At 62.9% G+C, this 225,532-nt stretch carries 208 protein-coding genes, 1 tRNA gene, 5 pseudogenes and 1 riboswitch (2 of these 215 cut by a window edge); of the genes and pseudogenes, 103 read left to right on the top strand and 111 right to left on the bottom strand.

All coding sequences use genetic code 11. The features are described 5' to 3' along the window. A protein-coding gene (locus F758_RS0101765) for a hypothetical protein (protein WP_024506233.1) crosses the window boundary here: on the bottom strand, positions 1 to 16 show its 5' end (the start). 1,595 nt of this gene lie to the left of the window's left edge; 16 of the gene's 1,611 nt are visible here — the first part of the coding sequence; its start codon is at positions 14 to 16; the stop codon falls past the left edge of the window. 36 nt (positions 17 to 52) lie between these two features. Next, on the bottom strand, positions 53 to 1,345 hold the full coding sequence (locus tag F758_RS0101760; protein ID WP_024506232.1) for an adenylosuccinate synthase: 1,293 nt from the start codon (positions 1,343 to 1,345) through the stop codon (positions 53 to 55). A gap of 702 nt (positions 1,346 to 2,047) precedes the next feature. Here F758_RS0101760 and F758_RS0101750 point away from each other — a divergent pair. Then, positions 2,048 to 2,977, top strand: coding sequence for a DMT family transporter (locus F758_RS0101750; RefSeq protein ID WP_024506230.1), 930 nt, complete (start codon positions 2,048 to 2,050; stop codon positions 2,975 to 2,977). 7 nt (positions 2,978 to 2,984) lie between these two features. Further along, on the top strand, positions 2,985 to 3,911 hold the full coding sequence (locus tag F758_RS0101745; protein WP_024506229.1) for a DMT family transporter: 927 nt from the start codon (positions 2,985 to 2,987) through the stop codon (positions 3,909 to 3,911). 103 nt (positions 3,912 to 4,014) lie between these two features. Here the strand turns inward: F758_RS0101745 and F758_RS0101740 are convergent, their stop codons facing one another. Further along, positions 4,015 to 5,700: a methyl-accepting chemotaxis protein gene (locus F758_RS0101740; protein WP_024506228.1), complete on the bottom strand. Its 1,686-nt coding sequence runs from the start codon at positions 5,698 to 5,700 to the stop codon at positions 4,015 to 4,017. A gap of 347 nt (positions 5,701 to 6,047) precedes the next feature. Here F758_RS0101740 and F758_RS0101735 point away from each other — a divergent pair, with 347 nt between their 5' ends. After that, the gene (locus F758_RS0101735) at positions 6,048 to 7,091 is read left to right on the top strand and encodes a C-terminal binding protein (RefSeq protein WP_024506227.1); all 1,044 of its coding nucleotides are present in this window, start codon (positions 6,048 to 6,050) and stop codon (positions 7,089 to 7,091) included. Between the two features lie 629 nt (positions 7,092 to 7,720). Beyond that, entirely contained in the window at positions 7,721 to 8,053 is a 333-nt protein-coding gene (locus tag F758_RS0101730) for a hypothetical protein (RefSeq protein ID WP_157449815.1), read from the top strand. A gap of 503 nt (positions 8,054 to 8,556) precedes the next feature. Here the strand turns inward: F758_RS0101730 and ftsH are convergent. From ftsH to F758_RS50670, 11 genes are all read right to left on the bottom strand, one after another. Next, on the bottom strand, positions 8,557 to 10,446 hold the full coding sequence (gene ftsH / locus F758_RS0101725) for an ATP-dependent zinc metalloprotease FtsH (RefSeq protein WP_024506225.1): 1,890 nt from the start codon (positions 10,444 to 10,446) through the stop codon (positions 8,557 to 8,559). Positions 10,447 to 10,855: 409 nt separating this feature from the next. After that, positions 10,856 to 12,445: a phosphoglycerate dehydrogenase gene (gene serA / locus F758_RS0101720; protein WP_024506224.1), complete on the bottom strand. Its 1,590-nt coding sequence runs from the start codon at positions 12,443 to 12,445 to the stop codon at positions 10,856 to 10,858. A 169-nt stretch (positions 12,446 to 12,614) separates the two neighbouring features. After that, a complete protein-coding gene (locus tag F758_RS0101715) occupies positions 12,615 to 13,787 on the bottom strand; it encodes a phosphoserine transaminase (protein WP_024506223.1) in 1,173 nt (390 codons plus the stop codon). A gap of 164 nt (positions 13,788 to 13,951) precedes the next feature. After that, positions 13,952 to 14,239, bottom strand: coding sequence for a hypothetical protein (locus tag F758_RS0101710; RefSeq protein WP_024506222.1), 288 nt, complete (start codon positions 14,237 to 14,239; stop codon positions 13,952 to 13,954). 268 nt (positions 14,240 to 14,507) lie between these two features. Then, the gene (locus F758_RS0101705) at positions 14,508 to 14,972 is read right to left on the bottom strand and encodes a GNAT family N-acetyltransferase (protein ID WP_024506221.1); all 465 of its coding nucleotides are present in this window, start codon (positions 14,970 to 14,972) and stop codon (positions 14,508 to 14,510) included. A gap of 17 nt (positions 14,973 to 14,989) precedes the next feature. Next, entirely contained in the window at positions 14,990 to 15,580 is a 591-nt protein-coding gene (locus F758_RS0101700) for a glutathione S-transferase family protein (RefSeq protein ID WP_024506220.1), read from the bottom strand. A gap of 86 nt (positions 15,581 to 15,666) precedes the next feature. Beyond that, positions 15,667 to 16,425: an outer membrane protein gene (locus F758_RS0101695; RefSeq protein ID WP_024506219.1), complete on the bottom strand. Its 759-nt coding sequence runs from the start codon at positions 16,423 to 16,425 to the stop codon at positions 15,667 to 15,669. A 176-nt stretch (positions 16,426 to 16,601) separates the two neighbouring features. Next, positions 16,602 to 17,465: an outer membrane protein gene (locus F758_RS0101690; protein WP_024506218.1), complete on the bottom strand. Its 864-nt coding sequence runs from the start codon at positions 17,463 to 17,465 to the stop codon at positions 16,602 to 16,604. A gap of 450 nt (positions 17,466 to 17,915) precedes the next feature. Further along, positions 17,916 to 19,169, bottom strand: a complete 1,254-nt coding sequence (locus F758_RS0101680) for an MFS transporter (RefSeq protein WP_024506216.1) — start codon at positions 19,167 to 19,169, stop codon at positions 17,916 to 17,918. A gap of 196 nt (positions 19,170 to 19,365) precedes the next feature. After that, a complete protein-coding gene (glmM, locus tag F758_RS0101675) occupies positions 19,366 to 20,709 on the bottom strand; it encodes a phosphoglucosamine mutase (RefSeq protein WP_024506215.1) in 1,344 nt (447 codons plus the stop codon). A 188-nt stretch (positions 20,710 to 20,897) separates the two neighbouring features. After that, positions 20,898 to 21,065: a hypothetical protein gene (locus F758_RS50670; protein WP_198026390.1), complete on the bottom strand. Its 168-nt coding sequence runs from the start codon at positions 21,063 to 21,065 to the stop codon at positions 20,898 to 20,900. Positions 21,066 to 21,179: 114 nt separating this feature from the next. Between F758_RS50670 and F758_RS0101665 the strand changes: the two genes are divergently transcribed. Continuing rightward, on the top strand, positions 21,180 to 22,316 hold the full coding sequence (locus tag F758_RS0101665; protein ID WP_024506214.1) for an alpha-hydroxy acid oxidase: 1,137 nt from the start codon (positions 21,180 to 21,182) through the stop codon (positions 22,314 to 22,316). 318 nt (positions 22,317 to 22,634) lie between these two features. On the opposite strand, the gene F758_RS0101660 is transcribed toward F758_RS0101665, so the two are convergent. The 6 genes from F758_RS0101660 to F758_RS0101635 form a co-directional block, all read right to left on the bottom strand. Continuing rightward, positions 22,635 to 23,213 carry a hypothetical protein gene (locus F758_RS0101660; RefSeq protein ID WP_502689117.1) on the bottom strand — a complete coding sequence of 193 codons (579 nt, stop codon included), beginning with the start codon at positions 23,211 to 23,213 and terminating at the stop codon, positions 22,635 to 22,637. Positions 23,214 to 23,371: 158 nt separating this feature from the next. Further along, positions 23,372 to 24,214 (bottom strand): shikimate dehydrogenase, encoded by an 843-nt coding sequence (locus F758_RS0101655; RefSeq protein WP_024506212.1) that lies wholly within the window; start codon positions 24,212 to 24,214, stop codon positions 23,372 to 23,374. Positions 24,215 to 24,302: 88 nt separating this feature from the next. Beyond that, positions 24,303 to 24,935, bottom strand: coding sequence for a YoaK family protein (locus tag F758_RS0101650; protein ID WP_024506211.1), 633 nt, complete (start codon positions 24,933 to 24,935; stop codon positions 24,303 to 24,305). A 115-nt stretch (positions 24,936 to 25,050) separates the two neighbouring features. After that, entirely contained in the window at positions 25,051 to 27,102 is a 2,052-nt protein-coding gene (locus tag F758_RS0101645; RefSeq protein ID WP_024506210.1) for an elongation factor G, read from the bottom strand. Between the two features lie 264 nt (positions 27,103 to 27,366). Next, positions 27,367 to 27,843 (bottom strand): DUF992 domain-containing protein, encoded by a 477-nt coding sequence (locus F758_RS0101640; protein WP_024506209.1) that lies wholly within the window; start codon positions 27,841 to 27,843, stop codon positions 27,367 to 27,369. A gap of 271 nt (positions 27,844 to 28,114) precedes the next feature. Next, positions 28,115 to 29,317 carry a pyridoxal phosphate-dependent aminotransferase gene (locus tag F758_RS0101635; RefSeq protein ID WP_024506208.1) on the bottom strand — a complete coding sequence of 401 codons (1,203 nt, stop codon included), beginning with the start codon at positions 29,315 to 29,317 and terminating at the stop codon, positions 28,115 to 28,117. Positions 29,318 to 30,116: 799 nt separating this feature from the next. Between F758_RS0101635 and F758_RS0101630 the strand changes: the two genes are divergently transcribed. From F758_RS0101630 to F758_RS0101610, 5 genes are all read left to right on the top strand, one after another. Beyond that, positions 30,117 to 30,767 carry a glutathione S-transferase family protein gene (locus F758_RS0101630; protein ID WP_024506207.1) on the top strand — a complete coding sequence of 217 codons (651 nt, stop codon included), beginning with the start codon at positions 30,117 to 30,119 and terminating at the stop codon, positions 30,765 to 30,767. A 190-nt stretch (positions 30,768 to 30,957) separates the two neighbouring features. Then, on the top strand, positions 30,958 to 31,134 hold the full coding sequence (locus F758_RS50665; RefSeq protein ID WP_198026389.1) for a hypothetical protein: 177 nt from the start codon (positions 30,958 to 30,960) through the stop codon (positions 31,132 to 31,134). 112 nt (positions 31,135 to 31,246) lie between these two features. Further along, entirely contained in the window at positions 31,247 to 32,056 is an 810-nt protein-coding gene (locus F758_RS0101620; RefSeq protein ID WP_024506206.1) for a PAS-domain containing protein, read from the top strand. A 211-nt stretch (positions 32,057 to 32,267) separates the two neighbouring features. After that, positions 32,268 to 32,729: a GNAT family N-acetyltransferase gene (locus F758_RS0101615; protein WP_024506205.1), complete on the top strand. Its 462-nt coding sequence runs from the start codon at positions 32,268 to 32,270 to the stop codon at positions 32,727 to 32,729. A 349-nt stretch (positions 32,730 to 33,078) separates the two neighbouring features. Next, a complete protein-coding gene (locus F758_RS0101610) occupies positions 33,079 to 34,017 on the top strand; it encodes an aldo/keto reductase (protein WP_024506204.1) in 939 nt (312 codons plus the stop codon). A 193-nt stretch (positions 34,018 to 34,210) separates the two neighbouring features. Here the strand turns inward: F758_RS0101610 and hmuQ are convergent, their stop codons facing one another. The 3 genes from hmuQ to F758_RS0101595 form a co-directional block, all read right to left on the bottom strand. Then, positions 34,211 to 34,534 (bottom strand): heme-degrading protein HmuQ, encoded by a 324-nt coding sequence (gene hmuQ / locus F758_RS0101605; RefSeq protein ID WP_024506203.1) that lies wholly within the window; start codon positions 34,532 to 34,534, stop codon positions 34,211 to 34,213. Between the two features lie 82 nt (positions 34,535 to 34,616). Next, the gene (locus F758_RS0101600) at positions 34,617 to 35,837 is read right to left on the bottom strand and encodes a DUF1501 domain-containing protein (RefSeq protein WP_024506202.1); all 1,221 of its coding nucleotides are present in this window, start codon (positions 35,835 to 35,837) and stop codon (positions 34,617 to 34,619) included. Then, a complete protein-coding gene (locus F758_RS0101595) occupies positions 35,834 to 37,291 on the bottom strand; it encodes a DUF1800 domain-containing protein (protein ID WP_024506201.1) in 1,458 nt (485 codons plus the stop codon). The genes F758_RS0101600 and F758_RS0101595 overlap by 4 nt, the downstream gene beginning before the upstream one ends. A 615-nt stretch (positions 37,292 to 37,906) precedes the next feature. Here F758_RS0101595 and F758_RS0101590 point away from each other — a divergent pair. Continuing rightward, positions 37,907 to 38,836 (top strand): PepSY domain-containing protein, encoded by a 930-nt coding sequence (locus F758_RS0101590; protein WP_024506200.1) that lies wholly within the window; start codon positions 37,907 to 37,909, stop codon positions 38,834 to 38,836. A gap of 4 nt (positions 38,837 to 38,840) precedes the next feature. Here the strand turns inward: F758_RS0101590 and F758_RS0101585 are convergent, their stop codons facing one another. The 4 genes from F758_RS0101585 to F758_RS0101565 all read right to left on the bottom strand — a co-directional run bounded on the left by F758_RS0101585 (position 38,841) and on the right by F758_RS0101565 (position 41,022). Beyond that, entirely contained in the window at positions 38,841 to 39,536 is a 696-nt protein-coding gene (locus F758_RS0101585) for a glutathione S-transferase family protein (RefSeq protein WP_024506199.1), read from the bottom strand. A gap of 147 nt (positions 39,537 to 39,683) precedes the next feature. Next, the gene (locus F758_RS0101580) at positions 39,684 to 40,391 is read right to left on the bottom strand and encodes a glutathione S-transferase N-terminal domain-containing protein (protein WP_024506198.1); all 708 of its coding nucleotides are present in this window, start codon (positions 40,389 to 40,391) and stop codon (positions 39,684 to 39,686) included. Positions 40,392 to 40,559: 168 nt separating this feature from the next. Continuing rightward, entirely contained in the window at positions 40,560 to 40,796 is a 237-nt protein-coding gene (locus F758_RS0101570) for a hypothetical protein (protein WP_024506197.1), read from the bottom strand. 25 nt (positions 40,797 to 40,821) lie between these two features. Next, complete coding sequence (locus F758_RS0101565; protein WP_024506196.1) at positions 40,822 to 41,022, bottom strand: hypothetical protein; 201 nt, start codon at positions 41,020 to 41,022, stop codon at positions 40,822 to 40,824. 123 nt (positions 41,023 to 41,145) lie between these two features. Here F758_RS0101565 and F758_RS0101560 point away from each other — a divergent pair, with 123 nt between their 5' ends. From F758_RS0101560 to uvrB, 3 genes are all read left to right on the top strand, one after another. Then, complete coding sequence (locus F758_RS0101560) at positions 41,146 to 42,105, top strand: LysR substrate-binding domain-containing protein (protein WP_024506195.1); 960 nt, start codon at positions 41,146 to 41,148, stop codon at positions 42,103 to 42,105. Positions 42,106 to 42,140: 35 nt separating this feature from the next. Then, positions 42,141 to 42,392, top strand: coding sequence for a hypothetical protein (locus F758_RS43130; protein WP_024506194.1), 252 nt, complete (start codon positions 42,141 to 42,143; stop codon positions 42,390 to 42,392). Between the two features lie 545 nt (positions 42,393 to 42,937). Continuing rightward, positions 42,938 to 46,012: an excinuclease ABC subunit UvrB gene (gene uvrB, locus F758_RS0101550; protein WP_084305000.1), complete on the top strand. Its 3,075-nt coding sequence runs from the start codon at positions 42,938 to 42,940 to the stop codon at positions 46,010 to 46,012. Between the two features lie 162 nt (positions 46,013 to 46,174). Here the strand turns inward: uvrB and F758_RS0101545 are convergent, their stop codons facing one another. From F758_RS0101545 to F758_RS0101535, 3 genes are all read right to left on the bottom strand, one after another. Then, positions 46,175 to 47,707, bottom strand: coding sequence for an MFS transporter (locus F758_RS0101545; protein ID WP_024506192.1), 1,533 nt, complete (start codon positions 47,705 to 47,707; stop codon positions 46,175 to 46,177). Between the two features lie 119 nt (positions 47,708 to 47,826). After that, positions 47,827 to 48,978, bottom strand: coding sequence for a zinc-binding dehydrogenase (locus tag F758_RS0101540; RefSeq protein WP_024506191.1), 1,152 nt, complete (start codon positions 48,976 to 48,978; stop codon positions 47,827 to 47,829). A gap of 609 nt (positions 48,979 to 49,587) precedes the next feature. Then, entirely contained in the window at positions 49,588 to 49,824 is a 237-nt protein-coding gene (locus F758_RS0101535) for a hypothetical protein (protein ID WP_024506190.1), read from the bottom strand. A gap of 425 nt (positions 49,825 to 50,249) precedes the next feature. Between F758_RS0101535 and F758_RS0101530 the strand changes: the two genes are divergently transcribed. The 4 genes from F758_RS0101530 (at position 50,250) to F758_RS0101515 (ending at position 53,156) form a co-directional block, all read left to right on the top strand. Continuing rightward, positions 50,250 to 50,699, top strand: coding sequence for a nuclear transport factor 2 family protein (locus F758_RS0101530; protein ID WP_024506189.1), 450 nt, complete (start codon positions 50,250 to 50,252; stop codon positions 50,697 to 50,699). 333 nt (positions 50,700 to 51,032) lie between these two features. Further along, positions 51,033 to 51,473, top strand: a complete 441-nt coding sequence (locus F758_RS0101525; protein ID WP_024506188.1) for a nuclear transport factor 2 family protein — start codon at positions 51,033 to 51,035, stop codon at positions 51,471 to 51,473. Between the two features lie 107 nt (positions 51,474 to 51,580). Continuing rightward, positions 51,581 to 52,483: a hypothetical protein gene (locus F758_RS0101520; protein WP_245286390.1), complete on the top strand. Its 903-nt coding sequence runs from the start codon at positions 51,581 to 51,583 to the stop codon at positions 52,481 to 52,483. 250 nt (positions 52,484 to 52,733) lie between these two features. After that, the gene (locus F758_RS0101515) at positions 52,734 to 53,156 is read left to right on the top strand and encodes a hypothetical protein (protein WP_024506186.1); all 423 of its coding nucleotides are present in this window, start codon (positions 52,734 to 52,736) and stop codon (positions 53,154 to 53,156) included. A 138-nt stretch (positions 53,157 to 53,294) separates the two neighbouring features. On the opposite strand, the gene F758_RS50660 is transcribed toward F758_RS0101515, so the two are convergent. The 3 genes from F758_RS50660 to F758_RS0101500 form a co-directional block, all read right to left on the bottom strand. Next, positions 53,295 to 53,438, bottom strand: a complete 144-nt coding sequence (locus F758_RS50660; protein ID WP_024506185.1) for a hypothetical protein — start codon at positions 53,436 to 53,438, stop codon at positions 53,295 to 53,297. A 119-nt stretch (positions 53,439 to 53,557) separates the two neighbouring features. Continuing rightward, entirely contained in the window at positions 53,558 to 54,043 is a 486-nt protein-coding gene (locus F758_RS0101505; protein WP_024506184.1) for a MaoC family dehydratase, read from the bottom strand. Then, positions 54,043 to 54,510 carry a MaoC family dehydratase gene (locus tag F758_RS0101500; RefSeq protein ID WP_024506183.1) on the bottom strand — a complete coding sequence of 156 codons (468 nt, stop codon included), beginning with the start codon at positions 54,508 to 54,510 and terminating at the stop codon, positions 54,043 to 54,045. Before F758_RS0101500 ends, F758_RS0101505 begins: the two co-directional genes overlap by 1 nt. Before the next feature lie 177 nt (positions 54,511 to 54,687). Here F758_RS0101500 and F758_RS0101495 point away from each other — a divergent pair, with 177 nt between their 5' ends. After that, positions 54,688 to 54,981: a DUF4282 domain-containing protein gene (locus F758_RS0101495; protein WP_024506182.1), complete on the top strand. Its 294-nt coding sequence runs from the start codon at positions 54,688 to 54,690 to the stop codon at positions 54,979 to 54,981. Positions 54,982 to 55,036: 55 nt separating this feature from the next. On the opposite strand, the gene ychF is transcribed toward F758_RS0101495, so the two are convergent. From ychF to F758_RS0101475, 4 genes are all read right to left on the bottom strand, one after another. Continuing rightward, complete coding sequence (gene ychF, locus F758_RS0101490) at positions 55,037 to 56,134, bottom strand: redox-regulated ATPase YchF (RefSeq protein ID WP_024506181.1); 1,098 nt, start codon at positions 56,132 to 56,134, stop codon at positions 55,037 to 55,039. A gap of 135 nt (positions 56,135 to 56,269) precedes the next feature. Continuing rightward, positions 56,270 to 56,875, bottom strand: coding sequence for an aminoacyl-tRNA hydrolase (gene pth / locus F758_RS0101485; protein ID WP_024506180.1), 606 nt, complete (start codon positions 56,873 to 56,875; stop codon positions 56,270 to 56,272). Between the two features lie 21 nt (positions 56,876 to 56,896). Then, positions 56,897 to 57,625 (bottom strand): 50S ribosomal protein L25/general stress protein Ctc, encoded by a 729-nt coding sequence (locus F758_RS0101480; RefSeq protein ID WP_024506179.1) that lies wholly within the window; start codon positions 57,623 to 57,625, stop codon positions 56,897 to 56,899. A gap of 298 nt (positions 57,626 to 57,923) precedes the next feature. Next, complete coding sequence (locus F758_RS0101475) at positions 57,924 to 58,217, bottom strand: accessory factor UbiK family protein (RefSeq protein ID WP_024506178.1); 294 nt, start codon at positions 58,215 to 58,217, stop codon at positions 57,924 to 57,926. Between the two features lie 306 nt (positions 58,218 to 58,523). Between F758_RS0101475 and lgt the strand changes: the two genes are divergently transcribed. The 5 genes from lgt to F758_RS0101445 all read left to right on the top strand — a co-directional run bounded on the left by lgt (position 58,524) and on the right by F758_RS0101445 (position 63,093). Continuing rightward, on the top strand, positions 58,524 to 59,366 hold the full coding sequence (lgt, locus tag F758_RS0101465) for a prolipoprotein diacylglyceryl transferase (protein ID WP_024506176.1): 843 nt from the start codon (positions 58,524 to 58,526) through the stop codon (positions 59,364 to 59,366). 88 nt (positions 59,367 to 59,454) lie between these two features. Next, the gene (locus F758_RS0101460; RefSeq protein ID WP_051386627.1) at positions 59,455 to 60,510 is read left to right on the top strand and encodes a class I SAM-dependent methyltransferase; all 1,056 of its coding nucleotides are present in this window, start codon (positions 59,455 to 59,457) and stop codon (positions 60,508 to 60,510) included. Next, positions 60,507 to 61,274 (top strand): peptidoglycan editing factor PgeF, encoded by a 768-nt coding sequence (pgeF, locus tag F758_RS0101455; RefSeq protein ID WP_024506174.1) that lies wholly within the window; start codon positions 60,507 to 60,509, stop codon positions 61,272 to 61,274. Before F758_RS0101460 ends, pgeF begins: the two co-directional genes overlap by 4 nt. Before the next feature lie 73 nt (positions 61,275 to 61,347). After that, positions 61,348 to 61,977: a hypothetical protein gene (locus tag F758_RS0101450; RefSeq protein ID WP_024506173.1), complete on the top strand. Its 630-nt coding sequence runs from the start codon at positions 61,348 to 61,350 to the stop codon at positions 61,975 to 61,977. A 162-nt stretch (positions 61,978 to 62,139) separates the two neighbouring features. Continuing rightward, on the top strand, positions 62,140 to 63,093 hold the full coding sequence (locus F758_RS0101445; protein WP_024506172.1) for a ribose-phosphate pyrophosphokinase: 954 nt from the start codon (positions 62,140 to 62,142) through the stop codon (positions 63,091 to 63,093). A 259-nt stretch (positions 63,094 to 63,352) separates the two neighbouring features. On the opposite strand, the gene F758_RS0101440 is transcribed toward F758_RS0101445, so the two are convergent. The 4 genes from F758_RS0101440 to F758_RS0101425 all read right to left on the bottom strand — a co-directional run bounded on the left by F758_RS0101440 (position 63,353) and on the right by F758_RS0101425 (position 67,920). Then, entirely contained in the window at positions 63,353 to 64,147 is a 795-nt protein-coding gene (locus F758_RS0101440) for an IclR family transcriptional regulator (protein ID WP_024506171.1), read from the bottom strand. Positions 64,148 to 64,216: 69 nt separating this feature from the next. Beyond that, positions 64,217 to 64,972 (bottom strand): SDR family NAD(P)-dependent oxidoreductase, encoded by a 756-nt coding sequence (locus F758_RS0101435; RefSeq protein WP_024506170.1) that lies wholly within the window; start codon positions 64,970 to 64,972, stop codon positions 64,217 to 64,219. Positions 64,973 to 64,977: 5 nt separating this feature from the next. Further along, positions 64,978 to 66,711 (bottom strand): FAD-dependent oxidoreductase, encoded by a 1,734-nt coding sequence (locus F758_RS0101430; RefSeq protein ID WP_024506169.1) that lies wholly within the window; start codon positions 66,709 to 66,711, stop codon positions 64,978 to 64,980. Between the two features lie 9 nt (positions 66,712 to 66,720). After that, a complete protein-coding gene (locus F758_RS0101425) occupies positions 66,721 to 67,920 on the bottom strand; it encodes an ABC transporter substrate-binding protein (protein WP_024506168.1) in 1,200 nt (399 codons plus the stop codon). Positions 67,921 to 68,483: 563 nt separating this feature from the next. Between F758_RS0101425 and F758_RS0101415 the strand changes: the two genes are divergently transcribed. Further along, the gene (locus F758_RS0101415) at positions 68,484 to 70,265 is read left to right on the top strand and encodes a CYTH and CHAD domain-containing protein (protein WP_024506166.1); all 1,782 of its coding nucleotides are present in this window, start codon (positions 68,484 to 68,486) and stop codon (positions 70,263 to 70,265) included. Between the two features lie 27 nt (positions 70,266 to 70,292). Here the strand turns inward: F758_RS0101415 and F758_RS0101410 are convergent, their stop codons facing one another. The 8 genes from F758_RS0101410 to F758_RS0101375 form a co-directional block, all read right to left on the bottom strand. After that, complete coding sequence (locus tag F758_RS0101410) at positions 70,293 to 71,123, bottom strand: XdhC family protein (protein WP_024506165.1); 831 nt, start codon at positions 71,121 to 71,123, stop codon at positions 70,293 to 70,295. Positions 71,124 to 71,132: 9 nt separating this feature from the next. Further along, on the bottom strand, positions 71,133 to 72,335 hold the full coding sequence (locus F758_RS0101405; RefSeq protein WP_024506164.1) for a vWA domain-containing protein: 1,203 nt from the start codon (positions 72,333 to 72,335) through the stop codon (positions 71,133 to 71,135). Then, positions 72,332 to 73,204, bottom strand: coding sequence for an AAA family ATPase (locus tag F758_RS0101400; protein WP_024506163.1), 873 nt, complete (start codon positions 73,202 to 73,204; stop codon positions 72,332 to 72,334). Before F758_RS0101400 ends, F758_RS0101405 begins: the two co-directional genes overlap by 4 nt. A gap of 111 nt (positions 73,205 to 73,315) precedes the next feature. Further along, complete coding sequence (locus F758_RS0101395; protein WP_024506162.1) at positions 73,316 to 75,739, bottom strand: aerobic carbon-monoxide dehydrogenase large subunit; 2,424 nt, start codon at positions 75,737 to 75,739, stop codon at positions 73,316 to 73,318. Further along, entirely contained in the window at positions 75,736 to 76,236 is a 501-nt protein-coding gene (locus tag F758_RS0101390) for a (2Fe-2S)-binding protein (protein ID WP_024506161.1), read from the bottom strand. Before F758_RS0101390 ends, F758_RS0101395 begins: the two co-directional genes overlap by 4 nt. A 13-nt stretch (positions 76,237 to 76,249) precedes the next feature. Further along, the gene (locus F758_RS0101385) at positions 76,250 to 77,113 is read right to left on the bottom strand and encodes an FAD binding domain-containing protein (protein ID WP_024506160.1); all 864 of its coding nucleotides are present in this window, start codon (positions 77,111 to 77,113) and stop codon (positions 76,250 to 76,252) included. A gap of 288 nt (positions 77,114 to 77,401) precedes the next feature. Beyond that, positions 77,402 to 78,649, bottom strand: coding sequence for an MHYT domain-containing protein (locus F758_RS0101380; RefSeq protein ID WP_024506159.1), 1,248 nt, complete (start codon positions 78,647 to 78,649; stop codon positions 77,402 to 77,404). 97 nt (positions 78,650 to 78,746) lie between these two features. Then, complete coding sequence (locus F758_RS0101375) at positions 78,747 to 79,403, bottom strand: 6,7-dimethyl-8-ribityllumazine synthase (RefSeq protein WP_024506158.1); 657 nt, start codon at positions 79,401 to 79,403, stop codon at positions 78,747 to 78,749. Positions 79,404 to 79,476: 73 nt separating this feature from the next. Further along, positions 79,477 to 79,623, bottom strand: a riboswitch (FMN riboswitch). Between the two features lie 512 nt (positions 79,624 to 80,135). On the opposite strand from F758_RS0101375, the gene F758_RS0101370 reads away from it, so the two are divergent. Together F758_RS0101370 and proC are read left to right on the top strand one after the other, a co-directional pair. Further along, positions 80,136 to 80,636, top strand: a complete 501-nt coding sequence (locus F758_RS0101370) for a type III secretion system chaperone family protein (RefSeq protein ID WP_024506157.1) — start codon at positions 80,136 to 80,138, stop codon at positions 80,634 to 80,636. Positions 80,637 to 80,787: 151 nt separating this feature from the next. Further along, positions 80,788 to 81,657, top strand: coding sequence for a pyrroline-5-carboxylate reductase (gene proC / locus F758_RS0101365; protein WP_051386599.1), 870 nt, complete (start codon positions 80,788 to 80,790; stop codon positions 81,655 to 81,657). A 54-nt stretch (positions 81,658 to 81,711) separates the two neighbouring features. Here proC and F758_RS0101360 read toward each other — a convergent pair whose 3' ends face one another. From F758_RS0101360 to F758_RS0101345, 4 genes are all read right to left on the bottom strand, one after another. Further along, the gene (locus F758_RS0101360; RefSeq protein WP_024506155.1) at positions 81,712 to 82,107 is read right to left on the bottom strand and encodes a thioesterase family protein; all 396 of its coding nucleotides are present in this window, start codon (positions 82,105 to 82,107) and stop codon (positions 81,712 to 81,714) included. 114 nt (positions 82,108 to 82,221) lie between these two features. Next, entirely contained in the window at positions 82,222 to 82,425 is a 204-nt protein-coding gene (locus F758_RS0101355; protein ID WP_024506154.1) for a tautomerase family protein, read from the bottom strand. A 122-nt stretch (positions 82,426 to 82,547) separates the two neighbouring features. Further along, positions 82,548 to 83,930, bottom strand: a complete 1,383-nt coding sequence (gene hisS / locus F758_RS0101350) for a histidine--tRNA ligase (RefSeq protein ID WP_502689116.1) — start codon at positions 83,928 to 83,930, stop codon at positions 82,548 to 82,550. A gap of 352 nt (positions 83,931 to 84,282) precedes the next feature. Then, positions 84,283 to 85,362: a branched-chain amino acid aminotransferase gene (locus tag F758_RS0101345; RefSeq protein ID WP_024506152.1), complete on the bottom strand. Its 1,080-nt coding sequence runs from the start codon at positions 85,360 to 85,362 to the stop codon at positions 84,283 to 84,285. 345 nt (positions 85,363 to 85,707) lie between these two features. Here F758_RS0101345 and F758_RS0101340 point away from each other — a divergent pair, with 345 nt between their 5' ends. From F758_RS0101340 to F758_RS0101330, 3 genes are all read left to right on the top strand, one after another. Then, complete coding sequence (locus F758_RS0101340) at positions 85,708 to 86,268, top strand: MarR family transcriptional regulator (protein WP_024506151.1); 561 nt, start codon at positions 85,708 to 85,710, stop codon at positions 86,266 to 86,268. Continuing rightward, positions 86,265 to 86,993: a response regulator gene (locus F758_RS0101335; RefSeq protein ID WP_024506150.1), complete on the top strand. Its 729-nt coding sequence runs from the start codon at positions 86,265 to 86,267 to the stop codon at positions 86,991 to 86,993. The genes F758_RS0101340 and F758_RS0101335 overlap by 4 nt, the downstream gene beginning before the upstream one ends. Positions 86,994 to 87,250: 257 nt before the next feature. Beyond that, positions 87,251 to 88,639, top strand: coding sequence for an ATP-binding protein (locus F758_RS0101330; protein ID WP_024506149.1), 1,389 nt, complete (start codon positions 87,251 to 87,253; stop codon positions 88,637 to 88,639). Positions 88,640 to 89,037: 398 nt separating this feature from the next. Here the strand turns inward: F758_RS0101330 and F758_RS49210 are convergent, their stop codons facing one another. Then, positions 89,038 to 89,691, bottom strand: coding sequence for a hypothetical protein (locus tag F758_RS49210; protein ID WP_157449811.1), 654 nt, complete (start codon positions 89,689 to 89,691; stop codon positions 89,038 to 89,040). A gap of 86 nt (positions 89,692 to 89,777) precedes the next feature. On the opposite strand from F758_RS49210, the gene F758_RS0101315 reads away from it, so the two are divergent. Next, on the top strand, positions 89,778 to 90,629 hold the full coding sequence (locus tag F758_RS0101315; protein ID WP_024506147.1) for a hypothetical protein: 852 nt from the start codon (positions 89,778 to 89,780) through the stop codon (positions 90,627 to 90,629). A 74-nt stretch (positions 90,630 to 90,703) separates the two neighbouring features. Here F758_RS0101315 and F758_RS0101310 read toward each other — a convergent pair whose 3' ends face one another. The 3 genes from F758_RS0101310 to F758_RS0101300 all read right to left on the bottom strand — a co-directional run bounded on the left by F758_RS0101310 (position 90,704) and on the right by F758_RS0101300 (position 94,970). Then, entirely contained in the window at positions 90,704 to 91,333 is a 630-nt protein-coding gene (locus F758_RS0101310; RefSeq protein ID WP_024506146.1) for a glutathione S-transferase family protein, read from the bottom strand. A 159-nt stretch (positions 91,334 to 91,492) separates the two neighbouring features. Beyond that, positions 91,493 to 92,992 carry a glycerol kinase GlpK gene (gene glpK / locus F758_RS0101305; RefSeq protein WP_024506145.1) on the bottom strand — a complete coding sequence of 500 codons (1,500 nt, stop codon included), beginning with the start codon at positions 92,990 to 92,992 and terminating at the stop codon, positions 91,493 to 91,495. Between the two features lie 244 nt (positions 92,993 to 93,236). Continuing rightward, the gene (locus F758_RS0101300) at positions 93,237 to 94,970 is read right to left on the bottom strand and encodes an outer membrane beta-barrel protein (RefSeq protein WP_024506144.1); all 1,734 of its coding nucleotides are present in this window, start codon (positions 94,968 to 94,970) and stop codon (positions 93,237 to 93,239) included. Between the two features lie 202 nt (positions 94,971 to 95,172). Here F758_RS0101300 and F758_RS0101295 point away from each other — a divergent pair, with 202 nt between their 5' ends. Beyond that, positions 95,173 to 96,177 (top strand): KpsF/GutQ family sugar-phosphate isomerase, encoded by a 1,005-nt coding sequence (locus tag F758_RS0101295; protein ID WP_024506143.1) that lies wholly within the window; start codon positions 95,173 to 95,175, stop codon positions 96,175 to 96,177. A gap of 16 nt (positions 96,178 to 96,193) precedes the next feature. Here F758_RS0101295 and hemH read toward each other — a convergent pair whose 3' ends face one another. Beyond that, positions 96,194 to 97,213 carry a ferrochelatase gene (hemH, locus tag F758_RS0101290; RefSeq protein WP_051386625.1) on the bottom strand — a complete coding sequence of 340 codons (1,020 nt, stop codon included), beginning with the start codon at positions 97,211 to 97,213 and terminating at the stop codon, positions 96,194 to 96,196. A 129-nt stretch (positions 97,214 to 97,342) separates the two neighbouring features. Between hemH and F758_RS0101285 the strand changes: the two genes are divergently transcribed. Together F758_RS0101285 and shc are read left to right on the top strand one after the other, a co-directional pair. Beyond that, positions 97,343 to 97,741, top strand: coding sequence for an MAPEG family protein (locus F758_RS0101285; protein ID WP_024506141.1), 399 nt, complete (start codon positions 97,343 to 97,345; stop codon positions 97,739 to 97,741). A 148-nt stretch (positions 97,742 to 97,889) separates the two neighbouring features. After that, entirely contained in the window at positions 97,890 to 99,992 is a 2,103-nt protein-coding gene (shc, locus tag F758_RS0101280) for a squalene--hopene cyclase (protein ID WP_024506140.1), read from the top strand. A 150-nt stretch (positions 99,993 to 100,142) separates the two neighbouring features. On the opposite strand, the gene F758_RS0101275 is transcribed toward shc, so the two are convergent. Next, positions 100,143 to 102,233, bottom strand: coding sequence for a M3 family metallopeptidase (locus F758_RS0101275; protein WP_024506139.1), 2,091 nt, complete (start codon positions 102,231 to 102,233; stop codon positions 100,143 to 100,145). 132 nt (positions 102,234 to 102,365) lie between these two features. Here F758_RS0101275 and F758_RS0101270 point away from each other — a divergent pair, with 132 nt between their 5' ends. From F758_RS0101270 to F758_RS0101245, 6 genes are all read left to right on the top strand, one after another. Then, positions 102,366 to 102,632 (top strand): hypothetical protein, encoded by a 267-nt coding sequence (locus F758_RS0101270; protein WP_024506138.1) that lies wholly within the window; start codon positions 102,366 to 102,368, stop codon positions 102,630 to 102,632. Between the two features lie 706 nt (positions 102,633 to 103,338). Next, positions 103,339 to 104,481 (top strand): type III PLP-dependent enzyme, encoded by a 1,143-nt coding sequence (locus F758_RS0101265; protein ID WP_024506137.1) that lies wholly within the window; start codon positions 103,339 to 103,341, stop codon positions 104,479 to 104,481. 165 nt (positions 104,482 to 104,646) lie between these two features. Next, the gene (locus tag F758_RS0101260) at positions 104,647 to 105,258 is read left to right on the top strand and encodes a GNAT family N-acetyltransferase (RefSeq protein WP_024506136.1); all 612 of its coding nucleotides are present in this window, start codon (positions 104,647 to 104,649) and stop codon (positions 105,256 to 105,258) included. Positions 105,259 to 105,268: 10 nt separating this feature from the next. Continuing rightward, positions 105,269 to 105,442, top strand: a complete 174-nt coding sequence (locus F758_RS50655) for a hypothetical protein (RefSeq protein ID WP_198026388.1) — start codon at positions 105,269 to 105,271, stop codon at positions 105,440 to 105,442. Positions 105,443 to 105,514: 72 nt separating this feature from the next. After that, entirely contained in the window at positions 105,515 to 105,904 is a 390-nt protein-coding gene (locus F758_RS0101250; protein WP_024506135.1) for a RidA family protein, read from the top strand. Positions 105,905 to 105,944: 40 nt separating this feature from the next. Further along, on the top strand, positions 105,945 to 107,375 hold the full coding sequence (locus F758_RS0101245; RefSeq protein WP_024506134.1) for a homospermidine synthase: 1,431 nt from the start codon (positions 105,945 to 105,947) through the stop codon (positions 107,373 to 107,375). A gap of 115 nt (positions 107,376 to 107,490) precedes the next feature. Here F758_RS0101245 and F758_RS43120 read toward each other — a convergent pair. The 9 genes and pseudogenes from F758_RS43120 to F758_RS0101200 all read right to left on the bottom strand — a co-directional run bounded on the left by F758_RS43120 (position 107,491) and on the right by F758_RS0101200 (position 114,829). Next, positions 107,491 to 108,230 (bottom strand): annotated as a pseudogene (locus tag F758_RS43120) (acetoacetate decarboxylase). 336 nt (positions 108,231 to 108,566) lie between these two features. After that, positions 108,567 to 108,920 (bottom strand): hypothetical protein, encoded by a 354-nt coding sequence (locus F758_RS0101235; protein ID WP_024506133.1) that lies wholly within the window; start codon positions 108,918 to 108,920, stop codon positions 108,567 to 108,569. A gap of 178 nt (positions 108,921 to 109,098) precedes the next feature. Further along, positions 109,099 to 110,103: a WD40 repeat domain-containing protein gene (locus F758_RS0101230; protein WP_035720407.1), complete on the bottom strand. Its 1,005-nt coding sequence runs from the start codon at positions 110,101 to 110,103 to the stop codon at positions 109,099 to 109,101. After that, entirely contained in the window at positions 110,103 to 111,158 is a 1,056-nt protein-coding gene (locus tag F758_RS0101225) for a CobW family GTP-binding protein (RefSeq protein ID WP_024506131.1), read from the bottom strand. The genes F758_RS0101230 and F758_RS0101225 overlap by 1 nt, the downstream gene beginning before the upstream one ends. 74 nt (positions 111,159 to 111,232) lie before the next feature. Beyond that, positions 111,233 to 112,108, bottom strand: coding sequence for a metal ABC transporter substrate-binding protein (locus F758_RS0101220; protein ID WP_024506130.1), 876 nt, complete (start codon positions 112,106 to 112,108; stop codon positions 111,233 to 111,235). Then, positions 112,108 to 112,932 carry a metal ABC transporter permease gene (locus F758_RS0101215; protein ID WP_051386623.1) on the bottom strand — a complete coding sequence of 275 codons (825 nt, stop codon included), beginning with the start codon at positions 112,930 to 112,932 and terminating at the stop codon, positions 112,108 to 112,110. The genes F758_RS0101220 and F758_RS0101215 overlap by 1 nt, the downstream gene beginning before the upstream one ends. Before the next feature lie 49 nt (positions 112,933 to 112,981). Beyond that, positions 112,982 to 113,737 (bottom strand): metal ABC transporter ATP-binding protein, encoded by a 756-nt coding sequence (locus tag F758_RS0101210; RefSeq protein ID WP_024506128.1) that lies wholly within the window; start codon positions 113,735 to 113,737, stop codon positions 112,982 to 112,984. 2 nt (positions 113,738 to 113,739) lie between these two features. Next, entirely contained in the window at positions 113,740 to 113,889 is a 150-nt protein-coding gene (locus F758_RS0101205; protein WP_245286389.1) for a hypothetical protein, read from the bottom strand. Positions 113,890 to 114,232: 343 nt separating this feature from the next. Continuing rightward, positions 114,233 to 114,829, bottom strand: coding sequence for a superoxide dismutase (locus F758_RS0101200; protein WP_024506126.1), 597 nt, complete (start codon positions 114,827 to 114,829; stop codon positions 114,233 to 114,235). A 231-nt stretch (positions 114,830 to 115,060) separates the two neighbouring features. Between F758_RS0101200 and F758_RS0101190 the strand changes: the two genes are divergently transcribed. Continuing rightward, positions 115,061 to 115,588, top strand: coding sequence for a GNAT family N-acetyltransferase (locus F758_RS0101190; protein ID WP_024506124.1), 528 nt, complete (start codon positions 115,061 to 115,063; stop codon positions 115,586 to 115,588). Between the two features lie 160 nt (positions 115,589 to 115,748). Beyond that, positions 115,749 to 116,186, top strand: a complete 438-nt coding sequence (locus tag F758_RS0101185) for a DUF2147 domain-containing protein (protein ID WP_024506123.1) — start codon at positions 115,749 to 115,751, stop codon at positions 116,184 to 116,186. A 159-nt stretch (positions 116,187 to 116,345) separates the two neighbouring features. Here the strand turns inward: F758_RS0101185 and F758_RS0101180 are convergent, their stop codons facing one another. Continuing rightward, positions 116,346 to 117,497 (bottom strand): DUF3095 domain-containing protein, encoded by a 1,152-nt coding sequence (locus F758_RS0101180; RefSeq protein ID WP_024506122.1) that lies wholly within the window; start codon positions 117,495 to 117,497, stop codon positions 116,346 to 116,348. A gap of 206 nt (positions 117,498 to 117,703) precedes the next feature. Here F758_RS0101180 and F758_RS0101175 point away from each other — a divergent pair, with 206 nt between their 5' ends. Further along, complete coding sequence (locus tag F758_RS0101175) at positions 117,704 to 118,510, top strand: RMD1 family protein (protein WP_024506121.1); 807 nt, start codon at positions 117,704 to 117,706, stop codon at positions 118,508 to 118,510. 116 nt (positions 118,511 to 118,626) lie between these two features. Here the strand turns inward: F758_RS0101175 and F758_RS0101170 are convergent, their stop codons facing one another. After that, positions 118,627 to 119,343 carry an MgtC/SapB family protein gene (locus F758_RS0101170; RefSeq protein ID WP_024506120.1) on the bottom strand — a complete coding sequence of 239 codons (717 nt, stop codon included), beginning with the start codon at positions 119,341 to 119,343 and terminating at the stop codon, positions 118,627 to 118,629. Between the two features lie 151 nt (positions 119,344 to 119,494). On the opposite strand from F758_RS0101170, the gene F758_RS0101165 reads away from it, so the two are divergent. Then, positions 119,495 to 119,872, top strand: coding sequence for a hypothetical protein (locus F758_RS0101165; protein WP_024506119.1), 378 nt, complete (start codon positions 119,495 to 119,497; stop codon positions 119,870 to 119,872). Between the two features lie 13 nt (positions 119,873 to 119,885). Here the strand turns inward: F758_RS0101165 and F758_RS0101160 are convergent, their stop codons facing one another. Both F758_RS0101160 and F758_RS0101155 read right to left on the bottom strand, forming a co-directional pair. Beyond that, on the bottom strand, positions 119,886 to 120,113 hold the full coding sequence (locus tag F758_RS0101160; protein WP_157449810.1) for a hypothetical protein: 228 nt from the start codon (positions 120,111 to 120,113) through the stop codon (positions 119,886 to 119,888). A 184-nt stretch (positions 120,114 to 120,297) separates the two neighbouring features. Then, positions 120,298 to 120,957 carry a GntR family transcriptional regulator gene (locus F758_RS0101155; RefSeq protein WP_024506117.1) on the bottom strand — a complete coding sequence of 220 codons (660 nt, stop codon included), beginning with the start codon at positions 120,955 to 120,957 and terminating at the stop codon, positions 120,298 to 120,300. 124 nt (positions 120,958 to 121,081) lie between these two features. Between F758_RS0101155 and F758_RS0101150 the strand changes: the two genes are divergently transcribed. The 5 genes from F758_RS0101150 to F758_RS0101130 are packed head-to-tail and all read left to right on the top strand — an operon-like array spanning position 121,082 to position 126,495. Next, positions 121,082 to 122,353 carry a CaiB/BaiF CoA transferase family protein gene (locus tag F758_RS0101150; RefSeq protein ID WP_035720399.1) on the top strand — a complete coding sequence of 424 codons (1,272 nt, stop codon included), beginning with the start codon at positions 121,082 to 121,084 and terminating at the stop codon, positions 122,351 to 122,353. Positions 122,354 to 122,399: 46 nt separating this feature from the next. Beyond that, positions 122,400 to 123,392: a Bug family tripartite tricarboxylate transporter substrate binding protein gene (locus F758_RS0101145; RefSeq protein ID WP_024506115.1), complete on the top strand. Its 993-nt coding sequence runs from the start codon at positions 122,400 to 122,402 to the stop codon at positions 123,390 to 123,392. Between the two features lie 51 nt (positions 123,393 to 123,443). Continuing rightward, complete coding sequence (locus F758_RS0101140; RefSeq protein WP_024506114.1) at positions 123,444 to 123,908, top strand: tripartite tricarboxylate transporter TctB family protein; 465 nt, start codon at positions 123,444 to 123,446, stop codon at positions 123,906 to 123,908. Positions 123,909 to 123,919: 11 nt separating this feature from the next. Next, a complete protein-coding gene (locus tag F758_RS0101135; RefSeq protein WP_024506113.1) occupies positions 123,920 to 125,446 on the top strand; it encodes a tripartite tricarboxylate transporter permease in 1,527 nt (508 codons plus the stop codon). Further along, on the top strand, positions 125,443 to 126,495 hold the full coding sequence (locus F758_RS0101130) for a 4-hydroxythreonine-4-phosphate dehydrogenase PdxA (RefSeq protein ID WP_024506112.1): 1,053 nt from the start codon (positions 125,443 to 125,445) through the stop codon (positions 126,493 to 126,495). The genes F758_RS0101135 and F758_RS0101130 overlap by 4 nt, the downstream gene beginning before the upstream one ends. 21 nt (positions 126,496 to 126,516) lie before the next feature. Here the strand turns inward: F758_RS0101130 and F758_RS0101125 are convergent, their stop codons facing one another. From F758_RS0101125 to F758_RS0101110, 4 genes are all read right to left on the bottom strand, one after another. Continuing rightward, positions 126,517 to 127,242, bottom strand: coding sequence for an SDR family NAD(P)-dependent oxidoreductase (locus tag F758_RS0101125; protein WP_024506111.1), 726 nt, complete (start codon positions 127,240 to 127,242; stop codon positions 126,517 to 126,519). Next, complete coding sequence (locus F758_RS0101120; RefSeq protein WP_024506110.1) at positions 127,235 to 128,620, bottom strand: class I adenylate-forming enzyme family protein; 1,386 nt, start codon at positions 128,618 to 128,620, stop codon at positions 127,235 to 127,237. The genes F758_RS0101125 and F758_RS0101120 overlap by 8 nt, the downstream gene beginning before the upstream one ends. Continuing rightward, positions 128,607 to 128,852, bottom strand: coding sequence for an acyl carrier protein (locus tag F758_RS0101115; RefSeq protein WP_024506109.1), 246 nt, complete (start codon positions 128,850 to 128,852; stop codon positions 128,607 to 128,609). The genes F758_RS0101120 and F758_RS0101115 overlap by 14 nt, the downstream gene beginning before the upstream one ends. 147 nt (positions 128,853 to 128,999) lie before the next feature. Then, the gene (locus tag F758_RS0101110; RefSeq protein WP_024506108.1) at positions 129,000 to 130,814 is read right to left on the bottom strand and encodes a long-chain-acyl-CoA synthetase; all 1,815 of its coding nucleotides are present in this window, start codon (positions 130,812 to 130,814) and stop codon (positions 129,000 to 129,002) included. A gap of 331 nt (positions 130,815 to 131,145) precedes the next feature. Between F758_RS0101110 and F758_RS0101105 the strand changes: the two genes are divergently transcribed. Further along, on the top strand, positions 131,146 to 134,292 hold the full coding sequence (locus F758_RS0101105; RefSeq protein WP_024506107.1) for a multidrug efflux RND transporter permease subunit: 3,147 nt from the start codon (positions 131,146 to 131,148) through the stop codon (positions 134,290 to 134,292). A gap of 192 nt (positions 134,293 to 134,484) precedes the next feature. Beyond that, positions 134,485 to 135,465 (top strand): Bug family tripartite tricarboxylate transporter substrate binding protein, encoded by a 981-nt coding sequence (locus F758_RS0101100; RefSeq protein WP_024506106.1) that lies wholly within the window; start codon positions 134,485 to 134,487, stop codon positions 135,463 to 135,465. A gap of 110 nt (positions 135,466 to 135,575) precedes the next feature. Here the strand turns inward: F758_RS0101100 and htpG are convergent, their stop codons facing one another. From htpG to F758_RS0101085, 3 genes are all read right to left on the bottom strand, one after another. Continuing rightward, the gene (htpG, locus tag F758_RS0101095; RefSeq protein WP_024506105.1) at positions 135,576 to 137,459 is read right to left on the bottom strand and encodes a molecular chaperone HtpG; all 1,884 of its coding nucleotides are present in this window, start codon (positions 137,457 to 137,459) and stop codon (positions 135,576 to 135,578) included. A 106-nt stretch (positions 137,460 to 137,565) separates the two neighbouring features. Then, the gene (locus tag F758_RS0101090; protein WP_024506104.1) at positions 137,566 to 138,771 is read right to left on the bottom strand and encodes an MFS transporter; all 1,206 of its coding nucleotides are present in this window, start codon (positions 138,769 to 138,771) and stop codon (positions 137,566 to 137,568) included. 100 nt (positions 138,772 to 138,871) lie between these two features. Next, complete coding sequence (locus F758_RS0101085) at positions 138,872 to 139,582, bottom strand: SGNH/GDSL hydrolase family protein (protein WP_024506103.1); 711 nt, start codon at positions 139,580 to 139,582, stop codon at positions 138,872 to 138,874. A 339-nt stretch (positions 139,583 to 139,921) separates the two neighbouring features. Between F758_RS0101085 and F758_RS0101080 the strand changes: the two genes are divergently transcribed. After that, positions 139,922 to 140,563: an Mpo1-like protein gene (locus tag F758_RS0101080; RefSeq protein ID WP_024506102.1), complete on the top strand. Its 642-nt coding sequence runs from the start codon at positions 139,922 to 139,924 to the stop codon at positions 140,561 to 140,563. Positions 140,564 to 140,960: 397 nt separating this feature from the next. Next, positions 140,961 to 142,124 carry an OpgC family protein gene (locus tag F758_RS0101075; RefSeq protein WP_349542061.1) on the top strand — a complete coding sequence of 388 codons (1,164 nt, stop codon included), beginning with the start codon at positions 140,961 to 140,963 and terminating at the stop codon, positions 142,122 to 142,124. Here F758_RS0101075 and F758_RS0101070 read toward each other — a convergent pair. Next, positions 142,103 to 142,906, bottom strand: a complete 804-nt coding sequence (locus F758_RS0101070) for an MBL fold metallo-hydrolase (RefSeq protein WP_024506100.1) — start codon at positions 142,904 to 142,906, stop codon at positions 142,103 to 142,105. The genes F758_RS0101075 and F758_RS0101070 overlap by 22 nt on opposite strands. A 266-nt stretch (positions 142,907 to 143,172) precedes the next feature. Here F758_RS0101070 and F758_RS52960 point away from each other — a divergent pair. The 3 genes and pseudogenes from F758_RS52960 to pdxA all read left to right on the top strand — a co-directional run. Further along, positions 143,173 to 143,400, top strand: a pseudogene (locus F758_RS52960) (four-carbon acid sugar kinase family protein); the annotation flags it as partial. Between the two features lie 26 nt (positions 143,401 to 143,426). Further along, positions 143,427 to 144,218 carry a nucleotide-binding domain containing protein gene (locus F758_RS43115; protein WP_349542059.1) on the top strand — a complete coding sequence of 264 codons (792 nt, stop codon included), beginning with the start codon at positions 143,427 to 143,429 and terminating at the stop codon, positions 144,216 to 144,218. Between the two features lie 12 nt (positions 144,219 to 144,230). Beyond that, positions 144,231 to 145,254, top strand: a pseudogene (gene pdxA / locus F758_RS43110) (4-hydroxythreonine-4-phosphate dehydrogenase PdxA). Positions 145,255 to 145,354: 100 nt separating this feature from the next. On the opposite strand, the gene F758_RS0101055 reads toward pdxA, so the two are convergent. After that, positions 145,355 to 146,452 (bottom strand): trypsin-like peptidase domain-containing protein, encoded by a 1,098-nt coding sequence (locus F758_RS0101055; RefSeq protein WP_024506099.1) that lies wholly within the window; start codon positions 146,450 to 146,452, stop codon positions 145,355 to 145,357. Between the two features lie 322 nt (positions 146,453 to 146,774). Between F758_RS0101055 and groL the strand changes: the two genes are divergently transcribed. Further along, positions 146,775 to 148,400, top strand: a complete 1,626-nt coding sequence (groL, locus tag F758_RS0101050) for a chaperonin GroEL (protein ID WP_024506098.1) — start codon at positions 146,775 to 146,777, stop codon at positions 148,398 to 148,400. A 57-nt stretch (positions 148,401 to 148,457) separates the two neighbouring features. On the opposite strand, the gene pdxR is transcribed toward groL, so the two are convergent. Further along, a complete protein-coding gene (gene pdxR, locus F758_RS0101045) occupies positions 148,458 to 149,900 on the bottom strand; it encodes a MocR-like pyridoxine biosynthesis transcription factor PdxR (RefSeq protein ID WP_024506097.1) in 1,443 nt (480 codons plus the stop codon). 78 nt (positions 149,901 to 149,978) lie between these two features. On the opposite strand from pdxR, the gene F758_RS0101040 reads away from it, so the two are divergent. Next, entirely contained in the window at positions 149,979 to 150,716 is a 738-nt protein-coding gene (locus F758_RS0101040; protein WP_024506096.1) for a pyridoxamine 5'-phosphate oxidase family protein, read from the top strand. A gap of 202 nt (positions 150,717 to 150,918) precedes the next feature. On the opposite strand, the gene F758_RS0101035 is transcribed toward F758_RS0101040, so the two are convergent. The 4 genes from F758_RS0101035 to F758_RS0101015 form a co-directional block, all read right to left on the bottom strand. Then, on the bottom strand, positions 150,919 to 152,118 hold the full coding sequence (locus tag F758_RS0101035) for a M24 family metallopeptidase (RefSeq protein WP_024506095.1): 1,200 nt from the start codon (positions 152,116 to 152,118) through the stop codon (positions 150,919 to 150,921). 581 nt (positions 152,119 to 152,699) lie between these two features. Next, a complete protein-coding gene (locus tag F758_RS43105) occupies positions 152,700 to 154,622 on the bottom strand; it encodes a cytochrome c/FTR1 family iron permease (protein ID WP_035720391.1) in 1,923 nt (640 codons plus the stop codon). Positions 154,623 to 154,763: 141 nt separating this feature from the next. Continuing rightward, positions 154,764 to 155,582: a nucleoside phosphorylase gene (locus tag F758_RS0101020; RefSeq protein WP_024506093.1), complete on the bottom strand. Its 819-nt coding sequence runs from the start codon at positions 155,580 to 155,582 to the stop codon at positions 154,764 to 154,766. Between the two features lie 21 nt (positions 155,583 to 155,603). Next, complete coding sequence (locus tag F758_RS0101015; protein WP_024506092.1) at positions 155,604 to 156,272, bottom strand: ArsR/SmtB family transcription factor; 669 nt, start codon at positions 156,270 to 156,272, stop codon at positions 155,604 to 155,606. A gap of 75 nt (positions 156,273 to 156,347) precedes the next feature. On the opposite strand from F758_RS0101015, the gene F758_RS0101010 reads away from it, so the two are divergent. Together F758_RS0101010 and F758_RS0101005 are read left to right on the top strand one after the other, a co-directional pair. Beyond that, positions 156,348 to 157,088: an MBL fold metallo-hydrolase gene (locus F758_RS0101010; protein WP_024506091.1), complete on the top strand. Its 741-nt coding sequence runs from the start codon at positions 156,348 to 156,350 to the stop codon at positions 157,086 to 157,088. A 4-nt stretch (positions 157,089 to 157,092) separates the two neighbouring features. Next, on the top strand, positions 157,093 to 158,382 hold the full coding sequence (locus tag F758_RS0101005) for an MFS transporter (protein WP_024506090.1): 1,290 nt from the start codon (positions 157,093 to 157,095) through the stop codon (positions 158,380 to 158,382). Between the two features lie 416 nt (positions 158,383 to 158,798). Here the strand turns inward: F758_RS0101005 and F758_RS47260 are convergent, their stop codons facing one another. Then, the gene (locus F758_RS47260) at positions 158,799 to 159,191 is read right to left on the bottom strand and encodes a hypothetical protein (protein ID WP_084304997.1); all 393 of its coding nucleotides are present in this window, start codon (positions 159,189 to 159,191) and stop codon (positions 158,799 to 158,801) included. Positions 159,192 to 159,687: 496 nt separating this feature from the next. Between F758_RS47260 and F758_RS0100995 the strand changes: the two genes are divergently transcribed. Both F758_RS0100995 and F758_RS0100990 read left to right on the top strand, forming a co-directional pair. Continuing rightward, positions 159,688 to 160,038, top strand: coding sequence for a MarR family transcriptional regulator (locus F758_RS0100995; protein WP_157449809.1), 351 nt, complete (start codon positions 159,688 to 159,690; stop codon positions 160,036 to 160,038). Between the two features lie 55 nt (positions 160,039 to 160,093). Continuing rightward, positions 160,094 to 160,891 carry a bestrophin-like domain gene (locus F758_RS0100990; protein ID WP_035720388.1) on the top strand — a complete coding sequence of 266 codons (798 nt, stop codon included), beginning with the start codon at positions 160,094 to 160,096 and terminating at the stop codon, positions 160,889 to 160,891. 29 nt (positions 160,892 to 160,920) lie between these two features. On the opposite strand, the gene F758_RS0100985 is transcribed toward F758_RS0100990, so the two are convergent. Genes F758_RS0100985 through F758_RS0100970 form a run of 4 tightly spaced genes read right to left on the bottom strand, consistent with a single transcriptional unit; the run spans position 160,921 to position 163,532 of the window. Continuing rightward, positions 160,921 to 161,364, bottom strand: coding sequence for a hypothetical protein (locus F758_RS0100985; protein WP_035720386.1), 444 nt, complete (start codon positions 161,362 to 161,364; stop codon positions 160,921 to 160,923). 50 nt (positions 161,365 to 161,414) lie between these two features. Continuing rightward, entirely contained in the window at positions 161,415 to 162,644 is a 1,230-nt protein-coding gene (locus F758_RS0100980) for an HlyD family secretion protein (protein WP_024506086.1), read from the bottom strand. Then, on the bottom strand, positions 162,637 to 163,110 hold the full coding sequence (locus tag F758_RS43100) for a hypothetical protein (RefSeq protein WP_024506085.1): 474 nt from the start codon (positions 163,108 to 163,110) through the stop codon (positions 162,637 to 162,639). The genes F758_RS0100980 and F758_RS43100 overlap by 8 nt, the downstream gene beginning before the upstream one ends. Positions 163,111 to 163,121: 11 nt before the next feature. Beyond that, positions 163,122 to 163,532: a hypothetical protein gene (locus F758_RS0100970; protein WP_024506084.1), complete on the bottom strand. Its 411-nt coding sequence runs from the start codon at positions 163,530 to 163,532 to the stop codon at positions 163,122 to 163,124. A gap of 240 nt (positions 163,533 to 163,772) precedes the next feature. Here F758_RS0100970 and F758_RS0100965 point away from each other — a divergent pair, with 240 nt between their 5' ends. Next, positions 163,773 to 164,225: a hypothetical protein gene (locus F758_RS0100965; protein ID WP_024506083.1), complete on the top strand. Its 453-nt coding sequence runs from the start codon at positions 163,773 to 163,775 to the stop codon at positions 164,223 to 164,225. A gap of 5 nt (positions 164,226 to 164,230) precedes the next feature. Then, positions 164,231 to 165,043, top strand: coding sequence for a polyphosphate kinase 2 (gene ppk2, locus F758_RS0100960; RefSeq protein ID WP_035720384.1), 813 nt, complete (start codon positions 164,231 to 164,233; stop codon positions 165,041 to 165,043). A 20-nt stretch (positions 165,044 to 165,063) separates the two neighbouring features. Here ppk2 and F758_RS0100955 read toward each other — a convergent pair whose 3' ends face one another. Continuing rightward, entirely contained in the window at positions 165,064 to 165,501 is a 438-nt protein-coding gene (locus tag F758_RS0100955) for a hypothetical protein (protein WP_024506081.1), read from the bottom strand. 151 nt (positions 165,502 to 165,652) lie between these two features. On the opposite strand from F758_RS0100955, the gene F758_RS43095 reads away from it, so the two are divergent. From F758_RS43095 to F758_RS0100940, 3 genes are all read left to right on the top strand, one after another. Beyond that, the gene (locus F758_RS43095; protein ID WP_035720507.1) at positions 165,653 to 167,359 is read left to right on the top strand and encodes a SulP family inorganic anion transporter; all 1,707 of its coding nucleotides are present in this window, start codon (positions 165,653 to 165,655) and stop codon (positions 167,357 to 167,359) included. A gap of 118 nt (positions 167,360 to 167,477) precedes the next feature. Further along, the gene (locus tag F758_RS0100945) at positions 167,478 to 168,365 is read left to right on the top strand and encodes an alpha/beta hydrolase family protein (protein WP_024506080.1); all 888 of its coding nucleotides are present in this window, start codon (positions 167,478 to 167,480) and stop codon (positions 168,363 to 168,365) included. Between the two features lie 16 nt (positions 168,366 to 168,381). Continuing rightward, positions 168,382 to 169,011 carry an invasion associated locus B family protein gene (locus F758_RS0100940; protein WP_035720380.1) on the top strand — a complete coding sequence of 210 codons (630 nt, stop codon included), beginning with the start codon at positions 168,382 to 168,384 and terminating at the stop codon, positions 169,009 to 169,011. 34 nt (positions 169,012 to 169,045) lie between these two features. On the opposite strand, the gene F758_RS0100935 is transcribed toward F758_RS0100940, so the two are convergent. After that, positions 169,046 to 169,420: a response regulator transcription factor gene (locus tag F758_RS0100935; protein ID WP_024506078.1), complete on the bottom strand. Its 375-nt coding sequence runs from the start codon at positions 169,418 to 169,420 to the stop codon at positions 169,046 to 169,048. A 230-nt stretch (positions 169,421 to 169,650) separates the two neighbouring features. Next, positions 169,651 to 170,289 (bottom strand): response regulator transcription factor, encoded by a 639-nt coding sequence (locus tag F758_RS0100930; RefSeq protein WP_024506077.1) that lies wholly within the window; start codon positions 170,287 to 170,289, stop codon positions 169,651 to 169,653. 387 nt (positions 170,290 to 170,676) lie between these two features. Between F758_RS0100930 and F758_RS0100925 the strand changes: the two genes are divergently transcribed. Beyond that, positions 170,677 to 171,348, top strand: a complete 672-nt coding sequence (locus tag F758_RS0100925) for a helix-turn-helix domain-containing protein (protein ID WP_024506076.1) — start codon at positions 170,677 to 170,679, stop codon at positions 171,346 to 171,348. A gap of 61 nt (positions 171,349 to 171,409) precedes the next feature. Here the strand turns inward: F758_RS0100925 and F758_RS0100920 are convergent, their stop codons facing one another. Both F758_RS0100920 and F758_RS0100915 read right to left on the bottom strand, forming a co-directional pair. Continuing rightward, positions 171,410 to 172,291 carry an alpha/beta fold hydrolase gene (locus F758_RS0100920; RefSeq protein ID WP_024506075.1) on the bottom strand — a complete coding sequence of 294 codons (882 nt, stop codon included), beginning with the start codon at positions 172,289 to 172,291 and terminating at the stop codon, positions 171,410 to 171,412. A gap of 8 nt (positions 172,292 to 172,299) precedes the next feature. Beyond that, positions 172,300 to 174,798 carry an alpha/beta hydrolase gene (locus tag F758_RS0100915; RefSeq protein WP_024506074.1) on the bottom strand — a complete coding sequence of 833 codons (2,499 nt, stop codon included), beginning with the start codon at positions 174,796 to 174,798 and terminating at the stop codon, positions 172,300 to 172,302. Between the two features lie 140 nt (positions 174,799 to 174,938). On the opposite strand from F758_RS0100915, the gene F758_RS0100910 reads away from it, so the two are divergent. From F758_RS0100910 to F758_RS0100890, 5 genes are all read left to right on the top strand, one after another. Continuing rightward, positions 174,939 to 175,865, top strand: coding sequence for an alpha/beta fold hydrolase (locus tag F758_RS0100910; RefSeq protein ID WP_024506073.1), 927 nt, complete (start codon positions 174,939 to 174,941; stop codon positions 175,863 to 175,865). After that, the gene (locus F758_RS0100905; RefSeq protein ID WP_024506072.1) at positions 175,862 to 176,464 is read left to right on the top strand and encodes a hypothetical protein; all 603 of its coding nucleotides are present in this window, start codon (positions 175,862 to 175,864) and stop codon (positions 176,462 to 176,464) included. The genes F758_RS0100910 and F758_RS0100905 overlap by 4 nt, the downstream gene beginning before the upstream one ends. Before the next feature lie 126 nt (positions 176,465 to 176,590). Next, positions 176,591 to 177,238 carry a CoA transferase subunit A gene (locus F758_RS0100900; protein ID WP_024506071.1) on the top strand — a complete coding sequence of 216 codons (648 nt, stop codon included), beginning with the start codon at positions 176,591 to 176,593 and terminating at the stop codon, positions 177,236 to 177,238. Between the two features lie 3 nt (positions 177,239 to 177,241). Beyond that, positions 177,242 to 177,892, top strand: a complete 651-nt coding sequence (locus F758_RS0100895) for a 3-oxoacid CoA-transferase subunit B (protein WP_024506070.1) — start codon at positions 177,242 to 177,244, stop codon at positions 177,890 to 177,892. Between the two features lie 26 nt (positions 177,893 to 177,918). After that, the gene (locus F758_RS0100890; protein ID WP_024506069.1) at positions 177,919 to 178,377 is read left to right on the top strand and encodes a MaoC family dehydratase; all 459 of its coding nucleotides are present in this window, start codon (positions 177,919 to 177,921) and stop codon (positions 178,375 to 178,377) included. Positions 178,378 to 178,410: 33 nt separating this feature from the next. On the opposite strand, the gene fabI is transcribed toward F758_RS0100890, so the two are convergent. The 5 genes from fabI to F758_RS0100865 all read right to left on the bottom strand — a co-directional run bounded on the left by fabI (position 178,411) and on the right by F758_RS0100865 (position 184,917). Next, positions 178,411 to 179,202 (bottom strand): enoyl-ACP reductase FabI, encoded by a 792-nt coding sequence (fabI, locus tag F758_RS0100885; protein ID WP_024506068.1) that lies wholly within the window; start codon positions 179,200 to 179,202, stop codon positions 178,411 to 178,413. Continuing rightward, positions 179,199 to 180,413 carry an acetate/propionate family kinase gene (locus tag F758_RS0100880; protein WP_024506067.1) on the bottom strand — a complete coding sequence of 405 codons (1,215 nt, stop codon included), beginning with the start codon at positions 180,411 to 180,413 and terminating at the stop codon, positions 179,199 to 179,201. The genes fabI and F758_RS0100880 overlap by 4 nt, the downstream gene beginning before the upstream one ends. A 5-nt stretch (positions 180,414 to 180,418) precedes the next feature. Further along, positions 180,419 to 181,393 carry a phosphate acetyltransferase gene (locus F758_RS0100875; RefSeq protein WP_024506066.1) on the bottom strand — a complete coding sequence of 325 codons (975 nt, stop codon included), beginning with the start codon at positions 181,391 to 181,393 and terminating at the stop codon, positions 180,419 to 180,421. A gap of 20 nt (positions 181,394 to 181,413) precedes the next feature. Continuing rightward, positions 181,414 to 183,630 (bottom strand): DUF3141 domain-containing protein, encoded by a 2,217-nt coding sequence (locus F758_RS0100870; protein WP_024506065.1) that lies wholly within the window; start codon positions 183,628 to 183,630, stop codon positions 181,414 to 181,416. 129 nt (positions 183,631 to 183,759) lie between these two features. Further along, positions 183,760 to 184,917 (bottom strand): AI-2E family transporter, encoded by a 1,158-nt coding sequence (locus F758_RS0100865; protein WP_024506064.1) that lies wholly within the window; start codon positions 184,915 to 184,917, stop codon positions 183,760 to 183,762. Positions 184,918 to 185,095: 178 nt separating this feature from the next. Between F758_RS0100865 and F758_RS0100860 the strand changes: the two genes are divergently transcribed. After that, positions 185,096 to 185,617 (top strand): GNAT family N-acetyltransferase, encoded by a 522-nt coding sequence (locus tag F758_RS0100860; protein ID WP_024506063.1) that lies wholly within the window; start codon positions 185,096 to 185,098, stop codon positions 185,615 to 185,617. A 315-nt stretch (positions 185,618 to 185,932) separates the two neighbouring features. Then, positions 185,933 to 187,696 (top strand): sensor histidine kinase, encoded by a 1,764-nt coding sequence (locus F758_RS0100850; RefSeq protein WP_024506062.1) that lies wholly within the window; start codon positions 185,933 to 185,935, stop codon positions 187,694 to 187,696. A 15-nt stretch (positions 187,697 to 187,711) separates the two neighbouring features. Here F758_RS0100850 and traD read toward each other — a convergent pair. Then, positions 187,712 to 187,918, bottom strand: a pseudogene (gene traD, locus F758_RS51505) (conjugal transfer protein TraD); the annotation flags it as partial. A 322-nt stretch (positions 187,919 to 188,240) separates the two neighbouring features. Here traD and F758_RS0100840 point away from each other — a divergent pair. From F758_RS0100840 to F758_RS47250, 3 genes and pseudogenes are all read left to right on the top strand, one after another. Continuing rightward, positions 188,241 to 189,110, top strand: a complete 870-nt coding sequence (locus F758_RS0100840; protein WP_063614873.1) for an alpha/beta fold hydrolase — start codon at positions 188,241 to 188,243, stop codon at positions 189,108 to 189,110. Between the two features lie 233 nt (positions 189,111 to 189,343). Next, entirely contained in the window at positions 189,344 to 190,564 is a 1,221-nt protein-coding gene (gene sbmA, locus F758_RS0100835; protein ID WP_024506060.1) for a peptide antibiotic transporter SbmA, read from the top strand. Between the two features lie 238 nt (positions 190,565 to 190,802). After that, positions 190,803 to 191,093, top strand: a pseudogene (locus F758_RS47250) (alkaline phosphatase family protein); the annotation flags it as partial. A gap of 100 nt (positions 191,094 to 191,193) precedes the next feature. Here F758_RS47250 and F758_RS49200 read toward each other — a convergent pair. After that, positions 191,194 to 191,535 carry a hypothetical protein gene (locus F758_RS49200; protein ID WP_024506058.1) on the bottom strand — a complete coding sequence of 114 codons (342 nt, stop codon included), beginning with the start codon at positions 191,533 to 191,535 and terminating at the stop codon, positions 191,194 to 191,196. Positions 191,536 to 191,915: 380 nt separating this feature from the next. Between F758_RS49200 and F758_RS0100815 the strand changes: the two genes are divergently transcribed. The 11 genes from F758_RS0100815 (at position 191,916) to F758_RS0100760 (ending at position 202,851) form a co-directional block, all read left to right on the top strand. Beyond that, the gene (locus F758_RS0100815) at positions 191,916 to 192,416 is read left to right on the top strand and encodes a Fur family transcriptional regulator (protein ID WP_024506056.1); all 501 of its coding nucleotides are present in this window, start codon (positions 191,916 to 191,918) and stop codon (positions 192,414 to 192,416) included. A 455-nt stretch (positions 192,417 to 192,871) separates the two neighbouring features. Then, a complete protein-coding gene (locus F758_RS47240) occupies positions 192,872 to 193,372 on the top strand; it encodes a CobW C-terminal domain-containing protein (RefSeq protein ID WP_084304993.1) in 501 nt (166 codons plus the stop codon). Next, positions 193,369 to 194,601 (top strand): CobW family GTP-binding protein, encoded by a 1,233-nt coding sequence (locus F758_RS0100805; protein ID WP_024506054.1) that lies wholly within the window; start codon positions 193,369 to 193,371, stop codon positions 194,599 to 194,601. Before F758_RS47240 ends, F758_RS0100805 begins: the two co-directional genes overlap by 4 nt. Before the next feature lie 11 nt (positions 194,602 to 194,612). Next, positions 194,613 to 195,593 (top strand): CobW family GTP-binding protein, encoded by a 981-nt coding sequence (locus F758_RS0100800; protein WP_024506053.1) that lies wholly within the window; start codon positions 194,613 to 194,615, stop codon positions 195,591 to 195,593. 102 nt (positions 195,594 to 195,695) lie between these two features. After that, positions 195,696 to 196,016 (top strand): hypothetical protein, encoded by a 321-nt coding sequence (locus F758_RS43085; protein ID WP_024506052.1) that lies wholly within the window; start codon positions 195,696 to 195,698, stop codon positions 196,014 to 196,016. Next, positions 196,013 to 196,891, top strand: a complete 879-nt coding sequence (locus F758_RS0100790; protein ID WP_157449807.1) for a metal ABC transporter solute-binding protein, Zn/Mn family — start codon at positions 196,013 to 196,015, stop codon at positions 196,889 to 196,891. Before F758_RS43085 ends, F758_RS0100790 begins: the two co-directional genes overlap by 4 nt. Continuing rightward, complete coding sequence (locus F758_RS0100785; RefSeq protein ID WP_024506050.1) at positions 196,891 to 197,718, top strand: metal ABC transporter ATP-binding protein; 828 nt, start codon at positions 196,891 to 196,893, stop codon at positions 197,716 to 197,718. Before F758_RS0100790 ends, F758_RS0100785 begins: the two co-directional genes overlap by 1 nt. After that, complete coding sequence (locus tag F758_RS0100780) at positions 197,675 to 198,526, top strand: metal ABC transporter permease (RefSeq protein WP_198026387.1); 852 nt, start codon at positions 197,675 to 197,677, stop codon at positions 198,524 to 198,526. The genes F758_RS0100785 and F758_RS0100780 overlap by 44 nt, the downstream gene beginning before the upstream one ends. A gap of 79 nt (positions 198,527 to 198,605) precedes the next feature. Beyond that, on the top strand, positions 198,606 to 199,613 hold the full coding sequence (locus tag F758_RS0100775; RefSeq protein ID WP_024506048.1) for a hypothetical protein: 1,008 nt from the start codon (positions 198,606 to 198,608) through the stop codon (positions 199,611 to 199,613). Positions 199,614 to 201,625: 2,012 nt separating this feature from the next. Further along, positions 201,626 to 202,354, top strand: coding sequence for a cytochrome c oxidase assembly protein (locus F758_RS0100765; RefSeq protein WP_024506046.1), 729 nt, complete (start codon positions 201,626 to 201,628; stop codon positions 202,352 to 202,354). Continuing rightward, positions 202,351 to 202,851, top strand: coding sequence for a HemJ family protein (locus F758_RS0100760; protein WP_024506045.1), 501 nt, complete (start codon positions 202,351 to 202,353; stop codon positions 202,849 to 202,851). The genes F758_RS0100765 and F758_RS0100760 overlap by 4 nt, the downstream gene beginning before the upstream one ends. Here the strand turns inward: F758_RS0100760 and F758_RS0100755 are convergent. Then, positions 202,815 to 203,300 (bottom strand): DUF2231 domain-containing protein, encoded by a 486-nt coding sequence (locus F758_RS0100755; RefSeq protein ID WP_035720485.1) that lies wholly within the window; start codon positions 203,298 to 203,300, stop codon positions 202,815 to 202,817. The genes F758_RS0100760 and F758_RS0100755 overlap by 37 nt on opposite strands. A 75-nt stretch (positions 203,301 to 203,375) precedes the next feature. Between F758_RS0100755 and coxB the strand changes: the two genes are divergently transcribed. The 4 genes from coxB (at position 203,376) to F758_RS0100735 (ending at position 208,349) form a co-directional block, all read left to right on the top strand. Beyond that, on the top strand, positions 203,376 to 204,056 hold the full coding sequence (coxB, locus tag F758_RS0100750; RefSeq protein ID WP_024506043.1) for a cytochrome c oxidase subunit II: 681 nt from the start codon (positions 203,376 to 203,378) through the stop codon (positions 204,054 to 204,056). 4 nt (positions 204,057 to 204,060) lie between these two features. Continuing rightward, a complete protein-coding gene (gene ctaD, locus F758_RS0100745) occupies positions 204,061 to 206,598 on the top strand; it encodes a cytochrome c oxidase subunit I (protein ID WP_024506042.1) in 2,538 nt (845 codons plus the stop codon). A 62-nt stretch (positions 206,599 to 206,660) separates the two neighbouring features. Beyond that, positions 206,661 to 206,996 (top strand): hypothetical protein, encoded by a 336-nt coding sequence (locus F758_RS0100740; RefSeq protein WP_157449806.1) that lies wholly within the window; start codon positions 206,661 to 206,663, stop codon positions 206,994 to 206,996. Between the two features lie 36 nt (positions 206,997 to 207,032). Further along, the gene (locus tag F758_RS0100735) at positions 207,033 to 208,349 is read left to right on the top strand and encodes a ferredoxin reductase family protein (protein WP_024506040.1); all 1,317 of its coding nucleotides are present in this window, start codon (positions 207,033 to 207,035) and stop codon (positions 208,347 to 208,349) included. 695 nt (positions 208,350 to 209,044) lie between these two features. Here the strand turns inward: F758_RS0100735 and F758_RS0100720 are convergent. The 4 genes from F758_RS0100720 to F758_RS0100695 all read right to left on the bottom strand — a co-directional run bounded on the left by F758_RS0100720 (position 209,045) and on the right by F758_RS0100695 (position 212,936). Then, positions 209,045 to 210,454 (bottom strand): FAD-binding oxidoreductase, encoded by a 1,410-nt coding sequence (locus tag F758_RS0100720; protein WP_024506039.1) that lies wholly within the window; start codon positions 210,452 to 210,454, stop codon positions 209,045 to 209,047. Positions 210,455 to 210,502: 48 nt separating this feature from the next. Further along, positions 210,503 to 211,105, bottom strand: coding sequence for a dihydroxyacetone kinase subunit L (locus tag F758_RS0100715; protein WP_024506038.1), 603 nt, complete (start codon positions 211,103 to 211,105; stop codon positions 210,503 to 210,505). A gap of 1 nt (position 211,106) precedes the next feature. After that, positions 211,107 to 212,087, bottom strand: coding sequence for a dihydroxyacetone kinase subunit DhaK (locus F758_RS0100710; RefSeq protein ID WP_024506037.1), 981 nt, complete (start codon positions 212,085 to 212,087; stop codon positions 211,107 to 211,109). Between the two features lie 772 nt (positions 212,088 to 212,859). Next, a tRNA-Met gene (locus F758_RS0100695) sits at positions 212,860 to 212,936 on the bottom strand. Between the two features lie 282 nt (positions 212,937 to 213,218). Here F758_RS0100695 and F758_RS0100690 point away from each other — a divergent pair. Then, entirely contained in the window at positions 213,219 to 214,652 is a 1,434-nt protein-coding gene (locus F758_RS0100690) for a coniferyl aldehyde dehydrogenase (RefSeq protein WP_024506036.1), read from the top strand. 101 nt (positions 214,653 to 214,753) lie between these two features. Here the strand turns inward: F758_RS0100690 and F758_RS0100685 are convergent, their stop codons facing one another. Further along, positions 214,754 to 215,515, bottom strand: a complete 762-nt coding sequence (locus F758_RS0100685) for an SDR family NAD(P)-dependent oxidoreductase (RefSeq protein ID WP_024506035.1) — start codon at positions 215,513 to 215,515, stop codon at positions 214,754 to 214,756. A gap of 144 nt (positions 215,516 to 215,659) precedes the next feature. Here F758_RS0100685 and F758_RS0100680 point away from each other — a divergent pair, with 144 nt between their 5' ends. After that, positions 215,660 to 216,442, top strand: coding sequence for an SDR family oxidoreductase (locus F758_RS0100680; RefSeq protein ID WP_024506034.1), 783 nt, complete (start codon positions 215,660 to 215,662; stop codon positions 216,440 to 216,442). A gap of 69 nt (positions 216,443 to 216,511) precedes the next feature. On the opposite strand, the gene F758_RS0100675 is transcribed toward F758_RS0100680, so the two are convergent. Next, positions 216,512 to 216,985 carry a DUF3775 domain-containing protein gene (locus F758_RS0100675; protein ID WP_024506033.1) on the bottom strand — a complete coding sequence of 158 codons (474 nt, stop codon included), beginning with the start codon at positions 216,983 to 216,985 and terminating at the stop codon, positions 216,512 to 216,514. Positions 216,986 to 217,101: 116 nt separating this feature from the next. On the opposite strand from F758_RS0100675, the gene F758_RS0100670 reads away from it, so the two are divergent. From F758_RS0100670 to F758_RS0100655, 4 genes are all read left to right on the top strand, one after another. Further along, on the top strand, positions 217,102 to 217,950 hold the full coding sequence (locus F758_RS0100670; protein ID WP_024506032.1) for an MBL fold metallo-hydrolase: 849 nt from the start codon (positions 217,102 to 217,104) through the stop codon (positions 217,948 to 217,950). Between the two features lie 144 nt (positions 217,951 to 218,094). Beyond that, positions 218,095 to 218,943: a fumarylacetoacetate hydrolase family protein gene (locus F758_RS0100665; protein WP_024506031.1), complete on the top strand. Its 849-nt coding sequence runs from the start codon at positions 218,095 to 218,097 to the stop codon at positions 218,941 to 218,943. Between the two features lie 116 nt (positions 218,944 to 219,059). Continuing rightward, complete coding sequence (locus F758_RS0100660) at positions 219,060 to 219,677, top strand: glutathione S-transferase family protein (protein WP_024506030.1); 618 nt, start codon at positions 219,060 to 219,062, stop codon at positions 219,675 to 219,677. Positions 219,678 to 219,782: 105 nt separating this feature from the next. After that, on the top strand, positions 219,783 to 220,655 hold the full coding sequence (locus F758_RS0100655) for an MBL fold metallo-hydrolase (RefSeq protein WP_024506029.1): 873 nt from the start codon (positions 219,783 to 219,785) through the stop codon (positions 220,653 to 220,655). 166 nt (positions 220,656 to 220,821) lie between these two features. On the opposite strand, the gene F758_RS0100650 is transcribed toward F758_RS0100655, so the two are convergent. Then, complete coding sequence (locus tag F758_RS0100650) at positions 220,822 to 221,364, bottom strand: methylated-DNA--[protein]-cysteine S-methyltransferase (protein ID WP_024506028.1); 543 nt, start codon at positions 221,362 to 221,364, stop codon at positions 220,822 to 220,824. A gap of 190 nt (positions 221,365 to 221,554) precedes the next feature. On the opposite strand from F758_RS0100650, the gene F758_RS0100645 reads away from it, so the two are divergent. From F758_RS0100645 to F758_RS0100630, 4 genes are all read left to right on the top strand, one after another. After that, a complete protein-coding gene (locus tag F758_RS0100645; protein WP_024506027.1) occupies positions 221,555 to 222,358 on the top strand; it encodes an alpha/beta fold hydrolase in 804 nt (267 codons plus the stop codon). Positions 222,359 to 222,600: 242 nt separating this feature from the next. Then, positions 222,601 to 223,275, top strand: coding sequence for a GntR family transcriptional regulator (locus F758_RS0100640; RefSeq protein ID WP_024506026.1), 675 nt, complete (start codon positions 222,601 to 222,603; stop codon positions 223,273 to 223,275). A gap of 164 nt (positions 223,276 to 223,439) precedes the next feature. Then, the gene (locus F758_RS0100635) at positions 223,440 to 224,240 is read left to right on the top strand and encodes a phytanoyl-CoA dioxygenase family protein (protein ID WP_024506025.1); all 801 of its coding nucleotides are present in this window, start codon (positions 223,440 to 223,442) and stop codon (positions 224,238 to 224,240) included. A 116-nt stretch (positions 224,241 to 224,356) separates the two neighbouring features. Beyond that, positions 224,357 to 225,532: the 5' portion of an NAD(P)H-dependent oxidoreductase gene (locus F758_RS0100630; protein ID WP_024506024.1), read on the top strand. The gene runs 129 nt beyond the window's last position; the window shows 1,176 of its 1,305 coding nt (coding positions 1-1,176); its start codon is at positions 224,357 to 224,359; its stop codon lies beyond the right edge, outside the window.

The raw sequence follows: 225,532 nt of genomic DNA, 5'->3' as shown, positions 1-225,532 counted from the left end.
GGTAATAGTCAGCCATTTTCGTTAACTATGCGCACGTCCCGGAAATAGCTCGTTAAGCCTCAAATGGATTCTGTACCAAGATAGTATCTTCGCGTTCGGGGCTGGTGGAAAGCAGGGCGATCGGGCAACCCACCAATTCCTCGACCCGCCGCACATATTTGATCGCCTGTGCCGGCAGATCCGCCCAGGAACGCGCCTTGGCGGTCGGCTGCTTCCAGCCCTCGATGGTCTCGTAGATCGGCACCACACGGGCCTGCGCGCCCTCGCCCGCCGGCAGGTGGTCGATCTCCTTGCCATCCAGTTTATACCCGGTACAGACCTCGATGGTGTCGAAGCCGTCGAGAATGTCGAGCTTTGTGAGTGCCAGCCCGTTGATGCCGCAGGTCAGCACGGTCTGGCGTACCAGCACGGCATCGAACCAGCCGGTGCGTCGCTTGCGGCCGGTATTGACGCCGAACTCGCGGCCCCTGCGGCCGATCTCTTCACCGATCTCATTCGTGAGCTCGGTCGGAAACGGCCCCTGGCCGACCCGGGTCGTGTAGGCCTTGCAGATCCCGAGGACGTAGCCGACCCCGCCCGGGCCCATGCCGGTTCCGGTCGCGGCCTGCGCCGCTACCGTATTGGACGAGGTGACATACGGGTAAGTGCCGTGGTCGACATCGAGCAGGGCGCCCTGTGCCCCCTCGAACAGGATGCGCTTGCCGGCGCGCCGCTCGGTATCCAGCAGCCGCCAGACCGTCTCGGCATAGGGCAGGAGCTTGGGCGCCATCGCGCTCAGTTCGCGCAGGATGTTCTTGCCGTCGAACTCGGGCAAATTCAGCCCGCGCCGCAGCGCATTGTGATGGGCGAGCAGACGGTCGATCTTGTGCGGCAGCGTATCGAGATCGGCGAGATCCATCAGCCGGATCGCGCGGCGGCCGACCTTGTCCTCATAGGCCGGGCCGATACCACGGCGCGTGGTGCCGATCGCGGTTCCCGTATTGGAGGATTCGCGAAGCGCATCGAGCTCACGGTGCAGCGGCAGGATGAGGGTCACGTTCTCGGCAATCCGCAGATTATCCGGGCTCACCGCCACGCCCTGGCCTCTCAGCTTTTCGACCTCGTCGAGGAAAGCCTGCGGATCGAACACCACGCCGTTGCCGATCACGGCCAGCTTCTGGGGCCGCAGCACGCCGGAGGGCAACAGCGCGAGCTTGTAGGTTTCGCCGTTGATGACCAGCGTGTGCCCGGCATTGTGGCCGCCCTGGAAGCGCACAACGATGTCGGCTTGTTCCGACAACCAATCGACGATCTTGCCCTTCCCTTCGTCGCCCCACTGGGCGCCGACGACGACAACATTGGTCATTCGCGGACTATTCCTTCTAAAACCATCGCTCACACAAGCACGGTCGCTTTTCGGAAAAAACGGTCCCTACCCATCTTTCCAGATCATGCCCGTGATCATGCCCCCTGCCCAATCGGCGGCTTGCGGCGCCGCTTCGCTTAAGGGTGCAGACATCCGGATAAAGGAAGCAGGCAGGCGACGCAAGCAAGAAGGGGCTCTGGCGACCCTCGGCCTCGCTCCCAAGCCTTTGATATCCCCCTAAAAATTTGTGTCCGAAACATGGCAATAGCCGTGACGTCCAGGGGCAATCGGGGCTCGCGGCCTTGGCCCGATCAGCTTTCATCGCTGCCATCCCTCGGATGGTCGGACCGGCAGCTCGCCCGCGCCGCGCGCCGTGACGCGGTGGGCGCGCATGTGACAGTTCTGTTTCGGCTCGCGCGCCGAATGAGGATCGCGCCCGGCGTCAGTAAGCGTGGGCGCTTCTTCCGATTCGCTCCATTCGTCCCCGCGCATGATGCGGCCGTCGCATCGCGAGCAGTCGCAGCCGCATGCAAAGCACTCCGCGCAACTCTCTGCATGGTCGCGATGCGACAGGCGCCATTGCCGCCAGTCGAGAATCCGTGTCTTTAGGCGAGCCGGGTCATGCTCCGGCCGGGCAGCCGATGCCGGGCCGGCGGCCGCGGCATCATGACGTGTCTTGAAGTCCAAGGCTCACCCGCTTCGATGTCTGTCTCCGAGCGAACCTCGCGCGCCGCCCCGTCGCATTCCTGGCTTGCCAACCAGCCTTATCTCTTGCTCAGCATCACCGCGCTGTGCTGGGCCGGCAACGCCATTGTCGGCCGGCTCGCGGCCGGACACATTCCGCCGGTGACGCTGTCGTTCCTGCGCTGGTGGTTCGCCTTCCTGCTGATCCTTCCCTTTGCCCGGAAGCACCTGGTGCGCGACTGGCCCGCCATCCGCGCCAAGCTTCCGGTGATGATCATTCTCTCCGTCACCGGCATCGGCGCCTTCAACACCATGCAATATTGGGCGCTGGAATACACCCAGGCGCTGAACACGTTGCTCTTGCAATCGGCCGGCCCGCTGATCGTCGCGGTGTGGTCGCTCGTCCTGCTCGGCGCGCGGTTGACGCTCGCGCAGGCCGCGGGCGTGCTGCTCTCGATGATCGGCGTGCTGGTGATCCTGCTGCGCGGCGATCTCACCGCGATTGCCAACATCCAATTGAACAAGGGCGATGTGATCTTCATCATCGCGCTGGTGATCTTCGGTTTCTATTCGGTCCTGACCCTGAAGCGTCCGGCGATTCACGGCCTGTCGTTCGTGGCCTTTACGTTTGGCTGCGGCGCGCTCTGCCTCATCCCCTTGCTGATCTGGGAATTGGCCTCGCGCGCGCCCATGGCGCTCAACATGGCCAACTTGCTGTCAGTGCTCTATGTCGCCGTGTTTCCCTCGACGCTTGCCTATCTCTGCTTCAACCGCGGTATTGAGCTGATCGGCGCCAACCGCGCCGCGCCTTTCTTTCACGTCGTACCGGTGTTCGGCTCGGTGATGGCGATCGTTTTCCTCGGCGAACACCCGCAGCCCTTCCATGTCGTGGGCTTTGCGCTGGTCTTGACCGGCGTGTTCGTGGCCTCGCGCAGGCAGCACAAATAGCGCCACATTGCCCGCCGAAGCCAAATCACATTCACCGCTGAGCTGGCTCAACAACCAGCCCTATCTCCTGCTCAGCCTGACCTCGCTGTTTTGGGCCGGCAACATCGTGCTTGCACGCTATGTCGCGGGCCACGTTCCGCCGCTGACGCTGTCCTGCATCCGCTGGATCGGCGTCTTCCTGATCCTGCTGCCGTTCGCCAAGCCGCATTTGCGGCGCGACTGGCCTGCCCTGCGCAAGAACCTGCCCTTGATGCTGCTGTTGTCGGCGACCGGCTTTGCCTTCAACAACGCGGTTTCCTACTGGGCCATGCAGTATACGCAGGCGTTGAACGCCTTGTTGATCCAGTCCGCCGGGCCATTATTCGTCGCGTTGTGGTCGCTGCTCCTGTTCGGCGTTCGCCTGACCAGGGCGCAACTCGCCGGCATCGTCATCTCGCTGCTCGGCGTGATCACCATCATCCTGCGCGGCGATTTTTCCGCGCTTGCAAGCATTCGCCTCAACAAGGGCGATGTGATGTTCGCAAGCTCGCTGTTCGCCTTCGGCCTCTATTCGGCGCTGATGACGAAGCGACCGGTGACCCATCAATTGTCGCTGATCGCCTTCACCACCGGCTGCGGCGCCGCCATGTTGCTGCCGTTCGCGGTCTGGGAATCCTGGACCGGATCCGCTCTCACACTCGATGCGCTGACACTCGCCACCGTCGGCTATGTCGTGATCTTTCCCTCGACGCTGGCCTATCTCTTCTTCAATCGCGGCATTGCGCTGATCGGGCCGAACCGGGCCGCGCCGTTCTTTCACCTGATGCCAGTGTTCGGCTCGGCGATGGCGATCCTGCTGCTCGGCGAAAGCTTGCGGCTGTTTCACCTCATCGGCTACGCGCTGGTGCTCGCCGGCGTGATCATCGCATCCCGGCAGGGATCGGGCCGGCCGTAGCGCGGCACTCATCTCAACCCGTCGTGCCTGCGCAAACGGCTCACGCCATTTGCGCGGAGGTGACGGTGATGTTGGGAATCCGCTGCAGGCGAAACAGTCCAGCTTAAGCGGCGCGGACCTTGGCGAGGAAGCCATCGACCGCGCTGCGCAGCATGCCCGATTGGTTGTCGAGCTCGCGGGCGTTGGCGAGCACGTCGGAGGCCGCCGTGCCGGTGGCGGCCGCCGCCGAAGTGACGCCGCCGATATGAGCGTTGATCTCGCTCGATCCCTCCGCGACCGACTGGATGTTGCGCGCGATCTCCCGCGTTGCGGCGCCCTGCTCCTCGATGGCCGCCGAAATGCTGACCGTGATCTCGTTCATCTGGGCGATGGTCTGGGTGATGCCGGTGATCGCATCGACGGCGTCGCTGGTCGACTGCTGCATGGCCGCGACCTGCGCTGAAATCTCTTCGGTCGCTTTCGCGGTCTGGTTCGCCAGCGCCTTGACCTCCGAGGCGACCACCGCAAAGCCGCGGCCGGATTCGCCGGCACGCGCCGCCTCGATGGTGGCGTTCAGCGCCAGCAGGTTGGTCTGCGCGGCGATCGAGTGGATCAGCTTGACCACCTCGCCGATCTTTTCCGCCCCGGTCGAGAGCACCTGCACGGTGGCATTGGTGCGCTCGGCATCGCCCACCGCCTTGCTGGCGATCTCGCTGGAGCGGGTGACCTGGCGGGAAATCTCGGCCACCGAGCTCGACAGCTCCTCCGCCGCGGCGGCCACCGTGCTGACATTGTTGGAGGCATTTTGCGAGGCCGCGCTCACCGTCGCGGCCCGCGCGCTGGCATCGCTTGCGGTCGAGGTCATCGATTGCGCGGTGCTCTGCATGCCCGTTGCGGCGCTCGAAACCGAACGGACGATGCCGTTGACGCTGCGCTCGAAGTCATTGGCGAGCTCTTCCATCGCCGCGCGCCGCTCGGCCGCCGCGCGCGAGCGCGTATCGGCTTCCGCCTCTTCCAGCTCGTGCACGCGCACCGCGTTGTCCTTGAAGATCTGCACGGTCGCGGCCATGGCGCCGACCTCGTCGCCGCGGCCGACGCCCGGAATGTCGCCATCGAGCTTGCCGTCGGCGAGCGCGCGCATCCGCGCACCCAGCAGATTGAGCGGACGACTGATGCTGCGGCCGATCAGCCAGGCGATGCTACCGCCAACCAGGGCAATGCCGAGAATGGACAGGCCGAGCAGCCAGGCGACCGGCGCCAGCTTGGCATCGAGATCGTCGAGATAGACCCCGGTGCCGACATACATATTCCAGCCGGGGATGGCGACCGCATAGCCCATCTTGCGGATCGGCTTCTGCTCACCCGGCTTCACATAGTCGTAAAAGAGCGTGTGCTCGCCCTTGGCCATGACGCCGTCGCGCCATTCCTTGCCGATATTCCTGCCATTGACGACGACGTCACCGCGGTTCTGGCCGATATCCTTCGGGTTCGGCGAGAGCACCGTGATGCCGTCGAAGGTCGTGCCGAACAGGTAGCCGCTGCCATTGTTGTAGGTCAGCGTGTTCGCGCGACGGCCAAATTCCGCGATCCCCTGCTCCTTGGTGAGCTTGCCGGCCTCGACGTCCTTCTGCAGGCCGAGCGCCAGGTTGCGCGCCATGTCGACGATCGAATGCATCTGCTCGACGCGTGCATTCAGCATTTCCTGCCGCACCAGATAGAGAGCCAGCGCGCCGGCAACGCAGAGGCCAAACAAGGTGAGCCCCACCAGAATACCTAGCTTGGGTGCGATCTTCAGATTGTTCAGCTTCACGGATATGCCCCCAGCAATTTTCGGCGCGTGGAAAAATTGAGTAGAAATTGAAAGATTTCGCTCACGATAGAGTGAAATCCCTTAGCGCTCAGTTACGCGCCGCTCCGTAGAAGTGCGGGTAAGTGTGAGATGGCCAAGCAAATTGCGAGTGTCAGGCGCACGCACGCATCCCCTCGGGATCGCGACTGCTGACGGCGATCCGTCGCGATCTTTCGCCCAGGCACCGCCGCTTGCCGCAATTTGCGGGACGCCATGCATCCGCAGAGCCTAGTCGAACCGCGTCCGGTCATGCTTTGATGGCGCGATAAGAAAGAGGGCCGCCGGGAGCGGACATTCGGGAGCAAGCGATGGCAAAGTTCAAGGTGGTGACGCCGAAAGGCGCGAGTTTCACGGTTGCCGGCGGCGGCTACGGTTACGAAATGGAAGCGCTCGAGCCGATCGGCGCGGAGATCGTCGAGGCACCGGCCAATGAGACCGAATTCATCGCCGCGGCGAAGAGCGCCGACGCCATCTACGCCAAGGGCATGCCGATCACCAAGGCCATCATCGATGCGCTCGAGAACTGCAAAGTCATCACGCTCGGCAGCGTCGGCGTCGACAGTGTCGATGTGAAAGCCGCGACTGCGCGCGGCATTCCCGTCACCAACATTCCGGACACGTTCATCGAGGAGGTCGCCGATCACGCCATGATGCTGCTGCTTGCCGGCTTTCGCCGCCTCGTCGAGCAGGACAAGATGGTACGCGAAGGCCGCTGGAGCGAAGGCCGGCCGGCGCTGCTCAAGATCCCGCGGCTGATGGGACAGACGCTTGGCTTCATCTCCTTCGGGCGGGTGGCGCGCGCGGTGGCAAAACGTGCCGCGCCGTTCGGATTGCGCATGATGGCCTTCGATCCCTTCATCCAGGAAACGTTGATGTACGATCACGGCGTGATGCCTGCGACGCTGTCGGAGGTGCTGTCGCAATCCGATTTCGTCTCGATGCACGCCCCGGCCCGTCCCGAAGTGCATCATATGCTGAACGAGCAGCATTTCAGGCAAATGAAGAAAAACGCGATCTTCATCAACACCGGCCGCGGCGCCACCGTGAATGAGGAGGCGCTGATCAAGGCGCTGCAGGAGGGCTGGATCGCGCATGCCGCACTCGATGTGCTGGAGAAGGAGCCGCCCTCGCATAACAATCCGCTGCTGCGGAAGGAGAACGTCACGCTGACCGCGCACGTCGCTTCCGCCTCCGCGCGCTTCGATGAAGCGCGCAAGCGCCGGGTCGGCTACGAATTGTCGCTGGTCTTGCAGGGCATGTGGCCGGTGAGCTGCGTCAACCCCGCGGTGCTGCAGAACACGAAACTCCGGCGCTGGCAGCCCATCAGCATGGACCGCGGACCCAATAGCTAGAGCATCCCGTCATTGCGAGGAGCAAGGCGACGAAGCACTCCAGACCGCAGCACTCCAGACCGCATCGGCAAAGAAGGTCTGGAGTGCTTCGCTTGCGCTCGCAATGACGCTCGAAGTCGGGCGCGACTTCCCTCGATTCGCTCAGCTCGGCAACTGCTCGTTAAATCGACGAGCCCTAGCACAAGCGGCAGGATCCCCAGGACAAGCGGCAGCCGATGCGGCTTCCGCGGTCACGGTTTCCAGCTTCCGACTGAGGAATCGACGCAAGCGCCCTCACTCGCGCCGACGTTGCGAACGATCGGACGACCCTGCAACGGTGATCGGCAGGATCCCTCTCGATAATCGGGTGATCTATTCAGAAGTGCAGATGCGAGTTCCCGCTGCGACCATCACGTTTTGTTACGATGCAGCCAGAGCGTGCAACGCGACGAAGAAATGCAACGGCCGCTGGCAAGCAAGATTGCCGTGCACGCGGCACCTGAGTCCGGGCGCTCACCATCTCGAAATCGACGGAACGATTTTCATATGCCTGACTTGTTGGCGGGATGAGTGATCTCTTCGGCGCGGACCACGATGAAGGCGGACCGGCGCGACAGCGCAGGGTCCTTCCATGGGTCTTGGTCGTCATCTTGCTGGTCATCGGCGGCGCATTGTTTTGGGCGAGCAACCGTGCCGAGAAAAATTCTCCGACCGTGGCTGCAAATCAATCCACCGAGCAGCCTCCGGCGCATGACGAGACAAAACAGACGTTGGCTTCGCTCCAACAAGCAGTGAACGACCTTCAGTCCGCCCGTCAACGCGACGAGGGGCAGGTCGCCGACCTGCAACGACAGCTATCGGCCGAACAAGGCGAACGAAAGCTGCTATCGGACCAGATTGGCGCGCTCGCCGGGCGTGTGGACGGCCTGGAGAAAGCACGTGCCGAGTTCACAGGACCTGCAAACAGGCGCCGCGGACGCTGAGCCTCTGGAATGAGATGCGCATCGATTGATCGGCGCGAGACGCGAAGCGGGGTTATTCTCAGACCAAGCCGCCCACCTGTCGAAACAGCGGCTCGACGCGCGACGGTTCCGGACGACACGCGTCGAGCCTGACCACGCCCGCTTGCGCTTCATGCGCTCACGACTGTAGCCAACTGTGTTAATCGGTCCCCTCCACGCGCGGGAGTTGCGTGAGCAGAACCGTCAGGCACGGCCAGAACGGTCGCCCTCCAACGGCCCGGCGGCCGAAAAGCCACGAAAACGACCTCAGCATTCTGTGTGGGGGCGGATGCTGAGGCCGTTCGGGGGCGATCCGCCACACGGACGAAGCGGACCTTCCACCATCATCTTACCTTTGGCGGGTTCCAGCATTCGCATAGGTGAATCCGATGGTCTAATTCGCCGCGGGAGTGGCGGCCACGCGTAGCGGCTTCGCTCGATCCGGGCGCCACAAGCATGGCGAACCCGGCAGGAGAGCCTTGCGATCATTGCGCCGGGGCCGGCTCGCGCGGACGCCAAGCCTCGCCAGTGCGCTCGGCGAGGGTCTCCTTCGGCGGGATGCCCCGCAGCGGAGGAAAATCGTCGACCGTCAGCGTTTCCTTCGCGATCAAGAGCTGGACGCCGGCTTCGAGATCATTGCGATGTGACTCCAGGATCGAGCGGGCGCGTCTATCCGCGTCCTCGATCAAGCCGCGCACCGCGAGATCGATTTCGCGCCCCGTCGCTTCGGCGGCGCTGACGAGTTGATCCTGCGCGGCCTGGATAAACGTCTGCGGCCGCGGTGCGTAGGTGCGCTGGCCGATGGTGGCGTCCATGCCATATTTGGTGACCATCTCCAGCGCGATTTCGGTTGCGCGCTGCAAATCATCGGCGGCTCCGGTCGAGACGTCGCCGTCATAGATGAGTTGCTCCGATGCGCGCCCTCCCATCAGCACCGCAATGCGGTTCTTCAATTCGCTCGCCGACAACAGGAAACGGTCTTCGGTCGGCCGCTGCATGGTGTAGCCAAGGGCGCCGACGCCGCGCGGAATGATCGAGACTTTCTGCACCGGATCGACCCCGGGGAGGTTCGCGGCCACAAGCGCATGCCCCATCTCGTGATAGGCGACACGCCGGCGCTCCTCCTTGCCAAGCACCCTGCTCTTCTTCTCGACGCCGGCAACGATGCGCTCGATGGCCAGGGTGAAATCGTCGAACGAGACCTGGTCGGCCCGGCGTCGGGTCGCCGCGATCGCCGCCTCGTTGATCAGGTTGGCGAGGTCGGCGCCGGTGAAGCCGGCGGTGAGGCTCGCGATCTTGTCGATATCGACGTCGATGGCAACCTTGATCTTGCGGATATGCACTCTCAGAATGGCGATGCGGCCGCTCTTGTCCGGACGATCGACCAGCACCTGTCGGTCGAAGCGGCCGGCGCGCAGCAAGGCGGGATCAAGGATTTCCGGCCGGTTGGTGGCGGCGAGCAGGATCACGCCGGTCGAGGGATCGAAACCGTCGAGTTCGGCGAGTAGCTGGTTCAGCGTCTGCTCCTTCTCGTCATAGCCGCCGAGCGCGCCGGACGTGCGGCTGCGTCCCAGGGCGTCGAGCTCGTCGATGAAGATGATGCAGGGCGCGGCCTCGCGCGCCTGCTGGAACAGGTCACGCACGCGCGCCGCGCCCACGCCGACGAACATCTCCACGAATTCGGAACCGGAGATCGAGAAGAACGGCACGCCGGCCTCGCCGGCCACCGCTTTCGCGAGCAGCGTCTTGCCGGTACCGGGCGGGCCGACCAGCAAAATGCCCTTGGGCACATGCGCGCCCAGCCGGCCGTAGCTCTTCGGATCCTTCAGGAACGACACCACTTCCTGCAATTCGAACTTGGCCTCTTCGACACCGGCGACATCGGCGAAGGTGGTCTTGGTGTCCTTCTCGACATAGACCTTGGCGCGCGACTTACCGATCGACATCAGCCCGCCAAAGCCCTGGCGCTCGGCGACGCGGCGGAACAGGAAGATCCAGATCAGATAGAACATCAGCGCGGGCACCACCCAGGACAGGATGGTCTGCAGCAGCCCGCCCGAGGGCACGCCGTTGACGACGACGCCCTTGGCCGCGAGTCTTTCGGCCAGCGCCGGATCGACGCGCGCGGTGACGAAGGCCGACTTGCCGCTCGGGAGCTTCTCGTTCTCCTTCAACTTGCCGGTGATGGTGTCCTGCCCGACGCCGACTTCGGCGACCTTGCCTGCGCTGACGAGCTGCTCGAACTGGCTATAGGGAATAGTCTCAACGGTATTGTACGTCGTAAACAACCATTGCAGCACCAGCATGCCGATGCCGGCGGCGAAGATGTACCCCATCGCAATGGCCTGTTTGCGCTGGGAGGGGTCCGATTTCATCTCGTGCTCCGCCTGCTAAGCCCGCACACCGGGCCATAAGTATAAACCTTGCTAGCAGGCTGCGGTTCCCGGCATTTGCTCTGGATCAACGGCTGCAAGGCATAAAAAGGACCGCCCAGCACGTCGCTTGGGCGGTCATCAACGCAAATGAGTGCGGCTCGATCGCGAGCCGGTGCGCAAGAGCGCGGTTATGTCCGTGCTTGTCCCGGCCACCGCCGTATTACCCGTCATTCCGGGATGCGCGAAGCGCAGACCCGGAATCTCGAGATTCCGGGTTCGATGCTTCGCATCGCCCCGGAATGACGAGGGGCAATCGTGAATGCCCGGGCCTTGCCTCGCCGAGGGGGCTTCAGCCCGGGTCAAGCCCGGGCATGACGAGCGAGATTGCTATGGCCGGCGAGTATCCTGACTAAAACGCCAGCGCCTTGGCCTGCTTGACCTGCGGCAGGGCCTGCACCTTGCCGAGCAACTCCGCCGGCACCGCGCCGTCGACCTCGACCAGGGCGATGGCATCGCCGCCCGGCGCCGTGCGGCCGAGATGGAACGTCGCGATGTTGATCTTGGCGTCGCCCAGCAGGCTTGCGAACTTGCCGATGAAGCCCGGCTTGTCCTCGTTGGTGACATAGATCATCGACTTGCCGAATTCGGCATCGATCCGGATGCCCTTGACATCGACCAGACGCGGCTTGCCGTCGTGATACACCGTGCCCGACACCGAGCGCTGCTGCCGCTCGGTGGCAACAGTAACCGTGATGAGGCTCTCATAATCGCTTTGCGCCGCGCGCACGACCTCGTCCACGATCATCCCGCGCTCCTTGGCAACAACGGGCGCGGAGACGACATTGACCTCGCCCAGCATCGGCCGCAGCAGGCCGGCGAGCACAGCAGAGGTCAGCGCCTTGATCTTCATCTCGGCGACGTGACCCTCATAGGTAATCTCGACCTTGCGGATGCCGGTCTCGGTGAGCTGGCCGGCGAAAGAGCCGAGCTTTTCGGCGAGTTCGATGAACGGCTTCAGCTTCGGCGCCTCTTCCGCCGTGATCGACGGGAAATTGATGGCGTTGGAGATCGCGCCGGTGAGCAGATAATCCGACATCTGTTCGGCGATCTGCAGCGCGACATTCTCCTGCGCCTCGGTGGTGGAGGCGCCGAGATGCGGCGTGCAGATCACGTTGGGATGGCCGAACAGCACGTTCTTGGTCGCCGGCTCCTCGCTGAAGACGTCCAAGGCCGCGCCCGCGACATGCTTGGAGTTGAGCGCATCGGCGAGCGCCTGCTCATCAACCAGGCCGCCGCGTGCACAGTTGATGATGCGCACGCCCTTCTTCATCTTGGCGATCGCGGCCGCGTCGATGATATTCCGGGTCTTGTCGGTGAGTGGAGTGTGCAGGGTGATGAAATCGGCGCGCCTCAACAATTCGTCGAGATCGACCTTGTCGACCCCGAGATCCACCGCGCGCTCCGGCGACAGGAACGGATCGTAGGCGATCACCTTCATGCGCAGACCCATGGCGCGGTCGGCGACGATCGAGCCAATATTGCCGCAGCCGATGATGCCCAGCACCTTGCCGGTGATCTCGACGCCCATGAAGCGGTTCTTCTCCCATTTGCCGGCCTGCGTGGAGGCGTCGGCCTGCGGGATTTCGCGCGCCAAGGCCAGCATCAGGGTGATGGCGTGCTCGGCGGTCGTGATCGAATTGCCGAACGGCGTGTTCATCACGATGATGCCCTTTGCCGTGGCGGCCGGGATCTCGACATTGTCGACGCCGATGCCGGCGCGGCCGATCACCTTGAGCTTCTTGGCGCGCTCGATGATCTTGGCGGTGGCCTTGGTGGCGGAGCGGATGGCGAGGCCGTCATAGTGGCCGATGATCTCGGCGAGCTTGTCCTTGTCCTTGCCGAGGTTGGGCTGGAAATCGACCTCGACGCCGCGGTCTTTGAAGATCTGCACGGCGGCGGGCGAGAGGGCGTCGGAAATGAGAACTTTGGGTTTGGACATGGGTGTGATCCTGAGAATGGATTAAATCCGTCGTCCCGGCCGAAGCGCCACTTGCGCAAAGCGCCGGGACCCATACTCCCGATGGTGGTTATGGGTCCCGGGTCGGCTTCCGCCTTCGCTCTTTGAGCTACGGCGGACAAGTCGCCCGCCCGGACGACGATGGAGTGAGTCAGGCCGCCTTGGCGAGCAGCGCCTTGGCCTCGACGAAGGCCCAGTCGATCCACTGCGTCAGCAGCGCGACGTCGGTCGCTTCCACCGTGGCGCCGCACCAGATGCGCAGGCCTGCCGGCGCATCGCGGTAATGCGCGAAGTCGTAACCGGCGGCTTCCTTCTCGACCATGGCGACGAGATTCTTGACGAAATCCGCCTGCGCGTCCGCCGTGAGCGAGGTGATCGCGGGATCCGTGAACTTCAGGCACACCGAGGTGTTGGAACGGAGCGCCGCGTCCTTGGCCAGGAAATCGATCCACGGCGTACGCGCGACCCAGTCGGCGAGCACCTTGGTGTTGGCATCGGCGCGCGCGATCAGCGCCTTCAGTCCGCCGATCGATTTGCCCCAGTTCAGCGCGTCCAGATAATCCTCGACGCAGAGCATCGAGGGCGTGTTGATGGTCTCGCCGACGAAGATGCCTTCGTTGAGCTTGCCGTTCTTGGTCATGCGAAAGATCTTCGGCAGCGGCCAGGCGGGCTTGTAGGTCTCGAGCCGCTCGACCGCGCGGGGGCTCAGCACCAGCATGCCATGCGCCGCCTCGCCGCCCAGCGCCTTCTGCCAGGAGAAGGTGACGACGTCGAGCTTGGCCCAATCCAACGGCTGCGCGAAGGCGGCCGACGTGGCGTCGCAAATCGTCAGCCCCTTGCGATCCGCCTTGATCCAGTCAGCGTTCGGCACGCGAACGCCGGAGGTAGTGCCGTTCCAGGTGAAGACGATGTCGGTGTCGGAATCCACCTTGGACAGATCGGGGATGTCGCCATAAGGCGCCGTAACACCGGTGACGTCCTTGAGCTTCAACTGCTTGACGACGTCGGTGACCCATCCCTCGCCGAAGGACTCCCAGGCGAGCATGGTGACGGGGCGCGCGCCGAGCAGCGACCATAGCGCCATCTCGACGGCGCCGGTATCGGAGGCCGGCACGATGCCGATGCGGTAGTCGGCCGGTACTTCCAGCACTTCGCGCGTCAGATCGATCGCAAGCTTGAGCTTGGTCTTGCCGACCTTCGCGCGATGCGAGCGGCCGAGAGCTGCGTCCTTGAGATTTTGGGGGTTCCAGCCGGGGCGCTTCGCACAGGGGCCGGACGAAAAATGCGGCACGATCGGCCGCTGAGCGGGCTTCGCTGCAGTCATGGTCTACCCTTCCAGATAGTAAGCCTCCCGTTGGGGGGAGGTGTCCCGCCGCGGTGCATAAGGGAATCGGGTGCAAACGTCAAGGAAGTTCGCAACCCTCACGTTCGATTGATGCCGGAGGCAACGAACTGACGCGAACGGTCGTGCACGAACAAAGCCCCGCGCTATTCCGGCGCAGCCCCCACCGGCGCGCCGCCGCCGGGCCGGTGCAGGAATGTCATGGACGCGTAGGCGCCGATCCACGAGCCGATGGCGGCGAACAGCACGTAGATCCAGTTCTCGGTGTAGCTGATGACAGCGAAGGACGAGAGCAGATACCAGATGCTGCTCCAGGTCGCCGCGTGAACGCGTTTTCGCGCCACCACTGACGACGTAAACATCACGTAAACCGCATCGGTCGCCGCGGTGGCGATCACGACGGCCAGCGCCGTCAAAGGATGGATGGAAGACATTGCACGGCCTCCCTGCCCTTCGGATGAAATAACGCGAATTAAGGCGCGGCCGCCCTCTACTGCAGCGGCTGCCCAACCATCACCGTCACTCTGAGGAGCTTGCGTAGCAAGCGTCCCGAAGGGCGACGGCCCGGCTGCCGAAGCGGGGCCGATCATCCTTCGAGGCTCGTGGAGCCTGTCATCGGGCCGCGCTTCGCGCGGACCCGGTGGCTCACGCCTCAGGATGACGGTTCAAAGTGTGTGCCCGTCGCGAGCTCAGACGGCCATCCTAGAATCTTATCGTCATTCCAACGTGACTCTTCGAAAATCCAAGCCGCTCATAGAAGCGTTGCGCGTCGAGGCGGGTGTGATGCGTGAGCAGCTCGACCAACCCGCAGCCTTGCGCGCGCGCCTCCGCGATCGCCCAGCGCACGAGTTGCTCGCCGATGCCGCGGCTGCGGCGATCCGATGCGACGCGGACGTCTTCGATCAGGCCGCGCGAGGCGCCTTGCGAGCTCAAGCCGGGAAGGATGCAAAGCTGCAGGCAGCCCACCGCATGCCCCTCCTCTTCCGCAACCGTCAGGTGGATGTTCGGATCGGCATCCAGCCTGGCGAAAGCCTGAAAATAGCAGTCCGGCAGCGGCGCCTCGATCCGCTCGCGCCCGCGGCCGAGCGGATCATCCGCGAGCATCGCGACGATCTTGCCGACGTCCTCGCGGCGGGCACGGCGCAGGATGATGGAGCTGGCAGTCATCATTGTCCTTTCGACTCTCAAGGCGCGGGCGGCAGCCGCAGACGCTGCTCGCATGAGCCAATCCAGCGCCGGATCGCGGGATACGCGTCGAGCTCGAAACCGCCCTCATGCGCAAGCCTGGTATAGGCGAGCAGCGAAACATCGGCGAGCGAGAAACCGCCATCGACGAGGAACGGCGTCACCGCGAGCTCCTGCTCCATCCGCGCCAGCGCCGCATAGCCGCGCCTGACCTTGTCGGGATCGAGATCGGAGGCGGGCTTGCCGAGGTAGCGCATCTGGAAGCGGCACACCGCCACATAGGGTTCGTGGCTGTATTGCTCCCAGAACAGCCATTCGTCCATTTTGGCGGCGGCGAAGTCGTCGGCGGGAATGAGATCGCTGCCGCGCGCGAGATAGCGGATGATCGCGTTCGATTGCGCGAGGGTCCGGCCGTCATCGAACTGAACCATCGGCACCTGGCCGGCACTGTTGAGCGCGAGGAATTCGGGCGTGCGCGTCTCGCGATTGAGCGTATCGACCTCGATCCAGGTGTAGGGCAGCGCAAGATCATCGCAGACCCATTTCACCTTCAGGCAATTGCCGGAATTGCCGTCGCCGTAGATTTTCATCTCTGCCGTCCCGCCTTTGGGCGGACAGAGCAACAGGCGGCAGCGACGCTGTCAACCACCGCTCGCCGCGAAACGAAACGGTCGGCTCAGAATTTGTAGCCGAGGCCGGCGCGTACGGTGTTGATGTTGGATTCGATATCCGACGTCACACGCTGATATTCGTACTCGGCGCGCGCAAACAGCCCGCCGACCAACATGACGTCAAAGCCGACGCCGGCCGAGTATCCGTAGACCAGCTTCTCCTTGCTGGCCGAGGTCGCAGGCGACAGCATTGGAGCAGGGGTGGCGGAAACACTGCGGTCGACCGTCTGATCGCCAAAGCCGGCGCCGATAAAACCGTACGGCAGGAAACATCCAATGGCGTAGCCGCCCCTCAGGCGCAACGAGCCGAAATCTGACACCCCGACAGTCGCAGTTGAATGCGTCATCGTCGTCGCCTGGAAGCTCCTCAAGTCGTAGGTATAGCCGGTGCCGCTAGACGTGGCGCTAAACCCGCCATGCACGTAGTTCGCCTCGACACCGAGGACGACGTCGTCCCATTGACCGTTGTAGCCCGCAAACGCGCCAAAGCCGGTATTCGTGCTATGCGCCGTCCCGAGCGGCGCCCATCCATAACTGTAGTTCGGCGGCGGAACGAAGGCGCCTTGCAGATCGGCGTTGATATTGGCAGGAATGCTCGACCTGATCGAACCCCAATCGGCCTGGCCACCGACATAAAATCCTTCCCAGTTCGGATGAGACGCGCTGAGCCCGTCGGTGAAGCCGCCGCGAAGGATCGGGAGATCGGCGGCTCTCGCGCCCGTCATCATTCCGCACATCACCACCGCCACCCACAGCCCACGCATCCCAACGCTCCAATCAAAACGCTTCAACATCGCACCGATCATCGCTCGTTAACCTTAACCAATGGTTGTCGCGCACTGCGTAGTCGCACGTTGTTGCGCGCGAAGATGCGGGCCGCAGCAAAAACGGCGCGGAAAGCTCCCGCGCCGTTAGCAAAGCTTAAGAGAGACGGGGCTCGTCAGCCCTTGGTGACCAGCGGAGGCGGTGGAGGCGGCGGCAGGTCGCAGCAGGTCCAGCGCAGGCCAAGCCGCACATCCTGCGAAGTCAGGTCGTGGAATTGGAAGGCCCGGCTGCTCGTGGTCCCGTCGAACGTCGCACCGCCGCCCGTGATGGCGCTGCCAAGATCGAGATAGCGATATGCCAGTTCGATGGTCAGACTGTTCGTGGCCTTATAGGCGAGGCCAGCATGAACGGCCCAGGCGAGGTCCCACTTGCTGCCGCTATTCGCCTGGTACAGACTGGTCAGCGGAACGCCGACGGCGGCCGAAAGATTGGCAGGAAACGTCGTGGTATCCGAAAGCCCACTGAAGGTGTTGTAGGCAGCACCGACGCCGGCGCCCACGAACGGCGTGATACACCACCAGGTGCCGAGGTCGACATACGCGTTGACCATTGCGACCCAGCTCGAAAAGCCGCCGCTATAAGTATCGCCGATCGGAAACACGCCAAGCCCGGGCCCGAAATTCACCCTCGCGAAATCGTTGCCGCTGAAATGCACTTTAGAGCGATACTCACCGGTGATATCGGCTCGGAACCAGCTATTGAATTGATAGCCGACACCGACGTCAAACGACGTTCCGCTGGTGAATTCGTGGCCGACCTGATTCACCGACAAGGTCGTCGAATCGTTATAGGCGGGCGCGAACAACTTGCCGCGCGTATTGGTCATGCCGATATCGCCGCGCAGATACCAGCCGCCGAAATCCGCAACTGGCGGCGGTCCGTACATCGGCGGCGGCGCGATCGGCATATCGGCAGCGAACGCCGCCGTGGAAAACAGTGAGGCCGCTCCAGCGGCAATCAAAAACTTAACGCTACGCATTGGCTTCGTCCTCTTGGCCGGTGAGGCACACGAAAACAAAAGCCCCACGTCGAAAACCCACGGCTGGACGATGCCATGAAAAGCTTAAGCCGCACTTAACCCTAATTTTTAAGGTTGATATTGTGTCACGATTGTCGGCAACGACACCGCTGCGAGAGCGCGCGAGCGGCAATCCCTAACAATGTGTGAAAGGCGAACAGCGACGGCGAGTAGCGAATAGAAAAAGAGCGCACGACTGCTATTCGCTACTTCCCGCCTGCTTTAGCGCATTGGCCGAGATAAGCGGATCGGAGGACGTTCCGCCAACCTCCGCCGTCATTGCGAGCGCAAGCGAAGCAATCCAGATCTCGCCACGGATGCAGTCTGGATTGGTTAGTCGCTTTCGATACTCGCAATGACCGGTCTGACTGAAGGCGCTCGTCCGGCTCTGCAACTTGATAGGCGCCTGCTTCACCGCGCGTGCTGCGGCAATTTCGGCAGGAACACCGCGAACAGGCCAATCGCCGGCAGAAAGGCGCAGACCTGATAGACGAACTCGATGCTGGTGTAGTCGGCGACCTTGCCGAGCACTGCCGCGCCAAGACCGCCGATGCCGAAGGCGACGCCGAAGAACACGCCGGAGATCATGCCGAAGCGATGCGGCACCAGCTCCTGCGCGAACACGATGATCGAGGATGTGGTCGAGGAGATGATAAGGCCGATGATCACCGACAGCACGGCGCTCGCCGCAAGGCCCGCATAGGGCAGTGCCAGCGTGAACGGCAGCGCGCCGACAATGGACAGCCAGATCACGATCCGGCGGCCGAAACGATCGCCCAAGGGTCCGCCGAAAAAGGCACCGACCGCATTCGCCGCCAGGAAGACGAAGAGATGGATTTGCGCCGCCTGCGTCGAGACGCCGAACCGGTCGATCAGGTAGAAGATGTAGTAGCTCGACAGGCTCGCGACATAGAGCTGCTTGGAGAACAAGAGCAGCACCAGCACGCCGAGTGCGAGCAGCACGGTGCCGCGGCTCTGGCCATGCGCTTCGGGCGCGATCGGCGCGGTCTTTCTCGCCGTGATCTGCGGCTTGTACCAGAGACCGATCCGCCACAAGAGCACAATCGCGATAAAGGCGATCGAGGAAAACCAGGCGATGCTGCCCTGCCCGAACGGCACGACAATGAGTGCCGCCAGCACCGGGCCCATCGAGGTGCCGAAGCTGCCGCCGAGCTGGAACACCGATTGCGCGAAACCGTAGCGGCCGCCGGAAGCAAGCCGCGCGATCCGTGCGGATTCCGGGTGGAACACCGCGGAGCCAAGTCCGATCATCGCCGCCGCGATCAGGATGACCACGTAATGGTGCGCGATGCTGAGCAGCAGCAGGCCGAAGAAGGTCGAGCCCATGCCGATCGAAAGCGAAAACGGCTGCGCCTTCTTGTCGGTGAAATGTCCCACCATCGGCTGCAGTAGCGAGGCGGTGAACTGGAACGCCAGCGTGATCAGGCCGATCTGCGCGAAGTCCAGCGCGTAATTGTCCTTCAGGATCGGATACACCGACGCAATCAACGACTGCATGGTGTCGTTGAGGAAGTGCGAGAAGCTGATGCCGGCAAGCACGACGTAGGCGGGACCGGCGGCTTTCGTTGCGAACGAAGCCTTGGCATCCGTCAGCACGACTTTTTCGGTTGGTGCTTTCTTGGAGACAATAACGGCTTTGTTCAAAGCAGCATTCCCGGCAGGCGCGGCAGCGCAGAATATCAATGCGCTGTAACTAACGCGCGAAGCCGATGCGCACCACTGGCAATAGCCGATAGCTGCGATGCAATCGTCAGCGACCCACCTGTGCCGCCACACGAAAGCCCTCCACCTCTCCCCGGCGGGGAGAGGTGGAGGAGCAAGTGGCTCGATCGGCAGAATCTTACGCGGCGGCCTGACCCAGCGCCGAGACGATGTTGTCGACGACTTCTTCCACCAGGATGCGATCGTCGCCCTCGCCCATCACGCGGATCACGGGTTCAGTACCGGAGGAGCGGACCAAAAGCCGGCCATGGCCGTTGAGCCGCTGCTCGCCGTCTACGATCGCCGATTTGACGTCGGCATCGTCGAGCGGCTTGCCGCTGCGATAGCGCACGTTCTTCAGGATTTGCGGCAGTGGATCGAAGCGGTGACAGACTTCCGAGACCGGGCGGCGGAGCTTCTGCACGACGGCGAGCACCTGCAGCGCGGCGACAAAGCCGTCGCCGGTAGTGGCATAGTCCGACAGGATGATGTGGCCGGACTGCTCGCCGCCGAGATTGTAGCCATCGCTCAGCATCCGCTCGAGCACGTAGCGGTCGCCGACCGGCGTGCGCACGAGTTCGAGGCCCTGGCCTTTGAGGAAGCGCTCCAGCCCGAGATTGGACATCACGGTGGCGACAATGCCCGGCCGCGCCAGCCGGCCGTCTTCCTTCCAGCTTTGCGCGATGACGGCGAGCAACTGGTCGCCATCGACCAGATGGCCGCGCTCGTCGACCAGGATGACGCGGTCGGCGTCGCCGTCGAGCGCAATACCGATATCGGCGCGCATCTCGCGCACCTTGCGGCAGAGCGCTTCCGGCGCGGTCGAGCCGCATTCCTTGTTGATATTGAAGCCGTCGGGCTCGACGCCGATGGAGATCACGTCGGCGCCCAGCTCCCACAGCGCTTCCGGCACCACCTTGTAGGCGGCGCCGTTGGCGCAATCCACCACCACGCGCAGACCGTCGAGAGAGAGGTCGCGCGGCAGCGTGCGCTTGGCGAATTCGATATAGCGGTCATGAACGCCGTCGATACGGCGGGCGCGACCCAGACTGGCGCTCTGTGCCAGCCGCCGGTCGAGCGATTCGTCGAGCAACTGCTCGATCTGCCGTTCGACATCGTCGGAGAGCTTGAAGCCCTGCGGGCCGAACAGCTTGATGCCGTTGTCTTCGAACAGATTGTGGGACGCGGAAATCATCACGCCCAGGTCGGCGCGCATCGACTTGGTGAGCATCGCCACCGCCGGCGTCGGCATCGGGCCGACGAGCAGCACGTCCATGCCGACCGAGGTGAAGCCGGCCACCATGGCGTACTCGATCATGTAGCCGGACAGGCGGGTGTCCTTGCCGATGACGACGCGATGGCGATGGTCGCCGCGCTGAAACACCAGGCCCGCGGCCTGGCCGACCTTGAGCGCCAGCTCCGGCGTGATCAGACCGTTGGCACGTCCCCGAATTCCGTCCGTACCGAAATAGTTGCGGCTCATATATCCCCCAGAAAAGCCCCCAGTGCTCGCATAACTTGCGAGAAGGCCCCTAGTCCCACTTTCCCGGGTCTTATAATGCCTTTGTCACTAAAATGGCTTCAAAAAAAATGATTAATCATTACGGCCTACCCCGGCGACCGGCTCGTTAAGGTCTTGTTAACGCTGGAATTTGCGGTTATGTCGGGCTGCTACTCCTTGCGCCGGACGTGGTGATCGGCTTTGGACGGAGGCGGCTGCGCCACGTCCACGGGGTCGGAGGCCGGGAAGGTCTCTTCCAGCCCTTCCTCGAGAGCCTCCTCGAGCCGGCGCTTTTCAGTCTCTTCCGCCTGTTTGGGCTTGGAACCTGATTGGGTCATGACGCCCTCCTTGCGACGCCGCTTCCGCGTTCAGATTTGGCGACGCCCTCAACCGTGCTAGATGACACCGCGTTCGCGAAATACAAGACGGGACTAAAGGGACCGGAAACGTCCATGAAGCATATCACCTGTATCGAAGATTTACGCCTGTTGCACAAGCGGCGCGTGCCGAAAGCTTTTTTCGACTACGCCGACCGCGGCTCCTATGCCGAGGAGACGCTGCGCGCCAATAGCGAAGACCTTAAGAAGATCAAATTCCGCCAGCGGATCCTGGTCGACGTCTCCAAGCGCGATCCTTCGACCACCATCCTCGGCGAGCCCTCGTCCCTGCCCCTGATCCTGGCGCCGGTGGGATTGCTCGGCATGCAGCATGGCGACGGCGAGATTCACGCCTGCCGCGCGGCGCAGGCGGCCGGTATCCCGTTCACACAGAGCACGATGTCGATCTGCTCGATCGAGGACATCGCCGCCAATGTGCAAAAGCCGTTCTGGTTTCAGCTCTATGTGATGAAGGATCGCGGCTTCATCAAAGCGCTGATCGAGCGCGCGATCGCGGCCAAATGCAGCGCGCTGGTTCTCACCGTCGATCTGCAGGTCATCGGCCAGCGCCATGCCGACATCAAGAACGGCATGACGGTGCCGCCGGAGTGGTCCCTGTCGAAGCTGATCGATTTCGCGAGCAAACCCGCCTGGGTCGCGGGCGTGCTGCAAGGCAAGCGCCGCACCTTCGGCAACATCGCGGGCCACGTCAAAAATACCGAGGACCTCAACCGGCTTTCGGAATGGACGGCCTCGCAATTCGACACCTCATTGAGCTGGAAGGACCTCGACTGGATCCGCAACATCTGGCCCGGCAAGCTGATCCTCAAAGGCATCCTCGACGTCGAGGATGCCTTGGAAGCCGCCAAGGTCGGCGCGCAGGCGATCGTCGTCTCCAACCATGGCGGCCGTCAGCTCGACGGCGCGCCGTCCTCGATCGAGGTGCTGCCGGGAATCGTCGACGCGGTCGGCTCGAAGATGGAAATCATGTTCGATGGCGGCATCCGCTCCGGCCAGGACGTGATGCGCGCGCTCGCGCTCGGCGCAAAATCCTGCATGATCGGCCGCGCCTATGCCTATGGCTTAGGGGCCGGCGGACAGGCCGGCGTCGAGAAGGCGATCGACATTATCCGCAAGGAACTCCTGACCACCATGGGCTTGTGCGGCGTCAACACCATCGACGAGATCGGCAAGCAGGTGCTGGCGAAGTGAGGAGCGGAGGCCCTGCGATTTCGACGAATGTGATCCCGGACAAGCTCGCGACAGCGAGCGCCGATCCGAGACCCATAACCAGCGGCCTTCGTTTTCGCGAAGGCCGGAACTTCTCTCTCTCGCAACAATCAAGGCCTGGGCTTATGGGTCCCGGCTTTCGCCAGGACGACGGGCGGAGTTGATTACCAAGACCGTTATTCCGGGATGGTCCGCAAGCACCAGCCCCGAAATCTCGCGACTCCGGCTTCGATGCGGAGCCTGCCAATGGGCCGCGCGTTCGCGCGGACGGGGTGGCGTCCGCACCGGAATGACATGCCCTCACATCGGCGGCGTGAGACCGTCGCGGCCGACACTGATGCGGCTGGTCTCGAAGGAGCCGTCGGGCAGTTGCTTCACGAAGGCGATCAGCTTCGCGCCCACCTTCAGATCGGACTTGTCGCCCGGAACATAGGTCACCACGGGTGTCTGATCCGGCACCACAACCTTCTTCTCGCCGCCCTTGTATTTGACCAGAAGCGTGTGGCCGTCATTACCGACGACGCTCTCGCTGACGGTGGCGTTGGTCATGGTGGAGTTCGGGCGGAGATCCCAGGGGCGCGAACCTTCGCCGGTGCCGCGCATATTTTCGGGAAAGACATGAACCTCCACGGCCTGCTGGCTCCCATCCGGGCCGGGCACTGTCGTGGTGCCGATGAAGGAACCGACCTTGATGTCGGAGAGCGAGATCTTGGTGATCCCGGCGATGCTGGTATCGTCGGCCATGTGCAGCTTGACTTCATCGCCGCTGCGCGACTTCACCTCCAGCGTGTCGCCCTCCACCTTCTCGATGGTCCCGCGGATGCGCGACGGCGAAGGCGCCTGCTGGGCGATGGCGTAGAGCGTGGAGGCCGCGACCATCGTCACGGCCAGCAGCGGATGGACGAATGCGGAATATCGGACGGGCATGAAAGATCTCCCGGAAGCACGGGTTTGATCTAGCGACAGACCCCGAAGTTTTCGTGATATTCCGCCTCACAACCGCGAGAGCGATAACGTGATGGCGGGCTTGCCTCTGATCAGCCGCCCGTGAGGTCGGCCTCGACCAGCGCACGCAGCTCGGCCGTAACCTGCGGCCTCCGATGGAACCACAATTCGAAACCGCGCACGGCCTGATGCAGCAGCATGCCGAGCCCGTCGGCGGTCCTTAAATCCCGCGCCCGCGCCGCCGCGAGCAGCGGCGTTTCGAGCGGCACATAGACGAGATCGCTGACGACCGCATGCGACGGCAGCCGCCCGACATCGACCTTGAGCGCCGGCTGGCGATGCATGCCGAGCGAGGTGGTGTTGACCAGAAGACCCACGCGCGGCAGCACGTCGCCAATGTCCTGCCAGGGCAGAGGATGCACTTTCGCGCCGAACTGGTCCGCCAGCGCTCGCGCGCGCTCAAAGGTGCGGTTGGCGAGGTGCACGCGGGCAATGCCGCGCTCGATGAGGCCGAACACCACCGCGCGCGAAGAGCCGCCCGCACCGACGACCAGCGCGTCCTCGGCATTGTCCCAGCCGGGCGCGGAGGCATCGAGATTATCGATGAAACCCTCCACGTCGGTATTGGTCGAGCGCAGCTCGCTGCCCTCATACCAGAGCGTGTTGGCGGCGCCGATCGCGCGGGCGCGGGCGTCCGGACTCGACAGCGCCAGCGCGCGCTCCTTGTGTGGGATGGTGATATTGGCGCCGACAAAGCCGTGATCCCTCAGGCGCAGTACGAAATCGGCAAAGCCTTCCGGCGGCACCGCCTCGATCGAGTAGCCGCCGGCAATGCCGAGCGTGCGCAGCCAGTAGTGATGGATCAGCGGCGAGCGTGAATGCGCGGCCGGCCATCCGATCAGACATGCGGCGGGTGCTCGGGTCTCGGTTGTCATCCTCGTTCAATCCGCCAAGCACGTGCTCAAGTCAATGCCAAGTCCAAGTCAAGTCCAAGTCAATGCCAAGTCAATGTCAAATCAACGCTCATCGGCGCACGGTCAGCGCCGCGAACGCACACAGCGCAAATGCAAAACCGGCGGCAAACCAGACCGACGCCAGATTGATCCAGTGATACGCCAGCGCGCCAAGGACCGAGCCCGCAACCAGCGCCGCCCATAACAACAGGTTCGGCAGCCACGCAAAGCGCGCGCCGCCCGTGAGTGCGGCGGCGATGAGCTGACCCGCCTTTACCAGCGCGCCGGTCACGTAAGTGACGCCGAGGCCGCCGCCGCCCTCGATCTGGAACACCGCGTTCTCAAGCCCCATCGCCAGCACGATCGCCGCGATCGCGTAAGCGGAGAAGCCGAACGCATGACAAAGTCCGGCGATGACGAGCAGCATCGCCTCGGCAAACAACAGCCGGGGCTGCTGATGTATCCCGCGGCCGAGCACGATGAGGCTGCCGCAGGCCGCGCCGATCACGAACAGTACGACCAGCATGAACGCCTGCGCCGCAAGCGGCCACTCTGCCGCCGCAAGGCTCACGCCCATTCGCGTCGAGTTGCCGCTCATGAACGAGACGAACAGACCACCGAGATGCAGATAGCCGATGCCGTCGACATAGCCGGCAAGCATGCTCAGCGCGCAGGCGAGCGCGATGTTGCGGGGAGAATCCATGAACCTGCGGGTCGTCGTCGCGGGAGACGAGAGTGTTCATGAAAGCGGCCCGCTTGAAAAGAGCCGGCGTTTCGGGCTCGCACGCTTTTCGCGTGCGGCCCGAAATCGGGGAGGATCAAGCGGCGGCGCGATGCGCGGCGATGATCTGGTCGGCGGCGCGGCCGGTGACTTCGGCCATATGGTCGAACTGCCGGGTAAAGCTTCCGGCGCCCGCCGTCGCCGAGCGCAGTTCGACGATCAATTCGCCGATCTCGGCCTCCGGCATCAGCGCGCGCACGCAGTCCCAGCCCGACCAGCCGTCGCGGGTGTCGAAGCCGAGGATCTGGCCGCGCCGCGCCGACAAGATGGCGTTGATCTTGGCGGTGGCGTCGGTCGGGCAGACGATCTCCACGGTGTGGATCGGCTCGAGCAGCACCGGCTGGCACTGCGGCAGGCCTTCGCTGATGCCGATCCGCGCCGCGGTCCGGAACGCGAGGTCGGAGGAGTCGACGCTATGATAGGAGCCGTCGGTCAGCGTCACCGCGACGTCGGTGACGGGAAAGCCGAGCGGTCCGCGCGCCAGCCCGTCGATGACGCCCTCCTCCACCGCGGGGATGTAGTTGCGCGGCACCGCGCCCCCGACCACCGTTTCGGAGAAGCGGAAACCTTCGCCGCGCGGCAGCGGCTTGATGTCCAGCACGACGTCGCCGAACTGGCCATGGCCGCCGGACTGCTTCTTGTGCCGGCCGCGCTGGGTGATGGGTTTGCGGATGGTCTCCTGATAGCCGATCGCGGGCGGTTGCGATTTGACATTGACGCCGTAGCGCTCGCGCAAGCGTTCCAGCGCGACGCGTAAGTGCATCTCGCCCTGGCCCCACAGCACGATGTCGTGGGTCCGCTGATTTTGCACCATGGTCAGCGACGGATCTTCCTCATTGAGCCGTAGCAGCGCCTGGCCGAGCTTGACGTCGTCCTTGCGGTCGGCTGCGGCGATCGACATCGCCAGCACCGGCGGCAGCGCTTCGACCGCGACCAGGGCAGCCGGCGCGGTCTTGCCGCTCGAGAAGGTGTCGCCGGTCTTGATGGCATCGAGCTTGCCGAGCGCGACCGTATCCCCCGCCTCGGCCGAAGCGCGCTTGCCGTCCTGGGCCGCTCCGGGCGCGAAGATGCCGGAGATGCGGCTGCTCTGGCCGGACGAGGATTGCAAGGTTGCGCCGTCATCGAGATGGCCCGCGAGCAGGCGCGCCAGCGACAATTTGCCGCCGTGCTGCAGATGCATGGTCTTGAAGACATAGCCGAGCGCATCCTTGGACGCAGGCACCCCTAACCTCGCGGCGGTCTCGGCTACGCCGGGCGCTTCGTGGCGCAGCGCTTTCATCAGGCGCAGCACACCGTTCTCGCGCAAGGCGGAACCGAGCAGCACCGGGCAGATCAGGCCTTCACGAAGTTCGCGGGCGAGATCGTCGAACACCGCATCGCGCGGCGGCTGAATGTCCTCGAGCAACTGCTCCATCAGAGCGTCGTCATGATCGGCGAGCTTTTCCAGCATGGAGAAGCGCGCTTCCTTCTCGCGGTCGAGATTGCCGCCATCGAGCTCTACGACTTCGGAGGCCTTGTGCTCGCGATAGACGAAGGCGCGCTCGAGTGCGAGATCGACAAAGCCCTCGATGAGGTCGCCGTTCCAGATCGGGATCTGGCGCAGCACCAGAGGGACGCGCGATGCGGGCTGCAGCATCGCGAGCGTCTCGCGGATGCGGTTGTTGTTGGCGCGGTCGATCTTGTTGAGGAACAGGAAGCGCGGAATTTTCAGGTCTTCCAGCTCGCGCAGGATGATCTGCAGTTGCGGCAGCTTCTTTTCGTCGGCCTCGCACACCACGACGGCGGCATCCACCGCGGGCAGCGCGGCGCGCATGTCATGCGAGAATTCCACAGAGCCGGGACAATCGATGAAGGTGTAGGCCTCGCCCATGAAGCTCGCCGAGGCGGCTGTCAAAGCGACGCTCATCTTGTGATGACGCGCTTCGGGACTTCCGTCGCCGACCGAGGTTCCGGCGTCGACACTGCCTGCGCGCGCGATCGCGCCCGTGCGGGCCAGGATTGCTTCTAAAAGAGTGGTTTTACCGCTTTGGAAAGGGCCCACCAGTGCGATGCACCGTGGACCGCGGGGACTTCTGACGTCTTGTCCCATTCGCCGCCTCCTGCTTGTGGAGCTCGGCCCGTGATTGGGTCGGCGCGAACGATGCTCTGCCTGCGGAGGCGGTTTGGCAAGCGGGAAAAAAGATCGCTGCGCTGCGGAGAGCTGAGAGATGCTGTTGGAATTGCTCTTGGGAACGATGAGCGGTCAGCCGCACTCTCCGTCATTCCGGGGCGATGCGTCAGCATCGAAGCCGGAAATCTCGGGATTCCGGGTTCACGCGTCGCGTGCCCCGGAATGACAATGACTGTGAGAGCCTCACCTCCCCGGCCGCAGTTCCAGGCTCTCCAATCCGGCGGCGACGTTGATGCCGACCTGGCCCTGCAGGCTCAAAGGCTGCAGCGCGATGGAGTTGTTGGAACCGCCGACCAGCACATTGCCGCCGACGCCGACGCCGAGCGTCGCACTGCCCTGCGCCCCGGCATAAGTGCCGGCGAGGTCGCCCTGCCCGAGGCGTGCGACCGGCGCATAGACCGCCCAGCCAAGCGCAGTCTCCTGCGTGATACCGAGATCGAGACCGACCTTGCGAATGGTGGCGATATAGCGGTCCTCCGGCATCCCTTCGACGCGCAGCACGCAGCCAAGATTGATCACCGACCCGACGATGAAGCCGACGCTGGCGCCGCCGCGGCATTCGAGCACGCCGACCCGCACGCGATCCTGCGCGTCGGCCCCGTTGAACGACGCGGTGAGGGTAGCCGCGACCAGCACGGCAAGAACAGTAAAGCGGCGCATGAAGAAAACCCCTGGCTAAAGACTGTGATGCGAGCAGACACGAGAACGGCGCCTATTAGCTTGAGCATGATCTTTCCGGAAAACCGGTTTCCACTTTGCGCTTTGCGGCCCTTCGGGTCCGGATCATGCTCTAGGCGCCTCTTCGTCTATGCCACAACATCGGATTCCGCGCCAAAGAAAACGCGACGACGACAATGCGAATAAGAAAAAAGGCCCGCTCACGAGCGGGCCTTTTCATTCAGCGACCGTTCAGAGTGTCGCCGGATTCTCGTCAGCGCAGATTGCCGCAGAAGCGCTGGATGCGCTTGCAGGCATCTTCGAGATCGGAGGTCTTGGTCGCGTAGGAGATACGGAACGCGGGTCCGAGACCGAAGGCCGAACCGTGCACGACAGCAACGCCCTCGCTCTCCAGGAGCTCGGTGACGAAATCCTCGTCATTGCCGATCACCTTGCCGGACGGCGTGGTCTTGCCGATGGTGCCGGCGCAGGACGGATAGACGTAGAATGCGCCCTCGGGCCGCGGGCAATCGATGCCCTTGGCCTGATTGAGCATGGACACCACGAGATCGCGGCGCTCCTTGAACGCCTTGTTGTTGATGGGGATGAAATCCTGCGGACCGTTCAAGGCTTCCACGGACGCCCATTGCGCGATCGAGCACGGGTTCGAGGTCGACTGCGACTGGATGGTCGCCATCGCCTTGATCAGCGGCGCAGGTCCGCCGGCGTAGCCGATGCGCCAGCCGGTCATGCAATAGGCCTTCGAGACGCCGTTCACCGTCAGCGTACGGTCGTACAGTTTCGGCTCGATCTGCGCCGGCGTCGTGAACTGGAAGTCGTCATAGACGAGATGCTCATACATGTCGTCGGTCATCACCCAGACCTGCGGATGCTTCACCAGCACATCGGTGAGCGCCTTCAGCTCGGCGCGCGTATAGGCCGCGCCGGTCGGGTTCGAGGGCGAGTTGAGGATGAGCCACTTGGTCTTCGGCGTGATCGCCTTTTCCAGGTCCTCTGCCTTGAGCTTGAAGCCGCTTTCCGCGGGGCAAACCACCGGCACCGACTCGCCGCCGGCCAGCGCAACCATTTCCGGGTAGCTCACCCAATAGGGCGCGGGAATGATCACCTCGTCGCCTGGATTGAGGGTGGCCATCAGCGCGTTATAGAGCACCTGCTTGCCGCCGGTGGACACGATGATCTGGTTCGGCTTGTAGGCGAGCCCGTTCTCGCGCTGGAACTTGGCGATGATCGCCTCCTTCAGCTCGGGGATGCCGCTGACATCGGTGTACTTGGTCTTGCCCGCCTCGATCGCGTGGATCGCCGCCAGCTTGACGTTGGCAGGCGTATCGAAATCCGGCTCGCCGGCGCCCAGACCGATGACGTTGCGCCCCGCCGCTTTGAGCGCGCGTGCTTTATCCGTGACCGCGATGGTCGCGGACGGCTTCACACGGTCGAGCGCAGCGGACAGAAAGGGCATCGTGGCCTCCTTGCAGGCGTCGTGAAACGGCCGATCCGTCCACGACTCTTTATGATGGGGGAACGGCCCCACCCTAAGGCGCGTTCCGCTGCACCGCAAGGAGCTTTCTGGAGAAACATTAAGTTTGGGGCCCGCCAATGCCGGCGCCCCCGAGGCGCGCAATATTCCTAAGGTTCCGCGGTGAAACGGCTCATATCCGGCAACACTGCTGTGAGGGCAATTGGCCGGGGCTGGCGCGGACTGCCGCGGCGCGCCCCGCCGCATGCGCACCACGCCCGGCAGATGTTCGGCAGGGCACGCCGCTCGGCCGGTCTCCGGCGATTGCCGTAAGCCGCCGGGGTTTTTCGGCGCGGGCCACTAACCCTGCCCTATCTGCCCCGCCCTTGTCCGGCGCCGCGATGTTCGGCGACGACGCGAGCAAGGCGACGAGAACTCGGCCGACGGCGTTCTTGTCAGTCGCATGACTTTTCAGTCGCATGATTTTCAGCGCGGAGTCGCGGGGCATCGGAATCGGCCGGATCGCGACGCAATGTCTGGCCGGTGACTCGCCGCACGCTTGCGCGCGCTGTCACCGACCGACTCACAATTTTTACATGGCGCATACATAGCGCAACTGTGATCGGATTTGTTTGAGCGTGTTGGAAGGTTTTTGCCTGCCGTTGCACTGCGGCAGAGCTTTTCGACTTTTTCCAAGGATTGGCTCTTGCGGTGCATGCGCAACGGCATCATTGTTTACCCGCGTTGCGAGACAAGAAGAAGCTCGCTTCACCTCCCCGCGTCACACCGGTCGAATCGCAGAATGTACAAGCTCTATTCGATGCAGCGTTCCGGCAACAGCTACAAGGTCCGCCTTGCGCTGGCGATCCTGAACACGCCCTATCAGGCAATCGAAATCGACATCCTGCGCGGCGAGAGCCGCACGCCGGAGTTTCTCGCCAAGAACCCGAGCGGCCAGGTGCCGCTGCTCGAAGTGGCGGAAGGACGCTACATCGCCGAATCCAACGCCATTCTCTGGTATGTCTGCGGCGGCACGCCACTCGCACCGGAATCGCGGATCGAGCGCGCTGAGGCGCTGCAGTGGATGTTCTTCGAACAGCACGCGCTGGAGCCGAATATCGGCGCCGCCTATTTCTGGCTCGCGCTGGTGAAGGGTGGCCGCGATCTGCAGACGCACGCGCTGGAAGACTGGATGGAGCGCGGCTATGGCGCGCTCCAGGTGATGGAAAATCACCTCAAAGGCCACGAGTTCTTCGCGGCGAACCAGCTCACGGTCGCCGACATCGCGCTTTACGGCTACACCCATCTCGCCGATCGCTGCGACTTCGATCTCGAGCCTTTCCCGTCGATCCGCGGCTGGCTGAAGCGGGTTGAACAGACCCCGGGCTTCGTCTCGATGGATTGGCGGACGGTCGAGATCGAGAACCCCGCCAGCATCGCCGCCAGCCTCTAGACAAAGGTTAACAAGCGATTAACGGGCTGGGCTGAAACGTTAATCTTTCCCGGGATTTAACTGCCTTTTGAACGGCGGCTGCCGCAATCTTGCCGGCAAGCCCTGCAAGTTTCGCGTCGCGCGCGAAATTGATTCGCTCCCGCGCGCGAGGATCTTTCGGGCCCAGGAGCGAAGGCCAGGATCAAAGAGCATGACACCCTCGCCCGGCCCGTCCGGCTTCAACGGCCACAGCGCACCAGTTGCTTCATCCCGGTTGACCGACGCCGTCGCCGCTTCGCTCGCGATCGGCGCGTTTTCGCTGTGCCTCGTCGTCGGCATCACCGTGCTCTCAATCAAGGCCAGCATGGCTATGCCGATCATCGGTTAAGACTCGCGCCGCGAGCGCAACCCGCTCTTAATCACGACGCAATAAAATCCTGTGTGCGCCGGCTGACCGGTCAAACTTGCCGTCTAAGTTCTCGAGGCGAGCGAGAACCGGCATGCAGTTCGACTGGCGCTCAATTTACGGTCCGGTCCTGGCGGCAGCGACAGCGCTGACCGCGATCAGCATCGATCGTTATCTGATCGGCGTCCCCAATCCCGCGCCGCTCTACGTCTGCATCGTGGCGTTGGCGGGCTCGCTCAGCGGCCTTCGCTCGGCCATGCCGAGCGCCGCAATCGCCATCATCGGCTCAGCGCTGCTTGTCTTCAGTCGTGATGCCGACTTTGACGGCGCCGAGCTGCTCCGCCTGGCCATGCTGAGCGTGACGGCCTGCGGCACTGCCGCAATCACCGGCCTCCTGCGGCAACAATTGTTGGACACCTTCGCGCAGGAGCGCATGGAGCATGTCACTGCGCAACGGCTCGCTGCCGCGCTTGACCAGATCGACATCGGCATTGTCCTGCTCGATGCCGACACCCGCGCCGGATTCATCAACCGCGCCTTCCGCTTCTATTTCTCGCTGCCCGATGCCAAGGCCAACTCCAAGCCGCCGTTCATCGCGCTGATGTATCACGGCCGCGACACTGGCGCATTCGAGCTGCCGGAGGAGCAGCTCAACGCCTATATCGCGCGGCGCATGGAGATGATGCGCGCCGGCGATTCCACACCGATCATCATCAGGCTCAAGGACGGCACGGCGCTCCGTTTCTCCTGCACCGCGCTCGCCGGCGGCGGTCGCATGCTGAGCTACACGCCGGTGACCGATCTCATCCGCCATACCGACGATCCCGCCGACGGCGAATATCATCGCTCGCTGCGGGTGAGCGACGAATTTGGACTTGTCCGCCAGCTCCGTGCGGCGGAGTAGATGCGTGGACCTCTTTCAACATCTCCTGAGTTCGAGATTGATCGTGGCCGCTTCTGTTCTTAATAGGGTAACGGATAGAGCATTCGCCGATCAAGTTGCAGAACCGGACGGACCTCTCGGTCAAGCCCCCGTCGCAATGACGACAGAAGTTGCACCCTCTCCCGATTTGCGCAGCTCGGCGACTGCTACAGCACAGGTTCTGAGTAGAAGGATGTCCAACGATCTCTCCATCCGCTTCGTTCAGCGGAGTGATTTCGACAAATGGCTTCCCTTGTGGGACGGCTACAACGCCTTTTACGGCCGCTCCGGCGCGACGGCACTTGCGCGCGAGATCACTGACATGACGTGGTCGCGCTTCTTCGATGCTTATGAGCCGGTTCATGCGCTGGTTGCGGAAGGCGACGGCGAGTTGCTGGGATTGGCGCACTATCTGTTTCATCGCAGCACCACCGCGATCGAGCCGGTCTGCTACCTGCAGGATTTGTTCACCGCACAGGCGGCGCGCGGCAAAGGCGTGGGCCGCGCGCTGATCGAAGGCGTGTACCGGCAGGCCGAACTCGCCGGCGCCAAGCGCGTCTATTGGCAAACCCATGAGACCAATATGACCGCGCGACAGCTCTACGATCGCATCGCCGAACGGTCCGGCTTCATCGTCTATCGCAAGTTGTTCTGACGCGTGAGGATTCTCCACGCCTGTGGATAAGTCCGCCTGTCACTGCGACGTAACAAAGCAGGCCTAAGCTTTCGCTTGCGTCTGATCAGGCCCCCGTCACAGATCAAGCGCCAGCGGTCCCCGTCAGTCGCCGCGTCTGACCGGGGCCGCACTTTTTTGATCCCACGTTTTGTGACCGACATTCGGGCAAATACTTTGGGCAAGTCCTCCTGCTGACGGGCGAGGCAGGCACCTTGCGGCGACACCAATTTTGCCGCCGTGCGTGAATAGCCATGCGGGACCGTCGCTTGCGACAGCAGGGCTCGCGCGCCACAATGCGTGCCCTGCTCTTCCGTAACAGGATAGGTCCATGCAAATTCGCAATCTCGGCGGCTCCGGCCTGCGCGTTTCCGCGGTCGGTCTCGGCTGCAACAATTTCGGCCAGCGCGCTGATCTCGAAACCTCGCGCAAGGTGATCCACAGGGCGCTCGATCTCGGTATCACGCTGTTCGACACCGCCGATATTTATGCGGGCATGGGCGGCTCGGAGACGGTGCTGGGCACCGTGCTCGGCGACCGCCGCAAGGACATCGTGCTCGCGACGAAATTCTCCAAGCCGATGGCGACCGACGGCACCAAGCAGGGCGCCTCGCGCCGCTACATCATGTCGGCGGTCGAAGCGAGCCTGAAGCGGCTGAAGACCGACTATATCGATCTTTACCAGCAGCACGATTACGATCCGCTGACGCCGCTCGAGGAGACGCTGCGTGCGCTCGACGATCTCATCCGGCAGGGCAAGGTCCGCTATATCGGCAATTCCAACTTTCCGGCCTGGCGCATCGCGGAAGCCGAGTTCACGGCGCGCGCGGCGAATGTCAACCGCTTCATCTCCTGCCAGGATGAGTACAGCCTGCTGGTGCGCGGCATCGAGAAGGAGCTGTTGCCTGCGGCGCAGGAATACAAGCTGGGGCTATTGCCCTATTTCCCGCTCGCGAGCGGACTTCTGACCGGCAAATACAAACGCGGCGCAGCCGCGCCGGAGGGCACGCGTTTTGCCACGACGCCCAGATTGCGCGACCACTATGTCACGCCGCGCAACGAGGAGATCGCCGAGAAGCTGCAAGCCTTCGCGCAAGCGCGCGGCCACACGCTGCTGGAGCTCGCCTTCTCCTGGCTCGCCGCACGCCCGCAAGTCGCCAGCATCATCGCGGGCGCCACCCGCGTCGAGCAGGTCGAGCAGAACGTGAAGGCGATCGCGTGGACGTTGAGCGCGGAGGAGATGGCGGAGATCGACGAGATCACGAAGTAGCTAGTAGTGCCCCCTCTCCACGCTCTTCGCGGGGAGAGGAGGCGGGGTGAGGGGCTCTATCCGCCGAGTTCGCTCAGAATTTTGCGAAGAATGCCTTCGACCTCGCCAAGCACATCGTGCTCCAGGAGCGAAGAACCTTGTAACCCTCGTCGGCCAAAGAGCGGGGAGAGCTTTAAAGAAGGCCATTGTTCCGTCACTTCCCGCCGCGCCCCACCGTCTGACGCACCTCGAAACCCTCGAATTGGGGGTGACCGAGATAGAGCGGCTTGTTGTTGCCGGCGTCGCGATGCGCTGCGCGAAACGCCTCCGATTTGGTCCAGGCCTCGAACGCTGCGTGGTTTGCCCAGATCGTGTGCGAGGCGTAGAGCGTATGATCCTCCGCCTCCGGCCCCTTGAGCAGGTGAAACTCGATGAAACCCGGCACCTTCTCAAGATGAGAGTCGCGCGACAGCCAGACCTGCTCGAACGCTGCCTCCGAGCCATTGGCCACGCGAAAACGATTCATGGCGATAAACATTTGAGCCGCCTCCTGCCTGTGTCGATCGATGCCTTTCCACAGCGTCAGTAGCAGAATTCGCGGCGAGCGGCGCGGCGAAAGTTTACGCGATCAATCCCTGCATCGGTTTCACCATCCCGCTATCCGGGAACACCGCGTCCGCCAGCACGCGCGCGCTCAACCCTAAGTGATCCGCCAACACGCCCTTGATCACCGCACGCAGATCGGTGGTCGGCGCGAGATCGCGACCTTCATAAAGGCTTGCCGCCTTCAGCGTCGGCCAGTCCGTGATGACGCGGCCGCCTTTCACTGCGCCGCCCGCGAGCAGCGCGATGGTGCCGGTGCCGTGATCGGTGCCTTCGGTGCCATTGATGCGGGCGGTGCGGCCGAATTCGGTCGCGACCACAACGACGGTATCGCGCCAATGCGCGCCAAGCCCGCTTTCGAATTCGGCGAGCGCGCCGTCGAGGCCGGTGAGCAGATTGGCAAGCCGCCCGACCGGACCACCCTCATTGGCATGAGTATCCCAGCCGTCGAAGGCGAGCGCGGCGATGCGAGGTCCATCATCGGCCGCCATCACCTTGGCCGCGCCGCGCGCCACGTTGCGCATCTGCGCCGGCGCGCCGCCGGGTTTGGTCTTCATGTCGCCGCCTTGCGCGGTCTTCTCCAGCGCGAGGCCCTGCGTCAGCGCCTCGGCCAGCGTTGGATCGCGGTGCCGATAGAGTTCGATGAGCCGCATCGCCGTATCGTCATCGGCCTGCGGCAGCGCCACCGGCGCCCAGCCGACGGTGGCCGCCGGACCGCGCAGCACCAGCGGCGTAGTCGGACCGACTGCGAGTGCGCCCGAGACGCGCTCGCCTTGCGGCAGCGCCTGCAACGCGCGATTGAGCCAGCCGGATTGCACGCGGCCTGGCCCAGCAAAGCCGCTTTCCAGTACGTCCTGGCCGTCGAAATGCGAGCGGTCGCGATAAGGCGTCGCCACCGCGTGGACCACAGCCGCCTGCTTGTCCTTATACATGCGCGCAAATTCCGGCATCGACGGATGCAGCGCGAAGAAGGAGTCCAGCATGACAGCCGGATGCGGGCCGCTCACGCTGAGCGCGATCGAACCATGGAGCGCGGCGTAGTCGGGATCGCCGACCGGCGCCACCGTCGCAAGCCCATCGAGCGCGCCCCGCAGGATCACCGCGATCAGGCGCGGATCGCGCCCGTCGCTAGCGCGCGCGAATTTCGGCATGTAAGCCCAGGCCGCGAAAGCGGCGCCGCCGAGCAGAAGCGAACGCCGCGAGGTCAACAGACGGCTTTCACAGCATTCCATGATCATCTCCTCTGGAATTCCGGCGACATCAACAACAACGCCAAGGCCTGCTGCCGCGACTCCGCGCGCTCAACCGTGCGGTGCGTCTCCGGCGAGGCTGCCTCGCCAAAAGCGGACTGCAGGAGATCGCGCGCATCGACCGTATTGCCGACGCGCGAGGCCAGTTGCGCCGATATGTCGAGCCGCAGCTTCATGCCCTCGGGCGCAGCCCAGGCGGCGCTGGTATCGGGAAAGCCGTTCGGTCCCGCCGGCGACCACAGGGGCTGGCCGAGCACGTTGAGGCCGTTGAGATACGGGCCGGGGTCCTCCGGTACATGCGCCAGGAGCCTCCCCGTGGCGACCAGGAACTCGTAAGGACTGCGCATCTTGGTCGGCGGCGCGGACCAGGCCTCATCCGAATCCACCAGGGCCAGGCTCAGCGCTTTCAGATCGCCATCGGTCTTGACGAATGTGTCGTGCAGCCGCGCGAGCAAGGCCGGCGGCGGATCGTCGGCGACGAAATGGCGGGCGAATTTGGTCGCGATGAATTTTGCCGTGGACGGATGGCGCGCGATGTCGGCGAGTGCCGCCTCGCCTTGCTCGACGCCGCCGGCCGGATAGGTCTTGCCAAGCAGGCGCTGCGGCCCCGGCTCATGCGCATTGGCATTGAAGACGAAACTGCCCGGTGTGCCCAGAATTCCCTGCCGCCCGACAAAGCTCCACCCCGTGATGATGCGCGCGAGCGAGGTGACGTCTTCCTGGGTGTAGCCGCCGCCGACACCCAGCGTATGCAGCTCCATGATTTCGCGCGCGAGATTTTCGTTCAGCCCGCGCTTGCGGTTCAGCCCGGCGCGGGAGTTCGGTCCCAGTGACTGCTGATTGTCGAGGAAGAACAGCATGGCCGGATGCTGCTCGACGGCTTTGACCATATCCGCAAAGCGCCCCAGCACATGCGGGCGGATCGCCTCGCGCTCGAACGCGCCCGCCCAGATCCGGGCGAGCGCGCCCTTGCCCGCGGAAATGCAAAAATGGTTCGACCAGAACGCCACCAGGCGTTCGGTGAAGCCGCAATCGGCAAGCACGGCGCGCTGCAGTCGCGCCAAGGCCTCGGCGCGATAGGTCTTCTGAATGACATTGAGCGGCTGCGCCGGCGGCTCGGCTTGCGGCTTGTCTTGCATTTTGGCCGCATTGGGCTGCATCGGCTCGGAGGCGGGCGCGGCTTCGGAGGCTTGCGCTGATTTGGCCGCGGCTTCTCGCGCCTGCTTCACCTCGAACTGATAGGCAAACGCCTCTTGCGCGAGCGCCAGCGTCGATTGCAGGGCGGGCAACTCCAAAAGCACGCCGCTGGAGCGCGCGAGCTCGGCCTTGACGAAACCACGCGGATCCGAAGCGGCATTGACGAAGTCGCCGGAGGCGCCCCCGCGCGCACCGAAACCGAAACGATTGAGCGCGATGAGAGCGGCTTGCGGATCGCGGGACATGCTCGGCTACCCTTAGCGTTATTGTTCTTGGCGTTATTGTTCTTGGCGCTATTGTTCTTGACGCCATTACCTTTGGCGCTTCGGCTCGCCTTGGCGCTTTGCCCGGCGCGCCGCACTGGTATATTTTTCGAGCATCATCCTAGCGCGGTTCGAGATGAACCCGACATGAAAAACGCGGCCATTCTGCGTAAGCGATCATGACAAATCGGAAAGAAACGGCCGCGCGCCGGCTCCTTTGTTCAGGTTGCGGAACTCCGTTCACCTGCGAACTGTCAGGCCAATGCTGGTGCGGGAAGGAAACGGCTCGCCTGCCGATGCCGGCGGAAGGCGCGGATTGCCTGTGCCGGGATTGCCTGCGCAAGCTCGCTGCCGCGACGTTCGCAAACGTCTCTTCCAACTGAGAAGATCGAAGCCTCGCTACGGTTCGCTCAGTCGCAAAACGACTCCGCATTGCTCGATTAACTTTTCGTCATCAAGCGCGCGTCGTTCGTCGCTTGTAAAACACGCAAGCGCTTCAATTTAGATTTGTTCTGAATCAATGCGGCGGCAATGGACAAAGCGCCATTTGTCTTGCATCTGCGCTGCGCGAGCTTCGCCCGTCCGCTGGAGAGTGCCGTGACAAAAGCCCTGCTTCTCAGACTGCATCGCTGGACGAGCCTTGTGTTTGCGCTGCCGCTGTTCGCGATCATCCTGACCGGAGCGATTCTGTCGTTCGAGCCGATGGTCCAGTTCACTGGAATCAGACCGCAATCGATCGACGCCACGCGTGTTGTCGATCTGATCAAGAGTTACGATCCGGAAGGCAAGGCGCGCGGGATCTTCATCAATTCAGCAGCACAGCGGCTGCGCTTCCAGGGGCCGGGCGCGGCGCAGATCGATCTCGTCAGCGGTGAAAAGCTCACGCCAAGCGGCACGACGCTCGCCGACGTCATTGTCTGGGCGCGCTTCACGCATGAACGCCTGCTCGGCCAGTCGTGGCTGGTGATCGCCTCGACCATTGCGATGCTCGTCGTGATGCTGCTCGGCATCGCCATGGGGCTGCCGCGGCTGCGCAACAATCTCGCCGGTTGGCACAAGGGCGCAGCCTGGTTCACGTTGCCCTTGATCCTGCTCATTCCCTTGACCGGGCTTTGCATGGCGTTCGGCCTGACCTTTCAGAGCGGCGCTCCGCCGGCGGGCGCCGGTCGCGCGCTTTCCCTGCCTGATGCCGTGCGCGTGGTTGCAAAATCCTATGATCTCGCACAGGTAATCTCAATCGTCTCGCGCGGCAACAACGTGACGGCGCGCATCTATGACGGCGGCGAATTGCGCGCGTTTGCGGTGAGGGCAGACGGCATCACGCCGCTGGCGCGCAATTGGCCGCGGCTGCTGCATGAGGGCAACGGCGCCGTGATGATCACGAGCCCGGTCAATTTCCTGATCTCGCTCGTTCTGCTCACGCTGCTGGCGACCGGCGTGCTGAGCTGGAGTCGCCGCGAATGGCGGCTTAGGCAGACGCGCGGCAAGAACAGCGGTTCCGCCGTGCCCGCGAAGTCGGCCGCGTAGCCGACTAAACGGCAAAGCCAGGCGATTGCCGGGCCATGCCGTCGAACGCGTCGAGCAGCTTCTCGCGCCAGGCATAGACCGGGTCGTCAGCCTCCAGCAGTTTGAACGGGCTCACCACCCGCGCCCACTGAAAGCCGCCGAACACAATATAATCAGCGTAATTCGGCGCGGCGCCGCCGAGATAGGTTTGCGTCTTCAAGGTCAGGCGCAGCGGATCGAGCGATTTGCGGAAAGCGATCACGCTTTTGTCACGGGTCGCGCACACCTCTTCCAGTGGCTTGCCCAAGCGCGCCTCGCGCGATGCGCGGAAATAGGCCGCATCGTCTGGTGCCAGTTGCGCCGGGATGTCGGCGACGATCAGCGGGAACATGCCGCCGACCACGACGACGTCGCCCCACCAGTTCATCATCCGCATCAAGGCGCGGCCGCCCTCCCCGCCGAACAGCGATGGTGCCTCGGGAAACGCATCTTCCAGGTAATTGGCGATCACCCAGGAATCGACGACCGGCGTGTCGCCATGCAGCAGCACCGGCACTTTGTCCGAACCATGCGGCGCGATCGCGCCCTTCTCGGTGAAGCGCCAGGGAATAGAGCCGGCGGAGAGCCCCTTATGCGCGAGGGCCATCCGCGTCCGCCAGCAGAACGGGCTGAACGGACGGCTTGCATCGATGCCGACGAGTTCGAAAAGTTTTAGAGTCATGCAGTGCCCCACATCTGCTCCGCTATCGCCGCAAAGCGAAGCGTCCACATGCGACGTCATTCCGGGGCGATGCGAAGCATCGAACCGGAATCTCGAGACTCCGGGTTCGGTCCTCTCGGACCGCCCCGGAATGACGGCGCGCGTGGCTTACCTCACCACCGCGGCCGTCTGCCCGAACAGGATCTTGCGCTCCTCTTCGGTGCGGAGCGACGGCTGCCCGAAGTTCGGGTTGACCTCCTTGGCTTTCGCATAGGCGCGTTCGGTCGCGGGCCGCGCTTGGATCGTCTCCATCCAGCGCTTCACATGCGGAAACTGCTCGATGTCCTGGCCCTGGTTCTTGAAAGGAACGACCCAGGGATAACACGCCATGTCGGCGATCGAATACTCGCCGGCGATGAACTCGCGGTCGGCGAGACGCTTGTTGAGCACGCCGTAGAGACGGTTGGTCTCGTTGACATAGCGGTCGATGGCGTAGGGGATCTTCTCGACCGCGTAGTTGCGGAAATGGTGGTTCTGCCCGGCCATCGGCCCGAGCCCGCCCATCTGCCAGAACGTCCACTGGATGACGTCATAGCGGCCGTAGACATCGGTCGGGATGAACTTGCCGGTCTTCTCGGCGAGATAGAGCAGGATGGCGCCGGACTCGAAGATCGACAGCGGCTTGGTGCCGCCCTTCGGCTCGTGATCGACGATGGCGGGGATGCGGTTGTTGGGTGCGATCGCCAGAAATTCCGGCTTGAACTGATCGCCCTTGCCGATGTTGACCGGGAAGATCTTGTATTTGAGCCCGGTCTCCTCGAGGAACATCGTTATCTTGTGGCCGTTCGGCGTGGTCCAATAGTGAAGGTCGATCATGGCGGCGTTCCTGCTGACGTTTTCGAAAGCATCTTTTCACGGCAGTTTTTCACGGCAATTGCAAAAAGATGCGATTGCATGAATTTCGCGCCTGATCACAGCGAAGTCAATGCCGCCCGGCAAACGGGCGCAGAAACGTGATCGGTAGAAACCTGAAGAGAAGCCGCCTCAGAACATACGGCCGTTGGCGCGCAAGAGTTTTTCGCCGGCCTCGGTCACCGTGACGATCATGCCGAAGCCGGCGATGGTCTCGCGGGCGACATAGCCGAGGTCGGTCGCATCTTCCCAGATGGTCAGGCGCGGACAGGAGGTCTTCCAGGTTCCGATCACCTCCGAATAGGCGCGCGGCTCGCGCGCGATCCATTCGACGAAGTCGAGCACCAGCGGATTTTCGGCATCGCTCATGGCGTTCTCCGTAGTCGTTGTTGGATCAGGAACTCGCTAAACGCGGCAGCAGCAATCGCCAGCCGCCATAGAGATAGAGAATATAGCAGCTCACAACCACCGCGATTAGGCGGTTGGCGAAGTTGTGAACTGCCGATCGGTTCGAGGCGATTGCATGCAGCTCCATCGCAGCGGGCAGCCGCATCATTGCGAGCAGCACGCCGATCGGGGTGAGCCCGCCCACCATGGGGGCGAGGTGAAGAAAGTGCGATTCGGTTCAAGTCTCGACCTTCTCCCTCCTTCTGCCTTCCTTGTCCTTGCCGCACAAACCGAGTTATCTTGCCCAGCATCAGTTTTCCTGAGGCTCGCGGTGCGGCGGCTACTCTTTCTCAACGGCATCAAGGCATTCGAGGCGGCCGCGCGCAGCGGCAGCTTTGCCTCCGCTGGCCAGGAGCTCAACGTTTCGGCGGCGGCGGTGAGCCGCATGGTGCATCTGTTGGAGGAGCGGCTTGGCGTTGCGCTGTTCGAGCGCAAGGCCAACCGCCTGGTGCTGACCGCCACGGGCCGCGTCTATCAGAGCGGGCTCACTCCGATCTTCGATGCGCTGGCGAGCCTGACCGCGCAGGTGACGGCCCCCTCCAGCCGGCGCGTGCTGACCATCGGCGTCGGGCCGACCTTCGCGATGCGCTGGCTGATTCCGCATCTCGCAGACTTTCGCAAAGCCCATCCCGACATCGAGGTCCGCATCACCGCCGGCGGCGTGCTGGCGCCTTTCGGCGACGACTGGACCTGCGGCATCAAGCTCGGCGACGGCGCCTGGCCGGGCCTGGTTGCGGAGCCCTTGTTCGCGGCCGATCTCGTGCCGGTCTGCGCACCCCGGCTGGCGGTGGGCCTGAAGCGTCCGTCCGACCTGAAGGGGCCAAGCCTCTTGCGCGTCGCACATGCCGGCGAAGACTGGCCGCTCTGGCTCAAGGCCGCCGGCGTGCCGCGCCTGAGCGCGCGCGGCCCCGAATTTGAATATTACGGCCAGGCGCTGCAGGCGGCGGTGGATGGGCTCGGGGTTGCCATGGGCATCCGGCCCTATATCGACGACGACCTCGCCGCCGGCCGGCTGGTCGCGCCCTTTGCGCTGACCGTGCCGAAGGGCATGCGCTGGTACCTGGTCTATCGCAGCTTCCAAGCCGGCCAGCGCGACTTTGCCGCGTTCCAGCGCTGGATCATGCACGCCGCCACCGCGCCAGCCGCGCAGGCCGGCGCGTCCAGGAAAAAAGCATGGCAAAAAAGAGCTGATTCTGTGAACGGCTTCACAAGTCATCCCGAGGATTCATGATTGCCTGTCCCCCTCATCACGCGCGGGGACCTGAAATGACTTTTCTTTACAAGGGTTACGACATCGAGTCCTTCGAGGCAGGAAAAGGCCTCTGGCATGCCCGGATCAGGCGGGCCGATCTCAAGCCGTTCCTGATCGATGGCGCTTTGTTTCCGAAAGTCGAGGTTGGCTTGGCCTGGCCCAGCCAGGACGCGGCGGTCGCCGACGCCAAGCAGCATATCGACCGCAGCGAGGACCGCTGGTCGGAGCCTGAAGCCGCCGAATTGGAAATGCAGCCGTTTTTGTGAGCGCGGAGCCGACTATGCAACGCGCTGAAACTATCTCCCCGATTCCATTATCGTCGCCGCCGGTCCGCTCCGAATGCCCGGAATGCCGGGGCGAACTGACCATCTTGCGCGTCTTCAGCGGCCGCGCCGGATCCGAATACTGGGCCCAACGCTGCACAAGCTGCGGCGGGATTCACCTGGACATCGTGCGGCCCGGGGCGACAGGGCACTAGCCTAGCCTCATCTATTCCCGCCACGCCGAGGTCCTCGCGAAAGCGAGCCTCGAAGCACGACGGCCCCGCTGCAGCGGCGAGGCCGTGCATCCTTCGAGACGGCCGCGGTTCGCGGGCTCTTCCAGCAACAAACGGCCAAGCCATTTGCGCGGCGACGACGGGTCTGCATAAGGATCTGCATAAGGAATTGCGTCAGTCCAAATGATCGCGTTGCATCATCGTCCTCAGCCAACGCTCGCTGCCAACTGCTGACAGCCGCGCGCCAGTTCCCGCCGCCCCCGCGTGCCGGGCTTTCCTCTTTCATGTCCGCTGGACTCGTCCCATATTCGCGCCATGGCGAAGAATCCAGAACGGCCGAAAAAGCCCTCCAAAACCCCGAAATCCAAGGCCCACCGCCCCGAGCTTCAGGCAATCGGGCCGGCTTTGGCCGAACTGCTCAATCCCGCCATCAACCGCGGCGAAAGCGGCATCGGCTCGTCGACGGGATTGCAGCCGCCGCCCGACAATTCCTGGGATCGCCGTTCGGGCGGTGAAGCGGCCGCGCATCGCGCGCGCGCCTCTACCCGCGACAAGAGCGAGGATGTCGCAAGGCGCGATGCATCGTCCGCGGGCGCTGGCCAGGACGAACTCGGCGAAGCGCCGCAGGCGCGGTATGGCACGGCCGCGACGGTGCCGACGCTCGATCCTGAACTCGCGCGCCAGCTCGGGCTGCCGACCGAGGAAGACGATGCCGAGGCGCTCGCCCGCCCGCCACGCAGCAAGATGGAAGCGCTCGGCGTCAAGGCCACGGCCGAAGCGCTGGACACTCTGATCCGCGAGGGCCGCCCGGAGTTCCGGAAAGAGGACGGCTCGATGCGCGTGTGGACGCCGCACCGTCCGCCGCGCCCGGAGAAGAGCGAAGGCGGCGTCCGCTTCGAGATCAAGTCCGAATATCAGCCCAAGGGCGACCAGCCGGGCGCGATCGCCGAACTGGTCGAAGGCATCAACCGCAACGACCGCACGCAAGTGCTGCTCGGCGTCACCGGTTCGGGCAAGACCTACACCATGGCCAAGGTGATCGAGGCCACCCAGCGTCCGGCGCTGATTCTGGCGCCGAACAAGACGCTGGCCGCCCAGCTCTATGGCGAGTTCAAGAACTTCTTTCCCGACAACGCGGTGGAGTATTTCGTCAGTTATTACGACTACTACCAGCCGGAAGCCTACGTTCCGCGCACCGACACCTATATCGAGAAGGACTCCTCCATCAACGAGCAGATCGACCGCATGCGCCATGCGGCGACGCGCGCGCTGCTCGAACGCGACGACGTCATCATCGTCGCCTCCGTCTCCTGCATCTACGGTATCGGTTCGGTCGAGACCTACACCGCGATGACCTTCGCCCTGAAGAAGGGCGAGCGCATCGACCAGCGCCAGCTCATCGCCGATCTCGTGGCGCTGCAGTACAAGCGCACCTCGGCCGATTTCACCCGCGGCACGTTCCGCGTGCGCGGCGATGTCATCGACATTTTCCCCGCGCACTATGAGGATCGCGCCTGGCGCGTGAACCTGTTCGGCGACGTGGTCGAGAACATCGAGGAGTTCGATCCGCTGACCGGCCACAAGCAGGACGAGCTCGAATTCATCAAGGTCTACGCCAATTCGCACTATGTGACGCCGCGCCCGACCCTGGTGCAGGCGATCAAGGCGATCAAGGTCGAGTTGAAGCAGCGGCTGGACCAGCTCAACGCGCAAGGGCGCCTGCTCGAGGCACAGCGGCTCGAGCAGCGCACCACCTTCGATCTCGAAATGATGGAGGCGACCGGAAGCTGCGCCGGCATCGAGAACTATTCGCGCTATCTCACGGGCCGCCGTCCCGGCGAGCCGCCGCCGACACTGTTCGAATATGTGCCTGACAACGCGCTGGTGTTCTGCGACGAGAGCCACGTCAGCATCCCGCAGATCGGCGCCATGTTCCGCGGCGACTTCCGCCGCAAGGCCACGCTCGCCGAATATGGCTTCCGCCTGCCCTCCTGCATGGACAACCGCCCGCTGCGTTTTGAAGAGTGGGACATGATGCGGCCGCAGACCGTTGCGGTCTCGGCGACGCCCAGCGGCTGGGAGCTGAACGAATCGGGCGGCGTCTTCGTCGAGCAGGTGATCCGACCGACCGGGCTGATCGATCCGCCGGTCGAAATTCGCCCCGCGCGCACGCAGGTCGACGATCTCGTCGGCGAGGTGCGCGCCACCGCAGCCGCCGGCTATCGCTCGCTGATCACGGTGCTGACCAAACGCATGGCGGAAGACCTCACCGAATATCTGCACGAGCAGGGCATTCGTGTCCGGTACATGCACTCCGACATCGACACCATCGAGCGCATTGAGATCATCAGGGATCTTCGGCTCGGGGCGTTCGACGCGCTGGTCGGCATCAACCTGTTGCGCGAGGGCCTCGACATTCCCGAATGCGCGCTGGTCGCCATTCTCGACGCCGACAAGGAAGGTTTCCTGCGCAGCGAGACCTCGCTGATCCAGACCATCGGCCGCGCCGCCCGCAACGTCGACGGCAAGGTGATCCTCTATGCCGACGCCATGACCGGCTCGATGGAGCGTGCGATCGCGGAGACCAACCGTCGCCGCGAGAAGCAGATGGACTACAACGCGGCCAACGGCATCACGCCGGAGAGCGTGAAGAAGTCGATCGGCGACATCCTCAACTCGGTCTATGAGCGCGATCATGTCATGGTCGATCTCGGCGACCGCGGCATGGCGGACGACGTCATCTCGATCGGCCACAACTTCGAGGCCGTGCTCGCCGACCTCGAGACGCGCATGCGCGAGGCCGCAGCCGATTTGAATTTTGAGGAAGCCGCGCGCCTGCGCGATGAAGTCAAGCGCCTGCGCGCCACCGAGCTCGCCGTGGTCGACGACCCCACGGCAAAACAGCGCACCGTGCAGGACCGCGCGGGTTCTTACGCTGGCCCCAAGAAATACGGCGAAGCCGCAAATCTGCCCGAACTCGTCAGCCGCGCCGGCAAATATGCCAAGCAGAGCGGCGGCCCGCGGCGCACCACGACGCCGTTCGGTTCTCCCTCTCCCCGCTCTTCGCGGGGTGAGGTGCAAGCCCCACGAAGAACAGCGTCAACGGATGACTCCCTCTTCCCCTCGCCGTTCGAGGAGGATCGGGACGGCAAATCGAGCTCCCGCTCCAAAGTCCATAAGCCCCATCTCGACGAGATGCACGGCCCGGAGTCCCTGCCCCATCGCCCCAACCGCGTGCTGCCGAAAAAGCCAACACACGAGGGGGATGGCGAGAGCGGCAGCCGCATCTGGCAGCCGACCTCCTCGCGCGAAGCTGCGGGGCTTGAGCCGCCCAGCCCACGCTCGACCGGCGGCGCGCCGGGGAGACGCGGTGGATGGAAGAAGAGGTAAAGCCAGGGTCAAAACCCATAAACCGTACTCCGACGCGGCCGCTTCCAGACATTGGCCACGTCAAGTGGTTCGTCAGAGCCTGACCACGGCGTACCTCTTCGGTGTCGTATGTCGATCCTGCCTCAAGTTGTGCAGGTCAAATGCCTGGCTGATGGCAGTGCCTCAGCTACTTGCGCGCGGTCCACTCGGCTCGATCCACATCCAGCCAGTGAGACCGGCAAGTGCGGCGCAACTCGCCGGGACCAGCATTATCGTGCGTAGCGCACGCTCGAATGCGGCGATTGCCTCGGCATTAGCGTCGGCTTGTCCGGACATCACGGCGTTCAGAGCCTCGTTGGCTTGCGCCGGCGTCGTTCCGGGAAGATGATACAAGAAGCTTGCAAAGAACGCCGCTCCGAGCGCTGCGATCGCAAGCAGGCCAGCAACTCGAGCGACCGCATTGTTGATGCCCGAGGCAATGCCGGCATGGGCTTTGCCGGCGGCCCCCATCACCGTCGAGGTCAGCGGCGGCACCGTAATCGCCATTCCCACGCCTAGAAGGAGCATCGGTGGAAACACGCCAATCCAGTAAGTCTGGCTGAGGTCGACAAAAGCAAGCATCGCCAATCCGCAGGCCGCGACGATGGGCCCGGCTGCGAGTAGCAACCGCGGCCCCAAACGCTCGGCCATGGTTGCGGCGAAAGATGCCCCGAATCCCATTATCAAGGCAAAAGGCAGCAATGCTGCGCCGGCTTCTGTCGCGGAGTAGCCGCCGAGACGAATCAGGCCGAACGGCAGATAGTAAAGCGCGCCTCCGAGCGCGAAATAGAGCAACAGCGTCAATGCATTCGCTGCTGAAAAATTGCGTGATCGATAGAGCGATAAGGGCATCATCGCCCGCTCATGGAGGCGGGCTTCGATCACGACGAACGACATTAGCGAAGCGGTTCCCACTCCTAGGGCGGCCAGCACTGCTTTATCGCGAATTCCCGACGCCGGAATGGCGCTTAGGCCCCACGTGATCGCAGCAAGGCCAATCGCGACTGAGGCGGAGCCGCTCCAGTCAAGTTGCTTCGCGTTGGGATCGCTGCTTTCGCAGGCGAAGCGAAGCGCTAGTCCGGTCGCGGCAATGGCGAGTGGGACATTGAGGAGGAAGATTGCCCGCCATGATACCTGATCGACCAGCCAGCCGCCCAGCGACGGACCCGCCGCCATCGTCAGCGCACCTGCGCCCGCCCATATCCCGATTGCCCGAGTCCGCTCTTGCTCGCCAAAGGTCGCTCCTAACATTGCCAGACTGGCCGGCGTTAACAGGGCGGCGCCAACACCTTGAATCGCGCGGCTGACGATAAGCGCCGCAACGTTCGGCGAGAGCCCGCAAGCGATGGAGGCGGCGACAAAGACCGCAACGCCCAGAATAAAAATCCGACGTCGACCATAAAGATCCGCCGCCGAGCCGCCGATCAGCACGAGCGCACCGAGCAGGAGCAGGTAGGCGTTGACGATCCACTGCGTCCCTGCGGCATCCGCATGCAGCGCCTGTTGGATTGCGGGTAGCGCGATGTTCACCACTGAACTGTCGAGGAGGGCCATGCTGGACCCGACTATGGTCGCCGCTACCGTCAGCCACTTGCGTCTCTGTGACAGGGCCGCGTCAAAAGCCGGCGTCGCCTCGACGACCCCGGCGTCGCAGGGCGGCCGTATAAATCCAACCATTGGATGCTCGAAGGACGGTTGTCGCCGGTTAGGGTGCACCTAGCATATAGTGTTGACAACCTGTCTGCCCATGGCTGCGGGCTCGGGCTTAATGAGTCCGTGCCCTTACGCCCTCCTTGTCATTCCACCAGTTCTGGCCAGGGCACGATCGTTGATTTCACGGTCTTCATCGCCATCGCATCCTTCACGGCCTGAGCGATGCCCGCTTGCGAGAATGGATAGATGGTCTGCATCTCAAGCCACGGATATTTGTCGCGGGTGCGATAAAGCATGTCGACGCCGAGCGGCAGGTCATTGCCGGTAAAGCCCCAAGAGCCGAGCACGTTGAGGTCCTTGGTGCAGATGCGGTGCCATGAGGTTTGAATCGAGCCGGCATCGGTGAACTGTCCCATCTCGACATACGTGCCGCCGTCGCGCAGCATCTCGACGCCTTCCGGCCCCGCGCTCGGATGGCCCGAGCAATCCATCACAAGATCCGCGCCGAAGCCGCCGACGATCTCGCGCACCGCGCCGATGCGCTCCTCGGCCGTTTTCAGTTGCTCAATGTCGACAGTCGTTTCGGCGCCGAATTTGCGCGCGAGCTTCAGCCGCGGCTCTTCCGGCGCGCCAACGCAGATGACCCTGGCCGCCCCCATCTCCTGCGCCGCGGCCACAGCCAAAATTCCGATCGGGCCGGAGCCCTGGATCACCACCGTGTCGCCCCAGGAGAAACCTCCTGCCCGCGTGGCGCGGTTGAAGGCGCGGATGCAGGACGTCAGAGGCTCCGACAGCGAGCCAAGCCGCAGCGACATGTCGTCCGGAAGCTTGTAGATCTTGGTACCCGGCAGCATTTCGAGATCGACATAGACATATTCGGCCCAGCCGCCCCACAGATGCGGCGCCTTGTCGAAGCCGAGATAGCGCCCGTAATACACCGGCGTGAGGCATTTGTTGGCGTGCTCGGGATAGTGGATGCAGTAATAGCAGCGGCCGCACGGCATCAAGGGCGGGATCATCACTTTCGACCCTACCTTCAGCGGCCTGTCCATGAAATCTTCAGTGAACTCGGAACCGGTCTCGACCAGCACGCCGCCAATCTCATGTCCGAGCGTAAACGGCCACGGCAAGGGCTTCGGCCAGTGGCCTTTGAGGATGTGCAGGTCGGTGCCGCACACGCCGCAGGCGCCGACCTTGATCAGCGCCGCCTTGCGCGGAATCTTCGGCCACGGCACGGTGCGAATGACAGGCTCTGCGCCAGGGCCGTCGTAGGTGCAGACGCGGATCTGCTGCATGTCGAATGTCCTCCCACCCGTTCCGCTGTTCTGATCGCTTGCGCGGATAGAGAAGACTAACGAGAAGCGGCCGGCGATGCCAATCGGAACCCTGCCGATTTGCACCCTGCCGTTCCCATCCTGTCGCAAAACGGCGCAGCAGCGAAACACTGAACCATCGCCCGATGCGCGCGATTGCAAAAATCCTGTCCACTGCGCAGGGAAGGCCGGAGTGATTTCCGCGCTCACCTGTGGTCAACGCGCGCTCGCGCAATTTTTTTGCGCGGGGGCCGTGGGTGCGCAGCGGGCACCCGGTCTTCCCTGCGCCCTCTCTTCTTCGGTGGGTCGCGATGATGCAGAGCTCGGGCGCGCAATGCGTCGCGAGGATGCGAAGGCGTGTCTCTGCCGTCATTGCGGAGCAGGCTGTTTGACAGTTGAATCGGAAACCAACGCCGGGTCGTCCTGGCGAAAGCCAGGACCCCGACCGCGGAATCTATCCGTGGCGGATGCGAGTGGACGTCCTTCGTAGCAACGAAGGCCTGTGGTTATGGGCCCTGTGATTATGGGTCCTGGCTTTCGCCAGGACGATCATGAAGAGAGCGGCGCTGTCGCTGATCGTTCTCGCCCGGATTATATCTTCCCCTGCCCGTTCGCCTGGTTCTGCTGCATCTCGCGTTGCCGCTCCTGCTGCTTGGCGTGGTGGCGGCCGTAGAGGCAGCCGGCTGCGGCGCCGAGCATGCCGTGGTGGCCTGCATAATGGCCGGCGACCCCGCCGACGACGGCGCCCTTGATGCAACCTTTGGCATGGCCCGGTGAGCTCGCGGCAAGCGCGAGCGTCGCGGCGAGAATGGCGAACGGGATTTTCATGACGCGCTGCTCCAAAAAGGTTTTGCATCAATAACGGGGATGACTGACGGCGGTTCCGGGGATGACCTCGCTTGCGCGCGAGCGGCTGACGATACCGCTCGGCCGACATCGCCGTGTCCTCGTCACTTGCCCACAGCTTGTTTTGATCCACGAGGATACGCGGGCGACGCCGCAGGATGAGCGGCAATTGCGAGACAATCGTCGGAAAGCAACGGTCGGACCAGGCATTTCGGGCGCCGCGTGACGTGCATTCAATCGTACTGCAGCTTTCAGTTGAAAGGTGAACCGCCGTCAACGTTTTGCCGACCTATCACTTAACGATCTCTCAGAGGCTTTTGCGGATTCATCCGCGCGCCGATCGGGAGGCATCCGAGTTCGGAAACAAACAGCAATGCAAATGGAAAGAGTTTGCGGTCGGAACAACAATGGTCAACCACCTCAACCGCCAACGCGTGATCAGCTTTCTCAAAAGGTTCGAGACTGGCGACACCGAAGCCACGCTGGCCCGCTGCAGCAACGACATTGACGTCGTCGCCAACGCCCCCGTCGACATCCTGCCGCATATGGGCCATCGCCGCGGCAAGGACGAGGTACGGCAGATGTGGAAGACCATCCACGGCAGCTATTCCAGTATCCGCCACGAGTTGAAGACCATCGTCGCCGAAGACGACAAGGTCGCGGTCGACATGCGCGCCTACTACCGTAAGCGCGCGAACCGGCGCATCGTTCAGTTCGACATGGCGGCGTTCTATACATTAAGGAACGGCCGCATCACCCATATCCGCGAGATTCTGGATTCGTTCGATCTGGTGCAGCAGGTGCTCGAGCGCGACCTCACGGCCACCTTGCTCGGCAACAAGCAGAGCGACGCTTAATTGCTACCGCCTCTTACCTTCGCCCTTTCAAGGCGCCCTGCAATGACAGGCAAGACATTTGCGCGCCGCGCCTTGAACCCTACGCGAGCCCTGCCGCCACGACGAGACGCCATCGAACGGGAAAGCGGCGGCTCGGGCGGGTAGCGCTGTCGTCCATTTGATTTGGAACCGCCCGCATCTGTGTAATGCAAAAAATGCGGATTGCGTTTTCGGCAAATTCGATTATTTGTGCGCAAACAACAGTGCAGCAATGGAGCCGCGCGCGTCGCGAATGACGCGCCCCCGGTCGGCCCATTTGCTGTTTTTTGCACTTCATTTCAGGATCGCAGGTAAATGACAGAGCATAGTCTCTGGCGTTTTGCGCGCGCATTGCATCGCGCGATCAACGAACGCCAGTTGGAAGCCATTGAGCCGTTGATCGACGACGACGTGGAATGGGCGATCTACGGGCCGATCGACATGTTTCCCTTTCTCGGCGCACGTCGCGGCAAGTCCGCCGTGCTCGAGGTGATCAGGCAGATCGCAAACTACGTCAGGGTCTATCGCTTCGATCGCGAGTCGGTGCTGCTCGGGGCCGATACGGCGGCTTCGATGCTGCGCTTCTCGCTCACCTCGCTCGACTCCAACAAGCCGATTTCCCTGCGACTTGCGCATTTCGCCCAGTTCAAGGGTGGGCGGCTGCGCAGCATCCGCGTGCTGCTCGACACCTTCGACCTGGTCGAGCAAACGCTCGGCCGGCCGATCCATCTGCCGAAGATAACGTCGTTCGCGTGAGGGGACGGAGCAACACTCTCGCACGCTTGACGCAAGTGTGAATCTCCCGTCACAATTCTGCACCTGAATCTCCGCATTATGGGCGGCGAAATTCGCGGGCTGGGTTCATGACATCCAATATATCGTCCTGCAGGCTGAAGGCTCTGATGCTGGCGGCCGGTTTTACCGCGGTCATCGCGCTGCCGGCATCGGCGCAAAGCCCTTGGCCGGAAGATGCCGAGGCGCCGGCCCAGCAGATCGCGGCACCCGCCGCCGACGATCACGACATGAAGGATATCGACGTGAGCAAGCTCGACTGGAGCCAGCTCAATGTCGATGCCTCCAGTCGCGGCGAGGCAATGGCGCGCCCCATGCCGAACGCGCCGAAAAAGTCTGCGATTACCGATATGACATGGTCGGCCAAGGACAACCCGAACGGCGGATCGGCGGTGTCGGTGAAGCAATCGCTTTCCCCGTTCTGGGACACCCGCGTCGGCGCCGACATGACGGTTGCGCGGGAGCCCACCACGATGTCCGAATTGCTTGCGGAGAAGACGGCCAATGGCGGCAACGTCCCTCAGTCGGGAGGCACGGCCTGGGCGGCAATCACCGCGCCCGGCGCCGGCTCACTGTGGGACAAGACGTCGGTCGAAGCCCGCGTCGATCCGTCCCAGGACCAGAGTAAGGTCGGCGCCTCCATCAGCAAATCGGTGCCGCTGTCCGGGCAATACTCGCTGACACTGCAGAACGGCTATGACGTGACCGAACAGGGCGCCGTCCCCCTGCCCGGCATCGGAGCCCACTCGAGCCGGGGCTTTGACACCGACCAATCGGCGAAGCTTGATATCGGCGACACCGGTACGAGCCTCGTCGCCGGCCAGAGCCTCTCCTCATCCGACGACAGATGGCTGCGTAAATTCGGCGCCGAGCAGAAGCTCACCGACGGCGTCACCATCTCGGGCTCGATCGGCGAGACCGCTCAGGGCGTGACCAACAAGAGCGTGACCGCAGGCTTCAAGCGGAGCTGGTAATCGCTAAGAAATAGGGTAAATTTTATTCAAGCTTGACACGCTTTCTTCTCGCTGAGGCAAGGGCCAGGCCACTCTCTTCTTCAAAAAGCCTTCAAAAAAGCCGTCCTGCCACTGCAAATCCATCGAATGATCGAGCATTGCCGCAGATCGGCCGCGATGCGGTCAAAATCAGTCCGCCACATGGGAGCCTGTACTTCCATTCGTCGTGCGGGGGACACTCGCGCTAACCGCGAAACAGGGGTTAAAGCCGATGAGCATTCTGCGTTCGGAAAAAGTTGAAGCGACCGAAACCGAGGTAATGGACAACAATCTCGCCGCGGTCTCGGAGGTCGAGGCCGGCATTCGCGATTTCGTCCGTAACGATATCGCCTATCTGCGCCGGCCGGCGTCGCAGGGCGGCACCGAGCCCGCGCTCGATGCAAGCGCGGAGGCAACCGTGAACAATGTCAACTCGCTGATCCAGCGCGTCGCGGGCACCTCGCTGTCGGAGATCGAAAACCTGATCACCGAGCTGGAAAGCCTGCGCGACCTCTTGCATGCCGAAGGCCAGCGCGTCCAGCGCGAGATTTCCGGCTATGCCCAGCTCAGCCAGGCGGCGATGAAATCGACGCGCATGATCTCGGACAACGTTTCGCAGTGGAAGCGCGCTGCCGAGAACCTGCGCAACGGCTAAAGTTCGTTCGTCTTCTCTGAAAAAACCGCCGCCTCCCCTCAATGGGAGCGCGGCGGTTCTGATTCGCGGCCGGCAGGAGGAAATATCCGGTCGCAAAATGCGACGTATGGTTAGCAAGTATGGTTAGCAAAGACCTGCTTAGTGGCCATCGGCGGACGTGGTCTCAAGCGAGTAGACCCCGTCGGCATAGCCTTTCACCACCATGGTCGTGGTCAGCATCACCGCAATCGTGATGCTCGCAAAAATAAAACCCACCAATTTCAAAGCGCCGCGATCCGCCATCGTTTGTCCCCTGCCGTCTTCTAGGTTGCTCTCTTATGGGCAGGACAGTGTTCAAAATGCGTTAGCAAAGAATGAGTTTCGCAACATTGTGAAAAGCGGTGAAACGCGGCACCCGTTCGTTAACCATCTTCGTTTACGCGCCGCGGCACGAAGGCGGTTGCGAGCACCGAATAGACGAGCTCACCGCGCTGATTGGTGCCGGTGTTGCGCCCCTCAAGGATTCCCCATTGCGGCCGCGACGCCGAGATCCGCTTGGAGACGATCTCGCTCGCGAAACTGATCGTGTCCCCCGCCAGCACCGGCTTGAGCCAGCGCAGTTCGCGAAAGCCGGGCGAGGGTCCCCACACCGCGATCTTGTCGCCGCGCGCCGCCGCTTCCCGCATCTGGCGCTGGGCGTCGGCGACCAGAAGGCTCATGCAGACCGAACCGACATGCCAGCCGGAAGCGGCGAGCCCGCCGAACAGCGATTTGCGGCCTTCCTCCTCGTCCAGATGAAAGCGCTGGGGATCGAATTGCGCGGCGAATTTCTTGATCGCGGCAGCTGTGAAGGTGAAGGAGCCGACCTCGCGCCGCTGACCAACCTCCATGTCCTCGAAAAAACGCATCAGCGCATGCCCTCCGCAGCGGCTGTCCGCCGGCCGATGATCATCGGCGAGGTCATCTCGCACAGCGCCTCTCCTGCCGTGTTGCGGGCGGTGCTCTTGAACGTCACGATGCCGGTGTCGGGGCGGCTGCGCGAGACCCGCGCCTCGATGACATCGACCTCGAGCGTCAGTTCGTCGCCGGGCCGCAGCGGCGCGAGCCAACGCACCTCGTTGACACCTGGTGAACCGAGCGAAGCGGTGCGATCGACAAAGCCGTCGCAGAGCATGCGCATCATCAGGGAGCAGAGATGCCAGCCCGAGCCCGAAAGGCCGTTTAACATGGATTGGCTCGCCGCCGCCTCATCCAGATGCATCGGCTGCGGATCGAATTCAGCGGCAAAGGCGAGGATTTCCTCGCGCGTCACGCGGCGCGGTCCGAAGCTGCCGAAACGGCCGGGCGCAAAATCTTCAAAGGTTAGTGTGGTCATCGGGGAATTGCGGTGCGGAAAGCCAGATTGTGGCCGTACTTTGAGGCAATCTCAATCCTGTTTACCCGCATGGCCGATGCTCGATCTTGTCGGAGAGCGCATTCGGGGTTAGGCGGGAGCTATCAGCCATCAGTTCAAGCGTAAGCACATTTCGCTTTGCCGGGGGAGAGCCGACCGATGTTTGAATTTCGGGACCTGTTTCAGTGGGACCGTTTCATCACGCCGACAATCATCAAGACGTTCTATGGGCTCGTGATTGCGCTGATCTGCCTGTTCGGCCTGTCCGGTATTTTTTCGGGACTGGCCGCCATGGCGATCAGCCCGTTTGGCGGGTTTTTGGTGCTGCTCTCCTCCATCGCCAGCGTCGTGGTCGGCATCGTGTTTTCGCGAATTCTCGCCGAGTTCATCCTGATCGTGTTTCGCATCAACGAGCATCTCGGCGCCATCCGCGACCAGGGCGGGATGCGATGAGTCCCGTCCCGGGGCGCGCACCAGCGTGAACCCGGAATGACGCTGTTGCAGCGGCCTAGGTATTGAACCTGAAATGCATCACGTCGCCGTCGGCGACGACGTAATCCTTGCCTTCCAGTCGCAGCTTCCCCGCCTCGCGCGCGCCGGCCTCGCCGCCGAACGCAACGTAGTCGGCATAGGCGATGGTCTCCGCGCGAATAAAGCCCTTCTCAAAATCGGTGTGGATCACGCCGGCGGCCGCGGGCGCCTTGGTGCCGCGGTGAATGGTCCAGGCACGCGCCTCTTTCGGTCCGACGGTAAAATAGGTGATGAGGTCAAGGAGCTGATAGCCGGCGCGGATCAGGCGATCGAGGCCGGCCTCCTCCAGTCCCAGCGTCTGCAGGAAATCGGCGCGTTCCTCGCGCGAGAGCGTCGCGATCTCCGATTCGATCTTCGCCGAGATCACCACCGAAACCGCGCCCTCCTTGGCCGCCTGTTCAGCGACCATCTTGGAGAACGCATTGCCGGTGGCGGCCGAGGCCTCCTCGACATTGCAGACATAAAGCACGGGCTTTGAGGTCAACAGCCCGAGCATTTCGAAGGCACGCTCCTCCTCGGACTTGCGCTCGAGCAAGCGGGCCGGCTTGCCCACACGCAACAGCTCCAGCGTGCGGTTGACGAGATCGAGTTGTTCCTTGGCGTCCTTGTCGTTGCCCTTCGCCTTCTTGGCGAGATTGTCGACGCGCTTCTCCAGGGTATCGAGATCGGCCAGCATCAGCTCGGTCTCGATGGTCTCGATGTCTGCGAGCGGGGCGATCTTGCCCTCGACATGCGTGATGTCGGAGTCCTCGAAGCAGCGCACCACATGGGCAATCGCGTCGACCTCGCGGATGTTGGCGAGGAACTGGTTGCCGAGCCCCTCGCCCTTCGACGCTCCGCGCACCAGGCCAGCGATATCGACAAAGGTCAGCCGCGTCGGAATGATCTGCCCCGATTTGGCGATTTCGGCGAGCTTTTCCAGCCGCGGATCGGGCACGGCGACTTCGCCGACATTGGGCTCGATCGTGCAGAACGGATAATTCGCCGCCTGCGCCGCCGCCGTTTCGGTCAGCGCGTTGAACAGCGTCGATTTGCCGACATTGGGCAAGCCGACGATACCGCATTTAAATCCCATCTTGCTTTGTCCACTTCTTCGCACAGCTGCGCTGCGCGTGAATTACCAGCTCGTCATGCGCGGGCCTGACTCGCGCATCCATCTTTCCCTGATAGATTGGATCGCCGGATCAAATCCGGCGATGACAGCCCGTGCTTATTCCTTGGCGTCGTCGCCCTTCTCGAAAAACCCCTTCGCCTGCATTGCCAGATGCACCTTGTTCTGAAACGTCGAGTCGCGCCCGGTTGCAAGCAGGGCCGCGTTGTCGGCGACCGCCTCGCAAAGTGCGCTAACCCGGGGCACCTCGTCCTTGGCGAAATCGGACAGCACGTACCCGTGCACCAGCTCCTTGACCCCGGGATGACCGATCCCGAGCCGCACGCGGCGATAATCGTTGCCGATATACGAGCTGACCGAACGAAGGCCGTTGTGGCCGGCGATGCCACCGCCGATCTTGACGCGAACTTTTGCCGGCGGCAGTTCGAGCTCGTCCTGGAACACGGTGACCTCGGAAGCGCCGAGCTTGAAGAAGTTCGCCGCCTCCTGCACCGCGCGCCCGGATTCGTTCATGTAGGTCGCGGGCTTGAGTAGGATCACGCGTTCGCCATCGAGGCTGCCTTCCGACGTCTCGCCTTGAAAGCGACGGCGCCATGGTGCGAAACCATGACGCCGCGCAATCTCGTCGACAGCAAGGAAGCCGATGTTGTGCCGATTACGCGCGTATTTCGCGCCGGGATTGCCGAGTCCGACGAAGAGCTGCATGACGCGGCATCCCGCGCCAGCTTATTTCTTCTTGTCGCCGCCAGCAGGCGCTTTCGCGCCGCCCGCGGGAGCCGCAGCGGCCGCAGGTGCCGCCGCAGCGCCAGCCGCTGGAGCCGCAGCGGCCGGAGCACCCGCCGCAGGAGCGCCAGCCGCAGCAGCAGCCGCCGCCTTCTGCTCTTCGGCGTAACCGGATGGCGGCACGATGGTCACGAGTGTTGCATCCTCGCGCGCCAACGCCTTCACCCCCGCGGGCAGCTTGATATCGGACAAATGCAGCGAGTAACCGATTTCAAGCGCGCCAACATCAGCCTCAAGGTATTGCGGGATGTTTTCGGCCGAGCATTCGATATCGATCGCGTGAGTCACGATATTGACAGTGCCGCCGCGCTTGACGCCGGGCGAGATGTCCGCACGCTGCACATGCAGCGGCACGCTGATGCGGATGGTCGCGCCTTCGCCGAGCCGCATGAAGTCGACGTGGATCGGGAAGTCGCGCACGGGATCGAGGTGGAAGTCACGCGGGATCACGCGGTGCTTCTTGCCGTCGAGCTCGATGTCGTAAATCGTGGTCAGGAACCGGCCCGCCAGGATACGCTGGCGCAGTTCGCGGTCCTCGACCGAGATCGGCAGCGGGGGCTGGTTGTTGCCATAGATCACTCCGGGAACTTTCCCGGCGCGACGCTCTGCCCGTGCGGCCCCCTTGCCGACTGACGGACGTGCGGTCGCCTTCAATTCCTTGACGGTCGCCATTGTCTTAAGTCCTTGTTTTTAAAAGCTAAAGGCCGCAAACGCGGCCCGTTTTGCTCACTCCGCAAGCATGCCTCCAGGGGTGTCGGGGCTGCGGATGTGGCGGCGTTCTAGCCGCAAAGCGGCGAAATGACAAGGAAATGAAGGGATTTTTCTGCTGAACTGCCGATATCCGCTTGGGGCGAGACGGCCGGCAACACCTAACACGGTCATTCCGGGATGGTCCGATGGAGCAGGCCCGGAATCCCGAGATTCGGGTTCGATGCTTCGCATCGCCCCGGAATGCGGGTGCCGCGCAGCTCTAGCCGTCCGCCCTTGTGCCGCCGAGATCGGGGCCATTCGGCGAGACCCCGAGCTTGGCTTCCAGGGCCGCAATGCGCGCCTTGAGCGCCTCGTTTTCCTCGCGCGCCAGGCGCGCCATATCCTTGACCGCCTCGAACTCCTCGCGCTTGACGATATCGAGATCGCGCAGGATCTTTTCGGCCTGATTGCGCCAGAGCGCGTCCATCTCCTTCTTCATGCCCTGCGCCGCGCCCGCGGCGTCGTTCATCAAGCGGCCGATCTCATCAAAAAAACGATTGGTAGTCTGGGTCATGGAAACAACTCCGGTGGCTAACGCCTTGTGCGCATTGTCCAAGCCAGAGAATGGCGATACCAGGGACCGCGTTCAAGACCCGCTGACCACCGCTGCGACAGGCCGCCTTGTCATGCTGCGGTTTCGTTGCCATCGTAATGAGCGGGCTGAGCCCAGGATACCCCCCAAGACACACAAAAAGACACACAGAAGCGCCATGATCGACCGGCAGATCGAGACCGCGACCGAGGAGGGCCACAGCACACCCCTCTTCACCCATCCGGAGCGCAACGGCCGAAACGTCTTGGCCGTCGCCATCGCTGCTTGATGCCTTTTCTGCTGATCAACTTTCCGGTCTTCGACCCGGTTGCGATTGCGATCGGGCCAATCGTCATCCGCTGGTACGCGCTCGCCTATATCGGCGGAATCGTGATCGGCTGGATCTATGCGCGCTCGCTGCTCAAGAACGAGACATTGTGGGGCGGACCGGCGCCGATCTCGCTCGTCCAGCTCGATGATTTCATCCTCTGGGTGACCATCGGCATCATCCTCGGCGGCCGCACCGGCTATGTGCTGTTCTACAATCTCCCCTTCTTCATCCAACACCCGGCGGAGATCTTCGAACTGTGGAAGGGCGGCATGTCCTTCCACGGCGGCTTCCTCGGCTGCGTCGTCGCGGTGATCTGGTTTGCACGCAAGAATAACGTGCCGATCCTCTCGCTCGGCGATATCACGACCGCCGTCGGGCCGATCGGCCTGTTCCTCGGCCGCATCGCCAATTTCATCAACGGCGAACTATGGGGCCGGCCGGCGGACCCAAGCCTACCCTGGGCGATGATCTTTCCCACCGGCGGACCGGTGCCGCGCCATCCGAGCCAGCTCTATGAAGCGGGAATGGAGGGCATTTTTCTGTTCACCGTCTTGGCCGTCATGGTTCGGCTCGGGGCGCTGAAGCGACCCGGGTTGATCCTCGGCTCTTTCATCACGATTTACGGGATTGCGCGCATCGTCGGTGAACATTTTCGCGAGCCCGACCCGCAGCTCGGATTTTTGTGGGGAGGACTGACCATGGGTATGCTGCTGTCGTTGCCGATGGTGATTGCAGGCATTCTCATCGTTGTGCTGGCTTGGCGGCACGGCACGGCCAAGTCCGCGCCGGCAAGCCGCTAATTCCTTAATCCAAGGGTGCTCTGAGGGCGTGACCGGGTCTTCGCTGCTGCTGAACGAGATCAAGAAGCTGATCAGGTCTTCCGGCCCGATGCCGGTCTGGCGCTACATGGAGCTGTGCCTGATGCATCCGCGGTACGGCTATTACGTGTCGCGCGACCCGCTCGGCCGTGAGGGCGACTTCACGACCTCGCCGGAGATCAGCCAGATGTTCGGCGAGCTGCTCGGGCTATGGTCGGCCTCGGTGTGGAAGTCGATGGGCTCGCCGCCGACGCTGCGGTTGGTCGAGCTCGGCCCCGGCCGCGGAACCATGATGGCGGACGCATTGCGCGCCCTGCGCGTGGTGCCGCCGCTGTACCAAACGCTGAGCGTCCATCTGGTCGAGATCAATCCAGTGCTGCGCGAGAAGCAGCGTGCGATGCTTTCGGGCGTGCACAGCGTCACCTGGCACAACCATCTCGACGAGGTGCCGGAAGGCCCGGCGATCATCCTCGCCAACGAATATTTCGACGTGCTGCCGATCCATCAGGCGGTCAAGGGCAAGACGGGCTGGCACGAACGGGTCATTGAGCTCGACAGCAATGATGATCTCGCCTTCGGCGAAGCCGCCGAGCCGATGCCGCATTTCGACGTGCTGGTCCCGTCCTCGGTCCGCGCGGCGCCCATCGGCGCCGTATTCGAATGGCGTCCCGACGTAGAGATCATGAAGATCGCATCAAGGGTACGCAACCAGGATGGCGCCGCGCTGATCATCGACTACGGTCATCTGCACAGCGATGCCGGCGATACGCTGCAGGCCATTGCCCGCCACAGTTTCGCCGATCCGTTGGAGGCGCCGGGACGGGCCGACGTCACCGCGCATGTCGATTTCGAGGCGCTTTCACGCGCGGCCGAGGATGTCGGCGCCCGCGTCCACGGCCCGGTGACCCAGGGCGAGTTCTTGCGGCGGCTCGGGATTGAGACCCGCGCGGCGACGTTGATGGCCAAGGCCGGCCCCGAGATGGCGGAAGACATTGCCGGCGCGTTGCAGCGGCTCATCGGTGGCGGCCGCGGCGGCATGGGATCGATGTTCAAGGTGCTCGGCGTCGCGGCGCCTCACCTGACCTCCCTTCCGGGCTTGAGCGACGAGGAGCCTGCCGCATCATGATGCTGTCATCGCCTCTGCTTTCGGCCATCCCCGGCTTGCGCCACGCGTTCTTCACTCGCGAGGGCGGCGTTTCCGACGGCATCTACCAAAGCCTCAATGCCGGGCTGGGCTCCAGCGACGATCCGGCCCAAGTCGCAGAAAACCGCCGCCGAATGGCGGAGCGGTTGGGCGTTGCAGCGGAACATCTGATCAGCGCGCATCAGATCCACTCGCCGGACGCGGTGGTCGCCAATGGCCCGTGGCCGCCAAGCGCGCGGCCGAAGGCCGATGCCATCGTCACGGCAACCGCAAATCTCGCGATCGGTGTGACCACGGCCGATTGCGGTCCCGTCCTGCTGGTCGACCCGAAGGCGCGGGTGATCGGCGCAGCGCATGCGGGGTGGAAAGGGGCGCTGACCGGAATTCTGGAATCCACCATCGCGGCGATGGAAAAACTCGGCGCCGATCGTGCCGGTATGATCGCTGCGATCGGGCCCCTGATCCGGCAACAAAGCTACGAGGTCGGCAACGAATTCGTCGTGCGCTTTCTCGATGCGGATGCGGAGAACGCGATGTTCTTCCTTCCTTCCGCGCGCGCCGCGCACGCCATGTTCGACCTCGCGGGCTACATCCGAATGCGGCTGGAGCACGCCGGAGTCCTGATGATCGACGATCTCGGTGTCGACACCTATTCGGACGATCGCTTCTTCAGCTATCGCCGCTCCGTGCATCGCAAGGAGCCGGACTATGGCCGGCACATCCACGCGATTGCGCTGGAATCGTGACCGCGGTCGTTCATCATCCGTACCCCGCCAGCGCCCTAGACGTTAATGCATTTTAACGATATCGCTCCTCTCAATGAGGGAAGCGTCAATTCATCTGGAGCGGGCGAGCCGTGTCGGCCTGCGCGCTTGTTTCGCTGCGGTTCTGCTCGCAACAGCAGGCGCACTCGGCGGCTGTGCCGGCAGTGCGGGCCCGAGCGGCGCCTATGCAATGGCGACGACGGAAGGCCCCACGATTGCATTCGAATCGATCGACGGCCCGCCGCCGCAGGTGTTCGACCGCATGGTCGGCGTGCTCGACAGCGAGAGCAAGCTGCGCAACCTCTCCGTCGTGTCCCGCGAAGGGCAGGCCGCCTACCGCGTGCGTAGCTATCTTGCAGCGCAGGTGGTGCGCGGCCGCGCCGTGATCGCCTGGGTCTGGGACGTCTATGACCGCGATCAGCAGCGCGCGCTACGGCTCTCAGGCGAAGAGCAGGCGGGCAAGGCTGGCAACGATCCTTGGGCGGCCGCCGACGACCTGGTCCTGCACAAGATCGCGCAAGCAGGTCTCAGCGGGCTCTCCGGCATGCTGAATGGAATGCCGGAAGATGCTCCGCCTCCGGCGCCCGCGACACCAAAATCGGGTCCGGCGATCGCCAGCGCGGAACCCACCGCGCCGGTATCGGGCGGCGATGGTCTCGGGCCGCTCAGCTACACGGATCGTTAGTCAAATCTCGCCCGACAGAGGGATTTTTGGCCGGGAAAACCGCACCGGCGGGTTGCCATCTGCGTTATCTCCCTGATATTCCCTGCCCCGTTGAATTTAGCCGGTTCCACGGGGAAACCCGATATGTTGAACGTTGTCTCCACGCCGCGGGGAGAACTCTCGATGTCGGCCAAGAATGGCGCCATCAAGCTCGTTGCCGGCAATTCCAATCCCGCGCTGGCTCAGGCCATCGCCGGATGGCTTGAATTGCCCTTGACGAAGGCGGTGGTGCGGCGCTTCGCCGACATGGAGATTTTCGTCGAAATCCAGGAAAACGTCCGCGGGTCGGACGTCTACATCCTGCAATCGACCTCCTACCCGGCCAATGACCACCTGATGGAGCTGTTGATCATCACGGATGCGCTGCGCCGGGCCTCCGCCCGCCGCATCACCGCGGTGGTGCCGTATTTCGGCTATGCCCGGCAGGACCGCAAGTCAGGTTCGCGCACGCCGATCTCCGCCAAGCTGGTTGCGAACCTGATCACGCATGCCGGCGCCGACCGCGTGATGACGCTCGACCTGCACGCGATGCAGATCCAGGGCTTCTTCGATATCCCGACCGACAATCTCTTTGCCTCGCCGGTGATGGTGCGCGACATCAAGGACCGCTTTGACCTTGCCAAGGTCATGGTGGTCTCGCCCGATGTCGGCGGCGTGGTGCGCGCGCGCGGGCTCGCCAAGCGCATCAACACCCCGCTCGCCATCATCGACAAGCGCCGCGAGCGGCCCGGCGAATCCGAGGTCATGAACGTGATCGGCGACGTCGCGGGCTACACCTGCATCCTGGTCGACGACATCATCGACTCCGGCGGCACGCTGGTGAACGCGGCCGACGCGCTGCTCGCGCACGGTGCCAAGGACGTCTATGCCTACATCACCCATGGCGTCCTGTCCGGCGGCGCGGTGACGCGCGTGACCTCCTCGCGTCTTAAGGAACTGGTGATCACCGATTCAATCCAGCCCACCGAGGCGGTACGCAACGCGCCCAACATCCGCACCCTCTCGATCGCCTCGCTGATCGCAGAAGCCATCGGGCGCACTGCGGCGGAAGAGTCGGTTTCGAGCCTGTTCGATTAAACCTCGCCCGTTTTGCTATCGGCATTTCAAGCGCCCTTCGTTCAGCCGTCATCGCCCGGCTCGACCGGCGATCCAGTATTCCAGAGAGGTCGAGGTTCAGTTGAGAAGCCGCGGCTACTGGATGCCCCGCATGCGCGGGGCATGACGATCGAAAAGGCGCGAGCCCGCAATCTGGCGACACATTGCGCCCGAGACTGCTGCAAAGCTCGACGCTCTTGATGGCTGCCGCTTGAGACCTACTGAAGCCGAGCCACACTGCTCACCCCGCCGCCAACGCCGTCCCGTATCCCAGCCGCTTCGAAATATCTTCCGCGCAGGAGCGCAAGGCGTTCGCGATCGGGCCGTCCCAGCTTGCGTCGAAGGTGCCTTCCGGGCCCATGGCGGTGATGACGAGCGCGACATGGCCGGCGTGGTCGAAGACCGGAGCTGCGAAAGCGTTGACGCCCGGTAACGGATCGCCCATGGCGCGCGCAAGACCGTGGGTGCGGACCTCGGCGAGCATCTCGGCGACTTTCGGACTCTTCGGTGCACGCTTCGGGTTGTAGCCGACGCCGAGATGATCGAGGCCGCTTTCGAGCGCGGCGTTCACGATCTTCGGCGGCAGGAACGCTGTAAAGGCGCGGCCCGTGGCGGTTTCAAGCAGCGCCATCACCGAGCCGACGCGCATCACGATATGGACGGGGTGGCTGGGCTCCTCCAGCCGGACCACCGTGGGGCCATGGGTGCCCCAGACGGAGAGCGAGACGGCATGCTTGATGGCGCTGGCGAGTGCAGCGATCTTCGGCGTCGCGATCCGCACGGCCGAAAGCCGGCGCAGGCTGATCAGGCCAAGCTCGAGCGCGAGCGCGCCGATCTCGTAGCGGCCGGTCGTTTCATCCTGCTCGATCAGTCCGATCCGGGAAAAGCTCACAAGATAGGGATGCGCCTTTGCCGGCGACATGCCGGCCTCGCGCGCGAGATCGCGCAGCATCATCGGCTCGCCGCTGCGCGCCAGGGCGCGGAGCAATTCCCCGCCCACCTCGATCGACTGGATGCCGCGGCTTTGCCTGGCCATGTGTCCCCGTTCGCCGTTCGCCTTGAGCATCGGCCCCATCAGCGAGGCTGATCTGCTCTCGACATGCCGTTACACCGCCAGAAATCCTCCGTCGACGGGCAGTGTCGCGCCGTTCACATAAGATGCCATGTCGGAGACGAGAAACACCACGGGTCCGACCAACTCGTCGGGCTCGCCGACGCGGCCGAGTGGGGTGCGGCTCATGAACGACGCCAATCGCGCCGGATCATCGCGCGTTGCTTGCGTCATGGCGGTTGCGATCACGCCCGGCGCGATGGCATTGACGCGGATGCCGTCAGGCGCGAGATCGCGTGCCAGCGCCTGCGTCAGGAGCTTTATGCCACCTTTGGACGGCGCATAGCCGAGCGTGCCGCCGACGCCGACAAACGAGGCGATGGAGCCGAGATTGACGATCGCGCCGCGCGTCTGGCGCAGCGCGGGTAGAAAGGCGTGGGTGACGTTGAAAACGCCGGTGAGGTTGACGTCGAGCACGCGCCGCCAGTTTTCAGGCGCATGGGGTGAGTCGATCCCCTCGCGGATGATGATGCCGGCGTTGTTGATGAGGATCGCGATCGGACCGATGTCGCGCGCCACGCTGCGGGCCAGCGCGTTGCAGGCTTCCGGATCCGTCACATCGAGCCGGAACGCCCAGGCTGCGCGGCCGCCCTCGCGGATCTCCCCCGCCGTGCGCTCGCTGCCTTCGAGATCGACGTCGCTGACCACCACGTCGGCACCATGCGCGGCGAGCCCGAGCGCGATCGCTCGCCCGTTGCCGTGGGCCGCCCCGGTGATCAACGCACGCTTGCCTGCGAGGAGATCGCTGATCATGCTCATGCCGCGCTCCTTTCCGCCGCGCTGTCGGCCAGATGCCGACCGGCGATGTAACCGAAGGTCAAGGCAGGCCCGAGGGTGATGCCGGCGCCCGGATAGTTGCCGCCCATGATGCTCGCCATGTCGTTGCCGGCGGCATAAAGCCCCGGAATCACGCGGCCCTCGGCATCGAGCGCACGCGCGTTTGCGTCGGTGACGATCCCGGCGTACGTGCCGAGGTCGCCGATCACCATCTTGATCGCATAGAATGGCGCGTTTGCGATCGGCGCAACGCAAGGGTTGGGCCCGTGCAGGGCATCGCCCTGGTAGCGATTATAGGCACGCGTGCCCTTGCCAAAGAGAGGATCGCGCCCTTCACCTGCCGTGGCGTTGAATTGCGCCACGGTCTCGGCGAGACCCTTCGCGTCAATTCCGGCTTGGCCGGCGAGCTCGGCGAGTGTTGAGCCGCGCATCAGGTAGCCTGAGCCCAGATGGTGGCCCAGCGGCATCGGAAACGGCGGAACGCAGCCGAGGCCGTATTTCCGCAACGTCTTGTGATCGCAGATCAGGAACGCGGCAATCTCCTCGCCCGGTTTTGCCGCCTTCATCAAGTCCTGGACAAAATCGTGATAGGAATTGCCTTCATTGGCGAAGCGCTTGCCGTCGCGCATCACGGCGATCACGCCGGGCTTGGCGCGGTCTATGAAGTGCGGCATCACCCCGCGCGAGCCATCCTTGCGCCGCGTGAGCGAGACCGGCACCCAGGCGGCTGCATTCGGCAGGCGATCCTCGATGCGGCCGCCCGCGGCCTCCGCGAGCCGTAATCCGTCGCCGGTGTTGCCGACGGGTCCCGGCGAAAAATGCTCCGCGCCGGTCGGCGCATGCGGAAACATCGCCTTGCGTCGCGCGACATCATGCGGGAAACCGCCGCAGGCGAGCACGACGCCGCACCGTGCGCGCACGTGCACGCTGCGGCCCTCGCGCGTGACGATCCCACCATGCACCGCGCCGCTTTCAACGATGAGCTCGCGCACCGGCGATGACAGCCAGAGCGGTATCTTCAGGTCGAGTGCAGATTTCGCCAGCCGCCCCGCGAGCGCATTGCCGTTGGTCAAAGTCATGCCGCGACCATGGCGCAGCACATCCAGCAGATGCCGCGACAGCCGCTTTGCGACGTAAGCCGCCGAGGTCAGCGAGCGCGTCGCACGCATGAAGTGAATGATCTCCTTGCCCGAGCCGAGCATCATGCCGAACACGGTGAGTTCGGGGAGCGGCGCGCCCAGATTCTTGATGTGCTCGCCGAGCTCGCGCCCGTCGAAGGGACGCGTCACCATGGAGCGGCCGCCTTGCGCCCCGCCCGGTGCTTCCGCGTGATAATCCGGGAACACCAGTGGCATGTCGAAGCGGAGCGCGGTCTCTGTCGTGAAGAAGTCAACCGCTTCGGGGCCTGCCGCAAGGAAGGCATCGACCCTCGCCGCATCGAAATTGTTGCCGGCCTCGTGCCGCAGATAGGTGCGCGCGGCATCCTGCGACTCGTTGATGCCGTAGGCGCGCGCGAGCGAGGTGCCGGGAATCCACAACCAGCCGCCGGAGCGCGCGGTGGTGCCGCCGAAGCGTGGCTCCTTCTCGACAACAAGCACGTCGAGGCCGCGATGCCGCGCGGTGATCGCCGCGGCCATGCCGGCGCATCCCGATCCGGCGACGAGCACGTCGCACTCGTAAGTCTCGCCTGTGTTGTCGATGATCGCACCCATCGCGCACCCTCACTTTTTCAGCAGCGGACATTTCGACTCGGAGACCGGGCGGAAAGCGTCCTCGCCTTTCACGGTCTTGACGATGTCGAGATAGTCCCAGGGCTCCTTGGATTGTTCGGGTGATTTCACTTTTGCCAGATACATGTCGCGGATCACGCGCCCGTCCTCGCGCAAGCGTCCGCCGTGCACGAAAGTGTCCTCGATCGGCAATTCGCGCATCTTGGCCATCACCTTGGCTGGATCGTCGGTACCGGCGGCCTTGATTGCCTTCAGATAATGCAGCACCGCGCCGTAAACGCCGGTCTGGATCATGGTCGGCATCACATGCACACGTTGGAAGAATTTTTGCGACCAGGCACGGGTCGCCTCATCCATGTTCCAGTATGACGCCGTCGTCATGTAGGTGCCTTGCGCGGCTTTCAGGCCGATCGCATGCACGTCGGTGTCGAACATCAGGAGACCGACGAGCTTCTGGCCGCCTTGCGCGAGGCCAAACTCGCCGGACTGCTTGATCGCATTGTCGGTGTCCTGGCCGGCATTGGCAAAGGCGACCACGTCGGCCCTCGAGCTCTGCGCCTGCAGCGCGAAGGAGGAGAAATCGGCAGTATTGGTCGGATGACGCACGCTGCCCAGCACGGTGCCGCCCATCCCCTTGATGAAGCGCGTGGCGTCGGCCTCGAGCTGATGACCGAAAGCATAATCGGCCGTGACGAAGAACCAGGACTTGCCGCCCTCCTTGATCATCGCCGAGGCGGTGACCTTCGACAGCGCGTAAGTGTCGTAGGTGAAGTGCACCGTATTGGGACTGCACAGCTCATCGGTGAGGGAGCTCGCGCCCGGGCCGGACAACAGCGCGATCTTGTTGCGCTCGCGCACCATGTTGTGGACCGCAATCGCAATCCCGGAATTTGGAATATCGACGACGGCATCGACCTTGCCGTTGTCGAACCAGCCGCGCACGATCTGCACGCCGACATCGGTTTTCATCTGATGATCGGCGCTGATGATCTCGATCGGCTTGCCGAGCACGGTGGGCCCGAATTCCTCCACGGCCATTTTGGCCGCCTCGACCGAGCCTGGGCCGGAGTTGTCGCGGCCCCAGCTCGAAAGGTCGGTGAGGACGCCGATCCGCACCACGTCGTCGGAAATCTGCGCGTGCGCAGTCGATGCAAGGCTTGCGAGGATGGCGCAAGCCAGAAGCCGTCTCATGAGTTTCCTTCCCTTACGTTCGCCCGCTCTGCGGCGGATACTGCGAATTAGCTATTATCAAATTCGTTTGTCAATCATGAATTCGATCTTTGGAGAATGGGTACCCCCATCGAGCCCCGATGAGCGTGGTCTCGGTAACGAGCTACGGTCCAAGTTCCTGTGCTGCGGCGCGAGTATCGGGTCGACGGTCTTCTCGCCGAATGTTCACTTCGCGTCGGAGCGACAATGGGAAACGCGAAGCTCGGAGTTGGACGAGCCCGTTTCAGTTATTGCGCGATTTCCGCGCGCAGCACGTGATCGGCTCAGTGATCAACTCGAGTATCACCACCCCGTCGTCTCGTTTCGGGCGCATCAGCCTCGCAGGCGCCACTGACATTTGCGTGCACGCAATTTCGATTGCAAACAGCCGAACGACCGCAGCGAATTCGAAAGTAACGCAACTGCCAGCGCGCAAATCACTCGCAATCGCGCTCCCCGCTTGCGACGGATCGTCGTCGTCCTTTCTTTCGGGTCGAATCCGGTATATGGTGCGAACTGTCATTAAACTGTCACACAATCACAGAATGCCTGAAAACGATGCGATAGCGCTCGCCGGTGAAGGCTTGCGCGCCGTGACCGGGCTCCAGGACGATGCCAGTCCGCCACCAAGCAGAAGGCAGACAAGAAAGTCTGCAACGTCTGCCACGAAGCAAGACGCAGCCGAGCTTCCCGTTGAAGAGCTGACGTCCACCGAAGCAACTCCGGCGGAAACGCCGGCTAGAATTGAAGCGGCATCGGACGCTTCTTCGCCAAACGGTACCGCGCCACGCGGCAGCGAATTCGAACTCAAGCTCCTTGTCGAGTCCGATCGGCTGGCGGACTTCAACGACGCGCCGGTTATCGCGACGAACGCGCGCAGCAAGGGCACGCGAAAGCATCTCAAGTCCGTGTACTACGACACGCCGGAGCGGACGCTTTGGCGCAACGGCCTGAGCTTGCGGGTTCGCCAGAGCGGCGCGCGCTGTTTGCAGACCGTCAAGGCCGAATCCGGTGACGACCCGCTCCGCCGCGGCGAGTGGGAGGCGAGCGTCCCATCCATGGCGCCCGATCTCGCGCTTGCGATGCCCTTCATTCCGGCCAAGCTTCGCGCCGACGTCGAATCCGACCGGCTCGAAGCGGTTTTCATTGCCGATATCCGGCGACACCAGCGCATCATCGAGTTGCCATCCGGCACCGTCGAAATTGCTTTCGATCAGGGCGTTCTAAAATCGGACGATCGCTCGCTCACTCTGAGCGAAATCGAGTTGGAGTTGAAGGGCGGCAGCGCCAGCGCGATCTACGAACTCGCGCTCCGGCTCGCCGAGCATGGGCCGGTCAGGCCGTCGATCCGCAGCAAGGCCGCACGCGGATTTGATCTGGCGGATGACACGCCACCTGCCGCGAGAAAACCGCCAAAGCTTCGCTTCGACCCGTCGATCCCGCTGGATGACGCGTTCGCGACGACGCTGCGCTCCTGTCTCGGCCATCTTCTGCAGTCGCTGCCGGCCGCCGAGGATGGCCGCGATCCCGAAGGCATCCATCAGATGCGCGTGTCGCTGCGCCGGCTCCGGTCGGCGCTGCATTTGATGCGATCGGTCGGGGCAAACAACAAGCTCGAATCGCTGCAGTCAGAAGCAAAATGGCTGGCGCAAAGCCTCTCGGCCGCGCGCGATTGGGACATCTTTCAAGGCGAGACGTTGCCGAAGGTCGCGAAAGGCTGTCCCTCGATCGGCGGCTTCGACAATTTGGAAGAGGTTGCCGAGGAGCGCCGCTCGGCGGCCTATCGCAACGTGCGTTTCGTGCTGGCCGACCGCCGCTGCGCGCATTTCCTGATTGAGCTGGGCGGCTGGATCGAAACGAGAGGCTGGCGTGGCGACATTGCTCCCGAGGATCTCGGACAACTGGCGGAGCCCGCGATTAATTTCGCGCGACGCATCCTGTCCGATCAATATGCCAAGGTACTCAAGCGCGGCCGCCGCTTCAAATCGCTGGACGCCGAAGAGCGGCACCGCTTGCGGCTCGCCGTGAAGAAATTGCGCTATGTCGCCGATTTCCTGTTGCCCTTGTATGGGCGAAAGAAGGCGACGAAACGCTTCAGCGCCAAGCTCGCGGAGCTACAGGAACAACTCGGCTCCTTCAACGACATGGCGACGACGGCGTCGTTGCTTGCCGGGCTCGGTGCGGAGACCTCGGATTGCGGCACGGCAGCCGCCGCAATTACGGGGTGGCAGGCTCACGCCATGGCCGGTTCCGAGCCGCGGTTATGGAACGCATGGTGCGATTTCGTGAAAGCGAAGCCGCCCTGGTTGCGGGAAGCGGAAGCGTGATCCACGACATGCCAAAATATGCGATCGCTAGTCCGCCTGGCTGATTTGCCGCTGCCCTCGTCGTCGCTCGACCGTGATCTCGGCAAGGATCGACATCGCGATCTCCTCCGGTGTGATGGCGCCGAGATCGAGGCCCGCCGGCGCCTTGATGCGGTCGATCATCTCGTTGGCGATGCCTTCCGCCAGCAGCCTGTCGCGGAGCGCGGCCATCTTGCGGCGGCTGCCGACGAAGGCGTGATAACAGCCTTCAGTGGCGAGCGCTGCGCGCAACGCCGCCTCGTCGCCCTTGCCTTGCGTCGAGACCACGACAAAGCGCCTGGCCTGATGCAACTCGCCCAGCGCAAAGCCGTCGATCAGCATGTCGGCATCGATCGTTGAAGGACGATCCGCCGCAGGAGCCGCCAGCGTCACGTGATAGCCGAGCTGCCGCGCCTGCGTCGCAAGCGACAGCGCGACGGGGCTAGCGCCGAAAACAACCAGCGAAGGATGCGGCAGCACCGGCTCGACGAAAATGTCCATGGTGCCTTTGCTCGGGCAAAAATTTACGGCAAAGCGCACGCCGTCGCGGTGCTCGCCCGCTTTCACGCCGAGTTCGGCGAGTAAGTTCTCCGGCCGCACCGAGACCATGCGCGGCTCGCCGTCGGCGAGCGCCTCGCACGCCGCCTTCAGCACCGCACCGCGGGCGCAGCCACCGCCGATCCAGCCCGCCACCACCGTGCCATCGGGCGCAATGATCGCCTTCGCCCCGGCCTTGGCCGCGGTCACCGAGACCGTGCGCACCACGGTCGCCAATACAAATGTCTGTTCGGCGGCTTTCATTTGCGCGACCAGATCCATCACATCGACATGGGCGGTCATGACGCACTCCTAGAGCTTGGCCAAATATGGCTCGAGCGCGCCCAGGCTTTTCAGCGTGTTGGCGGGCGCATAGAGATCGACATGCGGGAGGGCGGCTTGGATGCCGGCAGCGACCGGCGTGTAACCTTCCCATGCCATCATCGGGTTGAGCCAGACGATGCGGCGGCAGCGTTTTGTCAGCGCCGCCATTTCGCGGCCGAGCAGCTTGGCATCGCCGGTCTCATAGCCATCGGAGACGATCATCACGCAGCTACGCGAATGAATGACCCGCGCAGCATGGTGGCGGTTGAAGGTCGCGAGACTCTCGCCGATCCTGGTGCCGCCGCCCGCGCCCTGCGCCAGAATCGACAGCCGGTCGAGCGCGCGGGCTGCGTCTTTTTCCTTCATCGCATCTGACACGTGGGCGAGCCGGGTGTGGAACAGGAACGCTTCGGCCTCGCGAAATTCATCGAGCACGCCATGGACGAAGCGCAGAAACACGCCGGTATACATGCTCATCGAGCCGGAGGCATCGAGCAACACGATCAGTCGGAGCGGCTTGATCTTGCGTCGGCGCTTGACGAGCGAGATCGGCACGCCGCCGTGACTGATATTGCGGTGAATGGTCCGCCTGAGATCGAGACGATAGCCGCGCCGCCGCGCGAGATCGCGCCGTGTCAGCCGCGTGCGCATTGCCTTTGCAAGCCGCGCCGCGGCGGCATGGGCCTGCTCCACCTGATCGGGATCGGCCAAATTGCGGAAATCGGTCTCGCCGAGATTTTCCGCGCGCGAGGCGCCTTCCATACGTCCCTCGCCGCCGCGGCCTTCCGGCGCGCCACCGGCCGATGGCACCTGGTCGCTCACGGAGGGACTGTCGCGCGCGCCTTTGTCCTGTAGGCTCTTCAGCGACGGACTGCTCACCGCTTTTGTCGCGCCCATTGTGCTCGAACGCGACCGCACGCGCTTGCCGAGCCAAAACGCATCGAACAACCCGTCGAATCTGTCCCAGTCGGATTTGCGCGCCGAGAACAGATGCTTCAACGCCGACCGCAACAGGCCGGGGCTCGCGGCGAAACCCGAAGCCATCAAGACCGCGGCGTCCTGCCCCTCGGCAAGTCCGGCCGCAAAACCGTTGTCGCGCAGCGTCCGCAGAAAGGCGGCGAGCTTTTGCGCGGAGAGGCACGAGACCTCATCGATCTCCGCGAAACGCGGATTATCGCCGCAGCAGCTCATGCGACCTTCCCCAACAGGCGGTCGATGACCTCGCGCGTCATCCGCGCGCGATCCTCCTTCGTCTTGAGCAGGCACATCAGGGCCTCGTGCACGACTTCCGGAAGGTCATGGAGATCGCGGATGTCGAGCCCGACCAGCGCCGCCGCCCAGTCCAGCGTCTCGGCGACGCCCGGCACCTTGCGCAAGTCCTCCTTGCGCACGCCTTGGACCATCTGCGCGATCTGCAGCGACAGCGAAGCGGAGGCGCCGTCGATCCGCGCCATGATGATGCGCGCCTCGCGGTCGACGTCGGGATAATCGACATAATGGTAGAGGCAGCGCCGGCGGAGCGCGTCGGAGAGCTCGCGCGTGCCGTTCGAGGTGAGCACGACGTGCGGGATTGAGGCTGCGGTGATGGTGCCGAGCTCGGGGATAGAGACCTGGAAATCGGACAACAGCTCCAGCAGGAAGGCCTCGAACTCGTCATCGGCGCGGTCGATCTCGTCGATCAGAAGCACCGGCGGTTTTTCCTGGCGGATTGCCGCCAGCAACGGCCGTTGCAGCAGATATTTCTCGGAGAAGATCTGGTCCTCGATCGTGTCGGCGTCGGCGCCATGGTGCGCCTGGATCGCCAGCAACTGCCGCTGATAGTTCCATTCATACAGCGCCGAGGATTGATCCAGCCCTTCATAACATTGCAGGCGGATCAGCTCGGTCGCATGCACGCCGGCGAGGGCTTTGGCCACCTCAGTCTTCCCGACGCCCGCCTCGCCTTCCAGGAGCAGTGGGCGTCTCAGGAGCTGCATCAGCGATATCGCGGTCGCAAGCTCGGCGTCGGCGATGTAGCCGCATGTCGCGAGCGCTTTCGCGATCTCGTCTTTTGTTTTCATTCTCCCGACGCCTCCTCATCATTGCGAGGAGCGGAGAGACGAAGCAATCCAGAGAGTCTCGCGTGAGGCTCTGGATTGCTTCGCTCCGCTCGCAATGACGACCGTACCAGCCTACGCCGCGACGGCGCCCAAATTCTTCGCCGCCTGCCAGTTGCGCCAATAGTCATGCGGCATCTGGATGTGTGTCGATCCTAGGAACGAGAAAGCGTCATTTACGGCATTGGAGAATGCCGGCACACCACCCACATTCGGGCTCTCGCCAACGCCCTTGGCGCCGATCGGGTGATGTGGCGAAGGCGTCACCGTAAAATCGGTCTCCCAATGCGGCGTCTCCACTGCGGTCGGCATGAAGAAATCCATGAACGAGCCGGTCACGACATTGCCGCCGTCATCGTAGCGGATTTCCTGGCCCATCGCGATCGCGAACGCCTCGGTCAGGCCGCCATGCACCTGGCCCTCGATGATCATCGGGTTGATGCGGGTGCCGCAATCGTCGAGCGCATAGAAGCGCCTGATCTTGTAGACGCCGGTATCGACATCAATGTCCATCACGCACAGATAGGCGCCGAACGGATAGGTCATGTTGGGCGGATCGTAATAGCTCACCGCTTCCAGCCCAGGCTCCATGCCTGGTGGCACGGAGTTGTAGGCCGCCCAGCAGATATCCTTCATCGACATGAACTTCTCCGGCAGGCCTTTGACGCGGAAGCCGTCGATGTCCCATTCGAGATCGTCCTCGTGCACCTCGAGCTTGTAGGCCGCGATCATCTGCGCCTTGGCCTTGATCTTTCGCGCCGCCATGGCGATCGCGGCGCCCGCAACGGGAGTCGAGCGCGAACCGTAGGTGCCGAGCCCGTAAGGCGCGGTATCCGTGTTGCCCTCCTCCACCATGATGTTATCGGCGGGGATGCCGATCTCGCTCGCAATGATCTGTGCCCAGGTGGTCTCATGTCCCTGGCCCTGGCTCTTTGTCCCCATGCGCGCGATGCCCGCACCTGTGGGATGCATGCGGATCTCGCAGGAGTCGAACATCGCGATGCCAAGAATATCGCAATTTTTCGACGGCCCGGCGCCGACGATCTCGGTGAAGAAGGAGACCCCGAGCCCCATGATCTCGCGCGTCTCGCCGCGCTTGAACGCCGCGCGCCTCGAAGCCTGCTCCTTGCGAAGCGCGGCGTAATCCGTCACCTCCATCATCTTGCGCATCGCGGCGTGATAGTCGCCGGAATCATATTCCCACCCCAGCGCCGAGTGATACGGGAACTGCTCGCGCCGGATGAAGTTCTTAAGCCGCAATTCGGCCGGATCCATACCGAGCTTTTGCGCCAGGATGTCCATGGCGCGCTCGATGCAATAGGCCGCCTCCGTCACGCGGAAGGAGCAGCGGTAGGCGACCCCGCCCGGCGCCTTGTTGGTGTAGACGCCGTCGACCGTGAGATGCGCGACCGGAAAGTCATAGGATCCGGTGACGATGTTGAAGAAACCCGCCGGCCATTTCGAGGGGTCTGCACAGGCGTCGAAGGCACCGTGATCGGCGAGCACATGAACGCGCAAGCCCATAACCCTGCCGTCCTTGGTCGCGGCGATCTCGGTTGTCATGTGATAGTCGCGCGCAAACGAGGTCGCCGTTAGGTTCTCGATGCGGTCCTCGACCCATTTCACCGGCTTGCCGGTGACGATCGAGGCCACCGCCGCGCAGATATAGCCCGGATAGGCCCCGACCTTGTTGCCGAAACCGCCGCCGATATCGGGCGAGATCACGTGGATCTTCTGCTCCGGCAGCTTTGCGATCAGCGAAACCACGGTGCGGATGACATGCGGCGCCTGGAACGTGCCCCAGATGGTCAGCTCGGCCTTGACCTTGTCGAATGAGCAGACGCACTGGCACGTCTCCAAGGGCGAGGGATGGGTGCGGTGATAGGAGATCAGCTCCTTGATGGTGACATCGGCCTTCTTGAACGCGGCATCCGTCAGCTCCTTGTCGCCAACGGTCCATTCGAAGATGTGGTTGTGGTGTTTGCGCGGGCCATGGGCGCCTGATGTCTTGCCTGCGAGATCTTCGCGCAGCACCGGTGCATCCGGCGCCATGGATTTGAACGGATCGATCAGCGGCGGCAACGGTTCGTATTCGACCACCACCTTGCTGACGCCGTCGTCGGCGGCATAGCGGTCGGTCGCGACCACGAAGGCAACCTCCTGGTTCTGGAACAGCACCTTGCCGTCGGCCAAGACCATTTGCACGTCGCCGGCCAGTGTCGGCATCCAGGCGAGATTGACGGTCTTCAGCGTCTCCGCGGTGATGACCGCGAGCACACCCGGCACTTTCATCGCCTCTTCCGAATTGATCGACTTGACGCGCGCATGCGCATGCGGCGAGCGGACGAAATCGCCGTGCAGCATGCCAGGCAGCGTCACGTCATCGACGTAATTGCCCTTCCCTTGGGTGAAGCGGATGTCTTCGACGCGCTTGCGCTTGCAGCCCAAGCCTTCGAGCGCGGCGGTGCGTTGTTCCCGCGTGGGAGTCACATCGTTCATTCCGCAGCCTCCTTGAATTCCACGCCGTTGAGCTTGGCGGCGGCGTATTGGATCGCCTTGACGATGTTCTGGTAGCCGGTGCAGCGGCAGATGTTGCCGGCAATGCCCTGCCGGATCTCTTCCTCCGTCGGAGCCGGGTTCTCCTTCAAGAGCCGATGCGCACGCATGATCATGCCCGGCGTGCAATAGCCACATTGCAGGCCATGCATCATCCTGAAACCTTCCTGCAGCGGCGACAGCGAGCCGTCGGCGTTGGCCATGCCCTCGATCGTGGTGATCTCGGAACCGTCGGCCTGGACGGCGAACATCGTGCAGCTCTTCACCGACATGCCCTCGATATCGACAGTGCAGGCGCCGCAATGGGTGGTCTCGCAGCCGATGTGGGTGCCGGTGAGCTGCAGGTTCTCGCGGATGAAATGCACGAGCAGCGTGCGCGGCTCGACCAAGCCTTCGACCTCGGTGCCGTTGACTTTCATGCTGATGCGGGTCTTTGCCATTGATCTCTCTCCCTTATCTCGCGCGCCCGGCGGCGCGCTGCAGCGCCCGCATCACCATGACGCCGCCGACATGCTTGCGGTATTCCACCGGCCCGCGTGCGTCCGCGGCGGGCGACATGATCGCCTCCGCCGCGGCTGCTGCCTGCTTCAGTGTCGCCGCGTCCAGGCCGGTGCTGATCACGACGTTGGCTGCGTCGGTGGCAAGCAACGGCGTCTCGTGCAGGTTGGTCAGCCCGATCGCACAGCTCGCGACCTTGCCGTCGGCCATCGTCAGCACCACGGCTGCGGCTGCAGTCGCGTAGTCGCCGACCTTGCGCTTCAGCTTCTCGTAGGCATACCCATGCCCGGCCGCGGGTGCGGGAATGGTAATGGAGGTAAGAATTTCACCGGGCTCGAGCGCGGTGAAATAGGCGCCCTGGTAAAACTCGCCCGCCGCGACATTGCGGGCGCCGTTCGGCCCTTCGAGCCGGTAAGTGGCGCCGAGCGTCAGCATGAGCGCCGGCATGTCGTTGCCGGGGTCGCCATTGGCGACATTGCCGCCCAAGGTGCCGCGGTAGCGCACCTGGGGATCGGCGATCAGGGCGGCGGCCTCCTGCAGGATCGGCAGGGCTGTTCTGATCTCATTGGAGGCCAGCAGCTGCTGCTGGGTGGTCATCGCGCCGATGACAATCTTGTCGTCGTCCCGGCGGATGCCCGTCAATCCGGCAACCCCGTGCAGATCGATCAGATGGCCGGGGGTCGCCAGACGTAGCTTCATCATCGGGATGAGGCTGTGGCCTCCGGCAAGCGGACGAGCCTCCTCGCCGAAAGTGGACAAGAGGTTTATCGCCTCGGCCACACTCGCGGGCCGGTGATAGCTGAATGTGCCGGGAATCATCGTCTCCTCCCTCCGTCCTTTGCACGCGTTGGATTCGCGCAGACGTTGGCGGAGACGGTCTCTCCGCATAAGTGAGTTCGCAATGATGCGGGCACAAAGGCGCGAAATTCGCACGAGATGCGGCCGTCGGCGCACGAATTGCGTCAGAGTGAGCGACCTAATTGGTCGTGGCTGTTGCTCCGTCAGCCCTGAGGTGTGAGCGAGAGCGAGCCTCGAAGGATGAACGGCCGCGCTGTGAGAGCCGGGCCGTCGCCCTTCGAGGTAACCCGTAGGCTTGCGCTCAACTATCTACGAAGTTGAGCTTGACGGCGACAGCGTTGACCGAGGCGCGTGCGCGCTGCGGCGCACAAGCCCGAGGCGGGCTTTGACTTCCGCAATCTTGGCGCGACTGACGGGAACGCGATGCGGCGAGGGTCCGTCGAGCTCGATGACCGCGCCGTCTCCCTCTTTGCGGACCAGGGTAACATGCGGGATGGCCACGATATGGCTGCGGTGCACGCGGACGAACAGGCCGGGATCGAGTTGCGCCTCGGCTTCTGAGATCGACCAGGGACACATCCGCTCCCGCGTACCGTCGTGAACACGCGTGTAATGGGCGTCCGCGCGCAAGCTGCGGATATCGGCGGTGTCGATGAAGTGGGTGCCGTCGGCGCCCTCGACGGGAAGCCTTGGCGCCGGCGCAGGCCGCGGCGGCCGGCCGAGCCCGCCGAGCGGCGCCGCCGTCAGCCGCGGCGCGGCCAATGCAACCGGCGTTGCTTCGGCCTGCAGAGCAACGGCTTCGGCGGCACTCACCTGCTCCGCCGCTGTCCCGAGATTTTGCCGCCGCGGATCCGGCACCAGCGACAGCAAGAACCCCGCCGCGATAACGAAGCACAGCACGGCCACGACGATCGACAGGATTTGCGGCGAGGCGGCAAGCCCTATTGCCGCGTGATGATGCGCCGCGACCGTCACGGACGCGAAATGCATACCGCTCATCGCCGTGTAGTGCATGCCAGAGACGGCAAGCCCAAAGGCAATCGCGCTCGCGGTCAGCCGTACGCCATCATGCCGCGCGAGGAAGGCGCGCAGGCCGCCGTAGGCGGTCACGATCGCGACCAGTACCGAAAGCGCGACCATGGCGCCGTCATGCGCAATCGCGAAATCGCCGGCAAGGCCGTGGATGCCGACATAATGCATGCTGACGATGCCGAGCCCCAGCAGCACGGCCGAGGACACCACACGCAACAGTGACGGTTCGCCGATGGACACGAAGAACAGGGAAATGCCGACCACCAGCGCGCAGATCAGAAAGGAAATCACGGTGGGCAGGACGAGATAGACGGCCTCGGGGGGAATCGGTGCCGCAAGCATCCCGACGAAATGCATGGTCCAGATGCCGACTGCGAGAAAGGCGGCAGCGCCGGCCAGCAGCACGCGGCGGCTGACACCCACCGCATTGCGGACGCGGGCTGCCAGCGCAAAACCGGTGTAGCCTCCCAGGATCGCGATCGCCACCGAGAGCGCGACGAGATAGGGATCGTGTCCTTCGAACATGATCTTTTCGGCCCACCCGTCGCCACGGGCAAGCCTCCTCCCGCCGCCGAGCTTACCAACCCGGCGACGGGGATGACAATCAATCCATTGTGGCGGCCTAACCGCCCGCGACGATCCCGGCGGCGACCTGGCCGCGCAGCCGCTCCAGGCTGAGCAGCGTGTTGGCGCAGGCCTCCGCGACTTCGACGCCCTTCGTCGCAAAATGCTTCTTGAAGAACTCGAAATGCGCCTGGGTCTCGTGGAACTGCTGCGGGGTCAGCACTGCGGAGAACACCGGCACCTCGGTGCGCAATTGCACGTCCATCAGCGCCTTGATCACGGTGTCTGCGACGAACTCATGCCGATAGATGCCGCCGTCGACCACGAGTCCGGCCGCGACGATCGCGGTGTAGCGCCGCGTCTTGGCGAGGATCTGCGCATGCAGCGGGATTTCGAACGAGCCCGGCACCTCGAAAATGTCCACTCGCTCGCGCGCGATGTGGCGCGCCTCGATCTCATCAAGAAAGGCGATGCGGGCTTCCATCACCACGTCGCGATGCCAGGAGGACTGCACAAAGGCCACGCGCTGCGGCTTTGCGAAACGCGGGTGCTGGGGCCGCGGCGGTGCATCGCCGGCGGACACACCGGCGCCTTGGGCGGAAGCTTCCAGAACTTGGGACTCTTCGATTTGAGAGCCTTGGATTTGAGAGCCTTGGATTTGAGGATTTTGAAGCTGGGAGTCTTGGACTTGGGGGTCTTGCAACATCTGATTCATGGTTTTCCTCGTTTCAGGACCAGAATCAGGGCACACGGAACGACAAGTCCCGCGCCAAAGCGCGGGTCATCGCGACCGTTCTCTTTCATCCGGACTTTAACCGTCGGCTTCGGATTTGCACCGAATCTGCTGACCCTTCCCTCGATGGGAAGGCGCTCGCGGGCTTGGGCTTGGAGCCCTTACCGCCGGTGGGGACTTTCACCCCGCCCTGAGAACTTAAAGCCACCCGGAATGGATGGCCTGTCCGAAACTATGGCGAATGCGCACGATCCCAGCAAGCGGCTTTGGCATGGAAAATCCTCATGGTTCCCATGCCGGGAGCGCGAATTGCTGCTGCCGTTCCCTCTCACCGTTCTTGCGGGGACGCGACGAGCGAAGCTCGCACTATGAGGGTCGGCGTGATCCCGCCGCGCTTCGCGCGTCGACCTCTCCCCGCAGGCAGGATGAGCGCGGAGCGAATCAACATCGGCTTCCAGGCCCAAAAGTTAACGATTCCTTGCCAGGCCGATTCCGATTCCGGTTTGTTCTCCCGTTAACGATTGTGCTGTGGACGGCCGCCCCTTTGGTTGTGGACGGATTCGGGGCCCCGTTGCGCGGATTCCGCAAATCACATCACTTGATCCCGGCAGGCCCGACCCCCGGGGTTGCAACCGGCAGCACCGCGCGGGAGGCGCGCGCGAACCGGTCGCCGCGTGTGTACCAACAGATCGAAAAAGAAAAGGTCGAGACGGCATGTCCCTGCTCGAAGGCATCGTCGATTCCCCAAAGCACCCGCTCTCGGTGGTCGAGGATATCGCGGCCGATAACAACTGGCCGTTCGAACGCTCCGGCGAAGACGAGGTCACCATCGTCTCCAAGGGCGAGTGGACCGACTATCAGCTCTCCTTCACTTGGATGAGCGAGATCGAGGCGCTGCATCTGGCCTGCGCCTTCGACATGAAGATTCCGACCGCGCGCAAGGCCGAGGTGCAGCAACTGATCGCCGGCATCAACGAGCAATTGTGGGTCGGCCATTTCGATCTCTGGACCCACACCGGCATGATCATGCATCGGCAGGCCTTAGTGCTGCCGGGCGGCATGACGGCCACAAGCCGGCAATGCGAGAGCATGCTGGCCGGCGCCCTCAACGCCTGCGAACGTTATTTTCCCGCGTTCCAATTCGTAGTCTGGGCCGGCAAATCCACGACAGAAGCCCTGGCCGCGGCGATGTTCGACACCGAGGGCGAGGCGTAGTCGTTCGCCAAGCCTTCGGTTGGCATACGCGGGCTTGACCCGCGCATCCATCAAGTAATCAGTCTTAGCTGATCGATAGCCGGGCCGAGCCCGGCAATGACGCGTTAATGCTTGTCGCTGGCCCCGTGCTTCACTACAACCGCCTGTGCTTATGGGTCCCGGCTTTCGCCGGGAAGACAGCGGTATTCGCGGTGAGATCGTGAGTAACACCTCTTCCTTACAAGACATCAACGGCACGATCGCGCTCGCTGGTGCGGGCAAGATGGGCAGCGCCATGCTGACTGGGTGGTTGGCCGGCGGCCTTGATCCCCGACGCGTCGCGGTGATCGAGCCGGCGCCGTCGGCTGACATCAGCGCGCTCGCCGCCAAAGGCGTTGCGCTCAATCCGAAACAGACGGCGACGGTGGACACGCTGGTGATTGCGGTCAAGCCGCAGAGCTTTCGCGACGCAGGCGCCGTGCTGAAACCGTTTGTCGGCCCCGCGACGCTCGTCGTCTCGATCATGGCCGGCATGACGATCGCCTCGTTGCAGGAGGTCTGCGGTGGCGCGGTGGTGCGCGCAATGCCTAACACGCCGGCCGCGATCGGCCGTGGCATCACCGTGGCCGTCCCGGCAAAAGATGTCAGCGCCGTGCAGCGGGCCACGGCCGATGCGCTGCTGCGCGCGACCGGATCGGTCGAGTGGGTCGACGACGAACACCTGATGGATGCGGTGACCGCCGTCTCGGGTTCGGGCCCGGCCTATGTGTTCCTGCTCGCGGAAGAGCTCGCGCGCGCCGGTGTCACCGCCGGATTGCCGCAGGCGCTTTCCGCAAAACTCGCCCGCGAGACAGTGGCCGGTGCCGGCGAACTCTTGCACCGCTCAGACCTGTCCGCCGCCGCACTGCGCGAGAACGTGACCTCGCCCGGCGGCACAACCGCGGCGGCGCTGTCCGTGCTGATGGGCGAGGACGGCTTGCAGGAGCTGATGACGCGCGCGATTGCCGCGGCCACGGCGCGGTCGAAGGAATTGGCGAAGTGACCTCCGGTCATTCCGGGGCGATGCGAAGCATCGAACCCGAAATGACGAGTGAACCTACGGGACGCCAAACCGCTCCTTGAACGCGGCCACATTCACCAGCCCGCGCGCGTGACGGCCTTCGCCGATCTTGCGCCTTTCATCGAATGCTTCGACCTCGAAGCGAATAACACGGCGCTCCACCGCGATCACTTTCGCGCTGGTGCGCACCGTGGCGCCAACCGGCGTCGCCGCGATGTGGCGGATGTCGACTTCGGTGCCGACCGTGACCCAGCCAGGCGCGAGATATTGATGGATGGCGTCGCCCGACGCCATCTCCATTTCCAGGATCAGCATCGGCGTCGCGTAGACCATGGGCATGTAGGACACGAAATGCCCCACCGTGCGCTCCGGCGGCACCACCAGGGTGCGCTCGGCGCTCATACCGATCTTGATGACGTCGCGTGCGTCCATCTCGGGAAACCGTCATTCCGGACGGGCCGCGGCGCGCGGACCGATCCGGAATCTCGAGGTTGTGGCGCGAGATTCCGGGTTCGCGCTGGCGCGCGCCCCGGAATGACGGCTCCATTACTTCTTCTGCTCAGCCGCGCGTTCGACAAAGGTCTTGCCGCCCTTCATCTTATGGATCAGCGGCGCCTCGTTGATCTGGATCACGACGGCTTCGGCATCGACGCCGAGATTTTTCACCAGCGCCTGGGTGATGTCGCGCATCATGCCGACCTTCTGCTCCTCGGTGCGGCCGGCGGCCATGCTCACGGTAATCTCAGGCATTGTCTTACTCCCTTGTTCTTGGTTGGTCGCCAGACCGGCATGGCCGGGCCCGCTATGCGGGCAGGCAATGCATCATTTGAAAGATGGATGCGCGGGTCAAGTCCGCGCATGGCGAAAACGCCCTATCCCCACTTCACATCATGGCGCGCGAGCACCTCGCGCACCTTGGCGACGATCTCCTCTTCCTTGCAGGAGAACTGCGCGGGCCGCGTCTCGCGCCATTCCTGATTGGAGGCGATGGCGGCGGCCGCCTTGGCGCCTTCGATCAGGTCCTTGATCTGCACCTCGCCGCGCGCCTTTTCGTCCGAGCCCTGAATGATGACGCAAGGCGAATTGCGGCGGTCCGCATATTTGAACTGGTTGCCCATGTTCTTGGGATTGCCGAGATAGAGCTCGGCGCGGACGTTTTCGTTGCGGAGCGCGGAGACGAATTTCTGATAATCCGCGATGCGATCGCGGTCGAACACGGTGACCACCACGGGGCCGAATTCGGGCCGCGTATCGAGCTTGCCGAGCAACGTGAGCGCCGCCTGCAGCCGCGACACGCCGATGGAAAATCCTGTCGCCGGCACTACCTCGCCGCGGAAGCGCGAGACCAGGCCGTCATAGCGCCCGCCGCCGCCAACCGAGCCGAAGCGCACGGGCCGGCCCTTCTCGTCCTTGGTGTCGAGCAGTAGCTCAACCTCGAAGACCGGGCCCGTGTAGTATTCGAGACCGCGCACGACGGAGGGGTCGATCTTGATGCGGTCGGTCCCATAGCCGGATGCAGCAGCGAACTGATTGATCTGCTCGAGTTCGTCGCGACCTTCCTGCCCGATCTTGCTGTCGCGCAAACGCGCATCCATGGGCGCGCTTTGATCCTGCTCGATGGCCGAAAGCACAAGCGCGATATCACTCTCCTGCAGTCCCGCACCTTTGGTGAAGTCGCCTGATTCATCCTTGCGACCTTCGCCAAGCAATTGTCGGACTCCGGAAACACCCAACCGATCGAGCTTGTCGATCGCGCGCATCACTGTCAGCCACTGCGCTTCACCGGCAATCCCAAGCGCCTCACGCACTCCATCGAGCACCTTGCGGTTGTTCACCTTCACCACGTACGAGCCGCGCGGCACGCCCAGCGCTTGCATCGTGTCGGCCGCCATCATGCACATCTCGGCATCGGCTGCGGGTGAGGCCGAGCCGACGGTGTCGGCATCGAACTGCATGAACTGGCGGAAGCGGCCGGGGCCGGGCTTTTCGTTGCGGAACACGTAGCCGGCGCGGTAGCTGCGGTACGGTTTCGGCAGCGTGTCGAAATTTTCGGCAACGTAGCGCGCGAGCGGCGCGGTGAGGTCGTAGCGCAGCGACAGCCACTGCTCGTCGTCGTCCTGGAAGGAGAACACGCCCTCATTGGGACGGTCCTGGTCAGGCAGGAATTTGCCGAGCGCATGGGTGTATTCGATCGCCGGCGTCTCCACTGGCTCGAAGCCATAGCGCTCATAGACCTGGCGGATTTTTTCCACCATCTGCCGCGTGGCTTTGATCGCGGCGGGACCACGATCCTCAAGCCCGCGCGGCAGGCGGGCTTTGAGCTTTTGCGGTTTTTTGGGTTTGTCGGCCATCGGCGGCGTTTAGCAGCGATGCAGCGAGGCGGCAACGGGTGCCTAATTGAAGCGCGTCATTCCGGGATGCTCCGAAGGAGCAGACCCGGAATGTCGAGATTTGCCGGTTCGATGCTTTGCATCGCCCTGGAATGACGGTGCCAAGACGTGGATGCCAGGGACAAGCCCGGACATGACGGAGGACCTGGCTGGAGCACCCGCCCCTTACGCGTCGGCACGCGCCGATAGCGAGCGGCGGGAATCATTCCATCGCCGCTCACAGCAACCGTTTGATCCAGTCGTGCGGGTCGGCCGCGCGACCGTATTGGATGTCAACGAGCTTCTTGCGCAGCGTCATGGCAACCGGACCGGCCGCGCCACCGCCGATGAGGAACTCGCCGCCTGCCGAACACACCTTGCCGATTGGCGAGATCACAGCCGCGGTCCCGCAGGCGAAGGCCTCTTTCAGCCTTCCGCTTGCGGCATCGGTGCGCCACTGGTCGATCGTGTAGGGCTCTTCACGCACAGGCGTGCCGGAATCCTTCGCCAGCGCGATGATCGAATCGCGGGTGATGCCCGGCAATATCGTGCCGAGCGGCGGGGTCGACAGCGAACCGTCGTCGAACACGAAGAAGACGTTCATGCCGCCGAGTTCCTCGACGTAGCGGCGCTGGACCGCGTCGAGGAAAACGACCTGGTCGCAGCCGTGATCGATCGCCTCTGCCTGTGCACGCAGGCTCGCGGCGTAATTGCCGCCGCATTTGACGGCGCCGGTGCCGCCGATCGCGGCGCGCGTGTAGTTCTCCGAAACCCAGATCGACACGGGCGCGGGTCCGCCCTTGAAGTAGGAGCCGACCGGCGAGGCGATGACGGCGAAGATGTATTCCGCCGACGGTTTCACGCCGAGGAAGACCTCGCTCGCGATCATGAAGGGCCGCAGGTAAAGGCTTCCCTCGCCGCCGGGTATCCAGGCGCGGTCGATGCGCACGAGTTGCTCGACCGCCTCGATGAAAGCGGACTCGGGCAATGGCGGCATGGCCATGCGCTCAGCCGAATCCCGAAAGCGCCGGGCGTTGGCATCGGGGCGGAACAGGTTCGCGCCGCCATCCTCGCGCTTGTAGGCCTTGAGGCCTTCGAAAATCTCCTGCGCGTAGTGCAGGATGGCCGCGGCCGGATCGAGCGGAAAATGCGCACGGGCTTCGATGCGGGCGTCATGCCAGCCCTTCGCGTGGGTGTAGCGGACCACAGCCATGTGATCGGTGAAAACCCGGCCGAAGCCCGGATCCACCAGCTTTGCCGCGCGCTCCTTGTCGGAGGTCGGGTTCGTCGCAGGCTGGATTTCGAATTTCAAACTCATTCTCTTGCTTTCCGCTGTCGGAACCGGCGCCATTTCTGCCGCCAGCCTGTTTCTCCGGACCTGCCGGCTTGTGGGCACTGGACTTCACTACGGCCGCCGACCTCGCGGCCGGTTTCTATCGCCATCAAGCGGTTCACGACATGCTTTTGCGGCATGCCGAAGTCCAGTATGTTTGCCGACATGCCGCTCGTTCATTGCACGGTACATCGGGGCGCGGCGCATGCCGCTTATATGAGCATTTCTGCCCGTCTTGGAACGTCCTTAAAAACGTCGTCGCAGCACGAAACGATCTAATATTTCGTGGTGACCGATTGTTTTGTAACATTGGACCGTAGAAACGTCAACATGGCTGACATAAATTTCTCGAGTGCCGAGGCAGGCGCCATGGCAAGCGCCGATTCCCGAGCGACGGAGCCGCGGGATACAGCACCGCGCGGAGGCGAATTGCGCTGGGATATCATCGAACTCCTGTTCTTCGCTTATCGCGATTTCGTCGGCGACGCCGACCAGGAGCTTGAAGCCTTTGGCTTCGGCCGGGCGCATCACCGCGTGATGCATTTCGTCACCCGCTATCCCGGCCTGAAGGTCGCCGATCTCCTGGACGTCCTGCGCATCACCAAGCAGTCGCTGGGGCGGGTGCTCAAGCAATTGCTGGACGAAGGCTATATCGTGCAAAAAACCGGCAGCAACGATCGCCGGCAACGCCTTCTTTTCGCCACCCCCAAGGGCGAGGCGCTGGTTACGAAACTCGCGACGCTGCAGACCACGCGGATTGACCGCGCGCTCGCCGGCATCGACCCTTCCGGTACCGAAACGGTGCGGCGCTTCCTGCGCGCGATGATCGATCGCGATGATCCGGACAAGGTTTTGGAGACGATTTTCAAAAACGCCAGCGCAAAGGAATGATCGTGCCTCTCGCCTCAATTGCCGCGCGCCCCGTCCCGCAACCGGCCGACGACGCACCGCATATTCTCCTCGTCGATGACGACCGCCGTATCCGCGATCTGCTCTCGCGCTTTCTCTGCAGCGAGGGCTATCGCGTCACCACCGCGATGAGCGCGAGCGATGCGAGGGCCAAGCTCATCGGCCTGCATTTCGACTTGCTGATCCTGGACGTGATGATGCCGGGCGAGACCGGCTTCGATCTGGCGCGCTTCATCCGCCAGTCCTCCACCGTGCCGATCATCATGCTGACCGCGCGGCATGAAGCGGAAGCCCGCATCGAGGGCCTGCAGATCGGCGCCGACGACTATGTCGCCAAGCCGTTCGAGCCGCGCGAGCTGGCGCTGCGGATCGGCAACATCCTCAAGCGCACCACGCCCCCGCCCGCGGAGGCGCTGGAGCAGGTCGCCTTCGGCCCCTACATCTACCACCTCGGCCGCGGCGAATTGCGCCAGGGCGAGGAGATCGTCCACCTCACCGACCGCGAGCGCGAGATGCTGCGGATCCTCGCCGAGAACCACGGCGAGACCGTGCCGCGCGGAGCGCTGACCGGCAACGGCACGGTCAACGAGCGCGCGGTGGACGTGCAGATCAACCGCCTCCGCCGCAAGATCGAGCGCGATCCCGCCAATCCGCTGTTCCTGCAGGCGGTGCGCGGCGTCGGCTATCGCCTGGTCGCTTCGCCGTAGGGCATGGTCGTGTGCCATCGAGACGAATTCCCAACCAACACCGTCACTCTGAGGTGCTCGCGAAGCGAGCCTCGAAGGGCGACGGCCCCCGCTGCGAGCAGCCGGGCCGTTCATCCTCTGAGGCTCGTGGAGCCTGTCATCGGGCCGCGCTTCGCGCGGACCCGGTGGCTCGCGCCTCAGGATGACGGGTCGCGATGGGCGCTCGCCTCGAGCCAAAGCGATCATGTGCTGAACTTTGAGGCGATGGCCCGCAACCCATGAGCACCATCGACGCCGGCCTCACTCTGCTGCGAAGTGCCGCGGGGCGCGTGTCCGCCGCCAATGGCCGGCTGGGAGGCGCCTTCAAGGGCTGGATGCCGACCGGGCTCTACGCCCGCGCGCTGCTGATCATGATCGTGCCAATGGTGGTGCTGCAGTCGGTGGTCGCCTTCGTGTTCATGGAGCGGCACTGGAACACGGTGACACGGCATCTCTCGGCCGCGGTGGTGCAGGACATCGCCGCGCTGATCGACGTCTACAAGGGCTACCCGCAGGACAAGGACCGCGCGCAGCTCCGCCGCATAGCCCAGCAGCGGCTGGGACTCGTGGTCGATTTCCTCCCCGTCGGCGACATGCCGGCGCCAGGGCCAAAGCCCTTCTTCTCCCTGCTCGATCAATCGCTCTCGGCGCAGATCGGCCGCCAGATCGGCCGTCCCTTCTGGATCGACACGGTCGGGAAGTCCAACCTGGTCGAGATCCGCATCCAGCTCGACGACGCCGTGATGCGGGTGTTCGCGCTGCGCAGCGCCGCCTATGCCTCGAACTCGGAGATCTTCCTGTTCTGGATGGTCGGGACCTCCTCGATCCTGCTCATCGTCGCGGTCTTGTTCCTGCGCAACCAGATCAAGCCGATCCTGCGCCTTGCGGATGCCGCCGAGAGTTTCGGCAAGGGCCGCGAGGCGCCGAATTTCCGACCCCGCGGCGCGCGCGAGGTGCGGCGCGCGGCGCATGCCTTCCTGGAAATGAAGGCGCGCATCGAGCGCACCATCGAGCAGCGCACGGCCATGCTCGCCGGCGTCAGCCACGATCTGCGCACCATCCTCACGCGCTTCAAGCTGGAGCTTGCCCTGCTCGGCGAGAGTCCCGAGATCGACGCCATGCGCAAGGACGTCGACGAAATGTCGATGATGCTGGAGGATTATCTCGCCTTCGCCCGCGGCGATTCCGGCGAGAATGCGCAGCCGACCGACATGGCGATGGCGCTGGAGGAGCTGCGCAATGATGCCGAGCGCCACGGCCATTCCGCCACGGTGGCCTTCCGCGGGCTGCCCGTGGTCACGGTCAAGCCGGCCTCGTTCAAACGCTGCCTTGCCAACCTCGTCTCCAACGCGGCACGCCACGCCAACACCATCTCCATCACCGGGCATCGCGATCACCGCTATCTCACCGTGATGGTCGACGATGACGGACCGGGCATTCCGGCGCACATGCGCGAAGAGGTGTTCAAGCCGTTCCTCAGGCTGGACGGCGCCCGCAACCAGGACGAGGGCGGCACCGGCCTTGGGCTCGCGATCGCCCGCGACATCGCCCGCTCCCATGGCGGCGACATCATGCTCGGCGACAGCCCGATGGGCGGCCTCCGCGCCACCGTGCGTGTGCCGGTGTAGGCCGGGCGGCGGGGCGGACGTATTGCATCTATGGATCTCATGGTTCGAGACGCGCGGCGTTGCCGCGCTCCTCACCATAGGGGTCTGATGTCGTGCCCACGTGTTGCATCCTGAGAAGCGGCGACAGGCCGCGTCTCGAAGGATGGGCCGCGTCAAGATTGCGGCCACGACTTCGCGTTCCCGCGGCACATTTCGCCCGAGTTTTGCTCAACGACCACCCTCTCGAAAATGCAGAGGGCGCAGGGAATGCCGGGTGCTGGCTGCACCCACGGCCACCGCGCAAAAAACTGCGCAACGCGCGCGCGTTGACCAACAGGTTCAGCCGGAGCAGTCCGGCATTCCCTGCGCGGTGGTTTACGGCTTACTCCGTGCTCTCCCCGGTGAGCCAGACCTTGTTGTCACCGTCGCCTGCGCGATGCGAATGCATCGTCGCGAAACTTGGCGCCAGCCTTGGGGCGCCAGGACCACACGACTTCGCCGTCCGCTTCCGTATCGTTCGTCTTCGACACATCCGCGTCCACCGCATCCCGCCTCACGTTTCGTGACGATCGCGATACGCCCCTTGTCAATCGAGGCGGGACGCGCGAAGGATGCGACTGATTTGGGGTGATCACAAAGCGGAATATTTTTACGCGCAGATCTGGACGACCCAAATCAGCTTGAAACCGCACGCGAAATTGGTTTTTGCGCGCACGCGTTTTCGTCGGCTTGAGGCGCCTCGTGCGAGAAGCAGCAAAGCCAAATCGAATGGTCTTGCCCGACGGGCGAATCGAACTCTCCGTCGTCGTGAGATGGAAGGCGCGTATGCCCCATGCCCAGCTACCTGCAATCGAGCGACCGATGGTGCAGACGTTTGTTCCACGTTCCCCAAAAGACTTCGCGGTCCGGCCCCAGACTCTCCTTCGTACAGCCATGCTTTGGTCAAAACTGAGCGGAGTGCTTGAGAGGTCGTCGAGCGGCAAGCGCGATGGGGTCAGGTTGGCCTGACATCGCACGCCAAGCCCTCGACTGAGCATGAACTTTTTGGAAAACCGCCAGCCAATTTGCGCCAAGGCGGCGCTCCGGGTCCGAATCATGCTCTGGTGGAAATCTGACTGCCCTCCTTCGGGTGATTTTGAAACGGGGAAAGGGAGTGCCAATGAATTCCACACCGAACGCCATTGAAGCCGACGGTATGCTGGCCGCGCGTGCGGATGAAAGGCTCGCGCATGCCTATGAACAGATCGCGCGCGCCGATGACCAGCTCGCGCGTGTCACCGAACAGCTTTCAAGGCTGGAGCACACCGCGGGGCGCCATCCGTCCGCCGTGCCCGGCCGGCGGGCATCCCGTGGAAGCGCGCTGCTGCGTGGCCTCATCGGCCTGCTGCTTGCGGCCGGCATCATTGTCGCTGCGTTCGTTGCGCAGTCGTCCTATGGCAAGCCGGTCAAGCTGATGATCGCCCGGTGGGCGCCGCAACTGATGTCGACGCCATCGGCGCAGGCGGAAAACGCGTCACCTTCCGCGCAGTCCGCCCCACCTCCCGTTCAGGTGGCCGCAGCGGATCCGGCGGCTGCGGACGCAACGCCGGCGGCGCAGACCTCTCCACAAGAGGCCGCGCCGCAGACAACCTCGGAGCCAGCGGGCCCCTCCACCGCCGAACTGGCACAGCTCCTGCAGTCGATGGCGCGCGATATCGCAAACCTGCAACAGGGGATCGACCAGCTCAAAGCGGACCAGGCCCAGACTGCCAGCGACAATGCGAGGGCTGTCGAGCAGCTCAAGGCGGGGCAGGACCAAATGACACGCCTGATCGCCAAGCTTTCCGAGCAGAAGGCTTCGGAGCCAAGGGTCTCCCAGCAGACCCCGCGCGCCCCCACGCCGGCATCGGCCTCAGGGCCGGCACCGAGGCCGATCGCCGCCCCGGCACGCAAGCCCGTTCCGGCGCCTTTGCCGCAGCAAGCCAGAGCGCGGCCGCCGGCGCCCATGCCGGTGCAGCCGGATGATCAGTAGAGGGTGATGAGGGCGCGCGCAAACGCGATGGGTTTCACTTCGTTCAACCCATCCTGCAGGCTATGGACTTCAACTCACCCCTTCGGCGGCGCCAGCGGCTGGACGATGTCCTTGAACGCCGGCAGCGCCTCGCAACGCGTGGCGTGGGCGGCCAGCGCCGGATAGCGATCGGCATTGAACAGATGCGAATGCGCTTCATTGGTGAAGCGCAGCACGCAGGCGATCGCGATATCGGAATGGCCGATGCGATCGCCGAACAGGTAAGGCGTCGCAGTCGTCGCGCGCTCCTGCTCCAGCGCATCGAGCGCGCCTGAAATCTGCGCTTCGCAGCGATCGACCCAGAGTTTTAATTGCTCCTTGCGCAGCACGCCCTCGTAGACGAGGCTCACCGATTTATCTCCAAGACCGGTCGCCAGCGCGATCATGCGCAAATGCCTGCGCCGCTCGATTCCCTTGGGCGCGATCATCGCCTTGCCGGGGCCGACGAGTTCATCGAGATAATCGATAATCGCGGCGGAATCGATCAGCGCCTCGCCGTCGTCGAGCACCAGCGTCGGCACCCGCCGCAACGGATTATAGGGCGCGATCTTGTCGGCATCGCCGAAGGTCGACCATGGCTTGTGATCGAACTTCAGTCCATAAAGCCGCATCGCAATCGCGACGCGGCGAACGAAAGGGGAGTCGTATTGGCCGATGAGGAACATGGTCGATACCTTCTCTCTTCACCCACGCTGTCACACCCCGCGCAATGCGGGATATCCAGTATGCCGTGCCGTCGCGATGTTATTACGGCGTCTCTGGAATACTGGATCATCCACTTTCGCGGACGATGACAGCAGAAGTCGCGGTAGCGATCGGGGGCCCTATCCCTCATCACTCGCCAGCACACCCCTCACCGCTCTTGCCCAGCCCTTCAGCTTGCGCTCGCGCGTGGCCTGGCTCATGTTCGGCTTGAAGCGGCGTTCGAGACGCCAGTTGTCGGCGAATTTTGCGGGCTCGGGATAGACGCCGGCGGCAAGGCCGGCGAGATAGGCGGCGCCGAGCGCAGTGGTTTCCTGGATCATCGGGCGATCGACCGGCGCGTTCAACAGATCGGCGAGGCGCTGCATGGTCCAATCGGAGGCGGTCATGCCGCCATCGACGCGCAGCACGATGTTGGCGGCTTTGGCTTCCGGCCAGTCGGCGCGCATGGCTTCCCAGAGGTCGAAGGTCTGGTAGCAGACGCTTTCCAGCGCGGCATGCGCGAGCTCGGCGGGGCCGGTGTTGCGCGTAAGCCCGAACAGCGCGCCGCGCACGTTCGGATTCCAATAGGGCGCGCCCATGCCGACGAAAGCTGGCACCAGATAAACGCTCTGCATGGAATCGGATTGATCGGCGAGCGGGCCGGTCTCGGCGGCCTGTTTGATGACCCTTAAGCCATCGCGCAGCCACTGCACCGCCGAGCCCGCGACGAAGATCGAGCCTTCCAGCGCATAAGTCCGCTTGCCGCCGAGCTGATAGGCGATGGTGGTGAGGAGCTTGTTCTTGGACGCAACAGGCGTGCTACCTGTGTTGAGGAGCGCAAAGCAGCCGGTGCCGTAGGTCGATTTGATCATGCCGGGTGTGAAGCAGGCCTGCCCGATGGTCGCGGCCTGCTGGTCGCCGGCGATGCCGGCGATCGGAATCGCGCCGCCAAACAATTCCGGCAGGCTTTCGCCGAAGCTGGCGGACGAATCCTTCACCTCGGGCAGCATCGAGCGCGGCACGCGCAGGATCTTCAGCAGCTCCTCATCCCACTCGCCGGTATGGATGTTGAACAACAGCGTGCGCGAGGCATTGGTGGCATCAGTCGCATGCACCTTGCCGCCGGTGAGCCGCCACAGCAGGTAACAATCCACGGTGCCGAACAGGAGCTCGCCGGCCTCGGCGCGGGCGCGGGCGCCGGGGACCTGGTCGAGGATCCAGGCGACTTTTGTCCCGGAAAAATAGGGATCGATGATCAGGCCGGTTCGCCTACTTATCTCCGGCTCCAGGCCTTCCGCTTTGAGGCGTGCGCAGATATCGGCGGTGCGGCGGTCCTGCCAGACGATCGCGCGATGCACGGCCTGCCCCGTGGCGCGGTCCCACACCACGGTGGTCTCGCGCTGGTTGGTGATGCCGATTGCGGCGATGTCTTTTGCCTTCAGGCCCGCCTTCTCCAACGCGTCGCGGCAGGTCAAGACGGTGGAGGTCCAGATATCCTCCGGCTCGTGCTCGACCCAGCCAGAGGCTGGAAAGTGCTGCGGGAATTCGGCTTGCGCCACCGCCGCTATGGAAATGTCGCCGCGAAACACGATGGCGCGCGAGGATGTGGTGCCCTGATCGATGGCCAGCACGAAAGACATGGTGGTGATTCCTGGAGATGATTCCTGGCGTTTTTCCCGGAAGGTTTGCTTTGCGCCCAAGCAAGCGGATTGGTGCGAGAAGGTCAATATCCGACCGTCACTCCGGCTGGCCAGGGATTAGACGGGGCGCGGTGAGCGTCCACTTCTGGTGCAGATGCGCGAGTAAGTGAATCGAGAGGACGCACAGCAATGACGGGCCTGGCTAAAGGCGCTCGTCCGGTTCTCAACTTGATCGGCTGATGCGCTAATTCTGCAGCCGCACCCCCAACATCACCACCGTCGCCTTCGAGCTCGCGTTCACCACGTTCGAATCCAGCGCATCGTAACGCAGTGTGCCCTTGAGCCAGAGATAGCGGGTCATCTTGTAGATGACGTCGCCCTCGATCGAGTAGGTGGTGTCGTTGCGGTTGTCGCCCTGGTAGTCGAGCGTGCCGTAGGTGAACTTGCCGATGCCGGTGAGCCAGCGGCGGAAGTCGTGATCGACCTCGAAGGTGTAGGTGTGGATCAAGGTGCCCGAGGTGCCGGGCACGGTGGTCTCGGCGATCTGGGTGTCGGAATAGAATTTTGCCGTGGTGAGCGGCGTCGCGGTCCAGATCAGCGAGGCCGAGGTGAGCAGGCCATCGAGCCGGTTCAGCCGGGGATCGACATAGTTGCGCGCGGCATAGCCGATCGAGACTTCGCCGGTGATCAGGCGCGTGAACTCGAATGAGGTGCCGGCCTTGGCATAGCCGCCGGAGGAATCGCGCTGATAGCCGTTGCGGTCGAACTGCAGGTCATGCACGCGGGTGTCGCCCTCGACTTCAGCGAAGGGCTTGAGGCCCGGCAGCACCTCGTAGGAGATGCGCCCGACCCCCCCATACTGGTTGAAATTGCGGTCGTCGTTGGAGGAGGTGGTGCCGTCGGTGAGCGTCGAGTTCTGGTAGGAGGTGCGGTCCACCGTCGCGCCGCCGGAAATCGTCAGACGATTGAAGCGCTGGTCGAAGCCGAGCGTGCCGCCGAGTGTTGCGTAGATCGGATAGCTCTTGAGCCCGACCTGCACGTTCGGGCTGCCGGGATTGTCGGTCGCAACGTTCAGGCGGAGCTGCGCGGTGATGTCGGTATCGCTGGAGACATCGAGCCGCCCGTCGACATGCCCGATGAAATTCGGACGATCGACATTGGTCGGCGCCGGCGATGCCGCGCCGTCGATGGTCGTGGGCAGGCTGCCGCCATAGCCGGTGAAGGAGCCGCGCAGGTCGGCGACGAGCGCGTGACGATCCCAATTGGAGACCGCCAGAAACTCCGGCGCGACCACCCAGGACGGCAAGCCGTGCGGCTCGTTGAGGCGTCCGGGATTGGTGTCGTAGCCGCCGGACAATTCCACCGCCGTCTTGACCAGGAACGCCCCCGCATAGTCGCCGACCGCGCCGAATGGATCGTCGTCCAGCTTGAGCCGACGGCGCTGCGGCTGGCCGGGCACGCTGCCGGCCACCGCCGGCGGCACCGGCGGCCTGGCGGCCATCTCCGAAGGCGGGATCGACAGGCGCAGATCGCCGACCGCATTGACCTGCGGCGGAGGAGGCGGCGGCGTGCCGGGACCGGGCGACGGTTTGGGCCGCACCTGCCCGGGATAATATTTTGGCAGCTTGCGCTTGCGATTGAGCGAATCGAAGCCGGCATCGCCGATGCCGTCGCCGGCCGGCAACCCGAAGCCCGGAGACTGCCCGACCGGCGCCAGCGTGCCGGGCGCGAGCGACCTCGCCTGGTTGGGATTGGGCGGCGAAGAGCCCACCGAATCATCGGCGCTATCGTCGCCGATCTTGCGGAACGGCATCTGCTGCGCCGGGACGAACGCGCCGCGCTTCGGATTGAACAGGTCGGAGGTCAGCGTCTGAGCGCTGGCGATAGACGGGGCAAAGGCGGCAAGCCACAGGCAAGCCACGCCTGCGCGCAAGACGAGCGCGCCAGTCTCCCGGCCCCATTCCGGCCCCCACCCCACGATGAAAAAACCCCAACGAAAACATGCACTTCATCGAACATTTCCGGCCGGGCGCGGGACGCCTTGCGGAACATGTCGTTAATGGAGTTAAAACAATTATGGTTAATGACCCGTTGAGGGTGGGACGGGTGCCGTCGCCCCGCCCGAGCGGGCATGTTAAGCATTGCGTAACTGCCGTCTGGCCTCCTCCCTGGAAAGCGACATGCCTCAAACCAAACCGCTTATGGCGACATCACCCGACCATGCCGACGCCATTCAATCGGCCCTGCGCACGCTGGACGTCGGCTCGAGCGGCATTGCCGCGATGGCCGCAGCCTTGCGCGGCCCGCTGGGCGCGTCCTTTGCCGCCGCGGTCGAGTTGATCCGGCAGGCGCGCGGGCGCGTCATCGTCACCGGGCTCGGCAAATCCGGCCATGTCGCGCGCAAGATCGCCGCCACGCTGGCCTCGACCGGCACGCCCGCCTTCTTCGTGCACGCGGCCGAAGCGAGCCACGGCGACCTCGGCATGATCACCGCGGATGACGTCATCGTCGCGCTGTCCTGGTCCGGCGAGCAGCCGGAGTTGAAGAACCTCGTCAATTACTCCGCGCGCTTTGCGATCCCGATGATCGCGGTGACCTCGAACGCGGAATCATCGCTGGGTGCGGCGGCGCGGATCGTGCTGGAACTGCCGAAGGTACGCGAGGCGTGCCCGCATAATCTGGCCCCGACCACGTCGACGTTGATGCAGGCCGCCATCGGCGATGCGCTCGCGATCGCGCTTCTGGAGAGTCGCGGCTTTACGGCCTCGCAATTCGCCAACTTCCATCCCGGCGGCAAGCTCGGCGCCATGCTCAAGCACACCAGCGACCTCATGCACACGGGCGAGGCCGTGCCGATCAAGCCGCTGGGCACGAAGATGTCGGACGCGCTGGTCGAGATGTCCGCCAAGGGCTTTGGCTGCGTCGCCATCGTTGACGGGCGCGGCTGCATCGCCGGCATCATCACCGACGGCGACCTGCGCCGCCAGATGCGGCCCGACCTCATCACCGCCGCGGTCGATGACGTCATGACGAAAAATCCCAAGACCATCGACGCCTCGTCGCTCGCCAGCGAAGCGATCGAGCTGCTCAATTCGGCCAAGATCACCACGCTGATCGTGACGGAAGCGAACAAGCCGGTGGGGATCTTGCACCTGCACGATCTGTTGCGGGCGGGGGTGGCCTGATCCCTACAACCAATCGCTAAATCCAGCCCTGCAACTCGCGCAGCACCAATTGGCGGATGACGTCCATGCCAGGCGCGCTGTCGTTGAGGCAGGGGATGGCGGAGAACTGCTCGCCGCCATTATGCTTGAAGATCTCGGCGTTCTCGCCGGCGATCTCTTCCAGCGTCTCCAGGCAATCGGCGGAAAAGCCTGGCATCACCACCGCAAGGCGCTTGATGCCCTCCTTCGCCAGCCGCTCGACCGTCTTGTCGGTGTAGGGCTGCAGCCATTCCTCGTTGCCGAAGCGCGACTGGAAGGTCATCAGGAGCTTTGAATTGTCGAGGCCAAGACGCTTCCGGAGCGCTTCCGTGGTCGCGGCGCATTGCGCAGGATACGGATCGCCGGCATCGACATAGGATTTGGGCATGCCGTGATAGGAGGCCAGGATCAGTTCCGGCTCGAACGGCAGCGCCGAAAGATGCGTGTTGACCGAGACCGCGAGCGCCTCGATGTAATTGGGATCGTCATAATAAGGCGCGCTCACGCGCAACGTCGGTTGCGCGCGCAAAGACGCGAGGACGCGAAAGGCTTCGTCGCAGACGGTCGCCGAGGTCGCCGCGGAATATTGCGGATAGAGCGGCACCAACAGGAGGCGGTCGCAGCCCTGCGCCATCAACGCCTCGATGCCGGCACGGATCGATGGGTTGCCGTAGCGCATCGCCCATTCCACCGCGACATGCTTTTGGTCGGCAATGGCCGAGGCGAGCTTCTCGGCCTGCGAGCGGGTAATGGTCTTGAGCGGGGATTCGTTGTTTTCGTTATTCCAGATCTTCCGGTAGTCGCGCGCCTTGATCTTGGGGCGCCTGCGCAGGATGATGCCGTTGAGGATGATCTTCCAGAGCAGTCCCTGGTCTTCGATGACGCGCGGATCCGACAGGAACTCCTTCAGATAAACGCGCACGCCTTCGGCGTCGGCGGTGTCGGGCGTGCCGAGATTGACCAGAAGCACGCCGACGCGCGGCAGGCTCGCCGTGGCCGACGTCTTCACGCCTTGCATCGCGCTTTCCTTCGCGCTTTCCCTGGGAAGCACCGCCGTCATAGCGTGAGCTGGATTGGCGCCTCGCACCATCCTTGTCAAGCCAAGCCGCCGTTGGCTAGTGTCCCGCGCGGATTGGCGGGGTGACGAATGACGATCGCCGAATACTGCGTTTTCGCCAGCGTGGCGCTCTACCTTTTGACGATCGTCCCGATCAAATGGCTGGGATTTCGCGATTACGACAATTCAAAACCGCGCGACCCTGCCTTTTATGAAGACGGAATCCGCGCCCGCGCGCTGGGCGCGCACCAGAACGGCATCGAGGCGTTCCCGTTCTTCGCAATCGCCGTGCTGCTCGCCGAATTCCGCGGAGCGCCGCAGAACCTGATCAACGAATTGGCGGTGCTGTTCGTGATCGTGCGGCTGGCCTATGTGCTGACCTATATCGGCAACCGCCCCAGCCTGCGCTCAATCCTCTGGAGCGTCGCCTTCATCATCAATGTCGCCATCTTCTTCCTGCCGCTGATCCGCGGCTACCTGCCGATCTGAGGTTCGCACTCCGCGCGACCTTCGTTCCGCGTTTGATCTCATCCCTGCGCGGCTCGGCCGAATTGGCTTCACCGAAAAAATTACCTATACGGCGGGCAGGATTTTGACGGACGAGAAGGCGCCTTGCGAAGGCCGCCGGGAGATTCTGATGACGTTGAACGGCTCGACGTTCGAGAGCACGACGAGGGACCCTCACAACTTCCGCACCGCCTTGCAATCGAGCGTGCGGGCCGCGGCGGAGTGGCTGATCGAGCACCAGAGGCCGGATGGACACTGGGTGGGACGCGCGGAATCGAACGCCTGCATGGAAGCGCAGTGGTGCCTCGCGCTGTGGTTCATGGGGCTCGAAAATCACCCCTTACGCAAGCGCCTGGGGCAGTCGCTGCTCGATACGCAGCGGCCGGACGGCGCCTGGCAGGTCTATTATGGTGCGCCGAATGGCGACATCAACACCACGGTGGAGGCTTACGCCGCGCTGCGCTCGCTCGGCTATCGCGACGATGAACCTGCGCTCGTGCGCGCGCGCGAGTGGATCGCCGCGAAAGGCGGCCTGCGCAACATCCGCGTCTTCACGCGTTACTGGCTCGCCTTGCTCGGGGAATGGCCGTGGGAGAAGACGCCGAACATTCCGCCGGAGGTCATCTGGTTTCCGGTCTGGTTTCCGTTCTCGATCTACAATTTTGCGCAATGGGCGCGCGCAACCCTGATGCCGATCGCCCTGCTCTCGGCGCGCCGCCCGAGCCGTCCGCTGCCGCCTGAAAACCGGCTCGACGCGCTGTTCCCGGAAGGCCGCGACAAGTTCGACTACGAGCTGCCGATCAAGGCCGGCGCGGGCGGCTGGGACAAGTTCTTCCGCGGCGCTGACAAGGTGCTTCACGCGCTGCAGAACCTCGGCAACCGGCTGAACCTTGGGCTGTGGCGCGACGCGGCGGTCAGCCGCGTGATCGAATGGATGATCCGGCATCAGGACTACGACGGGGCCTGGGGCGGAATCCAGCCGCCCTGGATCTACGGGCTGATGGCGCTTTATGCGGAGGGCTATCCCGTCAACCATCCGGTCCTGGCCAAGGGGCTCGATGCGCTGAACGACCCCGGCTGGCGGGTCGACGTGGGCGATGCGACCTACATCCAGGCCACCAACAGTCCGGTCTGGGACACGATCCTGACGCTGCTCGCCTTCGACGATGCCGGCGTGATCGGTGATTATCCGCAAGCCGTCGAAAAGGCCGTGCAGTGGGTGCTGGACCGGCAGGTGCGCGTGCCCGGCGACTGGTCGGTGAAGCTTCCTCACGTCAAGCCGGGCGGCTGGGCCTTCGAATACGCCAACAACTACTATCCCGATGTCGACGACACCGCGGTGGCGCTGATCGCGCTGGCGCCGCTGCGTCATGATCCGAAATGGAAGGCCAGGGGCATCGAGGAAGCGATCCGGCTCGGCGTCGACTGGCTGGTCGGCATGCAGAGCAGAGGCGGCGGCTGGGGCGCTTTCGACAAGGACAACGACAAGAAGATCCTGACCAAGATCCCGTTCTGCGATTATGGCGAAGCGCTGGATCCGCCGTCGGTCGACGTCACCGCGCATGTCATCGAGGCGTTCGGCAAGCTCGGCATGTCGCGCCAGCATCCCACGATTGTTCGCGCGCTGGACTTCATCCGGCGTGAGCAGGAGCCTGACGGCCCCTGGTTCGGCCGCTGGGGCGTGAACTATGTCTACGGCACCGGCGCCGTGCTGCCCGCGCTCGCGGCGATCGGCGAGGACATGAGCCAACCCTTCATCGGCAAAGCCTGCGACTGGCTGGTCGCCCATCAGCAGGACAATGGCGGCTGGGGCGAGAGCTGCGCGTCCTACATGGATATCAAGGCGGTTGGCCGCGGCACCGCGACCGCGTCCCAAACGGCCTGGACGCTGATGGCGCTGCTCGCCGCCAATCGGCCCGGGGATCGCGAGGCGATCGAGCGCGGCTGCATGTTCCTGGTCGAACATCAGTCCGGCGGCACCTGGCACGAGCCGCAGTTCACCGGCACCGGCTTTCCCGGCTACGGCGTCGGCCAGACCATCAAGCTCACTGACCCCTCTTTGCCCGGTCGCCTGATGCAGGGCCCCGAGCTCTCGCGCGCCTTCATGCTGCGCTATGACATGTACAGGCACTACTTCCCGCTGATGGCGCTGGGCCGCGCGGTGCGGCCGCAGGCACATGGCAGGACAGCCGCGGCGGTAAAGGCAGATGCAGCCGTCGCTGCGGGTGAGTAGCTGGATCTGCCCCTCTCCCCGTTTTTCACGGGGACGCGACGAGCAAGCTCGCGCCGGAAGGTTGGGGTGAGGCGCCCTATCCACGAGCGCAACTCGCGGAGACTCCCCAGAGTCCCTCCCCGTGCGCGCGGGGCGAGGTGACACCCGCTCTCACGCCGCCTTGGCGTCGTCCAACAATCCACGCCGGCGCAAGAGCGCGTCGGCCTCCGGCTCCCGGCCGCGGAAGGCGACGTAGGCCGCTTCCGGATCGACCGAACCACCGCTGGAGTAGATGTCGTCGTGCAGGCGCTTGGCCACCGCCGGATCGAAGATGTTGCCGGCCTCCTCGAAGGCGCCGAAGGCATCGGCGTCCATCACCTCCGACCACATGTAGCTGTAATAGCCGGCCGCATAGTAGCCGCCGGAGAACAGGTGGCCGAACTGCTGCGGCCGGTGCCGCATCGCGATCTCCTCGGGCATGCCGATCTTTTCCAGCTCCGCGCGCTCGAAGGCGCGCACGTCCTGCACGCTCGAGGCCGGCTGGATGTGGAATTCGAGATCGATGAGCGCGGAGGAGACGAACTCCACGGTGGCAAAGCCCTGGTTGAACTTGCGCGCGGCCAGGAAGCGCTGCAGCAGGTCCTCCGGCAGCGGCTCGCCAGTCTGGTAGTGCCGGGCGAACTTCTGCAGCACCTGCGGCTGCTCCTGCCAGTGTTCGTAAAGCTGCGAAGGCAGCTCGACGAAATCGGTAAAGACACTGGTGCCCGATAGCGAGGGGTAGGTCACGTTGGACAGCATGCCGTGCAGCCCGTGGCCGAACTCGTGAAACAGCGTTCGCGCCTCGTCCGGCGACAGCAGCGAGGGCTGGCCGTCCGCTCCCTTGGCGAAGTTGCAGACATTGATGACCAGAGGCGCCACCTCGCCGTCCAGCTTCTGCTGGTCGCGCAGCGAGGTCATCCACGCGCCGGAGCGTTTTGAAGGCCTTGCAAAGTAGTCGCCGTAGAACAGTGCCTTGTGGCGGCCGCTCGCGTCCTTCACTTCCCAGACCCGCACGTCCGGATGCCAGACCGGAATGTCGTCGCGCTCGGTGAAGGTGATGCCGAACAGGCGGGTCGCGCAGTCGAAGGCGGCCTCGATCATGTTGTCGAGGGGCAGATAGGGCTTGATCGCCGCGTCGTCGAAATTGGCCTTGGCCTGCCTGAGCTTCTCGGCATAGTAGCGCCAGTCCCAGGCCGCGAGCTTGAAATTGCCGCCCTCTTTTTGGATCAAATCCTGCAGCTCGTCGCGGTCGGCAAGGGCGCGGGCCCGCGCCGGCTGCCAGACCCGCTCCAGCAGGCCGCGCACGGCCTCCGGCGTCTTGGCCATCGAATCCGCGAGGCGGTAGGCGGCGAAGGTCGGATAGCCGAGCAGCTTCGCGCTCTCCTCGCGTAAGCTGAGGATCTCCATGATGACGGCATTGTTGTCATTGGCGTTGCCGTTGTCGCCGCGGGCGATGAAGGCCTTGAACACCTTTTCACGCAGGTCGCGCCTCCCTGACGTCTGCAGGAACGGCTCGACCGAGGAGCGCGACAGCGTCACGATCGCCTTGCCGGGCATGCCTCGCTCCTCGGCGGCGGCCTTGGCGGCGGCAATGAAGGTGTCGGAGAGCCCCTCGCGATCGTCCTCGCCGAGCTCGAGGAACCATTCCTGCTCGTCCGCAAGCAGATGGTGGCTGAAGGTGGTGCCGAGCTGGGCGAGACGCTCGTTGATCTCGGCCATCCGCTTCTTGCCGTCCTCGGAAAGGCCCGCGCCGGCGCGCTGGAAGCGGGTGTAGGTGCGCTCGAGCAGCCGCATCTGCTCGCCCGTCAGCTTCAGGCTGTTGCGGTTGTCGTGCAGCATGGCGATGCGGCCGAACAGCACACCGTTCATCATGATCGGATTCCAGTGCCGCGCCATCCGCAAGGAGACCTCCTCGTCGAGCTTGAGGATCTCCGGATTGGAATGGGCCGAGACCAGGTCGTAGAACACGGCCGAGATCTTGTTGAGCAACTTACCGGAACGTTCCAGCGCCGTGATCGTATTGTCGAAGTCCGGGGTCGTCGGATCGTGGGTGATGGCGGCGATCTCGGCGGAATGATCGGTGAAGGCCTGCTCGAACGCCGGCAGGAAGTCCTCCGGCGTGATCTCATCGAACGGCGGCGTCTGATGCGGCGTCTCCCAGCCCTTCAAAAGCGGGTTGGTATGCGCTTGCGGAAGCATCGTCGTCTGCAGGATCTCTACCATCGGAATTATCCGTTTTGTCGCTTAAAACCTTGGGCCAAGTATAGCACGCGGTAGGGCTTTTTTGGGCCTTTTGCGCTTGATACAGCAGCACTTTTCGGAGAGATTGCCCCCCGAAAAAGCCAGGATGAAGCCATGAGTTCGCAGAGCCCCGAATCTACCTCCACCTCTCGCCGGATCGTCTGGACGAGCGTCGTTACTGTGATCAGCGCCGCGATCCTGATCAGCGCCGAAGTGTTCGGCGCCGCGTTCGCCGGCGGCTGGGCGCTCGCCATCCTGTTCGATCTCGGCGACACCGGCGCGCACATCTTGCAGGCGCTCTTGTTTGCCTTCGGCGTGTTCGTGATGATCGCGTTCGTCCGCAACGCCTCGCGCGTCGAACCGTTCACGCGCCGCGCGTAAGTTGTTCGATGCAAGAACGCCTTGTGCCATCGGCACAAGTGCGACGTCACTCTCTGGCAAAGGCTTGTAGCTCACGCGCAAAGACTTAACGCGCGTTCATCTTCGATGCTCACACGCGCGCGATCGCAAGTTCGCGTTAGGCAAATTTGTCCTCAGCCTAAAAATTTTCTTGCGAAGCAGAGTCAAAGAGCTTATCTCAACGCTTGCCCAATTTCGCACGTGCCTGTGGTCGTGTGTCAGTCGGTAGGTATCCGGACAAGAGGCCGGACAGCCGCCAAGGGATGAAGAACCGAGGGTCGCTCAAGACCGAGACTCAACCAAGACAACGTTGGGTCGAACGCGCGAGAGGCCAGCATCTCTCTCAAGGGATGCCGTTGAAGGTCACTTCCTCCCTTGCAACCGTGACTGGCAGCCGGAGGCGAACCGGCGCACCTCGTTCTCAACGGGGGACGCGACTTAAAGCAACGACGGAGCGGGCTTTTTTGGTCTCTACCGGCAGTCCAACGCCGGCGCGGGCTACTGAAAAGGCTTGTCCTTCATTGCCAGGTGAGCGGGCGGGAAAATTCCCAACCAATCCACGGCAGCACAATTCGGTCTGGGTCCTTTAGGCCCTGTCGCGCCTCCATCGCGTCGGCAGCGCCGAAGCATCCTTGTCCGAGAACATTTTGAACGGGCCTCGTCGCTTGAGGTCGTTTGGAGGGGTGCTATGACCGAACGCATCAGGGAATTCCTGCGCGATCGCCGCAACAAGGGCCTCGACACCGAGCCCTGTCTCGTCGTCGACCTCGAGGTCGTGCGCGACAACTATCTGAGCTTTGCCAAGGCGCTGCCGGACAGCCGCGTGTTCTACGCGGTGAAGGCCAATCCCGCGCCTGAGGTGCTGGCGCTGCTCGCCTCGATGGGCTCCTGCTTCGACACCGCGACGGTGGCCGAGATCGAGATGGCGCTGGCGGCAGGTGCGACGCCGGACCGCATCTCCTACGGCAACACCATCAAGAAGGAGCGCGACATCGCGCGCGCCTTCGCGCTCGGCATTCGGCTGTTCGCGGTCGACTGCGCCGCGGAGGTCGAGAAGGTCGCGCGCGCCGCTCCTGGCGCGCGGGTGTTCTGCCGCATCCTCTATGATTGCGCCGGCGCCGAATGGCCGCTGTCGCGCAAGTTCGGCTGCGACCCGGAGATGGCGGTCGAGGTGCTCGACATCGCCAAGCGGCTGGGTCTGGAGCCCTGCGGCATCTCCTTCCATGTCGGCTCGCAGCAGCGCAAGGTGAAGGCATGGGACCGCGCGCTGGCGATGGCCGCGACCGTGTTCCGCGACTGCGCCGAGCGCGGCATCAACCTGTCCATGGTCAACATGGGCGGAGGCTTCCCGACCAAGTACCTGAAGGATGTGCCGCCGGTCGTGCAGTATGGCCGGTCGATCTTCCGCGCGCTGCGCAAGCATTTCGGCAACCAGATCCCGGAGACGATCATCGAGCCGGGGCGCGGCATGGTCGGCAATGCCGGGGTCATCGAGTCCGAGGTCGTGCTCATCTCCAGGAAGAGCGACGAAGACGAGGTGCGCTGGGTGTACCTGGATATCGGCAAGTTCGGTGGGCTGGCCGAGACCATGGACGAGTCGATCCGCTACGCCATCCGCACCCCGCATGATGGGGCCGAGATGACGCCCTGCGTGCTCGCCGGGCCCACCTGCGACTCCGCGGACGTGCTCTACGAGAAGATTCCGTATCCGCTGCCGGTGACGCTGGAGATCGGCGACAAGGTGTTGATCGAGGGGACCGGGGCCTATACGTCGACCTATTCGTCGGTGGCCTTCAACGGCATCCCGCCGCTCAAGACGTACCACATCTGAGCGCGCCGACAGCCGATAGGCTTGGCGCAACCGGCGCCCTCCGCGGGGGCTGCTGGGACGAGAGAGCGGGAGCCGACGCGTCGGCTCCCTTCCAACAAACAGGTTTGCTGACGACGCTTGGGCTGCGTGGCTTTGCGCACGCAGCCAAGCGGGGACTGACGTGCCATGACCGACTTGCGGAACACCTCCGTTGCCCTCCCCTCGCAAGGCGCTCCGTTCGCGATCCGTGCGGAGCGTGCTTCCGACGTCGTCGCGCGTGAAGCGCTGCTGGATGCCTGCTTTGGTGAAGACCGCCATACGCGCACCTGTCAGCGCCTGCGCGACGGACGCGCGCCTGCCGAAGGCCTTGCCCTCTCGGCCGTGCGCGAGGGCAAGCTTGTGGGGACCGTGCGGTTGTGGCACGTCAGCGCCGGGGGCGTCCCGGCGCTCGTTCTCGGCCCGCTTGCGGTGGATCCTGATTGCCGCAAGCTTGGTGTCGGGGCCGCGCTGATGGCCCGCGCGCTTGCGGCGGCTCGTGCGCGCGGCCATCGCGCGGTCATCCTGCTGGGGGATGAGCCCTATTACGCCCGCTTCGGCTTCTCGACCGCGAAGACCGCCGAACTCATGCTGCCCGGCGCCTTCGAGCGCGAGCGCCTGCTCGGCCTCGAATTGCAGCAAGGCGCGCTGGACGGTGCCTGGGGCATGATCGTGCCAACCGGCGCAGCGGCCAAAGCCAGGATCAAGGCCGGGACGGCCCGTGCGAAGAAGACCGCGCGGCTGGTCCCGCACGCGGCCTGAGGTTCCGACCATGTCGTCCGCAAACCGGCCAACGCCGCGCCGGATCGAACCCTCGTTCGCGCGCAGCATCATCACCACGATCGTCTTGGTGATGGTCGCGGTCATGATCGTCAGGGACATTCTGGTCCGCCGCTGGGGTGGCGAAAGAGGCCCCCAGTCCGACGTGACACAGCGTTCGCGCTGAGATAGCCAAGCTTTTGCAAGCACGCGGGCCGATCCCGGCCGCGACAGAAACCCCAGCAAGCGGAGGTATTTGATGTCACGCCGTCTGATTTCGACCGGCTCCCCGTTTGAAAAGGCCGCCGGCTACAGCCGCGCGGTGGTCGACGGCGATTTCTGCTTTGTGGCCGGCACCACCGGCTACGACTACGCCACCATGACCATGCCTGCCGATGTCACAAGCCAGTCACGCAACTGCTTCAAGACCATCGAAGCCGCCTTGAAAGAAGCGGGCTTTTCGATGGGCGACATCGTCCGCGCGACCTACTACCTCACCGACGTCAAGGACGCCGATGCCCATTTCGCGGTCTGCGGCGAGTACTTGGGCGAGATCCGACCGGCCGCGACCCTGCTCGTCGTCGCCGCGCTTCTCAAGCCCGAGATGAAAGTCGAGATCGAAGTCACGGCCAAGCGCCGCTCTAACTGACCTGCCCTTCCCAAGCACATTTTCGGAGAAACGAAAGTCCATGAGCCCACCCCAGCAGATCCACGCCAAGATTTCCGGCCCCATCGTCATGATCGGCTTCGGCTCGATCGGCAAAGGCACGCTGCCCCTGATCGAACGGCACTTCGAGTACGACAAGTCGCGCTTCGTCATCATCGATCCGCATGAGGACGGCGAGCTCGCCAAAAAGCATGGCGTGCGCTTCATCAAGCAGGCGGTGACCCGCGACAATTATCGCGAGTTCCTGGTGCCGCTGCTCACGGAAGGCGGCGGACAGGGCTTCTGCGTGAACCTTTCGGTCGACACGTCCTCCGTCGATATCATGACGCTGTGCCGGGAGATCGGCGCGCTCTACATCGACACCGTCGTCGAGCCCTGGGCCGGCTTCTATTTCGACAAGAGCATGGGCGTGGAAAAGCGCTCCAACTACGCGCTGCGCGAGACGCTGCTGGAGGCGCGCCGCAAGAGCCCGGGCGGGCCGACCGCAGTCTCCACCTGCGGCGCCAATCCCGGCATGGTGTCCTGGTTCGTCAAGCAGGCGCTGCTCGATATCGCGCGCGACACCGGCGTTGAGACTAGCGAGCCGAAGAGCCGCGAAGGCTGGGGCCTGCTTGCGCAAAAGCTCGGGGTGAAGGGTATCCATATCGCCGAGCGCGACACCCAGCGTTCCAAGAAGCCGAAACCGATGAACGTGTTCGTCAACACATGGTCGGTGGAAGGCTTCGTCTCCGAGGGCATGCAGCCGGCCGAGCTAGGCTGGGGCACGCATGAGAACTGGATGCCGGAGAACGGCGCCACCCACGCCTATGGCTGCGGCGCGGCCATCTATCTGCAGCAGCCCGGCGCCAACACCCGCGTGCGCTCCTGGTGCCCAACGCCCGGCGCGCAATATGGCTTCCTGGTCACCCACAACGAGTCGATCTCGATCGCGGACTACTTCACGGTGCGCGACGGGCAGAAGGTGGTGTACCGGCCGACCTGCCACTACGCCTATCATCCCGCCAATGACGCGGTGCTGTCGCTGCACGAGATGTTCGGCGCCGCCGGCAAGATGCAGCCGAAGTGGCACATCCTGGACGAGAACGAGATCGAGGATGGTATCGACGAGCTCGGCGTGCTGCTCTACGGCCATGCCAAGAACGCCTATTGGTACGGCTCGCAGCTCTCGATCGAGGAGACGCGCCGCATCGCGCCTTACCAGAACGCCACGGGCCTTCAGGTCTCTTCCGCCGTGCTCGCCGGCATGGTGTGGGCGCTCGAAAACCCGAACGCCGGCATCGTCGAGGCGGACGAGATGGATTTCCACCGCTGCCTGCAGATCCAGCGGCCCTATCTCGGCCCCGTGAAAGGTTTTTACACCGACTGGACGCCGCTGACCGACCGGCCCGGCCTGTTCCCGGAGGACATCGACAGCAGCGATCCCTGGCAGTTCCGGAACGTGCTGGTGCGGTGACCCCGAAGGGGTCATCCCGGGATGCGCGCCAAAGGCGCGCAGACCCGGGATCTCGAGGTTTGGGGCACGAATTTCCGGGTTCGGTGCTTTCGCACCGCCCCGGAATGACGTCGCGCTACCTCGCCAGATAATCGAACGCGACCGTCCCAAGTCCGAGCGTCAGGTCCGCCTTGAAATGCAGCGCCGAGACCACCTCGCGCACGGGCAGGCGTGCGACGTCGGCCAGCGCGTGCGGAAACAGGCCGAGCGCGGCGGGGCCGGTCCAGGCTTCCTTCAACGTAATGTCCTCGAGATGGTAGCGCACGAGCTCGCAGACCCGCGCGCTGCCGTCGACATGGGGCACGATCTTCAAAATGAAGTTCGGCACCTTCATTCCCTTCAGCACCGTCTCGTGATCCACCGCATGGTGCTTGTAGCCCATGGTGCCGGAGGCGCAGAGCACCGAGCCGTAATGCAGCGTGCCGACCAGCACGTCGCTCTCGACCTCGACCTTGGGCCGCGCCAGCTTCTTCGGAAAACCCCAGAGCTCGCGTCCGCCCGCGATCGGGCCCTCGTCGTCCAGATACATCGAGTGGACATAGACGCCCTCCTCGCCCTTGAAGCGTACCGGGATCACCTGCCCGGTCTCGGTGTAATCGCCGAAACCGGTGGAGTCGGGCATGCGGATGAACTCGTAATTGACCAGCGGCTTTGCGAGCTCGAGCGGCTCCGGCACCACAGCGGCAAGCGCTTCCGCGTCGTGCGGTAGGTAATGACGAAATATTCCCGGTTGAAGAAGCGATAGGGTCCCGGCGGAAACGACGGGTTGGTGAGCGGCATGGAATAGGCGTTGCGCCTGATGTCCTCGATTTTCATGAGCTTACCCCTGTCAACCGCGATGCGCGGATTATGGATGGGTCGCGCGGACGGCGCGAGGCTTTAAAAGCGGCAAATGGCAGGGAACATATTTGCAAGGCCGCGTAACGCCGTGATGTCGGGCATCATCACTTCCGAGGCGCGCCGATCACTCTCCTGTCATCATCTGTCATCATCCGCTTTTCGCGCCATCACCCGCGAAAGCGGTGATCCAGTATTCCAGAGGCGCTTGAGCGTGAGCCGAGATGCCGCGGCGTACTGGATACCCCGCATACGTGGGGTATAACGACTGGGCTGAGATGGTGCGTTCTAAGCGCTGTCCCGGCTAGCGAAGCGCTACTTCGCCTTCTCTGACGGATTGATTGGCGGCGCCACCTTTTCCGCCGGCGCTGGCGGCAGCACGGGCTTGGCGCCTTCCTTCTGTGCCTGCGTATCGGGGCGCGCGGGCTCGGGCGCCGGCGTCGTGGGCCGTGTGCCCCCGGGCTTTGGCTCGGCAGGCTTGCTGCTCTGCTCAGGCGCGGGCGTGCCTTGCAACGGCGGCGTGCCCGGCGTGCTCTCAGCGAACTGTAGGGGGCCGCGCGCCACGATTTCAGCAAGCGAGAGGCCCGACATCACCACTCCCGCCACAACCAGGGCGGCGGCAAGGGCCAGATGTCGATTGATCTCGCGTTTCCGCTCGTCTGTTGGCATCGCGCTCGACCTGCAAGAGGATCCGGCGAGACCAACGACCGGTGGAGGCCAATGTTCCGCACTGAAACTGGACGGAACCTAAGGCGCGATGAGATTGGGTTGAAGCGTCATCGCGCTTTAGCTCCTTGATTGAGCGTGATCTTTTCGGAAAACCGCTACACACTCTTCCGGATCATGCTCAGAGCTCCAGCAGGCCGCCATTGCCTTCTTCGTCGGCGAAAGCGAGCCACGTGCCGTTAGCGTTCCATGCGAGTGCCGAGACGGCCGGCGTGCCGTTCCTGCGCACCAGGATTTCCGCGCCGTCTTCCAGCCGCACCATCAGGATGGTGCCGTCGCTGTAGCCGGCCGCAAGCACCCCATCCCTTGGATGACAGGCGACGGCGGCGACCCGCGCCTGCAAGGGCGCGAGCATCGCGGGCCCTTTGCCCATCGGGCCGTCCTTGCCGGCGAACGGCCACACGATGACGGTGTCGGCGCCCGACGTCGCCAGGAGCTTGCCGTCCGCGCTCCACGACATCGATTTGACGCGCGCCGGATAGCCGGTCATGCGCATGTGGCGGTTGTCCGCAAGGCGCCAGCCATGCAGCGCCGGCTCATGCATCGCGGTGACCAGAAACTTGTTGTCCGGACTGAAGGTGACGGCGAGATGTGATCCCGCCCAGGCCAGGAATTCCGGTGTCGCCGCCATGTTGGGAAACCACAGCGTGGCGCCGCCGTAATGGGCGATCGCGAGCCGAAGCCCCTTCGGTGCAAAGGCGAGCCCGCCGACGGTCGAGGGCACCTCCAACGATTTCTCTTCGCCCTTGGGGCTGCGAATGAACGCCGTCTTGCCCGCCGACCACGCGATCGTGCCATCGGCATGCAGCGCGACATTGTCGATCCAGCGCCGCTTGGGATCGGTCGCCAGCGTTGCAACCTCGCCCTTGGCATCGAGAGCAACCACCTTGCCGTCATCGCCGCCCATGACGATACGCTCGCCGTCAGAAGCGGCGCTCAGGATTCCGCCGCCATGGACCGCGACCTTGGCGATCTCGCCCTGCCGGTCCACCAGCGCGACATTCTCCTCGCCGCACACGAACGCCGCGCGGTCGCCGAGGAAATGGAGCGATGTGACGGGTGCGCCGATCGCGACCGGGTGGACCCGCTCGGTGACCGACGCAATGGAGGCCTGGTCCGCGCTCATCACGAGGCGATGCAGGCTTCGAAGCCTTCGCGAATGGCCTTTTCCGGCAATTCGCGACCGATGAAGACGAGGCGGCTCTCGCGCTTCTCGCCCTCCTTCCACTTCTGCTGGTGATCACCCTCCAGCATCATGTGCACGCCCTGAAAGACGTAGCGGTCGTCATCGCCCTTGAACGAAAGGATCCCCTTCGAGCGCAGGATTTTTTGTCCCTCGAGCTGAACCAGCTTCTGCAGCCAGGGCATGAACACCGTCGGATCGAGCGGCTTGTCGGTGCGAAGCGACAAGGACTGCATTTCCTCGTCGTGATAGTGCTTCAGGCCGTGGTCGTGATCGTGATGGTGATGATGGTGATCATGGCCGTCATGGTGGTGATGATCATGGTCGTGATCATGATCATCGGCCTCCAGGAAATCCGGCTCGAGGTCGAGGATGCGGTCGAGGTCGAAGGCACCGCGCTCCAGCACGTCCGAGAGCGCGACCTTGCAGCGCTCGGTGCGGTGCAATTTTGCATAAGGATTGATGCCGCGGATGCGCGCCTCGACCTCGGCGAGCTCTGGCTTGGTCACGAGGTCGGTCTTGTTGAGCACGATCACATCGGCAAAGGCGATCTGGTTCTTGGCCTCGGGCGCGTCCTTCAACCGGTCGGACAGCCATTTGGCGTCGGCCACGGTGACCACCGCATCCAGCCGTGCGTTGCTCTGGACGTCCTCGTCGACGAAGAAGGTCTGCGCCACCGGTGCCGGATCGGCAAGGCCCGTGGTCTCGACGATGATGGCGTCGAACTTGCCACGGCGCTTCATCAACCCGCCCATGATGCGCACGAGATCGCCGCGCACGGTGCAGCAGATGCAGCCATTGTTCATCTCGAACACTTCCTCATCGGCGCCGATGATGAGGTCGTTGTCGATACCGATCTCGCCGAATTCGTTGACGATGACGGCGTATTTCTTGCCGTGGTTTTCCGACAGGATGCGGTTGAGCAGCGTGGTCTTGCCGGCGCCGAGATAGCCGGTCAGCACGGTCACGGGGATCTTTTCTGACGTCGTTTCAGACATACTTGCGAAAACCTCAGACTGTCCTAGGGAACTGAGCATTGCGGCGCCGCCGACGGCAGGGAAGCCCCCGCCCCTCAAGGGGCAAGCGCGCTGGTCAGGGCCTTTATATTGTGCCTGACCAGGGCAATGTAAGTGGGAACAGGGCCGTTTTCATCGGTCAAACTGTCGGAATAGAGGGTCCCGCCGATCTTGGCCCCGGTCTCCTGCGAGATCCGCCGCATCAGCCGGTCGTCACTGATATTCTCCAGGAAGACGGCGGGGATTTTATCCTTTCTAACCTGGGCGATGATGGTGGCGATATCGCGCGCGCTCGGCTCGGATTCGGTGGAGACGCCGAGCGGCGCGACGAACGCGATGCCGTAGTCCCTGGAGAAGTAGGCGAAGGCGTCATGGGTGGAGATCACCTTGCGCCGCTCGGGCGGGATCTTGTCGATGGCCGCGCGCACCTCGCTGTCGAGCCCGTCGAGCTCGGCGAGATAGGCTTGCGCATGTGTACGAAAATAATCGGCGTCCGCGGCGTCGGCCTCAACCAGCGCATCGCGGATGTTTTCGACATAGGTCTTGGCGTTTTGGACGGATTGCCAGGCATGCGGATCGGCTTGCGAGCCCAGCTTGAGCGGGCTGATGTCCTCCGTCGCCGTGACGATAGCCGCCTTGCTGCCGGGCGATTGCAGGAGCCGCGGCAGCCAACCCTCCAGGCCGAGCCCGTTGACGATGACGAGCCGCGCATCGGCGACCTTCTTCGCGTCCGTAGGCGCCGGCGTATAGACATGGACGTCGCCATTGGCGCCGACCAATGTCGTCACGTCGACGCGGTCGCCGCCGACATTGCGGACGAAGTCGGCAAGAATCGAAAAACTCGCCACGACCTTGAGGTGCTCTTGCGCGCGCAATGGGGCTGCGCTGAACACGACCACCATCGCCGCCAACCAAATGCACAAACGCCGCATCACGCCTCCAAATGACGGCCGGGAAACAGTTGCCGCAGTAGCCCGCCGACAGTGCCGAACAGCACCGAGGCAACATAGAGCCCCGCCGCCACCAGAATGATGGCCGGCCCCGAGGGCAGCCGGGTCTGGAACGACAGCACCAGCCCGACATAGCCTGATATCAGCGCGCTGATAACCGCGATACAGATCAGGCCGGTAATATCGCGCGCCCAGAACCGCGCGATGCCCGCGGGCAGAATCATCAGGCCGACCGCAAGCAGGGTGCCGAGCGCCTGAAAGCCGTTGACGAGATTGATGACGACCAGCGCCAGAAACAACAGATGCGCCGGCGCGCCGGCCCGGCTCACCGTTCGCAGGAACAGGGGATCGACGCTCTCGATCACCAGGGGACGGTAGATCACCGCCAGCACGATCAGCGTGATCGTTGCATTGGCCGCGATCACCAGCAGCGTCTGGTCGTCCATCGCGAGAATGTTGCCGAACAGCACGTGCAGGAGATCGATATTGGAGCCCTTGATGGAAACGATGCTGACGCCGAGCGCGAGCGAGGCGAGATAGAAGGTCGCAAGCGAGGCGTCCTCCTTGAGCCCGGTCGTCCGCGACACCAGTCCGGCGAGGATCGCGACCGTAAAGCCGGCGATCAGCCCGCCGGTGGTCATCGCGAACAGATTGAGGCCGGACAGCAGAAAACCGATCGCGGCTCCAGGGAGGATCGCATGCGCCATGGCGTCGCCGACCAGGCTCATCCGCCGCAGCATCAGGAATACGCCGATGGGGGCGCCGGCAAGCGACAGCGCGATGGTCGCCGCAAGCGCGCGGCGCATGAACTCGAACTCGGTAAACGGCGCGACCAGCGCGGCATAAACCGACACGTCAGGCCGCCCGCGGCTGTGAATCGGCGGCGCAGGCGGCCGCCCGTTCGTCGAACGCTTCGCACATGTGCCGCGCCTGCAGCAGGTTTTCGGCCGTCAGCACCTCTGAGGTCGCGCCCCAGGCGACAGGCTCGCGCGCGAGCAAAAGCGTTTGTGGAAAATGCGCCCGCACCAAGTCCATGTCGTGGAGCGCCGCGATCACCGTGCGTCCCTCGCCATGCCAGCGCTTGCATAGCGCGAGCAAATCGGCCGAGGTCCTGGCATCGACGGCATTGAAGGGCTCGTCCAGCACGATCAGCGGCGAATCCTGCAACAGCACACGTGCGAACAGCATGCGCTGCATCTGCCCGCCGGAGAGGGTGCCGATGGTGCGGTTCTCGAAACCCGTGAGACCGACGGCCGCGAGCGCCTGCGCGATCTTCTCGCGCCCCCCCTTTCCGATGCCGCCGAAAAAGCCGGTGACGCGCCACAGCCCGGTACCCACGAAATCGAACACCGAAATCGGAAAGCTGCGGTCGATTTCCGCGACCTGCGGCAAATAGGCGATGTCGCGCACATGAAGGCCGGACAGCGAGATCGATCCCGACAGCGGTTTGAGAACGCCGACAACCCCACGAAACAGCGTCGACTTGCCGGCGCCGTTGGGGCCGACCACCGCAAGCAGCGCGCCGGAGCCGACGTCACCGCTGAGATGGTGCACTGCCGGGTGGCGGTCATAGCCAAGCGTAACGTCGCGGAAGGTCAGCAGCGCCGGCATGCTCACCTCATCGCCGCCCAGACCACCGCCCACAGGGCGGCAATGACGACCAGCGCCGCGGCAAGCCGCGTGGGCACGGCCATGCGCAGGATCGACCAGGGCGCGGCCTGCGCAGGATGCGGCGATGCCGGCCCATGGGCGTGGCCATGCATATGCCCGTGATCATGCCGGTGGCTGTGGAACTCGTCGGCGGGAACCATGAGGTAATGTTATATTATAACACCACCCCTGTCCATCACGATCCCATTTCTCGTAAGGACTCACGGTCTTGCCAAACGCCGGAGCGATGCAGGACCTGCGCGAGCATCCAAACAAAGGGGAGACCGGTTGATGCCGAGCCCAGCCGGTCATTCCGGGCGCCTCCAACGGGTCCGCGCGAAGCGCGGCCCGATGACAGGCTCCGAGGCGAACCCGGAATCTCGAGATTCTCAGATGTGCAATTGCACATCAGAGTTCGATGCTTTCGCATCGCCCCGGAATGACCAAGACCGATGATCAAGCCTTCTCGAACAGCTCGTCGACGTAGTCCCAGTTCACGAGGTGATCCAGGAACGCCTTCAGATAGTCGGGCCGGCGGTTGCGATAGTCGATGTAGTAGGAATGCTCCCAGACGTCGCAGCCGAGGATCGGGGTGGCGCCATGCACCAGCGGGTTCTCGCCATTGGGCGTCTTGGAGATTTCGAGCTTGCCGTTCTTGACCTGCAGCCAGCACCAGCCGGAGCCGAATTGGGCAACGCCGGCGGCGGCGAAGTCGGTCTTGAACTTCTCGAACCCGCCGAGGTCCTCGTTGATCTTCTTCTCGAGGCGGGCGGGCAATTTGCTGCCGCCGCCATTCGGCTTCATCCACTTCCAGAAGTGGATGTGATTGAAATGCTGGCCGGCATTGTTGAAGACGGCAGCGTTCTTGCCATACGACCCTTTCACGATCTCTTCGAGGGATTTACCTTCGAATTCGGTCCCCTTGATCGCGTTGTTGCCGTTGGTGACATAGGCCTGATGATGCTTGTCGTGGTGGTACTCCAGCGTTTCCTTCGACATGTGGGGCCCAAGGGCGTCATAGGCATAAGGCAGGGGGGGAAGCGTAAAGGTCATGGGTGATGTCCAACATAGTGGGGGACTGGTTCTAACGGGACCTCTTATAGAAGGTTCCAGCGGGGTAAAACACCGCAATTTCGAACATCCCAAATTCGAAAATCGCGGGCAGGCGCGGCTCACCGCCGTCGAGAAAATTGATGGTATGTCGGATAATCGTCTGCCCGATAACCGACAAGGAGCTGCCGGCCCGATCCGGCGCCCCGGTCCTCGCCAAGATTTGCACGCGATATGAGCATCGAAATCGACATTGTGAACGGGGACGCCTCGTGGAAGGACGCAAAGCCGCTGTTCGACGCAGTGTGGCCGCCGCACGTCGTTGCGACGCTGCCCTGGGCAGGCATTGTCTTCGCCCATGCCGAGCTTCGGGTATTGGTCAGAGATGAATTGGATGACGTCATCTGCCATGTCGGCGTCCATCGTCGCGACGTGACCTGGAATGGGCGCAAGCTGCGCGCCGGCGGCATCGGCGGGGTCTTGACCCGGGAAGACCAGCGCGGCCGCGGCTATGCGACGATCGCGCTGAACGCGGCGATCCGTACCCTGAAGGACGAAGCCTCCACAGATTTCGCGATGCTGTTCTGCGAACCGAAGAACGTGCCGTTCTACGCGGCGCGCGGCTGGACGCCGTTTGAGGGCGAGATCTTTGCCGAGCAGCCAAGCGGGCGGATTCGTTTCACCGCGATCGCGCCGTACGTCTACGATCTCCGCCGCAAGCTTCGGCAAGGCACGATCGATCTTTGCGGGCTGCCCTGGTGAGACGAACCGAACACAATGCATACCAGCAATGCTGGGGCAAAAGACCGCAGGGCAACAAGCGCCTGACATCGCGGCGCTGACGCTCATCGCTGCGCAGACGAACCCATTGCACGAATCCAATTTATTGCTATTCAGTCCTGCTTTTTTCAGGGGGAGCTTCATGGTTTGCAGAGCGGCCGTCATCGGCATGGTTTTCGCGGGTCTGTTCGCCGCCGGCGCCGCTTACGGGCAGGCTCTCGAGCCAAGCGGCGTCTGGCTGACGCAGGCGGGCGACGCCAAGGTGCGGGTCAGCAAGTGCGGCGAAGGAATCTGCGGAGTCATCGTCTGGCTGCGCGAGCCCGTCGATTCCACGACCGGAAAACCTGCCACCGACAGCAAGAATCCCAATCCCTCGCTCGCCAAGCGGCCGATGATCGGGCTGCCGCTGTTTTCCGACATGGAGCCGTCCGGCGCCAATCGCTGGGCCGGCCAGATCTACAATGCCGATGACGGCAATATGTATGCGAGCCATGTCTCGATGACGGGGCCCGATTCGCTGAACGTCGAAGGCTGCGTCGGCGCGCTCTGCGGCGGCGAGACCTGGACCCGGGCGCGCTGAACGAAAGCAGCCGTCGAGCCAGCCGAATCGAGAGGGCGCGCGCCCAACCTCCGGCATCATTGCTGTGCATGTTGATCGGCGGGTGCGCCAGAGCAGTGAACTGTCGCTGCATCCGCGGAAACTGATTCGACCAAAAGCCCGTCCTTTTTTGGCTCGGCCTCACATCGCCATCGCCTTCAGCGCCGTCGCGGCGGACGCATAACCGCCACGCGCGCCGTCGATGAAATGCACATGGTCGCTGCGCGTGACCTTGCGCGTGAAGCAGGTCATCATGGCCGCATCCTGCCGGTGCAGGCCGTAACGCACGATGCCTTGCGCGGCCGCCGCGGCGAGACGCTGCGCCAGAGCGGCTGCCAGGTCTTCCGTGCAATCGATGACCATGCGCAGCCCGTCGTCATATTTGCGGAAGTCGGAATTTTCCACCACCTGCTGCATATAGAGCTTCGGCACGAAGCCGCCGATCTTGATCCCAAAGCGGAGCACGGCATAGACGAACAGCGTACGCGCGAGGGCGAGCGCACGCCGCCTAGCAAGCGAGCCGCCGCGCCAGGCGCGCGCCTCGTAGTCAAGGCCCGCCGGTGGCCAGCGCAACGCCGGGCCACCCGCCGGCACCGGCCGCCCCGCTTGCGGGCTGCGTTCAACGACCTTGAGAATATCCTCGATCATCGTGCGGAAGGCGGCCGGATCGGCGTCGCGCGCCGGCACGACCAGCACCGACAGAATGAGACCACGCGAGGTCGGAATTTCCTCGAACCGGCATGACAGGCCCGACAGGTCGGGCTGACTGCCCGGCGGCGCAGGCGTCACCGCAAACTCGCCGCGCTTCATCGCCGCTTCCGCGAAAGCGAGCCCGCCGCCGGAAAACATCGCATAGGACAAATTCGGCGACGGCCCGAACCGGGCGACGCGCACATCGAGTCCCAAACCGCGGACGGCGCTGAGCGGGACCAGCGCGATGCGCATCTCAAGGCCAAGGTCCTCCTTCACCCACGTCGCTGTCGCAGCCAGCGCCTGCCGCGCGAGCGGCAGATCGGCCGGCGCCACGGCAAAGCTTGCGCCATCGCCGCCGAACACGAAGGGGAATTCGCGGCCCTCCAGCGCGTTGGTCACCGCCGCGATCACGGCGGCGCCTGCCATGTTCACCGCCTTGTAGCGCTTGGCCGCAATCGCCTGGGTCGAATTGACGATATCGGCAACGCCAACCGTCCAGTCGTCAGGTAACGGCGAATACAAGGACGGCTCCATCAGCCGCTCAAAGCCGCGAAACACTGGAATAGCGCCATAGAAGCTGTCGCTGCCGCCTGGGGTCATGGGATTGGCGCAATGCTGGGGCACGATTATCAGCAGATACGTGCGGGTCCTGAATTGGTTTCAGTCAAGTGCCGTTGCCCCGGGACGACGGCCGCCGCATCGGGAAAGCCCCGGCCTCTCGATCATCTCCATTTACCATTGCTATATTTGAAAGGAAGATAGCGCGAGACACGTTGTTCGGTCCTCGATCCCCTTCGGCAAGGCCCATGGCAGATTCCGCTTCCACCGCTTCCGCGACAGATCAGGTCTCGGCGCACGCGCTGCAGATTGGCGACCGCATCAATACCGCCGGTTTCGAGGGACAACTTCTGTCCACCGCGCCCTTGGCCGTGCGGGTCGGCTCGAATGGCTTCGCCGTGGTGTTTCGCTACGGTGTCGTGGTGTTCGTCGGACTCACCGCCGATCAGGAAGCGGAGTTTCTGGGCAAGCTGGAAACGCGCACCTTCGGCAAGATCGCGCCATATGAAGACGAGTGGGCGAAAATTCAGGTGGCCAAGGAGGGCGACGAGCCAATTCCCGTCGGCGGCCCGATCCTGGTGCGGGAATTGTCGGTGGAGCGGCTGCTGGTGGTTGCCGATGCGCTGGCCAAGAGCGTCGTGCTGGCGCGCGACGAAAGGCAGGTTGCCAATGTGTTCGACACCATAGAACCCTTTGCGCGCGAGCTCGGACGTGAGGGGCGCACATCGCGAAACCGCGGGGACCTGCTCAAGCTTCTGGGCAACGCCCTTCTCGTCCAGCACCGGCTCTCCGGCCGCGTCGCCGTGAGCGACAAGCCCGACGTGCTGTGGGATCGTCCTGACCTCGAACGCCTCTATGCGCGGCTGGAGGACGAATATGAGCTCAGCGAGCGCGCCGAGACCATGAACCGCAAGCTCGAGGTGATCGCCGATACCGCGACCACGCTCTCCGACATCATCGATACCAAGCGCGCGCTGCGGCTGGAAATGATCGTCGTGTTTCTGATTGCGTTCGAGATCCTGATCACGTTCTACGAGATCTATACGCGGCATTGACCGGCCTGGTCATTCCGGGGCGATGCGCAGCATCGAACCCGGAATCTCGAGATTCCGGGTTCGGTCCTTTGGACCGCCCCGGAATGACGGCTCGTACGACCGCAGCGCCCGGCGCCCTACTCCATCGCGCTCACATTCCAGGTCGCGTGACTGACGCCCGCTATCCTTGAAAGATCGGCGATGATGGCGTCGAGTTCGTCCGGCTCGGCCGCGAGGGTGACCAGCTCGGCGGCCACCTCGACATTCTCATCGGAGCGATACACGACCTTGGTTTCCCTGATCGGGTAGCTTGCCGCCTCCAGCCTCTTGCCCAGCGCTTCCCGTATCTCGGGCGCACGCTCGGAATTGGTCGTCACAATGATTTCATAATTGGCTTCCGACGACTTTTCATGCAGCGGGATGCGATCGATCGCGTTCACCAGCGGGCGCAGCAGCGTGTTGCCGGCCAACACGAAAACGGTGAGCGCGGCGGACTGCGCCAGCATGTCCGCGCCCGCACAAGCCCCCACCGCGGCGCAGGCCCACAAGGTCGCCGCCGTGTTGAGACCGCGAATGTTGGCGCCTTCCTTCATGATCGCGCCGGCGCCCAGGAATCCGATGCCGGAGACGACGTAGGCGATCACCCGCACGCTGCCCTCGGCGCCGGTCAGGCGATTGCCAAGATCGACAAAGGCGGCGGCGCCGACGCAGACAAGCACGTTGGTCCGCAGTCCGGCGCTCCTCTGCCGGTACTGGCGCTCGGCACCGATCAGCGTACCGAATACGAAGGCACCCAGCAGGCTCACCAAGGTGTCGAAAAAATCGTAAAGCTGAAAGGTCTTGATGAATTGCACCCGCCACCTCGATCGGCCCGCTTCCGCGCTTGCGCATAATATGGTTGGCGCGGCAGGACAAGATCGCGCGTCGTCTTTGATCAGTGTCAAATGCGGCAGGCGTGAAAACACATACCGTGGACACGAAGGGAGACCGGCGCCTCGCCGTCGGATGTCGGGTGTGGCCAAATCAAGCAAGAGCAAGACCGATACAAGTCATGCTGTGCGCGCGGGCCACGACGCCACGAGCGCGGTCAGATTATCCCAAAGGCTCACCGCAGCGATCGACGCCTGGGCGGAGGCCCACCAGACCGTGCGCGCGGAAGCCATCCGTCAATTGGTGGAGCTGGGGCTGAAGGTCGCGCCGGTTGCGGGTTACGGTCGACATCGCAACTCCAGCGAGATCGAGGCGTTTGCGGTCAAGCAGATCACCGAGCTCCTGGATCCCTCGCTGCCGCCGGATGAACGCGAGCGACGCATCCGCAGGCTCATCGACGGGCCGCCGGAGTTTTGCGGCGAACGTGTCGACCTGCCGAAGCGCAGGACATGAATTTCGGCAACCTTCAGGCGTGCAAACGCCGCGCCACGTCTTGCTTCTTCTGCCCCGGTTCGTGAACGCCGATCAGCCGCAAGAATCCTTGCGGATGCATATCATGGCTGTGCGCAGCCATGGTGCCCTGTTGCGTCATCGGACCGCATTGGGATCCGGAATTGGCGAGCCCAGGTTTCTTCTGCTGACGTTCGGCGGGCGCCGAGCCCATGTATGACGAACCTGAACGCGAAGTGACCATGGTCAGCTCCCTCGTCAGAAAGGGCAGATCGATTGACGTAAGGCTGGAACCGATCTCGTGACCAAACATAGCACCAAATGCGCACGGGATGAATTGATTCCAATCAGTCGAAAACCTTGGCAGGCGCAGGGAGCGTGCAGCGAGCCTACGCAAGCCAACTGCGACGCGCGGCCATAGCGCATCCCTAACGATCAATCTCGCTCATGCGGCCGTCCTCGGCAAAACCGGCACGAATGACCTCCTCGCGCTTGTGACGAAGATGCGTATGCAGGATGTGAGCGAGCCCGAATCCGTCGCGCCGCTTCAGCATGTTGAGGATGGCATCGTGCTCCTGCATCGCCAGCGCCCAGCGCTCCGGCGTCATCGGCGTGACATAGCGTGCGCGGCGGATGCGCGCGGTCACCGACTCGTAGAGCCCCGATAGCACCGGATTGTCCGCGGCTGCGACGATCGCTTCATGGATGAGACGGTTGCAGCGATAATAGCCCGCGAGGTCGCCCTCGCGATGATGTTGCGCCATCTCGATATGGGCGGCTTCGATCGTGGCGACTTGCGCATCGCCGATGCGTTCGCAGGCGAGTTCGCCGGCAAGCGCCTCCAGACCCTGGCAGACCTCGAACAAATCGCGCAGGTCCTTATCCGTGAGCTTTGCCGCGCGCGCGCCGCGGTTGGGCAGGAGCTGCACCAGGCCGTCGACCGCCAGCACCTTCAGCGCCTCCCGCAGCGGCGTACGCGAGATCTGCAGCTTGTCGCAGAGCTCGCGCTCGGGAATGCGCGCCCCCGGCGGAATCTCTCCCTCAAGCAGCATCGCGCGGATGGCGCCGACGACCTCAGTGTGCAGCATGATACCTTAGCCAATTTTGCATTCAAAATAGCCGGTATTAGCCAAAATATCGAGGGTTCGAGCTTGATAAATCGCAATTTTGCATTCAAAATTTCCAAAACACGAAGAGAGGCGCCCTAGCAAGATGAACAAGCCGATCTCTGCCGCCGAGACCCAGCCGCGCGCCGCCGGGCCGCTCGCCGGCCTCAAGGTGATCGATCTCACCCATGTGATGGCGGGGCCAACCTGCACGCTGATGCTCGCCGACATGGGCGCGGAAGTCATCAAGATCGAGAAATGGCCGAACGGCGACGATACGCGCCATTCCGTGCCGCCGAAGATCGGCGACGAGGCCGCCTCCTTCCTCATGATGAACCGCAACAAGCGCGGCATTGTGCTCGACCTCAAGACCGACGGCGGCAAGACGATTTTGCGGCGGCTGATCGCCGGCGCCGACGTGCTGGTGGAGAATTTCGCGCCCGGCGCCATGGAGCGGCTCGGCTTCGGCTATGAAGCCTTGCACAAGGATTTTCCCGCGCTGATCTATTGCTCGCTGTCGGGCTTTGGCCGCACCGGCCCGTACAAGCATCGCCGCGGCTTCGATCTCGTCGCGCAGGCGATGAGCGGCATCATGAGCTTTACCGGCGAGCGGCCGGACGGCCCGCCGGTCAAATGTGGTCCACCGCTGTCGGACATCACCGCCGGCCTGCTCGCGGCCATGGGCATTCTCGCGGCCTATGCGCATCGCTTGAAGACCGGCGAGGGACAATGGGTCGAGACCTCGCTGTTCGAAGCGGCGCTCGTGCAGACCTATTGGCAATCGACCATCGCGCTTGCCACGGACACCGCGCCGCGCGCGATGGGCTCGGCGCATCCGCTCAATGCGCCTTACCAGGCGTTCGAGGCCTCGGACGGCTGGCTGGTGGTCGGCGGTGCCAACAAGAAGAACTGGCTGTTGATGCTGGAGGCGCTCGGTGCACCGGAGCTCGCCGCCGACCCGCGCTTCGTCAACGGCTCCGACCGCATGGCGAATCTGAAAGAGCTGGAGACGGAGCTGAGCCGGCGTTTTCGTAAACAGACGCGCGACCATTGGCTCGCCGCTCTGGAAGAGAAAGGCGTGCCCTGCGGTCCCGTCAACGACATGCTGCAGGCGCTTTGCGATCCGCAGACGCTGGCGCGCGACATGGTGGTTGCGGTCGATCATTCGACGCTCGGGCCGGTCAAGACCATTGGCCTGCCGGTGAAATTTTCGGAGACACCGGGCAAGGTCCGCAGCGGCGCGCCCGTTTACGGCGAGCACACCCGCGAGGTCTTGCGCGAATACGGCTTCGACCACGCGCAGATCGAGGCCTTCGAACGGGAGGGCGCCGTGTTCGCCGCGGAAGACGTTCCCAAACCAGGTCAACAGGTCGCATGACGTAAGATCGGCGACCAACCAACAAAAACAAAAGCTGGAGGAAACCATGAAGATCACATCAGGATTTTTGCTGTCCGCGGCTGCGTGTGCGCTTGTCGGCGCGATGCCGGTGCAGGCCGCCTGGCAGCCGCAGAAGCCGATCGAGTTCGTCGCTACCGCCGGGCCCGGCGGCGGCACGGATAATCTCGCCCGCGCGGTGCAGAGCATCATCACCAAATACAAGCTGACCGATCAGCCGGTCGTCGTCGTCAACAAGGGCGGCGGCAGCGGCGCGGAAGGTTACGTCTATGGCAAGGCTTCCGCCGGCGATCCGTACAAGGTGATCTTCGGCACATCCAATGCCTGGCAGCAGCCGCTGGTCTCAAAGGTCGCATTCAACTACACCGACCTCACACCGGTCGCGGCGATGGCGCAGGATGAGTTCCTGCTGTGGGTGAAGCAGGACGCGCCCTACAAGACGGTCGGCGACTACCTGAAGGCGGCCACCTCGGGCGCTTTCAAGATGGGCGGCGCGCAATCGAAGGACACCGACGAAGTGCTGACGCGGATGATCGAGAAGGTCGGCCATATCAAGCTCACCTACATCCCGTTCAAGAGCGGCGCGGAGGCTGCCGTGCAGCTCGCGGGCGGCCATATCGATTCCCATGTCAATAATCCCAGCGAAAGCGTCGGCCAATGGCGTGGCGGCACGCAGCGTCCGCTTTGCGCCTTCAGTCCGAAACGGCTGCCGGACGGCCCGAAGGTCACGGCGAGCGAAGGCTGGAGCGATGTGCCGACCTGCGTCGAGCAGGGCCTTGCGATCCCGCAATATGAGCAGCCGCGCACCGTGTGGCTGCCCGGCAAAGTCACGAGCGAACAGGCCGCCTACTATGTCGATCTCATGAAAAAGGTGCAGGGGACGCCGGAATGGAAGGATTACATCGAGAAGACTTCGCAGGTGAACACGTTCCTCACCGGCGAGGCTTTCGACGCCTTCATCAAGCAGGACCTCGAACATGTGAAGCAGGTCGCCGCCGAGCAGGGCTGGCTGGTCAAGTGATGCAACCCGGCGCGGCATCCGTCCGCGCTCCTTTCCACAGGATCGGTCATCATGATATCGCGGCGCGTCCTTGAACTCTTGACGGCGTTGCTGACGGGAAGCTTCGGGCTTGCGGTCATCATCTCCAGCCTCGACAACGGCATCGGCTGGGGCGAGGCCGGCGTCGATCCCGGCACCTTTCCCTTCCTCACCGGCGTGATCATCCTCGCCGGCAGCCTCTACAATCTCGCGCGCGGCTGGCTCGCCGCGGGCATCGCGGTGTCCCGCGCCGATTTGCGCCGCATCGCGGGACTGTTCGTGCCCGCGGCGATCTTTGTCGGCGCCGTTCCGCTGGCGGGCATGTATGTCGCTTCAGCCGGGTACATTTTTGGGGTGCTGGCGCTGGCCAAACATCAATCGCTCGCCCGCTCGCTGATCATCGCGGTGGCGACACCGGTCGCGCTCTACATCGTGTTCGAGCGCATGTTCCAGGTGAGCCTGCCGCATGGCGAACTCGCCGCGGCGCTGGGCTACTAGGAGGCCAAGCGATGGAAAACCTAGAGGCGCTGCTGCACGGCTTTGCCATCGCGCTCAGCGCACAGCATCTGGTGCTGATGGTGGTCGGCGTGCTGCTCGGCATTCTCGTCGGCGTGCTGCCGGGGCTTGGCGCACCCAACGGCGTATCGCTGCTGTTGCCGCTGACCTTCGGCATGCAGCCGGTCTCGGCGATCATCCTCCTCTCCAGCATGTATTGGGGCGCGCTGTTCGGCGGCTCCGTCACCTCGATCCTGTTCAACATTCCCGGCGAGCCGTCCTCGGTCGCGACCACCTTCGACGGCTATCCGATGGCGCGCGAAGGACGGCCGACCACCGCGCTCGCCACCGCCTTCGGCTCGGCAGCGTTCGGCGCGCTGGTCGGGGTCATCCTGATCACCTTTCTTGCCTCCTGGGTGGCGCAGGTCGCGCTCGCCTTCGGGCCGGCGGAATATTTCGCCGTCTATTTCCTGGCCTTCGCCAGCTTCGTCGGCATGGGCGGCGCGGCGCCGATGAAGACGGTGGTGGCGCTCGCGATCGGCTTTGCTATCGCCGCGATCGGCATCGACACCGTGTCGGGCAGTGTGCGGCTCACCATGGGCGTCGATGAGCTGGTGAAGGGCGTCAGTTTCGTGGTCGCGGTAATGGGGTTGTTCGGCATCGGCGAACTCCTGATCGCGGTGGAGGAGGAAATTCACGCCCGCGCCGTTTCCTCGAAAATCGATTGGCTGGAGGTGTTCCGCGCAGTCGCCCGGCTGCCGAAGCATGCCACGGCGCTGCTGCGCAGCGCCGCGATCGGCTGCTGGATGGGCATCACCCCGGGCGGCCCGACCGCCGCCTCCTTCATGAGCTACGGGATTGCCAAGCGCTTCTCACGACGTGGCCAGCGCTTCGGCAGCGGCGAGGTCGAAGGCATCATCGCGCCGGAAACCGCCGACCACGCCGCCGGCACCAGCGCTCTGCTGCCGATGCTCTCGCTCGGCATCCCCGGCTCGGCCACCGCCGCCGTCATGATGGGCGGCTTGATGATCTGGGGCCTCAATCCAGGACCGATGCTGTTTGTCGATCAGAAGGATTTCGTCTGGGGTCTGATCGCCTCGATGTATGTCGGCAACATCGTCGCGGTGGCGCTGGTGCTGCTTACCGTGCCCGTCTTCGCGGCATTGATGCGGATTCCCTTCGTCATCATCGCGCCGCTGATCGTGATCATCTGCGCGGTCGGCGCCTATTCGGTCTCGAACTCCTATCTCGACATCGTGCTGATGCTCGGCTTCGGCGTGGTCGGCTATCTCTTCAAGAAGCTCTCTTATCCATTGGCGCCACTGGTGCTGGCAATCGTGATCGGCGACAAGGCCGAGGATGCATTCCGGCAATCCATGCTGATGTCGAAGGGCTCGCTTGAAATCTTCTTCGACAACCGGCTGGTGACGAGCCTTGTCATCGTCGGCATCGCCCTGTTGCTGCTGCCGCTCCTGTTGCAAGTGCTGCGCCTGCTGCGCGGCGGCGCCGAGGCGCGGCACGAAAAAGTGAGGGTCATATGAGCCAGGCACGCCACCGTCCCATCATCGCGCTCGCAATGGGCGATCCCGCCGGCATCAGCCCGGAGCTGACGGCAAAGCTGGTGTCGCTCGACGAGGTAAGCTCGCAAGCCCGCCTGGTCGTGATCGGCGACCGTCGTGTATTCGACGAAGGCGCGCGAATCGCCGGCATCAAGCCTGAGCTCAAGACGATTGCGCCCGGCACTGAGGTCGAAGCCGGGAATGACGAACCGCTGTTCATCGATCTGGCCCATCTTGACCCTGCGGGCATCACGCGCGCGGTGGCCAGCGAAGCGGGCGGAGCCTTCGCGCTTCAGAACTATCGCCATGCGCTCACGCTCGCCCGCGACGGTCGCGCCGACGCCGTCTGTTTTACGCCCTTCAACAAGCGCGCGATGCGACTGGCGCGGCCTGTCTATGATGATGAAATCGCCTTTTCCGCCGAGGTCGTCGGCCTCACCACGCCGGCGAGCGAATTCAACGTGCTGGAGCGACTTTGGAACGCGCGCGTCACCTCGCATATTGCGCTCAAGGATGTGGCCTCGAGCCTGAGCGTCGAACGCATCCATCGCGCGCTGAAACTCACCGACCAGTGCATGCGCAGCGCCGGCTTTGCCCGCCCGCGGATTGCGGTGGCGGGGCTCAACCCGCATGCCGGCGACAGCGGCAATTTCGGGACCGAGGAGATCGACATCATCGCGCCCGCGGTCTCGACCGCGCGGCACGACGGCATCGCCGCGGAGGGACCGTTTCCGGCCGATACCGTTTTCTTGCGTGCACGCGATGGCGCATTCGACGCGGTGCTGACGATGTATCACGACCAGGGCCAGATCGCGATGAAGCTGCTGGGCTTTGATCGCGGCGTGACGCTGCTCGGCGGCTTTCCGTTTCCGATCTGCACGCCGGCCCACGGCACAGCCTATGACATCGCCGGCCGCGGCATTGCCGCGATCGGCGCAACCAAGGCTGCCGTGCTGCTCGCCGCGGAGATGGCCTGCCGGACGCCAGGCTCCCAATCTCGGGCCGCGGTCCGCGCCGCGACCGCCTCGTAGATGTCATCTCCTAGAGGGCGGTCACGCGGTGTTGCCGGCGTCCACCGTCAGCACGGTCCCGCTGATGTTGCGACCGCCGTCGCCGAGCAGATATTCCACCATGGCCGCAACATCGTCGGCCTCGGGCAAGCGGCGCAGCGCGCTGCGGCCGACGATCCGCTTGCGGCCCTCATCGGAAAGGGTCTGCGTCAATTCGGTATCGATGAAGCCGGGCGCGATCGCGTTCACGGTGATGCCGAGCTTGCCGACCTCTCTTGCCAGGGAGCGCGTGAAGCCGCTGGCCGCCGCTTTGGTCGCGCCATAGACGGAGAGGCCGTTATAGCCGGTGGATGCGATGATGGAGGAGATGTTGACGATGCGCCCGGCGCCGTCGGCCATCATGTGCCGGACGACATATTTGGTGAGAACGACCGGTGAGAGCACGTTGAGGCGGATCAGCGCCTCGATTTCGGAATTGTGCATGGTGGCCAAGAGCCCCTCGGTGCCAATTCCCGCATTGTTGACGAGGCCGTAAATCGGGCCGAACTCGTCGCGCAGCGACTTGACAAAGGACTGGATCGCGTTGACCTGGCTGAGGTCGAAGGCCCTGAAGTGAAGGCGGTCTTCGCCGACCTCGCGGATCGCGGCACGCAGCTCGTCGTTCTCGCGCCGGGCCACCGCGATGACGTTGTAGCCGACAGTCACGAGCCTGCGCGCAATCGCAAGCCCGATGCCGCGGCTGCCGCCGGTGACGAGAACATTACGCATCGGCGCGCGCCAGCTTTCCGGCCGGCGTAACGTCGAGCTGCTCGACGAAACGGATCGTGGCCGGCACCTTGTGCGCGGGCAGCGCAGCCCGGCAGACGCTGAGAATTTCCCTGGCGATGGCTTCGCTGCGGCTGGCATCTGTGCCGTTGGCGAGCACGACATCGGCCACCACGATGGCGCCGGTGATGGGGCTCTTGCGCGAGCGTGCGCGCGACATCCGCACGTCGGCGTGCCGGTTGATCACGGCTTCGATCTCTTCGGGATGAACTTTCAAGCCGCCGATATTGATGATGCCGCCGCGCCGGCCGACAAAATAGTAGCGGTCATCGCGCAGCTCCACCATGTCGCCCGTATCGACAAAGCCGTCCGCATCCGTCAGCGCCGCGGCGTTCGCGCCGATATAGGCATGCGCGGTTCGCTTGGAGCGGATGCGAAGCGAGCCGTCGACGACCTTCATCTCGACGCCGTCGCGATTTTGCCCGATCAGGCCCGCGGGAAAACCCGCGCGCCCGTCATTCACGGCAAAGCCAACGCCGGCTTCGGTCGAGGCATAGGCGTGGCCGATGGAGGCATTCGGAAAAGCCTGGGCCAGGCCATCGAGCACCGCCTGGTCGGCGATCTCGCCGGACAGGCGGACATAGCGCGGGGAGAAGCTCGATGCCGCTCCGCTCATCAAGAGCTTGCGCCAATGCGACGGCGTGCCCGAAATATGCGTCACGCCGCGCGCGGAAAGCCGCGCCACATGATCGGCCAGCGGCTCGCCCGGCTCGGACAACACGATCGATCCGCCGCCGATCACGGCACGCAGGAATATCTGCAATCCGCCATAGCGGCGGATGTCGTAGAACGTCGCCCACACGGCACCGTCGCCGCGCGCAGGCGCGTCAGTGCCGATCGCGCCGGTCAATCCCTCCAGCGTGTGACCGACGATCTTCGGCGCGCCCGACGTGCCCGAGGTGAGCATCAGCCATTCGGTTGCCCGTTCGGTCCTCGGCTTTGCACGCGCCCGTTCGGGCAGGCATGCGCCGACGATCAGATACACGCCGGCATTCGACCAGCGCAGCGGCTGGTCTGTGACGATGGCATCGATATCGGCGTCGTTGATCAAGGTTTGAATGTGATCGTCCTTCAGATCGGGCGGACACAGCAGCAGGCGCCGCGCCACCCCATCGAGCTCGATCATCGCGAGCGCGGCCAACAGTTGGCCCGACGTCGAGAGCAGCACCGAACGTCCCGACAGCTCGCGCCAGCGGTCGATGAGGCAGGTCTGCTGAAGAATGCCGCTCAGGGACACGCTGTGCCGCGCGTCGGAGATCGTGCGGCCCGTCAAATCGGGGCTGAGATAGTCGCGAAGCGCGAAGACCTCACGCGGGGACATTTTCGTAGGCCCGGACGAAATCGCCGATCGTCAGCGGGAAGGCCGCATCCTCGGCCAGGGTAAACGGATCGACACCGAGCTCGTCCTCGAGCCTCGCCACCAGGATCGCAAACGCCAGCGAATCGAAGCCCGTCTCGTGCAGCGACAGATCGTCTTGGAGCTGCGGGAGCGTGACCTTTTGCTCTTCGGCAATCTGCTGCATCGCCGAGAAGATCTTTAACCGTACCGACATCGATTGCCTCGTCTTTTTATTAAATTTGCTGTCGTCCATCATAGGGCGAAAATCTGAACCAACTCCGCTCTTCCGCCGCCTTTCGCATTGCGTGGTAAACGTCTTGCTTGCCGCATTGCATAAAATGCCGTGCATTGCCAAACCGGCCTAAAGCCTGATCGCACCTTCCACGATGCACGCGTAAATCGCGCTGTCGATCGCCCGGTAGTCGCCACTTGCCGGATCCTTCACGAACAACGGATCACGCACGATGGCGGGATCGAATCCCTCGCGGATCAATTGCTGCTTCTTCTGCTTGAAGGTTTCGGTCGCATCGAGCGCGCGGCAGAACCTCACGAAAACAGGCAGCGCGTAAAGCGGCAGCCGGCGCGCCAAATGGTCGCTGAAGGTTCTCAAATCAAAACCGTCGCCCGGCGCGATCGCGGCCATGCCTGCGCGGCCATCGGCTCCGGGGACGCTGACGCCATAGGTCGATGCGTCGAGAACACCCGGACAGTCCCTGATCGCATCGTTGACCTCGCTGGTCGCGACATTCTCGCCTTTCCAGCGGAAGGTATCGCCGACCCGGTCGACGAAATGGAAGTAGCCCTGCTCGTCCAGCAGCATCAGATCGCCGGTGCGAAACCAGGCGTCGCCGATCGTGAAGACGTCACGCAAGATCTTCTTCTCGGAAGCGGCGGCATCGGTGTAGCCCTCGAAGCGACCGCCGCCCTGATCGGCGGTGCCGATCCGCCCGATCGCCTCGCCTGCTTCGCCGCGGGGACACGCAATGCAGAGTCCATCCTGGCCACGAACGGGATCACCGCTTTCGGCATCGATCTTCACAATCGCGGCGGGAAAGCGATGCGCCAGCAGCGGCGGAATCCGCCCGATGGCGCCGACTTTGCCCTCCACGTTGAAGAGCGAGAAATTGCCCTCAGTCGCGGCGTAGAATTCGAGGATCTGCGGGATCGCAAAGCGCGTGGCGAAGGCCTCCCAGATATCGCCGCGCAAGCCATTGCCGATGGCGAGGCGCAGCCGGTGCCTTGTTTCGGCTTCGCAGATCGGCGCCTTCAGAAGATAGCGGCAGAGCTCGCCGATATATTGGAACAGCGTGCAATCAAAACGCAGTATGTCGGTCCAGAAGCTCGTTGCCGAGAACTTCTCCGCCAGCACGACCGAGCCGCCGGCGCTCAGCATGCTGCAGGGCGCAACGATGCCGCCGACGGAATGATAGACCGGCAGGCAATTGTAGAGCCGATCATCAACCGAAACGTCCGTCAGGCCGGCGAACCAGCCGCCCCAATTCAGGATACGGCGATGGCTGATATTGGCCGCTTTCGGCAGGCCGGTGGTTCCGGAGGTGTAGATCAGCAGCGCGCGATTATCGATCCTAACCTCGTCGCGCTCGGCAGATGACAACGGGTCCGCCGGCATCGCATCCAGCGCGGCGTCCAGAGCTGCGCCGTCGGTGCCAGCGCCCAGCGTCCAGACTTTGGGCGCGCGCGCCAGATGCGGACGCGCCGTCTCGAACATGTCGAGATAATCGGCGGCGAGAATGACGTGATCAGCGCCGGCGACGTTGATGCAATGGGCGAGCGACTGGCCGACCAGCCTGGTGTTGATCAGCGCCACCGCGGCGCCGATCTTGCTGATGCCGAGCCAGCAGGCGACATAGTCGGGCGTGGTCGGCATGATCAGGCAGACCGTGTTGCGGTGCGCAATTCCCTGACCGCGTGCCCAGCGGGCATATTGGCTGATCCGGCCGGCGAGCCGCTCGTAGGTGAAGCTTTCGCGCGGCGAGATCAGCGCGGGGCGCTGTGGCTGCCGCTTGGCCCAGTCCTCCACCACATCCGCGAACAGGCGGTGCGGTTCAGTTTCGATCCGCGAGGTCAGCTCGATCGCCTTGAGCCAGGCCTTCGCGGCTGAGGACTTTCGCGAGTTCCTGTCTTCGGTCGATCGATCGATCACGCCTGCGTTCATGGCCAAAGTTCTGCTTGCCTCGGCCAAGCTATAGACGGCGGGGCTTCAGGAGGTGTTAACTGGGACAGTTAAAGGGCCGCTTGGCGCGCGCCCCATGGAGGGCGCTCTCGCAGGCAGCCGACGATAGGACGAAGGTCGAATGCATCCGGCCTGCCTTTCCGTTCGCGCAAGCGCCTGAGGAGTGGTTAGCTGGCCCCAACGGGCGGGTCAGGAATCGCGGATTCTTTGAACCCGCCCGACTTTTGGAGAGGAAACGCACGTCTGCGCCCGCGGCTTTCGGGCGCGGCTCCCGGCTTTCGGGAAAAGATGCGCCAGCCAATTGACCTTGCGCATGAACGAAAGCATCTCAGCGCCGTTTATCCGCTACCCGATCGGCACATCGCTGTTGATGGCCGGCATCCTGTTCATCGGCCTTGTCGCCTATCCCCTGCTGCCGGTCGCGCCGCTGCCGCAGGTCGATTTCCCGACCATCCAGGTCTCGGCCAGCCTGCCGGGCGGCAGCCCCGAAACCATGGCTTCTTCCGTGGCCCAGCCGCTAGAGCGGCAGCTTGCGCAGATTCCCGGCATTGCGCAGATGACCTCGACCAGTTCGCTGGGCTCGACCGCGGTCACCATCCAGTTCGAGCTCAACCGCAATATCGATGGCGCCGCCAATGATGTGCAGGGAGCGATCAACGCGGCGAGCGGGCAATTGCCGAAAAACCTTCCCTCCCCGCCGACCTATCGCAAGGTCAATCCGGCGGACTCGCCGATCATGATCCTGTCGGCGACCTCGAACACGCTGCCGCTGATCAAGGTAAGCGACGCCGTCGATGCTCAGCTCGGCCAGCAGATCAGCCAGATTTCGGGGGTGGCGCAGGTCTTCATCGGCGGACAGCAGAAGCCGGCGATCCGGGTCCAGGTCGATCCGGCCAAGCTGGTCGTCAAGGGCCTGTCGCTTGAGGATGTCCGCAGCCAGATCGCCCTCACCACCGTGGACAGCCCGAAGGGCAATATCGATGGGACCAGGCGAGCCTTCACGATCTACGCCAACGACCAACTGCTCGACGCCAAGGACTGGAACGACGTCATCATCGCCTACCGCAACGGCGCGCCCTTGCGCATCCGCGACGTCGGGCAGGCCATTGCGGGGTCCGAGGACATGAAGACGGCCGCCTGGGCCGACGGGCAGCGCGGCGTGTTCCTGGTCATTTTCAAGCAGCCCGGCGCGAACGTCATCGCCACCGTCGACCGCATCAAGGCGGAGCTGCCGCGCCTGATCGCGGCGATCCCGGCGGCGATCAAGATCAGGATCATGAGCGACCGCACTGTCACCATCCGCGCCGCCGTCCAGGAGGTGCAGATCACGCTGTTGATCACTATTGGCCTCGTGATCATGGTGATCTTCGTCTTTCTGCGCAGCTTCTGGGCCACTTTCATTCCCGCGGTCACCGTGCCGCTGGCGCTTTTAGGTGCCTGCGCGCTGCTGTGGGCGTTCGGCTATACGCTCGACAATCTATCGCTGATGGCGCTGACAATCGCGGTGGGCTTCGTTGTCGACGACGCCATCGTGATGCTGGAAAACATCAGCCGCTATATCGAGCACGGCGAACGGCCGCTCGCCGCGGCATTCAAGGGCGCGAGCGAGATCGGCTTCACCATCGTATCCATCAGCATTTCACTGGTCGCGGTGCTGATCCCGCTCTTGCTGATGGGCGGGGTAATCGGCCGCCTGTTCCGGGAATTCGCGGTGGCCCTGGCGATGGCGATCTTGGTGTCGATGGCGGTGTCGCTGAGCCTGACCCCGATGATGGCCTCGCGCTTTCTGCGCGCGGAGAGCGAGGCGCGGCATGGGCGGTTCTACAAATGGAGCGAACGCGCGTTCGAGCGCTTGCTGCACGCCTATGAGCGCGGCCTCGATCTCGCGCTGAGATGGAATTTTGTCACGCTCTGCATCTTCTTTGCGACCTTGGCCTTGTCGGTCTATCTCTTCCTGATCATCCCCAAGGGATTCTTCCCGCAGCAGGACAACGGCCTGCTGACCGCGGTTTCGGAGATGCCGCAGGACATCTCCTTTGCCGAAATGAAGCGGCGTCAGGAGGAGCTCAACGCGATCGTGCAGGCCGATCCCGCCGTCGATAGTATCGCCATGTTCATCGGCGGCGGCGGCACTGCACTGAATTCGGGGCGCATGTACATCTCGCTGAAGCCGCGCGAGGAACGCAATGTCGATGCGCAGCAGATCATCTCGCGGCTGCGGCCAAAGCTGGAGAAGGTCGAAGGCGCAAGGCTCTACATGCAGGCGTCGCAGGACGTGCGGCTCGGGGGCCGCGCCACGCGCACGCAATTCGAATTCACGCTGCAGGACGCCAATCTGGAGGAGCTGAACGAGTGGGCTCCGAAAATCCTGGAGCGCATGCAGCAATTGCCGGAGCTGCGCGATGTCGCCACCGACCAGCAGACCGAGGGCACGACGCTGCAGCTCCGGATCGACCGCGACACCGCATCACGCTACGGCATCCAGCCGCAGCTCATCGACGACACGCTTTACGACGCATTCGGGCAGCGTCAGGTCGCGCAATATTTCACCCAGCTCAACAGTTACCACGTGGTCCTGGAGATCCTGCCCGAGCTGCAGGGCAAGGTCGAAACGCTCGACAGGATCTACCTGAAATCGCCGGCCACGGGCGAGGAGGTTCCGCTTTCGGTGTTCTGCAAATGGACCACCGTGCCGGTGCGCCCGCTGGCGATCGCGCATCAGGGCCAGTTTCCTGCTGTTACCATTAGCTTCAACCTCGCCGACGGGGTGGCGCTGGGACAAGCCACCAATGCGGTCCAGACGGCCATGGCCAGCATGGGCGCGCCGCCGACGCTCAATTCCAGCTTCCAGGGCACCGCGCAGGCGTTCCAGCAATCGCTGAGCACCGTGCCGCTACTCATCCTGGCGGCCCTGGTCGTGGTCTATCTGATCCTCGGCATCCTCTACGAAAGCTATATTCACCCGCTCACCATCCTCTCGACCTTGCCGTCGGCCGGCGTCGGCGCGCTCGCCATCCTGATGGGGTTCGGCTTCGACTTCAGCCTGATCGCGCTGATCGGCATCATCCTGCTGATCGGCATCGTCAAGAAGAACGGGATCATGATGGTCGACTTCGCGATCGCCGCGGAACGCGAGGAGCACCTGTCCACGCGCGAGGCGATCCGGAAAGCAGCGCTGCTGCGCTTTCGCCCGATCATGATGACGACGATGGCGGCGCTGCTCGGCGGCGTACCCTTGATGCTGGGCACGGGCACAGGGTCGGAGATTCGTCAGCCGCTGGGCTATGCCATGGTCGGCGGACTCGTGGTCAGCCAGGCGCTGACGCTGTTCACGACGCCCGTGATTTACCTTTACCTCGACACTCTCTCCAACGCGCTGACGCGCTGGACCACGCCGCGCAAGGCCGCGCATGCGCAGCCGAACGATCACAGCCAAAAGCTGAAGGACGCCGCCGAGTAACGGCGAACAACGCCCAGCACGCTGCTCCCAAGCGCTCTTTTCCCCTGCAATGTGAATTTTACCACGATTCCGGGAGGCTGGTGCGCACTGGCCCAATTCCTGCAAGATCAGAAGCATTCGGCGATCCTGGTTACGGGTGACGCGCTCACCACTGACCTGCACGAAGATGCGTCAAAACAGAATTTGGTAATCATGATCAGCAAACGACGTTTTCTTAAATCCGTCGCCGGCCTAGCGCTGCCTGTCTTTCGCCCGGCCGCTTCGGCTCTCGCCAGCGCGGCCTATCCGTCGCACCCGGTGCGGTGGGTGGTGCCTTACACCGCGGGCGGCGCGACCGACGTATTGTCTCGGCTGATCTGTCAGCGGCTCTCCGACCGGCTCGGCGAGAGCTTCGTGGTCGAGAACAAGCCGGGTGCAGGAAGCAATATTGGCACGCAGGCGGTGATTGCCGCGCCACCGGACGGCTACACGCTGCTATTGACCTCGACGGCAAACGCCATCAACGCGTCGTTCGATCCGTCGCTGCCGTTCGATTTCGCCAAAGGCATTGCGCCGGTCGCGGGCGTCGCGCGCATTCCGCTGGTGCTGGTCGTCAATAACGACCTGCCGGCCAAGAATGTCGCCGAGTTCATCGCTTATGCCAAGGCCAATCCCGGAAAGCTCTCGATCGCGTCCTCCGGTATCGGTACGTCGCTGCATCTATCCGGCGAATTGTTCAAGGCGCTGGCAGGCGTGCAGTTCACGCACGTACCCTATCGCGGCTCCGCGCCGGGGCTGACCGACGTGATGTCCGGACAGATTCAGGGCATGTTCGATAACGTCACCTCGTCGTTCGAGCTGGTGCGGGCCGGCAAGCTCCGCGCGCTGGGCGTTACCACGCGCGAGCGCTCGAACATCCTGCCCGATGTGCCGCCGATCGCCGACACCCTGGCGGGCTATGAGACCAGCTCCTTCTACGGCGTCGGGGCGCCGCACGAGACCCCGCGCGAGATCGTCGATCTCCTCAACAAGGAGATCAATGCCGCGCTTGTAGATCCGGCGATCAGGCAGCGCATCGCCGAACTCGGCGCGATCCCGATCACCGGCAATGCTTCGCAGTTCGGCGCGATGCTTGCGACGGAGACCGAGCGCTGGCGCAAGGTGGTGGAGCTGTCGGGGGTAAGAAAGGAGTAACAAGGCTCAGTCATTCCGGGGCGATGCGCCAGCATCGAACCCGGAATCTCGAGATTCCGGGTCTGGTCCTTCGGACCATCCCGGAATGACGGAGTTCGTAATTTGCGTCTCTACCCCGCTCCCACGCCCTGCAGCACCAGCCGGTTCAGCCGCGCGGCGAATGCCGCCGGATCTTCGGGCAATTCGCCGTCGAGGATTTGCGCCTGCTCCAGCAGGAGCAGCGAGAGATCGTCGACCAGCTTCGATCCGGCCGCGTTCCTCGCGATCGCCGTGACCAGCGGATGCCGCAAATTGATCTCCAGGATCGGCTTGGCGTTGGTGCCGCGATTTTGCAGCGCCAGGAAGCGCTCCAGCGCGCGGTCCGGCCCGCCACTGCCGGCCACGAGACATGACGCACTGGTGGTCAGCCGCGTCGAGGCTTTGACGTCGGTGACGCGATCGCCGAGGCTCGCCTTGATCAGGGCGATCGTGGCCGACTCGTCCGCCGCAGGCTCGGCTTTCTCGTTCTCCTTGGCATGCTCGTCCAAGAGCGGAATGAGATCGAAATTGAGGTCGCCCTGGCTCAGCGATTTCAGCGGCTTGCCCTCATACTCGAACGGCATGGAAGTCCAGAAGGCATCCACCGGATCGGTCAGGAGCAACACCTCAAGCCCTCGCGCGTGCGCCGCCTCCAGGCGCGGATTCGATTTCAGCCGGTCGAGGCTGTCGCCGACCAGGAAATAGATTTCGGTCTGGTTGGGCTTCAACTCCGCGACATATTGCTTGAGCGAGCGCCGCTCGCCGCTCGTGGTGGTGAAGCGTGAGAGCGCCAGCAATTTGTCACGCCGCTCGAAATCCTCGTAGATGCCCTCCTTGATCACGGCGCCGAACGCATCCCAGATCTTGTTGAAGTTCTCCGGGTCTTTCTCGGCGAGTTGCTCGAGTTCGCTGATGACCCGACCGGTGACGGCCTTGCGGATCTGCGCGAGCTGCGGATTATTCTGCAGCATCTCGCGCGAAATGTTGAGCGGCAGATCCTCGCTGTCGATCACGCCCCGGATGAAGCGCAGGTAAGCGGGCAACAGATCGGCATCATCCGTGATGAAAACGCGCCGGACATACAATTTGACCTTGCCCTTGCGCGCCGGCTCGAACAGATCGAACGGCTTTGTGGAAGGCGCAAACAGCAGGACGGCGTAGGAGTAGCGGCCCTCGGCGCGGTAATGCAACGTCAGCGCCGGCTCGTCGAAGGCATTCGCAATTGACTTATAGGCCTGCTTATAGTCTTCCGGCGTCAGTTCGGATTTCGACCGCTGCCACAGCGCGCTTGCCGAATTGATCTGCCGCGGCTCGCCTTCTTCGGCCACCAGTTCGATCGGGAACTGGATGTTGTCGGAGTAGGCGCCGACGATGCGCTCGATCTCGTAAGTCTCGAGATATTTCGCGGCCTCGGATTTCAGATGCAGCACGATCTCGGTGCCGCGGGTGACGCGCTTGGCTTCGTCCTCGGATCCAGGTGCGACCTCGAAGCCGGCGCCGCCGGAAGACGACCAGGTCCACACCTCGCTCGATCCGGCGCGACGGCTGGTGACGACGATGCGCTCGGCCACCATGAACGCGGAATAGAAGCCGACACCGAATTGGCCGATCAGACCGGCGCCGTCCTTCGCCTCGGTGAGCTTGGCGACAAAGGCCCTGGTGCCGGACCGGGCGATGGTGCCGAGATTGTCGATCAGTTCCTGCCGATCCATGCCGATGCCGGTATCGGCGACCGTGAGCGTATTGGCCTTCTTGTTCGGCAGGATGCGGATTTTCGGCGGCTCGCCGTCGCCGATCAGCTCAGGTCTGGCGATCGCCTCGTAGCGCAGCTTGTCGCAGGCATCCGAGGCATTCGAAATCAATTCGCGCAGGAAAATATCGGTCTCGGAATAGACCGAATGCACCATCAGATTGAGGAGCTCGGAGACTTCGGCCTGGAACGGCTGGGTCGCGGAAACGGTGTCGCTCGTGGTCATACGTCCTACCCGGAAAGGAATGGCAAGACGTCGATATAGCGAAGCCGATCTTCCGATCAAGCCTTGCGATTGCGGCCCTGGGCGGCGCATTGCGCCGCCCCTCGTCTCATGCCACCTGCAACCGGCTGCCTTGCGGTCGCGCGCTGAAAACGCAGGCTACGGCGACCGCGCCCAGCGCGACCATCGAGGCGCCGAGATAGAGCCACATATAGCTGCTGAAGGCGTCGAAGATGCGCCCGCCGGCCCAGGGGCCGAAGGCCATGCCGATGGCGGACGCCATGGTCATGGCGCCGAACACGGTGCCCATGGCGCGCTGGCCGAAGGACTCCCGCGCCAGCACCGCATAGAGCGGCATCGTGCCGCCATAGGCCGTGCCGAACACCAGCGAGAGCACATAGAATTCGCCTAACCAGCTGACGAAGAGATAGCAGGCGATCGCAACCGCCTGCACCATGAGGCCTGCGATCAACACCGGCTTGGCCCCGAAGCGATCGGCGAGAAGCCCGAGCAGAAGCCGCCCGCCGAGCCCCGACAAACCCTCGAGACTATAGATCGAGACCGCGGCGAGCGGTGCGATCCCGCAACCGATGGCATAGCTCACCATGTGAAAGATCGGCCCGGAATGCGCGGCGCAGCAGAGGAAGAAGGTGAGAGCGAGCACGATGAATTGCGGCGAGCGGAACGCTTCCATCGCCGACATCGCAGGCTCGGCGGCCGCGGCCTGCGCTGCCGCGGGAGCAGCCTTCGCGGCATGGGCGCGCCGGACCAGAAGGCCAGCGGGGATCAGCAATGCCCAGGCGAGCATGCCGATCGCCATCATTGCGGTGCGCCAGTCGTAAGCCGAGATCAGCCAGCGCGCCAAGGGCGAGATGGTCATCGGCGCCACGCCCATGCCGGCTGAGACCAGCGACACCGCAAGGCTGCGATTGTCGGTAAACCAGTCGGTGGCGGCCGCGATCATCGGCGCGAAGAAGGCGCCGGCGGCGAGCCCCACCAACAGGCCGTAAGTGAGCTGGAACTGGAACAGCGACGTCGCCCCGCTCGCCAGCACCAGTCCGAGACCGAGCAGGACGGCCCCAGCCAGCACCACCGCACGCGGTCCGATCCGGTCGCTCAGCGCGCCCCAGCCGAAGCCGGCCGCCCCCATCACCAGGAAATCGAGCGTCATCGCGCTCGAAATCCCCGTGCGCGACCACCCGGTCGCGGCCGACATCGGCTGCAGAAAGACGGCGAGCGAAAACATCGCGCCGATGGCAACACATGTCATCAGCGCACCGCAGGCCACGATCACCCAGCGATAGGACGACGCCATGCCTCTCTCCTCTTGCCGTGGTCAGTGCCTGCAAGACGAAGGAGGATGGTCGTTTCCGACACAAAGTGGCAAAAAAAAATCGTTCTCAGTCAGGACAACATCACGCCGGAGGTTCGCCGACCTTCGCGGCGGCAGCCGCGATTGCCTCGCAAAGCTCATAACCGATGCGGCGCGCGCTGAAATCGCTTTGGTGCAGTCGATCCGGGTCGGTCGGATCGATGATGGTGTCGAACGAGCGTCGTTCGACTTCGACAAACCTTCGCATCAGCTCGAATCGGCGAAAGACGTTCGCCTTGTTGGCAGCCGCGATTTTGGTGATCAGCGACAGCATGCGGCGCGTTGCATCGATCTTGTCGTCCGTCAGCACAGCGGGTGCGTATTGCAGGTCCATGACGACGACGTCGGTGGCCGTGCCGGCAAGCAGCTTCAACCCCTCATCGATCTTGGCCGCGACAAAGTCGAGATCGTGTCCCTGCTGCCAGACAGCGTTGGTGCCAACCTGCCAGATCGTCAACGCAGGCGCCTCCACAATCACATCGCGCCGCATGCGCTCGAGCTCCTCCGGCGCCTCCTGCCCGCCAATTCCCTTGTTGAGGACATCGATGACGCGGTCCGGGTATTTGATCCGCAGCGCCGTTTCCAGGCGATAGGGATAAGGCACGATGTCGCCTTCGCCTGCGGTCGAGGACGAGCCGATCGCCACGATCTTGATTCTCTCCGGCGCACGAAGGCACCTGGCAAAGTTGATCAGCGGATATTCGAAGGCACCGGCATGAGCTGGAATATAGCGGTTATTGGGTTGATCGATCATGTGAACCATCCCTTCAAGCTAGTCCGACTGCGTCGGTAAATCCTCATGGTGAGGAGGCGCGAATGCGCTATCTCCGGACGATGCTCCGCATCGCCAGGAGAATCATGAGGTCCCGATACGACCTCATCCTTCGAGACGCTTGGCTGGCGCAAGCTCCTCAAGGTGAGGGGATAGAGCCGCTTATGCCGCAGTAGAACTGATCAACGAAACAAGACGTTTGTTGCAGTTGCAACTTATTGGCATGTAAACGCACAAATTGTATGACAACACTCATTTGTCACAGCCCATTCACCGAACCGGCCTACGCGTGCGCCTGCTGCTTAACCACTGGGGATTCGCATGAGCCGCTTCAACGACACGCTGCGCACACAGCGTTGGGACGATTATCGCTACTATCATCAAAGCCGGATCAATCAGACGCTGCACCTGATCAGCGCCGTGATTTTCCTGGCCTGCTATGCCCTTCTCTTCAAGGATCCGGCGACGGCCGGCGTGGTCGGCTGGCTCGCGATGTTGACACGGCAGACCGGTCACTTCTTTTTCGAGCCCAACGGCTATGACAGCATGAACCAGGCGACCAACGAATACAAGGAAGCCATCAAGGTCGGCTACAACCAGAATCGGAAGATCGTGCTTCTCATCGTGTGGGGCCTGGCGCCAGTCGCCCTGTTCTTCTTCCCAACGCTGTTCGGCATCTTTGCCCCGCCTGTTGCGAGGTTCGATTTCGTTCGCCACGTCGGCCTGGTCTGGCTGGTCATCGGCATCGGCGGCGGGCTGTTCCGCATGATGCAGCTCTTCATCACCCGCGGCGCTTCGACCGGGCTGGTGTGGATATTCAAGGTTCTGACCGACCCGTTCCACAACATCGCGCTCTACTACAAGTCGCCGCTGGCACTTCTGCGCGGAGAACTGATCGACACGTCCATCGCCAGTGCCAATTGGAACGACGAGGAGGCCGAGGAGGCGGCGCATCTCACCTAAGGCGCAACCTTGCGGACAGGGATGCGATCGGCCCGCCGCGGGCCGATCCGTTTTTGGACGTTGGCAGCCTTGCCGCGCGCTCTGGCAAGCGTTTCCGGCAGGAGCGGCTTCCCAATGCCGACCACGGTGCGCCGCTACCAGAGCGTATCAGGCCTTCGGCCGGAGCTCGCCGATCTCCCCAGCATCGGCCTTGCGAGACGCCTGGCGGCCGCCGGTCTAAACGCATCACGTTAACTTTTCCCGGAATATGATCGCAGAGCCGAGGGCTGCCGCGCCGAATGCGGCGTGACTTCACAAAAACGCTATTGCAACGGGGCTGGACAGCCGCCCTCAAGTCCCTAGATGGCGGTTCTGACAAGTGGCGTTTGATTCCAGCACAATTTCTATGCAGCCGACCATGAAGGCGAGCCTCGCTGCGCATGGCCGCGATTTGCGGATCGATTTCGCGCGCGGCATCGCCAACTGCTTCATGTTGATCGACCACATCCCGCACAACGTGGTCGGCCTCTTCACGATGCGAAATTTCGGCTTCAGCGGCGCCGTCGATCTGTTTGTCTTTGTCTCCGGCTATGCGGTGGCGATCCTCTACGGCAAGATGACGCTGGAGCGCGGCTTCATCGTCGCCGCGAGCCGAATCATCAAAAGAGCCTGGCAGCTCTACGCGGCCCACATCGTCCTGTTCGTGATCTACATCAACGCGATCGGCTGGGCCGCGGCGCGCTATGCCGCGCCCGACATCATCGAAGAATATCGCGTGATCGGCATTCTCAACGATCCGGTGCGGGTGCTGACGCATGGTCTGCTCTTGCAATCGCGGCCGCTCAATCTCGACGTGCTGCAAATGGCGATCGTGCTGCTGCTGTTCTTTCCGGTCGCGCTGGCAGGCCTCTTGCGCTGGCCGAATCTGACCATGCTCGGATCGATCGTACTTTATTTTGTATCCCGCCAATTCGGCTGGGGCCTGCCGGCCTTCCCGGCAGGCAGCGCCTATCTCAATCCATTCTGCTGGCAGCTCCTGTTCGTGCTCGGCGCCTGGTTTGCGCTTTCCGGCGGGAAATTTGTGCGCACGCTGCAAGAACTCTGGCCGCTGCGGGTGCTGGCGCTGGCCTATCTTGTGTTCTCGCTTTTGATGATGGTTGCAGCGGAAAGTCCTGCTATCGGCAGCATGCTTCCCGACATCCTCACCAAGGCGTTCATCCCGATCGACCGCGAGAATTTGGGACTTGCCCGCGTCCTTCATATCCTGAGCATCGCCCTGCTGTTCACCTGGCTCGTGCCGGCAGATTGGAATGGGTTTCACAGCAGGCTCATGCAGCCCATCCTGAAATGCGGCGAAGAATGGCTGGCCTGCTTCTGCGCCGGCGTGTTCCTCTCGTTGGCTGGGTACATCGTGCTGATCACCAGTCCGAACTCCTACCTGCTGCAGGTGCTGGTCAGCGTTACCGCGCTCGTGCTGATGACGGCGGTCGCCTATTACGTGTCGTGGTCGCGGCAGCAGGACCAGGTCGCGCGCTTTGGTCCCACGCGCGCCAAGGACGATCACGCGATCGCCGACAGATAGCGCTGCACCGAGGTATCAAAGGCGGCTTTCGCGCCATTTGCGATGTTGCGGTCCCACCAGGCGCCGTAGATGCGATCGAAGGCGAGCGGCGCGATCCTTGCCGCGATTGACCTCACCGCCTCCGCGTTGAGCGGAATATAGTTCGGATAGCTGTACATGAAGCTGACGAAACGGCGGTCCATCGCGACCTGTGCGATGTCGCCGGTCAGCAGCGCGCCACGGCCATCGGCACCGGCGCGCCAGTGCAGCACAGTGCCGCCGGCGAAATGCCCGCCGGCGCGCACGAGCAGGATGTCATCCGAAAGCCTGCAGGTTTCGCCGGACCAGGACACGATGCCCTGATACGGCCGGGTGACCCATTGGCGGTCGTCCGCATGCAGATAGACCGGCGCATTGCCGAAAGCTTCGCTCCAATCGGCCAGCGCGCCATAATAATGCGGATGCGAGATCGCGATCGCCTTCAGCCCGCCGAGCGAGCGAACATGCTGCACGGCCGCGGGCGTCGCCAGCGGAATGCAGTCCCACATTACGCAGCCGTCACGCTCGGGAATCAACAGCGCGCGCTGGCCAATGGCGAAGCTCGGCTCGAGGCCGATGCCGACGAGGCCAAGATCATCGCGCCAGACCGGCTGGTGCGATTGCGCAAGTTCCTCGCGGGTGAGCCATTTTTGCCCGCCCCAATGCACGAACTGCCGCTCGTCCTCGCAAATCCGACAGGACGCCGGCGGCTTGTCGCTTTCGGGAAACTGCGCGCCGCACTGAAAGCAGGTGAACATGGGCATTTGATGTCCTCCGAGATGATAAGGGCTGGGCGATCAGCATCCCGAGAAAGAGCGACCTTCTTAGCTTCGGGTTTGATATCTCTATTCCTGATTGGACATATGGGACAGTTGTTCCTGCCGAGCCGGGTTTTAATCGTCATGGTGCCGACGACGTTCGCAACAACAAAGTCCTGGCGTTATGGGTCCTGGCTTTGGCCACGACGACATCGTTGGGATACTGTGCCGTCATCGCGGCAAGGATCGAGCGCGAGATGACCGGTGAATGAATGATGCTGAAACTGTTGGCCGACGATTTGACCGGAGCGCTCGACTCCGCCGCCGAGTTCACGGGCCTGTGCGGCGCGATCAGGGTGTTTTGGCCGGACGGCCCAATATCGCATGTCGAGGGTAGTCTGGCGATCGACAGCGGCACACGCGAGCTGGGTCACACGCAGGCTTTGGCAAAAGTGGAAAAACTCGCGCCGATGCTCCGCGGCGCCACGATTGCATTCAAGAAGATCGATAGCCTGCTGCGTGGACCGTGGGTGGCGGAACTGGCGGCCTGCCTGCAGACCAGGGGCGGCGCACGCAAGACGGCCGGCAATATGCCCTGGCGGCGGATGGCAGCTGGCGCGCGGTCGGTCCTGACATCGTTCAGCAGCTCCGGGACCAGAACATCGCGGCCGGGCTGGGCAGCATCGCGGAGCCGCTCTCGTCCGGCGTCACCGTGTTCGATGCACAGAGCGATGAGGATCTGCTGCGCATCGTAGAGATCGGCAGGCGGCATGCCGGACGCGTCTTATGGTGCGGCGCGGGCGGCCTTGCCAGCGCGCTTGCATCAGGCACCGAAGTGAAAACCTCGCGCAAGATCGCCGCGCCGGTGCTCGGAGTGTTCGGCTCCGACCACGCCGCAACGGCGGCACAGGTGGCAAGATGCGCTGGTGCAACGGTCCCGCTGACGGCCGAAAGCCGCATCGATGTCGATTGCGTCAGGCGGCGCCTGGCCGAGGGCCTCGCCTTCGTCAAGCTGGATGCACCGGCGGGAAGCGCGCGAGCGCAAGCCGCACGGCGCTTCGCCGCCGAGCTCGCGGTGTTGAGTAGCGAGATCGATCGTCCCGCAACCCTGATCAGCTCCGGCGGCGAGACCTTGAAGGCGCAATGTCTTGCCATCGGCGCCCATGCGCTAACAGTCACCGGACGGCTGGAGCCCGGCGTTCCCAGATCCATGATCGAGGATGGCGCCTGGAAGGGGGTTGAAGTGATCTCCAAATCCGGCGCATTTGGGCCGCCAGACCTGTGGCGGCAACTCTTAAGCGAAAACGCGCTCATCTAGGCAAGAAGGACCATGGCGAAACGACATCTGGCAATAACGATGGGCGATCCGTCCGGCATCGGCCCGGAGATCATCGTCAAGGCCTGCGCGCGGCTGCGCGAGCGGCTCGCGGCGGGCGATCTCCGGCTTCTCGTCATCGGCAGCGCAAGCGCGTTTGAACAGGCCAACCGGCAACTCGGTGCCGATGTGCAGGTGGCCCCCGTCTGCCTCGATGACCCGGATTGGCCCAATCTGGGTTTTCTGCAGGCCGATGAAGAGAGCAGCGCCATCGCGCCAGGCGTGCTGTCCGCCGATGGCGGCCGCTTTGCCTACAAGGCGGTGGAGCAAGGCGTGCGTCTGGCCATGGCCGGACGCGTCGGCGGTGTCGTCACCGCGCCGCTCAACAAGGAGGCGCTGAACAAGGCCGGCTATCACTATCGCGGGCACACCGAGATGCTTGCGGAACTCACCGGCGTGCGCGGCTCGGTGATGATGCTGGCCCATGGCAATATGCGGGTCAGCCACGTCTCGACCCACGTCGCGCTCCAGGATGTTCCGGCGCGACTGACGCCGGAGCGATTGCGCCGCGTGATCGACTTTGACGCACGAGGCGTTGCGGGGCCTCGGCATCGCGCGTTCTAGAATCGCCGTCGCTGCGCTCAACCCACACGCGGGCGAAGGCGGATTGTTCGGCCGGCAAGACATCGACGTGTCAGCGCCGACCATCGCCAAGGCGGTCGCCGATGGCCTTGATGTGGTTGGACCGATCCCGGGCGACACCGTCTTCGTCAAGCTGCGTGCCGGGCAATATGATGCGGTGGTCGCGATGTACCATGACCAGGGACACATCCCGGTCAAGCTGCTCGGCTTCGAAGTCGATCCCGGCACGGGCAAATGGCAGGAGCTGTCCGGCGTCAACATCACGCTCGGCCTGCCGATCATCCGCACCTCGGTCGATCACGGCACCGCGTTCGATATCGCCGGCAAGGGCATCGCCAACGAACGCAGCCTGATCGAGGCGATCGACTATGCGGAGCGGCTGGCGAGCAATGCGTGAGCAATTCGCCCCGATCTGTAGGAGGGTTGAGCGGAGCGGAAACCCATCACCTCTCCAAGATCGGTGGGTTTCGCTTTGCTCGGCCCTACCGCTTGGGAGATTACCCCCTCACCTTCGCCCGCGCGTTGCGCTCCGCCAGCGGCTCGACCTCGACCGTGGCGCTTTCCGTCGCGCGGTCGCGCTCGATCGTCAGCCGCACCTGCTGGCCGACGGGCGTGAGCCCGATCAGGTTACGCATTTGCGTGGCGCTGCGGATGGTGACGTCGTTGGCCTTTAAAATGATGTCGCCCTTGCGCAGACCTGCGCGTTCCGCCGGCGAGCCGGGACTGACCTCCGTGATCCGCGCACCCTGCAGGTGACCTGAGACGGGCTCGTCGAGATCGGCCAAGGCCACGCCGATCCGACCGCGTTCGACATGGCCTGATGCAACGAGCTGCTCCATCACCTTGCGCGCCATGTTGATCGGTACCGCAAAGCCGATCCCAACATTGCCGCCGGCTGGCGAGATGATCGCGGTGTTGATGCCGACGAGCTCGCCTTTGAGGTTGATGAGGCCGCCGCCGGAATTGCCCGGGTTAATCGCCGCATCGGTCTGGATGAAATCCTCATAGCCCTGCTTGACGAGCCCAGTGCGTCCCAGTGCGCTTACCAGGCCCGAGGTGACGGTCTGACCGAGTCCGAAAGGATTGCCGACCGCGATGACGAAATCACCGACCTGCAGGGCATCGCTGTCACCAAGCTTGAGCGCCTTCAGCCCATTCGGATCCCTGATCTGCAAGAGCGCGACGTCGGTCGGCGGGTCGCGCCCGACCAGCTTGGCCGCGAACTTCCCTCCGTCCTTGGTCGTGATCTGAACCACGGAGGCGTGCGCCACGACATGGTTCGCGGTCAGCACATAGCCCCGCTGTGCGTCGACGATCACGCCCGATCCGGTAGCGCTGAATTCCTTTTCAAGCTGTCGGGGGACGTCGAAGAATTCGCGAAACAGCGGATCCTGATAGAGCGGATTGTCCTCCCGAATCCGGCCCTGCACCGAGATATTGACGACCGCAGGCGTCACCTCCTTGACCAGCGGCGCCAGCGTCGGCACACGGCCGGTGCCAAGGTCCGGAATTTGGGCGGCGGCCGCACCCGCGATGAGCAACCACAACAGCGCGGGCCAGACGGCCGCGCGGTTAAACAATTGCAAAACCTTCATTTTCCTTCCCACGAAGCTTTCGAGGCTGTTCGCGGGCGAATAGCTGGGGCGCAGAAAAGGCGCCTTCATGGCACATCTGGCAGTCCGGACGCGGGAGTGCCAAAAAATTTTCGCGAGTCTCTTGAACGGTTCCTCTTCTTTCCTAGGTCGGTTCTCGCCCGGGCCGCTTTGCGGACCAGCCAGGCCCTATGACGTCGCGGTGCATGCATTTCCGTCCGCTGCATGACCGCGTGCTGTTGCGCATGACGGAGCGCCCCCGGGTCCGGATCATGCTCGAAGGCCGAGTTAAAAGAGCTGACAGAACACAAGGAGGTTTCGCATCATGGCTGCCAAGGACGTGAAATTCTCAACCGAAGCCCGCGATCGCATGCTGCGCGGCATCGATATATTGGCAAACGCGGTCAAGGTCACGCTCGGTCCCAAGGGACGCAACGTGGTGATCGAAAAGAGTTTTGGTGCGCCGCGCATCACCAAGGACGGCGTCACCGTCGCCAAGGAGATCGAGCTCGAGGACAAGTTCGAGAACATGGGCGCGCAGATGGTGCGCGAGGTCGCCTCCAAGACATCCGACCGCGCGGGCGACGGCACCACGACCGCGACCGTGCTGGCGGAAGCCATCGTCAAGGAAGGCACCAAAGCGGTCGCCGCCGGCATGAACCCGATGGACTTAAAGCGCGGCATCGATCTCGCGGTCGACGCCATCGTCGAGGACCTGAAGTCGCATGCCAAGAAGGTCACGGCGAACGAAGAGATCGCCCAGGTCGCGACCATCTCGGCCAACGGGGATGCCGAGATCGGCAAATTCCTCGCCGACGCCATGAAGAAGGTCGGCAATGAGGGCGTGATCACGGTGGAGGAGGCCAAGAGCCTCAACACCGAGCTGGAAATCGTCGAAGGCATGCAATTCGACCGCGGCTACGTCTCGCCCTATTTCGTCACCAATGCCGAAAAGATGCGGGTCGATCTCGAGGACGCCTATGTGCTGATCCACGAGAAGAAGCTGTCGGCGTTGCAATCGATGCTGCCGCTGCTTGAAGCGGTCGCTCAGTCGGCCAAGCCGCTGCTCATCGTGGCCGAGGACGTCGAGGGCGAGGCGCTGGCGACGCTGGTCGTCAACAAGCTGCGCGGCGGCCTGAAGGTCGCGGCCGTCAAGGCGCCGGGGTTCGGCGACCGCCGCAAGGCGATGCTTGAGGACATTGCGATCCTTACCGGCGGCACCGCCATCGCCGAAGATCTCGGTATCAAGCTCGAGAATGTCACGCTCAACATGCTTGGCCGCGCCAAGAAGATCGTGATCGACAAGGAGAATACGACGATCGTCAATGGCGCCGGCGCCAAGAAGGATATCGAGGCGCGCATCGCCCAGATCAAGGCGCAGATCGAGGAGACGACATCCGACTACGATCGCGAGAAGCTGCAGGAGCGGCTCGCGAAACTGGCCGGCGGCGTCGCGGTGATCCGCGTCGGCGGCGCAACCGAGGTCGAGGTCAGGGAGCGCAAGGACCGCGTGGACGACGCGCTGCACGCAACCCGTGCGGCGGTCGAGGAAGGCATCCTGCCCGGCGGCGGCGTGGCACTGTTGCGTGCATTCAATGCGCTCAAGCGCATCAAGACCGCCAATGACGACCAGAAGGCGGGCGTCGACATTGTGCGGCGCGCGATCCAGATGCCGGCGCGGCAGATCGCCATCAACGCGGGCGAGGACGGCTCGCTGATCGTCGGCAAGCTGCTCGAACATCCGGACTTCAATTGGGGCTTCAATGCCGCGACCGGCGACTACCAGGATCTGGTGAAGGCCGGCGTGATCGATCCCGCCAAGGTTGTCCGCGCTGCGCTGCAGGATGCCGCCTCTGTCGCTTCGCTCCTGATCACCACCGAAGCGTTGGTGGCGGACAAGCCGAAGAAAGCCGAGGCGAACGCACCGGCTGCTCCGGCCATGGACTACTGACGCAGACGGCCCGGCCGCGCGGGCGGCCGGGCGAAGCAACACGGGATCGAGGCGCGCTCAGCGCAAGGCTGCGAGACAGTGCTTCGCCGCGCGCCCCAAGGCATTTGCCGCGGCGGTCAGCTCGCCGACATCGTGCCCGCCGAATCCGAGAATGAACCCGTCAGGGTCCGCAGGCTTCGCGCGCGTTTCCGACAGAAGCCAGGTCTCGACCTGCGCTTGCGCGCGGATCCGGGCCGCTGCATCGCTCGGCAAGCCTTTCGGCAGCAGCGCCAGCAGGTGCAACCCTTGCTGCGGGCTCACGATGTCGAGGGCGCCATCCGCCGTGGCCTCGAGTGCCGCGACCACGGCGTCGCGCCCTGCACGATGACGCCGGCGCATGCGGCGCGTGTGATCGGCAAGAAAGCCATCCGCCATCAGATCGGCCACCGCGTCGGCGGCAAGGGTCGGCGGAAAGCGATCGTGTCCCTCGCGCACCGCAACAACGGCCTCGACGGCGGCAGGCGGAAGCACGATGTACGCGAGGCGCAGAGCGGCGCCGAGGAGTTTTGAGAACGTGCCGAGGTAGATCACACGATCGCCGCCGCCGATACCGGCCAGCGCCGTCAGCGGCGGACCGCCGTAGCGAAATTCGCTGTCGTAATCGTCCTCCAGCAGCCACGCTTTTGACGCGCGCGCCCAGTCGACCAGGGCCGTGCGACGCGCCATCGTCATGGTGACACCGGTCGGAAACTGATGCGATGGCGTGACATAGGCTGCTTTCGCGCCTCCCGTCTTCCTCTGCCCGGCGCGTACGTCGAGGCCTTCGGCGTCCACGGGGACGGGCACCACCTTCAGGCCGGCCCTGGTCAAAGTCCTGCGCGCGGCCGGATAGCCCGGGTCTTCCATCCACACGGCATCGCCGGGGGCCAGCAGCGCCTCGGCGCACAGCCGCAGGCCCTGCTGGATGCCGTTGACGATGACGACGCAATCGGGGTCGCACGCAAAGCCGCGGCTTGCGGCGAGATAGCGCGCGATCTGAACGCGAAGGTGCTCGCTGCCGCGCGGATCGCCGTAGCCGAAATCGGCATCGCTGGCTTTGATGATGCGGCGGCGTGTGGCCGCCGCGAGCCGCCGCAGCAATTGTGGATCGGCGTAAGTCTTGCCCAATGCGAAAGGTCTGCTGGGCAGCCGCTTGACCTCTGCGGGCACGACCGCCTGCGGCGGCTTTGCACGGCGCGGCGGGGCGGGAAGCGATGCGACGAACGTCCCTGATCCGGTGCGCGCCTCGGCCAGCCCGTCGCTTTGCAGATGTTCATAGGCAATGACGACGGCGTTGCGCTTGACCCGAAGCTGGTCGGCGAGCGCGCGCGTGGAGGGTAGCCGCAGGCCTGCGGCTAGCCGGCCGTCGAGAACGGCGCCGCGCAGGCCCGCATAGACCTGCAGCGCCTGGCTTCCCGCAGCGCGCTCCAACTGCAGCGGCACATCGAGCACGGCGCCGCGTCGTCTGGAAGTGGTTGGCATAATCAGCTCAAAATTGGACCTCGCGCCGACCACTTTAACTGTGGCCTAGATGGCGCTCAACTTCGGAAAAGTGCGAGAATGACCAGTAAGACCAGTGCGAGCTATCCCGTCGATGAGATCAACCGCGTGAAGCGGCGCCACGACCGCGGCTTCTATGACGTCGAAACCGTGCATGCGCTGCTCGATTCAGCCGTGCTGTGCCACGTGGCCTACGTGATCGACGGCCAGCCCTTCTGCACGCCGACGCTATATTGGCGAGAGGGATCGCGGCTGTACTGGCACGGCAGCAGCGCGAGCCGGATGCTGCGCAATCTCTCGGAAGGCGAGCCGGCCTGCCTGACCGTGACCCATCTCGACAGCCTCGTGCTCGCCCGCTGCGGCTTCAACCACTCGGCCGATTATCGTTCGGTGATGGCGTTCGGCCGCGCCAGGCTGGTGAGCGATCCGGAAGAGAAGGAACGCGCGTTGGTGATGATGGTGGATCGCTTCTTCCCCGGCCGCACCGCGCAGTTGCGCCAGAGCACGCAGCAGGAAATCAAGGCGACCGCCGTCGTCACCATGGAGATCGAACGCGCCTCGGCGAAGATCCGCTCCAAGGGCGTCGCGGACGACGATGAAGACTACGAATTGCCGATCTACGCCGAACGCCTGCCGGTCTACACAGTGCTGGGCGCGCCGGAGGCCTGCACGCGCCTGCTCCCCGGCGTGGCGCGCCCGACCAATCTCGCAAGCTATCGCGAAGGGCGAAAGCTGGAGGATGCCGTGCGTGAAGGATATGGCGTCGCCTATCCGGAATCCGATTCGGTTGAGCGGTAGATGGGGCGAGAAGGACGTCGCGCCCCAGAACACGAGCGTTTGTGAGCTCACGAGCTGAAACCGACCAATCTCAATCCGTCATCCGCAGCGAGCCTCGAAAGATGAACGGCTCCGCTGCGAGAGCCGGGCGAGCCGGCCGCTTTCGCGCGGCCTCCTCAGGGGGTGACGGTGATAGTTCATCGCCGGTTCCGCGAGCCGGTTCCTACCGCAGCGCGGTGCCACCGAGATTCCAGCCGCGGCCGCTTTCGCCGAAGATCTCGTGGCCGGTCGGCGTCACCGCCACCGTGTCCTCGAGCTTGATGAAGCCGCGCCTGGGATGCTTCATCGTGGTTTCGACCGAAACCACCATGCCGGGCTCAAGCGGCCGCTTGGCGTCGGCGGCGTCATAGCGGACCGGCCCAGTGGCGGTGAGGCGCGGCGCCTCATGGCTGACCAGCCCCATGCCGTGGGCGAGGAACTCAGTGTTGCCGCGCTGACTCATCGTCTGCAGAGCCCGTTCGGCGGCGCTGTAAATCTCGCCGCCCGCAATACCCGGCTTGATCGCGGCGAAGGCTGCGCGCTGCACCTGCTCGATTTCGGCCAGCAGATCCTTCAGCTCCGCGTCCGGCTCACCGAGCACCGCCATGCGTGCAAGGTCGCCGATATAGCCGTGATAATTGCCGCCGGAATCGAGCGAGAGCACGTCGCCCTGCTCCCAGCGCTGCTCGGAGGGCGCGCGGTTGTGGCTCGCCCCGCAGGCCAGCAGGCAATATTCGAACGTCAGCCCGCGCCTGGTTTCCGCCACGCGCAGCGCATCGGAGAGCTGGCGCTTGCTGGTGCCCGGCCCATGATGGGCGATCACATCGAGCATCGATTCGATGACGAGTTCGGACGCCATGCGTAGCTTGGCCAGCTCGGCGGGCCGCTTCACCGCGCGTAGCCGCTCCAGCACATAAAGAGCGTCCTTGACCTGGCTGTTCGGAAACGCATCCTGCAGCGCCTTCCCGGCATCCATCGGCATGAAGGCACACTCGAGGCCGATCCGTTTCGCCGGCATGCCACTGGCGCGGATCAATTGCGTCGCCAGCGCAATCGCATCCGTGGTTCCGTGGGCCGTGGTGCGCAGCTCCGGCACCCAGGGACGGGCGACCTCGCGCTGATGCGTCTCCAGCCGATGCCCGACATAGGCGGCCTTGTCGGGCGCACCCTTGGCGTAGATCACGATCGGCAGATAGCGGCTGACGCCCAGCGCATCCATGTAGTCGAAGAAGATCGCCCGCTCGACGTCCAGAAGGTACTGCACATTGTGCTTGGATGTGGCGAGGAGGACGTCGATGCCGGCCTCCTCCATCAGCTCGTCGAGCCTTTTGGTATCGAACGGAATGGCCGGGGAAGCGGCGTGAGTCCGGGCGCTGTCCTGCATGATGCGTTTCCCTTCCTGGCTATGACCCCGCAGCGTGGAGCGCGATTGCGATTAATTCGCCATCGTGCGCGAGGTTTCCGGCCGGGCGTGATCTTTTTGGAAAACCGGTGAACGGGCGCATGATCGGAGCGCACGCGCCCCGGTTCCATCAGCCCGGCCTGTCAGACGGGGCCAATGTCATGATGGGGTCCCTCTCAAAAATGTTGATGAGGAGATTGTCGGTGTCGAGATCGGCCGGCGAACTGGCAGCTGGCGATTGCGCGGCGACCTCAGCGACGTTAACGACGACACCAATCGAGCTGACGGCACCGATAACGAGCCGCCAGCGCCTGCATTCCCGTGCGCCCACCGAACATCCCCCCACTTGGCAACGACTGCATCATGCTGCAGCGTCGCTCGCCTTAACGCAGCGAAGCTGCGTTGACACGGGATCGCGCGGTAGAATGCTTCAAGACCGGAGCTTTTCTATTTCTAAAAGCGCATCACGCCGGCTGTGTCTTCGCCGCTCTTTGTCAACTGCACCCATCGCGGTGTCTTCGCGAAGAAAGGCGGCGGCAGCGACTAAGGCTCGATCCGTTCTTCTATGCGACCTTTCGACGATTGAGGGCGAAGCCGATAGCCAGGGCCGCAATCATGAGAACCTGGGCCGCAATCGTTTGCGTCGTTGGGAACAAACCAACCAACGAGATACGTGGCACCGAGCGTAGCGGGGCGATGCCGACGATGCCGGCCTCTTGCAGCGCCGCGATGCCCTTGCCCGCCAGCACGACCGTCAGAACAGCCATAAGCCACGAACTGTAGGTGAAGAACTTGCCAATCGGCAGCCGCCGGCTGTAGCGCAGCATCGCCCAGGCGATGACCGCGAGCACGGCGCACGCGCTCAGTGCTCCGGCAAGTATGGTACCGCCGTTTCCCTGGGTCCATAGCGCCGCGTAGAAGAGGATCGTCTCGAACACCTCGCGGTAGACGACGATGAAGGCGAGTCCGAATAGAAGCCAGGCCGAACCGCCGGATAGCGCCTTCGCCATCTTTTCGCGGATGTAGCGTTGCCATTGGTCGGCTTGCGCCTTGCCGTGCATCCAGATGCCGACCGAGAGCAGGACGACCGCAGCGAAGACCGAGCCGAACCCCTCGGTCAGTTCTCGGCTCGCGCCGCTGATCCCGATCACCCAGGTCGCGACCACCCAGGTTATGAAGCCGGCGACGAGCGCACCCACCCACCCTCCGTGGACGTAGGGCATGACCTCGATGCGCTCGGCCTTGCGGAGGAAGGCGATCATCGCAACGACGATCAGCAGCGCTTCCAGCCCCTCACGCAGCAGGATTGTCGCCGCCCCGAGAAAGGTTGAGAGGCTGCTTGCCGCATCGGGTGAAAGCGAGGCCTCCGCGTCATCAAAGAGATCGTCGAGGACCTGCACACGTTTGGCGAGCGCATCGGCATTTTCTCCGCTCTGGATGGCGGCGCGATAGTCGCCCATCGCTCCCTCGATCCGCTCCATGAGCGTACGATCGCGCGCGCCGAGCGCCGGTTCGACCGGTTCGAATCCGTCGAGATAGGCAGACAAAGCTAGCTCGCCGGCATGCTTGCGGTCCCCTGCACGATAGGCGGCGAGGCTCTCAGTCAGGCGGCTGCGCACCAGTGACAGCGATCCGACCTGCTGCTGCATGACGGCATCGGGATGGCGACGCAGATAAGCCATGAGAGCGTCGGCCTTATCCTGGCCGATCTTGCTCGCGAGCGCTGCGGGCGTCGTGCCGACGAGCGTCTTCAGATCGGGAACGAGCCCGTGAAGCGCGGCGTCCTGCTTCCACAGCCGTTCGCCTTCCACCGCGGCGGGCTCGGGAAAAGCGAACTGACCGGCGTATAAGGCCAAAGCCCAGCGATCATCGGTCGGAAGACTGTCGAAGCTCGGCATCGCCGTGCCATCGAGCCCCTGGGTGATCACCTGGTAAAGGCCGAACACGCTTCGTTGGCGGGCGCGTTCGGCATCCGTGAACGCGACCGGCGGCGTATCCAGCTTGTCAGCGTTCGGCCCATGACCGTCGCCGGCCTCGCCATGACAGGCGGCGCAGTTCTGAGCAAACAACGTGGCGCCGCGTGCGACGTCCGGAACCTTGCTCGGCGCCAGCGGCACTGGATAGGCCGCAAGCAACGCAGCCGCCAGGCCACGCGCTATGCCCGCAACCTCCTCGGCGTCAGCCTTGTCTGCGATGGCGCGCTGCAGGCGGACGGCTTGCCTCGCAAGCGCTTGCCGTTCCGGCTTGGGTGGAAGCGCAGCAAGCTTCGCGGTAACGGTCGCCGCGAACTCGTTCTGCTCGGCATATTCGGAAGGACTCGTGACCGCGCCATGCGACACGGCGCCGGCGTAATCCACCGCGATGTAATCCAACAATCGCCACGTGGTTTCGACATCGCTCGTCTCGGCCATCGCTGCGCCGAAGAATAATGGCGCGAGCAGCATGGCGAGCATTGCGAGGCGCGATGGCAAGGATAGCAGACTCACGGGGATGCCAGGTTGAAGGTTGTCCGATGACGGTCGTACCGCCGGTTTCGGGTCGGTGCAATTTGAGGCGTTCTAATTCCGCGCGGGGTCAACTTCTTTTGAGGCTTGTCCGCCGGCTTTCTCGCGCGATCGCACGAGCCGCTAACTGCGCCAGGCGCGAGCCGCAGCGGCGACGACAGCCAGGGTCGCCTTCGCGCCATCGGCCTCGCCCTTCTCGAAGTCTCCGTCCGTCTGCGCCATGGCGTTGGTGACATGCGCGAAGCAGATGACGGAACGTCCGTTTGTGGCGCCGAACGGATACAGGGCTGCGGCTTCCATCTCGACGGCGAGTATGCCCGAACGGCGCGCCCGCTCGATCGCCGATGCGGTCTCGCGATAGGGAGCATCCGTCGTCCAGGTCGCGCCGCGATGTAGCGCGATGTTCGCGAGCGCACGTCCCCTCTCTTCCGCGCGCGCGACAAGCGCTGCGTCGGGCGCCTCGGCGAACATCGAACCGGCCAGATAGTGATAGCTCGTCCCCTCGTCGCGCAGCGCACGGTCGATGAGGACAAAGTACGGCGTGGGCCCGATGGGAGTGATCTGGCCGGCGGACGTGACGCTGACGAGCAGTCGGCAGCCGGACGCGAAGAGTTGCTCGGCGACGAGCACCGCAAAGGGCGCACCGACCGCGCATCCCACGATGCCGGCCTCGCCGATGCCGTCAAGATCGAAGGCGAGAAGTTCGGTGTGATAGCAGGCCCATCCTTCATGGATGCGGCCCGTCCCGGTCCGTTTGAGGTGGCGGACGACGTCGCCGTCCGGATCCAGCACGCAGATTTCGGGTACGGCGAGGAGCGGCAACTGCCTCTGCCTGCGCGCCTCCCTCAACAGGGCTTCGGGCCGGAACACGGAAGGCGCCGCGTGATCTTTCCCGCCGATGATCGGCCAAGCGATGTCGGCGCGGTCAATTCTCTCGTCCATGATGCATCAGGTCCGCTTGTCTCAAGCGACGGATTCGATCGGCAGGCCCGCCGCCTTCCATTCAGGGTAGCCGTCCTGAAGCCGGCGGACGCGATAGCCGCGGGCCCTGAGCGCTGCGACCGCTTCGAACGAAAGGACGCAATAAGGGCCACGGCAGTAGGCGATCACCTCGCGGCTCTTCGGGAGCTCGCCCAAGCGTCGCTCCAGTTCGGCGAGCGGAATGTTAAGGGCCCCCGGAAGATGCCCCATCGCAAATTCGTCTTTGGGTCGCACATCGAGCACCGTGACCAGATCGTCGCGCAGCCTCGCGACCAGGTCATCACGCGACACCGGTTCGAGCGCGTCGCGGGCCTGAAAGTAATCGCTCACGACACGGCCGATCTCAGCGACATTGCGCTCGCCGACGCGACCCAGGGCCTTGATCAGCGTGACCACCTCGGCATCGCCCGAAAGGCGATAAAGAACATGCTTGCCGCGACGCTCCGTCTCGACGAGGCGTGCTCGCCTGAGGATCTGCAGGTGGCGGGAGGTGTTGGCGAACGTCAGATGCGCCCGGGCCGATAACTCCTCAACGCTGCGCATCCCCTGGGCGAGGTGCTCCAACAGCTCAAGCCGGTGAGCGTGACCGAGCGCCTGCGCCACTTCAGCGAGGTTCTCATAGATTGCCCGTTTCGGTCCGGTGCTTGACACGGCATCTTCCTAATATATCATTCAGCGGAACGATTGAATGTATGTCTAGCTGCTCTCACAGAGGAGTGCAAGCTCATGATCCTGCGTCAATTCTTGCACGGTGATCCGGTCGGCATCTCCTACCTCTTCGGCTGCGGCGGCAAGGCCGCGGGAGCGGTTGTTGATCCGGTCGGCGACATCCAGCCCTATCTGCAAGCCGCCGACAATGCCGGCATGCGCATTCACTTCGTCATCGATACGCATATCCATGCCGACCACCTTTCGGCCGGGCGGGCTCTCGCCGATGCGGCGGGCGCCGAATACGTGCTCTCGGCGGAGGCAGGCGTATCGTTTGCGTTCAAAGGCGTGCGCGACGGCGAAGTCCTTCCGCTTGGCAATGTCTCGGCGACCGTGCTGCACACGCCCGGTCACACACCCGAGCACATCTGCATTCTTGTGACGGACCGAACGCGCGCCGACGAACCCTGGTTCGTCCTGACCGGCCACACTCTCATGGTTGGCGATCTCGGCCGCACCGAACTCGCCGTCAGCGCCGAAGCAGGCGCAAGGCACCTGTTCCGGAGTGCACGAAGACTGAAGGCGCTTCCCGACTACGTCGAGGTGCTGCCCGGAGCCTATGCGGGCTCGGTCTGCGGCCGCCGGCTCAGCGGCAAGCCATGGTCCTCGATCGGCTTCGAGAAGCGGCACAACCAGGCCTTTATGATCGAGGACGAAGCCGAGTTTGTTCGCTTCATGGTCGCCGAGATTCCGCCGGCACCGCCGGAAGCCGCAAAAATCAGAGCCGCCAACTCGGGTGTCACGGCCGCCGCGGCCTGATCCCGTGAGCGAAGCGGTCCCAACTCCGCAAGCTGCCGCGTCGGTCCGGTTGGGGTTGAAGGAAAACTGGCCGCAGTTCTCCTTGCTCGTGTTGATCAACGCCTTCGTCGGCGGGATGGTCGGGATCGAGCGAACCGTCGTGCCGTTGATCGGCGCCGAGGAGTTCAAGATCGGCTCGACGACGCTTGTCGTCTCCTTCATCGTCAGCTTCGGAGTCGTGAAGGCGTGCGCCAATCTGATTTCCGGGCAGCTCGCCGACGCGTGGGGACGCAAGCGAGTTCTCGTCCTCGGCTGGCTCGTCGGCCTGCCGGTGCCGTTCATGATCATCTGGGCGCCAAGCTGGAAATGGGTCATCGCCGCCAACGCCCTTCTCGGCGTCAACCAGGGCCTCGCCTGGTCGATGACGGTGATCATGAAGATCGATCTCGTCGGGCCGAAGTCGCGCGGACTGGCCGTGGGCCTGAACGAGTTCGCCGGCTATGTCGCGGTGGGCGTCACCGCCTACCTCACCGGATATGTTGCATCGGAGCACGGGCTGCGGCCGGCGCCGATCTATCTCGGTGTTGCCTACGCGATCCTCGGCGCAACGCTCTCGACGCTGCTGGTGCGCGACACGCGCGAGCACGTCCGGCTGGAGACTTCGACGCATGCACGGCAGGCATCTCCCATCAGCTTCCGCGAGATCTTCTTCCTCACGTCCTTTAGGGACCGCAATCTGTTCGCCGCGTCTCAGGCCGGACTCGTGAACAACCTCAACGACGGAATGAGCTGGGGAGTCTTCCCGCTGTTCTTCGCATCGTTCGGTCTTGCCGTGGAACGGATCGGCATATTGAAGGCAGTCTATCCTGCAACCTGGGGCATCCTGCAGGTCGCCACGGGTCCTTTGTCCGACCGTTGGGGCCGCAAGGGCCTGATCGTTGCGGGCATGTGGGTGCAGGCGGCGGGCTTGTTCCTGACCGCTGCAACGGGGCATTTCGAGTGGTGGCTCGTCGGCAGCCTGCTGCTCGGAATTGGCACGGCGATGGTGTATCCGAGCCTGATCGCCGCCGTCTCCGATGCATCGCATCCGAACTGGCGCGCCCGCTCGCTCAGCGTCTATCGCTTCTGGCGGGATCTCGGCTACGCGATCGGAGCGCTGTCGGCGGGCATCATCGCGGACAGGTTCGGGCTTTCGGCGGCAATCAGCTCGATAGCCGCCCTGACGTTCGTTTCCGGAATCGTCGTTGCCGTGTTCATGCGCGAGCAGGCGGCTGGCTCGGAACCTGCAACAAGGACCGGGACGATCGCGAAATGAATTGCGGCCTTGTCTCACGCAACATTCGAGTGCTTCGAACCGACGATCAAGTTGCAGAGCCGGGGAGCGCCTTCAACCGAGCTCGTTCGATGACTTCGCCTCAAAAACCAAAAATCCAGCAATCCGTTAAGATTGCTGGATTTAGATCTTGGTTGCGGGGAGCGGCAACCACCGATACCGACATTCACCTGAGATAGCCATATAAGCTGGTTGAGCCCGCATGATGCATTGCCCTCCGAAGGTGGAGGCCACACGTTCGAATCGTGTTGGGTGCGCCACTCAGAATAAAACCACGAAGTCGTATGTTATTCAAATTCCTTTGTAATCTGGAGACCTGCCAATCTGTGCCCCGGCCCGCCGGGCCGGGGCGTCTGGTCGTGCGGCGCTGATCTCTGCACCAAGACGCTTGCCGCGCATCAATAGTGGTACTGATTTGGGCACACCCAATTGCCGTAGGCGTCTTGGTAGCATCCATAGTTGTAGCTACCGTAGGCACCGTAATAGGCAGCGCCGGCCGCCGCGGCTCCAACGGCGGCTGCACCGTAGGCCGCTCCACGCCGCGCGGCCGTGCGGTAGGCCCCCCTGCGGACCGCGGTGCGCGCTACCGGGCGGCCAGGAATTGGACGGTATCCATAGCCGCGCCCCGCAACATGCACACCTCCGCCGTGAACTGCACCGACGCGGGCGCTGTGAAATCCTCCACCGCGGAAGCCGCCCCCGCCACCACGACGAGCCAACGCCTCATTCGGAATCAAACTTGCGCCCACCAGGGCGAGTGCAGCCAGAGCCACAAGAGCATTCCGCAACATGGTGTCCTCCTTTGCTGACAGATCACAAGGTTGGGGTCGATTGCCGCATCCGTCTGGTCATCCCCCTTCGTCTCTAAACACGGTAACGCTCGATCGATCAGCGCCAAATGGTTGGGTCACAAAGTTCCTATGCAGGAACTAACCAGGTCGAGGTCGAGCTGTGGACGGTGCCGATCTCATTCAGCACCCAGCACAAGCCTCGGCTGGGCCGCATCTACGATATTGATCTAGATCAAGCAGCCGACGAACCCGGACAGGCTCATGGGAGGGGTCATCACCTCCATGCACCAGAGGTGGAACGCACACCCTCAACGTGAGCAGTGTCATGCCAGTCCGCGGTAGCCAACTTCACGTCAGCGAGCCAGCCAGCAACGGCACGCGGGAAGAGAAACCCCACGAGTTTGTTCTTGTCGACGATATTCGACCACCGCGCCGCATCGAGTTCGCGCGGGAGAGAATGCTCCTGTGTCGCCTGTATCTTGGCCTGATTCAGTCCATGAATGACGACTATGGCGCAGACTTCGCCAAGCATAGCGATAGCGCGACATTCCGCACTATCGGCATTTATGTGTTTCTGCGCACCGTTATGTGTTCGCCGGTGCGGGCGAGCACGATCGCGCAAGCTCTGAAAATCCCGCGGACGATCGTACTCAGGCGCCTCAACGACATGGTCAAGCTTGGCTACATCGAGCGCGTCGGCAACGCCTATCGTATGACCGATAAGGTCAACATCCCGGACTTGCGCAGCAAGCTCCAGCGGCGCATGGACATGATCCTCGAGACTGCAAGGAAACTCGCGGAATGCGACATCTCCGATCGATCGGCGACCGGACAAGATGGGGCCTAATATACTCAACGCGATTTGCATTTTTTGCCAGCGCCTTGCAACGGAGATCTCGCGAATGATCTTCCTGCTCTTTTCAACAGGCGTAGCGTTGTTCTTTTTCATCAGCTCACTCGGCTTGTTGAACTACGGCCGCCACCTTGGCTTGCGCTATCGCGCAAAGGAAGGGGTGGACGGCGTTGCAGGATTGGCTACGATCGAAGGGGCCATATTCGGGCTGATGGGATTGCTGTTTGCATTCACCATCTCCGGTGCTCTTCAGCGCTTCGATGACCGCCGGCAACTGGTCATTCAGGAAGCGACGGCGGCTCGCACTGCCTATGACCGGCTTGGCCTCTTCGACGAGGAGATTGCGCGCAAGCTCCAAGCCGGCCTGAAGGGCTATGTGCAGGCGCGAGTCGATCTTTATCGAATGCCGCACGACTTCTTGCTGTGGCGAAGGGCGGAAGATTTTTCAGACAAGCAGGAGCACAAGCTGCGCGAACTCAAGCAGACCCTGTGGAATGCGGCTGACGCCGCCTGCCCAAAGGCAGGTTATCAACCCGCGTGTTCGCTTGCGCTCCCAGCACTCGGCAACCTGTTCGAAGTGGCGCTGCTGCGCGCCGGAGCAAGCGAAAAGCATCCTCCCCAGATTATCTACTTCATGCTGTTCGGCCTCGGACTCGCCTGTTCTCTGCTTGCGGGCTTCGGCATCGCCGCGCGCACCGCGCGTAGCTGGATACACATGGTGATCTTCGCTCTTACTCTGGCGGTCGCGCTCTATATCGTGACGGACATGGAGTATCCTCGGCTCGGCCTCATCAGTATCGAGGCTTTCGATCATTTTCTTGCCGATGCCCGCGACGACATGCGTTGAGCGTCATGCCGCCGCGCTGCCCATCGTTCTCACGAGCGAGCCGGCTGCTGCTCCAGCACGATCCTGATGCCGCTCAGATTGGACGCAAATTCCAAGCCGAGCTTGGGGCCATGCAGCCAAATGATCACGCCTTTGTCATTCTTCAGAGAGACGCCACCCCCGCCGGCTATGAGGGCGCCACCAGTGCCGACAGCAGTATAGGTGCCCTCGAAATCACTCAACTGGTGCAGATATGAGGCACGCCCGACCAGCCGGGTGACGGATGCACCGACGGTCGTGCCCACGCTTAGACCATAGACCGTGAACGGATACTCGCGGCCATCGAAAACCAGGACCCCGCGCCCTGCGCCCGCTCCGGCGACCAAACCGGCCTTTGCGAAGGTGACCCGAACAGACCCGGTTTTGGCGTAGGACGGCGCTGTTGTCAGCGCGAGCACAATCAGCGTCACCAGACCTGGCAGATACCTTCGCATGCGAATGTCCTCCCGTTCTGGCAGCTGCCGTCTTGCAGGCAACCCGCAGCCTAATGACCGCTCAGCACCAGCGTCTTGATCGGCAACAGCAACGCCTGGATGCGCAGCAACATGGCGTGCACGAGCCCGACCGCATCAATGCCGTGCAATACTATGCCCTTGAACGTGCCAGTATCCTTTGCTGCGATGATTTCGTGATTGCTGGTGTAGGCATTGACGATGCAGGTGCTGCCGGCTGTCACGCCATCGAGGCCACCCTTTTCGATCGGTTCCAGCACCGCAAGGATGGTCCCTGGCTTGGCCGCACTCGCGTCGATAAGCTGCTCTCCGCCCCTGAATTGGCCGGTGGCGATGTAGTCCTGGACGCTCGTGATGACCATCGGGATGATGGTCCATGGCAACGACACACATGCAGCCTCAGCGATCATGCCCGGCTTCAAGACTTGCGCCTCGATTTGCCCGAATCCGGCTTGTAGCGCTGTCCGGCCGGCGCCTTCCGGAATTAAGATGCCGGCCGGCCGCATCAGCGGATTGACGATATCACCTGGCCGAAGCGCAAACTGCTCGACGCGGCCGTCTACGCCGGCACGAATGAAAGTCTTGTCGTATTCCACCTGGGCCTGCGCCAGCGCCGCCTCCGCGCTCGCCTTCTCCGCCGGCAGAAGTGTGGAGACCTGCATTTCAGCAGATCGTTTTGCGGCAGTCGCCGCATCGATCGCCGCCTGCCTGCCATCGACCAGAACCTGAAGCTTCTCGATGTCGCGCTGCGGGACGATCCCTGGATTACGCCGCTGCAGTTCGCTCTTGACGTTCAGCTCGTCCTTGGCCTGCTTGTAGTCGCTATTTGCTTGCTGCAGTTGCGCCTCTGCCTTGGCGACATCGACCTTCGCAGCGACGAGCTGCGCCTCGACCTCGGCTATCTTGCGCCGCGCTGTTTCGACCGCGGCCTCCTGCTTTGAACTGTCCAGCCTGAAGAGCACGGTGCCCTTGGTGACCGGCGCGCTGATGCCGACATTGACTTCGGCAACACGCCCCGGAATCTCCGGAACGATCGGGACGGTTCGGAAGAACAGGGCCGCCGAGGTCGTCGACGGATGGAAATAGAAGATCATCGTGATGAGCGCGATCGTGAGCATCAGGCAGCCCACAATGCCCCATCTCAGCTCGAACCAGACGGAATAGAGCGTGATCTCTTTGCCAAGCCGCTTTCCCTGGGCGTAGCGGCGGTAAAGGTAATCCGGAAGCAGGGTGAAGAGTGAGCAGAGGAGCAGCTCAAGCATGGCTTGGGACCTCCTTCTTGGTGACCGCTATCTCTTTTGTGACACCAGACTCCGGTTTCTCTGGCTGACTCACTGCTTCGCCGGGCTTCACTTCACGCCGGCCCTGTTCAGGGCTGGCATCGGCCGCGTCCGCTATTCGCTCGACCGAGCCGGCGATACGACCCAAGGGCGTGCCAAAGTCAGGCAGATCGACCAGCGCAAGCAACAAGCCTGCAATCCAGAACAGGTGGACATGCGTAAAGAGCGCGAGGAGGCCCAGAACGGCGACGATCTCGAACTGCAGCTTTTGCGATTTGTGGGCCATCCGTTCCGGCAGCGTGTGCAGCCGCAAGTAGATGTTACCGACGGCCAGCACGGCGCCGATCAGGAAGATGCCCATGACGATCATCAGCCAGTCCGTCTCGCCGGGCCTGGTGATGAAAAACGGCAAATGGTGAGGCGTCAGCGGATGCAGCTCTCCATGCATTTGAGCCTCCTTCAGATCTGGCAGCGATAGTAGTGGACTTCCATGTCCTCCATGCCGGGGAACACTCGCGTGATCGTGTTGGCGTCAACCACTTTCAATTCGAATTGGACGCTGGAGAGCATGACGTCGGTCGCGCATCCCGCGACGATGTTGACCGATTCTCCGTCATCCTTCCTGGCCTTGATCGCGCATTTTGCGAACCTGCCGACAAGGCGGTTTGGCTCGACGATGAATCCTCCGCCATGCACCTCCGACGTTGGAGCGAACGTGATTTCTTTCCCCTTACCGCTCCGGACGAATACGTTCTTGCACTCGTGGGCGTTGGTCGCCCATGCTCCCGTGAGATCGACGGCCCGGGCTTGTGCCAAGCCCGTACCGGCCAGGATGGTTGCAGCTACCACAGCCTTGCGAAACGTTCTCATGGTCTCTCCGAAGCCGCTTGTGCTTCCGACTGGGCGGATATTCATCGACCGCCTCTGAGCCTCGATTGAGGTTCGGCTGGCAGCGGCTGGTTTGATCTACATCAATCGCTTCCGTTTTCCGGACCGAGGCGACGCCTCCGTCTCTGGCTAGCTTTGATCTGGATCAATTGGTTCGGTTCCGGACCGGCTCTAGCATCGCTCGAGACTGAGATGGCGAACTCAACGAGAAGGGATGCTGCCATGCCAGAGAAAATCGACGACTTGCTGCCGACGGCGAAGGAGATTCAGAAGCAGGCGGCCATCAAGGAAGCCGAGAAAGCCGAACAGATCGTGCGGGCTGCTGCCGCGGCCGAAGCGGAGAAGCGTGCCCTGATCGAGAAACTCAGCAAACCATCCGGCCTGTCGGAGGAAGACAAGGTCAAGCTCGCCTCCAACGTGATCCAGCGCGCGGTTCGGAACGGTCTGACCGAAGTTCAGGTCTATCGCTTTCCCAATGTGCTCTGTACTGACAAGGGCCGCGCGATCAATCAGCAGGAGCCGGGCTGGGAGAAAACCCTGACCGGAATACCGAACGAGATCTTCCAGCTCTGGACCGATTACCTGAAACCGCGCGGATACCGGATCCGCTATCAGATCATCGATTTTCCCGGCGGGATGCCCGGAGATATTGCGATCACAATCAGCTGGAGTTGAATTCAATGCTGAAGATGTCGCCGGAGGAGCGAACAGCCTCGAAGATGAAGCGGAAAGACTACGAGAAGGAGCTCCGCAAGCTTCAGGTTCAGCTTTGCCAGTTGCAGGAGTGGGTCAAAGCGAAGAGGGCCCGCGTTATCATCCTGTTCGAAGGACGGGACGCCGCCGGCAAGGGCGGCACGATCAAGGCGATCACCGAAAAGGTGAGCCCGCGGGTGTTCCGCGTCATTGCTCTTCCCGCGCCTTCCGACCGGGAAAAGAGCCAGATGTTCCTGCAACGTTACATGCAGCACTTCCCGGCGGGCGGGGAAATCGTGATCTTCGACCGCAGCTGGTACAACCGCGCCGGCGTCGAATACGTCATGGGCTTTTGCAGTGCAGAAGAGCACGAGCGCTTTTTGTCCCTTTGCCCCGAAATCGAGAAATATGTCGTCGACGGCGGCATTATCCTGATCAAGCTTTGGCTCGAGGTCGGCATGGACGAACAGGAGCGACGCTTCAAGGCGCGGATCGATGACCCGCTCCGGCAATGGAAGCTGAGCCCCATGGACACTGAATCCTACCGGCGCTGGTACGATTACTCGCGGGCGCGCGATCTCATGTTCAAGGCGACGAACTCGAAGCACGCGCCCTGGCACATCATTCGCTCAGACGACAAGCGGCGGGCGCGACTGAACTGCATCGCGCATCTGCTAGAGGCGATCCCGTTCAAGCGCCTGTCGCACGATCGGGTACGTTTGCCCAAACGATCCAGCAAGGGACGCTACGACGACCAAGCGTCGCTGCGTGGAATGACATTCATCGCCGAGCGCTATTGAACAATGCGCCCGGCGCCCCTTCAGCGAAGGGCGATCTGAACCCCGCCGACCGCGGCAGACAGCTCCACGCCGATCTTCGGGCCGTGCAGCTGCAATATCACCCCTTTTTCATTCTGCAGCTGAACCCCGCCGGCGCCGGCCGCCAGAGCGCCGCCGGCGCCGATCACACTATACGTGCCCTGGATGTCGCCGGGGCTGCGGATGTTTAAGGCACGCCCAGTGAACTGGGTGGTCGAAGCGCCGATCGTGGCACCGATACTCATGCCGGATACCGTGAATGGATAACGGTGGCCGCGGAAGATCAGGACACCTTCGCCACCGCCGACGCCAATGATGAAACCACCCTTGGTAAACACGACGCGAACCACACCGGTTTCGGCCTGCGTTGCGGTCGCAAGTCCCGACGCGAGCAATCCTGCGACGCTCAATTGAATGATCCACCCAAAGCACTTCCTCATGCCATCGCTCCCCTCACAAGGATCAGCCGATCCGAGACTGGTCGACGCAATTTCGGAGTTCGGCGCCCCTGACGCTTGATTTAGATCAAGGGCTCTCGCCCTGGTCGCGAGAGCGTCTGCGACCACTTCGTGCTAATGGCGCGGGATGCCGATGGAGACAGTCGCCGACACCACAGGCCGGCAAGCTGACAAAGGCTGGCTCTGGTGGTTTCCACCGGCTCGCTGGCTCGCTGAATACCGCCTCTCCTTCCTGACCGGCGATATCGTCGCCGGCGTTACCTTGGCTGCTTATGCGATCCCGGTATCGCTCGCCTATTCGACCCTTGCAAACCTGCCCCCGCAAGTTGGCGTGTACGGATATCTCTTGGGTGGGCTTGGCTATGCCCTGTTCGGGTCGTCGCGACAACTTGCCGTCGGTCCCACGTCTGCGATCTCGCTCATGATCGCAGGAACGGTTGAGACGATGGCGGGCGGAGATGCACAGCGTTACGCGCAGATCGCAAGTCTAGCCGCCTTCACCACCGGAGCGCTCTGTCTGATTGCCTGGTTATTGCGCCTGAGCGCGTTGGTGAAGCTGATCAGCGACAGCATTCTCGTGGGCTTCAAAGCGGGTGCCGGCCTGACAATTGCCATGACGCAGCTTCCAGCCCTGTTCGGGGTATCCGGCGGCGGGCACAATTTTTTCGAGCGGGCGTGGCTGTTCGGCGGGCAGATCAGCCAGCTTAACCTAGCCGTTGTACTCGTCAGCATCGTGGCGCTTGGATTACTCGTGCTGGGCCAGCGTGCCTTGCCTGGAAAACCCGTTGCACTCGGCGTCGTCGCGCTGTCGATTCTGCTCGCGACGATATGGCAGCTTCCGGCGATGGGCGTTGCTGTCACGGGAAAGATTCCGGCGGGCTTGCCCAGCCTGGCCGGGCCAGCGCTCAGGCTACGGGATGTTGAGGGGATCTTTCCGTTGGCGGGCGGCTGCCTGCTGCTCGCCTATATCGAGGGCGTATCCGCTGCCCGCACATTCGCCGCCAAACACGGCTACACACTAGATGCGCGGCAGGAGCTTCTGGGCATCGGCGCTGCCAACTTGGCAGCCGGACTGGCGCACGGCTATCCGGTCGCGGGCGGCCTGTCGCAATCGGCAGTCAATGACAAGGCCGGCGCGCGCACGCCGCTGGCCCTTGTCGTTGCCTCGATGGCGCTTGCTTTGTGTCTGCTATTCCTGACCGACTTGCTGGAGAACCTTCCAAAAGCGGTGCTGGCGGCAGTCGTGCTAACCGCAATTTACGGTCTCGTGGATTTCCCGGCTTTGCTGCGCATGTGGCGCATCAGCCGGCTGGATTTCTACGCCGCCGCAATCGCCCTTGGAGCGGTCCTTGCTCTCGGAATACTTGACGGCATCTTGCTTGCTGCCGTGGGATCGATCCTGCTGTTGCTCATGCGCGTGTCCTACCCACATGTGGCATATCTCGGCCGTAAGCCCGGCACCAATCTTTACTCCGATATGGCGCGGCATCCTGAAAATGAACCGTTAGCGGGCGTCATTGCCTTTCGCCCGGAAGCCTCGCTGATTTATGTAAACGCCGAATCCGTCCTGGAAGGGGTGCTCGACCATGTTCGCTTGGCGCCAACACCTGTCAGTCTCGTAGTCTGCGACCTCTCGGCATCTCCCTATCTCGACCTCGCCGGGGCTCGCATGCTCCACAACCTGCATGACGGGCTCGCAGCCCGCGGGATTTCATTTCGTATCGTCGGTGCCCATGGAGCGGTACGCGATTTGGTCAGAGCCGAGGGCATCGATCAAAAGGTCGGCGGCGTATCCCGTGCCTTGACCCTCGACGCAGTGCTCGGCGGAAAGCTCAGCTAGCCTTCCTGCCGCTTTGGTTTCGATGCCGCCGCCATTGATCTAGATCAACGCACCTAGAGGCCGACGCGAAAGTCTGTCCAAGCTCAATCTCCCGGGATCACCCCATCGAGAGAACCTGATGCTACGATATCTCCGTTTCCTCTTTGCGGCTTCCGCGTTTGTGGGGCTGGCGATACCGGCCGTCGGCGCTACGGCCGAGGACGGAGGCCTGCGCCGCATCCAGGAAGAGGTCTGGGCGCTTCCGCTTACAATGCCAACCCTGGCCTATGTCGTTCATCCGGTCGGCAAGGGTCCCTTCCCCCTAGTGGTGATGAACCACGGCGTGTCGCTCAATGCACGCGAACGCAGTTTCTTCCCGCTTGTCGAATTCAGGGATGCTGCCATCTGGTTCGCGCGCCAGGGCAACATAGTGGTGGCGCCAACGGGATCGGGATATGGCGCAGCGGCACTCGATGTGCCCGAGCAAGGGCTCTTTGGCGTGTTCTATTCCAAGATTGGGAGTTGCGATAATCCGAACTTCCATGACGCAGGTCTTGCGGTTGCCCTACTCGACAAGTGGATCATCGAGTATATGACCGATCAGAAACTGATCGCGCCGGACAAGACCGTTGTTGTTGGCCAATCCGCGGGCGGCTGGGCTGCAATTGCGCTGTCCAGCCGAAATCTGCCCTCCGTGCGAGCCATCATCACCTTTGCGGCTGGTCGCGGCGGTCGCGTCGGCGGCAAGCCGAACAACAACTGCGCACCTGACAAGCTGGTCGAAGCGACCGCCGATTTCGGACGCTCAGCTCGTACGCCCATGCTGTGGATCTACAGCGAGAACGATACGTTTTTCGGACCCGCCTTGACTAAACGAATGCACGAGGCCTACATCGCCGCCGGTGGCAATGCGGAATACCACATGCTGCCGCCGTTCGGCAGCGATGGCCACTTCTTGGTCGATGCCACGGAAGCCGTTCCGCTCTGGTCTCCCCTGGTCACCGAGTTTTTGGATCGGCACCAGTGATGATACGGAGGATCCGATGAGCAGCCGCAACTCCCCTCCAATTGAGTCACCATCACTTTTCATGATCGCCTTGTCTTCGCTGCTCTTATTACTGGCCCTCTGGAGCGTCGCTTTGGCAGACGAAGCGAACCAGACCAGCGGGACAGCAGCTGCGCAGAAAGCTCCGGAAGCGACAGTCGCACCGCGCGGTCAACGTATGGCGCGTGACATAAGATATGGCGAATGGCGCAAGGTTTGTTTCAAGACGCCAGGAGCAAACACGGTCTGCCGCACAAGCATCAGCGGCACATGGGACACTGGTCAGACAGCGGTGCGCGCGGACCTGATTGAGCGCGAAGGCGAAGGCGCCGCGCGTCTTCAGCTGTTCTTGCCTGTTGGCCTCTATCTCCCGGCTGGCGTAAAGCTGACCGTCGATCAGGGCGTCGCCTACCAGATCCCTTACGTCTGGTGCCTGACGAACACCTGCATCGCGGCCCAAGTAGCCAACCCGAAACTCGTTGAGCAAATGGAGGCCGGCCAGAAACTCTCGCTGGAGGTGGTGGACTCCAATGTCCTCGCCGTCACGACAACTCTGCCACTTGCACAGTTTGCCGCCGCTCACGACAATGCGCCAACGCAAACCTTCCAGCAGGACGTGGATGAGTAGCAGGAGCAGCTATGCCTTCGCGGTCCTGTGCGGTCTATGCCAGGCCAGCTGCAGCGCGCGCGACCGGTTCAAGCAAAGAGGCCGCGGAAAAGGGCTTCGTGAGATAGGCGATACAGCCCGACTTGATCGCTGCGCTACGAACGGAATCATTGTCGTTGGCTGTGATGTAGATGACGGGCAGAGATACCCCCGCTGAACTCAGCCGATATCTAAGTTCTATTCCCGAGCGACCGTCGAGCTGAATGTCGAGTACGATGCAGATCGCCGTAGAAACATCGCCGCAGTCCTCGAATGCCTCTGCAGATTGAAAGACCTTGCTGTCATAGCCATGCCGGTTCAGCAGTCGGCTCAGCCCCCTGAGAATGCCAGGGTCGTCGTCAACGACGAGAACGAGTTTTCGGTTCGACAAGCGCAATCCCCGCCTTTCAAGGTCCGCCTCTGGCGTTGCCCAACCAACCCGACAACAACACAAGTTTGCTGGCGGATCGCCCATCGCGTAAGCTGACTGTAAGCTACATGAACGTCCGCGCTTCTTCCCAAGGGAAGCGCACAGCGTCTTGCTAATATGTTGAGCGGGCCTTTGTTCCTATTGTCCCTTGGGACAACACAACTACAAACGGACATCCGCAGCAGCAGTGTTCAGGTCTGCTTACCGTCGCCAGAGACGCGGTTGAGAATACCCAATCGCTCGGCCATAGACACCAGTTCGGCAAGCGATTGAACACCCATCTTCTCCATCACTCTATGCCGATGGGCCTTGATGGTACGTTCTGTCGCCCCGAGCTGCAGGGCAATCTGCTTGTTGATCTTGCCGCGCACCACGAGCTCGAAGACCTGCCGCTCGCGGGGCGTCAGGCTCGCGAGATGAGCTCGCCGTTCATCCTGCTCAGCTGCCTGTTCGCGAAGCGCTCGATGCCGCGCCATGGCTCGCCCGATGGCATCGAGCAACTGCTCCGAGCCGACCGGCTTAGCCAGGAAGTCCTCGGCACCAGCCTTTATCGCTCTTACGCTGGTGCGCACATCGGCATAGCCGGTGAGAAAAATCAGTGGCAGCGTCGAGCCGCGCTGCGCGAGCCGCGTCTGCACTTCCATTCCGCTCAAGCCCGGCATTCGCAAATCAAGCAGGATGCACGCTGGCTCGCTCTCATCGGGCAGATGGTCAAGAAGCAGCTGAGCGGAGGGATAGGTCGTAACCGAGTAGCCGGCCCTCTTTAGTCGACGTTCGAGTGCGGATCTAAAAGACGCATCGTCATCAACAATGTGGATCTTGCCTGACAAGTCACTCCTCCACTCTCACGCAACTCGACTGGCCGAGACACGGACGGATAGGTTGCGAAAACATTTGCACGAGGCGCTGATCCGGCCAAGGCAAGGAGCCAGACAAAAACTCCGCTGATCCGTTTAATTATTATATCAACCGGTCCCCGGACCGATTTCTATCTGGACCCTATCATCCGGTTGTACTGATGAGAATATGCTGGCGCGCCCGTTTGGTGTGGCAGGGCGAAGCTACCTCAAGGCGAGATTAGGCTCGCAGCCCTGACCTTTCGAACATTGTCCTTTGGGCCAATAGTCCGTCCGACTTGCCGCGACGTACAATCATTGCGGCAGGAGCGGCGGCTCCCTCACGAACGCAAAACGCTTGTTCAAACAGGGAGATAATCCATGTTTGTCAACGTCAACGCCAATCCGGCGAATAAACCCAAATTTGCGGGCGAACTGGACGGCCTCTCTCACGCACCGGTAGTTTTAAGCGAATTCAAATATAATCGGGGCGCCGAAATCTTCGGCGAAGCCGAGCCAGCTGAATATGTCTATCAAGTGGTCGAAGGAGCTGTGCGAAGCTATAAGCTCCTGTCCGACGGCCGGAGACAAATTGGCGCATTTCATCTGGTCGGCGATATTTTTGGCCTCGAGAATGGCCCGACCCATCGCTTCACAGCGGAAGCGATTGTCGAGACGACCGTTCGGCTCGCAAAGCGCGTCAGCCTTGAACATTTCGCAGAAACGGATGCGCTGGTCGCCCGCGATCTTCTGACGATGACGACGAACAATCTGCAACACGCAGAAAACCACATGCTTCTTCTGGGGCGCAAGACTTCGCTGGAACGTGTGGCCGCGTTCCTGCTCGAGATGGACACTCGCCTGACCGCCGCAGGTGTGATGGCGCTTCCGATGAGCCGGCGCGACATCGCCGATTATCTAGGACTAACGCTGGAGACGGTTTCGCGCGCGCTGTCGTGCCTACACGAAAAAGGTATCCTCGGCTTCTTGGGGCAGACGCAGCGTCAGATCGTGCTGTTGGACAGGCCTCAACTCGCGAAGCTGGACCTATGACCGCTCTGGCCTGGTTCGAACAGATCCGGCTGGATGATCCTCTTGCACCGCGGCTGAGACGTCAACGCAGTGGAACATCCTGGTCGCGAAGACCTCCGAACCATGCGCCGAAATAGCCGGCATAAAGGGCGGGCATCTCCAGGTTCATCGAGTGACCTATGCCCGGCACAACGACGAGGCGGCAATCAGGCATGGCGGCCGCCATGCTCCGGAGATCGGCAGGCGGAATCCACCCATCCTTTTCGCCCCAGAGCACCAGGTGCGGATGCGTGACCTGAGGCATCAGCCCTTCCAGCTCGCGGCTCTCTCTCTCTAGATTCAAGTTGTATGGCGTGCCAAGCCAGATCCCTTCAGCGACGCCAAAGGTTCGCTCTAGCATGCGCTCGTAAAACGCTTGCTGGTCACCAAGTCCGTCGCGAAAGCGCGGCACGGCGCCCGGCAGCAGACTTTCGGGGACGAACAACGTAGACGCCGCTGTCGCCATCACGGACCTCGCGACCTCGTGGCTAGCCATCATGGACCGAAACAGGCCGATCTGATCGGCATTGAATGCCATGCCAAGCGGGGTCACCGGATCGAGCGCCAATACCCTGCCGAACCGCTCGGGCTGCATCAGAAGCATACGCGTCGCTATGATCCCGCCGGTTGAATGCGTCGCCAAATGGCAATGGGAAATGCCCAGCCCATCAAGCGCCGCCAGCATGTCGAGCGCATGCTGACGCATCGAATAATTGGAAAAGTCCGACGCCGGGAGAGGGCGATCGCTTTCTCCACAGCCCCGCCAATCAATGCCGATTACCCGCACGCCGCTGGGAAATAGCGGTGCGGCGAGACCGATCCATTCCTTGCACGCGAGATTGCCATGGATGAAGACGACAGTAATGTCCCCCTCACCCCATGTACACCATCCGAGATGAATCTCGCCCGCTTTCACCCGCGGCATGATCTTCCCTATTTGTTCAAGCCCACCGTCGGCGATGAGCCCGAAGACGGTGTTGGCGCTGTCGACACCGCGGCGGATGCAACTGCTCCATTGATCAGGCGATCGGTTGACACCGGGGAACTGGTATCAACACCGCCTGTGGTCACGAAGTCCACCACATCTGCCGGATATTCCACGGGATTATCGGTGTGGATGAAGTGGCCGGTGTCGGGATAGATCTTCAGGATCGGCCGATTGCCCGCGAGTGTCATCCGCCGCATGAACGGCGTGATGATATCACGACCGAGATCCTCCAGGCCGTTGAAGGCGGTCGCAGGGATGTACGGCTCCTTATCGCCAAAAGCGAGGAAGATCGGCACGTTGAGCTTCGTCAGCCGTTTATAGAGGTTGTTGGGATCGTCTCTCTGCAGTTCGGAGACCATCGTATAGATATCGAAGATGTAGACGTTGGCCCACTGCTCCAGCTCTTTTGGATTGCCTTTGATCAATCCGATCCGTTGATCCGTGTGGAGACGAGCATAGGGGCTGTCGTTCATGAAGTAGCCGTTCGGGTTCTGAGAAACGGCGCCCGTCACGGGATCACGCTTCTTCATGTAGAAGAAGTCGCGAACGCCCTGCTCGGTACGGCCGATTTCATTGCCGAGAATGCCGGTCTGATCCCAGGCCCGCTTCCATTTATCGAAGTTACGCGCGAAGGAAGGGTCGAACAGAAGCGCCTTCTTTCCGGGCGCATAGGTCACTTCCAGCGGGTATTCCTCCAGTCCGGCAGGCGCTTCCAGAATCAGCGCGTTCACCGCCTCTGGCCAGGTCAAGGCATAGCCCGTGACGAGCTGACCACCGAGCGAGTGGCCGAGATAGGCCGCCTTCCTGACGCCGAGCTGATTCACCACGAGCTCATGGACGACATCCCGCATGTCCTGCATCGTCCGTGCGGGGCTCTTGTCGAGATTGCCTGGCCCCGACATGCCGTAATGCGGCAGGTCGGGCACGATCACGCGAAGCCCGCTGCGCAACGCGTACTGCATGATGTTGCCATACATGCCGCCGAATGCGCCCTTGCCGTGAATGATGACGAGCACTTGCGGATCAGGCTTATTGCCTGCGTACTCGTCCATGTAACCGATCTGCCAGCTCGTGCCCGTGCCATCCTTCACATTGGTGTATTTCACAGGATACGGATACGTAACGTAGTTCTTCCAGAAGGACTCGCTGGCGTCGATGTTCTCAGCCACCCCGGGAACGCGGTAGTTCTTGTCGACGAACTGCTGCGCCCTGTCCAGCCGATCGACGTCCTGCATGAAGGAGACGAACTTCGGATCGTTCCTCCGGTGATTGATGATCGAGAAAACGCCATAATGCGCGACGGGGCTCTCTTCGGCGATCAAGTCCGCTCCAGGAATGCGGTCAACCGCACGCTCGGCGAGCTTGAAATTCAGCCAATTGTCATTGGTGATGTGCATCACCATGGTGCGCGCCTGGACGCGCCAGAGATCCAGGTTGATATTGTGCTTCTCGCCGACGCGGTTGCGCCAGATGAGATCGACCGCATCGTACAGCTTGGCGCGGTTCGTCACGCTGCTACCAGCCTTCTCGTTCGGCGGATCCCAATAGAATACTTCCGGCTGCACCGAGGCGAAGCTCTGGGACGAACGGAACGCGAAGTCATAACCGGTCAACCCAAGCACGGACCAGCCGAACGCAACGCCGGCCACCGGGTGCTTTTCTTTCGGAAGATCATAGTAGTCACCATTGGTCTTCTGCCAGACCGGATCGGATTCGATGGCAGCCGTCATGAGCTGAAACGTCCAGTTGCCCACCGGATCCTCGGCGTCCGATTGCGTGGTGCCGCCGATCGGCATCAGGGCACTGACGAACTCAGGATGCATGACGCCCCAGACATAGGTCTGCGTCCCACCCATCGATACGCCGGTGACAAGCGCGGCATGTGCAATCTTCAAGCCATCGTGCAGCATGCGGTAGTTCGCCTGCACCATGTCGAAATAGCTGTATTGCGGGAATTTGACTCCCAGCCCGTCAGAGGGCTTGCTTGCCCCCCAGGTGCCGAGCGGATCGATCATCACCACGTAATAGCGGTTCGTATCGATCGGACGGCCCGGGCCGATCACTGGGTCGTTGCCCGACAGTGCGGTCCCCTTGACCCACTGCTCGTACATGTCGGTGGAATCGCCGGAATAATATGAGTTGACGATGACGGCATTCGTGATCTCGCCGGCCTCATTGCGCCGCGGCGTCCCGATCGCGATGTAAGCGGTCCGCAACTTCCCTGCGCCGAGCGACTCCAGCGTCTTGCCGCCCTCTCCGCCAAACTCCCAGCTCGCCGGATTCGAAAGGTCGTAGCGGCCGCCGAGACGGAAGTTGGCGATCTCGTAGTCTTTCTTGAGCGCATCATGCTGTTGTTGGGAGGATCGGCGGGTGAAAGGCGGATCTGCCAATGCAAACGAAATGCTTATCAGCAACAGGACGAAGGCAACGACGAAACGCTTCATGGCATTTCTCCGGGTCGGCGGCGCGTTCACAGCCCGCTCTGCAGCGACGCTAGGGAGCGACGTCTTGGCAACCTTTGATTTATCTCAAGGGTCTGATGCGAGATGCGCCAAGCCTAGGCAGGCCCCATCACGGAGTTGCCATGCCCTTTCTCGCCCACGGCTCCTACCGCATACATTATGATCTCGCGGGCCCCGACGACGGGCCGGCCTTTGTCCTGGTCAATGGCCTGACGCAATATGCGGACCTCTGGGGCAGCTATCGTGACGCGCTCGCAGCCAAGCGGTTTCGCGTTGCGACATTCGATCTGCTCGGCCAGGGCGCGTCCGACAAGCCGGTTCTCTTCATCAACCAGGCCGACCAGATCACTATGCTGGCGCAGCTGATCGAACAGCTGGGAGACCGGCCGGTGTTCTTGAGCGGTATCAGCTTCGGGGGTCTGATTGCGCTGCGATATGCGATTCTGCATGCCGACAGAATCGCCGGCCTGGTGGCCATGAGCAGCTTTGCGGAGCTCTCGCCCCAGCTGCTTCTCCTGGGCAATGCGCTACGCATGGGATTGATCCTCGGCGGGACGAGCTATCTCCAGGACCTGCTGCTGCCGATGAATCTCTCCGACGCCTGGCTAGGGCCGCTGCTCGAAAATCTCGACGCGGTGAAGCGGCAGGGTTGGTTGACGAATGATGTCTATGCCCTGCAGAATTTGATGGAGTCGTTCCTCGATTTCAAACCGCTGACGGGCGAGCTGTCCTCGATCACCGTTCCCACCATGATCCTGAACGGCGAATTTGATTTCCTCACCCCGCGCGTCCTCCACGAAACGCTGCGCCTCCATATTCCGGACAGCGCGCTTGTCATCGTCCCCCGCGCCTATCACGCATTCACGCTGGAGAAGGCGCCCCTCACGATCGACCTACTTTGCAGGTTTGCCGAAGACGTTCTAGCGAGCCGTTGGAAAGGTGATCGTTCGATCTGGATTGCCCCCGACGAACCCGGAGGTCCGTTCACCCCGTTTCCATCCGATTACGATCACCTCCGCGCGATCCCCGCGCAGAGAGCGAGGACATGAGCTCTTTTCTCGGTCCCCTGGATTCGGCCGGCTGCGTACCTCGACAGCAGCAGACGCGGGTGGCGGCATTTTTGATCTCAGCCCATGGGGCGCTGGCACGACATCTCGCAATTGCGATGGCTGTGCAGTCAAAGGGATGCCGGCGCGGCGAGCTGAATGCGCAGTTTTATCGGGAAAGCGAGATCGTATCTCTGTTGTTGCACGCAACATCCTGGGTCCCGGACCTCGAGCTCTTGCTTCTCGCACCAGCATGGGAGGCCGCGTGGCTGATCACTCCGGTGCCGGATGTCGTCGACTGTATCGAGGCAGCCACTATCGATCTCGCGGCGCTTGGGCATGCCATTCACGCAGCCATACGTCCTGCAGCGCTGCTGCCCGAGGCCGTGCAGCCGCAGGATGCCTTTGTTCAGGCCTTGCGGAGGATCGAGTTTGAAAGCGGTCGGCTGATCCAGGCACAAATCCTGTTCTTGAAGTCCCCGGAGCTTCTTCCGATTCGCGACGCAGTCAGTTCGGCCGTCGAGCGCCGCCACCTGCAGGTGAGAAGGCTCTGGTGCGATATGCTCGCAGGTATCGGCATGCAGGCCGAGCGAGCCGCCTGAAAGCTCGCCCAAGCGGCTCGGCCGGCCAGAGCCCGGCAGACCCTTGATACAGATCAAGGGTCCCGATTTCGGCTCCCTCAACTATCCACGAGAGCAAAACGCCATGCGCTCCCAAGGAGGCGTCAGATGAAGCCCGTCTCTGCTGAAGAAGCGATCGCGATGATCCCGAATGGCGCGACCATCATGGTGGGCGGCTTCATGGGCGTCGGCACGCCGGAGCGCCTGCTCGACGAGCTGGTGCGACAGAAGAAATGCGAGCTCACTCTGATCTGCAACGATGCCGCAGTGCCTGGCAGGGGCGTCGGAAAGTTGTTCGACGCAGCGCTCGTCTCCACCTTGACCGCAAGCCACATCGGCCTGAACCCGAAGGCGCAGGAGCAGATGATGGCGAAGAGGATCGCCGTCGATCTTGTGCCTCAGGGCACGCTGGTCGAACGCATTCGCGCCGGCGGATGCGGCCTTGGCGGGGTGCTGACGCCCACCGGCACCGGGACGATCGTCGAGGAAGGCAAGCAGCAAATCCGGGTCGACGGCAAGACTTTCCTGCTCGAGACCGCGCTTCGTTCGGACTTCGCGCTGATCCACGCCTTTCTGGCCGACTATCTCGGCAACCTCTCGTATGCCCTTACCGCGCGCAACTTCAACCCGGTGATGGCGATGGCCGCCGACACCGTGATTGTCACGGCCGAGCACATCGTTCCGGTGGGGGTGATCGCGCCGGACCATGTCGTCACGCCGGCACCTCTTGTCGACCATATCGTAGCGAACAGGTGAACCATGGACGCACAAACGCTCATTGCACGCCGCGTTGCGCTCGAACTTCGATCGGGAGATCTGGTCAATCTCGGGATTGGCATTCCGACCCTGGTCGCGAACTACGTTCCGCCGGAGCTCAAGGTCTTCTTTCAATCGGAAAACGGGCTGATCGGCACGGGTCCGATTCCGGAGCAAGGCATGGCGCATCCATTGCTGACGGACGCGGGCGGGCGCCCGATCAGCGCATTGCCTGGCGCCTGCACGTTTGACAGTGCGATGTCCTTTGGATTGATCCGCGGCGGGCATGTCAACGTCACCGTGCTCGGCGGATTGCAGGTCGACGCCGAGGGGCATCTCGCAAACTGGATGATCCCGGGCAAGATGGTGCCGGGCATGGGTGGCGCGATGGACCTCGTCACCGGCGCCAAGCGCGTGATCGTCGCCATGCAGCACGCAGCCAAGGGAAAATCCAAAATCGTGCAAAAATGCGCTCTTCCGCTCACGTCATCGCGACCCGTCGATCTGGTGGTAACTGATCTCGCGGTGATCGGCTTCCCGGGCGGAGAGATCACGCTGCTCGAGACTGCGCCGGGTGTGAGCGTGGCCGAGGTCATGGCGGTGACGGAGGCCGACTTGTCCATCCCGGACAAGGTCCCGGAGATGCAAATCTAGGCTTGGCAGAAAATGAAGGTGTCGCCATGCGCATCTTTGACGGCTTCGACGAAATCAAATCGGCGGTGGGTCAGGAAGTCGGCGCGAGCGAGTGGGTTGAAATCACCCAGGATCGCATCAATCAGTTTGCCGAGGCGACCTGCGACGAACAATGGATCCATGTTGATCAGGAGAGAGCGAAAGAGGAGCTTCCCGGCGGCAGAACCATTGCGCACGGTCTGCTCTCGCTCAGCCTCGCGCCGAGGTTCATCCGATCGGTCATGAGCCTCAGAGGGCTACGAAACACGCTGAACTATGGCGCCGATCGCATCCGCTATCTCTCTCCCGTTCCGGCGGGATCGCGGATAAGAGGGCGTACCACCATCGCCGAAGTGGAGGACGTGCCGCCCGACGGGTTGCGCGTGAACTATCACATGGTCATCGAGATCGAGGGCGCCCAGCGGCCGGCCTGCGTTGCCGAACTCATCGCCCTCCACTATCGCTGAAGCCTCATTGTCCCGGCGAAAGCGCGGACTGCCTCAATCGATGATGTGATATCCGCCATCGATATAGATGACGTCGCCCGTGATGAGCTTGGCGCCATCAAGCGCCAGAAACGCCGTCGCCGCGCCGACGTCATCGATCGAGACGAGGCTCCGAGTCGGCGCTTTGCTCTGGGCCTTGTCCAGCAATTCATCGAATTCCGGGATGCCCGAGGCCGCCCGCGTCGCCAGCGGTCCCGGAGAGATAGCGTGCACCCGTATTCCCTTCGGGCCCACTTCCGCCGCGATATAGCGTACCGCGGCCTCAAGCGCCGCTTTTGCCACGCCCATCACGTTGTAATTCTCTACGACCATCTGGCTGCCGTAATAAGTCATGGTGAACATCGTGCCGCCGTTCCTCATCAGCGGCTCCGCCAGATGCGCCATCCGCATGAATGACCAGCAGGATACTTCCATTGTCTTGAGAAAGCCGTCCCGCTGGACGTCGATGACCCGTCCGTGCAGCGCTTCCTTCGGCGAGAAGGCGATCGAATGCAGCAGGAAATCGAGCTGCCCCCATTCCTTTGCGATCCGCTCGAACACCTGCTCCGTCTGCCCTTCGACATTCACATCCAGCGGCATGAAAATCGGCGCTTCCAACTCCCTGGCGAGCGGTTCGACAAACCTTTTCGCCCGATCGTTCAGGTAGGTGACGGCCAAATCGGCGCCCAGGGCCCGAAATGCCTTGGCACAACCCCAGGCAATCGATTGATCGTTCGCGATCCCCACGATCAGACCTTTTCGTCCCTTAAGAGCGACCTTCGTCTCAGGAAATACTGGAATGGTCATGATGCCCTCGCGCGCGTTGAATTAACTGGATGCATTTTCCAAAGCAGCGACAAGGTGTGTTCCGCGATCATGCGCTCTTCGTCGGTGGGAACGACATAAACAGGTATGCGGCTGTCGGGCTTGGATATCTTGACCGCGTGCTTCGCGTTTTCGAGCGGGTCGAGAGCAACTCCTAGCCATTGGAGCTTCTCAGCCACGCGCCCGCGGATAGAAGCGGAGTTTTCGCCAATGCCCGCGGTAAAGACGAAGGCATCGAGGCCCTGCAATGCGGCGGCGAGCATGCCGGCATAGAGCCCTATCCTGTAAGCGAAATAATCGATCGCGAATGTCGCGCGAGGATCGCCACTTGTCTGAAGCTCCCGCATATCATTGCTGACACCGGACAAGCCCTTCAAGCCGCAATCGCGATAGAGAAAATCCTGCACGTCGTCGGGCGTCATTCCCTTTGCGGAAATCAGATAAAGGACAACGCCTGGATCGAGCTGGCCCGGTCGCGTTCCCATCGGTAGGCCATCGAGCGCGGTGAAACCCAACGTGCTCTCAACACTCCGGCCGCCGTGGAGGGCGCACATCGAGGCGCCGCTGCCAAGATGGGCTACGATGACGCGGCCGCTTGCGATCTCGGGCGCAATCTTTGGCAGCGTTTTCGCAATGTATTCATAGGAAAGACCGTGGAAGCCGTAACGGCGTATGCCTTCCTCGTGGAGCCGGTAAGGCAGCGCGTAATAATCTGCGACGGCATCATGATCGCGATGGAAAGCCGTATCAAAGCAGGCGACCTGCGGAAGCGCAGGAAAGTTGGCGAGGATGGATTTTATCGGCGCGAGATTGTGGGGCTGATGAAGCGGAGCCAACGGCTCCAAACGTTCCAGGCGGGCGACAACGCCGTGGTCAACCAGAACAGGCCCGTCATAGTTCGGACCACCATGAACGACCCGGTGGCCCACGGCCAGCGGTGTGACCCGCAGCTCTTCGCGCAGCCAAGTTCCAGCGACCGTCATTGCGACGGCAACATCCGGAACGGCTTCTATCGGATAGGCGCGGTCGGCCAGTGTGTCCCCGCTGGCCCCGCTCGCGCGGAGCCGCGGCCGGCTGCCAATACCATCCATCTGCCCCTTGAGCTGGCGGTTCAGCCTGCCCTCGCCATCCAGGCCGAACACCTGGAACTTGACGCTCGATGAACCCGCATTGACGACAAGGATGGTATCCATGGCGATCACACTGCAGCGTTGACGGCGCGGCGGCGACGCGCGTCGGCATAGAGGGTAGCCACGGCGCAAGACGCCATGCGCGCCCTTAGCGGGTCCGCCCGGGATGTCAGCACGATGGGTACGCGGGCGCCAAGCACGATCCCGGCCCCGTCGGCCTTTGCGAAATAGGCAAGATTTTTGGCCAGCATGTTACCGGCTTCGAGATCGGGCACGACGAGGATCTGGGCGCGTCCTGCGACCTCCGACTTTATTCCCTTTATTCTGGCGGCCTCCATGTCGACCGCATTGTCGAACGCGAGCGGGCCGTCCAGCAGGCCTCCGGTGATCTGGCCGCGATCGGACATTTTGCAGAGCGCTGCCGCCTCGATCGTGGAAGGGATTTTTGAGGTGACAGTCTCAACCGCCGACAGAATGGCCACGCGCGGCAGCGTGCCAAAGCCAGCCTGGGTGAACAGATCGATCGCGTTCTGCACGATGTCGCGCTTGCAGTCGAGATCGGGGAAGATATTGATCGCGGCGTCGGTGACGAAGACAGTCTCGGTATAAGCCGGTACATCCATCACGAACACGTGGCTGATGCGCCGGTCGGTGCGCAATCCTCTGTCTTTTGCGGTGACGCTGCGCATCAGTTCGTCGGTATGCAGGCTGCCCTTCATCAGCATTTCGCCCCGTCCCGCATGAATGAGCTCGACCGCTTTCGCCGCCGCGGCCTCGCTGTGGGGTGCATCGACAATATCGAAATGGCTGATATCGAGGCCGTGCTTGGCTGCGGCGCCTGTGATTTTCGAAACGGGGCCGACGAGAATCGGAGTGATGAGACCCGCTTCTGTGGCTTCGCTGACGCCGCGCAGCGAACTTTCGTCGCAGGGATGCACCACGATCGTTGTGGCCGCAGGAATCTTCTTTGCTATCGCGATCAGCCGCTCGTATTTCGCATGAGGCCGCGCTTCCGTAACTTCAGTCGGTTGTTGTGCGCTCATCTTCGGCTCCAATGCTTGGATCACGATGCTTTCGCCTGGGGCGAGGTCTCGTCGACTCGCGGCGATTCCTCCTGACCCGCCCCGAAGAGACCGGCCACGCGTTTCAACCGCTCGGCCGATTCGCCGGATATTTCCGCACTCGCCGCCAGAACCTCACGGATCAAAGCGAAACCCTCTCGGCGAGCTTCCGCTTTTTGCGGCAGCAGTTTTGGAATGGCCGCGAGGCTTGCCTCCGGGTCAAGCAACAGCATGAAAAACTGCTCGCGTACCATGGTCTTGAACTGAGCGAGCGTGAGCCGCGAGCCAGAGTCGTTCCTGCGCGCGCGGCGCAGAGCCTCCAGGCTTCGCTCGTCGACCATGCCGCGGGCCATCCCGACATAGAGCAGTCCGCGGATGACGCACTCCCTCAAGCCGCCCGCTTCGATGCGGGATTTGAGCTCCGCGATACGTGCGTCTAGTCGCTTCCGATACTCAGTCGACATCGCCGGCTTGGGCGACGGCACCGATTCCGGATCGATTCCGACAATGGCCTGAAGGACCGGCGAGCCGTAAATCGCCAGAAAGAGCGTTTCGCTGAGCGCTTCCTGAGTATCCCGCCAACTATCGAGAGCGGTGACAATATTTTTCGAGACCGCTTCTTGGATGGAAAGGAAGGGATTATCCGACGCAGCCGGCTTGCGGTGTTCGCGCACCTTTTCGGCTGCTCCGCTGATGGCCTTGGTTACGGGATTGTCGCCTGCCAAGGCCTCATATTGCAGCCGCAGTGGATGCAGCTTGCGGATCCACTCCGCCAATTGCGGCGTCGCCATAGCCTTGACCCACGGCTGAATGAAATGTCTGTAGTTGGAGAGGTTGATTTCGGATACGCGCGCGGCGGTCGCAAAGCGCCGTTCGTCTTCGGGGCTGTTGCCGCCCATTGCGCGGATATCGTCGAGCTTGCGCTGCTCGCAGCGCATGATCCATTTTCCGGTTGCCAGATCCGGGTTGAGGGCATCGGCAGATTTCGCCTCAAACGTCGCTTCGTAAAGACCAGGCGGGAGCACATCGATCAGGTCGATATTGCTGGAAAACTCGCTGTGCTCCTTTTTGGCGACACCGCCGGACACGAAAATTCCGAGATGACCGACGGTCTCATGAACGGTGTACACGATGGTTTGCCCATACGACCTGATCTCGTCGACATCGCGGTAGAGGTCGAGAATCCACCCGAGCGCCTGCTGCGGAGGGGTGATGTTGTCGCCTTTCGAGCAGAACACGACGATCGGAGAGCGGATCTTGCGGAGATCGATGACTGCGCCGTCGGAGAACTTGATGCGGCCAGCCGCGAGATTGTTGCCGATGAATAGCTCGTCGACAATGAACTGGATTTCCTCGGCGTTGAGGTTGACGTGCCCTCCCCACCATCGCTCGAATTCGAGATAACGGCTCGCCTCGGTATCGACCTTCGAATACACATTGTATTGCTTGGTCCACAGCGTGTTCGATGGATTCATGTTCTCGAAGTTCTGCACCAGCCAGGCACCGTCGAACTTGCCAGCGCCAAGATCGCTGGTGAGTGCGGTCAGCCAGCTTCCGCCCAGCAGCCCTCCGCTGTAGCGCATCGGATTCTTGCCGCGAACACCTGCCCAGTAGGACAGCGGCGCGCCGGCGATGATGATCGGCCCGAACAACTCCGGCCGGAGCGACGCGAGGATCATCACAGCCCAACCAGCCTGGCAGTTCCCGATCACGCAAGGCTTGCCGTCGGCCTCTGGATGCAGGGCGATCACTTTCTCGAGAAACACGGCTTCCGCCCGGGCGATGTCCTCGATGGTTTGGCCCGGCATGGGCTCGGGCAGGAAGCCCACGAAATAGCAGGGGTGGCCGGCTCTCATCGCAACGCCGATCTCGCTGTCCGCCTTAAACCCGCCAATGCCCGGGCCATGGCCGGCCCTGGGATCAACGACCACGAAGGGACGCCGCTTGAGATCGATCTCGACGCCTTTCGGCGGGATGATTCGGACGAGGCCATAGTTGACGGGCCGCTCGAGGTTGCGGCCGTCGACGATCAGCTCGACGCCATAGTTGAGGACGTGCGGCGCGGTTTCGGCGAGATGCTCGCGATATTGGATTCCGCGTTGGCGCATCACGTCCAGAAAGAGAACGCTGCGCTGTCCCGCATCGACTAGATATTCCTGGACAGACGCAAACAGGCCGGCTGCCGCATCGCTCGAGATCATCGGCTTGTCAGTGGACATGCTTGAAATCTCTCGGGTTCGCTGTGAGGCTGGTGATCAGGATTGCGCGGCGCGGGAGCAGACCTTTGACATAAGTCAAGGCGGGCTTGACCGGCGTTTGCGCTGGTTCTGGTGGTGGGCGGTATCGTGCTATTCGGAGTTGGAAGGTAACTGCGACATTGCGTCCGGCGCGGAACCTGTGACTTCGGCAGCGGCGCAAGATGGGACGGTCGGGACTCCGCTCGTCCGCTCGTCGCGGATCCAGGCCATGGTCAATTCCCAGGCCACGGCCAGAACGATGGGCCCGACGAAAAGACCGACGATCCCATGGGCCAACGTTCCACCCAAAAGACCAATGAAGATGACAATCATCGGTGTGGTGAGACCGCGTCCCATCAGCAGCGGCTTGAGCACATTGTCGGCGAGGCCGACCAGAACCAGGTAGACGGTCAAGAACATAGACGTACTGAAGTCCTTCGTGGTCCAGATCCAGATGAGACAGGGAATAAGAACGATCGCCGAGCCGATTTGCAGGATACCGAGAATCAGGACCGCGAACGCCAACAAGCCGGCGCTCGAGATTCCCGCGAATTTCAGCCCGATTCCGAACAGAAATGATTGCAGAAGCGCGATACCGATGACTCCCTGCGACACCGTACGTATCGTGGCGCCGGCCAGCGCAACGAAGTGTTCGCCACGCTCAGGCAACAGGCGCGCCATGACGTTCCTGCCCGCTTGGACCAGCTTCGGTCCAGCCGGAAACAAAAAGCCCGCCAGAATCACCGAGGCCAGGAACTTCAGTGTGCCCAAACCGGCGCTGCCTGCCGCCGCCAGCACAGGGCCCACCAGCGGCTTTAGATGGGGCGCGAGTTGTGCAAAGGCTGCTTCGAGATTGGTGGATGCCTGATGCCAAAAATCGTACAGCGGGCCCCCGATCAGAGGCCAGTCCTTGAGGGAAGCAGGCGGCGAGGGTAAGCCAAGCGTGTCCGAGCCGAGACGCTCGAAAATCGTTCGCAACCCGTCAACCAGACCCAACCCAAGCCATGCGGCTGGCCCGATCACGATTGCGACGGCGACAACGGTGATGAAGCTGGCGGCCAGCTTCGGCCGGTCCCCAAAATGGTCGGATAACCAGCCAAATAGCGGGTAGAGCGCAACTGTGAGCACCATGCCCCACGCGAGGATGGGGATGAAGGGACGAACCAGGACAAAGCACCAGACGATCAGGCCAGCGAGCAAGCCGAGGCGAATGGCGAGTTGAATCACCTCCTCGCCCCATCGGCTCTGGCGCAATACCCGCAGCGGCATCTCAACGACATCCAGTGCCTCGCCGACGCGACAGCGCTCCTGCCCAGGTTGTCGCCGGCTATGCTGACGTGACTCCTACGGATGCTTTTGCCGGACCAGGCTTGATCCAGATCAAGCCACCGCACCTGCCTCTTGCTCATGAAACGGCGCTTCTAGGCAGTTCACCGGCGAGACTACAATGGCCGAAGCCGATCGATATTCAGTCACCGAGCGCCTTCGCAACGGCAGCGCCATCGAAATCCGCGCCCTGCGGCCGGACGATCGGGACGATATGCTCGCTGCAATCGGCCGCACCAGCGCGCAATCGCTCCAGCGGCGCTTCTTTGTTCCGAAACGGGGATTTTCCGACAACGAAGTCGCTTTTTTCATGAACATCGATTTTGAGAACCACGTCGCACTGGTTGCGCAGCTTGAGGAAGACGGCCGGCCCGTGATCGCCGGTGGAGGACGCTACATCGTTGTGAAGCCAGGCCAGGCCGAATTGGCCTTCGTCGTAATCGATGAGCATCAGCGAAAAGGAATTGGAGCGGCGCTTTTGCGCCATCTGATTGCGATTGCTCGCGAACGGCGGCTGCACGAGCTGACCGCGGAGGTTCTGCCTGAGAACATGCCGATGCTTAAGCTGTTCAGCGGCTTTGGCTTCCGGACGGTCCCCTCAGCCGATGCCCAAGTCAGACATCTCGTCTTTCGGCTGACTTGAGCGGTGCCGTTGCTCGCTATCGCCGCTTCCGATTAATCCACATCAAGGGTCCCTCGCCAGCACTGGCGCGAGCGGACTGAGATCATCAGAAGGGCTGCCCGTCGATTTGCACGGACCTGGTTGCGGTCGCAAGCGTGGACGCGTTGACTACTTCCCCGTTAACGCTTTTACTCACCGCACTACGTTCACTCGTGAATAAGGACACACGTCGTGGATAGCAGGGCCACCCGCCTCTTGAGGGTCAGCTGTCTGCTCATCTTGGGCTGCGCCGCCCTGCTCCTATCGAGCATCTCGCGAGCCTCTGAGCCCAAGCGAGTGATCGTCCTTCATTCATACGGACAAAACTTCAAGCCTTGGGGCGAATATGCCAAGGCGTTGCGACAAGAGCTTGAGAGCAGGTCAAAATGGGCCCTGGATGTTCAAGATTTTTCCGTGATCACGGCACGCTCCGAGGATGAAGGCGCCGAAGTCGAGTTCTCCAACTATCTGCGCGCCTTGTTTTCTCATCAGGCGCCCGATCTGATTGTGGCATTCGGTGCACCGGCGGGAGCTTTTGTCCAGCGACACCGGGCTCAGTTGTTTCCGAACGCACCTGTGGTGTTGTCGGCCATTGATCAACGGCGCGTGCAGGAATCGGCTCTAACTAGGAACGACACAGTAGTGGCGGTGCGGCAGGACGTTCCGGTGCTGTTCGGAAACATCCTGCGGCTGTTGCCGGAGACAAAAACGATAGCGGTGGTGATCGGCGATTCGCCCAACGAGCGATTTTGGATCGCTGAGATGAATCGTAAGCTTGAACCGCTGAGAGATCGCGTACAATTTGTTTTTCTGAATAATCTTTCTTTTGAAGACGTCCTAAAGCGAGCGGCGTCGCTTCCGCCGCATAGCGCGATTTGGTGGAATCAGCCGCAGGTCGACGCGGTAGGCGCGGTGCACGAAGGCGAGCGGGCACTGAAAGAACTCTACGCGGTCGCCGATGCCCCGATTTTCTCTTATGATGATTCGTTCTTGCGGGGGGAGATTGTCGGCGGCCCCATGACTTCGGCTGCTGACGGAGCGCGCGCGACTGCGAATGTTGCACTGCGTATTCTGGCAGGAGAGACACCAGGCGACATCACGACGCCAGTTCTGCAGTACGGAGCACCCAAATATGACTGGCGGCAACTGCAGCGCTGGGGCATCAGCGAGGCGCTCCTTCCGCCAGGCAGCCAGATCTATTTTCGTGAGCCCACCATCTGGGAAAAATATGGCTGGCAAATTGCATTAGCCTCGCTCATCATACTTGTACAATCAGCCCTGATCGGCCGGCTTCTCTACGTTCAGCGCCGACGTCAATACGCCGAATCGCAAGCCCGCAAGCGCACAGCGGATCTGGCGCGCGCGAACCGATTTTCGATGGCGGGAGAGCTGACGGCATCGATTGCACACGAAATCAACCAGCCGCTTGCAGCTATGCTCACGAACACGGAAACTCTTGAGTTGGTGCTTCGCTCTTCGGTTCCTGACATAGACGAAGCAAGAGAGATTGTCGCCGACATTCGACGAGACAATGAGCGGGCGAGCGAAGTCATTCGCCGGTTACGAAGTCTCTTGAAGAAGACCCCCTTCGAACTCAAGAGTATCGATCTTAACGATGTCGTACGCGAAGCCACGGAATTTCTCTCCGCATTGACTGCCGCGCGCGGAGTAACTCTAACCAGCTTGATCGCTCCCATCGCGCTACCGATCAAAGGTGACAAAACCCAGCTCCAGCAAGTCATCGTCAATCTTGTCACGAATGCCATGGATGGCATGTTGGATTTGCCGACAGGAAAGCGCAGGATAACGATCTCGACCCAGCGCGCCGACGATCTCGGCGAGATCTCGGTAGCGGATGCCGGTCCTGGCATTCCACCGGAAAAGGCGAAAGACGTCTTTGAACCATTCTTCACAACGAAGCCGCAGGGCATGGGAATGGGGCTATCCATTGCGCGAACCATCATCGAAGCGCACCAGGGGCAAGTTTTTGCGGAAAGCCAGACAATAGGGGGCGCGGTATTTCGGATCAGGCTGCCGCTGGTCCTGGGTAACGGTGAGTAACAGGTCTGTCGAGCTGTGTGTTGCCGGATCCGCCTCTAACGCCTGCTTCCCCTTTGCGGCCCAGAGCGCCCGCGCCCGTTCGCCCTGATCCCTTTAGAGCTTGTCGGCCATCCGGAGTAGCGCGCCGAAGATGGTGGCGCGATCATCGCCCGTCAGAGACGGGGCCCCTTTGCGAATTGGATGTTGCCGCCGATCTCGCCGTTCGTCGCCGTCGCGGCGCATCGACGGTAACAGGCGGCAGCGAGATCGCTGTCTGGCCGGGAGACGACGAGGGCGTCTGAGCTTGCGCTTCAGCGAGGACGGGAGGCAGGACGACCGAAAGCGAGAGGATCGATAGAGAGACCAACACATAACGCACAACCACCCCCCGACCGCCCCACGCATCCCACGTCGTCGCTTCACAGCGGTATTTTGATGTTATAACGTTACATTCGTCGACCCAGCGGAGCGCTTCGTGCGACAGGACAGGCGTATTCGTTACTCTGTTATGGGCACGCCGCACTTCCGACAGGCTGCGACGACCGCGCTGAAAAGCGAGACGCACATGCAATCTGCACAGTTCAGCTGGACCTGGCAGAACAAGGCCGTTGAACTCGGCGTGGACACGAGCGGTCAGGGGCCGACGGTGCTTCTGCTGCCTGCATTGAGCTCGATCTCGACCCGGCGCGAAATGTGGCCGCTGCAGACGCAGCTAAGTTCGCACTATCGCACGATATCTCTCGATTGGCCGGGCTTCGGAGACCGGCCGCGCCCTGCAATAGATTGGACACCTGAGGCGTATACGGCATTCCTGGACTACGTTCTCGAGGCCATCGCCCCTTCGCCGCATGCGATTATTGCCGCGGGTCACGCGGCAACCTACGCACTCGCTCACGCACGCGCTCGCCCAACTTCGTTGGGGCGCCTCGTTCTGTTGGCGCCGACCTGGCGCGGGCCGTTGCCGACCATGATGAGGGGTCGTCGGCCGTTCTTCGATCGACTTCGCAAGGCGGTCGATCTGCCGGTTCTCGGACCTGCGCTCTACAAATTGAACGTCAATCGCATCGTCGTTCGCTTCATGGCTGCTGGACATGTCTACACCGACCCGGCATGGCTGAGCGGCGAGCGTCTGCGCGAAAAACTGACAGTCACCGGGGCGCGCGGCGCTCGATATGCGTCCATCCGCTTCGTGACCGGGGCGCTCGATCCGGTCGAGACACGCCAGCAATTCTTGGCATTGGCGCGGCAGTCCAAAATCCCGATGTTGACGGTTTATGGTGATCAAACGCCACCGCGATCGCGGGCCGAGATGCAAGCGCTGGCACACGTCGAGGGCATGCAAACCATCTGCATGCCGCAAGGCAAGCTTGCTCTGCATGAGGAGTTTGCCGTCGGAGTGGCGGAAGTCATCGCAAGGTTTCTAGCGCGGCCGTAATGTGGGTTTTTATACGGCTGGGCCGGCGTGCTGCCGGCACTTCGAATCCGAATGGCCGCCGAGTCATGGCACGAGGCCTGTTCTGCGCCCATGCATGCGCGCTCGCAAATAACTTGGCTTCGATTGGCTGGCCATGATCCGCCGCATGTCGTCTATTTAATTTTCCAGGCACTTCGCCACCAGCGCCGTCTCCTTTAAAACAGGCCGGCAATTCTCCAACCCTTGTGAGAGACATGTTCGTTTCGTTTTTTCCTCGGCCCAAGCTGTTCTTTCTGTCGGCGATCATCTGGACGACGCTGGCGATGGCCGCCTGGTATGGCTTTGCCGCCAACTTCTTCGAAGCGTCGGGAACGCCGGTCGGCCTCGCGACCTTCTGGTCAGCAACGGCTCTTTGGTTCGATCTCTATTTTGCCCTGTGCGTGGCAATCTTCGCCGCCGCATGGATGGTGTTTGCACCGCATCCCTGGGCAACCTGGTCGATTCTGGGCTCCGCACTCATTTTGTTCACCTCCTATTTTCAGGTGCAAGTGAGCGTTGCGATCAACAGCTGGTACGGACCGTTCTACGATCTCGTCCAAGCCGCCCTGTCGAAGTCGGCTCCGGTGACAATCGAGCAATTCTACACCCAATTGTCGACCTTTGCCGGCATCGCTCTGGTCGCGGTCGTGGTCGGGGTGCTGACGCGCTTCTTCGTCAGCCATTACATTTTCCGCTGGCGGACCGCTATGAACGATTTCTACGTCGCGAATTGGCCGCGGCTCCGCACCATCGAGGGTGCCTCGCAGCGCGTGCAGGAAGACACAATGCGCTTTGCGAGCACCACGGAAGGCCTCGGTGTGAACCTCATCAGTGCCGTACTGACGCTGCTGGCTTTTCTGCCGGTTCTGGTGAGACTGTCGAGTAATGTTACGGAACTGCCGCTGATCGGGTCCATCCCCTATCCGCTGGTATTTGCCGCCGTGATCTGGTCGGTATTTGGCACCGGCATGCTCGCCCTGATCGGCATCCGTCTGCCTGGGATCGAATTCTTCAATCAGCGGGTCGAAGCCGCCTATCGCAAGGAACTCGTGTTCGGCGAGGATGATCCAGCCCGCGCTGCCCCTCCGAAGCTAGGCGCCCTGTTCGAAGCCATCCGGAGGAACTACTTTCGGCTCTATCTGAACTTCATGTATTTCAACGTCGGCCGGATCATTTATCTCCAGACCGACGCCATATTTCCCTACGTCCTGCTCGCGCCCACGATCATTGCTGGCAGAATCACGCTCGGCGCGATGAACCAGATCCTGAATGCGTTCACACAGGTTCGAACCTCGTTTCAGTATCTTGTCAATGCCTGGAGCACGATCGTCGAGCTGATTTCGATCTATCAGCGGCTGCGGTCGTTCGAGGCCAAGATTCGTGGCGAGCCGCTGCCTTCGATTGAAACAGAGAAAGAGCCGGTCTCCTTGATATGACGTCTGCGATCACGATTTCGAAATGAACTCGGTACCTTTGCGACCTGACGGCGTTGGAGTCCTCGCGCGATGCCCGCGCTAAGGCCAAAGCCGCTGACATCTGCGTCGGTCAGGGTACCGAGGAGCGCGACGATGTCGGCGATAATTTACTCTTACCGTCACTGCATCGCTCTGGCAGGTGCAGATCAACATCTCGTTGTGGGCCGGTTTCACCAGGGGATTATCGTGAGGTCTTCTCCCACAATGGCCGCACATGCTTGTGCTCGTCACCTTCGATGAAAACGGTGGGTTCTGGGATCATGTCGCTCCGCCAAAGGCCGATCGCTGGGGCCCTGGATCGCGCGTGCCGGCGTTGATCATCTCGCCCTTCGCCAAGAAGAGTTATGTCGATCACACTCAATACGACACGACGTCCGCTTTGCGTTTCATCACCCGAAGGTTCGGCCTGCCCGTGCTGCCGGGACTGGCTGCCCGCGATGCCGCACTCGCCGCGAGCGGCCATTCGGCCATGGGCGATCTGACCGCTGCAAGGACATCGAATGACCACTTGCAATCTTCCGCACCACGCCAACCACGACCACGTAAATGGACCGCATTGCGGCCACGTCGCCATTCGGCATGGCAACCACCTAGATTATCTCCACGATGGTCATCTTCACCATCCGCACGCAGATCATGTGGACGAACATCGCATTGAGGTGAGCGACAAGAACCCGGATCGCTGCACGCCCGCCCATCGCTGCTCCGGACACGATGCTGCTCACGTCCATGGTCCTGGCTGTGGCCACGAAGCGGTTCCACACGGCGATCATGTCGACTATCTCGTAGACGGTCATCTGCACCATCCGCACGGCGGCCACTGCGATGATCACGGTCGGGTGGAGATCGTTCGAAACCGAGATCTTGGCTCCCACGATTGCGTCAGGAGGGCGAGCGGCGAAACCGCTCACGCCGTTCCGATGGACGGCCAAGCCCGATCATCCCGTCGCTCGTGGGTACGACGACGTTGATCCGACCACAGATCGGTTGCAGCGCGCCGGACTGCTTGTGCGACGCACATTTCTCAGATCTCGGCGTAGTCCAGGATAGTATGTTCCCCGGACCATATCTTGTCTGCGTCGTAGATTCGTTCGTGGCGCTTGGTATTGAAGTTGACCCCGAAAACGATTTTCCCCGTCGCGGAAAACTCGCGGACTGTTTCCTTGCGATTCGGGAGTTCCGATGGGACCGAGCCGGGAAGGTGGACGTCTCCCCCGATCCGAAGCTTCGTCATGGACACTCTCGGATGTAATGTTATAACGTTCAGTTGCTAGAATATGACGGCACCCGTCGTCAAGGCGAGAGATTGTGAATGCATCGCGATCCACAGTCTGGTGCAGCCTGCACGCATGCGCGTCGTGATACCGTCGACACTGAGGCGGTGCAGAGTCGTGCCCGCTCGTACGCGGCGTCGAAAGGGACGTCGTTCACCCCAACGCGCGAACGCGTTCTGGCATTGCTCGCGACGTCAGGGAGACCAATGGCCGCGTACGAGATCGCCGAAAGACTCAGCGGTTCGCGGAAGATGCAGGCCGTTCAGGTCTACCGCGCCCTCGATTTCCTGCAGGAGGCAGGCTGCGTGCACCGACTGGCCTCCCGCTCGGCGTTTTTCGCCTGCGATCATCGCCATGAAGAAGGGGAGACGGTCGTCTTTATGGTTTGCAGTCAGTGTGGCGCGGTCCAGGAGACAGCCTCTGAACTGGTTGCGCGCGGCTTGCGAGGTGCTGCGAGAACGGCCGGCTTCAGGCCCCGGCACCCGCTCATTGAGGTGGAGGGCGAGTGCGCGAAATGCGCCGGCGTATCCGGGCCGTGAATAACGCGTCTGCATCACCGGACGTTTGAATGGGATCTGCGAGCGGCCGACATTTGCGGGACGGGTACCGTCCGGCAGGCGATAGCTAAGATGGCGCTGAAAGCACATGGGAAGGTGGTGATCTCCTGCGCAAAGGCACGCAGCTAGGCCACCGGGCGCGAGCCGAGCCCACAACAACGACCCAAATGGTTGTTGCCTCGCCGAGTGTAATGTTATAACATAACATATAACGTCGGCCCGCTGGAGTCATGCTTGCGCAAGGCACCGGCCGGCTGATTGCAAGATCCGAAGGCGAAGCCTAGCGGTCGTCACTTGTTCGGTGTCGCGCATGTCCCCAGCGACGCCGCGTCTCGCGTGAGGTTTTGATTTTGCCTGGCCGAAACACAGCTGAGCCATCATGTCTTTCGTTGCTCACGAGAGCTCGGAGACGTGAGACGAAAGTCCCCGGCGACTGCATGTCGAGCGATGCGCCAAGCTGGTTCTTTGCCGGATATTCTGCTGCCCCGAACGACGGACAGACCAGCGGCCACGATCGGCACGACAGGAAGACTCTCCGGCAAGGGCCAGGCCGTTATGACATCGATCGTCGCACCCGGATCAGAAGCGACCATCATACTCTGGAAAGCCCAATCGCCGCCGAAGACTTGTGTACGTGGCTTGAACTCCTGACAGGTTTTGCCGGGACTGATCTCCTGCAGCTCAAAGCGATCGTAAGTGTCGAGGGTTGGCCCGGACCAGTTCTGCTGTACGGCGAGCAGAATGTGTTCAGCGCGCTGCCTCTGACCGAGTGGCTCATCGAAGATCACCGCACCCGCATTGCACTCGTCACCAGGAATCTCAACGAGGATTGTCTGCGAGACCTTCTTGCCATTTTGACTCTGGCGGGTTCTTCGGGCTGTCGTTCGAAAATCCCCGCCGTTCAGGCGTCTCGAGATCGAGCGACCGGTCGACGATGAAATTCGATGAACCGATACCGGTGACGATCCTCACCGGCTTTTTGGGCGCGGGAAAGTCCACATTGCTCAATGAGCTTCTGGCGAGCGATGCCTTCGCAGATACCGCGGTCATCATCAACGAGTTTGGCGACATCTCGATTGATCACGATCTCGTTCACGTCAACCAGCGAGAGCTGATGGTGACAACGACGGGATGTCTCTGCTGCACCGCGAGCAGCGACATCAGAACCGCCCTGTTTGAACTCTACGATGCGCTGGATAGCAATGCGGTGCCGCCATTCAAGCGCGTGATCGTCGAGACGACCGGGCTCGCAGACCCCGCCCCCATCATCAATCAGATCACAATGGGCAGCGTTCCGGGAGCCGGGTATCGCGCTCAGGTCGTGGCAGGCCATTTCCAATTGTCCGGCGTCGTCTGCGCGGTCGACGTGACGATGGCGCACGGAACGCTGGAGCGGCACTTCGAATGCATGAAGCAGGTCGCCTTTGCAGACCTCATCGTGCTCACCAAGACCGATATCAACACCGAGCCCAGAGCGAATGCCCGCCCGTCGGATCTGCTGCAGATGCTCAGCCAAATCAACCCAGCCGCAGCCATCGTGGATCGTCACGGGACCGAATTCGACCTCGCCAGCGTTTTTGTGCCTCGTCGCTATGTTCCTTCCGAGCTGGGGTCCGACGTCGAAGGCTGGCTGGCCTTGGAGCAAGCCTTGGCTGACGATAGCCCATCTCACGACAATGTCATGGACGCAAACCGTCATTCCGCGGCCGGCATACAGAGCGTGGCATTGGTCGAAAACCGTCTTGTATCGGCACGCAATCTCGCAAGCTTCGTTGATCTGCTCAACACGGTGGCCGGACCGCAGATGCTGCGGCTCAAGGGGCTTATTGGACTTGAGGACGATCCCGAGCGGCCGCTCGTGATCCATGGCGTTCAGCATGTCATCTATCAATACCGGTTGCCGGCATGGCCGTCGGACGATCGACGCACGCGGATCGTCGTCATCACTCACAATCTCGACGGCTCCGTCGTCAAAAGTCTGTTTACCGCGATCACGGGTATTTCGGCGCGCGCAAAAGCGCGGATGGTGGCTACAGTCCTTGGCCTGAGCGCGCTCGGTGCTGCGCTTGTCGCGGTCCTCTTGCACACGTTCCACGATGGCGCGGTAGCTCACCTGGAATTCAACTCCGCCCCCGCGATTCCGACTTCGACAGGTACCACCCACTGAAAGGACGACGTATGAGCAATACGGCCGCACAGACTCCCGTTACCGTTCTCACCGGATACCTCGGTGCAGGCAAAACGACCTTGTTGAACCGAATTTTGACGGAGACACATGGCAGGCGCTACGCAGTGATCGTGAATGAATTCGGCGAAGTCGGAATCGACAATGATCTCATCGTCAACGCGGACGAGGAGATCTTTGAGATGAACAACGGGTGCATTTGCTGCACCGTTCGGGGCGATCTTATCAGGATTCTCGAAGGGCTCATGAAGCGTCGTGGAAAGTTCGACGGGATCATCGTCGAAACCACCGGGCTTGCCGATCCGGCGCCCGTCGCGCAAACTTTTCTCGTCGATGACGACGTTCGCCGCAACACCAAGCTCGACGCCATCGTCACGGTGATCGACGCGAAGCATCTGCTGGGTGAAATCGATCACGCGCACGAGGCGCAAGAGCAGATTGCATTCGCCGATGTGGTCTTACTCAACAAGACCGATCTGGTCTCGGAACCCGACATCCAGGTGATCGAAGCGCGTATTCGCTCTATCAATCCCTACGCCGTGATACATCGCACCGAACGGTGTGCGCTCGACCTCGAAAAGGTCCTGGATCGGAATGCGTTCGATCTCAACAGGGTTCTCGAGTTCGAGCCCGACTTTCTCAACGAAGTTCACGATCATGAGCACGATAGCCACGTCAAGAGCCTGTCTTTGACGGCTGAGGCGCCGCTCGGTCCCCAGAAATTCTTGCCGTGGATCCAGCAGGTTACCCAGCAATTTGGCACCGACATTCTACGCCTCAAGGGCATTATCCAATTCGAAGATGATCCTGACCGCTTCGTCGTTCAGGGTGTTCACATGTTGCTCGAAGGCGACCATCAGCGCCCCTGGAAGCCCGACGAGCAAAGGACGAGCCGGCTGGTCTTCATTGGCCGCGATTTGCCGGAGGATGTTCTGAAGGACGGCTTCAAGCGCTGTCAGAGGTCGAGTCATTGACGCCAGCCCCCTTGAGGCGGCCGCAATCTCGGCATGACTGGGACTTCGTCTGTCATGCCGAGCGACCCAGGATAAATCGCAGATCAATTTGGAGGCTCGCCCATGTCAAAGGCTGCTTTTGCTTTGGGTCGGCGAGCCCAAAGAACCGGCTATCCCGAAGCGGTTCAGCGACTTAAGTTGCAGACGCGGAAGCTGCTTGGGTTGTCCGAGGATGTCACGGTCTCTGTGACAGAACTGTCCTGTCGTGAGCCTGGATGTCCTGATGTGGAAACTGTCATCGCGATCTTGGGCCAGCGGGACAAGCCATGCATCGCAAGATTTCACAAGTCGATCCCCGATGTGACCGCTGACGAGCTCAAGACAGCATTCGAACCGACCTTCTTATCCAAGAAGGGTGCTGAATCAAAAGACCAGGAATCATGAGAAAGATTTGCATTGGTATCGTGGCCGCGCTCATCATGCTAGGCGCCTTCATGAGCGCGCGCGCCGCCGACGAGAAGATCGCGGTCGTCGCGGCCGAGAACTTCTATGGCGACGTCGCGCAACAGATCGGCGGCGACAGAGTGTCTGTCACCAGCATCCTGAGCAGTCCCGATCAGGATCCACACCTGTTCGAAACATCCCCCTCCATCGTTCGCGAATTGGCCGCAGCCCAAGTTGTGATCCTAAACGGCATTCAATACGACCCATGGATGAGCGGGCTCCTCAAGGCCGCGCCAGAGTCCGGGCGCGTCGTGATCGTAGCTGCAGATCTCATGCATAAGGCGGCCGGTGACAATCCGCATCTCTGGTACGATCCGGCCACGATGCCTGCGGTCGCGAAAGCGGTCGCTGCCGCGTTTGTCGCCGCTGATTCCGCTCATTCAGACGACTACAATTCGCGCCTCAACTCATTTTTAGCCTCACTCCAGCCACTGGACGCAAAAATCGCCTCCATTCGTAATAAATATGAAGGTACCCCAGTCACTGCTACAGAGCCGGTTTTCGGCTACATGGCGGCCGCGTTACATCTAACGATGCTCAATCAGAGATTTCAGCTTGCCGTCATGAACAACACCGAGCCAAGCGCCAGCGATGTTGCTGGCTTTGAGCAGGACTTGGAGCGACACAATGCGCGCGTCCTGTTCTTCAACAAGCAGGCATCGGATAATTTGGTTCAGCATATCGTTGACCTTGCGCACAAATCCGGTGTTGCAGTCGTGGGCGTCACAGAGACCACCCCGCCCACACTGTCATACCAAAATTGGATGCTGACGCAGCTCGACATGACTGAAAACGCACTGGCCGGAAAGCCCTGATGAACGTCGTCGAATTCGACCAGGCAACACTTCGGATCGGCAACCATCTCGTTTTGGCGGACATCAGCCTCGCGATCAAAGGCGGTGAATTCATCGGTGTCCTTGGTCCCAATGGAGCTGGCAAGACCACACTGATGCGCGCCATCCTCGGACTTCTGCGGCCCAGCGCAGGAAACATCCGCGTGTTCGGCCGTACGCCGCGGCGCGGCGATGCCCTCATTGGTTACGTTCCGCAGGTCCGCACTGTGGCGCCGGAGTTGCATGTGCGCGGGTTAGACTTCATCGCGAGCTCCGTTCGCGGCGGTCGATGGGGTCTGCCGAAGCTTGGGCACGTTGACCGCAAGATGATCGATGAATCACTCGCGGCTGTGGGGGCTGTTGACTTGGCCGGGCGCCCGCTGACGGACATGTCAGGCGGTGAGCGCCAACGGCTGCTGCTGGCTCAAGCACTGCTTGGCGAGCCGGGACTGCTGTTGCTCGATGAGCCGCTGATCAGCCTTGACCAGCGCTATCAGGAAACGATCATCGAACTGGTCGGACGCTTCGCGGGGGAGCGCAATATAACCGTTTTATTCAGCGCGCACGAACTCAATCAGCTGATCGGTGCGCTCGATCGTGTGCTCTATCTCGGCAATGGGCGCGCGGCATTGGGGACGGTGGCGGAGGTGGTGACGTCTCCCGTGTTGTCCAAACTCTATGGCTCGGATATCGACGTCGTGCACGCTGACGGTCACGTCTTCGTACTTTCCCGCGGCCGGCATATCGAGCACCACGACCATCTGCATGCCGATCATGCGCACAGCCGCGATCGTCAACGCCATGCTTGACTACGATTTCATGAGAAACGCCTTTGCAGCTGCCGGAGTCGCGGCTGTCGTCTCGGGTCTGGTGGGTTATTTCCTCGTGCTACGGGGACAAACCTTCGCCGGTCACGCACTGGGGCATATCGGTTTCGCCGGCGCGACCGGTGCAATCTTGATCGGGTTGGCCCCGATCTGGGGACTTGTCGGGCTCACGGTTGCTGCCGGCATCGGCATGGGAATGATGGGCGAGCGCGTCAGTGGCCGCGACGTGGCCGTCGGCGTCGTCTTGTCGCTCGCGCTTGGCTTCGGGCTTCTGTTTCTGCATTACTACACGGCGTTCGCAGTCCAGGCCACCTCGCTGCTCTTCGGCAATGTGCTTGCGGTTGACCGGCCGATGATCATGGCGCTCGTCGTGATGGGCCTGATCACGCTGGCGGCTCTGGCCGCGATCATGCGGCCACTCATCTTTGCCAGCCTTCAGCCGGAGCTTGCCGAGGCCAAAGGCGTTCCAGTGGGCTTCGTATCCACCGCCTTCCTCGCGATCGTCGCTGTTGGAGTCTCGGAAAGCGCCCAGATCGTCGGCATTCTTCTGGTCTTCAGCCTCATGGTGGGGCCGCCGGCAACCGCCCAGCGGCTTGTGACCGGGCTTTGGAGCGGAATTGTTCTATCGGCGGTCGTCGCGCTGGCGGAGGCTTGGCTCGGCATCATCATTGCCTATGATACGGACTGGCCGGTCAGCTTCTGCATCGCGTTGTTGAGCGCGCTTGGCTATTTCGTCACGCGCGTTCCGTTGGAACAACTGAAGATGAGGAAATCGAGCCCACGGCTCTGATCAGACCCTGCTTCGAGTCGGCATCCAGAACTTCCGGCTCGGGCAATCCATCCTCTGTTTATGAAATGGAGATGTTCCCTTGCGGTCAGGATTGCGCTTCCTTAGCGAGGTTAGCCTCGGTCTGGCGATCGCAACGCTGGCATCGGTTTGTTCGTTTGCAGCAGAGCAGTCGCCGGAGGTTCCGGCTTGGTTGCGGGGCCATATCGGCGAAGGCGACGGGCAGATCGCGCAGGTGGTGCTACAGAGGGCACGCGCCCTCTACCTGCGAAAGGTGAAGGAGGGGGTCGTCAAGAATCCGTGTTATTTGGCCATGGACGCGACGCGCCCCAACGATTTGACCGACGGCAGATTGGGGAAGCGGTTTTACGTTATTTGCGAGGCCGATCGATCTTTTCGTGCGATCTCCGCGGGTCACGGCAGCGGTCGCCATTTGAGGGGTATCGCGGATTTCTCGAATGGAAGAGAGTGCGCGAAGAATTTCGGCAACGCGATGGATTCGAACCTGACGGCCGGCGGCGCTTATCTCACGGGAGAGACGAAAACGTCTTTCAAGGGATATTATCGTGTTTCAACAAAACAAGATGCGGCGCTGATGCGCTCGTTTGTTCAATTCGATGGGGAAGGTGAGACAGCCAACGCCAGGCAGCGCGCCATCGGCGGACATGCTGCCGTCGCGTTGAAAGGCGTATGTCTTCGAAAGGATCCGCACAGCCCATACGCGAACCAGGACGGTTACGTTCCATTCGGGTCTCTGGTGGACTACTCGGGCGGACGCAGCGATGGCTGTACGAGTTGGTCGCAATCTGACGCCGGACAAATCATCCCACTGCTGAAGGACAACCCGACGACGGTCTACATTTATCCTGAATCTCGCGACGTTGAAGCTGTCGCGCAAGCGGTTGCAGCTCATCAGCCGCTGCCGCGCGCCGGGCTGTATTGGAACGCGTTCTGCCTAAAGCAGATCGGGTCTCCGAAATTCTGGCCGAAACAGATCCTCGAGCCGATTCTTGCTCAATATAGAGGGGATCATCCCGAACCGCCGCCGCAGTCAGCGCCAATTTGCAAAGGCCGTGACTTTTCCGGGTAGCTATTCCTCTCGACTTGCTTTGAAGCGGTCGTGCTTTGCCAGCACGAACAGGATCACGAGGCGACTCGAAACCAGTGAATACTCTCAGCCTAAAGGGTGACCGGTTCACTTTGGCCGCGCGATCCGTACCATGTCGAGGTAGTCCGAGACACCAATTCTCGTGTGAAATCAAAACGAAAAGGCCGGTAGAAGTGCAAATCGGAGCATGAACGGAGTTGGAACGAAGCGGATCCGCTGTTGACGGTCGGCCGACGGCTCTGGCCGTTCCGATTGTGCATTTGAAATAGCCGGCCTGATGCAGCCGACGCGGGGGGTCGATGAGAGCGGTTGGTATCCAGGGGCAGAATCGAACCCTCGCCCATCCAACTGGAAGTCCATCATTTTTTGAATGGCGACTTCCCAGTGTACCTACCAGTGGACCCGGCGCTTTCTTCACCGGCCAAGAGGGTGCGACCCTATGCCGCCATACGCTAGTCGTGTGCGTGCCGCAAGCTACACACAAGGATCTCATCAGCGCCGTGTGCGCTATGGTCCTGTAGCTAGGGTCCACCCCCTCCGAAGGCAGACGTCGACCAGTTTCGTGCAGACAGGACGATTGAAACAGAGTAAGAAAACAACCTACATGCGACATCGATGTCCAGCACTTCCGTTTCGCAAGAATGTTTCGCCTCTTAATCTTAAGGGAGTGCAATTTCTCAAAAGCGCCTGCATCGACGAAGACAGTTCGCGAACGTCAACGATCGTTTGAGCGGAATCTTGAGACCAAAGAGGACGATTCATCATGGCTAGCTATCCAGGTGAAACTCTCCTGGCCAAGAAATCGGCGGCCGTCTTTCTCTTGCTGCTAGGCATCCTGTTGATCGTGGTCGGTCTACACGAAGAATCGTCGCCAGTGATCGCGGTCGGATGTCTATCTCTGCTCGGTGGTGTCTCACTCCTCGTGTTTAAGATTGTCCGGCGCAACCGAGGTAATCCGCTCTAACTCCCGCCCTTCAGGGTCAGCAGGTCGGCGCTCCTCGTGACAGAAGGTAAGTCATGATCGCGCGGTTCGTGGCGGATTTAAAGGACAATACACGCGCAACAAATAGTACATCTCCTCAACTCGAGGCTAGCCGATGCTCTCGATTTCAAGCTGACGGTAAAGCACCTCAGAACATTCGAGGCCCATCATGCATCGCGTTGCTGGACGCAGGCAGTCTCGCCAATGCTATGCCTCGGCCATATAGCCTCGGCGAATTCCTCCAGTGGTTCGATAGATTGCCGTGGCCACCCGCAAGCGTCTCTCCCGACGACCACGACTAGGGGGTGACGCAGCGATGGAGTCGCGGGTGCCATGTCGATCCTGGGCCACAAGTTGGCTCCGCGACGCAGAGATGGAGACGCGGGTGCAATGTGGATCCCGGACCACAAGTCGGCTCCGCGACGCAGCGGTGGAGTCGTGGATGCAAAGTATATCCCGCCGCGCATGTTTCAGCTATCAGCGTCGCGTCCGGCATTGCTAGCGGCGTAGCGTAAGGCAAGAGCGGAGTGGCCTGGGCGCCAAACGCGACCAGCGATGATGCCACCGCAGCACACAAGGGACAAAGGCGGTAACGTGTGCACACTCTCTGTTCTCCATGAACTGCGAGGCAAACGACGATTGCCGCAAACACTATAGCAGACGGTAGCCTGACCGACACTAGGGGAATCCCTGACCGCGACTAGAAGATTGCCTGATATCCAGATCCTCGGCGGAAAGCGTATTGTTCAAGCTCCAAGCGAGCTAGTTGGCCAAGACATTGCAGCGCGCGGTTCGAGGCTTGTACATGACCACAACTCCACCAAACCAAAACCTTTGGCGGCTTTGAGCTGATCGCGATGGTAGTCGGATCCATTGTTGGCTCGTCCGACTCATCGCCGCCCGTCCATTTGCAGCCGGTTTGCCTTGGTGCGTTCTCGTGGCGGCATGTAGGCGCTACCACGCGTAGTGACGAAGATCCGCTGCGTAACGATAGTCGCGAGAGGGCGTACCTATGCGGGCAACCGTCGCCATCGCTTACTGCGGTCCCGCTGCGGTGCCGGGCGATGTCTTGGCACGCTGGAATTTCGATCCACCGCTCATTGCGGCGCTCGCCGTATTGGCCATTGTGATCGCGCGTGGTCACGCAGCGAAGGCCTGGGCTGGCTGGACAGCGCTCGTGCTGATCGCGGTGATCTTTGTCTCGCCGCTTTGCGCGCTCGCCTCTGCGCTGTTCTCGGCGCGAGTGCTGCATCATGTGCTGCTTGTCTGCTTTGCTGCCCCGCTTCTCGCGATTGCTCTTCCCGCGCGACCATTACCCCTACACCCGCTCGCTGTACTCGTTAGCGTTCACACGATCATTTTTTGGGTCTGGCATATGCCGGGGCCCTACGAATGGGGACTCGTCAGCGTCCCCGCCTACTGGTTGATGCAGGGCACCCTTCTCGGCAGTGCGTGGCTGCTTTGGCGCGCAATCCTTGAGCCGACGACTCACCTTGGCTCGGCGCTTGTCGCGATCGTTGCTGCAATGGGTCAGATGGGGCTTCTGGCCGCCTTGATCGTATTCTCGCCGCGGGCGCTATATCCCGTCCATTTCGCGAGCGCCGAGGCCTGGGGACTGAGTGCGCTCACCGATCAGCAACTGGCGGGGCTTCTGATGTGGGTGCCGGCGCCGCTGCCCTATCTCGGGCTGGGGCTGTGGCTTGCGTGGTCGGGCTTGCGCCCGGTTGAGCCAACCGCATGACGACGCTGTTCAAGTTCATTCACCTCGGAACGATTGCCATCTGGTCGGCAGGATTGATCGTCCTGCCGTTTTTATTTTGGCAACGCCGTGATCTCGAATTGGGGAGTGAGCTTGATCGACTGCACAGGCTGACGCGCTTCGTTTATGTGGAGATGACATCTCCGGCTGCCTTCCTCGCCATCGGCAGCGGAACGGTGCTGATCTTCCTGCAGACTACGTTCCTGGAGTGGTTCTCCCTCAAGATGATGCTCGTCGCACTGCTGGTGATGCTGCACATCGTTGCCGGATTGACCCTTGCGCATTTGTTCGAGCCCGGCGGCAGCTTTAGCCGGTTCTCATACGTTACGCTGACGGCCTCCTATCTCGTGCTGATCACAGCGATCATATGGGTGGTGCTGGCCAAGGTTCACATCGATTCCAATCAGTTCGCCACCGAACTGTTCGCGCCCGGCGGGCTGCGTCAGGCCTTGGGCGAAACCATAATGCCAATGCCATGATCGAACACGAGCTTGCCGCCATGCCAGCCCGCCAAGCCTGCCATCGCCGAGGCGAGCGCGGAGAGCGCGAGGCCATGCGGCAGGATCGATTCCGGGTAGGTCAGGCGCAGTCCCCAGTTCGCTCCGGTGATAGCAACCAGCGTCATGGCCGCTACGGCGTGGGACCAGCTCGCTTCGCGCGTCCGGATGCCCGGAACCAGCACGAGTTCTGCCGTGCCGACAATGCTGGCTGCGATACCGCTCCAGAATGTAAAACCCGAGGCCCAGAGACCGACACGCATCCAGAAGCCGTCGCCCGACCACCAATAGAATACGTCGACACCAAGGGTCGCGATCACAAAGGCGATCGGGAAATGCACCAACATGACGTGGATCGGATGGCCGACAAGTGCCACCGCAGACCCGGTGTCCAGCCGGAGCAGTTCCAGCATGACCGGACTTTCTTTCATTGCCGAGGTATCGCTCTCGTCATTCGGCATGACACCCGTTCTCCGTCTGCGGGACGAGCCTTCCCGGATCATAGCGTGCTGCGCACGCTGGTCTACCTTGGATTTCCTGTTCTACTGGCAGGCTGCACGGGTCCGCTGTCGACGCTCGATCCGGGCGGGCCGGCGGCAACATCGATCGCAACGCTTTGGTGGGTGATGCTCGCCGGCGCCGCCGCGCTCTTTGTTCTTGTGATGACGCTCTACGCGCTGGTGATCTGGCGCCCGGATTGGGGCGCGCGGGTCTCGCCGACCCGCTGGATCGTGCTTGGAGGGCTCGGCCTGCCGGCTGTCGTCCTGACACCGCTCGTTGCGTCCGCGCTGGTGACAGGCGAACGGCTCCTGCCGCTGGGTTCGGCCGAGCCGTTGCGGATCGAGGCGGAGGCCCAACGATGGACGTGGACCTTTCGCTATCCCGGCTCCGGCGACATCAAAACCGAGGGGACGCTACACCTGCCAGTGGGCGTGCCGGTCGACATCGTTGTGACGAGCCGCGACGTCATCCACGCCTTCTGGATACCGCGGCTTGCCGGCAAGATCGACGCCGTGCCTGGGCACACGAATATCCTGCGAATTCGGGCTGACGTACAGGGACGCTACCAGGGGCTCTGTAACGAATTCTGCGGAAGCGGCCACAGCGGCATGCGCTTCGATGTCGTCGCGCACCCGGCAGCGGACTTCTCCACCGCGATCGCCCACCCCGAGGCAGGCCGAAAGTGACGCGATGACCGTCTCGACCGAAGAAGCCCCGCAACCCGCCCCGGCGGTCGACCTGCACCGTCAACTCGCGCAGATCTGGGCCACAGGTCCCGGGCTGCGGCGCCTTGCGTCGGTCAACCATTCCGTTCTCGGCGTACGCTTCATGGCAACGGCGTTTGTATTCTTTGCAATTGGCGGCGTGCTCGGCATGTTGACCAGGGTGCAGCTCGCGACGCCCCAAGCGGCATTCCTGGATGCGGAGACCTACAACCAGGTCTTCACCATGCACGGGTCAATCATGCTTTTTCTGTTCGCTATACCCATGGTAGAGGGCTTGGCGGTTTACTTGACACCCAAGGTGCTGGGCGCCCGCGACTTTGCGTTTCCGCGGCTGACCGCCTTTGGCTATTGGTGTTACTTGTTCGGCGGGACGATCCTCACCGGCGCGCTGCTCGCCGGGGTTGCACCAGACGGTGGCTGGTTTATGTACACGCCGCTGAATTCGATAGCCTACACACCCGGAATCAACGCGGACGTTTGGCTGCTGGGAGTCACTTTTGTCGAGATATCGGCGCTAACGCTGGCTGTCGAGATCGTTGTCTCCGTGTTGAAGATTCGAGCGCCAGGCATGTCACTAGACCGAATGCCAATCTTCGGCTGGTATATGTTGGTCACGGCCTCGATGATGATTGTGGCCTTTCCGCCGCTGATCCTCGGATCGATCCTGCTGGAGACAGAGCGCGCGTTCGGCTTGCCTTTCTTCGACCCGACACGCGGTGGTGACGCACTGCTGTGGCAGCACCTGTTCTGGTTCTTCGGTCACCCTGACGTCTACATCATTCTGCTGCCGATGGCCGGCCTCTTGTCGACGATGATTCCGGTTTTCGCCAACAGGCCTCTCGTTGGATACAGGTCAATCGTCGTCGCGATCATCGGCCTTGCGTTCGTAAGCTTCGGCATTTGGGTGCACCATATGTTCACCGTGGGAATCCCGCATCTCGCGCTAGCCTTCTTCTCGGCGGGCTCGGCCATCGTCGCGGTCCCGACGGCGGTGCAGTTGTTTGCCTGGCTCGCTACGCTGGCCCATGGCAGGCCGGTTTGGAATGTGCCGATGCTCTACATCTTCGGCTTCTTTTCGACCTTCGTGATCGGAGGTCTAACGGGCGTAATGCTTGCTATGGTGCCTTTCGACTGGCAAGCGCACGATACCTACTTCGTTGTCGCACACTTCCATTATGTGATCGCGGGCGCTGCCGCGTTCCCCTTGTTGGCGGCGCTCTATTATTGGTTGCCGCTGCTCACCGGCCGCAGTGCGGTTTACCGGCTCTCAGTCCCTGCGTTTTGGCTAATCTTCATCGGTTTCAATTTGACCTTCTTCTTGATGCATCTGGTGGGTCTGCTCGGCATGCCTCGGCGCATTTACACGTATTCGGCGACCGAGGGCTGGATCTGGCTTAATCTGCTGTCTTCGATCGGCGGGTTCATCATGACGATTGGCTTCGCGCTGGTGACGATCGACCTCATCGCGCAGGTTCGCTATGGGCGTCGGGTCCGGTGCGATCCCTGGCGGGCGGGGACACTCGAATGGGCGATGAGGCTCCCGCCGGCTCCTTACGCCTTTGCTTCGCTCCCCAACATCGACACCCGAGCTGACCGGATCGCTGCCGGCGAACTCGGGTCATCACTCGCGCGCGGCGAGGGGTATCTTGGCTTCGCGCGGAACGGTTGGCAGGAAACATTGGGCGTCGACATGATATCGGGCACGCCCGATCAATTGATCGTGCTGCCGCGCCAAACCTACATGCCGCTCTACACAGCACTTTTCATCGCTGCAGCGGTGCTATCGATGCTGTTCCAAGCCTATTGGCTGGCGGTTGTCATGGCGTTGGTGACAGCCGGCCTGTTCGTGCTGTGGGGACAGAAGTCGGGCCACGCCCGCGACTACGAGCCCCTGACGATTGGCCACGGTCTTTGCGTGCCACCGCACACCGAGGTGGCCAGCACTCCACCATGGTTGGCGCTGATCCTCGCGCTGGTCGCCAATGGCACACTGTTTACCTCACTAGCGTTCGGCGTGCTCTATCTTTGGATCTCTGCGCCGAACTGGCCGCCGCCAACGCGGCCTGAGACGAACGTTTGGCTCGCGGCCGGATCGCTCGTGGCTCTTTTCCTCGGCGCAGCCGCAGCGCGCGGGTCGTTGCGCTTCCTCGCCACCGGCCGCGCGCCGCAGGCCTGGATTGGGCTCGCAGCCGTCGCATTGCTCGCTGCCATAGTTGCGATCGTGGTCTTGATCGAAAATGTCGTTCCACATCCGCGCGAGCATGCGCTTGGTTCGACGGCCGCCGCGCTGCTCGGCTATGTGGCCCTGCACGCCGGCATTGGCCTTCTTTTCCTCCTTAGCAACGTGCTGCGCTTCAGCTCAGGCTTCGTCTCATCCCGACGGCTGGTGGACCTGCGCCTGACGCGGCTTTGGCTCGACTACACGGCGATGACGGGAGCCATCGCGCTTGGGCTAGTCCTAGCCTTGCCAGCCCTTGTGGGCATGCTGGGAATGCGGCCATGACAGCGCCTCGACATCTGGAAGCCGGGCTTACGCCACGAAATGCGGAAGGGAGTTCAGTGAGCATGCGCCCCGTTCCAGATCGGCGGCTCTGGTTACTAGTATTGGGCTTCTCCGTCTGGGGCAGCGCGCTTGGCTTTGTATACGTCCTTCATTCCGTTGGTTGCGCCTTCGCCTGGCCGGCAAATGCGATTCGTCTCGGGCTCGGCCTGGTTCTCTTCGTTCATCTCGCTCTCGTCGGACTGCTGTGGCGCAGCTACGCCGGGACCTATCCAGGCGCTCCTGCGGTCGACCCCACGGACTCCTTCCTCAACTGGGTGATCCTGTGGACCTTGATTGCAGCCTTCGTGACTATCGTTTTCACGCTTGGCCCAACGCTGCTGCTGACGACCTGCACTTGATCGAGGCGTGACGCTGGAACCGCGGAGAAGACAGCAATGACCTATACCGCGCGCAGCATCATCTGGATCATCGTCTACCTGCTGTTCATTCTGCTGCCCCTGTTTGCACTTCTGCTCGGCTCGCTGCCGCCGGCACGCGATTTCTGGACGGAGTTCTCCGCCGCAGTGGGCTATTCGGCGTTGGCGATCATGGGCCTGCAGTTCGGCCTCACGGCTCGCTTCCGCTTTGTCACCGAGCCATGGGGCGAAGATGTTATCTATCATTTTCATCGGCAGATTTCGCTGTTCGCGGTGGCACTGGCCCTGGTGCACCCGGCGATCATGCTAGTCGTCCAGCCCCACCTGCTCGCGCTGCCGCAATATGGCGAGGTGCCGCTCGGCGCCGTTTCGGCATTCCTGTCCGTGATCGCGCTTGTCGTATTGGTGGTGACGGCGCTGTGGCGCGCAAGGCTGAAGATTTCCTATGAACTCTGGCATTACAGCCATATCGCGCTCGCCCTCGTCGCCGTCGCGGGCGCGCTTGTGCACATGGTGGGTTGGAGCTTCTACCTGACTGATTCTCTCAAGTGGGCCTTATGGGTCGGCCTGACGATCTTCTGGATCGCACTGCTGTTTTACATCCGCATCGTCAAACCGCTGTTCCTGCTGCGGCGACCCTACCGAGTTACCGAGATCCGCAAGGAGCGTGGCGAGACTGTCACCTTGGTGATGCAGCCCGACGGCCATGACGGCTTCCGCTTCAAGCCTGGCCAGTTCGGCTGGCTGACGGTGTGGGGAAATCCGTTCAAGATTACCGCGCATCCATTCTCGTTCTCGTCGAGCGCCCAGACCGCGGACGGCACCGTTGCAATGTCGATCAGAAACCTCGGAGATTTCACCAGCGGCATCAGCAACGTGCCGGTTGGCAAGCGCATCTATCTCGACGGTCCGTATGGCGCCTTCACTATCGGCGATCCGGCGGACATGCATGTGTTGATTGCGGGCGGCGTTGGCATCACGCCGATGATGAGCATGATCCGTACACTCGCGGACGTCGGCGACAAGCGACCGGTGATGTTGCTTTACGGCAGCAAGGACTGGGATTCGATCACCTTTCGCGAGGAACTCGAAGACCTCAAGGTGCGACTCGACCTGACGATCGTTCACGTGCTCTCGGATCCTTCTGCCGACTGGGCGGGCGAGCGGGGCTTCATCTCCGCCGATCTGCTCGCGCGGCATCTGACAAGGCCCTACGCCGACCACGAGTATTTCATCTGCGGACCGGGCCCCATGATGGATGCGGTCGAGAAGGCGCTCGCGGACTTGGGAGTGCCCATGTCGAAATACCATTCCGAGCGTTACAGCTTCGTGTAGGGAGCCCAACAATGCGCCGTCTGTTTGCCGACCGGCTGGTCTTTGCCACAGGAACGATCGTGATTCTGCTGTCAGTTCTGTTCGCCCTGTTGCGAATAATGGGATGATAGGTCCGGACCCACGGCAGCGAGGCCCGAGCATCCAGCGGCAAACCGATCAATGCGTAGCAAAACGCCGCAGTCAAGGTCAGTGGAATATTCGACCCATACCCACAGACGCATATTGCCTGGCGCAAGATCGCGCCTGCGCTCGCGAAACGATTCACTCTCGTTATCCCCGATCTTCGAAGCGCCTATCCTCGATCGTTTCGCCGCTTGCCAGACTGATCAAGCGCTGTCAGGACAAAGCCAATGAACGGGTGCCGAGCTCCCTATCATTCAGCAATCGACCATGCACGTGATCTGCACCAAGCCGCCGATCGGGTCACAAGTGAGCCCGAGGTTACGTCTTGGGCGGCAGCAACCGGCGATCGAGAACGCCGCCGAGATCGGCATGGAGCGCAGGCGACGCCCACTTCGCTCTGGCAAGCCATTTCGGCGGCGGATATCGAAGCGTTTCGCTGTTAGAGCATACGGATCGCGGACGCGTCAGAAGAAACATGCGGGCTTTTGCCGGGCCCGGAACGAAGGCGATTGATAGTCTGCCGCTCATAACGGCGCGCTTGCACCTTCGAGCCTACCAGCCCCTCGGGACGATCAATCCATCAGGGGATAGATCTTTCCCGGATTCATGATGCCGTTCGGATCGAGCGCTTGCTTGATCGCTTTCATCAAGGCGACACCCTCTCCGTGCTCCGTCTGCATGTGAACGATCTTGTGCACCCCGACACCATGCTCACCCGAGCAAGTGCCACCCATGCTGATAGCCCGCCGGGACGTGCGGAAGGCGAGCGCCTCGGCGCGCTGGGTCTCATCGGCATCCTTGGAGTCGAACAGGATGCCGAGATGGAAATTGCCATCGCCGACATGGCCGACGATCGGCGCCGTCAGCCCGGAGGCGACGATATCAGCCTTGGTCTCCAGCAGGCAGGCCGGCAGCGCTGAGATCGGCACGCAGGCATCCGTGCCCATGTTGTTCTTGCCGGGGCTCAGCGCCATCACCGCCTGGTAGGAATTGTGGCGCGCCTTCCAAAGTCGATTGCGGTCTTCGTGACGCTCGGCAAACTGGAATTCGCCGCCGCCATGATCCGCGGTGATGGCCTGCATCATCTCGACCTCCTCCTGTACGCCGGCCGGCGTGCCGTGGAATTCGAGGAACAGTGTCGGCGTCTCGACATAGCCGAGCTTCGAATAACGGATCGCGGCGCGCATCTGCACCTCGTCGAGCAGCTCGATGCGAGCCATCTTCAGGTTGGACTGGAGCGCCGCGACGACGGCGGCGACTGCTCCCTCCAGCGAATTGAACTGGCAGACGGCGGCGACGATCGTCTCCGGCAGGCCGTGGAGCTTGAGCTGGATCTCCGTGATGACACCCAGCGTGCCTTCGCTGCCGACATAGAGGTGGGTGAGATCGAGCCCGGCCGACGACTTCCGCGCCCGGCTTCCGGTGCGCACGATACGGCCATCGGGCGTGACGACGGTGAGGCCGAGAATGTTCTCGCGCATGGTGCCGTAGCGCACTGCGTTGGTGCCCGAGGCGCGCGTCGAGGCCATGCCGCCGATCGAGGCGTTGGCGCCGGGGTCTACCGGGAAGAACAGGCCGGTGTCGCGGATATGCGCGTTCAAAGCCTCGCGCGTGACGCCGGCCTGAACGCGGCAGTCGAGCGCGTCGGCCGAGACCTCCAGGATCCTGTCGAAGCGGCCCATGTCCAGCGACACGCCGCCGGCGAGCGCGGCGAGCTGACCTTCAAGCGAAGAGCCCGCGCCGAACGGCGTCACCGGGACGCGGCGCTCGTTGCAAAGAGCGAGGACGAACGCGACCTCTTCATTGGTTTCGGGAAAGACCACGAGATCGGGCACGCCGACCGCCGGCAAGCCCTCGCCATGGCTGTGCTGGTCGAGCACTGCTTGCGTGACCGAGACCCGCGCACCGAGGCGCTCGGCAAGCCGCGTCCTGACCTCGGTGATGATGCCAGGCGCCGGGCGCGGCAGGGCATGGGCATTCATGTCGGCCTCCTTTTCCCTGCCTCCATATTCACGAGTACTCTTCGCGTTTCAAGCCGCGACGGCGACGAGCAGGCGCGAAAAGGCGAGCATGCCGGGATCGTCGAGCCCCACGGTCCGCTCGCCGAACATGCGGGCGCGTCCGAGCCGGTTCGGGCGATCGCGGAACGCGTCGAGCGTCTCAATGACGGCTTTTCGCGCGGCCTCAGAGGCCTCCTTCCGCGTCCTGACATCGACGAGCGCGTTAGCGACGGCGTCGATCATGTCGACGACGGTCTTGTCGCCGAGCTTCGCGCCGCCGCGCGCCATCATCTGGTCGCGGACCAGCGCCAGCAACGGCCCCAGCTCGTCCCAACCGATCTGGCTGCGCCCCTTCGTCGCCTTGGCCAGCGTCATCATCGCAACCGTCACCAGCGTTCCCAAGCTCGAGCCGGTGCCGCTGGCACAAGCTTTCGCGCAGGCCTGAAAGACGGAACCGAGATCCGTCTCCTGGTCGGGTATGGCCGCGGCGACCGCCCCGAACAGGCGGCGCAGCATCACGCCGGTGTCGCCGTCACCCATCTTGCCGTCGGCTGTGTTGAGCTCGTCCTGCGCAAGCGTCGCTGCCTCCCTGGCACGGGCGGCATGGCGCTCTTCATTCGCCGTGATCGCCACGTTACACCCTCCAGAACGGGCAGGCGCAGGGCGCGGCCAGAAGCCTTTCGCGCTCGGCGTCGAGATGGATCATGCTGATCGACAGCCCCGCCATCTCCATCGAGGTCACGTAATGCCCGACCAGGGGACGCACGATGGTGAGGCCCTCTCTCTTCAGGAGCGCGGCGACGCGACGATAGACGATGAACAACTCCTCCAGCGGCGTCGCGCCGAGGCTGTTGACCAGCACGGAGACGCGCTCCGACTTGTGCGCGACGGGGTCGGCCAGCAGGCGCCGCACCATCTCGTCGGCGACGTCATCCGCCGGTCGCAGCTTATCGCGCCAGATGCCGGGCTCGCCATGGATGCCCATCTCGATCTCGTCGGCCCCCAGCTCGAACGTCGGCTTCGCCGCACCGGGTATCTGGCAGGGCGAGAGCGCAAGCCCGATGGTGCGACAGGCATTGACGGCAGCCTGCGCCGTGGCCGTGACCTCAGCGAGGCCCGCGCCGGCGTCGGCCTTCGCGCCCGCGATCTTGTAGGCATAGATGATGCCGGCGACGCCGCGTCGCTTGACGCTGTCATCCGGCGCAGCCGAGGCGATGTCGTCGGTGCCGAGCACGGTGGTGGTCTGGATGTGATCCACGTCGACCATCTCGCCGGCAAGGTCGAAATTCATGCGGTCGCCGCCATAATTGCCGTAGAGCCGCAGCACGCCGGCGCCACCATTTGCGGCGCGGATCGCCTGGATGCAGGAATCGACTGATGGACCCGCGAACACGTCGCCGATGGCGCAGGCGTCGAGCGGGCCGTCACCGACATAGCCGATGAACAGCGGCAGATGTCCGGAGCCGCCGCCGGAGACGATGCCGACCTTGCCCCTCTTCGTCCCGCCAGCGCGGCGGATGACGCGCTCCTCTTGCAGCAGCGACGGATGGGCCGCGACGAGGCCCGCCAGCATCTCGTCGACGAGGGCGTCGGGTGAATTCATCAGCTTCTTCATTGGACAACTCCAGCGACTGCCATCAGCCCGGCGATGCCGTGCCTGCCCGCGACGTCGCCTGCGATCGTGAGCACTGATTTGATTGCGACGGCTACTCCGCGGTCTCGCCATGGCCGAGATAAGCGCCCATCAGGCGCGGGTCGCGCGCAATCTCGGCGGCGCTGCCCTCGGCGACGATCGCCGGCTTCCCGTGCAGCGGAGCGCCCTTCACCGAAGAGCAACAGTTGGACTTCAAACCCCTCGGTCAGAGTCTAGCGGAGGTCGCAGACCAGTCCGGCGTTTGATGAAGAACGGCGCGACTTCACGACTCAATTGAAGGCCCCGACCTTCGCTGCGCGGAGCGCGCGGCAAGCAGATGGTGAGGTGGACACTCTCGTTGCACGGCAACTGGCACGGCGCTGCAGCGTGGTGGCTAGGCGGTAGCTATCAGCGACTCCGAAACCGATCGTTTTCTATGACCGTTTGATTCGTTGGTACAGTTGGGTGGGCTCGAACCACCGACCTCCTGTTCCACAGACAGACTACTTCTGTACCTGCACGCGGGCTAGGATGTACGATGGCGTTGAGCGATCGGTTTAGGCATGCCGTGATCCGACGTGAGTTACGGCATTCGCCATTGACCTCCGATCACAATTGAGTCATCGCGCCCGGTCCGCCCTCGCCGATTTTACGCCGCGACTTTCCTCCGGCCGCTTCCACGAGCGAAATTTCCAACCAAGTTTGGGGCAGCAAAAAGCCCTTGAGAACGATGCGTTCTCAAGGGCTTAAAACTTGGTTGCGGGGATAGGATTTGAACCTATGACCTTCAGGTTATGAGCCTGACGAGCTACCGGGCTGCTCCACCCCGCGATAAACCGTTGCGTGCCTTGAAAGGAAAAGCCGGGGACGAAAGCGGGCTAACGCGGCAGCCGCGCCGATCGATCCCTTAAGCTTCCTGAGAAGGCGCCCCGGGGCTGTGCCATCGGGGTGCGGGGGCTATGTATCAACCAGGAACCGCTTTGGAAAGGGTGTTGCGCGCTCTTTTTTCGATTTTATGACAGGCAAAATCCGCCAAACGGGACCAAAATCGCGCCTCTTGCCAGAAGTTCCGCGAAAGACCAGTCCTCTGTCGATGAAGCCGAGGAAAGCGCCATGGACCAATCGCTGAAGAGCCAAGGGCATGCCGCCCTGGACGATGCCTTCAATGCCATGTTCGAAAAATCGCGCACCGAGGTCCCGCCGTCGCTCGAGGTGCGTCTCGAGCGCCTCGCCCGCCTGCGCGCGATGATTTCCGACAACGAGGCCCGGTTCGAACAGGCGATCTCGGTCGATTTTGGCCATCGCTCGGCGACCGAGACCCTGTTCGCCGAAGTCCTGTTCCTGCTCTCCGAGATCAAGCATGCCGCAAAGCACCTGAAAAAATGGATGGCGCCGCAGCGGGTCGCCACCGCCATGCAATTCCTGCCGGCGAAGAACCGGCTGATCCCACAACCGCTCGGCGTGGTCGGCATCATCGCCCCCTGGAACTATCCGCTGCAGTTGACGCTGGCGCCGGCCATCGGCGCGATCGCGGCGGGCAACCGGGTGATGATCAAGCCGAGCGAGCTGACGCCACGTTTTGCTACGCTGCTCAAGGAGCTGGTCGCAGCAAAGTTCGCGCCCGACGAACTGATTGTGACGGGAGTGGAGGAGGAGACCGCAAGAGCTTTTGCTTCCGTGCCGTTCGACCACCTCGTGTTCACCGGCTCGACCCGGGTCGGCCGTCTGGTCGCCGAGGCCGCGGGGCGCAACCTGACGCCGGTGACGCTCGAACTCGGCGGCAAGTCGCCTGCGATCGTCCACCGCTCGGCCAACCTCGACGAGGCCGCCGAACGCATCGCCTATGGCAAGCTGCTCAACGCCGGGCAGACCTGCATCGCGCCGGACTATGCGTTCGTGCCGGAAGAATCCGTGCAGGCCTTTGCCGAGAAGGTGCACAGCCATATGCGCCGCATGTTCGGCACCGAGCCCGCGAACAAGGACTACACCTCGATCATCTCCGACCGGCATTATGCGCGCCTTGAAAGCTTGGTGGCGGATGCAGCCGCCAGAGGCGCCAGGATTCTGCAACCCGCCAAACCCGACGATCCGAACTGGAAGGCGAGGCGCAAATTCCCGCCGACGCTCGTGGTCGGCGCCACGCCGGATATGGCGATCATGCAGGAGGAGATTTTTGGGCCCGCGCTGCCGGTGCTTGCCTATCGTGACACCAAGGAGCCGATCGACTACATCAACAGGCATGACCGGCCGCTCGCGCTGTACTGGTTCGGCAGGGACAGCGCCGCACGCGACGAGGTGCTCGCACGCACGATCTCCGGCGGCGTCACCGTCAATGATTGCCTGTTCCATTTCACGCAAGTTAACCAGCCGATGGGCGGCGTCGGCGCGTCCGGGACCGGCGTCTATCACGGCGAATGGGGCTTTAGGACGTTCAGCAAGCTCAAGCCGGTGTTCTATCGCTCGGCACTGAACCGGCTGGCCGACCTCTATCCGCCTTACGGCGCGAAGATCGCACGGCTGGAAAAGCTGATGCGGTTTATGTCGTAGACAGTCGGTGCCGTCGTTCCGGGGCAACGCAGCAGCGTCGAACCCGGAACGACCCGCCAAACAAATCCCGGCTCGCGCTTCGCTTGGCCCGGGGCAACGGCTTAGGTCAACAGAAACCCGCCATCGACCGTCACCACGCTGCCGGTCATGTAACGCGAAGCCTTTGAGGCGAGCAAAAGGATTGCGCCGTCGAGATCGGATTCGGCGCCGACGCGGCGCTGCGGGATGCGCTTGATCAGCCGCTCGCCGGCGGGCGTCGACCAGAGATCGTGATTCATCTCAGTGTCGATATAACCGGGCGCGAGAGCGTTGACGCGGATGTTGTTGCCCGCAAGCTCGAGCGCGAGCGCCTTGGTGGCCTGGATCATGCCGGCCTTGGAGATCGCGTAAGGTGACACGGCTTTCAGCACGGAGAAGCCGAGCACGGAAGCGATATTGACGATATTGCCGTCCTGCTTGCGCGCGATCATCCGCCGTGCCACTTCGGTTGCCGCAAAATAGGCGCCCTTGAGATTGGCGCCGATCACCGCATCCCAATCCGCCTCGCTCTGATCGAGTGCGAGTTTTTCGGTCGCAATCCCGGCATTGTTGATCAGCACCGTGATCGGCCCGAGCGCGGCCTCCGCGGCATCGAGCGCGTTGGCGATCGATGCCGTGTCGGTCACGTCCATCTGCACGGCGGCCGCGCGGCCGCCCTTGTCCCTGATCTCCTCCTCGAGATTTTTCAGCTTGGACGCCTGCCGCGCCGCAATGATCACGGCCGCGCCATGGGTCGCCAGCACGCGCGCGAACTGCCGCCCGAGCCCTTGCGAGGCGCCGGTGATCAGAATTGTTTCCTGACTGACGTCGAACAGATCAGACATGGCGAAATCTCCGGAAGACAGCCGTAACCCGCCTTGATACAGAGCATTTGCTGCACCTGCAAAGCGCCGGATGGCTTACCACGGCCGCCGGGCTTGGCTACATTGGCGGCTTCCAACTCACCTTAAGCCAACGGGAGCGAAAAAGTGGATCTCGGAATCAAGGGCCGCCGCGCCATCGTCTGCGCATCCTCGAAAGGATTGGGCCGCGCCTGCGCGATCGCGCTGGCCAATGAGGGCGTACACGTCACGCTGACCGCGCGCGGCGCGGAGGCGCTGGCAAAGACCGCGGAGGAGATTCGCAAGGCCAATCCGGGCGTCACCGTCACCGAAGTGGTGGGCGACATCACCACGCCCGCCGGGCGCGAAGCGGTGCTCAAGGCCTGTCCCGATCCGGACATCCTGATCAACAATGCCGGCGGCCCGCCGCCCGGCGATTTCCGCAACTGGACCCGTGACGACTGGATCAAGGCGCTGGATGCCAACATGCTGACCCCGATCGAACTGATCAAGGCGACGGTGGATGGCATGATGGCGCGGAAATTTGGCCGCATCGTCAACATCACCTCCGCCGCGGTGAAGGCGCCGATCGACATTCTGGGGCTCTCCAACGGCGCGCGCGCAGGCCTGACGGGTTTCATCGCAGGACTCTCGCGCAAGACCGTGATCAACAATGTCACCATCAATGCGCTGTTGCCGGGCCCGTTCGCCACCGACCGCCTGCGCGGCACCGCGAAGGCCGAAGCCGACAAACGCGGCATCACGCCCGACCAGCTTCTGGCCGAGCGTGCCAAGGCCAATCCCGCCGGGCGCTTCGGCGACCCTGAAGAATTCGGCCTGTTCTGCGCGTTCCTGTGTGGCGCCAAAGCCGGCTTCATCACCGGGCAAAACATCCTGCTCGACGGCGGCGCCTTTCCTGGGACGCTGTAGACATTTGCTCCACCTCTCTCTCGGAAGAGAGGTGGACTGAACCTGCGGAAGCAGCGCAGCGAAATCCGTTTACCGCTTCGTGCTCTCGTCCTCGTCGCGCTCGCTCGGGCTGGAGGAATCCGGCGTCGTGTGCTCCTCGTCCCATTCGACGCCGAATGCATCGAGACCGTCGGCAAGGAAATCGCCCAGCATCGGCTCGCCCAGGAGATAGCGCACCGTCTCGCTGCGCGGGTTGCGATATTCGCCGCGTGCGTCCACCGCGCGGGCGCGCAAATCCTCCCATTCGTCGATCGTGCCGTCGCCGCGACCGAGCCACATCAGCGCGACCAGATCGATCTGCTCGTCCTCGTTGAGTGCCCGGATGAAGCTGGAGAGCTCGCGCACGACCGGGTCCTGGCCGTTGTCGCCGAGTACGTCGATCATATCGTCATCGGCGGCGTTCGATCCCGAATCCGGATCGGAAGCCTCCTCCTTGACATCGAATTCCCGCGCCTTCTCGATCACAAAAGCGACCTTTTCCGGCGAAATCGTCAGCTCAGGCATTGCGCCTTCCTCCTAACGTGAACCCGATAACGCAGCATGGCCCAACATGATCCATTGCACCAGACGGCGGAAAACCGCATCTTCCGGCCTAACATCACAAGCTTGGGAAGCGGGCGATGCAGTGGAAAGTAGGCAAGGTCAGGATCAGCAAGATCGTGGAATTGGAGACGGTCGGCTCGACGCGCTTCATCCTGCCGCAGGCGACGAAGGATGAAATCCAGAAGTTGCCTTGGCTGATCCCGCATTTCGCGACCGAGGAGGGCCGGCTCAAAATGTCCATCCACTCGCTGGTGGTGGAGACGCCCGAGCATCGCATCGTGGTCGATACCGGGCTCGGCAATGACAAGGAAGGCCGCAACATCCCGACCTGGAATGACCGCAAGGGGCCGTTTCTGGAAGACATGACGGCCGCCGGCTTTCCGCCCGACAGCATCGATACCGTGCTGTGCACGCATCTGCATGTCGATCACGTCGGCTGGAATACGCGCCTCGTCGACGGCAAGTGGGTGCCGACCTTTGCCAATGCACGCTATCTGTTCGGCAGGACCGAGTATGAGCATTGGCGCAACCATAGCGAGACGCCAGACAAGCGCGCGGTCTTTGACGACGCGGTGCAGCCGATTGTGGAGGCTGGCAAAGCCACGCTGCTCGCAAGCAATGCCGAGATCACCGACGAGATCAGCCTGATCGCGACCGCGGGCCACAGCCCGGGCCATGTGAGCATCTTGATCAAATCCGATGGCGAAGAGGCGCTATTGGCGGGCGACGTCGCCCACCACCCTTGCCAGATGGCGCATCTGGACTGGTCGTCGACGGCCGATTCCGACCCGGCCCGGTCTGCCGCGACGCGGCGGCAACTGTTCGCCCGATTTGCGGATACGCCCACGCTGGTGATCGGCGGGCATTTCGATGCCGGCCATATCCGACGCGAGGGCGACGCCTTCAAGTTCATCGCGCTGGGGTGAGTCGTCTCACATCGCGAGAGGTCCGCTGGGCTTCCCCCTCGTGGTGAGGACCTGCAATGCAAGTGCCCGGGAACAGTTGAATTTCCCTCCGCCCTGTTCCATGAAGCTATTTAACCAAGCGGTCCATCCTAGGGAGTGAGTTCAATGAAGCTTGTTCGTTACGGCGCGAAGGGTGCGGAAAAGCCCGGTCTGATCGACAAATCCGGGCAGTTGCGCGACCTTTCCGCGCATATCAGGGATCTCGATGGGGAGGCCTATACACCGGCCTCGCTGAAAAAGCTGGCGGCAATCGACCCCGCCTCGCTCCCGGCGGTGGCCGGCAATCCCCGCCTGGGTCCGCCCGTGACCGGCATTTCCAAATTCGTGGCCATCGGCCTCAACTACAGCGATCATGCCAAGGAGACCGGCAACCCGATCCCGGCCGAGCCGATCTTTTTCTTGAAGGCCAATACCTCGCTGTCCGGGCCGAACGATCCCGTCGAAAAGCCGCGCGGCTCGACCAAGCTCGACTGGGAAGTCGAGATCGCCGCGATCATCGGCACGCGCGCCAAATACGTCTCCGAAGCGGACGCGATGAATCACGTGGCCGGCTATTGCATCTGCAATGACGTCTCCGAGCGCAATTTCCAGATCGACCGTCCCGGGCAGTGGACGAGGGGCAAGTCGCACGACACCTTCGGCCCGCTCGGCCCTTGGATTGCCACCAAAGACGAGATCGAGAACGTGCAGAACCTGTCGATGTGGCTCGACGTCAACGGCCAGCGCAAGCAGACCGGCTCGACCAAGACCATGATCTTCTCGATCGCGAAGTGCGTCTCCTATCTCTCGCAATTCCTGACGCTGCTGCCCGGCGACATCATCACGACAGGCACGCCGCCCGGCGTCGGCACCGGCATGAAGCCGCCGCAATTCCTCAATGTCGGCGACGTCGTCACGCTCGGCATCGAAGGTCTGGGCGAACAGCGCCAGCAGATCATCCAGGCGACGGATTGAGGGCTGCGAGTCGCCATCGGCACTGTCATTCCGGGGCGATGCGAAGCATCGAACCCGGAATGACCGCCCTAAACGTTGGCAAGACGAGCAGTCGTGTTACCCAAGAGGACATTTGCATGAAGCTCACCTTTTCCCCCGCTTCGCCTTTCGCCCGCAAGGTGCGCATCGCCGCGATCGAGCTCGGCCTGATCGACAAGATCGAATTGACGCCGGTGACCCTCGCGCCCGGTCAGCCCAACGAGGAATACTCGAAAATCCACCCGCTAAAGAAGCTGCCGGTGTTGATCCTCGACGATGGCGATATCGTCGTCGACTCCTATGTGATCATCGAATATCTCGACGAGCTCGCCGGGGGCAACAAGCTGGTCCCGACCGCGGGCCCGCTGAAATGGAAGGTCAAGACCGATCATTCGCTGCTGCAGGGCATGCTCGATTCCATGCTGCTGTGCCGCTACGAGAGCATCACGCGGCCGGAAGGCTTGCGCTGGAAAGCGTGGTCCGACGATCACTGGAATCGCGCCTGGCTCGGCATGGCGCGGTTCGAGGCGCAGGTGGAAGCTATGCAGGCGCGCCCGCTCGATATCGCGCAGATCGCACTTGTGTGCGTGCTCGGCTATGCCGATTTCCGCTTCCCCGATTGCGGCTGGCGCAAGGCCTATCCCAAGCTCGATGCGTTTCATGAGAAGATGCTGCAGCGGCCGTCGGTAAGAGTATCGCTGCCGCCCGCGGCCTAAATGGGAGCGTGGGCGGGAGCCGAAGGCAGCGCGGCCTTAAGTCGATTTTCGCGAGAAGCGCGAGGCGTGTTATGCGCGAATCGCGCTCGAAACAAAGGTGGCACCATGAGCCTCAGCTTCAGCGCCGGCGATCTCACCATCCATCGCGTCATCGAGCAGGAAACGACCTTCCTGCCCGCACTGGAGATGTTTCCCGATCTCACACCGGAATTGCTGGCCGAAAACCGGGCCTGGCTGCGGCGAGCCAAGGCGCTGGACGATGCGGACGTGCTGATCCTGTGCTTCCAGTCCTACGTCGTCAAAACACCGCATCACACCATCCTGATCGACACCTGCATCGGCAATGACAAGCAGCGGCCGACGCGGCCGAACTGGCACATGAAGACCGATGACGCCTATCTGAATGGATTGAAGGCTGTGGGCGTCTCGGTCGACGACATCGATTTCGTGATGTGCACGCATCTGCATCCCGATCACGCCGGCTGGAACACCCGGCTGGAGAACGGGCGATGGGTGCCGACCTTTCCGAAGGCTCGCTATGTGTTTGCGCAGACCGAGTTCGATCATTGGACCACGCAGAACGCCAAAACAGAGGTCCCGACCTTCGTCGATAGCGTGCTGCCGGTGGTGACGGCGAACAAGGCCGAGATCGTGAGCAACGATTTTACGATCGGCGATCACGCGCGCATCATCCCTACCCCAGGACACACGCCGGGTCACGTCGCCTTTGCGTTTGGGAAAAGCAAGGACAGCGCCGTGTTCTGCGGCGATCTCATGCACACTCCGCTGCAGACGCGCTATCCCCAATTGTCGCCGAAGTTCGACGTCGATCCCGCGCAGGCGGCAGTGACGCGACGCAATTTCCTGGAGCGCTATTGCGAGACCGATACGCTCTGCTGCCCCGCGCATTTCCCTTCGCCCTCGGTCGGAAAGATCCGCCGCAAGGGCAATGCGTTCACATGCGAGACGGTGAGCTGAGCAGTCCTATCTCGCCCCGCTTGCGGGGAGAGGCAGGGTTGCATCGAACATGCAATCCGGGTGAGAGGGCACAGGTCCATCGGCTGGCACCGAATGCGTGAAGAGAGCCCCTCACCCCCGAACCCTCTCCTCGTAAGAACGGGGAGAGGGAACGCAGGTTCGCACCTCAATCAAATAGGCTCGGCGTGTGATTGACGATCGCGCCTTCGATCGCCAGCATCTTCAATTTGGTGGCAACGCCGCCATTGGCGGAGAAACCACCGGGCTTGTTGCCGGCCGCGAGCACGCGATGGCAGGGCACGACGATCGGACACGGGTTGTGGCCGAGCGCCTGGCCGACGTCCCGCGACAGCTCCACGCCGCCGAGCCGCTTGGCAATGTCGCCATAGGTCATGATCTTGCCCGGCGGAATTTGCCGCGCAATCTCGTAGACGCTGCGGTTGAAGGCAGGCACGTCCTCGAGATCGAGCGCGATGTCGGCAAGATCATTCGGCTTGCCCGAGAGCAGCTCGACGATCTCGTCGATCGCGTGCCTGACCTCCTCGGTCGGCTCGGCTTCGCTGATCTCGCCGTGACGCTGGCGAATGCGGGTCTTGGTCTTCTCGACATCGCCCATCGGCAGTTGCACGCCATTGATGCCGCGCGGGCCCCATTCAATGCCGCAAACGCCGATCGCGGTGTCGAACAAAGCAAAATGCTGATTTGGCATGGTCGGCTCCAACAATCTCTATTCACCCCATATGCTACCCTTAAGCGTGGAATCTAGGCTTGGAGAATGTTGCGATCCACCCGGATTCCGATGAAACCTTAACGCCATCAACTATCATCCTGCCTCCTGCCGCCTCCCGCCAGGGAGGCCACAAACGGAGGCCACAAAACGATTACCTCACGAGCGCCGCATGCAGAGTCTTCGCGTCAACGAATATGACATGGCCTATCTCGATATCGGGCAAGGCCGGCCCCTGGTCTGCGTGCACGGCTCGCTCTGCGATTTTCGCAACTGGTCGCCCGTGCTGGGCCCATTGACGACAAGGCACCGCGTGATCTCGGTGAGCTTGCGGCATTTCTTTCCCGAGAACTGGGACGGCTCGGGCAATACTTATTCCCTCGCGCAGCACATCGACGACATGATCGCCTTCATCGAGCAGCTTGATGCAGGCCCGGTCGACCTGATGGGACATTCCCGGGGCGGACATATCTGCTTTCGCGTCGCGCAGCGACGACCGGACCTGCTGCGCAAGCTGATTCTGGCCGAGCCGGGCGGCGAGATCGATGCCAGCCTCGATTCCGACTATGTGCCTGGCCCGTGGGCGATGGCGGGGCCGATCTCGGCAGCGGCTGAGCGAATCGCGGAGGGCGATATCGATGGCGGCCTGGAGATTTTCTTGAGCGCGCTGCACGTGCCTTGGAAACGGCTGCCCGCAGCCGCAAAACAGATATTGCGCGATAACGCCACCACTCTGATCGGAGATGCGCGCGACGCGCGCATTCCATTCGCGAAATCAGATGCGGAATCGATTCGGACGCCGACGTTGTTCATCGGCGGTGGCGCTACCAGGGGCTTGCTGGCAAAGGTGCTGCATACCCTGGCGGCACATGTGGCGGGATCGCGCACCGAGATGATTGCAGGCGCGACCCACGCGATGTTCGAGCAGGCACCGCAGGCCTACAGCGAAATCGTTCTCGATTTTCTGGCTGAGTAACGGCGCGCAGGCGGGGTCGCAATAGATGCCCGTTTCCGGCGCCCTAGATCATGATCCGATTAGACGCAATCGGATGATGATCTCATCCCTTCGTCTGAGCATGATCTCCGCGCAAACGCTTCGCATCTGTCGCGAGGGAAAACCGGTTCCGGATCCGGATCATGCTCCAGGCTTGACGGTGGCTTGTGGTCGGATTAGCTTTCCGAATACGGAATTCCGTATTCCAAAAGCAGGCGGCGCGCATGATCCCCCTCGACCCGCTCCCCAATCTGGCCGACCAGGTCTATGAGCGGATTCTCGCGGCGATCATCGACCGGACGCTGCCGCCGGGCCAGCGGGTGCGGCAGAACGAGCTTGCGGAAAAGCTCGGCGTCTCACGCCAGCCGGTTTCGCATGCGCTACATTTGTTGCACCGGCAGGGCCTCGTCGCCGAAAGCGGCCGCCGCGGCTTCGAGGTCACCCAGCTCGATCCCCCGCACATCCGTCAGCTCTACGAGGTCCGCGGCGCCATCGATGCGCTCGCGGCAAGACTCGCGGCACGACGCAGCACGGCCGACGCGACCGGGCGCGACCGGCTTGAATCAGCGCTGCGCGCGGGACAGAGCGCTGACGAGAAAACACCGCTGGCACGTTTGATTGCGTTCGATGTGGACTTCCATCGTGCGATCTATCGCCTCGCCGGCAATCCGGTGATTGAGGAAATGATCGCGCCGCAATGGCTGCATATGCGCCGCTCGATGGCGACCGTGCTGTCGGAGCTCGACTATCGTGACAGCGCCTGGACTGAACACGCCGACATCGCGGCTCACATCCTTTCCGGCAATGCCAGGGCTGCCGAAGCAGCCGCCTTGGCACACGCTCTTAACGCAGGTCAGAAAACGGAAGAGAGGCTGAAGGCGACACTTGAGGCGGCGTGACGAGCCGTCATTCCGGGGCGCACGTTAGCGCTAACCCGGAATCTCGAGGTTTCGGGGTCGCGGCGGAGTTATCATCGGATCGGCCAACATGCCGAGCCCGGTGGCCTTGCGGCGGAAATGGCAACGATCAAAGCAACGACAACAACAAACAAGGAGGAAGTCCCATGAAGCTGTCGACAGAGCAGTTGGAATTCTTCAACCGCGAGGGCTGGCTGTTCCTGCCCGAATTGTTCAGCCCCGAGGAAACCGATTTCCTGGCGCGCGAGGCTGAGCGCATTTACGATGCGAACCGTCCGGAGGTCTGGCGCGAAAAGAGCGGCGCGCCGCGGACTGCCTTCGCGGCGCATCTCTACAACGAGGCTTTCGGCATCTTGGCCGCGCACCCGCGCATGATCGAACCGGTCGAACAGATTTTCGGCGAGAAGGTCTACATGCACCAGTTCAAGATCAACGCCAAATCCGCCTTCACCGGCGACGTCTGGCAGTGGCATCAGGACTACGGCACTTGGAAGCGCGACGACGGCATGCCGGAGCCGCGCGCGATGAACATCGCGATCTTTCTCGACGAGGTGATGCCGATCAACGGCCCGTTGATGCTGGTGCCGAAGAGCCAGCATGCCGGCGACCTCGAGGCTTCGCACGATCTTCAGACCACCTCCTATCCGTTGTGGACGCTGGATGAGGAAACGGTGACGCGGCTAGTGAAACAGGGCGGCATCGTGGCGCCGACTGGCAAGCCTGGCGGCATGCTGATGTTCCACGGCAACCTGGTGCACGGCTCCGCCGGCAACATCACGCCCTACCCGCGCAAGATCGTCTATCTGACGCTGAACGCGGTCTCCAATTACATCCGCACACCGACGCGGCCGGACTACATCGCGCACCGCGATTTCGCGCCGATCACGACGGTGGACGATGACGCGCTGCTGCGGCTGGCACGCGCGCAGCGGCAGGCGGCAGAGTAGAGGCTTTCCCCGTCATTCCGGGGCGATGCGCCAGCACCGAGCCCGGAACCCCGAGATTCCGGGTTCGCGACTTCGTCGCGCCCCGGAATGACAACAAACAACGGGTCAATCCCTCCATGAACCTCTTCCCTCTTCTCAATGCCCGCTGCGCCAAAGGCCAACCCGTGCGTGTGGCGCTGATCGGCGCCGGCAAATTCGGCTCGATGTTCTTGTCGCAGGTGCCACATGTGGCGGGCCTGGATGTGTCCGTGATCGTTGATCTCGACCCGGAACGGGCGCGTGAGGCCTGCCGCACCGTCGGCTGGGATGCCGCGCGCATTGCGGCCACGACCTACACCGCTGACAGCGCGAAGGCGATGGCGAGCGACATCGAAGTAGTCGTCGAAGCGACCGGCAATCCCGCCGCCGGCATTCGCCATGCGCGGGCGGCGATCGCGCACGGAAAGCATATCGTCATGGTCAATGTCGAAGCCGACGTGCTGGCCGGTCCGCTGCTGGCGGACGAAGCGCGCAAAGCCGGCGTGGTGTATTCCCTCGCCTATGGCGATCAGCCGGCGCTCACGGCGGAAATGGTGGATTGGGCGCGCGCCACTGGTTTCCGCGTGGCCTGCGCCGGCAAGGGCACCAAATATCTGCCGGCCTATCACGAGGTCACGCCTGATGATGTCTGGCAGCATTACGGCTTGACCCGGAGCGAGGCGCAGTCGGCCGGCATGAACCCGCAGATGTTCAACTCCTTTCTCGACGGCACCAAATCGGCAATCGAGATGGCGGCGATCGCGAACGCCACGGGGCTCGACGTGCCGAGCAACGGCCTCTTGTTTCCTCCCTGCGGGGTCGACGATCTGCCGCATGTGTTGCGGCCACGCGCGCAAGGCGGCGTGCTTGAGAGGGCGGGAATGGTCGAAGTGGTGTCCTCGCTCGAGCGCGACGGCCGCCCGGTGTTTCGCGATCTACGCTGGGGCGTTTATGTCGTGCTGGAAGCACCGAACGACTATGCCGCGGACTGCTTCAAGCAATACGGGCTCAAGACCGACGAGAGCGGCCGTTATGCCGCGATGTACAAGCCCTATCATCTGATCGGACTGGAATTGAACATCTCGGTCTTGTCGGCCGCGCTGCGCAGGGAAGCCACAGGACAACCGATCGGGTTTCGCGGCGATGTCGCCGCAGTCGCAAAGCGGAGCTTGAGCAAGGGCGAGATGCTCGACGGCGAAGGCGGCTACACCGTGTGGGGCAAACTGCTGCCAGCGAATGCGAGCCTAAAGGCTGGCGCGTTGCCGATCGGACTG

The organism is Bradyrhizobium sp. ARR65, assembly GCF_000472385.1.
Classification (GTDB): domain Bacteria; phylum Pseudomonadota; class Alphaproteobacteria; order Rhizobiales; family Xanthobacteraceae; genus Bradyrhizobium.
The sequence above is the reverse complement of the archived record's forward strand: the minus strand, read 5'-3'. Positions and strand labels throughout refer to the sequence as shown.

What these genes read in the sequence shown, in the direction of transcription:
- F758_RS0101630 (WP_024506207.1), top strand. Translation starts at nt 30,117, where the DNA reads ATGTACAAGCTCTATTCGATGCAGCGTTCCGGCAACAGCTACAAGGTC.
- F758_RS0101475 (WP_024506178.1), bottom strand. Translation starts at nt 58,217, where the DNA reads ATGACCCAGACTACCAATCGTTTTTTTGATGAGATCGGCCGCTTGATG.
- F758_RS50655 (WP_198026388.1), top strand. Translation starts at nt 105,269, where the DNA reads ATGTCGTCCGCAAACCGGCCAACGCCGCGCCGGATCGAACCCTCGTTC.
- F758_RS0101150 (WP_035720399.1), top strand. Translation starts at nt 121,082, where the DNA reads ATGAACAAGCCGATCTCTGCCGCCGAGACCCAGCCGCGCGCCGCCGGG.
- F758_RS0100955 (WP_024506081.1), bottom strand. Translation starts at nt 165,501, where the DNA reads ATGAGGAAGTGCTTTGGGTGGATCATTCAATTGAGCGTCGCAGGATTG.
- F758_RS0101640 (WP_024506209.1), bottom strand. Translation starts at nt 27,843, where the DNA reads ATGCGCCGCTTTACTGTTCTTGCCGTGCTGGTCGCGGCTACCCTCACC.
- F758_RS0101245 (WP_024506134.1), top strand. Translation starts at nt 105,945, where the DNA reads ATGAGCCCACCCCAGCAGATCCACGCCAAGATTTCCGGCCCCATCGTC.
- F758_RS0101540 (WP_024506191.1), bottom strand. Translation starts at nt 48,978, where the DNA reads ATGCAGCAGATCCGCGTCTGCACCTACGACGGCCCTGGCGCAGAGCCT.
- F758_RS43130 (WP_024506194.1), top strand. Translation starts at nt 42,141, where the DNA reads ATGACTTTTCTTTACAAGGGTTACGACATCGAGTCCTTCGAGGCAGGA.
- F758_RS0101530 (WP_024506189.1), top strand. Translation starts at nt 50,250, where the DNA reads ATGGTCAACCACCTCAACCGCCAACGCGTGATCAGCTTTCTCAAAAGG.
- F758_RS0101655 (WP_024506212.1), bottom strand. Translation starts at nt 24,214, where the DNA reads ATGACAACCGAGACCCGAGCACCCGCCGCATGTCTGATCGGATGGCCG.
- F758_RS0101155 (WP_024506117.1), bottom strand. Translation starts at nt 120,957, where the DNA reads ATGCTGCACACTGAGGTCGTCGGCGCCATCCGCGCGATGCTGCTTGAG.
- F758_RS0101100 (WP_024506106.1), top strand. Translation starts at nt 134,485, where the DNA reads ATGATCAGCAAACGACGTTTTCTTAAATCCGTCGCCGGCCTAGCGCTG.
- F758_RS0101500 (WP_024506183.1), bottom strand. Translation starts at nt 54,510, where the DNA reads ATGACCACACTAACCTTTGAAGATTTTGCGCCCGGCCGTTTCGGCAGC.
- F758_RS0100985 (WP_035720386.1), bottom strand. Translation starts at nt 161,364, where the DNA reads ATGCGAAGGTATCTGCCAGGTCTGGTGACGCTGATTGTGCTCGCGCTG.
- F758_RS0101405 (WP_024506164.1), bottom strand. Translation starts at nt 72,335, where the DNA reads ATGAGCTGCTGCGGCGATAATCCGCGTTTCGCGGAGATCGATGAGGTC.
- F758_RS0101650 (WP_024506211.1), bottom strand. Translation starts at nt 24,935, where the DNA reads ATGGATTCTCCCCGCAACATCGCGCTCGCCTGCGCGCTGAGCATGCTT.
- F758_RS0101705 (WP_024506221.1), bottom strand. Translation starts at nt 14,972, where the DNA reads ATGACTGCCAGCTCCATCATCCTGCGCCGTGCCCGCCGCGAGGACGTC.
- F758_RS0101130 (WP_024506112.1), top strand. Translation starts at nt 125,443, where the DNA reads ATGAGCCAGGCACGCCACCGTCCCATCATCGCGCTCGCAATGGGCGAT.
- F758_RS0101120 (WP_024506110.1), bottom strand. Translation starts at nt 128,620, where the DNA reads ATGTCCCCGCGTGAGGTCTTCGCGCTTCGCGACTATCTCAGCCCCGAT.
- F758_RS0101395 (WP_024506162.1), bottom strand. Translation starts at nt 75,739, where the DNA reads ATGAACGATGTGACTCCCACGCGGGAACAACGCACCGCCGCGCTCGAA.
- F758_RS0100875 (WP_024506066.1), bottom strand. Translation starts at nt 181,393, where the DNA reads ATGAGCGCACAACAACCGACTGAAGTTACGGAAGCGCGGCCTCATGCG.
- sbmA (WP_024506060.1), top strand. Translation starts at nt 189,344, where the DNA reads ATGTTCGTTTCGTTTTTTCCTCGGCCCAAGCTGTTCTTTCTGTCGGCG.
- fabI (WP_024506068.1), bottom strand. Translation starts at nt 179,202, where the DNA reads ATGACCATTCCAGTATTTCCTGAGACGAAGGTCGCTCTTAAGGGACGA.
- F758_RS0100685 (WP_024506035.1), bottom strand. Translation starts at nt 215,515, where the DNA reads ATGTCTGATCTGTTCGACGTCAGTCAGGAAACAATTCTGATCACCGGC.
- F758_RS0101210 (WP_024506128.1), bottom strand. Translation starts at nt 113,737, where the DNA reads ATGCCGGCGCTGCTGACCTTCCGCGACGTTACGCTTGGCTATGACCGC.
- F758_RS0101180 (WP_024506122.1), bottom strand. Translation starts at nt 117,497, where the DNA reads ATGACCCCAGGCGGCAGCGACAGCTTCTATGGCGCTATTCCAGTGTTT.
- F758_RS0101690 (WP_024506218.1), bottom strand. Translation starts at nt 17,465, where the DNA reads ATGCGTAGCGTTAAGTTTTTGATTGCCGCTGGAGCGGCCTCACTGTTT.
- ppk2 (WP_035720384.1), top strand. Translation starts at nt 164,231, where the DNA reads ATGCTGAAGATGTCGCCGGAGGAGCGAACAGCCTCGAAGATGAAGCGG.
- F758_RS0100735 (WP_024506040.1), top strand. Translation starts at nt 207,033, where the DNA reads ATGACCTATACCGCGCGCAGCATCATCTGGATCATCGTCTACCTGCTG.
- F758_RS0101075 (WP_349542061.1), top strand. Translation starts at nt 140,961, where the DNA reads ATGAAGGCGAGCCTCGCTGCGCATGGCCGCGATTTGCGGATCGATTTC.
- glmM (WP_024506215.1), bottom strand. Translation starts at nt 20,709, where the DNA reads ATGAGCCGCAACTATTTCGGTACGGACGGAATTCGGGGACGTGCCAAC.
- F758_RS0100665 (WP_024506031.1), top strand. Translation starts at nt 218,095, where the DNA reads ATGAAGCTTGTTCGTTACGGCGCGAAGGGTGCGGAAAAGCCCGGTCTG.
- F758_RS0101070 (WP_024506100.1), bottom strand. Translation starts at nt 142,906, where the DNA reads ATGCCCATGTTCACCTGCTTTCAGTGCGGCGCGCAGTTTCCCGAAAGC.
- F758_RS0101080 (WP_024506102.1), top strand. Translation starts at nt 139,922, where the DNA reads ATGAGCCGCTTCAACGACACGCTGCGCACACAGCGTTGGGACGATTAT.
- F758_RS0100800 (WP_024506053.1), top strand. Translation starts at nt 194,613, where the DNA reads ATGAGCAATACGGCCGCACAGACTCCCGTTACCGTTCTCACCGGATAC.
- F758_RS0100760 (WP_024506045.1), top strand. Translation starts at nt 202,351, where the DNA reads ATGACGACGCTGTTCAAGTTCATTCACCTCGGAACGATTGCCATCTGG.
- F758_RS0101425 (WP_024506168.1), bottom strand. Translation starts at nt 67,920, where the DNA reads ATGAGACGGCTTCTGGCTTGCGCCATCCTCGCAAGCCTTGCATCGACT.
- F758_RS0100660 (WP_024506030.1), top strand. Translation starts at nt 219,060, where the DNA reads ATGAAGCTCACCTTTTCCCCCGCTTCGCCTTTCGCCCGCAAGGTGCGC.
- F758_RS0101515 (WP_024506186.1), top strand. Translation starts at nt 52,734, where the DNA reads ATGAGCATTCTGCGTTCGGAAAAAGTTGAAGCGACCGAAACCGAGGTA.
- F758_RS0101215 (WP_051386623.1), bottom strand. Translation starts at nt 112,932, where the DNA reads ATGCGCCGCGCGCTTGCGGCGACCATCGCGCTGTCGCTTGCCGGCGCC.
- F758_RS0101715 (WP_024506223.1), bottom strand. Translation starts at nt 13,787, where the DNA reads ATGACTGCAGCGAAGCCCGCTCAGCGGCCGATCGTGCCGCATTTTTCG.
- F758_RS0100945 (WP_024506080.1), top strand. Translation starts at nt 167,478, where the DNA reads ATGCTACGATATCTCCGTTTCCTCTTTGCGGCTTCCGCGTTTGTGGGG.
- F758_RS0101495 (WP_024506182.1), top strand. Translation starts at nt 54,688, where the DNA reads ATGTTTGAATTTCGGGACCTGTTTCAGTGGGACCGTTTCATCACGCCG.
- F758_RS0101570 (WP_024506197.1), bottom strand. Translation starts at nt 40,796, where the DNA reads ATGAGCGATGCCGAAAATCCGCTGGTGCTCGACTTCGTCGAATGGATC.
- F758_RS0101535 (WP_024506190.1), bottom strand. Translation starts at nt 49,824, where the DNA reads ATGAAAATCCCGTTCGCCATTCTCGCCGCGACGCTCGCGCTTGCCGCG.
- F758_RS0101525 (WP_024506188.1), top strand. Translation starts at nt 51,033, where the DNA reads ATGACAGAGCATAGTCTCTGGCGTTTTGCGCGCGCATTGCATCGCGCG.
- glpK (WP_024506145.1), bottom strand. Translation starts at nt 92,992, where the DNA reads ATGTCTTTCGTGCTGGCCATCGATCAGGGCACCACATCCTCGCGCGCC.
- F758_RS0101695 (WP_024506219.1), bottom strand. Translation starts at nt 16,425, where the DNA reads ATGCGTGGGCTGTGGGTGGCGGTGGTGATGTGCGGAATGATGACGGGC.
- F758_RS0101390 (WP_024506161.1), bottom strand. Translation starts at nt 76,236, where the DNA reads ATGGCAAAGACCCGCATCAGCATGAAAGTCAACGGCACCGAGGTCGAA.
- ychF (WP_024506181.1), bottom strand. Translation starts at nt 56,134, where the DNA reads ATGGGATTTAAATGCGGTATCGTCGGCTTGCCCAATGTCGGCAAATCG.
- F758_RS0100780 (WP_198026387.1), top strand. Translation starts at nt 197,675, where the DNA reads ATGCCGATCATGCGCACAGCCGCGATCGTCAACGCCATGCTTGACTAC.
- F758_RS0101415 (WP_024506166.1), top strand. Translation starts at nt 68,484, where the DNA reads ATGCCTGAAAACGATGCGATAGCGCTCGCCGGTGAAGGCTTGCGCGCC.
- F758_RS0101285 (WP_024506141.1), top strand. Translation starts at nt 97,343, where the DNA reads ATGACGATCGCCGAATACTGCGTTTTCGCCAGCGTGGCGCTCTACCTT.
- F758_RS0100920 (WP_024506075.1), bottom strand. Translation starts at nt 172,291, where the DNA reads ATGCCGCGGGTGAAAGCGGGCGAGATTCATCTCGGATGGTGTACATGG.
- F758_RS0101115 (WP_024506109.1), bottom strand. Translation starts at nt 128,852, where the DNA reads ATGTCGGTACGGTTAAAGATCTTCTCGGCGATGCAGCAGATTGCCGAA.
- F758_RS0101370 (WP_024506157.1), top strand. Translation starts at nt 80,136, where the DNA reads ATGTCCCTGCTCGAAGGCATCGTCGATTCCCCAAAGCACCCGCTCTCG.
- F758_RS0101165 (WP_024506119.1), top strand. Translation starts at nt 119,495, where the DNA reads ATGTCGGGTGTGGCCAAATCAAGCAAGAGCAAGACCGATACAAGTCAT.
- F758_RS0101220 (WP_024506130.1), bottom strand. Translation starts at nt 112,108, where the DNA reads ATGCGGCGTTTGTGCATTTGGTTGGCGGCGATGGTGGTCGTGTTCAGC.
- F758_RS0101620 (WP_024506206.1), top strand. Translation starts at nt 31,247, where the DNA reads ATGCAGTTCGACTGGCGCTCAATTTACGGTCCGGTCCTGGCGGCAGCG.
- F758_RS0100890 (WP_024506069.1), top strand. Translation starts at nt 177,919, where the DNA reads ATGCGCATCTTTGACGGCTTCGACGAAATCAAATCGGCGGTGGGTCAG.
- F758_RS0101400 (WP_024506163.1), bottom strand. Translation starts at nt 73,204, where the DNA reads ATGAAAACAAAAGACGAGATCGCGAAAGCGCTCGCGACATGCGGCTAC.
- serA (WP_024506224.1), bottom strand. Translation starts at nt 12,445, where the DNA reads ATGTCCAAACCCAAAGTTCTCATTTCCGACGCCCTCTCGCCCGCCGCC.
- F758_RS0101595 (WP_024506201.1), bottom strand. Translation starts at nt 37,291, where the DNA reads ATGTCCCGCGATCCGCAAGCCGCTCTCATCGCGCTCAATCGTTTCGGT.
- F758_RS0101145 (WP_024506115.1), top strand. Translation starts at nt 122,400, where the DNA reads ATGAAGATCACATCAGGATTTTTGCTGTCCGCGGCTGCGTGTGCGCTT.
- F758_RS0101250 (WP_024506135.1), top strand. Translation starts at nt 105,515, where the DNA reads ATGTCACGCCGTCTGATTTCGACCGGCTCCCCGTTTGAAAAGGCCGCC.
- F758_RS0100755 (WP_035720485.1), bottom strand. Translation starts at nt 203,300, where the DNA reads ATGAAAGAAAGTCCGGTCATGCTGGAACTGCTCCGGCTGGACACCGGG.
- F758_RS0101750 (WP_024506230.1), top strand. Translation starts at nt 2,048, where the DNA reads ATGTCTGTCTCCGAGCGAACCTCGCGCGCCGCCCCGTCGCATTCCTGG.
- F758_RS0100980 (WP_024506086.1), bottom strand. Translation starts at nt 162,644, where the DNA reads ATGCTTGAGCTGCTCCTCTGCTCACTCTTCACCCTGCTTCCGGATTAC.
- F758_RS0101615 (WP_024506205.1), top strand. Translation starts at nt 32,268, where the DNA reads ATGTCCAACGATCTCTCCATCCGCTTCGTTCAGCGGAGTGATTTCGAC.
- F758_RS0100805 (WP_024506054.1), top strand. Translation starts at nt 193,369, where the DNA reads ATGAAATTCGATGAACCGATACCGGTGACGATCCTCACCGGCTTTTTG.
- F758_RS0101035 (WP_024506095.1), bottom strand. Translation starts at nt 152,118, where the DNA reads ATGCAGGACAGCGCCCGGACTCACGCCGCTTCCCCGGCCATTCCGTTC.
- F758_RS0101335 (WP_024506150.1), top strand. Translation starts at nt 86,265, where the DNA reads ATGATCGTGCCTCTCGCCTCAATTGCCGCGCGCCCCGTCCCGCAACCG.
- F758_RS0101110 (WP_024506108.1), bottom strand. Translation starts at nt 130,814, where the DNA reads ATGAACGCAGGCGTGATCGATCGATCGACCGAAGACAGGAACTCGCGA.
- F758_RS0101460 (WP_051386627.1), top strand. Translation starts at nt 59,455, where the DNA reads ATGCCGGTCTGGCGCTACATGGAGCTGTGCCTGATGCATCCGCGGTAC.
- F758_RS0101125 (WP_024506111.1), bottom strand. Translation starts at nt 127,242, where the DNA reads ATGCGTAATGTTCTCGTCACCGGCGGCAGCCGCGGCATCGGGCTTGCG.
- F758_RS0101185 (WP_024506123.1), top strand. Translation starts at nt 115,749, where the DNA reads ATGGTTTGCAGAGCGGCCGTCATCGGCATGGTTTTCGCGGGTCTGTTC.
- F758_RS0101580 (WP_024506198.1), bottom strand. Translation starts at nt 40,391, where the DNA reads ATGATCGACCTTCACTATTGGACCACGCCGAACGGCCACAAGATAACG.
- hisS (WP_502689116.1), bottom strand. Translation starts at nt 83,930, where the DNA reads ATGGTGGAAAAAATCCGCCAGGTCTATGAGCGCTATGGCTTCGAGCCA.
- F758_RS0101135 (WP_024506113.1), top strand. Translation starts at nt 123,920, where the DNA reads ATGGAAAACCTAGAGGCGCTGCTGCACGGCTTTGCCATCGCGCTCAGC.
- F758_RS0101645 (WP_024506210.1), bottom strand. Translation starts at nt 27,102, where the DNA reads ATGGGACAAGACGTCAGAAGTCCCCGCGGTCCACGGTGCATCGCACTG.
- F758_RS0101205 (WP_245286389.1), bottom strand. Translation starts at nt 113,889, where the DNA reads ATGCATGGCCACGCCCATGGGCCGGCATCGCCGCATCCTGCGCAGGCC.
- F758_RS0101010 (WP_024506091.1), top strand. Translation starts at nt 156,348, where the DNA reads ATGATCCTGCGTCAATTCTTGCACGGTGATCCGGTCGGCATCTCCTAC.
- F758_RS0100925 (WP_024506076.1), top strand. Translation starts at nt 170,677, where the DNA reads ATGTTTGTCAACGTCAACGCCAATCCGGCGAATAAACCCAAATTTGCG.
- F758_RS0101505 (WP_024506184.1), bottom strand. Translation starts at nt 54,043, where the DNA reads ATGCGTTTTTTCGAGGACATGGAGGTTGGTCAGCGGCGCGAGGTCGGC.
- F758_RS0100650 (WP_024506028.1), bottom strand. Translation starts at nt 221,364, where the DNA reads ATGCCAAATCAGCATTTTGCTTTGTTCGACACCGCGATCGGCGTTTGC.
- F758_RS0100655 (WP_024506029.1), top strand. Translation starts at nt 219,783, where the DNA reads ATGAGCCTCAGCTTCAGCGCCGGCGATCTCACCATCCATCGCGTCATC.
- F758_RS0101260 (WP_024506136.1), top strand. Translation starts at nt 104,647, where the DNA reads ATGACCGACTTGCGGAACACCTCCGTTGCCCTCCCCTCGCAAGGCGCT.
- F758_RS0100670 (WP_024506032.1), top strand. Translation starts at nt 217,102, where the DNA reads ATGCAGTGGAAAGTAGGCAAGGTCAGGATCAGCAAGATCGTGGAATTG.
- F758_RS0101565 (WP_024506196.1), bottom strand. Translation starts at nt 41,022, where the DNA reads ATGGTGGGCGGGCTCACCCCGATCGGCGTGCTGCTCGCAATGATGCGG.
- F758_RS0101175 (WP_024506121.1), top strand. Translation starts at nt 117,704, where the DNA reads ATGGCAGATTCCGCTTCCACCGCTTCCGCGACAGATCAGGTCTCGGCG.
- F758_RS50660 (WP_024506185.1), bottom strand. Translation starts at nt 53,438, where the DNA reads ATGGCGGATCGCGGCGCTTTGAAATTGGTGGGTTTTATTTTTGCGAGC.
- F758_RS0101700 (WP_024506220.1), bottom strand. Translation starts at nt 15,580, where the DNA reads ATGAAAATCTACGGCGACGGCAATTCCGGCAATTGCCTGAAGGTGAAA.
- F758_RS0100895 (WP_024506070.1), top strand. Translation starts at nt 177,242, where the DNA reads ATGGACGCACAAACGCTCATTGCACGCCGCGTTGCGCTCGAACTTCGA.
- F758_RS0101020 (WP_024506093.1), bottom strand. Translation starts at nt 155,582, where the DNA reads ATGGACGAGAGAATTGACCGCGCCGACATCGCTTGGCCGATCATCGGC.
- F758_RS47260 (WP_084304997.1), bottom strand. Translation starts at nt 159,191, where the DNA reads ATGTTGCGGAATGCTCTTGTGGCTCTGGCTGCACTCGCCCTGGTGGGC.
- F758_RS0100645 (WP_024506027.1), top strand. Translation starts at nt 221,555, where the DNA reads ATGCAGAGTCTTCGCGTCAACGAATATGACATGGCCTATCTCGATATC.
- F758_RS0101660 (WP_502689117.1), bottom strand. Translation starts at nt 23,213, where the DNA reads ATGGTCGCGGCCTCCACGCTCTACGCCATCGCCCAGCAGGCGCCTTCG.
- F758_RS0101375 (WP_024506158.1), bottom strand. Translation starts at nt 79,403, where the DNA reads ATGAATCAGATGTTGCAAGACCCCCAAGTCCAAGACTCCCAGCTTCAA.
- F758_RS0100990 (WP_035720388.1), top strand. Translation starts at nt 160,094, where the DNA reads ATGATCTTCCTGCTCTTTTCAACAGGCGTAGCGTTGTTCTTTTTCATC.
- F758_RS0100635 (WP_024506025.1), top strand. Translation starts at nt 223,440, where the DNA reads ATGAAGCTGTCGACAGAGCAGTTGGAATTCTTCAACCGCGAGGGCTGG.
- htpG (WP_024506105.1), bottom strand. Translation starts at nt 137,459, where the DNA reads ATGACCACGAGCGACACCGTTTCCGCGACCCAGCCGTTCCAGGCCGAA.
- F758_RS0101385 (WP_024506160.1), bottom strand. Translation starts at nt 77,113, where the DNA reads ATGATTCCCGGCACATTCAGCTATCACCGGCCCGCGAGTGTGGCCGAG.
- F758_RS0100785 (WP_024506050.1), top strand. Translation starts at nt 196,891, where the DNA reads ATGAACGTCGTCGAATTCGACCAGGCAACACTTCGGATCGGCAACCAT.
- F758_RS43085 (WP_024506052.1), top strand. Translation starts at nt 195,696, where the DNA reads ATGTCAAAGGCTGCTTTTGCTTTGGGTCGGCGAGCCCAAAGAACCGGC.
- F758_RS0100905 (WP_024506072.1), top strand. Translation starts at nt 175,862, where the DNA reads ATGAGCTCTTTTCTCGGTCCCCTGGATTCGGCCGGCTGCGTACCTCGA.
- F758_RS0100860 (WP_024506063.1), top strand. Translation starts at nt 185,096, where the DNA reads ATGGCCGAAGCCGATCGATATTCAGTCACCGAGCGCCTTCGCAACGGC.
- F758_RS43095 (WP_035720507.1), top strand. Translation starts at nt 165,653, where the DNA reads ATGGAGACAGTCGCCGACACCACAGGCCGGCAAGCTGACAAAGGCTGG.
- F758_RS0100690 (WP_024506036.1), top strand. Translation starts at nt 213,219, where the DNA reads ATGGACCAATCGCTGAAGAGCCAAGGGCATGCCGCCCTGGACGATGCC.
- F758_RS0100870 (WP_024506065.1), bottom strand. Translation starts at nt 183,630, where the DNA reads ATGTCCACTGACAAGCCGATGATCTCGAGCGATGCGGCAGCCGGCCTG.
- F758_RS0100710 (WP_024506037.1), bottom strand. Translation starts at nt 212,087, where the DNA reads ATGAAGAAGCTGATGAATTCACCCGACGCCCTCGTCGACGAGATGCTG.
- F758_RS50665 (WP_198026389.1), top strand. Translation starts at nt 30,958, where the DNA reads ATGACACCCTCGCCCGGCCCGTCCGGCTTCAACGGCCACAGCGCACCA.
- F758_RS0100915 (WP_024506074.1), bottom strand. Translation starts at nt 174,798, where the DNA reads ATGAAGCGTTTCGTCGTTGCCTTCGTCCTGTTGCTGATAAGCATTTCG.
- F758_RS0100995 (WP_157449809.1), top strand. Translation starts at nt 159,688, where the DNA reads ATGAATGACGACTATGGCGCAGACTTCGCCAAGCATAGCGATAGCGCG.
- F758_RS0100740 (WP_157449806.1), top strand. Translation starts at nt 206,661, where the DNA reads ATGCGCCCCGTTCCAGATCGGCGGCTCTGGTTACTAGTATTGGGCTTC.
- F758_RS0101315 (WP_024506147.1), top strand. Translation starts at nt 89,778, where the DNA reads ATGAATTCCACACCGAACGCCATTGAAGCCGACGGTATGCTGGCCGCG.
- F758_RS0101330 (WP_024506149.1), top strand. Translation starts at nt 87,251, where the DNA reads ATGAGCACCATCGACGCCGGCCTCACTCTGCTGCGAAGTGCCGCGGGG.
- F758_RS0101275 (WP_024506139.1), bottom strand. Translation starts at nt 102,233, where the DNA reads ATGGTAGAGATCCTGCAGACGACGATGCTTCCGCAAGCGCATACCAAC.
- F758_RS0101200 (WP_024506126.1), bottom strand. Translation starts at nt 114,829, where the DNA reads ATGACCTTTACGCTTCCCCCCCTGCCTTATGCCTATGACGCCCTTGGG.
- F758_RS0101355 (WP_024506154.1), bottom strand. Translation starts at nt 82,425, where the DNA reads ATGCCTGAGATTACCGTGAGCATGGCCGCCGGCCGCACCGAGGAGCAG.
- F758_RS0101190 (WP_024506124.1), top strand. Translation starts at nt 115,061, where the DNA reads ATGAGCATCGAAATCGACATTGTGAACGGGGACGCCTCGTGGAAGGAC.
- F758_RS0100765 (WP_024506046.1), top strand. Translation starts at nt 201,626, where the DNA reads ATGCGGGCAACCGTCGCCATCGCTTACTGCGGTCCCGCTGCGGTGCCG.
- ctaD (WP_024506042.1), top strand. Translation starts at nt 204,061, where the DNA reads ATGACCGTCTCGACCGAAGAAGCCCCGCAACCCGCCCCGGCGGTCGAC.
- hemH (WP_051386625.1), bottom strand. Translation starts at nt 97,213, where the DNA reads ATGCAAGGCGTGAAGACGTCGGCCACGGCGAGCCTGCCGCGCGTCGGC.
- F758_RS0101410 (WP_024506165.1), bottom strand. Translation starts at nt 71,123, where the DNA reads ATGACCGCCCATGTCGATGTGATGGATCTGGTCGCGCAAATGAAAGCC.
- F758_RS0101140 (WP_024506114.1), top strand. Translation starts at nt 123,444, where the DNA reads ATGATATCGCGGCGCGTCCTTGAACTCTTGACGGCGTTGCTGACGGGA.
- F758_RS0100640 (WP_024506026.1), top strand. Translation starts at nt 222,601, where the DNA reads ATGATCCCCCTCGACCCGCTCCCCAATCTGGCCGACCAGGTCTATGAG.
- F758_RS0101090 (WP_024506104.1), bottom strand. Translation starts at nt 138,771, where the DNA reads ATGGCGTCGTCCTATCGCTGGGTGATCGTGGCCTGCGGTGCGCTGATG.
- F758_RS0101450 (WP_024506173.1), top strand. Translation starts at nt 61,348, where the DNA reads ATGAGGGAAGCGTCAATTCATCTGGAGCGGGCGAGCCGTGTCGGCCTG.
- F758_RS0101520 (WP_245286390.1), top strand. Translation starts at nt 51,581, where the DNA reads ATGACATCCAATATATCGTCCTGCAGGCTGAAGGCTCTGATGCTGGCG.
- F758_RS0101105 (WP_024506107.1), top strand. Translation starts at nt 131,146, where the DNA reads ATGAACGAAAGCATCTCAGCGCCGTTTATCCGCTACCCGATCGGCACA.
- F758_RS0100900 (WP_024506071.1), top strand. Translation starts at nt 176,591, where the DNA reads ATGAAGCCCGTCTCTGCTGAAGAAGCGATCGCGATGATCCCGAATGGC.
- F758_RS0100940 (WP_035720380.1), top strand. Translation starts at nt 168,382, where the DNA reads ATGAGCAGCCGCAACTCCCCTCCAATTGAGTCACCATCACTTTTCATG.
- pdxR (WP_024506097.1), bottom strand. Translation starts at nt 149,900, where the DNA reads ATGCCAACCACTTCCAGACGACGCGGCGCCGTGCTCGATGTGCCGCTG.
- F758_RS0101440 (WP_024506171.1), bottom strand. Translation starts at nt 64,147, where the DNA reads ATGGCCAGGCAAAGCCGCGGCATCCAGTCGATCGAGGTGGGCGGGGAA.
- F758_RS0101665 (WP_024506214.1), top strand. Translation starts at nt 21,180, where the DNA reads ATGAAGCATATCACCTGTATCGAAGATTTACGCCTGTTGCACAAGCGG.
- F758_RS0101345 (WP_024506152.1), bottom strand. Translation starts at nt 85,362, where the DNA reads ATGAGTTTGAAATTCGAAATCCAGCCTGCGACGAACCCGACCTCCGAC.
- F758_RS0101340 (WP_024506151.1), top strand. Translation starts at nt 85,708, where the DNA reads ATGGCTGACATAAATTTCTCGAGTGCCGAGGCAGGCGCCATGGCAAGC.
- F758_RS0101265 (WP_024506137.1), top strand. Translation starts at nt 103,339, where the DNA reads ATGACCGAACGCATCAGGGAATTCCTGCGCGATCGCCGCAACAAGGGC.
- F758_RS0101055 (WP_024506099.1), bottom strand. Translation starts at nt 146,452, where the DNA reads ATGAAGGTTTTGCAATTGTTTAACCGCGCGGCCGTCTGGCCCGCGCTG.
- F758_RS0100910 (WP_024506073.1), top strand. Translation starts at nt 174,939, where the DNA reads ATGCCCTTTCTCGCCCACGGCTCCTACCGCATACATTATGATCTCGCG.
- F758_RS0101225 (WP_024506131.1), bottom strand. Translation starts at nt 111,158, where the DNA reads ATGTCTGAAACGACGTCAGAAAAGATCCCCGTGACCGTGCTGACCGGC.
- F758_RS0101735 (WP_024506227.1), top strand. Translation starts at nt 6,048, where the DNA reads ATGGCAAAGTTCAAGGTGGTGACGCCGAAAGGCGCGAGTTTCACGGTT.
- F758_RS0101545 (WP_024506192.1), bottom strand. Translation starts at nt 47,707, where the DNA reads ATGGTTGGATTTATACGGCCGCCCTGCGACGCCGGGGTCGTCGAGGCG.
- F758_RS0100815 (WP_024506056.1), top strand. Translation starts at nt 191,916, where the DNA reads ATGCATCGCGATCCACAGTCTGGTGCAGCCTGCACGCATGCGCGTCGT.
- F758_RS0100675 (WP_024506033.1), bottom strand. Translation starts at nt 216,985, where the DNA reads ATGCCTGAGCTGACGATTTCGCCGGAAAAGGTCGCTTTTGTGATCGAG.
- groL (WP_024506098.1), top strand. Translation starts at nt 146,775, where the DNA reads ATGGCTGCCAAGGACGTGAAATTCTCAACCGAAGCCCGCGATCGCATG.
- F758_RS0101270 (WP_024506138.1), top strand. Translation starts at nt 102,366, where the DNA reads ATGAGTTCGCAGAGCCCCGAATCTACCTCCACCTCTCGCCGGATCGTC.
- F758_RS0101635 (WP_024506208.1), bottom strand. Translation starts at nt 29,317, where the DNA reads ATGCCCTTTCTGTCCGCTGCGCTCGACCGTGTGAAGCCGTCCGCGACC.
- F758_RS0101040 (WP_024506096.1), top strand. Translation starts at nt 149,979, where the DNA reads ATGACCAGTAAGACCAGTGCGAGCTATCCCGTCGATGAGATCAACCGC.
- F758_RS50670 (WP_198026390.1), bottom strand. Translation starts at nt 21,065, where the DNA reads ATGACCCAATCAGGTTCCAAGCCCAAACAGGCGGAAGAGACTGAAAAG.
- F758_RS0101480 (WP_024506179.1), bottom strand. Translation starts at nt 57,625, where the DNA reads ATGGCGACCGTCAAGGAATTGAAGGCGACCGCACGTCCGTCAGTCGGC.
- uvrB (WP_084305000.1), top strand. Translation starts at nt 42,938, where the DNA reads ATGGCGAAGAATCCAGAACGGCCGAAAAAGCCCTCCAAAACCCCGAAA.
- F758_RS0101600 (WP_024506202.1), bottom strand. Translation starts at nt 35,837, where the DNA reads ATGATCATGGAATGCTGTGAAAGCCGTCTGTTGACCTCGCGGCGTTCG.
- hmuQ (WP_024506203.1), bottom strand. Translation starts at nt 34,534, where the DNA reads ATGTTTATCGCCATGAATCGTTTTCGCGTGGCCAATGGCTCGGAGGCA.
- F758_RS0100865 (WP_024506064.1), bottom strand. Translation starts at nt 184,917, where the DNA reads ATGCCGCTGCGGGTATTGCGCCAGAGCCGATGGGGCGAGGAGGTGATT.
- F758_RS0101230 (WP_035720407.1), bottom strand. Translation starts at nt 110,103, where the DNA reads ATGAGCGCGGACCAGGCCTCCATTGCGTCGGTCACCGAGCGGGTCCAC.
- F758_RS0101295 (WP_024506143.1), top strand. Translation starts at nt 95,173, where the DNA reads ATGCCTCAAACCAAACCGCTTATGGCGACATCACCCGACCATGCCGAC.
- F758_RS0100720 (WP_024506039.1), bottom strand. Translation starts at nt 210,454, where the DNA reads ATGAATGCCCATGCCCTGCCGCGCCCGGCGCCTGGCATCATCACCGAG.
- ftsH (WP_024506225.1), bottom strand. Translation starts at nt 10,446, where the DNA reads ATGAAATCGGACCCCTCCCAGCGCAAACAGGCCATTGCGATGGGGTAC.
- F758_RS0101585 (WP_024506199.1), bottom strand. Translation starts at nt 39,536, where the DNA reads ATGACTCTAAAACTTTTCGAACTCGTCGGCATCGATGCAAGCCGTCCG.
- shc (WP_024506140.1), top strand. Translation starts at nt 97,890, where the DNA reads ATGACGTTGAACGGCTCGACGTTCGAGAGCACGACGAGGGACCCTCAC.
- F758_RS0101235 (WP_024506133.1), bottom strand. Translation starts at nt 108,920, where the DNA reads ATGCCAACAGACGAGCGGAAACGCGAGATCAATCGACATCTGGCCCTT.
- F758_RS0101360 (WP_024506155.1), bottom strand. Translation starts at nt 82,107, where the DNA reads ATGGACGCACGCGACGTCATCAAGATCGGTATGAGCGCCGAGCGCACC.
- F758_RS0100840 (WP_063614873.1), top strand. Translation starts at nt 188,241, where the DNA reads ATGCAATCTGCACAGTTCAGCTGGACCTGGCAGAACAAGGCCGTTGAA.
- F758_RS0101445 (WP_024506172.1), top strand. Translation starts at nt 62,140, where the DNA reads ATGTCGGCCAAGAATGGCGCCATCAAGCTCGTTGCCGGCAATTCCAAT.
- proC (WP_051386599.1), top strand. Translation starts at nt 80,788, where the DNA reads ATGGGTCCCGGCTTTCGCCGGGAAGACAGCGGTATTCGCGGTGAGATC.
- F758_RS0101380 (WP_024506159.1), bottom strand. Translation starts at nt 78,649, where the DNA reads ATGTTCGAAGGACACGATCCCTATCTCGTCGCGCTCTCGGTGGCGATC.
- F758_RS0101430 (WP_024506169.1), bottom strand. Translation starts at nt 66,711, where the DNA reads ATGGGTGCGATCATCGACAACACAGGCGAGACTTACGAGTGCGACGTG.
- lgt (WP_024506176.1), top strand. Translation starts at nt 58,524, where the DNA reads ATGCCTTTTCTGCTGATCAACTTTCCGGTCTTCGACCCGGTTGCGATT.
- F758_RS0101160 (WP_157449810.1), bottom strand. Translation starts at nt 120,113, where the DNA reads ATGGTCACTTCGCGTTCAGGTTCGTCATACATGGGCTCGGCGCCCGCC.
- pth (WP_024506180.1), bottom strand. Translation starts at nt 56,875, where the DNA reads ATGCAGCTCTTCGTCGGACTCGGCAATCCCGGCGCGAAATACGCGCGT.
- F758_RS0100790 (WP_157449807.1), top strand. Translation starts at nt 196,013, where the DNA reads ATGAGAAAGATTTGCATTGGTATCGTGGCCGCGCTCATCATGCTAGGC.
- F758_RS47240 (WP_084304993.1), top strand. Translation starts at nt 192,872, where the DNA reads ATGTCGAGCGATGCGCCAAGCTGGTTCTTTGCCGGATATTCTGCTGCC.
- F758_RS43100 (WP_024506085.1), bottom strand. Translation starts at nt 163,110, where the DNA reads ATGCATGGAGAGCTGCATCCGCTGACGCCTCACCATTTGCCGTTTTTC.
- F758_RS0100965 (WP_024506083.1), top strand. Translation starts at nt 163,773, where the DNA reads ATGCCAGAGAAAATCGACGACTTGCTGCCGACGGCGAAGGAGATTCAG.
- F758_RS0100970 (WP_024506084.1), bottom strand. Translation starts at nt 163,532, where the DNA reads ATGAGAACGTTTCGCAAGGCTGTGGTAGCTGCAACCATCCTGGCCGGT.
- F758_RS0101610 (WP_024506204.1), top strand. Translation starts at nt 33,079, where the DNA reads ATGCAAATTCGCAATCTCGGCGGCTCCGGCCTGCGCGTTTCCGCGGTC.
- F758_RS0100880 (WP_024506067.1), bottom strand. Translation starts at nt 180,413, where the DNA reads ATGGATACCATCCTTGTCGTCAATGCGGGTTCATCGAGCGTCAAGTTC.
- F758_RS0101760 (WP_024506232.1), bottom strand. Translation starts at nt 1,345, where the DNA reads ATGACCAATGTTGTCGTCGTCGGCGCCCAGTGGGGCGACGAAGGGAAG.
- F758_RS0101085 (WP_024506103.1), bottom strand. Translation starts at nt 139,582, where the DNA reads ATGATCGATCAACCCAATAACCGCTATATTCCAGCTCATGCCGGTGCC.
- pgeF (WP_024506174.1), top strand. Translation starts at nt 60,507, where the DNA reads ATGATGCTGTCATCGCCTCTGCTTTCGGCCATCCCCGGCTTGCGCCAC.
- F758_RS0101310 (WP_024506146.1), bottom strand. Translation starts at nt 91,333, where the DNA reads ATGTTCCTCATCGGCCAATACGACTCCCCTTTCGTTCGCCGCGTCGCG.
- F758_RS0101710 (WP_024506222.1), bottom strand. Translation starts at nt 14,239, where the DNA reads ATGTCTTCCATCCATCCTTTGACGGCGCTGGCCGTCGTGATCGCCACC.